The following is a 226165-nucleotide window of genomic DNA, read 5'->3' on the forward strand; positions in this document are numbered from 1 at the left end:
GGGGAAATAAGCGGCTGAGCCATGGGTACACTTTTCAGGTTGCCAGTCTCCCGACTAGAAGGCGCGACTCGCCGCCACAAGCGGATCAGGCCCGCTTTTCCACACTGGACATCAAGGTTTCGCGCATTGCATTGCCCGCAGGGCACAATATGCTGCAAATATGAGCGCAATCCGGAAAGCCAGTGGCGAATTTATCGAAACCGACGTCGATGATGAAACGATCATCGTTTCACTGGCAAGCGGCGAGCTTTTCTCGGTCAAGGAAACCGGCCTGGCAATCTGGAAATTGATCGACGGATCGCGTGATCGGGGGCAACTGATCACCGCTCTGTCTGCGGCGTACAGCGTGGATGAGACGGAAATTGCATACGATATCGATGCATTTCTGACCGATGCCGCCCGCGCCGGATTACTTGCCTGAACCGTATCCGGATTTCCTGCATCGTTGCGAAAAGTTCGAAGAACAACTAGTTCAGTAATGTCGCAGAAAAAGACGGAAGTGAAACATGACCGCCAGTAATTTAAAGAAGGCCGGAGCCACCAATTGGGTCAAGCCTGTGCTCGAACGAATTGGCACCATTTCCGATGTCGCCGGGCGTCCGGTGCCTGTCAACCAAGACTCGGGTAACCGGAAATCCTGATCCCGCTTGGTCAGGCGGGGGGATGATCGCGGCCTGGCATTCCTGGGAGGGACATCGCCCGCCCTCGGATAAACCCATCAGGCACGCGTTGACCGCCTATCGCGGATCGTGCCGCCAGTTCATTTCAGGCGAAACCCGTCTTTTCACCGTTCGCCAAACTGAAAACCTGGCGCCAGATTGCCGCACCGTAATAATCGGCTGGATCGACAATTCCCGGGAAGTTGCAGCGACCCTTGGAATCCAAAGCTGCGACCCGGCCGTGATTTATCAAGCCGCCGTTGCAAGATGGGGCGAGACCGCAGATTGCAGGCTGGTGGGCAATTACGCCGCGATTTCCGCGATGCCCGACGGGTCGCTGCGCTTGGCCCGCTCCCCTTGGAACGCGCCGCCACTCTATTATGCAAATAACTGCGAGAGAGCGGTAGCCTCGCCGCTGCTGCGGGCGCTGTTCGCCGCCGGCGTTCCGCGCGATCTCGACTATGACTACGTGATCGATCAGCTGGCTTACGACTTTCGCGATGGCGACGATGCCTGCTGGTATCGCGGCGTCAGCAAGGTGCCCCAAGGCAGCGTCACCATCCTGAAGCGCGGCAGCACGCAGACCGATTGCTGGTATCGCGTAGACGACATTTGCCGCAGCGATCCGCGCGGCGCTGCGGAACGGGCGCTGGAATTGGTGCGGGATGCCTCGGAGCACGCGCTGAACATCGCAGACAGTCCGGCATTGGCGCTATCGGGCGGCCTCGATTCGTCAATCACAGCGAGCTGCCTGATAGAAGCCTTGCCAGCTTCGCAGCAGCTAAAGACCATCTCCTTCGGCCAAGATTCCGAATGGCCTGGCGCTTCTTCACCCGATACGATGGGTGATGAAATCCCGCTGGTCCGCGAATTCGCCAAGATGCATCCGCGCATCTCCATGCATGTCGCAGACCGGGCAATCGGCGATTTCGATCACCGCACACGCGAGATGGCAGCAGCGATGCAGATCTTCGCCCCGGGGCTTGCCAATGTCGGCAAATTCCACGGGATTTACGCAAAGGCATCGCAGCTCGGCTGCGACACGTTGTTTTCGGCTGAACTGGCCAATCAGAGTTTCAGCGCCGATGGACGGTGGGCCTATGCCGAATATGCACGGGCGGGGAAATGGGGCGAGTTGCTGAGGTTGCTCGCAAACCGCCCCGGCGATGATCGCCCGATCCTGCGCAAGATTGCGGCGCTGTCGATCCTGCCGCACCTGCCTGCTGCGGCGCGGCGCGGCCTGCGCGCGCTGGTCCACCCGCAGCGGCGCGACATGGTGCGGCTGCTGACCCCGTTAAGTGTTGAGGCACTTGGAAACCAGAGAAGTCGCGCCACTCTGCGCGCTTCGCAGTCCGATTGGGAGGACCTGACGTTCCCCCTCAATCGGCAACAGGCCGCAAGGCATGATTATCTCGCTGCCGACAGCGTCGGTGAAGACGTCAATCTGGCATTCGAACAGCTTTACGGAGTACGGCGCAGAGACGTGACAGCTTACCGCCCGCTGATCGAATTCTGCATCGGATTGCCGACGGAAAGCTTCGCCTGTGACGGCGCCGAACGCAAGCTGGCCAAACAGATGGCAAAGGGGCGAATGCCGGAAGAGCAGCGCCTGAACCCTCGTTATGGCCAGCATAATGCCGACTGGCACACGCGCATTGGCCGCCGCCGGGGCACTTTGCTGACAGGGATCGCTGCGATGCGGGACCATGAGTTCCTGTCCCGCACGCTTGATCTCGACCGGATCGAGACACTGCTGCGCGATTGGCCGGAACAGCCATCGCTCGATATCGATGCCGATTGGCCGAGAATGCTGGCGATCCCGCGTGCAGTACTGGCGGCCCAGTTCATCGGCCTGATCGAAGGGCGGAATGATCTGTGATTGCCCGTCCCGCCAGAACGGTAAATCCGGTTACAAGCTTTCATTACGGGCAGGCTTCAGTTCAGCCGCAATTCAGGGCTGCGGACGTAAAACCCGGTTTAAATCAGGCGTTCCGGGCATGATCCGGGGCCACAACAGAATCGAAGCGCGCTGTGCCGCGCAGAATCGGAAACTCTTTACGATGACGCTCAAGAACACTTTCAGGACCGGTGCGATGGCGCTGGCAATCGGCGGGCTTGCCGTGACAGCGCCCGCGATGGGCCAGTACCGCCAGAAGATCGGCAATGATTTGTCGAAATGCTCCGCCAATTCCAGATCGGCGGTCAAGGTGACGGTGCAAGGTATCGAATCCTCATCAGGCAAGATGCGCGTTCAGAGTTATAAGGGCATCTCCTCCGACTGGCTGGAGAAAGGCAAATGGCTGAACCGCATCGAGGCCCAGGCCAGCGCAGGAACCATGGTGTTCTGCGTGCCTATGCCCGGACCGGGCACTTACGGTATCGCCGTGCGGCACGACAAGAACGGCAATGGCAGCACCGACATAACCAAGGATGGCGGCGGAATGTCGAACAATCCCAGCATCAATATCTTCAACCTGGGCAAGCCGAGTTACAAGAAAACGCGCTTCACCGTGGGTGACGGCGTGACGTCGATCACCATCAACATGAAGTATATGTGATCTGCGGCGGGGCCCTCAGCCCTTTCGCCGTGCGCGCCACACCCTGAACAAGACGCCCGGTGCCGCCAGGATCGGATGTTTCTCGCGCCACGGCGTCAACTTTACCGGCACGCCGGTGTGCCGTTCCACCTTCCACGCCGCATAACGGCCCGCACCCTCGAACGTTGTGCTCGCCTTCAGCAGGCGCACGATATTCAGCGGCTTGCCCCAGCGCCGCTGGCGCCGCCATTTCCGCTGCACCGCTGCCTTCCAGTCCGCCCCTTCCTCGATCCGTATCGACCCGTCGGCGGCGGCCTGATGCCTGATCCCCGATGCCTGCAGCGCAGCCACGAAAAGTCCGCTGAAATGCGCACGGTTCAACGCGAGAATGGAATCCTCGCGCCCTGCCTTCTCGACGCGGAATTCAGCCTTGTAAGTCTCCCGGAACAGAGCACGCCAGAAATCATCCTCAACCCCCAGTTCGGGGCCTAGCGCGGCGGCGAAACGGCTTGCCGTGACAGCTGCGGCGCGCAGTGCCTGTACCACTTGCGAGCGCGCTTGATCATCCCTGTGCCAGACAAGCGAGCATGGCTGGACAAACCGCGCCCAGATCGTCGTATCGCGCGTTTCGCCGGCCGCAGCCTTGGTGAACACATCCAGCTGCATCGCCGCGACCTTGGCCCGCAGCGGCACACCGTCATATTCCCATTCGTGATAGCTCACCCGCGGCCAGATCCGGTCATCGGGTCCGGCCCGTTTCAGCAAGTAGAAATCGAGCACTCCGTCAAGCTCACCCGTCCGTCTGTTGGAGCCATAGAACAGCGCCGCGTCCGCCCCCGCTTCGGCTGCCAGCTTTTCTGCGAATGCGGCGACCGCAGGGTGCGGCTGAACGTCGATGCCGTGATTGATCCGCGTTTCCAGCGCATCCATTACGGCACCACGAAGTTCAATTCCGGGCCGGACGCCACGACATATGTGCCCGGCGGATAGGCTTCCCCGTCGAGGATATACTGGTCCCCGATCTGCAATTCGAATTCGTCGGCGGCCACTTGGTGGAAGCCGCCTTTGCCGGACGGCGAACCGAGGATCCCCGAGAAATACAAAGGCAGTTTTGCCAGAGTGCGGCGGCGCGGCTTGTCGAGCACCGCCAGCCGCAGCCCGGAATGTTCAGTGCTGAAGAGCTTTATTCCCGCAGGAAATTTCTCAAGCGTGGAAGCAAGGAAGATGCTGCGGGTTGCAGGATCACCGTGGCCGCTATGCGGCATCGGCGCGCGTTCGCTGCCCAGATGGATCTGCATTGGTGTGCCCCGGCGCCAGATATTGGAATCGCTGCCGAACAGGCCCTGCAACACCCCCCATACCGAGGTCACCCCGACAGCCAGACTGTTGAACGCGCCCATCCGGTGTGCGTCCTGGCCCGCCCTGATGCCGGTGGTGAAAGCGCCGCCGCCCATGATGAAGCCGAGCATCGAAGGGCCGCAGCCAGAAATCGTTTCGCTGCCCCCGTTTTTGGGCGTGATCGAGATCGGGCGGCGCCTGATCCTGCGTCCGCCGGGATAGGCCGCAATCGCTTCGGCCAGTGTCCACCCGGCAGGTGCGCCCAGATCGACGTTCAGCGCATTTGTCTTGCCCTTGGGCAACACCGCCAGATCGGGCCAGCTGTCTCCGAACACGACCTGTCCGCAGCTCAGCACGTCGCGAACGGTGCCGTCGCCGCCATTGATGATCAGGAAATCAATATCGAAAGCCGCAAGCTCGGCCAGCGCCTTGGGTATGTCCGTTCGCTGTGCGGGCTGCCGCACATGCACATTGGGCAGGCTTGCCACATCAAGGTCTTGCCCCTGATTGCGGTGGCTGCGCGGGTTGTAGATAATACCGACAACCGGATCGGCATGCCTTACGGGCGAGGCTGAGTTCGATTGGTCGGTTGTGCCGGTCATTGCTCGCTCGCCTTAAACCCTGCGAGGTCGGTTCGGCCAGACCATGAGGGATGATTTCACCGCCCTTGAATGGGGCGGCCACGGCTTACATGCAAGGGCGGTCTAAAATATGCGAGACGCAGCCCCGGCATTGCTTTAATCCGGCGCAATGCAGACTGCCGAACTTTTCGACGCCGCCCGCGGGCTGTCAGACCGCATTGTGGCCCTGCGCCGCGCCATCCATGCAGAGCCCGAGCTGGGCCTTCAGACGCCCATGACCAGTGCCAAGGTTCGGCAAGCGTTGGCGGGCCTGCCGCTGGAATGGCGCGAGGGCGGCGCCACCACCGGCATGGTCGCCACGCTGAAAGGCACAGCCCCGGCGAGCGGCCAGACGCGCCGCGTATTGCTGCGCGGCGACATGGATGCGCTGCCGATGCCCGAGCAAACGGGGCTTGAATTTGCCTCCACGATCGAGGGGCGCATGCACGCCTGCGGCCATGACACGCACACGGCGATGCTGGCCGGTGCGGCGGAGCTGCTGGCTGCGCGGCGCAGCGAATTTTCCGGCGAGATACAATTCATGTTCCAGCCGGGGGAGGAGGGGCACCACGGCGCGCGCTTCATGCTGGAGGACGGGCTGATCGACCCGCTACCCGATGCGGCATTTGCACTGCACATCATGCCCAATGCCCCGTTCGGGGTGGTTGCCGGCAAGCCCGGCCCGCTGATGGCCGCCGCCGATCAGTTCGATATCCGGATCACCGGCAAAGGCGGCCACGCGTCCATGCCGCATGATACACACGACCCCGTGCCGGCAGCGGCGGCGCTGGTGACAGCGCTTCAGACCATGGTGACGCGCCGGTTCAACGCAGCGGATGCTGTGATCGTCACCGTTACCCAGTTGATCGCAGGCACCACCCACAATGTGATACCCGACACCGCGGAACTGAGAGGCACGATGCGCTCGCTCTCACCCAGACACAGGAAACAATTGCACACCCTGATCCGCGAAACCGCACAGGGGATCGCCCAAGCAAACAGTGTCGAGGCGGAAGTAAAGATAACACCCGGCTTTCCCGTCACCATCTGCGATCCGCGCGCGGTCGACCTTGGCCGGCAGGCGGTGCACGATACTCTAGGTCAGCATTCATGGAGCGACCTGCCCGCCCCGATCATGGGGGCGGAAGATTTCGCCTATCTGCTGGAGAAGGTTCCCGGGGCGATGTTCTTCCTTGGGGTCGCGCCCGAGGGGGATGACTGGCATTCATGCTGCGGCATCCATTCCTCGCGTATGCATGTCGATGAAGCGGCGCTGCCGCATGGCACCGCAGTGCTATCCGCGTGCGCGCTGCGCTTTCTGGATCAGGGCTTCGGCGGGGCCGCGAACTGATCGGCCATTTACGCCGCGCAACATTCGCTACATGGTTACCAGCATACGAGCCGAATGATTCGGCCAGAGGATGCTGGAGAGACCGATAATGTCCGAGGACAACCCCTATTACCCAACCTATGGTGCTGCGCTGACCGATTGGGCGGCCAAGACGCCGGATCAGGTGGCCCTGCGGTATGGCGAACGGACTACCGATTACAAAACCTATGACCGGCACGCGACGCAGATCGCCAACGGTCTTGCCGCGATGGGCCTCAAGAAAGGCGACCGGGTGGCATATTTCGGAAAGAACAGCGACCGATCGGTGGAGCTGGCCATGGGCGCGGCCCGCGCCGGGATGGTCTTCATCCCGATCATCTGGCGGCTTGCCCCCAAGGAAGTGGAATTCATCCTGCAGGATTCGGGCGCGGGTGTGCTGTTTGTAGAGCCGGAATTTGCCGATCAGCTGCCTTTCGATGGCAACACAATCCTGACCGATGACAGTTTCGACGAGTGGCGCGATGCGCAGTCGGACGCGGCCGTCACCACCGCAGTCGATGCGCATGACGGCCTGCTCCAGCTGTACACCTCGGGCACCACCGGCCTGCCCAAGGGCGTGGTACTGAGCCATCACAACGGCACCCATTTCCGTCCGTTGATGAAACAGCACAACATCTATTGGTATTGCGCCGATGCGGGCGACACGATGATCTTTGCGATGCCTTACGGGCATATCGCCGGTGTCGGGACAGCATTGGGCGCGGTGCTCGGCGGGCAGGAATTGATCATCCACCGCGAATTCGACCCCGCACAGCTGATCGCAGATGTCGAGAAATACCGGGTGAAATGGCTGTTTCTGGTCCCGGCAGCGCTCGGGATCATGCTGGCCCATCCCGATGCGGAGAACGCCGACTTCTCCTCTGTCAAAGGGCTTACCTACGGTGCCAGCCCGATCCCTCTCGACATGCTGAAAGAAGGGGTGGAACGGCTCAAATGCGATTTCGCCCAGCTATACGGCCTGACCGAAACGTTCGGCACGGTGATCAGCCTGTCGCCTGACGATCACAAGCCGGAGAATATCCAGGGCCGCGAACACGTGATGAAATCTGCCGGCAAACCGATGCCGGGTGTCGAAGTCCGGATCATGGATGAGGACCTCAACGCGCTGCCCGCGGGCCAGACCGGCGAAGTGGCAATCCGCAGCGATGCGGTGATGCTCGGTTACTGGAACCGACCGGAAGAAAACGACAAGGCGATGATCGGCGATGGCTGGTTTCGCACCGGCGACGCCGGCATGCTGGATGAAGAGGGCTATCTCTACATCCAGGACCGGATCAAGGACATGATCATCACCGGCGGCGAAAACGTTTACCCCGCGCAGGTCGAAAGCGCCGTTTACGGCCACCCCGACATTGCCGACATCGCGGTAATCGGCGTCCCCGACGACAAGTGGGGCGAAGCGGTGAAGGCCGTGGTTGTCGCCAAACCGGGCAGCAATCTGACAGAGGAGGACGTGATCGCCTATGCCAAGGGTCAGATCGCCGGCTTCAAATGCCCCAAGACAGTGGACTTCATCGACGCCCTGCCGCGCAACCCCTCAGGCAAGATCCTCCGCCGCGAACTGCGCGCACCCTACTGGGAAGGCAAAGAGAGGGCGGTAAACTAGGAAAAACTGGCGCACCCGAGAGGATTCGAACCTGTGGCCTCTGCCATCGCCGTGACCAAGGCTAATTTGGCACCTGACTTAATCGCCGAGCCACAGCTCGTGGCTGTCGATACGTAGCTTGGTGATGGCGCGCATGGCTTCGGCTCGGGCTTCGGCTTCGATACGAAAGGCATCGTGGACCATGCGCTCGCCCAGCAGCAGGTCGGCCAGGTCGATCTCGCCGAGTTGGTGCCCGCGGCGCAGCTTGGCCAAAGCTGTCATCTGGGCCTCCACCGTCTCGGACGATCGCTCCCAAGCAGCAAGGCGATAACGCGCCTCGGCCACATCAGCTCTGGCAGTTTCCTGAACGTTGTACCGGGCGAGCTGCTCCTCGGCGCGCGCCGCTGACGCGCTTGCCCCAGCCTCGCTGGCCAGAGCTTTGCGATGGCCGCCGCCCAGCGGCACAGAAACCACCACGCCGGCTCCGCGCTCAAGGCCGCCAAATTCGGAAAAAACCCTGAGGCCGATAGTCGGATCAGCCATTCGGTCAGCCGCTGCCCGGTCTGCTGCGGCTGCCTTGCGCGCGCTTTGCGCTTCAGCAGCGGTGATCAGATGGCTGTTGACCACGACAAGGTCGCCAAGCTGAGACAGACGCGCATCTGCGATCTCCGGCACCGGAACTTCAGGCACTTCGGTTGGAAGCAGGAGCCCGGCAAACTGCACTTCGAGGCGTGAGCGAGCCAGCGAAGCCAGACCTCTCGATTGTTCGAGCATACGCCGTGCTTCGGAAAGTGCGGCCTGTGCCTGATCGACTTCCAGCTGTGCAGCATCACGCAGGTCGCGCCGGCGCTCGACAGCGGCAAGTGCTCTTTCGTAATTCCTGACCGCCAAGCGATCGACCCGCTCCTGCGCCCCGGCGGACAGCCAATCAAACCAATGCGAGGCGAGCAAAAGCGCCGCTTCGTGACGGGCATCTTCGGCAAGGTTTTCCGCAACGTCGAAGCCGTGCCTGCCGATCTCCCGGTCGAGCCGAGCCTTGCCCGGCAAACGAAACGCACGGCTCAATTGCGCATCGTACTCATCAAATTGCCCGCCGCCATTGACGCTGCGGCGCTGGTACGTGCCTTGAACGCTGAATTCGTAGGGGCCCTTTTTCAGCCCCTCCGCCCGCGCGCGCGCCGCTTCGAGCCGCGCACGCGCAGCTGCGACGCTGGGGTGGTCGTCAAGCGCCTTCAACACCAATGTCTCTTCAGGCAGGCCCTGTTCGGCGGCGAGCGGGCTTGCAAGACCAAGCAGGGGCAGCAGGATTGTCAGAAACCGCATATCAGTCCTCCACCGGATGCAGCATATCGCCGGCCTCGCGCTCGGCAGCACTCTCGCCAAAACGTTCGTAAAGAATCGGCAGAAGGACCAGCGTGAGCAGCGTTGCGGAGACAAGTCCGCCGATGACAACGATGGCGAGCGGCTTCTGAATTTCTGAACCCGGGCCCGTCGCAAACAACAAAGGAACAAGGCCAAAGGCTGCAATGCTAGCGGTCATCAAAACAGGACGCAGCCTTCGTTCGGCTCCTCGTCTGACTGCTTCGGGCAGCGGCATGCCCTCTTCCCGCAGCTGGCGAAAATAGGTCACCATGACGAGCCCGTTCAGAACCGCGATGCCGAGCAAGGCAATGAAGCCGACAGAGGCAGGAACCGAGAGGTATTCGCCCGAGACAGCCAGCGCGATCATCCCGCCAACCACCGCGAAGGGGATATTGGTAAGGATCAACAACGAGGCCCGCACCGAACCGAGGGTGAAATACAGGATGGCGAAGATCAGCAGGATCGAAACCGGCAGGACGACCATCAGCCTTGCCGATGCACGCTGCTGATTTTCGAACTGCCCGCCCCATTCGAGCCGATACCCTTGCGGCAAAGTGACATTGGCAGCGATGTCAGCCTTTGCATCATCGACATAGCCGACCAGATCACGGCCCGAGACGAAAGCCTGCACCATGGCATAGCGCGAGCCATTTTCGTGTTCGAGCTTGACCGGCCCTTCGACCTGGCTGACCTGCGCGACGTCGCTTGCGCGCACAAGTTGCCCCGAAGGTGCGCGATAGGCCAGATCGGCAAAGCTCTGCGCCGTTAGCTTTCCCGATCCTTCGCCCCGCATCATGATCGGCACCCGGCGCACACCATCTGCGACGATACCGGCGTTTACGCCTTCGACCTGGGCGCGCATCATATCCTGCAGGTCAGCAACCGGCATTCCAACGCGTCCCGCCGCAACACGGTCTATATCGACCAGCAGATAATCAACCTGGTCATTGGCCACCGTCGCGGCCTCGCTGGTGCCTTCAATGGTTTCCAACCGGGTTTGGATTTCCCCGGCCAGCCGCGACAATGCATCGAGATCGGGACCGAACAGCTTGATCGCCAGATCACCGCGCGCGCCGGTAAGCATTTCGGAGGTGCGCATGTCGATCGGCTGGGTGAAAGTCGGCTCGATACCGGGGAACTGCTCCAGTACCTTGCGCAGTTCGCCCAGCAGCCAGTCCTTGTCCTGCACCCGCCAATCTTCGCGCGGTTTGAGCTGAAGGAAGCTGTCGGTTTCATTGGGGCTCATTGGATCAAGGCCCAGCTCGTCCGAGCCGACGCGGGCGATTACGGCTTCGACCTCGGGCACTTGCTCAAGGATCGCGCGCTGCACCTTCAAATCCCCTTCGACGCTGTGTTCGATGGAGATAGAGGGCAGCTTGGTCAGCTGAACGATGATCGAGCCTTCATCCATCACCGGAAGGAAGGTTTTGCCTGTGACGCTGTAAGCGCCAACGGTTAGAGCGAGACCGATACCCGCTATGGAAAACACGCGCCTTTTGTGGGCGAAGGACCCGGCCAGCAGTGATGAATAACGCGGCGAGATCTTGCGCATGAGCCATGGTTCGTGATGGCTTTCATCTTGCGGGGGCTTCACTTTGAGCAGGTAGAAAGCCAGCACCGGGACCAGCGTCAGCGACAACACCAGCGCCGAGGCGAGCGCGAGAACGATGGTCAGCGCCACGGGACTGAACAGTTTGCCTTCCAGCCCTTCGAGCGTGAGCAACGGCAGGAACACCAGCGCGATAATTGCCAGGCCCGAGGCAACTGGCTTCGCGACCTCTGCCGAGGCGATAAAGACATTGTGCAACTTGCTGCTCTTGGCGTGTTGGGGATCGGAGAGCCGCTCGACCACATTCTCGACCACAACAACCGCGCCATCGACCAGAATGCCGACCGCGATGGCAAGCCCGCCAAGACTCATGAGATTGGCGCTGAGCCCGATTGACCGCATGAAGATGAACGTCAGCAGCGCTGCCATTGGCAGGGCCAGCGCGACGATCACAGAGGCCCGGATATCGCCAAGAAACAAGAGCAGCAGGATCACGACCAGCACGGTCGCTTCGAGCAGCGCGGATTCAACCGTTCCAACGGCGCGCGTAATAAGGTCCGAACGGTCATAGAAAACATTGATGCTCATGCCTTCGGGAAGGCTGGGCTGTATCTCTTCCAGCCGTTCCTTCACCCCTTCGACAACTTGGGAGGCATCGGCCCCGCGCAGAGCAATAACGAGCCCCTGCACCGCTTCACCCTCGCCATTTTTGGTTACCGCGCCATAGCGGGTGAGGCTGCCGGTGCGTACACTGGCGACGTCGCCGACGCGCACTACAGCGCCATTGCCGGATTTGACGACCACAGCGGCGAGGTCTTCCAGTGTGCGGATTGCTCCGGTGGAGCGGACGATGAGGGATTCCTCACCGCTAGTCAGACGGCCTGCGCCATCGTTGCGGTTGCTCATCTCGATGGCTTCAGCAAGATCTGCGGTAGAGAGGCCCGCGGCAGCAAGAGACGCAGCCCGTGGCGCAACTTCGAAAGTCTCGACATAGCCGCCCAGCGCGTTGACATCCGCAACCCCGGGCACCGTGCGCAGAGCAGGGCGCACGGTCCAATCCAGCACCGTGCGCTTTTCGGAAAGCGATTGCGGGCCTTCGAGCGTGAACATGAACATTTCGGACAGCGGGGTGGAGATCGGAGCCAGCCCGCCCTCAACCGTCGCCGGCAAATCCCCCATCACCGCAGCAAGCCGTTCGGCAACCTGCTGGCGCGCCCAATAGATGTCAGTGCTGTCCTGGAAATCGATGGTGATGTCAGCAATCGCATATTTCGCAACCGAGCGAAGCGTCGTCTGCTCGGGAATGCCGAGCATTTCCATTTCAATCGGGGTGACAACCCGGCTTTCGACCTCTTCCGGCGTCATCCCCGGCGCTTTGAGAATGATCTTTACCTGTGTGGTGCTAATATCGGGGAAGGCATCAATGGGAAGCTTGGCAAAAGACCACGCACCGATGCCTGCCAGCACCAGCGCCAGGCCAATCACCGCAAGACGCAGGTTGAGCGCCCTCTCGACTAGGTTGCGCAGCATGCCGCCCTACTCCGCGCTCATGGCCTTGAGCTCGGCAATGCTGCTCGCGGCGACGACCTCGCCCGCCTTCAACCCCTCGGAAATCACGGCCTGATCAGAAGTGGTTGCAACCACCGTGACCCTGCGCGGTTTGTATGCCTTGCCATCGCGCACGAAAACGTGATCGTCTCCGCCGATCCTCGTCACGGCATTGGCGGGAACAGCCATGCCCTTTGTCCCTGCGCTGCCCTTGATCGTCACGCTGACATTGCGTCCGGCAACAATGCCAGGTGCAGCGCCGATACTGGCGCGCGCAAGCACGGCACGGGTGGCCGGATCAATCGATGGCGACACAGCAAGGATCTGACCACCGACAGTGATCCGCTCATCGCCTTCATTAGACAACATGATCTCTACCGGCATGCCGGGTCTGACGGCTTTGGCCAGCCGTTCAGGCAGCTGCAGCTCGACCTGATAGGCGCCCTCGGCCTCTATCACGAAGGGGGCCTCCATCCCGTCTACTGGCCCGCCCGTTTCCGGGCCGACATGCGCAACCCGGCCTGAGATCGGCGCGGTCAGGGTCATCATGCCGTCGGGGCCAACGCCGCCAAGTGATGCAAGCCGTTGCTGTTCGGCGACGGTGGCGCGGGCTTGCGCCAATGCGGCTCTGGCTTCGTCGGCGCGCGCTTGAGCGATGACACCCTCTTCGGCAAGCTGGGTGAGCCGGTTGGCACGCGCTTCTGCCAAGCCGACTTCAGACCGGGCACGCGACAGGTCGCCACGAATCTGCACAGGCTCCGCAGAACGAACCAAGGCCAGCGGCTGGCCGCGGCGAACCGCTTGCCCTTCGATGACATAGACCCTCACTGCGGCACCGGGGAAAGGGGTGGTAACTGCGACCCGCGCCTCTGGCGGCAATGTCACCATTCCAAGCACCGTGCCGAGCGGGAGATCGCCAACTTCGCTTACTTTGACTGCATCTATGGCCAGGCCTGCCAGCGGATCGGCGGCAGCATCGGGAGCGGTTTCGGTCTCGACGGTGTCAGAACAGGCCGGAAGCGCCGCGAGAGCGGCAAGCAGGGCGATTGAGGCGAACAGACGGGGCTTCATGCCGCCCCTTTTGCTTTATGAAGCTGACAACAACTTGTCAGTTTGGCAGGATATTGTCAGTTTTACGTACCATAGTGCCGCCAATTGTTGAGGAAGGCTCCGGCTATGCGCCTGCTGGTGGTAGAAGACGATCCCGAACTTGGCCGGCGGCTGAGCGATCGCCTGCGCGCGGCAGATTTCGCCGTGGAACTGGCAACCTGCCGCAACGAAGCGGAAGATTGGCCCGATGTCGGGGCAATGGCAGCGGTCATCCTCGATCTCGGCCTGCCTGATGGCGACGGGATCGATCTCTTGCGACATTGGCGCAATGCCAGGGTCGAAACCCCGATCCTGATTTTGACCGCACGCGGCAGCTGGCAGGACAAGGTCGAAGGGCTCAACGCCGGAGCAGACGATTTTGTGGTCAAACCGGTGCGGTTCGAAGAATTACAGGCGCGGCTCAATGCGCTGTTCCGGCGTCAGCAAGGGACACGCAACAATTTGCTCGAAATTGGCGACCTGTCGCTTGATCCAATTGCCCGAACGGTCGAACACGCTGGCGTCCCGCTGGCGCTTAGCAAACAGGAATTTCGCTTGCTTCACCTGTTTATGCGCCGTGCCGGACAGGTCATGTCGCAGGCCGATATCCTCGATGACCTGTATGAGCTGGATGCCGATCGCGAGCTCAACACGGTTGAAGTGCTGGTCGGCCGCTTACGCCGCAAGATTGGGCGCGAGCATATCGTCACCCAGCGCGGCATGGGCTATCGTTTCGAGAAATGAGCAGCCGTCCCGTACCCGGCAGCCTGCGGCTGCGATTCCTCCTGGCGATCACGCTGTGGGTCGTGTTGGGTATCGGTGCTATCTGGTTTTCGGCTGTGGGCATCTTCAGCAAGCATGTCGAGGAATCCTATCACGAGGAACTGGAGGTCCATGTCCGCGAGTTGGGGCGGCTGGCCGAGGTTGGGCCGGATGGACAATTGCGACTGACACGGCCCCTGTCCGACCCGCGCTACGAGGAGCCATTGTCTGGCTTCTACTGGCAGATCACTGCTCGGAACCGGCAGGCCTTGCGATCGGAATCCATGACCCGCGGGACGCTGGACGAACATATCGCACATTCGCCCGAGATCCTGCACACGCTAGAGAATGGCCCTTCTGGGCCCGCCATAACCTATGGCTTCACCCGCAAGGGGCCGTCGGACGAGGATATCCACTTCGTCATCGCCACCGATCAGAGCGAACTCGACAGGTTGATCGGCAGTTTCACCCGGGACCTCTCGCTGTGGCTTGTCGGTCTTGGCGTATTTTTGCTGGCAACCGGGATGGCGATCATCAGCTTCGGTCTGCATCCGCTGGACCGGCTGTCGGTTGCGATTGGTCGATTGCGGCGAGGCGAAGCGCAGGATCTCGAAGGCCGGTATCCAGCGGAAATCGCGCCGCTTGTCGCAGACCTGAACGCTTACCTGCACCAGAATGCCGACATGATTGCCAAGAGCCGGGTGCAGGCAGCCAACCTGGCTCATTCACTGCGCACCCCGCTCGCTGTAATCACCGACGAGGCGGAACGACTGGGCGAGACAGCCGGGGGGCGCGAACCGTCGAAAGTGTTGCTCGACCAGGCACGCGCGATGGAGCAGCAGATCGATTTCCAACTCGCCCGCGCGCGTTCTTCGACCGGGCAACCGTATAGCGCGCGTTGGGTGCGCCTGCCGGAAGTAGCAGAGCCGATACTGCGAGCCATGAAAAGGCTGCATCCGGACAAGCACTTTGTTCTGGAGACTAACAATTGCGACGGCGTGCAACTGCCGCTGGATGAAGTCGATTATTCCGAATTGCTCTCGATCCTGCTCGACAATGCAGGGAAGTGGGCGACGCGCGAGGTCAAGCTGCAATTCGTTTGCGAGCCGAACCAGTCATTCACCGCGCGTGTGATCGACGACGGTTCCGGAATGACCGAGAAAGAACTCTCACATGCTTTCGAGATCGGCTCGCGGTTCGACCGCCAGAAAAGCGGTTCAGGCCTCGGCCTGGCAATTGCCCGGGATCTCGCGGATGCGCTGGGACTGACACTCGATCTCAGCAATACACCTTCTGGCCTCGCGGCGACCGTTTGCTTTCACCCAGCTTCAATCGAACGCTGAACGATGAAGATAGGGCGCAATGCTGCACAGCTGCGCTCAATCGCCGCGTGGCCCTTGGCGTCTGATGTTTTCCGGAATGGCTGGACCAATGGTTCTGCACCTGATGCGCAAACCGCGCATAAATAGAAATATGGCGCACCCGAGAGGATTCGAACCTCTGGCCTCTGCCTTCGGAGGGCAGCGCTCTATCCAGCTGAGCTACGGGTGCCGATCAGTCAGGGGAGCGCGCTTAGCAAAGCGGGTTGCGGCTTGCCAGCGTTATTCGTGCAGCTTGCTGCAAACGGCACCGCTGCATAAGGAAGGGCATGTCTGCCGGCGTTCCATCCAGTCGATTGCTCGGCTCTTCTATAGTCGTCACGGGTACGCACTATTCGATGACGACGTTGGCAGGGCGGTTGCTTGCTGCAGCAGATGAATTTCACCTTCTGCACGAACCGACCAACCCGCAGCCGACGCTCAGTTACGATTCGATCCAGCCGCAGCGGTGGTATGAATATTACGATGCCGCCCGTTACAGTGAGCTGCGCCGGTTTCTCGAGCAAGCGCTGGCTGCCGGCGATCTGACTGAGCAGATCGCAACAAGAGCCTCAGGCGCACGATCACCGCGTGATGCGATGCGAGTGTTGCGGTACGCACAGCGTAAACTTCCGATGCGACTTGCCCCCAGGCCGGCCATCCTCAAGGACCCGTTCATGGCGTTTTCCGCGCGGACTTTGCAGGCAGAGGATGGTCTGAAAGTCGTGCTGACGGTCAGGCATCCTTGCGCTTTCGCGGAAAGCTTTGTCAGGGCAGGACGCGCTTTCGACTTCAACAATCTGATGCAGCCAGCCTTGCTTGAGGCCTTGCCAGGAGAAGCCGGTACGATAAGCGAGTTGGCGAATGCCCCTCCGCCGCTCACCGAACAGGCAGCGCATCTGTGGCGAATCGTCTATGGTTTCGCGGCACAGTTCCTCCTGCCTGATCCTCACACATTCCTCCTGTCGCAAGATCGGTTGGTGAGCCAAACGCGGGATACGGTCGATGCCCTGTTTGCATTTGCCGGCGCGAGGCAGAGTGCATCGGTGAAGACCTTCCTTGCCAAAAACCTGCAATCAGCAGGCACCGATTTCTCCGGTTCTGCATCTTATATCCGGCGCGACAGCGAGGCGGTTCTGGACAAATGGCGCATGCGATTGAGCGCGGCTGACCGCGATCTGGTTCGCGAACTGACCGGAGGAATCACGGCGCAACTCGGTTATCGTGAAGCGAGCTGGCATATCGCCGGGGAGCCGCGTTAGCGATTTGGCAAGCGATCGGGCGTAAAAGGCGAATCCTATGGACGCCTCTCCAACCAAATTCCTCACGCCCGACCGGGCCGACCACAAGGTCGCCGCGGGTAATAATTTGAGCCGCCAATGGGCTGCGGTGCAGGATGCCGCAGCAGCGGTGGCGATGCTGGCGGGAATGCCTGCTGAAAAACCTTCGCAGAAAATGCGCAATTTTCCCGCGCTGATCAGGGATGTCGATGGCTGGCAGCTGGATCTGGCGCGGAATCAGGTTTCGGACATGGCCGCGATGATGCAGCCGGGCCTCGCCGCCCTGCTTGCGACCAAGGCACGCGGACAAAACGGCACGTCCGCCGCACTGACTCTGTGGCATGAATATGTCGCGGCGCGCGATGCCTTGCTTGCACTGCTACCGGAAAGCGGCGCGATGGGGCCGCGCCGGTCCGCATGAATTTTTTGGGCCAGTTTGCCTGCACCATCTTGATCAAGTTCTTGCTATGTTCCAACAAGAGGCATGGCTCAGACACCAGTGATTCACCCGAACCAGACCAACACCGCCGCGAATGCCGCGGCCAGCGCGCGGCGTGGTTCTGAAGTCGCTGCGCCGCTAGATGCCAAGGCCCTCTCGCGCGGTATCCTGCGCTTGTTCGGCCGTAACGATATCTGGTGCCTGCCCGAAATGCCCTTGCGCAACGGGCGCCGGGCGGACCTGATGGGCATGGACCCCAAAGGCCGGATCGTGATCGTTGAAATAAAGGTTAGCCGGGCAGACCTGCTGGGCGACAACAAGTGGCCCGATTATCTCGATTTCTGCGACCGTTTTTACTGGGGCGTTCCGCCCGGTCTCGACCGCTCCGCCCTGGAAACAGAGGCATACCAGCCGGATTGCTGTGGGATCATCGTTGCCGATTCCTACGATGCGGAAATCATCAGACCTGCCCCTTCGCACCCGCTGGCTGCCGCGCGCCGTAAAGTCGAAATAGAACGATTGGCGCGGGCTTCGTTGAGGCGGCAGGTAACTGCGAGTGACCCTGAATGCTCAGCTTGGGCCCGCACACAGGGCTGAAGCGGCCTGGCTGTTTCAGCAATTAGGGCCTGTCGCATCGGCCCCGCCTGCGGCATACAGCAATGATGATGACCGCGATCCTCCTGTCTGCAATTGCCATGACGGCGATTGTCGCGGTGCGTTATCTTTTGACCAGCGGAATGTTTGCCTGGGCAACCAAGCGCGTTAGGCCAGGCCTGTATGGCAAGCTGTCGCGGCAGATCCGGTCGGAAATCGGCTGGTCGCTGCTCTCAGCCGCTATTTATGGTATCCCTGCCGGCGTGGTTGCGTGGGGCTGGCAAAACCTGGGCTGGACCCGGATTTACACTGACCTGTCCGAGTTTCCGCTATGGTATCTGCCGGTATCGCTGTTCGCATATCTGTTCCTGCACGATACGTGGTTTTACTGGACGCATCGCTGGATGCATCAGCCCCGCCTGTTCAAGATCGCCCATGCCGTACATCACGCCAGCCGCCCGCCAACCGCTTGGGCAGCGATGAGCTTCCATCCGGTCGAGGCCATCAGTGGGGCATTTGTCATCCCGGCGCTGGTATTTCTGATCCCGGTCCATATCGGCATTCTGGGACTGGTATTGGCAATCATGACAATCATGGGAGTCACCAATCACATGGGGTGGGAAATGTTCCCCCGCGCACTTATTCATTCAAGGTTGGGGAACTGGCTGATAACCGCCAGCCACCACCAGCGTCATCACGAGGCATACACATGCAATTTCGGCCTATACTTCCGGTTCTGGGACAGGGTCTGCGGGACAGATCGCGGCATTTCGGACGCTTTTGCAAAATAGCGATGTTCGTGCCGGCGGCAGCCCTGCTGGCCGGCAATTCCCCGGTTCGGCCTGAACCGGTCGGCGCCTCCATCAAAGTGACGGCCACGGAACTCCGTTCAGCCAAGGGCGTGGTCCGCGCCTGTATGACGACCAACGCAGACCGGTTTCCCAAATGCCGGGGCGACGCAAACGCCTACAGCGTGGTCGTTCCTGCGGCGGAAACGGTGTCTTTCACCTTCCGCAACGTGAAGCCCGGACGATACGCAATCGCTCTGCTGCATGACGAGAATGACAACGGAAAGGCTGATCGCGCACTGATGATGATGCCTACCGAAGGCTTCGGCTTCTCCCGCGATGCAAAGGTCAGGATGGGTCCGCCAAAATTCCGCGATGCTGCGTTTGACGTCACAGCAGCAGATCAATCGCAGCCGATCCGCATGCGTTACATGCTGTAACACAAGGGTTTTCATGACCCTTCCAGACGCCATTGCATCGCGGGCGCAAAGAAACGCACTTAACAGTATATTTACTACACGCCGCCAAAAGGTCCCTTGAACTTTTACCAAGGGGGCTTTTCGGGCCATGGACACGTTTCGCGGAAATTTCAGCTCGGCTGATTACGATGCCGACGATCGCGACTTCGACGATGGTGAAGACGAAACCGGACGCGAATTGCCGCCTGCGGCAATCGGTACGGACGAGCGCCGTATGCAAGTGCGTGCCTACAACCACTGGGCCAGCCTGCTGGAAGACCGCAGCTTCCCATCAATCGAAGACCTTGAGCCTGAAACTATCAACGATTTTGGGCCTTTCAGCGTGCTGCTCGATTTCACCTCGGGCATTGAAGATCCGGCAATCCAGTACCTTGGCAACGAACTTGCGGGCGAGTGTGGTACGCATGACGAAATCGAGCGCCTATCGGACGTGCCGAGCCGGTCGCTGCTTAGCCGAATTACCGATCACTACATGCAGATTCTCGCGAATCAGGCGCCGATCGGGTTCGAAGCCGAATTCGTAAACCAGCGCGGCGTGACGATCCTGTACCGCGGCATCCTGCTGCCTTACTCAAGTGACGGCGACACGATCGATTTCATTTACGGAGTGATCAACTGGAAGGAAATGGCCGACCAGATCACAACCGATGAACTGCTGCTGGAAATTGACCAGGCGCTGGATAGCGGTGAGCTGGAAGCCGAGGGATCGGGTGCAGACGCCGATGGCATCGCCGATCCGATCGACGCACCGCTAGACCTCGAAAACGAGATTGGAACCATCGATGCGAGCGGTATGCTCGACCTCGGCGAGTTCGAAGACAGCGAGACCGAAGGGGAAGAGGAAGAGGGCTTCCCTGCCCCGGCATTCGGCGCGGACAACGCAGACTATTCGGCAGAAATCACTGCAAACGATGATTTGGAAGACGCAGATGAAGCGGCTGTCCAACGCCTTTCATCCCTGATCCAGCCGCGCGAGCGCAAGCAGAACCCGCTAGCGGGAAGCTTCGACGAGGACGATTGGGAAGACGCCGACGACGGCGAACAATTCCACGATCCCCTGGCCGCCATGCGCGCAGAAGATCAAATATCCGGCGGCGCGGAATATGGCGGCGAAGACAGCAGCGAAGACGGCGTAGCTCCGCTCGGCGCGTCACCTTTGCTCAAGAAAAAGACCAAGACGCTTGGCCACGGCCTCGGTTCGATGTTCGAAACCTCGGAAAACAACTTCGACGATGATCTCGATGAAGAAGACATCGAAGAGCTGGAAGATTTCGACACAACTGATGATCTCCGCATCAGCGGCGTCCCGGACACAGGCCTCGCTGATGCTCCCGCAGGGTTTGACGAGCAGGAAGAGCCTGCTGCCCCCGCAACAGAGATCGAGGAAGAGGTTCCGGCTGCGGAAACCGTACTGCTTGGCGCTTCTGACGCTGCGGAAGGCGATCTGTATGATTGCCTGGCCGAAGCGCGCGAACTGGCGCAGATCGCCAACACGTCAGAAGACCGCACCCGCACCGCACTGTATAACGCAGTTGGCCGCGCATATGATGTGAGCCTGGCTGCGCAGGAATCGCCCGAAGACTTCGAAGAACTGATCGAGGAAAACGGCCTTACGGTGCAGGAACGTGCGCCAATGACGCCAGTGGTCAAGCTGGTTTTCGGTGCCGATTACGACAAGACACGCCTAACCGAATATGCTGCCGTTCTGCAGCATGCGCAGCGCCTCGAGATCGAGCGCGGGGGACTGTCACGCTTCCTGTCCGAAGCGGAAGGCGGGCTCAAGGCCGTGGTTCAGGCCGAACGCCGCATCCGCAAGGAAGAAAGCGGAAAGACAGTCGATCCGGTTGATGAAATTCGTCCGGCTCTGGCAGAAAAGCTGCGCGAATTGGAACACCGCCCGCTGAGCGAAATTTCGGCAGATGGCGCGGAATTCGGTGCAGTATTGATACGCCGGCTGGACAGCGGCGAAATCGTGTTCGTTGCCGAAGTTTCCGACGATATTCCGCTGCTTGAGAAAGTTGCCCGCAAGGTCGCCGGATAAATCACCGGAACTGCTATTGAATTGCACCGCAAGATGTCTAGCGTCGCGCGGTGCCATTCTTCACCAATGCTCCGCCCCGGGTTCAGCCCTTCTTCGGTTACCGAAGCAGCGAAATCCTGTCCATTTCCGCACGCGCTCTGCGAGGGAATGTCGCCGATTTCAATGCAGAGGGAATGCTGCGTTCCGTCCGCACGATGCTGTCGCAATTCATCTCGCATGAGGTCGCCGGGCTTCAGGTTTCGCTGACCATCACGCGCGAGGATGGCTCTGAATTAACCCGCACGCAGGAAACAGATGAGGAAGGCTTCGTCCATTTCGAGATAGAAGTGGATGACTGGCCGCTGCCGCCGACCGCGCTGTGGCACGTCGGCAAGCTGGAATGGACAGGCGGCGCAGGAGAGGCCGAATGTCATATCCTTGCCCCAGGTGCCGATACCGATCTGGCGGTCATATCCGACATCGACGATACAATCATTGAAACCGGCATCACCGGCAGCCTTAAGGCGGTGCGCCGGAACTGGAAGCGGGTGCTGGCGCAAATGCCGCATCAGCGCGAGCATGTGCCCGGGGTGGACGGATTTTACCAAGCGCTCGGCGGAGGTGCAGGGCAGGCTTCGGAAACTCGCCTGTCGGCAACCCGCCGGCCGTTCTTCTATGTCTCCTCCAGCCCTTGGAACCTGTTCAGCTATCTTGTCGCATTCAAGAAGTCGCGCGGGCTGCCGCTCGGCCCCGTGATGCTGCGCGACTGGAGCCTGAGCCGCGAGACGCTCGGTTCCGGCGGGCACGGCGAACACAAGCGGGCCTCGATCGAAACCATCCTTGGTGCCTTTCCAGACATGCGCTTCGCCCTGATTGGCGACGACACGCAGGGCGACCTGACCGCCTACGCATCAATCGCGGCGGATTTCCCCAACCGTATTGCCGCGATATTCATCCGGTCCGCAGGCGAAACCTTGTCGGGCGAAGAAGTCGAGGCCAAACAAGCCATTGCAGAGGCAGGGGTTCCGCTCTGGCTCGGCAGCGATTATCAGACCGGAGAAGCATTTCTGCGCGAAGCGGGGCTATCGGCCGACCGCGATGCTGCGGGAATTGTCGAGACGGTGGAACAGGTAGCAGAGGCCGCAGGCTAAATGACAACCAAGGGAAAACGGCGCATGATCTGGATTGCAGCGATCATCGTTGTGCTGCTGCTCGCAGCGGCAGCCGCGCTACAATTCGCGATTGGCCGCAACGGTCCCGCGGTGCTCGACACTGTAGACCGGATCACGGCCGGCGACCGGGGCGTGGAACTGGCCGAGAAAGTTGTCCTGGGCAGTGATCCGGCACAGAAAGTCGCCGTCTATCGCGATTTCAGCCAAGTTGCTGGCGAAAAACCGGTGCTGATTTTCGTGCATGGCGGCAGCTGGCGCAGCGGCAATCCTGACGATTACGGGTTCTTTGCGCGCGGTCTTGCGCCTGAAGGTTTCGTTGTCGTGCTGGCCGGATACAGGTTGGGCGACGCCGGTGTATTTCCCGGGATGGTGGAAGACACGGCGCGAGCGGTTGCATGGACGAAGGCGAACATTTCCCGCCATGGCGGCGACCCTGATGCGATATTCATCGCCGGACATTCTGCGGGCGCATACAACGTGGCGATGGTCGGACTCGACCGGCAGTGGCTGGGCCGCGAAGGGTTGGAGCCGGGCACCATCAAAGGCGTGATCGGCCTTGCTGGTCCGTATGATTTTTATCCTTTCGACAGCGATTCCACGCGCGCAGCCTTCGGGGGAACCAGCGATCCGGAAGCCACCCAGCCGATCAATTTCGTTCGCGGTGATGCACCGCCCATGCTGCTGCTGACAGGCCAGGACGATACCGTGGTGAAGCCGCGCAACACGGTGGCCCTGACTGAGGCCTTGAAAGGGCTGAACGGCCAGGTCGAGACGCACTTCATTGATGAAATGGACCACAATCTGATTATCATGGCCACCGCCAGCCCGTGGCGCGGAAGCCATTCCATTATCGAGCGGATGACCGGCTTCATGAACCGTATCACTGCCGCTGAGGCCGCTGAAATGCAGGCAAAGGGCAGCACTTCAGTTCCCGTTCAGGCCGGAGCGCCTTAAAATCCGGGCGATGCGCATCTTGTCCCGCCTGCTGGCCGCTCTTGCGGCGCTGACCATGGCTGCGCAGCCTGTTGCAGCCCAGTCGATCCTGCGCGACGCAGAGACTGAGGCGCTGCTGCAGGATATGGCCGATCCCCTGATCGAGGCTGCCGGGCTGGAGCCGGGCAATGTCGAAGTGGTGCTGATCAATGACGGATCGATCAACGCTTTCGTAGCTGGCGGGCAGACGGTCTACATTCACAGCGGGCTGATCAACGCCGCGGACACGGCAAATGAGGTTCAGGGCGTAATCGCGCATGAGCTTGGTCATATTACTGGCGGGCACGTCAATCGCATCAGCGAGGGCATGAGCTCTGCCTCTAATATCTCGATCCTGTCACTGCTAATCGCCGCCGCAGCAATTGCTGCGGGGGCAGGCGAGGCCGGAATGGGCATCATGGCCGCTGGACAGCAGGCCGCGATGGGCAAATTCCTGGCGTTTTCGCGGGTTCAGGAATCGTCCGCCGATGCTGCCGGGGCAGAGTATCTGTCCAAGGCCGGAATTTCCGGGCGCGGCTCGCTGGAATTCTTCAAGAAGCTGCAGAACCTGGAATTTCGATACGGCATCAAGCAGAATGACGACGCGACATTCTCGCGCACGCATCCGCTTTCAGGTGACCGTATTTCCACCCTGCGCGAAACCTATGTCATCGATCCGGCATGGGATGCTCCAGACGACACGGACATTCAGCGCCGTTTCGAACGGGTAAAAGCCAAGCTTTACGGATTTCAGGCCGAACCCAAGAAGACGCTGCAATATTATCCGGAAACACGGCAGGATATTCCCGCCCGCTATGCGCGCGCCTATGCCTATCACAAGAGCGCGCTGGTCGATAAAGCTCTCTCCGAAACGGAAGGCTTGCTCCAGCTCGATCCGCAAGATCCGTATTTTCTCGAACTGAAGGGCCAGGTCCTGCTAGAATCGGGCCGGCCGGTGGAGGCGCTGGAACCGCTGCGCAAGGCGACGGTGCTGACCCGCAGCGAACCGCTGATCGCATCCATGTTCGGCCATGCATTGATCGCAACCGAAGACAAAACCCATTTCGAGGAAGCGGAGCAGGTGCTGCGCGCAGCGGTGGGGCGCGACCGGTTGAACCCGTTTGCCTGGTACCAGCTGGGCGTGGTCTATGCCGCACGCGGCGACATGCCCCGGGCACGGCTCGCTAGCGCGGAACAGCAAGTGATGAGCCGCCAGTATGCCCTCGCCATCCGCAGCGCACAGTTCGCGGAAGCTGGCCTGCCCACTGGCTCGCCCGACTGGATCAGGGCGCAGGATATCGCCTTGCAAGCCCGCGCCGAGCTTGAACGCGAGCAAGAGCGCCGCTAGCCATCTAAAGATGCAGAACCTGTCCACCCGTAGCATTGCGCTCGTCGCCCTCGTGTCGCTGATTTTCGGCTTTGGAGGGGCGGCCTTGTGGTCGATTTCCGGCCTGGGTCACAGCCAGACGCGGGACTACCTGCTCGAAAACCCGAAAATCCTGCCTGAATTGGTGGCAAACTGGGAAAAACAGCAAGCGAACGAGCGACTGGCCAACGTCGCCGGTGAAGTCACAAAGCCGTTTCCGGGCGCGATCCTTGGCAATCCCAACGGCACGGTCACGCTGGTTGAATTCACCGACTATGGATGCACGTTCTGCCGGATGAGCCGCGAGAACGTGGAGGCACTGACCGCCGCCAATCCTGATCTAAAAGTCGTCATTCGCGAATGGCCCATTTTTCAGGGCAGCGATGCTGCGGCCAAGATGGCGCTGGCCGCCGCCAAACAGGGCAAGTTCCGCGAATTTCACGAAGCGATGTTCGACAACGGCCCGCCCAATGAAGATAATATCATGAGCGCGGCAGCAATCGCCGGTATCGATCTGGCGCTGGCGCAGCAATTCGTAACCTCTCAGGAAGCGGATTTCGAACTGGCGCAAAACATGACCATGGCGCGCAATCTCGGTTTCACCGGGACGCCTAGCTGGATCGTTGGCAGCGAAGTCATCGAAGGCGCGGTGGGCGAAGAACGGCTGCAGGAAGCAATCGACGCCGCCCGGGATTCCTGATCATGCGCGGGCGGGCGGCAATATTATTCATTGCGGCCGCATGTTTTTCAGCCCCCCTTACAGCGCAGGATAATTTCTCCAAGGATTTCAGCCGCCTGCAGCAGCAAGACAGTTATCTGCAATCGATTGGCTGGAAGCTGGTAACCGGCAATGCCGCATTTTGTGACCAGACAAAGCCCGCCACAGGGCTGCTGATCCAGGATGCGGCCGGTTATGGCGATCCGGCAAGAGTGCGCGCCGAAACCGGTATTGGCGGCGATATTTTCATCCATGCGGTTGTTCCGCGCAGCCCGGCAGCGCTTGCCGGTATCGATGCGCCTGAAGAATTGACCGCAATCGATGGCATGGAATTGGCGGCGCTTCCTCTTGACGAAGACCGCTTGTGGCAACGCCAACTCGATATAATGGCGATGATCGCCGCTTCGCTGGCTGAGGATGGCACGGTTGAATTATCGATCGCGGGCAGACCCGGTCCGGCGGCAATCACCGGCAAACGCGCATGCGCTTCGCGGTTTGAACTGATTTCGGGCCGGTCCAGTGTCAGCACCAATGGCACGCGGATCGCAGTGGGGCGCGACTTCGCCGGCCTCGGCTATGCAGAAGACGAATTCGCCGCCGCGCTGGCCCATGAACTGGCGCATAATCTGCTCGGCCATGCTGGCTGGCTGGATACCAACGGGCGCGGCAGACGCAACGTGCGCAAAACGGAGGACGAGGCCGACCGGCTGATGCCTTGGCTACTCGCCAATGCAGGATACGACCCTGCAGCAGCAGTGCGCTTTCTCGAACGCTGGGGGCCGAAAAACGGCGGCGGCCTGTTCCGCAAACGCACCCATTCAGGATGGGACGAACGGGCAGAAGCAGTCGCGGCAGAAATCCCCCGCGTACTGGCGTCGCAAAGCCGCCGCGGTGCAGCTGACTGGAAAGCGGATTTCGCGCGGATTATCGCCCTGGATTAGTCGTCCGAGACGTACATCGACGACAGCGGGCGGGCAAAAACGCGCTTCACCATCGGTTCGAAAAATTCCAGCGGCTCGCTGTCGTAATCCGGGTCGAATGCAGCCTGGTCGTATTTCTCGCAGAATTCCGCGCACGCATCGAAGTACGGGCTGTCACGAAACTGGTCGCGTGTATTCTGATCCATGCCCAGGAAGTGGAAGAAGTAATATCCCTGGAACGCGCCGTGGTGCTGGCAGATCCAGTGCTCTTCCTCGGTCACGAACGGCTTGATGATGGCAGCGGCCACATCGGGGTGGTTGTAGGAACCGAGTGTGTCGCCGATATCGTGCAGCAGCGCCATGACCACGTAACGTTCGCCGCGCCCATCGCGGTGCGCGCGGGTCGCGGTTTGCAGCGAATGCTGGAGCCGGCACACGGGGAACCCGCCAAAATCGCCTTCGAGCAGCTTGAGGTGGGTCAGAACCCGGTCAGGCAGGTCGGCAGCAAATTCGAGGTAGTGCTTCTGGATGATTTTCCAGTCAGCCTCTGTCCCCTCTTTCATCTCACGAAATTTGGCGTGTTCCGCCACTGCGTGCATCTGGCCCGTCTTGATATCCATTGGTGAGTCCTCTCCTTGGCGCTCAGTAATACCTCATGCCGATCCAAGTGTAAAACCTTCCCAGTCAGCGCGGGTGCGCAGCGCCGATACAAAACCGCAGATGCAAAACTGGTGTGACCTTTTCTGTCTTTTTCGGCTAAGGAGGGGGAATGGCTGTCTTGCCCTTTCAACCCACACCGTTTTTCAAGAACAAGAACCGCGCGTTCTGGAACCTGCAATTCGCGGGCTGGGGCGGCGCATTCCTGTTGCGTGCGATCACCGGCTTGGTCGGCGGACAGGATGCAAGCTTCCTCGTCATTGTCGCGATCGAGGCGATTACAGGCTTTTCCATCAGCCTGGTCCTGTCGGTAATCTACCAGCGTCTGATGACGCAGAAACCGCTCGTCACATGGGCCAGCACCGCAGTCGTGCTGACTTTTGCCGTATGGCTGTTCACCTTCATCATCGCATGGGTAATCAGCCTGACGCGGGCCAGTTTCGACGGCAATTTCGTTTCGCTGTTCATCGGGTTCCTGATCTGGCCACTGACCCTGCTTGGCGGGTGGTCGGCGCTCTATTACGCGATCAATTTCTTCCTTCAGGTGGAAGAACAGGCCGACCGGCTGGAACGGCTGGAAGCGCAGGCGACCAGTGCCCAGCTGGCCATGCTGCGATATCAGCTGAACCCGCATTTCCTGTTCAACACGCTCAATTCGATCAGCACGCTGGTGCTGCTGAAACAGACTGCGCCAGCCAACGCCATGCTGACCCGGCTGTCATCGTTTCTGCGCCACACGCTGATGATCGAGGCCAGCGGAACGGTGACGCTGGAACAGGAAATCGAGACGCTTAAACTCTATCTCGGCATTGAAAGAATGCGGTTTGAGGAAAGGCTGCGCACCGAATTCAACATCGAGCCGGATGCGGCCCTTGCCTGCCTGCCGGCTATGCTGCTGCAGCCGCTTGTCGAAAATGCCATCAAATACGCTGTCTCGCCGCAGGAAGAAGGGGCGAAGATCAGCCTTGAGGCGCAACTCGTCGGACAAAGGCTGCGCGTCACCGTTTCGGACACCGGCCCGGGCTTGCCCAGCGACGGCGGCCACCACATTCTCCCTGATGCTTTGACAGGAGAGGGTCGTGCGGTTTCAACGGGCGTCGGATTGGCAAATATTCGCGACCGTTTGGCACAGGCTTACGGCGATGATCACCTGTTCGAGATTCGTACGCCGCCGACAGGTGGCTTCATCGTGATAATCGAATTGCCCTTTACGAAAGCAGAAGATGACGCCGAGCAGGCCGCCCCCCGGGCTGTGTCCGGCACCAACCCCCAGGTCGCACCCCCCAAGTCCGCAATGCCCGCACCGGCGCTGACTTCGCGACAGATCGGAACCCAAACATGACTATCCGCGCGATAATCGTCGATGACGAAAAACTGGCCATTCAGGGCCTCCAGCTGCGCCTCGATGCGTTTGAAGATGTCGAGGTGATCGACACCTGCGCCAATGGCCGCGAAGCCATCCGCAAGATCAAGACCCAGAAACCCGACGTCGTCTTTCTCGACATCCAGATGCCGGGATTTGACGGCTTCAGCGTGGTCAAGGGCGTGATGGAAATCGAACCGCCACTGATCGTGTTCGTCACCGCTTTCCAGGAACATGCAATCCGCGCGTTCGAGGCCAATGCCGTCAATTACCTGATGAAACCGGTCGACGAGGACAAGCTGGCCGACACCATCGAACGCATCCGCGTGCGCCTGGCGGAGAAAAAATCTTCCGAAGAGGCGGAAAAGCTGATGAACGTGCTGGCGGAAGTGGCACCTGACGCAGCCGAGGAATTCACCGAAGGTGACGGCGAAAGCAGCGAACGGTTCGAAAAACTGATCAATGTGAAAGACCGCGGGCAAATCTTCCGCGTCGAAGTCGAATCGATCGAACATATCGAGGCAGCGGGTGACTATATGTGCATCTACACCGGCGACAATTCGCTGATCCTGCGCGAGACGATGAAGGATCTGGAGCGGCGCCTTGATCCGCGCAAGTTCCAGCGCGTGCACCGCTCGACCATCGTCAATCTCGACCAGGTCCGGCAGGTGAAACCGCACACGAACGGCGAATGCTTCCTCGTGCTCGATTCCGGGGCGGAAGTTAAGGTTTCGCGCAGCTACCGCGATGTCGTCGCGCGTTTCGTACATTAAGGAGACAGGGATTTGACGCAGTGGTCGCTGGAGGGGTTCGACCTCGACGCATTTGTGCGCGAAACGCTCGCGGAAGATCTGGGCAATGGCCTGCCGGGCGGCGGGCATGACGTAACTTCGGAAAGCGTCATTCCAGCCGATGCCCGCTTTTCCGGCGTGATGGACAGCCGCGATCCGATCAGCGTTGCAGGGTTGCCGATTGCGGAGGCGTTCTTTCGCGCGCTCGATCCTGACATGGAGATCGAAATTCTGGTCGCAGAAGGCCAGTCGGTACCCGCCGGTTCGGACCTGATGCGCCTGTCGGGAAATGCCCGCGCCATGCTGACCGCGGAACGCAGCGCGCTCAACACCGTGCAGCATCTGTCCGGCATCGCGACCATGGTGCGCGAATATGTCGACACGATGGACAATCCGGATTGCACCCTGCTGGATACGCGCAAGACCATTCCCGGCCTGCGGCATCTGGAAAAATACGCCGTGCGCATGGGCGGCGGAAATAATCACCGCATGGGATTGTGGGATGCGGCGATGATCAAGGACAACCACGTGCTAGTCGCCGGTAATGTGGCAGAGGCCGTGCGCCGCGCCCGCGAGGCAGGCACCGAGACCATCATTTGCGAGGTCGACCGGCTGGACCAGATCGAACCCGCGCTTGAGGCGGGTGCAACCCGTCTGCTGCTCGACAATATGGAGCCGGACACGCTGCGCGAAGCGGTGGCGATGGTGGCCGGACGCGTACCGACAGAAGCGAGCGGCGGGATCAATCTGCAAACGATCAAAGCCAAGGCGGCGACCGGTGTAGATTACGTGTCAGTCGGCCGCCTGACGCAAAGTGCGCCCGCAGCCGATATCGGGCTGGATTTCACGCCGCTGTGAGGGCCGCTGGCCCGAGGCCAATTGCCATTCGCCTGTTCGCGGGCGCGTTTTTTACAGCCGCAGTGATTTCGTTCGGGTATTCGATGGCCAATATTTCCGGCCATCAGGCGCTTCTGACGCGGACCATCCCGGAAATCGTCTGGTCACGGGATCTTACAATTGTCGTGGTGTCTGCGCGGCTGTCGGTTGCGCTCATCCCGATTGCATTAGTATGGTTTTTCGCCGCAAGGTTCGCCCGGTGGATGATCGCGCTGCTCGCATTCGGCAGGCTCATCAATCTTCCTGGATTGTTTGCGATGTTGGGATATTCCAGCAGCATGTTCGCACTCCAGTCCACATCGATGGCCCTTGCCTTCATTGCGGCAGCTCTGCTGTTTACGCCAAAGGCGAATGACTGGTTCAGCAATAAGGGACGCACGAATGCTGCGATATTTGAGTAACCCGCTCGCGCTCCTCGCCATCTTGCTTTCAATCCCCAGTGCCGCCAGCGCGCAGGCCTATCAATGCCGCATCCCCGGATCGGTCAGCGTGCCCGAAATTGCGCCTGCGGGCAGGCCGCGGCCATTGCCCGTCACCGGATATACCCTTGCCGTCAGCTGGTCGCCCGAATTCTGCAAGGGACGTGAGATGCAATCACGCCACCGCACGCAATGTTCGGGGCGCAACGGCCGCTTCGGCTTTGTCGCGCATGGCCTGTGGCCCGACGGGCGCGGCACATGGCCGCAATATTGCTCCACACAGCGCAAGGTTTCCCCGGTCGAGGCGCGCCGAAACATGTGCATGATGCCCTCTACCGCGCTGATTGCCAGCCAATGGACCAAGCACGGCAGCTGCATGACGCGGCGGCCCGAAACCTATTTCAAGGTCACCCGCATTTTATGGAACAGTATCAAATGGCCGGACGCCGACCGGCTATCCCGCAACGATGAGCTGACAGCCGGGATGCTGCGCGATGCCTTTGTCAGGATCAATCCCGACTGGCCGCATGAAGCGGTGGGGGTCAGCGCCAATACGCGCGGCTGGCTTCGCGAATTACGGCTTTGTTACGGAAAGGATTTCATGCCCCGGCGCTGCAATGCCCGCCAATACGGGCCGAACGACCGGGCAAAGCTGAAAATCTGGCGCGGGCTTTAGCGCCGGTCTCTGAAAAAGCTGCGCAGCAGCTCTGCCGCCTCCGCCTCTCCCATTCCCGAATAAATTTCAGGCTTGTGGAGGCATTGTTCGTGTTCGAACACCTTCGCCCCGTGCTCCACCGCTCCGCCTTTCGGATCGGGGGCAGCATAATAAAGCCTGGCGATCCGGGCATGGGCAATCGCGCCGGCGCACATCGCGCACGGTTCCAGCGTGACCCACAGCTCGCACCCTTCCAGCCGCTCGCCGCCCAATTTTCGCGCAGCTTCGCGAATCGCGGCAATTTCTGCGTGGGCGGTGGGATCATGGTCCTCGCGGGGGCTGTTATGGCCGCCGGCAATGACCTCGCCATCCTTCACGATCACCGCGCCGATCGGCACTTCGCCCGAAGCGGCGGCGCTTCTAGCCAGGTCCAGAGCGTGTCGCATCGGTTCGGGGAGCGGCCAACGGGTCATGCCCGCCGCGCTAGCCGGGGCCGAGGCGGGCTGCAATACAGGCCGTGAAATGCTTGACGATTCGGCTAGGGGCAGTTAAGCGCGCGCCTTTCCGGGATATTCCCACAGATTTAACTGGCCTTCGGCATTCGCTGGCGGCCCCAAATTCGAACGAGAGACATCATGTCGCGCATTTGCGAACTGACCGGCAAGGGCCGCCTGACCGGCAACAACGTTAGCCACGCCAACAACAAGACCAAGCGTGTCTTCCTGCCCAACCTGCAGAACGTAACGCTGCTGAGCGAAAAGCTTGATCGTGGTTTCAAGTTCCGCGTATCGACCCACGGCCTGCGCTCTGTCGAGCACAATGGCGGTCTCGACAACTGGCTGCTCAAAACCAAGGACGAAAAGCTTTCGAAGAACGCGCAGAAGGTAAAGCGCGAACTGAAGAAAGCCGTCAAGGAAGCAGAAGCTGCCTGATTGCTGACACCTTCCGCAAGGGGGGGTGTTCGGTTTGACGATTTAGAAGGGCGCGCGGGATTCTCGCGCGCCTTTTCTGTTGTCCGCGGCGCAGGCAGGCTCGTTACGCCAGATCCCAGTTAAGTTTGAGCAGAAGCGTGCGCTGAAACCCGCTGCGGTTGTCATCCGAAATCAGCCACAGGGTCACGCCCTTATCATGGCGCTGGCCATCAGCGCGGGGGACGATTGCCAGACCTTCGTAATTGTCCTGAACATCAGAGCCCGAGATCGTGCCCAGAACCTCTCCGCTCCACGGTTTTCTTTGCGCAATCGCGTCTCGGATTTCCGCCGGATCAGCCAGCATCACGCTGACATCGAAGCTGGGCGGCAAGCCGATATTCAACTTGCGAACCAGCACCAGCACGCGGCCATCGGGTAGCTGGGCCATATCGACCGGCCGGAAACCCTCAGGCGCGGCGAATGCGAATTTCTCCGGCACAGCCCCTTCGACAGGGTCGGAACCATAGAGCAATGCGGGGAAATCGCCGCTCCACCAGGCAGCCATGCCCTCTGACAAGACGATGAATGAGCCGCCGCGCAGCCGCACCATCGCCTCTGGTCCGGAATTGGACGGCCAGCGCCGCATCTCTGCGGGCCGTATCAGCTTCGAGCCGGTCAGGTCGGCGTCCAGCCGTTCCAGCGAATTGATCCCTTCATACCCCACCCAGATACGTCCGGTGGTAGAATCGCGGGTGAGAGATTCGATGTCGACCAGCTTCTTTTTGGAAGCGGTCTTGCCCGCGAAATTCTCGATCCGCACGGTGCCAGGTTCACTATCGTGCCTCGCAGCGGATTGGCCAGGCGCAGGCATTATGAGCAATTTGCCGGTATCGCTTCCAGCCATCAGCCGCCCATCATCCAGCGCCAAAAGCGCGGAATAGCTGCCGAAATTGCTGTTCGGGCTGGTCAGTTCCCACGCCCCGGCAAGCTGCAATTGCCCGAATCGCCGTGCGCCGAGTTCGAGCGGGTTGGCCGTAACGACTTGCGAACGCGTGTCTGTGCGCGGAGGGGACCGGACCCATGTGCCGGGTGCCAATGCCAGCACAACGCAAGCAATCAGGAACCAGCGACGCATGGGTTCAGCTGCCAATCTGGATCAGCGCATCGGCCCGGTAAACAGCAGCGGGTCGAGCCTCGCATCGCGCCACTTCAATCCCCAGTGCAGATGCGGCCCGGTGGCGCGTCCGCTGGACCCGATATTGCCGATATACTGGCCCTGTTTCACTACATCGCCTTCGGACACGGCAATCTTCGAACTGTGCAGGAATGCGCTGTTCAAACCCTGCCCGTGATCGATGATCAGCAGATATCCCTCCAGCGAGAAAGGCTGCTGCGTCGCCAGAGTCACCACGCCGTCCGCAGGAGCCACAAAGGGTGTCCCGCTCTGGCCAGTCGTGATGTCGATGCCCGAATGATAGCTGCCCGGTTCGCCGCGATAGATCCGCTGGGATCCGAAGCGTCCTGAAATGCGTCCTGTGACTGGCCAGATGAAATCCTGGCTCCATCCGGGAGTATCCGCGCCGACTTTGCGCGCGGCATTGATCTGCGCAAGTTCGGGCCTGCGGCGTGCCATGAACGATTCGCTGGCACCGCCAGCACGGCGGGCAACATTGACGCGTTCGATATTCCAGCTGCGGGGTGAGACCGCGAAGGGGCTTTCGATCATGCGGCCATTTGCCAGCTTCGCCACCAGAGTTGCGGTGGGGCCTGCATCGCGGTCGAATGCGGCAAAGAAGCGACCTTCATTATCCAGTGTCAGCGGCTGACTGCCCAGAGTGGCGGTCACGGTTCCGCCCGGTGCCTGTCCGCGGATCCAGCCGCCCTGCGTCAGTTCGCCATCATACAGGAAAGTCGACGGGCCAACTGGCTCCGGTTCGGGCATTGGGGCCGGTGAAGGTGCCGCCGAAGGGCGGGCAGCCTCGCTCGCAATAGGTTGGATTATTTCCGCCTGCCCCGCATCCGCTGCGCCCGCATCGACAGTGGCGCCGTTACATCCGGCCAAAAGCAAAACACCCGTCAGACTGGCCAGACGCTGGCCGGGTCGCATGCTCATGCCGTTTCGGTCAGGCGTTTGGTGGCGATTTCAGCGCTGGCGTATGCTTCCTGCAAATCCACGCTCCAGTAACGCAGTTCATCGAGCGAGATCGCCTCGCCCGTGACTGCGCACAGCACATGATTGCCCGGCGATTTCACGCGGAAACCATTGGGTCCGAATGCCAGCTTGGCTGGCTCAGTGTCTGAATCCATCAACATGATCGCGCCTTATCAATTACCGTCTAACCGAACAAATCATCTTGCCGGTTTTTTGTTTCATCGCCCGCTGTCTTACGCTTGCGCGGTTTTACAGAAGCTGAAGACGCGGCAGCCGGAACGGCATCCAGCACACCATCGACGAATTCGATGCCGAAACCCGGCAGGTCTTCAGCACCCTTGCGCGTTCGGACCAGATTGCCATCTACATCCTTAACCAGCACGAATCCGCGTTGAAGCGGTGCCTTGGGATCGAGCGATTGGTAGAGCCGTTCAAGCGCGGCGAACCGTTCCGCATCGCGTGCGGCGCGCTGCCCGATAACCGCCGGTGTCAGACGGCTGGCCGCGAGCTTGCTTTCCGCTTCCCGAAGCCCGCGCTGCAGAACAGACACTGGCATACGCAGCGCACCGAGCCGTTCGCGGCCTTTCGCTGCGTGATCCTTCAGGCCACGGCGAAGGCGATCGGTCAGATCATCAAGCTTCTGCACCTGGGGCTGCAGCAATGCTTCCGGTTTCGGCAGCCGCTGCAACCGCGCATCCAGCCGTTCCCGGCCCAGCGTCACCGGGCGCCCAATCGCGCGCTTTTTGCGGTAGGCGAGATCTTCAATCGTGGCAGAAAGCTCCGCCCGGACCGGAACCGCCATTTCCGCCGCCGCAGTCGGGGTTGGTGCACGCCGGTCTGCGGCAAAATCGGCCAGTGTCGTGTCGGTTTCGTGCCCCACCGCCGAGATTACCGGTATCGGGCAATCGGCAATCGCGCGGACCACGACTTCCTCGTTGAAGCCCCACAGATCCTCTATCGAACCGCCTCCGCGCGCGACGATCAGGACATCGGGCCTCGGCATATGCTGCGGAAGGTCGGAGAAACCGCGGATCGCAGCGGCGACCTGATCAGCCGATCCCTGGCCCTGTACCAATACTGGCCACACCAGGACATGACTTGGAAACCGGTCTGCCAGACGGTGCAGGATATCACGGATCACCGCTCCGGTCGGCGATGTGACAACTGCGATCGTGCGCGGCAGAAACGGCAGGGCGCGTTTCCGTTCACCCGCGAACAGGCCTTCCTTTTCCAGTCTGAGGCGCGTTTTCTCCAGCAGCGCCAGCAGAGCGCCCTCGCCCGCAATTTCCATGCTGTCGATGACGATCTGGTATTTCGAACGTCCGGCATATGTGGTCAGCTTGCCCGTCGCGACGACTTCGATGCCGTCCTCGGGCAGAAATCCCAGACGTCCGGCATTGCCGCGCCACATCACCCCGTCGATGACCGCTTTTTCATCCTTGAGCGCGCAGTAAAGATGGCCTGACGCAGCGCGTTTAACCCCTGAAAGCTCGCCGCGCAGGCGAACGAAACCGAAACGATCTTCGACAACCCGCTTGAGCATGGTCGAAATCTCGGTGATCGATAGAGGCGCAGCGTTGTCGCCTTCCGCACTCCGCGCTACCAAACCGCCAGATGCATCATTGTCGAAGGAAGAAGCGGGCATGAATATCCTGTTGCTGGGGTCGGGCGGGCGCGAACATGCGCTGGCATGGAAGCTGGCGCAATCCAGCCTGTTACAGCGGGACGACGATACATTCTACGCCGCACCGGGCAACCCGGGAATCGCCGATCATGCGATGTGTATCGACCTTGATGCCGGCAATCATGCCTCGGTTCTGGAATTCTGCGGGGAAAAACAGATCGGACTGGTCGTGATCGGACCGGAAGCACCGCTGGTCGACGGCCTTGGCGACAGCTTGCGAGCGGTCGGCATTTCGGTATTCGGGCCGAGCAAGGCTGCCGCCCAGCTGGAAGGGAGCAAGGGCTTTACCAAGGATCTGTGCGAACGGGCCGGAATCCCAACCGCCGGCTATATCCGCACAATGTCGCTTGCCGAAGCGACCGCCGCGCTGGACAAGTTCGATGCGCCCTATGTGCTCAAGGCCGATGGCCTTGCCGCAGGCAAGGGCGTGGTCATTGCAGAGACGCGGGCCGAGGCGACAGAGGCGCTGACCGACATGTTCAGCGGCCGGTTCGGCGAAGCAGGCGCGGAAGTGGTGATCGAAGAATTCATGCGCGGCGAGGAAGCCAGCTTCTTTGCCCTGACCGATGGCGCGACCATTCTGTCGTTTGGCTGCGCGCAAGACCATAAACGGGTTGGCGAAGGCGACACCGGCCCCAATACTGGCGGCATGGGCGCATACAGCCCGGCCCCGGTCCTGACCCCGATGCTGCGCGGCGAGGTTCTGGAAAAAATTATCGCCCCCACGGTCAAAAAGCTGGCCGATGAAGGCATGGCCTATTCAGGTGTCCTGTTCGCAGGGCTGATGCTGACCGATCAAGGGCCGAAGCTGATCGAATATAATTGCCGGTTCGGCGACCCCGAATGCCAGGTGCTGATGACACGGCTGCAAAGCGACCTTGGCGAATTGATGCTCGCCTGCGCCGACAGCAAGCTTGCCGCATGCGACCCGGTTAAGATGAGCGACGATGTGGCCCTGACCGTAGTGATGGCGGCCAAGGGTTATCCGGATACGCCCGAGAAGGGCGGCACCATCGATCTTGATGGCGCGGAAGAAGGTGGGGCCAAGGTATTTCATGCCGGAACCAGGCGGTTGGAAGATGGCACGATTGTCGCCAGCGGCGGCCGGGTGCTGAACGTCACAGCCACCGGCAAGAACGTCACAGAGGCTCAGGCAGCGGCCTATAAAGCGGTCTATGCGATCGACTTCCCGTCCGGCTTCTGCCGCCGTGATATCGGCTGGAGAGAAGTCGAGCGCGAACGGTAACAAGCCGCAAGCAGCAATATATTACCAAATTAACGATGACTATTTAGCATTTGTGCAATCGCCGTGATGTATCGGGCCTGCATGCAAGATCGCTCATCCAACAGACACGACGTGACCATCCTCGGGCACTACCGCGCAGGAAGCGGCCTGAAGCGCGAGGTCACGATGCTCGACCTGTCGGAAAGCGGGTGCCGCTTCCACGACCGCCGCACTGTGCTGCGGATGAATGCTGCGCTGACCATCAGGATCGGCGCGCTTGGGCCCTTCGATGCGACCGTCCGCTGGATAGAGCGCGATACCGTCGGGGTGCAGTTCGCGCGGCCAATTTATGGCCCCGTTTTCGAACATATCCGGACCCAGCTGGACAATTCCAACTGGCGCCCGCCAGCCTGATTATCCCAGCCGCTTTGCAACCAGTTCCTTCGTATCAACGATAGGACGCGGTCCGTAGTGCGAGATTACCTCTGCTGCGCACACTGCTCCGCGCAGAAGACAATCGGCCAGCGAAGCGCCTTTTACATGGCCTGACAGGAAACCGGCTGCGAACTGATCGCCGGCACCGGTCGTATCTACGACCTTATTGATCGGCTCAGCAGCGACTTCCGCACGTTCGCCATTGGCGATTGCCACGGCACCTTTTTCACTGCGTGTCGCGACCAGCACCGGAACCTTTGGGGCAACCATTGCCAGCCCTGCTTCGAAGTCGTCTTCGCCGGTCAGAGTGGCAAGTTCTGCCTCGTTGACGAACAGGATGTCGATCACGCCACCCTCAATCATATCGCGAAAATCGTCGCCGTGGCGATCAATCACGAAGCTTTCCGATGCAGTGAAGGCAATCTTGCGGCCAGCGTCGCGGGCAACCTGAATCGCGCGGCGCATGGCCCGGCGCGGCTCTTCCGGATCCCACAGATACCCTTCCAGATACAGCACTGCCGCATCGGCGATCAGTTCTTCGTCGAGCGCCGCTGCCGGCAGATACTGCCCAGCGCCAAGAAATGTGTTCATCGTCCGCTCGCCATCAGGCGTGACGAAAATCAACACCCTTCCGGTCGATGGTTCGCCGGTGCGTACCGGTGTATCGAAATCGATCCCGGTTGCGCGGATGTCATGTTTGAAAACGTCGCCCAGCTGGTCGTCTGCAACCTGGCCGATAAAGGCGCACTGGAGCCCCAGCGTGGCCAGCCCGGCCAGCGTGTTGGCAGCCGAACCGCCCGATGTTTCCGTTGCTGGCCCCATCGCGTCGTAAAGTTCGCTCGAACGCTGTTCATCCACCAGCGTCATTCCGCCGCGGTTCATGGACAGCTCCTCAATCAGCTCTTCCTGGCACGGTGAAATCACGTCGACCACAGCGTTGCCGATTGCGATCACGTCATAGCGGGGCGAATTGTCGATATTGGGCATGATTTTCCTGAGTCAGAACAGAGTTTGGTTGGTTGCTGGCGCGCCTAGCCGCTCACACAGGGCGCGCCAAGGCCTTCCGGTGATTTGTGCGATTGACGAGCGCACATCCATGCGGGCAAGTGCGCGGTGATGACCAGTGTGCCAAGCGCCATTTCAAAAGCCATTTCACAATTGGGCGATCCGAAGATTCTTCGGGTCTTGCTCAAGACCGTGCTGCTGACCCTGGCCGTGTTCATGCTGGCCGGTGCGGGTTTGTGGTATGCGATCGCGCAATCTCTTGCTGCTGCAAAGATCAGCTTCGGCCCGGAACTGGGTGCGCTGCTGGCGGTGGTCCTGACCGCGGTCGGCGGCTGGATCCTTTTCCGCATCGTGGCACTCGCAATTCTCCAGTTTTTCGCCGACGAGATCGTGCTGGCGGTGGAGCAAAAGCATTTCCCGGAGCACGTGGGCCGCGCAAGGACCCTTGCGTGGAGCGAGGAGCTGCGCAACAGCCTCCGGTCTATCGGCCGTGCCATTGCAGTCAATTTGGCGGCTTTGGTGGTGGCGATTCCGCTGTTCTTCACCGCTATCGGGCCTGCGATCGTGTTCTGGGCCGCGAATGGCTGGCTGCTGGGCCGCGAATTGCAGGATATGGTGTGGCTGCGTCACCGCCATGCGCCATCTGACAAACCGCCGCTCGGCAAAATGGAAAGATTTGCGCTTGGAGGGATCGTAACCGCAATCCTGGCCATACCCTTTGTCAATTTTCTCGGGCCAGTGATCGGCGCTGCAAGTGCAGCCCACCTAGTTCACAGCCGCCTCGCATCCCTGCCCCCAGGAGCCAACAATGCCGCGTAGTTTCCGTGCCTGCCTCACTATCGCCCTCATCCCGCTGCTGGGGGCGTGCGCCGCGACCGCGATTCCGCCCGCAACCTCGGGCTCCAGCAATTCAGCCAATCGGCCAGGTGTGCGCAGTGCGCCGCCGCCGCAGGTTGCACCGGCCCCATCAACCGGCAGCTTCCGCGCACCCCGCGTCATGAATAACCGGGGTTTGGAAAGCGTGATCGGTGCAAACTCTGCGGGGTTGGAGCGGCAGTTCGGACCAGCGCGCCTAAACGTCATAGAAGGCGACGTGCGCAAGCTGCAATTCGGCGGCGAGGCTTGCGTGCTCGACGTCTATCTCTATCCGCTCAGCCCCGGTGCAGAGCCGACCGCGACCTATGTCGATGCAAGGCGCGCAAGCGATGGGCTGGATGTAGACAGGTCAGCCTGCGCCGCCGCCCTCAAGCGCTGAGACTGGCTCGCTAACGCGAATTTAAGGGTATTCTGGCAGGCAATTCGGAACCGAAAACAGAGGTTTCGAAAACAATGAGTGTCCAATTCGCCGATCTGGCCAAAAATGTATCCGCCGATGGTCATGTGTCACCGGAAGAACTGCTCGCGCTGCGCCGGCTCGGCTGGGGCGACGGGAAGATTCACCGCGGCGAAGCAGAAGCAATTTTCGCGATCAATCAGGTCATGGAAAATCCGAACACGGAATGGACCGACTTTTTCGTCGAAGCGCTGGCCGAATTCGTCCTCAATGGCACCGAGCCGCGCGGCTATGTCGATGAAGCCGAAGCCGAATGGCTGATCGGCGCGCTGGATCAGGACGGGCGGCTGGAATCCATGGCGGAACTGGAATTGCTGGTTCACGTGATGGAGCGTGCCGGAAATGTACCCGACAGGCTCAAGCATTATGCGCTGGCTCAGGTCGAGAAAGCTGTCCTGACCGGTACCGGGCCAACTCGCTGCGGTGGCGAATTGTCGGATACGCACATTTCGGCGGCCGAATGCAGTATCATTCGCCGGATCGTTTTCGCCAGCGGCGGGCACGGGCCAGCGGCGGTCAGCCGCCATGATGCAGAAATGCTGTTCCGCCTCAAAGACGAGACGTTGGCCGAAGCGAACGATCCGGCTTGGGATGCGCTGTTTATCGACAGCGTCGCAAATTACCTCAAGGGGTTCCACCTATCAAACGCCCAGCTTGACCATGCGCGGATGAAGGAACTTGAAGCGTTCGTCGCAGACAACAGGGCAAGCGTAGGCCGCTTCATGGGCGCCATGGCACGTGAACTCCCGCAGGTACGAAACCATTTCGGGAAGGTGTTCGGCAAGAATGCTGCGGGAACCCGTTATGCCGAAGCGCAAGCTGCCGGCAATCTGGTTACCGACAACGAGAATTCATGGCTTGAAAAAATGATCGATGCCGACGGCGAAGTTGACGATCTCGAAAGAGCGCTTCTGGCACGGATCACTGCCGAGGCCTGATCCCGCCTGAGGGGCCTTTTCGGCCGATCAGACCATAAAGCTTTCGCCGCAGCCGCAGGCACCCTTGGCATTCGGGTTTTCGAACGTGAATCCAGCAGTGAAGTCGTCTTCCACCCAGTCCATCACGGACCCGACCAGATATAACACACTGGCCCCATCAATGTAGAATGTGCCGCCAGGGGTTTCGATCTTCTCATCGAATTTCGCCTCCTCGGTCACGTAGTCGACAGAATAGGCAAGTCCCGAACAGCCGCGCCGCGGGGTTGAAAGCTTGACGCCGATAGCATCAGCGGGCGCTTTGGACATCAGGTCGGCGATCCGTGCCTCTGCCCCTTCGGTCAGGGTCACAGCTGCCGGAATTTGGCGAGTTTTCGTATCGGCCATCATAGCATCCCCAGTTCGAGCCGCGCCTCGTCACTCATTTTCTGCGGGTCCCAAGGCGGATCCCACACGAGATTGACCTCTGCATCGCGCACGCCGGGCACCGATGCTGCGCGCAATTCCACTTCGCCCGGCATGGATTCGGCAACCGGACAATTCGGGGTGGTCAGCGTCATGTTGACGACCACGTCGCATTCATCATCCACTTCCACGCCGTAAATCAGGCCGAGATCGTAAATGTTCACCGGAATTTCCGGGTCGTAGATTTCTTTCAGCGCCGCGATCACCGCATCGTGCAGTTCTCCGCCCGGTTCGCCCGCAGCAACCGTCTCCGGCTTTTTCTGCAGGAAGCCTTCAAGATAGTCACGCTTGCGTTCCAGCTTTTCGCCCATGCTTTCATCGGCGACATCGGCGGAGGGCACCGCATCTTCCACCCGCGCACGGCGCGGAGCCGAAACGGCTTCGACTTCTTCGACTTCTATCTTGCGCTCTTCGTTCATTATCCGAAGATCCTCTTGGTTCTCTCGATACCACGCAGCAATGCGTCGATATCGCTTTCGTCACTATACAATCCGAAACTCGCCCGCGCTGTGGCCGGAACGCCCAGATGGTCCATCAGCGGCTGCGCGCAGTGATGGCCGGCGCGGATCGCGACATTCTCTTCATCCAATATGGTGCCGAGATCGTGCGGGTGAACCCCCTCCATCTCGAACGAGACGATACCGGCGGTCTTTTCAGGACCGAACAGGCGGATTGAATTGATTGATCGCAGTTCCGCCTGCAGCTTCGCCGCCAGCGCGCTTTCATGCGCGAACAGGTCTTCCATGCCCAGTGCATCGACGTAATCGATCGCTGCATGCAAGGCGACCGCCTCGGTGATCATCGGCGTCCCTGCCTCGAACCGCTGCGGCGGCGGGGCATAGGTTGTTTTTTCGAAAGTCACGCGGTCGATCATCGCGCCGCCGCCTTGCCACGGGGGCATCGCGTCGAGGATTTCCTCGCGCGCCCACAGCACGCCGATACCCGTGGGTCCGTAAAGCTTATGCGCCGACAGGACGTAGAAATCGCAGCCCAGTTCCTGCATATTCAGCCGCATCCGGGGCGCTGCCTGGCAGCCATCCAGCAGCAGCTTTGCACCAACCGCATGGGCCAGGCTAGCAGCGCGCTTCGCGGCCAGAATCGAACCCAGCACGTTCGAGACATGGGCGAGGGCCACGATCTTGTGCTGCGGTGTAAGCATCTGCTCCATCGCATCCAGATCGATCAGACCATCCTCGGTCAGCGGGCAAACATCGATTTCAGCGCCGGTGCGCTGCGCGACCATCTGCCACGGCACGATGTTGGAATGATGTTCCAGCTGGCTGAGCATGATGCGGTCGCCGGCTGAAAGATTTTGCCCGCCCCAGCTTTGCGCGACCAGATTGATGCCTTCGGTTGCGCCGCGAACGAACACGATTTCGTTTTCGCTTCTCGCACCGATGAAACCTGCTGTGCGGCGGCGGGCTGCTTCGTAAGCCAGCGTCATTTCGGCAGAGCGCGAGTACACGCCGCGGTGCACCGTCGCATAATCGCGGCCCAGCGCATTGCTCATCGCGTCGATCACCGCCTGCGGTTTCTGCGCGGTGGCCGCTGTATCCAGATAATGCCAAGGCTTCCCGTTCGCGGTCATCATGCCGGGAAAATCAGCTTTGCGGGTCAGTGTTTGCGCGTCGCTCACACTGCATCTCCATCCAGTTCTGCAAGCGTATCGTCGAGCATTTTCTGGCGAATATCGTCATCGGCGATATTCTCGAATGCATCGCCGATAAAGGCCTGGATCAGCAGCTTGCGGGCAATTTGCGGCGGGATGCCCCGGGCCGCCATGTAATAGCTGGCCTGTTCATCGAGCTGGCCGATGGCTGCACCGTGTGCGCACAGAACATCGTCCGCAAAAATTTCGAGTTCGGGCTTGGTGTTGGCCGAGGCCCCTTTTTCGAGCAGGATCGCACGGAAATTCTGCGCCGCATCGGTTTTCTGCGCATCACGTGCAACCTCGATCCGGCCCAGAAAATTACCCGTTGCCCGGCCCCACTGCACCGCACGCACCACCTGATTGGACGTGGCGTTGGGGTGTGCGTGGATTGTCCGGGTGACGAATTCCTGCACTTTGTCGCCGCCGCCTATGGTTACGCCGCCGAATTCAAAATGCGCGCCTTCGCCGAGCGTCACTTCCACTTCGACGCGCTGGAATTTCCCGCCCGCGATCATGTGGAACGCCTCGAAGCGTCCGCCTTCACCAACGTGCACCCGCAAACGGTCGACCATTCCTGGCGCGGCATCGCCGGAATTGTGGATCTGGTATTCGCTACGTGTTTCGCCAGCAGGCACGTCGATCGTGCGCCAGTGATTGATCGCTGCCGCATCCGCATGGCGGAGATACTCGCCATCCGAATAACGCCAATCCTCGTCGCGCGTCGTGGGGAGAGTTGCTGCTTCCGCCATCAGGCCGCCACCGCTTCGTAACCTTCGTTTTCAAGCTGCAGCGCCAGTTCCGGGCCGCCAGTTTTAACGATGCGGCCATTGGCAAGAACGTGCACCTTGTCCGGTTTCACATAGTCGAGCAGGCGCTGGTAATGCGTGATCAAGAGAACGGCTTTGTCGGGCGCACGCATGATGGCATTGATCCCGTCGCCAACCGTGCGCAGCGCATCGATATCGAGACCGCTATCGGTTTCGTCGAGGACCGCGAATTTCGGGTCGAGAATGCCCATCTGGACCATCTCGGCGCGCTTCTTCTCTCCGCCGGAAAAGCCGACATTCACCTGCCGCTTGAGCATTTCCATATCAAGCTTGAGCAGCGCGGCTTTTTCTTTTGCCAGCTTCAGGAACTCACCACCCGACAAGGGCTCTTCACCGCGCGCGGCGCGCTGCGCGTTGAGCGCCTCGCGCAGGAACTGAACATTGGAAACGCCGGGGATTTCGACCGGATACTGGAAACCCAGAAACAGGCCCGCCGCCGCGCGTTCGTGTGGTTCCAAGTCCAGCAGATCGACACCGTTGAAGCTGACCGAACCTGCGGTCACTTCATACCCGGGACGGCCGCCCAGGATATACGACAGCGTCGATTTACCGGCGCCGTTGGGCCCCATGATCGCGTGCACTTCACCCGCGCCGACTTCTAGCGTCAGGCCCTTGAGGATTTCGGTATCGCCGACATTGGCGTGGAGGTTTTCAATTTTCAGCATCAGTTTTTTCTCGTAAATTCTTGGTGTTCGCCGCGCTCAGTACCGGCTGCGGTGGTGTAGGCCGTCGTCGCGGCGTTTGGGTGCGCGCCCCGGCTTCTCGAAGGGCTGGTTCAACTCTTCCAGGATCGCTTCCTTGATCGGTTCGAGATCGCCCATCACCTCTTCCGCTGTGAAGCGCATGATGCGCACGCCGACTTCTTTCAGTTTGCGGTCGGACAGTTCCTCGATGGTTTTCTCCGCCTCCGTCTCGCCAGAGATTTCGACCACCAGCCAGCGGGTCTTGCAGGCAAAATCGACCACGGACGAGCCCATCACCACTTCGCGCTGGAAGCTGAAATTGCCAACGCCCTTTTTGTCCAGCAGGCTCCACATGCGCTTGTGCGCCTCGCTCGGGTGCCGTTTGTTGAAACGCGCACGGTCATGCAATTTGTCCTTGCGCGCTTCAGATACATTCCAGCTGGCGGTCTTGTCGGACTTGGCTGCATCGGACGTGCCGAGGGAGAGTTTCTTACGTTCGGTCATTTCTTCTCAACCTGAAAGGCGCCCTCTGAGATCGTCTCTTTGGATCCGTTAAAACAATAGGCGTACCAGACAATATCTTCGCTTGTTGATGTGTCGGAAACCCCTGCGAGTTCAACTCCGTCGCACGAAGGGCGATCCGCAATCAGAGCCAACGCAGAGTCGGCTTTTGTATTTGCCCTGCCGAATGCAATTGGCCCTATCCGTTGGTACATTTCAGGAAAACCTTGTTGCTCAATCGGCAAGAATGCGTCTGAGGCGTTCTCCTTCTTTGCGTCTGGTGCGTCCATGCAGGCTTGCAAACCGAACATCGAGAATGTCAAAGCCGCTAAGTTCAAAGCTCTGGTCACCCGACGCTCCCTTCGAGCGAGATTGCCAGAAGCTTCTGCGCTTCGACCGCAAACTCCATTGGCAGTTCCTTGAGCACTTCCTTGGCAAAGCCGTTGACGATCAGCGCCACGGCTTCTTCTTCGCCCAGTCCGCGCTGCATGGCGTAGAACAGCTGATCATCGCTGATCTTGCTGGTGGTGGCTTCGTGTTCGATCTGCGCGGTCGGGTTCTTGACCTCGATATAGGGGACCGTGTGCGCGCCGCATTTGTCACCCAGCAGCAAACTGTCGCACTGGGTGAAATTGCGGACATTGTCTGCATTGGCGCCCACGCGGACGAGCCCGCGATAGGTGTTGTCCGATTTGCCCGCAGAGATGCCTTTGGAAATGATCGTGCTGCGGCTGCCCTTGCCGTTATGGATCATCTTGGTGCCGGTATCGGCCTGCTGGTAATTGTTGGTCACCGCGACCGAGTAGAACTCGCCCACGCTGTCTTCGCCGTTGAGCACACAGGAGGGGTATTTCCACGTCACCGCGCTGCCGGTTTCCACCTGGGTCCAGCTGACCTTGCTGCGGGCACCCTGACACAGAGCGCGCTTGGTCACGAAGTTGTAGATCCCGCCCTTGCCCTCCGCATCGCCGGGATACCAGTTCTGGACGGTCGAATATTTGATTTCGGCATCGTCCATCGCAACCAGTTCGACCACGGCGGCGTGAAGCTGGTTTTCATCGCGCATTGGCGCGGTGCAGCCTTCAAGGTAAGATACGTAACTGCCTTTTTCGGCGACGATCAGCGTACGTTCGAACTGTCCGGTATTCTCCGCGTTGATGCGGAAATAGGTGGAAAGCTCCATCGGGCAGCGCACCCCCTCGGGGATGTAAACAAAGGTACCATCCGAAAAGACTGCGCAATTGAGAGTGGCGAAGTAATTGTCGCGCTGCGGCACGACCTTGCCGAGCCATTTCCTCACCAGATCGGGATATTCGCGAATTGCCTCTGAAATACTGCGGAAAATGACCCCGGCAGCTTCCAGCTCCTTGCGGAATGTGGTTGCGACGCTGACGCTGTCGAACACTGCGTCGACCGCGACCTTGCGCGCGCCTTCGACCCCGGCGAGCACTTCCTGCTCTGCCAGCGGAATGCCCAGCTTGTCGTAAACGCGCTTGATCTCCGGATCGAGCTCGTCGAGCGATTCCAGCTTCGGCTTCAGCTTCGGCTCGGCGTAGTAATACGCATCCTGGTAGTCGATCTTGGGATAGCCGAGCTTTGCCCAGTCCGGTTCTTCCATGTCCTGCCACAGGCGGAACGCCTTCAGCCGCCAGTCGAGCATCCACTCGGGCTCTTCCTTCTTGGCGCTGATGAACCGGACGGTGTCTTCATTCAGTCCCTTGGGGGCGAAATCCTGTTCGATGTCGCTAGACCAGCCGTGTTCGTAATCGGCCGCTTTCGCAGCCGCATCGCGCGCGGCCTTATCCTGAATTTCCGCGTCCTGAATGTCAGCCGTGTCGATGCGTCCATCTTTTTGCTGATCGCCGGTAAGTGTCGATTGCTCGTTCATGCGAGTTCCCGCTGGTTGTCTGTTTGTGCAAGCTGCGTCAGGCGGATATCCGCCAGCGCGCCGCGCAAAGCCTGGTTCACGATCGGCCAATGTGGCCGCACCGCGCAGTTTTGTTCCAATCCGCAATCATGCGCCCCGCTGTCGACGCATGCGGTCAGAGCGATGGGGCCTTCGATTGCCTCCACGATATCGGCGAGCGTGATGGCCGCCGCGGGCCGGGCAAGTTGCAGCCCGCCCTTTGCACCCCGAACCGAGCGCAGCAGTCCTGCTGCGGTAAGCTTGCTGACCACTTTCTGCACTGTTGGGGCCGGCAGCTGGATTTCTTGCGCCAGTTCGGCCGCCGACACGCGCCCGCCGCCGCAATGGCGTGCGGCTGCCGTCATCGTGACGACGGCGTAATCTGCAAGATTCGATAGGCGCATTTGCTCAAAAACTCTAATTCGGACTGATTCGTTCCGATTTGCAGCTAGGGGCGCAAAAGCGGTTCTTCAAGAGCAAAGCCCTTGTTGCGAGTCGTTAGCAATCGAGGGCTATTTTACAGCGTCGAACAGGTTGAGCCGGTTGAAGTTCTTCATCTGCAACATCGTGTGCAGGATCGGATCAGTCGGACCCCCCAGCCGCGTGGGCGTATGCCCGCAACATCGCCGAATTTCGCGCACCATGTGCGGCTGGTCGAAAAATGCCTCTGCTATAATCGCTTCGGCATGGCCGCTGAGATCCGGCTGTGCAAGCAGCGCCGACGCCCGGATAGCGCGGTATTTCCGGGCCAGTGCAGCAGGCGGCAGGCCGAAATACCGTTCCACCAGCCGTTCGGTCTGGCGGCGCGAATAGGAAATGCTGCCAAAGAGCAGGTCGACATCGGGATTGAGAGAATTGCCCAGCCATCCAAGCGTTTTCTCGATCAGCTCTTCATGCCGCGGGGGCACCGGCTTGAGCCGCGGGGTCATCCAGTTGAGCAGTCTGTCGCAGCCCTCCCGCCCATCGATATCTCCGGCTCTGTAAGCGGCGTTGGTTTGCTCCGCGAAATCTGACCATTCCGGCCCAAGTATTTCTTGCGGAGGAAAGAAGCGGTCGATGTACTCGTTCGCGGGCTTGCCCGTCAGTGACGCCCAGCCCAGCGGGGACAGGGAGGCACCAATCGCGTGCCACGGGCCATTGACGGTATACGGAGCCGCCACGGAAAATCCGCTGAGCATGTGCGAACCGCCAGTTACTGGGTGTTCTACACCGTCAAATTCGATGGCCCCCTCGCCCCGTGCAAACAAGGCCAATTGCCCCAATGCGCCAGGTTGTTTGTCAACGATGACCGGTTCGTCACAGGCGAAATGGAACAGTGCCAGCACATGGCGCTGCAATTCCTTGGGCGGATCAACATATTCGAGAGAAAAACGGAGCGGCATGTCTAGATGATTGCGACCCATCCAGTGTCATGCCGCCCCGAACATGGCGCAGCGAACACCCGAAGGTTTTCTCGCGCATGTCTGTTGGGAATATGCGTAGACACCTTTGCCCCATCTCCATTGTACCAGAGCGACATCGATAGCCCTTATCCCGCACTATGGCGGCGCACAAGCAGTACGAGCAGTCTATTCTTGAGAACAACCTCAACCGATATGAAAGGGCCTCAATTTATTCGGCCGAGATCTCATTTGACCGGGCGACTTCATCGAATAGCGGCGCTTTGTTGTATCCCTCCGGCCCAAGTGTCTTCGCACTGACTGTGCCTTCGGCATCGCTGAGCAAACGCGGCGTTTTGCCTGTGAAGTGACGGATTTCCCTGATCAGATGCGCCTGATCATAGAAACCTTCCATTACCTCCGCTTCAATTTCAGGAGACAGTGACGGTAGAGTCATCAACGTGGCTGACCGTATCGCCCGGTACCGCCTGATGAGGCGCGACAGAGGGCGGCCGAAGAACTGCTTGGTAAGCCGCTGGACCTGGCGCTGCGACAGCGAAGTATGCACCATGAAATCTGCAGGCTGAGGATTAAAGTTCTCCGTCAGCCAGGCCTGCATCACATCAATGAATTCGGCGTGGGCAGCGGGCAGCGGCCGCAGCGCCGATACCAATACCTCGCCCAATTTTGCGCAAGCGGCCGCCGGGTCCATCATGCCGTCGGAAAGCCCGGAAGAAATCGCGTCGAGCCGGGCCACCACATCCGGCGGCAGAGCATCCTTTGCGGGGACCACCCGGTTGCCCCACTCGTCCATCGGCAAACCGGTCAGCGCGGCCCAACCGTGGATTTTGAGTGACGCGCCGACCAATTCCATCGGGCCATCAATGCGAAAGGGGGCTGCCTGATCAAGCTGGGTAACAAAAAACGCCGGCGATGACTGCGCTACGCGGCCATCGGCGAATCGCAATTGCCCGCTGCCTTTCGTCACCAGCATCAATTGGGGCGAATAGGCAGGCATGATATCTTCGATCACGCTCTCATCGCTGGCGAACGAGTAGAGCGTGTTCAAATAGCCTGCCAGACATTCGGGCCCCGCCAAGAACGAGAAATCGAAGCTGGATTTTTCCGGTTTGCGAGCCGTCCCTCGCTCAGCATCCCGGTTCACTGCTGTGCAGCTATCCAGCTCTCGACATTCTCTTCCATGATGGAGAGAGGCACAGGGCCGCTCTTCAGGATCGTATCGTGGAAGCCGCGAATATCGAATTTCTCGCCCAGCTCGGTCCGCGCCCGTTGGCGCAGTTCCATGATTTTCAGCTTGCCGATCATGTATGCCGTCGCCTGACCGGGATAGACCACGTAACGCTCGATCGCCTTACGGATGTCACCATCAGGATTGGGGGTGTTCTCGGTCAGATAGGCAATCGCTTCTTCGCGGCTCCAGCGTTTGTGATGGATGCCGGTATCCACAACCAGTCGACAGGCTCTCCACAGTTCCATCCCCAGGCGGCCGAAATCGGAATAGGGATCGGTATAGAAGCCCATGTCCTTGCCCAGCTCTTCCGAATAGAGTCCCCACCCTTCGGAATAGGCGGTTACCCCACCGAACCGCCGGAACGGAGGCACATCGCCGAGCTGGGTCTGAATCGACAATTGCAGGTGATGCCCTGGCAAACCTTCGTGATAGGCCAGCGCTTCAAGCTCGTTTTTCGACATGTCGCGCAGGTTGTAGAGGTTCACATAATAGGTGCCCGGGCGCGATCCATCGGGTGCGGGGCGTTGGTAAAACGCCTTGCCCGCGCTCTTTTCACGAAATGCCTCGACCGGTTTGATCACCAGCGGATCGGTGGGGAGCACGCCGAACCATTGCGGCAGAGCTTTCTCCATTTTTGCGATCGCGGCCTGCGCGTCCGCCAGATATTCTTCGCGCGTTTCGTAGAAGAACTGGTCGCCATTGCGGGTGTATTCGAAAAATTCCTGCAACGTTCCTTCGAAACCGACCTGCTTCATGATCCCCCGCATTTCGCCATGGATCCGGTCCACTTCGCGCAGTCCGATGTCATGGATTTCGTCGGCTGTGAGATCGGTGGTCGTGTAATTCGCGAGCAGTGCCTTGTAGTAGTCGGCACCGTCGGCAAACCTCCAGATACCGTCATCTGTCGGGGCGATGGCCTGCTGACGCTTCATTTCAGCCAGAAGCCGCTCGTACGCAGGCTGCGCCGAACCAGACCATGCCGCCTGTGCCTGCGCTTCGAAATCGCCTGCGTCGGCAGCGGTCAGTTCAATTGCCGATACTTTCTTGGAGAAGTCTTCCAGGATTGGATTGGCGTCGCCCGAATTGAGCAGGTTCTCGATGTCTGAAATCACGTAGGGATAGACCCAATCAGGCGGCATCACGCCCGCATCGGCGCGTTCACGAGATTCTGCTGTCAGCTGGTCCAGTGCCGGGCCAAGCTTCTCGATGCGCGACACATATGCGGCTGCATCGCCAGCATCGGTGACCCTGTGGATGTTGATCAGAAAGGCCGGCAGCTGGCTTTGCGCGCCATTCATCTGGTCAAAGACGTAGCCGTTCTTGCGATATTCGAACCGGTCCGCGCTGCGCTGGGCCATCGCATCGAACAGGCGGTAAGAAAGTGCATCCTGCGCATCGAGCGCGGAAAGGTCGTATTCGGCGCGCATGGCCGCAGCGGTCGATTGCAGCAATTCCTGATCAGCGACCGACGAGGCATCGCTGAAATCACCCCAATCGTCATAATCCTCATCACGTATCCCGCGATAGGCTTTCGACAAGGGCGACAGCGCCAATTGCTGCGCATCATAGTTTTCGAACAGCGTCCCGAGATCCTGGACTTCGGCAGCCGCGGCAGCTCCCATCGGTGCCGCCTGCGCCGAAACCGGTTCCTGATAGGCCGCCGAACAGCCAGCCAGCGCGAACGCTGGCAGGATACCGAATGCGATGATTGATTTGCGCGACATGATGTTCTCCTCAAAGCTTTTGACGCACTCCTAGGGGCCAAAAGGCGGGTTTGGCCAGAGGGTTCGTTGACATTGCAGACGCGCTGAAAGGACGAACGAAAAAAAAGGGACGGCCCCGTTTCCGGAAACCGTCCCTAAAGTCGAGGAACTCAAATGCATTACTGCCAGAGCCCTTCGGGTCGCAGGAGTGGTAATACGCATGGCTGCATGATTCGCATTGTATGGAAGCGACAGAATCGACCCCCAAGCGAAAAAACTAGCGAATTCAACGGTAATACAACTGCAACATTTGACAGAATTCGTGCGGCATCGACATGGGAACGCTCTCTTGCCATAGCGACTCGCAATGCTGTTTCACCTGCTCAAGCCCGCCATATTCACCCTCGATCCGGAAAAGGCTCACCGCCTGACGGTTGCCGGACTGCGCGCCATGCCTGCCGGGCCAAAGCCTGTGCCAGGCCGGCTGTCGGTCAATGTTGCCGGGATCGAATTCCCCAACCCTGTCGGAATGGCCGCCGGTTTTGACAAGGATGCGGAGGTTCCAGATGCGCTGCTGGGTCTCGGATTCGGATTTACCGAAGTTGGCTCAATCACGCCGCGCCCGCAGGAAGGAAACCCGAAGCCGCGGCTTTTCCGGCTGGTGGAAGACCGCGCGGTCATCAATCGCATGGGATTCAACAATGGCGGGGCCCAAAGCGCGGCCGAACGGCTGAAAAGCCGCCGGACGAAAGGCGGCATCGTCGGCATCAATATCGGTGCGAACAAGGATTCTTCCGACCGGATTGCCGATTACGCGCACATGACGCGGATCATGGCTCCTCTGGCGAGCTATCTGGCGGTGAACATTTCCAGCCCCAATACGCCGGGACTGCGCGCCTTGCAGGATGAAGGGGCGCTGATCGAATTGCTGGATTCGGTAATCGAGGCGCGCGCAGGCGTCTGCCCTGAGAACGCCCCGCCAATCTTCCTGAAAGTTGCACCCGATCTCACACCCACCGATGTCGATGCAATCACCCGGATCGCACTCGACAAGAACCTTGGTGCGCTGATCGTTTCCAACACCACGATTTCGCGCCCGTCTTCGCTCCGATCACATCAGTCTGCGGAAACAGGCGGACTTTCGGGTGCGCCGCTTCGCGCCTTGGCGCTCCAGCGTGTGCGCGATTTCCGGACCGCGACCGGCGGTGCAGTTCCGCTTGTCGGGGTCGGCGGCATAGGCAGCGCCGACGATGCGTGGGAACGTATCCGGGCCGGGGCCAGTCTGGTGCAGTTCTACAGCGCAATGGTCTATCAAGGCCCGGGCCTCGCCAGGAAGATCACCCGCGGGCTGGAGCGTTTGATGAAACGCGATGGCTTCTCGGCCATTGCCGAGGCTGTCGGAACAGAATAGCGCTGCTGGAATGAAAACGTTGAAGAACGCATCGCGGATGGCGGCCCTGTTCCTGACCGGTACGCTGCTGAGCGCCTGTACCGCTGTACAAACCGGCCAGACCGCAGTTGAAAGTGCTGCCCCAGCTGCCCCTCAAATTCTAGCCCAGGGCGCCGTGAGCGCAGCCGATCCGCGCGCGCAGGCCGCTGGTGAAGCTATGCTGGCACAGGGCGGAACGGCGACCGATGCCGCGATTGCCACTATGCTGGCGCTCAGCGTGGTCGAACCGCAAAGTTCCGGCATTGGCGGTGGCGGTTTCATGATCCGCGGTACCAGCGATGGCGAGGTCATGAGTTTCGACGGCCGCGAAACCGCCCCGGCGGGCGCAGTGCCGGAATGGTTCATGGACGAGAACGGTGAACTGCTGAGTTACCGCGAGTCTGTGCTTAGCGGGCTGAGCATCGGCGTGCCGGGCAATATTGCCATGGCTGCAAAGGCGCATGGCCAGCACGGAAAGCTGGCATGGTCCGCGCTGTTCGAACCGGCGATCAAACTGGCCGGTGAAGGTTTCGTCATGAACCGCCGGCTCAACGCCTCGCTCGACGGTTCGCTGGAACGCGCCGGCCGCTCGCCGGAAGCTCGCGCGCTGTTTTTCGATGCGCAGGGCAATCCGAAGCCGGTCGGAACGCTGATCAGAAACCCCGAAATGGCAAAGACCCTTCGGGCCATCGCGGCTGAAGGACCGGAGGCGTTCTATGGTGCAGACGCAGCAGAGAAGCTCGCACAGACGGTGAAGGTAGACACACCGCGCTCCGGCGCGATGACCCGCGACGACGTCATGGGTTATGAAAGCAAGGCGCGCACCGCAGTCTGCGGAATGTACCGTGAATACCGGATCTGCGGAATGGGCCCGCCATCATCGGGCGGCGTTGCCGTGCTGCAGATCCTCGGCCAGCTGGAGCGCTTCGACCTTTCTGCGCTCGGCCCGGACAGTGCAGTGACATGGCACCTGTTTCTCGAATCCCAGCGCCTCGCCTATGCTGACCGCGAATTGTACCTCGCCGATAGCGATTTCGTCAGTGTCCCCGTGAACGGGCTGCTGGATGCGGACTATATTGCCGGGCGCAGCGCGCTGATCTCTGCCGATAAGGCGATGGACAGCGCCGCGCCGGGAACTCCGCCAGGCTTCACAGCTGCCCGCGCCGATGGGGATGAACCAACCGAAAACGGCACCTCGCATCTGGCCGCGATCGACAGCGCCGGCACCATGGTCAGCTATACCTCCACGGTAGAGGGGCCATTTGGTTCGGGCCTGTTCCACGGCGGTTTCTATCTCAACAACGAATTGACCGATTTCAGCCGCTCGCCAATGGTGGACGGCAAGCCGGTGGCCAACCGCGTCGAAGGTGGCAAGCGTCCGCGCAGTTCAATGGCGCCAAGTGTGATTTACGACCCGCAGGGTAGGCCAATGGCCGCAATCGGTGCCGCCGGCGGATCGACCATTCCAGTGCAAACCGCGCGCGCCATCATCGGCATAATTGACTTCGGGCTGGAGCTGGAGGATGCACTCGGGCTGCCGCTGCTGATGGCTTACGGCGACAATGTTCTGATCGAGGAAGGCACCTGGTTTGAAACCCGCGTGGACGAATTCAAGGCGCTGGGGCACGCCAAGATCGGCGCGCGCAAGCCGCCGCTTAAGGCTGGCGGGATTCTTTGGAACGATGGGAACTGGGTTTCGGCCCGCGACCCGCGTTTGAACGGGATGCTGGAAACCACGCCTTGAATGCGGCGCGGGTTGCCGCGATGCGATTGGCAGCCTAAATCGAAAAAACCGGTTTCAACGCACAAGAATGCGGAAACTTTATTGGGTGAGGAGCGCATTTTGCAGCTAGCCGACGTGGATACGGCCAATAGTCTGGTCGAACTTTTCTTCAGCCGCGCAGACGAGAAAGGCGAGCTGCCTTTCCTCGGCGCGAAGCGTGACGGGGAATGGCGAACGATAAGCTGGCGCGAAGCCGCTGAACGGGTCAGCCTGCTGGCCGAAAGCCTCCGCCGGATCGGTATGAAGGACGGCGACCGGGTCATGCTGGTGTCAGAGAACCGCCCCGAATGGTGCATCGCTGATCTGGCGATCATGGCCGCGGGATGCATCACCGTGCCTGCCTACACCACCAATACCGAACGCGACCATGTTCATATCCTCGACAATTCGGGCGCACGGGCAGTGTTCGTTTCGACGGAAAAACTGCTTAAGCCGCTGCACCCTGCACTGCTTGCGTCGGGCGTCGCCGAACACGTTATCGGGATTGAGGACCTGCACCGCCACCAGTCGGGCAGCTTCGATTATCACGACTGGGATGCAATGCTGCAAGGCGACCCCGCCGAAGCGCGCGCCGCAGTCGAGAAACGATTGGAAGGCATCAGGCGAGATACGACCGCCTGCATCATTTATACCAGCGGCACCGGCGGCGCACCGCGCGGCGTGTTGCAGCACCACGGTGCGATTTTGTGCAATGCAGCGGGCGCGGCGGATATCCTCGCAACCGATTTCGGCCTGGACGAGGAAGAACGCTTCCTCAGCTTCCTGCCCCTCAGCCATGCCTATGAGCACACCGGCGGGCAGTATTTGCCGATCGCTGTCGGCGCGCAGATTTATTATTCCGAAGGGCTGGAGAAACTCGCCAGCAATATTGAGGAAACCCGGCCGACAATCATGGTCGTGGTCCCGCGCCTGTTCGAAGTGCTGCGCACGCGGATCATGAAGCAGATCGAAAAGCAGGGCAAAGCCGCCAATTTCATGATGGACCGCGCCCTTTCCATTGGCGAACACAAGGCCAGCGGGAAAATGCGCCTGCGCGACAGGCCGATGAATTTCGTCCTCGAGAAAGCACTACGCCCCAAGATCCGCCAGAAATTCGGCGGCAGGGTAAAAGCGATGGTATCGGGCGGCGCGCCGCTGAACCCCGATGTCGGGATTTTTTTCGAAGCGATGGGGCTGACCATGCTGCAGGGCTACGGCCAGACAGAGGCTGGCCCGGTTATCAGCTGCAACCGTCCCGCCGCCGGGATCGCGATGGACACCGTCGGCCCGCCGATGAAGGGCGTGGAAGTCAAGATTGCCGATGACGGCGAGATTCTGGTTCGCGGCGAACTGGTGATGCACGGTTATTGGCAGAACGACGGCGAAACCGCGCGCGCAATCCAGAATGGCTGGCTGCACACGGGCGATATCGGCCATCTGGATGACAAGGGCCGGATCAAGATTACCGACCGCAAGAAAGACATGATTGTCAACGACAAGGGCGACAATGTCGCGCCGCAAAAGATCGAAGGAATGCTGACACTGCAGCCCGAGATTGCGCAGGCGATGGTGAGCGGTGACAAGCGGCCCTATATCGTCGGGCTGATCGTGCCGGATGCAGAATGGGCGCTGGAATGGGCGCGGGCAAATGACGAAAAGTTCGATCTGGTGCAGTTGCAGCAGCTTCCGGCATTCCGCAGCGCCGTTAGCGACGCGATTGCACGGGTGAACAAGGATTTGTCCGTGGTGGAGAAAGTGCGCCAGTTCACCTTTGCCGACGAAGCGTTCTCGATCGAGAACGAAGAAATGACCCCAAGCATGAAAATCCGCCGCCACAAGATCCGCGAACGGTACCAGGAACAGCTGAACGGGCTGTATCGGGGCTAAGCTACCGCCTTCTTCAACAGCTCCAGCTCCTCGATTAAAGGCGTCCGTTCAGCGCGGAGAGTTTGGAGGAATGCCTCAGTCTGAGCCTTGCTATAAAGCCTGGAATCCTGAACCCGGACACCTTTCTTTATTTGAACAACTTCATTGATCAGCACCCATTCGCCCTCCGGGACCGCGCGAATTGTAAAACATCCGTGCACGAACTCATTACGTTCTCGTTCTCGCAGAGACCAACGATCCAGGCGCGCTGCCAGCTTTTTGCAATTTGGATCGTTGGATTTGCGCAACCAATCTCTGAGGTGTCGTGTTCGGCTCCCGGCTGTATCTGTAAGCTTTATTTGATCGGCACCCTTGATTGAGGAGAAGTGCTCGATCGCTGAAATAACGGCCCGCTCGACCCGTGCAAAATTGTCGAGGCATTGTCCTCGCCAATGGTTCACCTCTGCAATGTTTTTCTGGTTGTCAGTAGTCATGACAACTCAATCAAGCCGCTTCTTTCTCGATAAACTCCGGATAGAAGCTCGGGCGTGCATCGCTCCAACCGGGCGCGGTCGCGGCGGCTTCGCTCAGGGATTGGAGCAACATCTTGCGGCGTTCGGGCCGGATTTGCGGCAGGGCAGCGGCGGCGCAGAACGCTGACGGCAGCCAAGGGCGCGACTCTGCACCCAGCAGGCGTTCGTAGAGAAAGCGGAAGGCGGAAAAGCACCCCAGCCGTTCCTGCGCCAGATCGAATGCGGCAACGCGGGTCAACTTGCCGATGAACCCTTCGATGCTTTCAAAACCGGTTTCGCAAGGGACAGTGTCGCGCAAAATCTTGAGTTCCTGATATGCGACATACTGGCTGCGGATGGCCGCATTTTCCACCGCATCGCGCGCCCACAGCTTGAACGCATCCTGCCGGCCCAGCCCGATATCTAGGCTGCGCCGTATATAGCGCTGCTCTGCCGCGTCGAAGCCCGCAAATTCGCGCATTTCTGCGATGGTGAGCGATGCAGTAGTGGTGGTTGCCATGATCGTGCCCCTCTGTGTTCGAGGATCACAATCACCCAGTATGGTTAATTAATGGTTAGGCCTGAATTGCGGTCACATCCGCAGCGGACAATCGGGTCAGATCAGACCTGCGAGCGGAGAGCTGGGATCGGCATATTTGCGGGTTCCCATGCGGCCGGAAAGGTAGGCGTGACGCCCAGCTTCCACCGCCAGCTTCATCGCGTGCGCCATCCGGATCGGATCCTTCGCCTCTGCAATCGCGGTATTCATGAGCACGCCGTCGCAGCCCAGTTCCATCGCAACCGCTGCGTCGGATGCCGTACCAACCCCGGCGTCGACCAGCACCGGCACGCTTGCGCCTTCCACGATCAGGCGGATCGTGACGCGGTTCTGGATGCCGAGGCCGGAACCGATGGGTGCGCCCAGCGGCATGACCGCAACCGCGCCGGCTTCTTCCAGCTGCTTCGCCGCGATCGGATCGTCGACGCAGTAAACCATCGGCTTGAAACCTTCATTGGCCAGCACTTCGGTGGCTTTGAGCGTTTCACGCATATCGGGGTAGAGAGTGCGCGCCTCGCCGAGCACTTCCAGCTTCACAAGGTCCCAGCCGCCGGCCTCGCGCGCCAACCGCAAGGTGCGGATCGCGTCTTCGGCGGTGAAGCACCCAGCGGTGTTGGGCAGGTAAACGGTTTCCTTCGGGTCGATGTAATCGGTCAGCATTGGAGCCTTGGGGTCCGAAACATTCACCCGGCGCACGGCCACGGTCACGATCTCTGCGCCCGACGCCTTGAGCGCGGCAGCGTTCTGTTCGAAATCCTTGTATTTGCCGGTGCCAACGATCAGCCGCGATTTGAACGTATGGCCAGCGACTTCCCACGTATCATCGCCATCATCCAGGTGATCGCCGCCGCCCACGAAATGGACGATTTCCAGTTGATCGCCATCAGCCAGTGCAACATCGGCGAGAGTGGAACGGGGCGCTATGTCGCCGTTGCGCTCCACCGCGACCTTTGCCGGGTCAAGGTTCAGTTCGCGAACGAGATCGGCGATTGTCGATGCGGTGGTCTGCCGGCTTTCGCCGTTTACGGTCAGGGATTTTGTCTGGCTCATGTTGGCCAGATAGCGTTCAATGCGCAGCGCGCAAGTTGAGTATGTGGCCAATCGACACCAGCGTGACGCCGATAATCGTCAACACCACTTCATGCACGCCGTGCGGTACGGCCAATGCGCCGCCCATGAATGTCAGCCCCATCATCGCGATGACAAAGGGCGCTGCACGGCGATGCTGCAAAGCGCCCCAGCCGATCGCAACCGCCGCGATGATCAGCGCAATGGCCAGTCCGATCCGGTGAATAACCGGCGCGAGCAAGAATTCACCGCCGATGCCAAGGGCGGAAACGATCAGGATGCTGAGCAGACAATGCGCCGCGCACAGTCCCGAAAGGACCACACCGGCGCGATCAAGTCGCGCGCGAATCGATGAAAGTGCGCGTGTCATGTGCAGCCTACTTATGTAACGATGTATCATTCTGCAAGTGGGCATTGCTGCGAATCGCAAGATTGATTGCATGAAATCGACTTGCGAAACCGGCGGTGCGACAGCATTGGGGCAGCATGGAACGAGAAATCGACACGCAAACCTCACCGGAAACGGCCGGGCCTGCACACGGAAATCCGGCGGCGCTGGCGCGGTGGCTGCTGGCGGTTGCAGCAGTGATCGTCGTGATGGTGATCGTAGGGGGCATCACCCGGCTGACCGAATCCGGTCTTTCGATTACCGAATGGAAGCCTGTGACCGGTGCGATCCCGCCTTTGAACGAGGCCCAGTGGCAGGCCGAATTCGACGCATACAAGCAGATCGGTGAATACCAGCAGGTCAGCGGCCCGGCGGGCATGACGCTAGCCGATTACAAGTTCATCTATTTCTGGGAATGGTTCCACCGTTTGCTGGGGCGCTTCATTGGGCTGATCTACGCCCTGCCGCTTGCCTGGTACTGGGTCCGCGGCGCAATTCCCGCTGGTTACAAGCCGCGATTGCTGGCGCTGCTGGCGCTGGGCGCGCTTCAGGGCACATTCGGATGGTACATGGTGCGTTCCGGCCTGTCGGCGGAGATGACCGATGTGAGCCATTTCTGGCTTTCGATTCACCTATTGACTGCCTTGTTTACTTTGGCCGGGCTGATCTGGACCGCGCTTGACCTGCGCAGGCTGGCACAGATACCCGGTGCACGGCCGGCTCGGTTTACCGGGCTAGCACTGATTGTCAGCTTGATCCTGTTTATCCAGCTGCTGCTGGGCGCATGGGTCGCTGGTCTGAATGCAGGGCTGGCATCGGATAGCTGGCCGCTGATGCAAGGCCGGATCATCCCGGAATTCGACCAGAGCAAAGGGCTGTTCTGGGCGGCGACGCACGATCCCTATTTGCTGCATTTCCTGCATCGCTGGTGGGCTTGGATCGCGGTCGCGGCGCTGATCGTGCTGGCCCGCAGGGTTCGCGCGTTCGACCGGCGCGCATCGATCGCAATCCATTCTGCGTTTGGCACGCAGATTATCCTCGGCATCGCAACGGTATGGACCGGGGTTGCCCTGTGGGTGGCGGTTGCCCATCAGGGCGTCGGCGCCTTGCTGGTGGCGGCAACAGCCTGGGGCGCGCATCTGATCGGGCGCAAGGCGTAGGGCCGGACCATGACCGCGCTGATCTGGTCTCCCTTCGCCAACAAGGAACAGGCCGGAGATGCGGCCACCACCTTGCTGCGGGAAAATCTGATCGGCTGCGCGAACATGATGCCCATCGATTCCGTGTTCCAGTGGCAAGGTGAAATCGAACAAGGGCAGGAATGCGGGGCGCTGTTCAAGACCAGCGCCGATCTGCTGGATCAGGCGGTTTGCCGACTGGAAGAAATCCACCCTTATGAAACGCCCGCCATCGCCGGCTGGAAATGCGACAGCGCAGCAGCTGCGACAGCTGCATGGCTCGGGTCCATCGGCCAGCCAGGCGAATAGTGTGCGATCTTTGCGGCAATCTGGCCCTGTGATAACCCGGCTCAAAAGTATGGCGGTATTATTTTACCTCCGCTGTGAGGCGCGGATTTGCTTGACTTCTAGCACGTAAACGAACAAATCGCGCGTTCTTCGCGACCTCCCGCATGTGGATTCGCGGGCAGGCGCTGCGAATTGCAGCTCACAGATTTAGGAACGGAAAAGCCCATGAAGGCTCTCAGCAAAGTCACCCGGTCGGTAAAACCGGCCGAGGTAGAAAAGAAATGGCACATCATCGACGCCGACGGCCTGGTCGTTGGCCGTCTTGCTGCCATCGTCGCCAACCTCCTGCGCGGCAAGCACAAGCCCATCTACACACCCCACGTCGATTGCGGTGACCACGTCATCATCATCAACGCTGGCAAGGTGAAGTTCACCGGCAACAAGATGACCGGCAAGATCTATTACAAGCACACCGGCCACCCCGGCGGCATCAAGGAAACGACCCCGGCCAAGGTGCTGGAAGGCCGCTTCCCTGAGCGCGTGCTTGAGAAGGCAATTCAGCGCATGATCCCGCGCGGCCCGCTTGGCCGTGACCAGATGCGTGCCCTGCACCTCTATGCCGGCACCGAGCACCCGCATGACGGCCAGAAGCCTGAAGTGCTCGACGTTGCCTCGATGAACCGCAAGAACAAGGCTTCCGCATAATGGCTGACGAAAAGAACACCGTCTCCGATCTCGCCGATCTGAAAGACATCGCTGCTGACGCACCTGCTGCGGACGCTTCCACCGCTGAAAACGTGGTTGTCGAAACCATGCCGCTTCGCGAGCAGGAAATCGACGATCAGGGCCGCGCCTATGCAACCGGCCGCCGTAAAGACGCGACCGCTCGTGTCTGGCTGAAGCCCGGCACCGGCAAGATCACCGTCAACGGCAAGGACCAGGAAGTGTATTTCGCACGTCCGACCCTGCGCCTGGTGATCAACCAGCCTTTCACCATCACCGAGCGTGAAGGCCAGTACGACATCATCGCAACCGTTCGCGGCGGCGGGCTTTCGGGCCAGGCCGGTGCGGTTAAGCACGGTATCAGCCAGGCGCTGACCCGTTACGAGCCGGCACTGCGCAGCACGGTCAAGGCCGCTGGCTTCCTGACCCGCGACAGCCGTGTCGTCGAACGTAAGAAATACGGTAAGGCCAAGGCCCGTCGTAGCTTCCAGTTCTCGAAGCGCTAAAACTTACGCACTTCGCCGAACTATTACGGCACCAAATCACAAGAGGCGGCCTGGAAACGGGCCGCCTTTTTTGTGCGCCGCGCCCTTGGTCCACGCCCGCCTTGGCGTGCGACCAAGCATTCAATCGTTTCAATCGGCTGAGTAGACCCGCTGCTCTATTGCCAGACCTGTGTCAGGGGCAAAACTGATGACATTATAGCCCGGCTCTGCGCCTCGCAGGCGGGTCGACAATGTACCGGCACCGATCATACGCACCGGATGATTTCCAGAAGCACGCTCCATATCGAATGGCACGTGCACGTGACCGGTAAGGATCGCATTCACACCTGCCTGCGAAAGCGCGGCAAAGGCATCGTCGCCGCCGATAGTCGGATTTTTGCGCTCGTCAGGTCCTGGCAGCAGCGGATGATGCGCTGTCAAGATTTTGAACCGCGGATCGCCGCGCAGTCTTTCAAGCTCCGCCAGGGTGGCTGCCAAAGCATCCTTGGTCACGAAGCCGTCGGACCACGGCCATCGCGGCTGCGCGCGTACGGTGGTCTTCAGCGAAACCAGAACCAGATGCTCCAGCTCCAGCACGCCGCCAATCGCGTCGCGCAAGGCGCCGTATCGTTTGTAGGGCTGCGTGAAACGCTCCCACAGGTTGAAATACGGCATGTCGTGGTTGCCGGGTTCGATGACGACCGGCGTGCCTAGCGAACGGAAGAAATTGCGAACTTCTGCAAACTGGCGGTGAGTGGCGCGCTGCGTCAAATCGCCTGTGCAGATCACCGCATCGGGCTTTTCTTCAGCCACCGCACCGGAGAACCACTGGATTGCGGCTTTGTGCTCAACACCGAAATGGAGATCGCTGACGTGAAATAATCGGTGCGGCTTAATCATGGGGTGTCGCAAACAGTGTTTTGAAGCTGGTGCAAGCGATATTTGATCGCCGCCTAGACCCGCCCGCTCAGGATAAGCCAGGCAGAGACACCGTTCAGCCCGGAATACAGGAAATAGGCCCAAGCAATATTGCCCCAGCCATTGCCGGCCAGCAGCATGGCCGCAAGCAGGACCATGAACTCAATCGCTAGCGAAACCTGCCGTCCGCGCCTTGAACGCAGCCAGGGAACCTCGCGGACCAGCGAATTGCGACTCTCGATCGTCGCCTTGTGAAGTGCGAAATTCCCGATGCCGAGAACGAAGATGACGAAAACGGCCATATTGCAATTGTGCGAAATCATTCGTCGGCGCGCAAGAGTTGTTCGTCAGCCACTTCGCGCGATCGGTCCGGACGGCGATACCTCCGTCGAAGTTTCGGCTGCCATTATCGACCCTTTGCTGAACCGGGCGAAAGTCTGGCCTATTCCAACAATTGCGAAGTGCCTTTCACCCCCCTTTTTCGGAAGGCCCGCAACGGAGGAAATATTATGAAACGCCCCCTTATTGCCCTTGCCGCAATCACCACCATGGCCGCAGCCGCCCCTGCGTTTGCAGAAGAAATCCAGGTCAACCACCATGATCTCAACCTGACGACAATCGAAGGCCAGCAGACCCTCGACCGCCGTGTCGACCGCGCTGCCAAACGCGTCTGCGGCTATAACGAACTTCGCTCCGGCAGCCGGTTCGTAACGCCGTCCATGCGCAGCTGCCTCGCCAAGGCGAAGGCCGGCGCCAACAGTCAGGTCGCCGCAATCGTCGATGACAAGCGGCTCGGCGGCTGAACTATCCCATCAGCTGAGCCAGCCCCGCACACCCCTGATACGGTGCGGGGCTCGGGCCCGGGCCGGTCCAGTCCCCCGGCTCGGGCCTTCTTTTATGCGAGGGATTAGCCAAGTTCTGGCGCATCGCTGCGGACACGGATCTTGGGAAATCTGTTACTCTGAAAGCGTTGGTTTGAAACCGGACAGCTGTTCTTCGGTGAGGGCGATCAGCGGCCAGCCATCGCCTTGACCTTGGGCAGGTACGTTCTTCCGATACGCAGCGCCTCCCCATCTTCAAGCTCTACCGACCACACGCCCAGCCCGTCATGGCGCAGCCCTCGAATGGCATCCTTGCGCAGGATCGTGGAACGGTGAATCCGGATGAATTCTGCCGGATCCAACCTTTTCTCCAGGCCGGCAATGGTCTGCAGTAACAGGTAGGTGCGATCACCCACATGCAGCCGGACATAGTCCCGCTCTGCATCGATCTGGCTGACCTGGGACACCTCGATACGCAGCAATTCGCTGCGATGCGGAACCCACAACTCCTCCAGCCACTCGCTGCCTTTCGCGTCGCTTTCGCCGCGGCGTGTCATCGCGCGGTCGATAGCCCGTTCGAGACGATCGGTCGCAACGGGCTTGAGAACGTAATCGACTGCATCAAGATCAAACGCCTCGACTGCAAAATGATCATGTGCGGTCACAAAAATTACCGCTGGCCGCGCGTCCTGCTCAGCCAGTTTCCGGGCAACCGACAGCCCGTCTATCTCCGGCATCGTCATGTCGAGGAGCACCAGATCGGGCTTCAGCGCTTCGATCAGGCGAAGCGCAGCCGATCCGTCATTTGCGGTGCCGACCACCGACAGATCCTTCAGCTTCGCGCAAATCACCTGCATCCGTTCGACCGCCAGCGGTTCGTCATCAACGATCAGTGTGCGTAATGCGGTGTCGGTCTGCTTGTCGGTCATGCGCTCAGCCTCAAGGGGACGCGGATTTCAGTACAATAGCCATCTTCGGTCGGCCCGGCGGTTATGGTCGCTTCTTTGCCGAACCGCGCCTTCAGACGGTCGCGAACATTGGCGAGGCCGATGCCAAAGCCCTGTTCCGCAATGTCATTCGCGCCGGGACCATCATCGCTGACAGTGATCGCCAACCGGCCAAAATCTTCGCGCGCAGCGACGCGAATGGTCACCGGCCGGGTTAGCGGAGCGACAGCATATTTGACCGAGTTTTCGATCAGCGGCTGCAGGATCATGCCTGGAACGCGCGCCTTGGTAAGTTCATCGGGCAAGTCGATTTGCGTGATCAGGCGATCGGGGAAGCGAATCGCCTCGATCTCCAGGTAATGCTGCTGCAAGGCGAACTCGTCAGCCAGATCGACATCCGATGTGGTCTCGTCAGCCAGGCTGTGGCGATAGAAATTCGACAGGGTCTGGATCATTTCCTCTGCCCGGTCAGCCTTGCCGGTCATAACCAGCGCGCTGAGCGAATTAAGCGCGTTGAACAGGAAATGCGGGTTCACCTGGTAGCGCAGCGAACGCAGCTCTGCTTCTTTCGCCTGCCGTCTGAAGTCCGCCTCGCGCCGCTCGGCAACTTTCGTCTGGGCTACGGCAAGCATCGCAAAATAGATCGACGACCATGCCAGCAGCAGGAAATACCGCCCGATGGCGATGTCGACGATCATCCGCCAGCGCTCCCATCCAACCGGCGCTTTGGCTATCAGCACCTCCTGCGCGGGCAAATTTTCTTCTATGGAATCGGCTGCATCGCGGTCCTGAGGGACTTCGATGAAGATATTGCCGGCCTCGTCACGGCGTATCCCGACCCCGCGTTCCTCGGCCATTTTCTTGGCCATCTGTTCCTGCAGCGGGGCGAAGGCGGACTGGTTCACCTGCGCGATAAGGATCGAGGCGGGGAGCGACAGGATCAGCGCCGCAGTGATCTTCATCCACAGTGCGCGCGCGTCGAACAATCGCAGGAACAGCCACAGCACAAATGTGATGCCCAGCCCCGCGATCGTCACAATCCCCCGGCGGCCCAGCGTTTCATACTGGAAGTCTATCCCGACGATTGTGCCGCGCAGCGTCGTGAGCAGGAAATAGGCTGCCCAAAGGACCACCATCGAAATCAGGACGGTCTTGAACGGGACGCGCGCTGGCGTCTTGGAGGTTGAATACGTGGCCATGACTATGACTGTGCTTTAGCGCGCCGCAGGCAAAAGGGGCCAGCGCCGTCGTCGAGAAAGGGGCGCCTTTCGTCGAGGATCATTGCAGTTCGGCGCGTGCGTATCCACTCAAGTCAGGTCAGCAGCCCTTCCTTGGCGATCTTCTCTTTCCAGCGTGCCGGCGCAAGCGTGTGCACATTGTTGCCCTGACTATCGACAGCGACCGTGACCGGCATGTTCTCGACTGTGAACTCGTAGATGGCTTCCATGCCAAGGTCTTCGAAGCCGACGACCTTGGCTTCCTTGATTGCGCGGCTAACCAGATAAGCAGCGCCGCCTGTCGCCATCAGGTAGGCAACCTTGAACCGGCTGATCACGTCCACGGCATCCGCGCCGCGTTCAGCCTTGCCAATCATGGCGAGCAGACCCTGATCCAGCATCATCTCGGTAAACTTGTCCATCCGCGTCGCGGTGGTTGGGCCAGCAGGCCCCACAGCTTCGCCCATCACCGGATCTACCGGGCCAACATAATAAATGGCGCGGCCGCGGAAATCGACCGGCAGTTCCTCGCCCTTGGCCAGCATGTCCTGAATCCGTTTGTGCGCGGCATCGCGGCCGGTCAGCATCTTGCCCGACAGCAGCAACCGGTCGCCATGTTCCCAACCGGCAACTTCCTGCGCTGTCAGCGTGTCCAGATTCACGCGCTTTGCCTCTGAATCCGGCTGCCAGTTCACGTCCGGCCATTCATCCAGCTTCGGCTGTTCGAGGTAGGTCGGACCCGATCCGTCCAGCGTGAAATGTGCATGGCGCGTGGCTGCGCAATTGGGGATCATGGCTACCGGCTTGCCTGCGGCATGGCAGGGCGCGTCGTATATCTTCACATCGAGCACGGTCGACAGGCCGCCAAGGCCCTGCGCGCCCACACCTTGGGCGTTGACTGCATCGTATATGTCGATGCGCAGCTGTTCGATATCGGTCTTGGCACCGCGCTGTTTCAGCTGGGCCATGTCGATCGGGTCCATCAGGCTTTGTTTGGCGAGCTTCATGCAGTGTTCGGCGGTGCCGCCGATGCCGATGCCCAGCATGCCCGGCGGGCACCACCCTGCCCCCATGCTGGGTATCTGTTCGATGACCCAGTCGACGATGTTGTCCGACGGGTTCATCATCTTGAACTTGGACTTGTTTTCGCTGCCGCCGCCCTTGGCCGCGACGTCGATTTCCACCGTGTTGCCGGGGACCATCTCCACCGACAGGACGCATGGCGTGTTGTCGCGCGTGTTGCGCCGGGTGAAGGCAGGATCGGCAAGGATCGAGGCGCGCAGCTTGTTTTCCGGATGGGTATACGCCTTGCGCACCCCGTCATCGACCACGTCTTGCAGGCTGCGGGTCGAATCGAGTCGGCATTCCTGGCCCCATTTGACGAACACGTTGACGATGCCGGTGTCCTGGCAGATCGGCCTGTGCCCTTCTGCACACATTCGGCTGTTGGTGAGGATCTGGGCAATCGCGTCTTTCGCGGCCGGTCCCTGTTCCGCTTTATAGGCATCCCCCAGCGCCCGGATGTAGTCCATCGGGTGGTAATAGGAAATGTACTGAAGGGCGTCGGCGACGCTTTCAATCAGGTCTTCTTCGCGGATTGTCACCATGTCACTCATCGATTCGATACTCCTGCCGGTCGATTGCGGCTCCCATAGGCCCGCGCACCATCTAGCGTCAAAGCAGTTAGCCAATAAGGACTTGGTCGGGGGCAGCGATACGCCTAAAGCTTGAATTGACCAGCTGTGTTATTAGTGCAATACAGCTATCGAGATCCCCGCAAGGTTCAAAGTAAAGACGACGATATGACACTGACCAAGACACGCAGCGACAGCATGGACTTCACTGCAGCCCGCCGGGCCATGATCGACAGCCAGCTGCGCACCAGCGGCGTGAATGATCCGTTCGTGCTGGAACGCATGAATTCGGTTGCGCGCGAACAATTTGTTCCGGCATCCGCTCGCGGTACCGCCTATATTGATCGGGCGATCACGCTCGAAAACGGCCGCAAGATTGCTGCCCCGCTGTTCTACGGAATGGTCCTGGCCGAAGCGCAGCCGAAAATCACGGACACCGTTCTGGTGGTCGACAGCGGCAGCGGTTATCTGCCCGAATTGATCCGCCCGCTCGTCGCTTCGACCGAAGTGATCACGCCGGAAGATGCAGCGGGCAAGACCGGTTCGCGCAAGACATATTCGCTGGTTCTGGTCGATGGCGCGATCGAGCATGTTCCCGCCGGACTTGCCAAGCGTATCGCGGATGACGGCCGCATCGTCACCGGCCTTGCCAAGGATGGCGTTACGCGGCTTGCAGTCGGCCGCAAGGCCACCAGCGAAGTTGCGCTGTTGCCGCTGATCGAAATCGGCATTCCGCGCCTTTCCGAATTCGACAAGCCGACCAGCTGGAGTTTCTGACAATGCAATCACGGGCGCCGCAAAAACGGATGTTCCGGCTCGCCATGCTTGCCGGGGCTGCTGCAATTGCGTCGCCGGCGCAGGCGGATACCCTGCGCGAAGCGCTGGTCGGTGCCTACCAGACGAATCCTACTCTACAGGCCGCGCGGGCGAACCAGCGCGCCACAGATGAAAACGTGCCGATCCAACGTGCCAGCGGCCTGCCCGGCGTCAGCGCCACAGCCACGCACATCGAATTCCTGAAGCGGTCAGCCAACAGCTTTACCGCACCTGAGAGAAACCTGAGCGTCGGCGTCGATCTGGGAGTTCCGATCTATTCGGGCGGGGCCGTGAAAAACGCGGTCCGCGCTGCGAAACAGCGGGTCACCGCTGGTCAGGCCAATTTGCGCGGCACCGAATCCGCGATTTTCAGCTTTGTGGTTGCCGCGTATATGGACGTGATCCGCAATGAAGCCATCGTCGGGCTGTCGACCAACCAGGTCGAGGTACTCTCAGTCAATTTGCAGGCGACCGAGGACCGTTTCGAAATCGGCGACCTTACGCGCACCGATATCGCCCAGTCACAATCGCGCCTGGCCGTTGCGCAAAGCGATCTACGTTCGGCGCAGGCCAACCTGATACTGGCGCGCGAAAATTACATTCAGCTGGTCGGTGAAGCGCCCGACAATCTCCAGCCCCCGCCGCCCCTCCCCGGCTTGCCCGACAATGTCGCAGCCGCCATCGATATCGCGCTGGAAAACAACCCTGATCTGATCGCAGCGAAGGAACGCGCCGACGCCGCACGTTTCGATGCGAAAGCCGCCGGAGCGAGCCGTATGCCTACCGTTTCGCTGTTCGCGGGCGGTGACTATTCGGATTTTTACGGGACACTTGGCGGCCCCACTTCGGCACAGTTCGCGCAGACTGAAACCACAGCCAATGCCGGTGTGCAGATCAGCATTCCAATATTTCAGGGCGGCCGTCCTGCGGCGCTGAAGCGGCAGGCTCAGGCCCGTTCGACCGCTGCACTGGAACAGGTGATCGAAGCTGAGCGCGATGTTATCGCGCAGGTCCGCGCCTCCTATTCCAGCTGGCAAGCGGCCAATGCGATCATCGAATCATCGCTGTCTGCAGTTTCTGCCGCTGAACTCAGCCTTGAGGGCGTGCGGGCAGAAAACTCGATCGGCAACCGGACGATCCTCGATGTGCTGAATGCCGAACAGGAACTCCTCTCTGCCCGCGTCCAGCTCGTGACTGCACGGCGCAACGCCTATGTTGCAGGGTTCACTCTGCTGGCTGCTATGGGCAAAGCGGAAGCGCGTGACCTGGGCCTTGAGGATGAGGGGCTGCTTTACGACCCAACGCTCAATTACGAGCGGGTGAAAGGCCGTATCTGGGACTGGGACAGCGATCCAGAACCAGTCGCGGTTTCTACAAGAACCGTTGACATTCCAGCGTCCAACGCAGAAATTCAGACCGTTGAATCACAGCCTGGCAACTAAGCTGGGCGAATCGGGGGTCTAGTTCTCATGCGTCAAGAAGGCGAAGCATCGGTCGAGGAAATCCTCGAATCGATCAAAAAAGTCATCGCTCGCGACAATCGCACCAGCGCCGTTGTCGAGCGCCGGAAGCGTGAAACCGCCGGCGTCGCAGAAGAGGCACCGGAACCAGCAGATCGCGAAGAAGCCGACGAAGTGCTCGAGCTTGCGACCGAACACATGGTTGAAACCTTTAGCGCAGCCGATTCGGGCGTCGATGATCTGGATGGAGATGATTCGGAAGACTGCGATTCGGATGAATCGCCCCTGATGACCGATACTGCGCGTGATACCATGCGCGAAAATCTCGCTGCGCTGGCGATGCTGGCAAAGCCCGGTGTCCCTCCGCAAATAGTGCGCACAGGCGAAACTTCGCTTGAAGGCATGGTGCGCGACCTGCTCCGCCCGATGCTCGCCGAATGGCTCGATGCCAACCTGCCGGACATGGTCGAAAAAATGGTCAAAGCCGAGATTTCACGGATTGCCGGCAAGAAGGGCTGATCCCTTCGACGATTGCACTTGCACCGCGCGGACGAGCGTTTACTTCTCGCCCGCATGATTACAAAAACCGGGCGCATCGCTGCTTTCACCGTTTCTCTCGCCGCCATGGTCGCTGCCGCGCCCGCGCTGGCAGACCATCATTCCCAGCCATCCGCCGCTGAGCGGCCGCCCATGTCAGCGCAAGACCTGGTGGTCATGCCGCGGCTTGGCGATCCAATGGTGGCAAACGACGGGCGCACCGCGCTGTATTCGGTCACAGAAACCGATCCTGAAAATTACGAGCGCAGCACGCGGTATTTCCTTCAGGATCTGGCGGCACCGCAAGTCGATCCGGTTGAAATCGATCTGGGCGAAAGCGTGTTCAATCTCCAGTTCGGCAGTGATGGTAACCTGTATTTTCTGTCCGATCGCGCTCTCGCCAGCGGTAGCGAAGAAAACAACGGCGCCGACAAAGCCGAAGCCTATTCGCGGGTCTACCGCTTGCTGGTGACCGCCAGCGGAGAGGTGAGTGCGCCGAGTCTGGTGGCCGATCTGCACAACGGCATAGACGGTTTTCACCTCTCTCCCGATGGCGAAAGGATCGCAGTATGGGCGGAAATCGCGCGTGATTGCGAAGCATTCGGCTGCGCAGGCGATGGCGAGGCACACCTCACCGGTCCGGGCAGCGGGCGGCTTTACGATGCAGAAGACGGTTTCTTCCGTCACTGGGATCAGTGGGAAACGCCAGGTACCCACAGCCGCGTCTTCGTATTCGGATTGGAGAACGGCGAGGCTGTAGGCGACGGTGTCGCTCTGGATGGCGGGGACGATGATGGCGCCCTGACCGGCGATACCCCGACGAAGCCATTCGGCGGCGGTGAAGAAATTGCCTGGGCCGCCGATTCTTCCGGCGTGTGGTTCGTTGCACGGAAAGCGGATGCTGCGGAACCCACCACGACCAATACTGACATCTTCTGGTCCGACCTTACCGGCGCAGCGCCGCAGAACTGGACCGCCAACAACCGTGCGGTGGATACGCTGCCGGTGCCATCGCCCGACGGCAAATGGCTAGCCTACCTCGCCATGGAACGGGTCGACTACGAGGCAGACCGGCTCGTGATCCACCTTCGTGACTTGGAGGGCGGGGACACCCGCGCTCTGACAGAGGGATTTGACCGTTCATTCGGCTCAATCGCCTGGACGCCCGATTCGCGCTGGATTGTCGCCACCGCTCAGGACGTGCTGGATACACCAGCGTTCAAAATCGATCCGCAAACAGGCACCGTGGAGCGACTCGACCTGATGGCCGGAAACGAGGCCCATATTGGCGCGGTTACTCCGCTTAACGGCGATCGCCTGCTTTTCACACGCGATTCCATCGGCGGACCGCGCGAATTGTTTCTGTCAGAAGGCTGGGGCCAAGCACGCCCGCTGACCAAGGTTGGAATGAACATCCTTGGCAACCGCGCGTCGGTTGTCACCACGCGGTTCAACTTCGAAGGCGCGGCCGGCGACACGGTCTGGGGCCAGATTACCAAGCTGGAGGGTCAGCAAGGCCCGATCCCGGCCATTCTGTACGTCCATGGTGGACCGCAAGGATCGTTCAACGATGGCTGGTCCAGCCGGTGGAACCCGCGTGTTCTCGCCAGTCAGGGTTATGCCGTGATCTCGGTCGATTTCCACGGCAGCACCGGATACGGGCAGGAATTCACCGATGCGATCAATCAGGACTGGGGCGGCAAGCCACTGGAAGACCTTCAGAAAGGTCTCGCCGCCGCGCTCCAACTTGATGCCCAGATCGACGGCACGAAAACCTGCGCGATGGGGGCGTCCTATGGCGGGTACATGATGAACTGGATCGCCGGCAAATGGCCCGACCGGTTCGACTGCCTTGTGCAACATGACGGCCTGTTCGACATGCGCAGCTTCTACTATTCGACGGAAGAACTGTGGTTCCCCCGGTGGGATTTCGGCGGCACCTATCAGGAGCAGAAAGAACTCTACGAGAAGTGGAACCCGGTGAACCACGTGGCGAACTGGAAAACACCAATGTTGGTCATCACCGGCGAAAAGGATTTCCGCGTTCCCTATTCCCAGGGTCTGCAATCCTTCACCGCGCTTCAGGAACAGGGCGTTCCGGCGCAGATGCTGGTCTTCCCGGACGAGAACCACTGGGTGCTGAAGCCGAAGAACTCGCTCCAGTGGCACGGCACTGTATTCAGCTGGCTGGACCGGTGGCTAGGCGAAGCCGGTATCGAACCTTCCGGCGAACCGATCGCCGAATAATGAGCCGCAAGTCGGAACTGGAGAAAGCGCAGAAGGCCCTGGCCAAAATCGGCGGCGAATCTGTCGAACGGCAGATTTTCCTCTGTTCGGTTTCGGACAAGCAGAAATGCTGCAATCGCAAGGAAGGAAAGGAGGCGTGGGACTATCTCAAGAAACGCCTCAAGCAACTCGGCCTGGTCGGCCCCAGGCGGAGCGACGGGTCAGGCGGCGTGCAGCGCAGCAAGGCCGATTGCCTTCAAGTGTGCGCTGCCGGGCCGATCGCTGTAATCTGGCCGGAAAATGTCTGGTATCATTCGTGCAACGAGGCTGTGCTGGAGCGGATCATCCAGCAGCACTTGATCGGCGGAGAGGTGGTTGAGGAATTCCGCCTGACAGGTGCATCATCAGACGCGGATTAGGGATCAGTCCCTGTCCCGCTTGTCCTCATCTTCCAGCAGATCGGACACGCTTTCATCATGCCCGGTACCGCTCGACAGGAAAACCAGCCCCATCAGCGCAGATGTAAGCAGCATCATGAATCCGATGCCGAGTGCAGCTGCGATATAGAAATGCACCGATGCCGGGCTTTCCCCGTCATACAGGAGCGCCAGGGCAATACCCACGACACCAAGGGTCACCAGCATCATAAAACGCATCAGGCGGCGAAAACGGGCCCATGCAAAGGCGGCATTTTCAGGGTCGTCGAGAGGTGATTTGGGAATCATGACGCCCTAATGCTCGCCAAAAGCCGGTGTTGCAACCGGTGGCTCGCGGAGCATTTGGCAATCACCCCCGCTTCGTGGCACAATGTGCCTTTCTAGGAGGAGGTGCCCCGATGCAGATTTCACAGCTTATCGCCGACAGAGCTGGTGCGGATATCATCACATGCGATGCAGGAACCCCCGTGAAGGATGTGGTTGCAATGCTGGCGAGCAAGCGGATCGGCGCCCTGCCGGTCATGCAGGGCGGCCAGATCGCAGGGATATTTTCCGAAAGGGACCTGATTTACCGGATGGCGGACGAGGGCTCTGCCTGTCTCGACAAGACGGTGGGAGAGGTGATGACCGCGCCGGCCATTACAGTCGACAAATCGGCCAAGGTGATCGAAGCGCTGGCACTGATGACGCGCCGCCGCATCCGCCATTTACCCGTGGTCGACGGCAACGCCATGTGCGGCTTCATCAGCATCGGCGATCTGGTCAAATCACGCATCGATGAAGTCGAGAACGAGGCAGAGGCGATGCGCAACTATATTCAGACGGTGTGACCGCGCCGCTTGAGGCACTGCCCCGATATACCTACATAGGGTCCATGGCCGATACGCTCAAACTCACGACCTCCGCTGCAAAGCGCGTGGCATGGATCGCCGAAAAGCAGTCCAAACCGGCAATCCTTCGTCTGTCTGTCGAAGGCGGCGGATGTTCCGGCTTCCAGTACAAGTTCGACCTTGCCGAAGCGGCCGAGGGAGAAGATTCGGTGAGCGAGACGGACGGCGTGAAGCTGGTAGTCGACCCGGTCAGCCTCGATCTCGTCAGCGGCAGCGTCGTTGATTTTGTCGAATCGCTGGGCGGTGCGGCATTCCGGGTCGAAAACCCCAACGCGGCTGCCGGGTGCGGCTGTGGTTCCAGTTTCGGCATCTGACGCGGCAGCCATGCGGATCGCCACATACAATATCAACGGGGTGAAGGCACGCCTGCCCCGCCTCTTGGAATGGCTTGACGAAACCCGCCCCAAAGTGGCGTGTTTGCAGGAGATCAAGAGCCAGGATGAAGGCTTCCCGATCGCCGAGTTCGAGAAGATCGGATACCAGGGCATCTGGCACGGCCAGAAAAGCTTCAACGGTGTCGCGATACTCGCTGATGGCACCGCGCCGGTCGAAACACAGCGCGGCCTGCCCGGTGACCCCGAGGATGAGCAATCGCGGTATCTGGAGGCAGAGGTGGACGGTGTCCGTATCGCCTGCATTTATCTGCCCAATGGAAACCCGCTGCCCGGGCCGAAATTCGACTATAAACTGGCGTGGATGGAACGGCTGCGGGCGCGGATGAAGCATCTGTGGGACCTGGAGATACCCTGCGCCGTCGTGGGCGATTACAACGTCATCCCGGAAGACAAGGACGTCTGGTCGCCCAAGGCAATGGCATCGGACGCCCTGATGCAGCCGGAATCGCGCGATGCCTATAATCGGCTTCTCGGTGATGGCTGGACCGATGCAATCGGCACTCGCAACCCGCGCGGCGGGGTGTGGACCTATTGGGATTATCAGGCGGGTGCATGGCAGCGCGATCACGGGTTCCGTATCGACCACCTTTTACTCACCCCGGAGCTGGCTGACCGGCTGACCGCTGTGGGCGTGGACAAGGAATATCGCGGGCGCGAGAAAGCCAGCGACCACACGCCCGTCTGGGTCGAAATCACCGCTGCATAGAACGAAAAAGCCCCCTTTCCCGAAGGAAAGAGGGCTTGATTGCGACCCGGCCAGCCTCACGGCTGCGGGCAGTCTGGCGATATGTTTCGCCTTAACGGTAGAAAATGTGCGTCTTGATGGTAGCGCGTGCCGTTTTCTGGCGGCTCCATTTGGGACGAACATAATTGGCGTGGAAATAGAGCGAATCGCGTGCTTCGCTTTCCCACAAACCTTCATGCGCGATGCGGGCGATTGCCTTCGCACGCTTCCATGCGCCGGATCCTTCGCGAACACGCGGCATGCGACCGTTCTTGACGAAGCTGAACTGCGAACGCTGGTGCACAACACTGCAATAGCTGGAAGGAAAGACGTCGGAATCGGTGCGGTTGATGATAACCTGAGCAACCGCCAACTGGCCTGCGAGCGGCTCTCCGCGCGATTCGAAATAAACCGCACCGGCAAGGCAGTGCATTTCGCGCGACAATTCACCCTGAGTGGCGGTTGCGGCGACGAGTTCTTTGAGTGACGAAGCTGATGGAGCGGCGGCGTCTGCCTGCTCTTCCGTCTCGGTCTCGGCGGGCAGCGGCTGAACCACTTCTTCCGCTACAAACACGGGCACCGTTTCTTCGGTAACCGCGAGAGACTGTGAATTTTCAATCTCGGATTCGATGCCCTGTTGAGCATTCGCGCCGGAGATTTCGGCGCTTGCGAAAGTAACTGTCATGGTTGCAGCAATTGCTGCGACACCGGCAAAATGGGTCTTGCGAGCCATGTTTTCACTACATTGTGCGGTGGACGAGCACTGGCGCAGGCTGGGACCTGAAAGAATTAATCAAAAAAGGGATGGGTCCAGAAAAAGGGCCTGCCGGCCGCCCCCCGTCTGCGTGCTAACCGAATGACCGAATGCCATTCCGCCGCCTGCGCATCGGAAGTTCGATGTGCCAAATAGTTTCAACTGAAATTATGTCAACCTATTTATGTTGCAGTGCGGCAAAACGTTCCGGATGTGCGACATCCAGCTCAACGATCCAGCAATCCGGGTCCTGCTCACCCCTGCGGTGCACATATTCATCGAAAGCATGCGGGTTTTCGAGGTCTTGCTCTCTGGTAAGCTCGAAACTGCGGGTGTCGTCCAGATGCGGCATCCGCTCATAGAGACGCGCCGGACCGCCGCGCTCCAGCGTCACGATCAGGATTGTCCCTGCGTCCCGCTCGCCTTTGGAAAGGACAGTCGCAAAGCCGCCGGCTGCCTGCACTGCACGAATCAACCCAGAAACTTCCAGATGGGCAGGCAGACGAGCATCCATCGTCCGGCTCAATCCGTTCGGTAGCCGGGAAGTCCCGACAGGGAGATGTGCGAACGCATGAAGGTGCCGGTTCCGCGGCCGATTTCGTCGCCTTCTTCATCGATCAGACGCGATTCGGCCACGAATACCCGCCGCTTGCCGCTGACCCAGTGACCTTCGGCAATGACCTTGCCCTCTCGCACAGGCTTGGTGAAATGCAGGTTGAACGATGTCGTAAGGAGAAAACGGTCGGTGACGAGCGTATTTGCCGCATAGAATGCCGCGTCGTCGAGCATCTTGAAATAGATCGTCCCGTGGGCCGCACCAGCGGCGTGATAGGATTGCGGGGTAACATTGAACACCAGCCGCGAACGACCTTCGCCGGTGATTTCCAGTGCCGAATCGAACAGATGGTTTACCGGCGCAGACGCATAGAGCCGTTCCAGTGCGCGGTGGTGCAGCTCCGCGCCTTCGTTCTGCCCGTCAAGCGACATCGCGGTCCGAACTGTTGGTGAGCAAGGCGTAGAGTGCCTCGCTATCCTGCGCCTCGCTCAGGGCCTGGTGCATGTCGTCATCGCGGACCATGCGGGAAATAGCCGCCAGCGCGTGCAAATGACTGACGCCTGCATTGATGGGGGACAGAAGGCCGAACACCAGGTCCACATCCATTCCGTCCGCCGCACCGAAGTCAACCGGAGATTCGAGGCGCAGCAGGACCGCAACCGGACGGTTGATCGTATCGATACGCGCATGCGGGATCGCCACGCCGCGCCCGAACCCGGTGCTTCCCAAAGCTTCTCTTTCCTCAAGCGATTCCAGCACGGTGTCGCGGTCGACCCCGTACACGGCAGCAAAGCGATCAGCTGCAGCGGCGAGAATAGCGTCCTTGGTGCCGGCGCGAATTGCCGCGACGGCTTCGGGCAGAAGTTTGAAATTGGCGTCCATTGGCAAAACTGATTCTGTCTAACACGATCCGAAGGCTGGGTTCATGCGTACTGAGCGGCAATTTACAAGCCGCAAGTTACTGAAAAACCCGGGTAGTCCAGCCTCGACGAAAGACGTCAGGAGGACTTCTTAATGTGGTTCGACCCAACCGATCGACCCGTCACGGCGGCGATAAACCATATTATGCCGCCCGGTTCCAGCATTTTTGAAGAACATCGCGTTGGTATCGCGCAGGTCCAGCATCATGACTGCGTCAGCTACGCTGGCTTCGGGAATGTCTACTTTGGTTTCAGCGATAACCAGCGGCGAATCGCCGCCCGCTTCTTCTTCCTGTTCTTCGGGTTCAGGTGCTGATGCAAAGATAGTGTAGGCGGCTTCTTCTTCCTTCGAAGCGTGCGCAGCCTGTTCGTGGCGATCCTTGATCCGGCGTTTGTAACGGCGCACCTGCTTATCAATCTTCTGTGCAGCCTGATCCAGCGCCTGATGCGCGTCATGCGCCTCCGCATGTCCTTTGACCGTCAGCCCGTGCATCACGTGGGTCACGATGTCGCAGCTAAACGCGCCAGCCGGTGCCTTCCCGAAAGTGACGTGCGAGGATATCGCACTGCCGAAATATTTGTCGACGATCCCGTTAAGTCGGTCCGCAACGTGAGTCTGGAGTGCTGATCCGGTTTCCACCTGATGGCCTGAGACGCGAATATCCATGGTCTTATTCTCCTTATTCACTGGACCCGACGGGAAGAGGGTTCCCGACCTACTTGCCCCAAAGGGGTGACTTAATATTCTCAATAAACGCTAGATGACGCGCCAGTTCTTCAGCCGTCGCGCTATGCGGGCGCGGTTCGCGGCGCGGGCCGGTCGTAATGCTGATACTCGCCGTCTCGGTTGTTTCGACGATGACGGTTTCAGCGGCGAGTTCCAGACCGATCTGCCGGCCGCCCGTCAGTTCAACATAAACCTGGGCGAGCAGCTCCGCATCGAGAAGTGCGCCATGCTTCACCCGGTGGCTCCGGTCGACACCGTAACGCGAACACAGCGCATCAAGGGAATTCTTTGCGCCCGGATGCTTTTTGCGAGCGATGGCCACCGTATCGACCATGCGGTCCATGCTGATCGGTTCACGCTCGATCAGCGAGAGCTCGTTGTTGAGAAAGCCAAAGTCGAACCCGGCATTGTGCGCCACCAGCGGTGAATCCTGCAGAAAGTCGAGAAGATCCTGCGCCACATCACGGAACAGCGGCTTATCGGACAGGAAAGAACTGGAAAGACCGTGAACCGCCTCTGCTGCAGCGGGCATATCGCGTTCCGGATTGTAATAGCAGTGATAGCTGGCCCCGGTTTCAACTCGGTTGACCATCTCGACACAGCCGATTTCAACCATCCGGTCCCCGGTTGAGGGGTCTAGGCCGGTGGTTTCAGTGTCGAAAACGATTTCACGCATTAATTGGAATGTGCGCCTCAACCCCGCATTGCGCAAGGGGTCAGACAGATGATTTTTAGCTGGGCCGGGCGCGAAGCTTCTCGATCAGCTCAAGCACTTGCGCCCGCGTTGCGTCCAGCGTTGAACCGGTGTCGATCACATGATCCGCGCGCTCACGTTTTTCAGCATCGGGCACCTGCAATTGCAGGATATGAGCGAATTTTTCTTCGGTCATACCTGGCCGCCGGAGCACACGTTCGCGCTGCGCTTCTGCCGGGGCAGACACCACTATGATGGTGTCGACTGCCGTATGCCCCCCTTTTTCAAACAACAGCGGGATGTCGAACAGCACCATCGGCGCAGAGGCGTGTTCGATCAGGAATGCCTCGCGCTTTCGCGCAACCGCAGGGTGGACGATGGCCTCCAGCCGGGCGAGCGCATCGGGCTGGGCAAACACGAGCTTGCCAACTGCATCGCGGTCCAGCCCCCGTTCGCCGGTCGTACCGGGAAATTCAGCCTCGATCGCCGGGAGCAGTTCGCCGCCGGGTCCCTGCATCGCTCGCACTTCGGCATCGGCATCGAAAACCGGAACGCCTGCCTCTGCAAACATCGTAGCGACGGTCGATTTGCCCATCCCGATCGAGCCGGTGAGGCCGAGTATCACGGGTTTGCTCATTGCATCAGCCTTTCACGCAATTGTGCATCGTCACCGCGTGGAGGTTTTTTGCCGAAGAACAATTCGAACGCTTCCGCCGCCTGGCCGATCAGCATGGAAAGCCCATCTATGGTTGCCAGACCCTGCGCGCGGGCGTTCTTCAGGAACTCCGTCTCCAGCGGGTCGGTGACTATATCATAACATACGCTGCGGGGCGGAGCATGGCTGAAATCGAAGGGCAGGGGGGGCTGGCCGCGCATTCCCAGCGGCGTGGTGTTGACGATAAGATCGAGGCACCCTTCGCGGTCGTCGAAGGCGAAATCGGTGGGCTCCGCGAAATGCGCGAGCGGCGCGATATGGTGATCGCGAGCCCCGGTAAGTTCCGCGATCAATTCGGCCGCCTTGTCAGTGTTCCTGCCAGCAAGGACCAATACAATGTTATGCCGATCAAGCGCGGTGATGACCGCGCGCGAGGCACCGCCAGTGCCCAAAACGCGCGCCATTCGAAACAAGTGGGTCTGATCGAGCAGACCGGCGAGCGGTTCCAGAAATCCGCCGACGTCGGTGTTGAAACCCCTGAGCGTACCGTCGGGTTGCCGGACCACCGTATTCACCGCGCCGACTTTTTCCGCCAGCGGGTCCATACTATCCAGCAAAGGTATTATCGCCTGTTTATGCGGCATGGTTACGTTGCAACCTGCCCAATTTTCATCCGACCGGGCATTCGCGAGGTAATCCGCGAGCCCCTCGGGCGTGACTTGTGCCGCGCGGTATTCCGCATCGAGGTCAAGCTTCTCGATCCAGAAGCCATGTATCGCGGGCGACTTGGACTGCTTGATCGGGTCGCCGATCACCTCCGCATAGGGGCGCGGGGCGGTCACTTCGGCAACTCGCCCAGATCGCGCAGCGCGCCCAGAACTGGCAGCAGCGGCATGCCCAGCACAGTGAACTGATCGCCCGTGATGCTTTCGAACAACTGCACACCCATCGCTTCGATCCGGAATACACCGACACAGCCAGCGACAGCCGGCCATTCGGCATCGAGATAGGATTCGATAAATTCGGCTGACAATTCGCGCACTTGCAGTGACGCTGTGGCGGCATCTTGCCACAGGATTTCTCCATCGCGGACCAGCGCTGCACCGCTGTGCAATTGCATTTCCTTGCCTGAAAAGAAGCGCAGATGATCGGCGGCTGCATCGCGGTTTGATGGCTTGTCGAAGCGCTGGCCGCCAGCAACGACCAGCGAGTCGCTGCCAAGCACGATGGCGCCCGGATGGGCGGGGCTGACAGCCTCGGCCTTCGCGACCGCAAGACCGGCGGCGATTTCGGCGGGTGATGCACCGGCCATCGATTGTTCTGCGGCTCGCTCGTCTATCGAGGCCGGGACGCTTTCATAGTCAACTCCGGCGGCGTCCAGCATTGCCTTGCGAGAGAAACTTTTCGACGCGAGGACGATCATATCGGCTTGGTCCCGACCCGCGGTGCAATTTCGCGCCGCTCCCTTTCGCCGACAAGGTTGATAACCGCCGCTGCCGTTTCTTCGATCGATCGGCGGGTGACGTCGATCACCGGCCAGCCGTTGTCGGCGAACATGCGGCGGGCGAACTTCACTTCCTCGCGCACGCGTTCGTCATCGATATACGATGTCTCCGCCTGTTCGTTGAGCGAGAGCAGCCGGTTGCGGCGGATCTGCACCAGCCGTTCGGGCGCGGTGGTCAGGCCCACCACAAGGGGTCTCTTCAAGCCATACAGCGCATCGGGCGGCGGGCTTTCGATCACCAGCGGAATATTGGCTGTCTTGTACCCGCGATTGGCGAGATAAATGCTGGTCGGGGTCTTGGACGAGCGCGATACGCCCGCCAGGACAATATCCGCCTCCTCCCAGTTTTCCCACCCGACCCCGTCATCATGCGCAATCGTATAATGGATTGCATCGACCCGTTTGAAATACGCGTCGTCCATCAAGTGCTGCCTGCCGGGCCGTCCATGCGCCTCCTGCCCGAGCTGGTCTTCCAGCGCAGCGGTTACCGCATCTAGCGCCGGGACCGCAGGCAGGCTGAGCTGGCGGCAATGGTCCTCCAGTCTTTGGCGCGTCTCCGGATTGACCAGAGTGAACAGCACCAGGCCGGGATTTGCCGCAAGGTCGGGGACAATCCGGTCGAGATGCTGCTTCGAGCGGACCATCGGCCAGAAATGGCGTATGATGTCAGCATCTTCGAACTGGGCCAGCGCGGCCTTCGCAACCATTTCCAGCGTTTCGCCGGTTGAATCTGACAGGAGGTGGAGATGGAGGCGGCTCATGAGAGAATAATAGGCCCGTTTGGTCTGTGGAGAATGCTGAGCATAAAACACGGGACAAAGCTGACGACAAGTTCGGGCCCGGATTCCATGCCCAGTGCGAGTCCTTACCGAGTCCGTTTATGGACAGGTCCGCTAGCTTGTCGACAGGCTGGGGACAGCGTGGATAAGCTTTGCTTGACCAAGGGAGTCTGCAGATTCGCATCGGCCCAAAGGGTGTTCAAAGCGGGAGAAATCGGGCAGAGAGACGCTATCCCCGATTTCCACAGGGCCAACAGACTCCTTCATCCTCTATATATAAATAATATTATTTAGTTAGGACCCCTCGATGCCTGGTCTTCTCCTCGAAACCCTGCGCGGAAAGCGCGCTGACAAAGTACCCATGTGGCTCATGCGGCAGGCTGGCAGATACTTGCCTGAATATCGCGAACTGCGTGCGGAAAAGGGCGGTTTCCTCGATCTGGTCTATGATGCCGAGGCAGCGACCGAAGTGACTCTGCAACCGATCAAGCGGTTCGGGTTCGACGGTGCGATCCTGTTTTCCGATATTCTGATCATTCCCTATGCCATGGGCCAGAACCTGGAATTTCTTGCCGGCGAAGGACCTCGTCTCTCGCCAAAGCTCGTCGATCATGCGCTCAGCAGCCTTGAAGCTGTGCCACAGCGCCTCGATCCGATTTATGAGACCGTGTCCAGGGTGAAGGCTGGACTCGGCCCTGAAACCACCTTGCTGGGCTTTGCAGGATCTCCGTGGACCGTGGCAACGTACATGGTGGCGGGAGAGGGCAGCCGCGACCAGCATGAAACGCGCGCCATGGCTTACCGCGATCCTGCAGCATTCGGCGCGATTATCGATGCAATCGTCGATCTGACCGTCGAATATCTGTCGGGGCAGGTCGATGCCGGGGCGGAAGCGGTACAGATTTTCGACAGCTGGTCGGGCAGCCTTGCTCCGGCTGAATTCGAGCGCTGGGTCATTGCACCGAACGCCGCAATCGTTTCTGCGATGCATGCGCGCTATCCTGATTTGCCGATCATCGGATTTCCCAAGGGTGCCGGCGAAAAACTGCCCGCCTACATGCGCGAGACGAAAGTTTCCGCAGCCGGTATCGATGAAACCGTCGATCCAGTGTGGGCCGCGCAGAACCTGCCCGAAGGTCTGCCGGTACAGGGCAATCTCGACCCTTTGCTGCTGCTTTCCGGCGGCGAGGCGCTGGATCATGCAGTCCACCGCGTGCTTGAGGCTTTTCGCGATCGGCCGCATGTTTTCAACCTCGGGCACGGCATTGGCCAGCACACGCCAATCGCCCATGTCGAGCAGTTAATTTCGGCTGTCAGAGGCTGGAAGGGGTGACAATCGCGCCCTTCGTCCCCAATTCGCAACCATGCAGGAAACGCTCGCCATGATTTATCTGTGGCTCAAGGCCGGTCATATCATTTTCGTGATCTTCTGGATGGCGGGGCTGTTCATGCTGCCGCGTTATTTCGTTTATCACCAGGAGGCAGACCCCGGCTCGCCCGAGGAAGCGAAGTGGATCGACCGTGAGCAAAAGCTGCTCAAGATTATTCTCTTGCCTTCGATCATCGTGGTCTGGGTTCTTGGCCTGGCGTTGATGAGCACTGTCGGTGCCCACACCCAGGGCTGGTTCCACGCGAAACTGCTGATCGTGCTGCTGCTGTCGGGCTATCACGGCTGGATGTCGGCATATGCGAAGAAGCTCGCCCGCGGAGAACGCCCGCTTCAGGGCAAGGCGCTGCGCCTGATTAACGAAGTGCCCGGTATCGCTGCGGCAATCATCGTGATCCTGGTGGTCGTGAAACCGTTCTGATTTTGCGGTCATCTGCGCCGCGGCACGCTGCAAATCATTTGACGGCGTCCGGCACCGGGCGTAACTGAAAACCCAATTCCGGCTGAGGATCGCTGAACAGCGAACCGGTCTGCTTTCTCCAAGCCCAGATTGACCTGCCGGCCACATTGAAATCGCCCGTTTCCGGGCAATGAAAGTACTACAAATGCATCTCAAAGACTTGAAACTCAAAGCACCGGCCGACCTTGTCAGCATGGCCGAAGAGCTGGGCGTAGAAGGCGCATCGACCATGCGCCGGCAGGACCTGATGTTCTGCATCCTGCGCGAACTGGCTGAAGACGAAGAATACGAAGAAAAGATCATGGGCATCGGCACCATCGAAGTGCTGCAGGATGGCTTCGGCTTCCTCCGCTCGCCCGAGGCCAATTACCTCGCCGGTCCGGACGATATTTACGTATCGCCCAATCAGGTCCGCAAGATGGGCCTGCGCACCGGCGATACGGTAGAAGGTGAAATCCGCGCGCCGAAAGAGGGCGAACGCTATTTCGCGCTGACCAAGCTGACCAGCGTGAACTTCGAAGATCCCGACCAGGTTCGGATGCGGACCAATTTCGACAATCTCACCCCGCTTTATCCGGAAGAGAAGCTGTCGCTCGATACTCTCGACCCAACGGTCAAGGACAAGTCCGCGCGGGTAATCGACATCATCTCGCCGCAGGGCAAGGGCCAGCGCGCCCTGATCGTGGCGCCGCCGCGGACCGGTAAGACCGTTCTGCTGCAAAACATCGCCAAGGCCATCACCGACAATCACCCGGAGGTTTTCCTGCTGGTGCTGCTGGTCGATGAACGCCCGGAAGAAGTTACCGACATGCAGCGCAGCGTGAAGGGCGAGGTTATTTCCTCCACCTTTGACGAACCCGCGACCCGCCATGTTCAAGTGGCTGAAATGGTTATTGAAAAGGCGAAACGCCTGGTCGAACACAAGCGCGATGTTGTGATCCTGCTGGATTCGATCACCCGTCTTGGCCGCGCTTACAACACCGTGGTTCCAAGCTCTGGCAAGGTCTTGACCGGCGGTGTCGATGCCAACGCATTGCAGCGTCCTAAGCGTTTCTTCGGTGCCGCGCGTAACATCGAGGAAGGCGGATCGCTGTCCATCATCGCGACCGCGCTGATCGATACCGGCAGCCGCATGGACGAAGTTATCTTCGAAGAGTTCAAGGGCACCGGCAACAGCGAAATCGTGCTCGACCGCAAGGTTGCGGACAAGCGTATCTTCCCAGCGCTGGATGTCGGCAAATCCGGTACCCGCAAGGAAGAGCTGCTGGTCGAGAAGGACAAGCTTTCGAAGATGTGGGTCCTGCGCCGTATTCTCATGCAGATGGGCACGATCGACGCGATGGAATTCCTGCTCGACAAGATGAAGGATTCCAAGACAAACGAAGACTTCTTCGACACGATGAACCAGTAATCGGGGCGATACACTGCTGCGGCAAGCCACCCAGAAACGCATCGCCGCCGGCGTCAATTGACCCGGCGGTGATTTGCGCAATATAGGGGCACCGGATTGCTGACTGGTGGGTTACACGCAATCTGTTTCGGGTAGGCGATTAGCGAGGGGTCATGCGCCAGTATATCTACATCAGTACCGCACCGGATCTCTCACGGTCTGAAATCGATTTGATCCTGGCATCATGCTCCCGCAACAATGCCGAACGCGGCGTGACCGGAATGCTCCTGTATAATGGGCGCAACTTTCTCCAGCTTCTGGAAGGCGAGCAGGAAGACCTGATGTGGGTCATGCGGCGGATCGCCAGCGACACGCGGCACAGCGGTGTTTCAAAGCTGGAAGACATCTACACCGAAGAACGCGCCTGCCCTGACTGGACAATGCGCCATATCCGTTTGGTCGATGATGTTGACGCGCGCCAAAGCACGTTGGAGGCAGAATTGCCGGATGCTCTTGACCCGCAGCTCAGACGCACGATCCTGAACTTTGCCGCGCTAAACTAGTTTCCCTGCTGCTCGAGCTGGGCGGCCATCATTTCCCAGATCTTGTTCACGGCTTTCAGCGGCCTGACCATCACCTTGAAATCGGTGATCAAGCCTTCGTCGTTGAAGGTAATCATATCGATCCCGTTGAGGTGAATTCCCTCCAGATTGGCAGTGAATTCCAGCACCGCGTGCGGGCCATCGGCTATCTCGCGGACATATTCGAAACCGGTGTTGGCAAAAGTGTGTCCGGCAGCGCTGAGGTATGCGACAACCTTGTCGCGCCCTTCTTGCGGTGTGTGGACGACCGGCGAATGGAACACCGCATCGGGCGCTAGAATGCTGGCGAGCTCCTCTGGCTTGCTGCCGTTTTCGGCAATCTTGTGCCAGCGATCGAGATTTTCTGCAGCGCTCATAATGCTCTCCTGAAGCTGTCTGCCCGCGCCATTTTCCAGTGCGCTGTCAGCAGTGCGTTATCGCTACCGGCGATTAGCTCGCCGGGTTCAACAAAGGTGTAGATGGCATCGATCGCGTTCGACCGCGCGCCGTTGAGCCGTTCGCGCATATCGCGCGGCTGGATTTCCCAAGGCGATTCCAGCCCCATAGCGATCACGATTTCACGCAGTGAATGGAGCGTCTGTTTCTGGAAACGGGCCACCCTTGGCCCCTTGTCTTCAACAATCAGGCCGCTTTGCCGCCATGCTTTCTGGGTTGCGACACCGGTGGGGCAGTTGCCCGTATGACATTCCATCGACTGGACGCAGCCGAGCGAAAACATGAACGGACGTGCGGCGTTGCACCAATCAGCGCCCAGCGCAAATGCCTTTGCCATTTGTGCGCCCGAGTGGATCTTGCCCGACGCGGCAATCTTCACCTTGTCTTTCTGCAAAGTGCCGACCAGCGCATTGCGAACGAAAATAAGTCCTTCACGCAGCGGCATCCCGACTGAATTGGACAGTTCCAGCGGAGCCGCGCCGGTTCCGCCTTCGGCCCCGTCCACGGTGATGAAGTCGGGTGTGATTTCGGTTTCAAGCATCGCCTTGGCAATGGCGAAAACTTCGTGCGGCTGGCCCACGCACAGTTTGATACCCACTGGCAATCCGCCGCTCAGATCGCGCAGTCGGGCAATCCATTCGAGCATCTCGATCGGTGTTTCAAAAGTCGAATGTGCAGCCGGTGACAGGCAGTCTTCACCGACGGGAATGCCTCTGGCCTCAGCGATTTCTTCGGTCACCTTGCGCCCGGGCAAGACGCCGCCATGGCCTGGCTTTGCGCCTTGGCTGAGCTTGATTTCGATCATTTTCACCTGATCGCTTGCGGCGTTTTCTGCGAACAGGGCCGGGTCGAAGCTGCCATCCTTTGCCCGGCATCCGAAATACCCGCTGCCGATTTCCCAGATCAGATCGCCGCCGGGCGCGCGGTGGTACCGGCTGATACTGCCTTCGCCGGTGTTGTGCGCGAAATTGCCCATTTTGGCGCCCAGATTAAGCGCCTCAATTGCCCTTGCGGAAAGCGATCCGAAACTCATCGCGGAAATATTGAGCAGAGAGGAGGAGTAGGGGTTGGCACATTCCGGGCTGCCAACTGTAACGCGCCAGTTTTCCGGCTGGTTTTCGTTGGGTACAACCGAGTGGCTAAGCCATTCATATTCATCGGAATATACGTCGAGTTCGGTCCCCATAGGATGCGAATCAAGGTCGCCCTTGGCGCGCGCATAGACAAGCGCACGTGCCTGATGGCTGAAGGGGCGCCCTTCTAGGTCACTTTCAACCAGATAGGCCTGCGCAAAGGGCCGCAAATCTTCCATGATCCAGCGGATACGGGCGATCAGTGGGTAATTCCGGCGCAGCGAGTGCTTGTTCTGGAAGAAGTCCCACATTGCGATCAGGAGCAGCGGTACGAGCAGCCACAGCAGTATCCTCGCCGGTTGGACGAGCCATGCTGCGGCCGCTAGGGCTGCCAGTATCAGCGGTACGGAATAGCGCGGGGCCAATATTCGCATGATCTGCGCTTATCCCAGGTTCTGTGCGAAAAATTCCCAAGTGCGCCGATCAGCCAGCTGGGCCCCTTCTTCATCGCGCCGCTTGCCGTGTTCGGTTGCAAAACCATGATCAAGCCCAGCGTAATCGTGCAAAGTCACCTTGTCGTGGGCATCCAGCCCGTCATGCATGGCCTTTTGCGCGGCCTTGTCGACAAAGTGATCTTCTGTCGGGATGTGCAGCATCAACGGATTGGCGATTGCCTTGGCTTCGCCGATCATCTGGTCGATCATTACACCGTAATAGCCAACGGATGCGTCCACATCGGTGCGAGTTGCAGTCATATAGGCGAGTTTGCCGCCGAGGCAGTATCCCACGCAGCCAACCTTCTCTACGCCCGCTTCCTTGCGGATCCATTTGATGGTCGCCTCAATGTCGCGGACACCATCCTCTGCGTCGTATTTACCGAACAATTCCAGTGCTTTGTTGAATTCCGGTTCGATATCGGGGTCGAGCTCCAGATTTGGTTCCATGCGGAAAAACAGGTCAGGTGCAACCGCCAGGTAGCCCTCTTCTGCCCATTTGTCGCATTTGCGCCGGATGCCGGCGTTCACACCGAAGATTTCCTGGATCACGAGAATCGCTGCTTTCGGTTTTCCGGCCGGCTTCGCCAAATAGGCCGAAAAGTCGGCGTTGCCCGAAAGGGTGGGAATTGAAACAGTCTCGCTCATGAATGACTCCTTGGAATTTTTCGAAATGGGCTTAACCCTTGCGCGGTGGCTTGCCAAACCCAGATAATAGAGAGCCGCAGTGGAAGCGGCACACATACAACGGAGGAAATGCAATGAAGGTCCAGATCGAAATCGATTGTTCGCCAGAAGAAGCGCGGACCTTCATGGGATTGCCCGACGTGTCGAAGGCAAACGACATTTATGTCGACACCATGTCCAAGGCGATGAAGGGTGTCAGCAACCCCGAACAGCTCCAGCAATTTGCCAAGCAACTCGCGCCGATGGGCCAGATCGGCTTCAAACTGTTCCAGAACTTTGTCGAAGGTGCCAGCGCCGCCAGTGGCGCATCATCCAAGCCGTCAAAGAAAGACTGATCTGACCGGGCGCGGGGCGCAAATGGAGACAATTTACGCCCTTTCCAGTGGCAGTCCGCCTGCTGGTATCGCTGTCATCCGGGTGAGCGGGGCAGGGGCCGGGCAAGCGCTCGTCCAGCTAGCCGGCGCGCTTCCCGATAAAAGACGGGCGAGTTTCCGGACCTTGCGTGACGCCAAGGGTTTGCCGCTGGACGAGGCGCTCGTGCTTTGGCTTCCTGGCCCGCACACCGTTACCGGAGAGGACATTGCAGAGCTGCATCTGCACGGGGGCAGGGCGGTCATTGCCGGAGTGGAGACCGCGCTTTCAGCAATGGACGGGCTGCGCCCTGCACAGCCGGGCGAATTCACGCGGCGCGCTTTTGCGAATGGAAAGATCGATCTGGCAGAGGCAGAAGGGCTTGCCGATCTGCTCGCCGCGGAAACCGAGCTCCAGCGGCGATCGGCAATGGCGATGGTCGGCGGCGCTTTGTCGGGACAGGTGGAGGAATGGCGCGGCACAGTGCTCAAACTGTCGGCGCTGGTTGAGGCCGCACTTGATTTTTCCGACGAAGACGATGTTTCGGAATTGCCCGAGCAATTCGGGGCGCAACTGGGCGGCTTCGTGACAGAACTCTCGGACTGGCTGGAGAGGCCCCGTGCCGAGAAGCTTCGCGAGGGGTTTCGTGTTGTGCTCGCCGGCCCGCCGAATGCCGGAAAATCAACTCTCTTCAACGCGCTGCTTGATGACGATGCAGCGATTATTTCCCCGACAGCAGGGACTACGCGGGATGTGATCGAAAGACCTGTGTCGCTTTCCGGGATACCGTTCCTGTTTGTCGATACCGCCGGACTTCGTCTCAAGAGCGACGATACGATCGAGATGATCGGTATCGAACGTGCCAGGCGCCAGACAGAATTGGCTGATTTGACGCTTTGGCTTGGACCGGAGGGCGAGGGGCCAGACGGCGCATGGGAAATCGACGCGAAAGCAGATATCGACACATCAGTACGCAAAGAGGCACCAAAACTCCGAATTTCTGCCGAAACCGGTGAAGGTATCGCCGATTTACGCCGGAAACTTGTCGAACATGCAAAGATGGCTTTGCCGGCACCGGGTTCGGTTGCGCTCAACCAGCGACAAGCGGATCTGATTGCGGAGGCTCATGACGCGCTCGATGATGCGACACGGTTGAACGACCCTTTGTTAATCGGTGAACAATTGCGGCTCGCACGCCGATCTTTTGACCGCTTGATTGGCCAAACTTCGACGGAAGATATGCTCGACGCGCTATTTGGCCGGTTCTGCATCGGTAAATAGGCATTTCGGGGAACTCACGGTGTTCCACGTGAAACACTCGGGCTAAAAACGCTCGCAACGTTCCACGTGAAACAAACAAGCCTTTGACGATGTGCAGCTGTCAGCCTAATTGGCGAATATGCACAATTTCGACATTCTGGTGATCGGCGGCGGACACGCCGGGGTCGAGGCGGCTGCCGTGGCTGCACGCATGGGTGCGCGCGTTGGGCTGGTCAGTTTCGACTTGGACGCAATTGGTGCGATGAGTTGCAACCCCGCGATTGGCGGCCTCGGCAAGGGTCATCTGGTCCGTGAAGTTGACGCTTTTGACGGGATCATAGGGCGCGCTGCAGACGCGGCGGCCATCCATTACCGGATGCTCAACCGGTCAAAAGGCAGCGCTGTCTGGGGCCCGCGAGTTCAGGCCGATCGGAAGCTGTTCAAGGCATGCGTCCATCGCTTGATCACACACCAGGGCGATCTATCCCTTATAGAAGGCGAGGCCGCAGGGCTTCTGTTTGACGGCGGGCGGGTTTCGGGGCTTGAAATGTCCGATGGAACGAAGCTTCATTCGCAGGCTGTTATCCTTTGTACGGGCACATTCCTTGGCGGAACGTTGTTTCGCGGGGAAGAAAGGCTAACTGGCGGCCGCATCGGGGAGGGTTCTGCACAGCGACTGGCAGAGCAGATGCGCGGTGCGGATCTGCCCATGGCGCGGCTGAAAACCGGTACGCCGCCCCGCCTGGACGGCCGAACGATCGACTGGGCAGGTCTGCCAGAGCAGGCGTCAGATGCCGACCATTGGACGATGTCGCCGCTGACCGGCACGCGGATTAACCCGCAGATATTCTGCGCGATCACTCGCACAAACGAGAAAAGCCACGATATTATTCGCGCAAACCTCGATCGCTCGCCGCTGTTTTCGGGGGCGATTGATGCGCAAGGGCCGCGATACTGCCCGTCGATCGAAGACAAGATTCACCGGTTTGGCGACCGCGATGGCCACCAGATATTTCTGGAGCCGGAAGGTCTCGACACACATCTTGTCTATCCCAACGGGATCAGCACATCGTTGCCCGTCGATGTGCAGCACGACATGCTCAGGGCGATGGACGGACTGTTTCACGTGGAAATGGTGGTCCCCGGTTACGCGGTGGAATATGACCATATCGACCCGCGGGCGCTTAATAGCGGCCTTGAATTGCGCGATATACCGGGGCTGTATTGCGCCGGCCAAATCAATGGCACGACAGGTTATGAGGAAGCAGCGGCACAGGGTTTGGTCGCCGGAATGCACGCAGCGACACACATTCTGGGCCGAGAAGCACCGGCGCTGGACCGCGCGAACTCCTATATAGCCGTGATGGTGGACGATCTGACGCTGCACGGCGTGACAGAGCCATACAGGATGCTGACCTCACGAGCTGAGTACCGCCTGAGATTGAGGGCCAACAACGCAACCACGCGCTTGACCCGGTTGGCGGCAGATGCTGGTTGCGTCGGGCCCGAACGGCTCGATTGGTTCACGAGGCGTGAAGAGCAGCGCGCGGAGTGGACGACGGGCCTAGAGCGTGAGGTTCTGGCCACCGAGCTTCATGATGCTGACCTCCCCGTAAGGAGGGATGGGGGACGTAAACCGCTCACCGAATGGCTTCGGTTCAACGATATCGGCCTTTCGTCGCTGGAGCCTTGGCTGCCTGAAGGGTTTGATCCGGCGAGCGAGCTCGCTGGGGAGCTTGCTGAAGATGCCGCTTATGCCCCGTATCTCGCCCGCCAGGAAGCTGAGCTGCGGGATCTGAGGGCGAGTGATAGAGTCCGCCTTCCGCGTGACTTCCCTTATTCAAGCGTACCCGGCCTATCCAATGAGATGATCGAACGGCTTTCCACGGCGCAGCCTGAGTCTCTCGCCGATGCGGGAAGGGTTCCCGGCATCACCCCGGCAGCGCTTTCTGCATTGCTTGTGCAGGCGCGCCGATTGGAGCAATTGGCGGCATGATCACGTCCGAAACGGAAGCTCGCGAGTTTGTCAGCGATCTGTGCGATGCAGAAGCGATGGAGCGGCTTGATCAGTTCGTGGCTGCACTCAAGCTCGAGAACGAGACCCAGAACCTGGTTGCGAAGCCGACCTTGGAGACCGCGTGGCAGCGGCATATCGCCGACAGCGCTCAATTGCTCAGCCATGTTTCACGTGAAACAGGCGTCTGGCTTGACCTTGGGACCGGAGCGGGGTTGCCCGGCCTGATCATCGCTATCATGCGTCCGAAGAGACCAGTGGTGCTGGTAGAGTCGCGGCGCAAACGGATCGACTGGCTTGAGCGCATGCGGATGGATCTCACGCTTCCCAAATGCACGATTGAGGGCAAAAGGCTGGAGCTTGTCGAAAGCGTCCGAGCATCTGTCATCTCGGCCCGGGCCTTCGCTCCGCTGCCCAAGCTGATCGACTTATCCGCGAGATTCTCCACAGCCGAAACCACATTTGTGTTGCCCAAAGGGCGGTCGGCGGCGCAAGAATTGCAAACACTGCCGAAAAAGGCGCGAAAACTGTTTCACGTGGAACAGTCTTTGACCGACGATGATGCCGGCATTCTTGTTGGCTCACTCGCGAAAGGGATGCGAACCAAGATATGATCACTATCGCCATTGCCAATCAGAAGGGTGGGGTGGGCAAAACCACAACCGCAATCAACATCGCCACAGCAATGGCTGCAACCGGTTGGAAGACGCTGCTGATCGATCTGGACCCGCAGGGTAATGCTTCTACCGGTATGGGCATCGAAAGCGGTGATCGCCCGCGTTCCAGCTACGATCTGCTGGTCGACGAACTACCGCTTGCTGAATGTACAATGCCCAGCAATATCCCAGGGTTGGACGTGGTGCCCGCGACGGTCGACCTCAGCGGTGCCGAGGTTGAACTGGTATCGGTAGAAGACAGGACGGCACGATTGAGCGCAGCGCTTGAGAATCATACCGACCACGACATTTGTTTCATCGATTGCCCGCCTTCGCTGGGTCTTTTGACCCTCAACGCGCTCGGCGCCGCAGACACGTTGATGGTCCCGCTTCAATGCGAATTCTTTGCGCTGGAGGGGCTTAGCCAGCTGCTTTTGACGGTGGAGCGGGTTCAGCAGCGGTTTAATCCCGACTTGGGCATTATCGGCATTGTGCTCACCATGTTCGACCGCCGTAACAAGCTGACCGATCAGGTTGCCGACGATGTTCGCGATTGCTTGGGCGATCTTGTGTTCGAATCGGTAATTCCGCGCAATGTCCGCCTGTCTGAGGCGCCCAGCCACGGTTTGCCTGCGTTGGTCTACGACCATTCCTGCACAGGAAGCCGCGCCTATATTGCGCTGGCGCGAGAACTGATCGGACGTCTGCCGGAGAAGAGGAAAGCTGCATGAGCAAGGAGAACGACCCGATCCGCCTGACAATTCCTCCTCGCAGCGCTCAGGACAAGAAAAAGAAGCTCGGCCGCGGGTTAGGCGCGCTGATGGGTGAAACGCGCCGTGAAGAGCCTCTTGCGCGCAAGGGCGAAACTGAGAGTTCTGATAACGGGCAGGAAGGCGGGACGATGGCAGCTAGCCCTGCTTCCGGTCTCTCTTCAGTCTCTGTTGCGGCAATTGAGCCGCTGCCTGGCCAGCCTCGCACGCGTTTCGATGATAACGCACTTTCGGAACTGGCCGCGTCTATCGCGGTGCGCGGTGTTATTCAGCCGATCATTGTCACTCCGCTAGGAAACGACAAATACCGTCTCGTAGCCGGCGAACGGCGCTGGAGGGCTGCCCAAAAGGCGCAATTGCACGAAATTCCGGCAATTGTCCGCGATCTGGACGAAGCTGACGTTATGGCGATCGCGTTGATCGAAAACCTGCAACGCGAAGATCTCAATCCTGTTGAAGAGGCGCGGGCTTACCAGCGACTGGCCGAACACCAGGACATGACTCAGGCCGAAATCGCCAAGCTGGTCGACAAGTCGCGCAGCCACGTTGCGAACATTCAGCGTTTGCTGGGTTTGCCGGGCGATGTGCTTGATCTGGTGGAGGAAGGCAGCCTCTCAATGGGTCATGCGAGGGCATTGATTGGCCATGAGCACGCGGGCGACCTGGCAAGGCGCGCCGTTTCCAAAAAATTGTCAGTGCGCGAAGTTGAAAAGCTCGCCAAAAATAGCGGCGAGGGTAGTGAAACCGCCCGCAGGCAGGCGCGCCCGTCGCGCGACCCGGCGAAAGATGCCGACATTGCTGCGGTGCAAAGCCATCTTGAGGAATTCCTTGGCCTGTCGGTAAAGATCAAAACCGACACCGATCCGCGTTCTGGAACGGTCACCATCCGCTACAGAACACTGGATCAGCTCGATCTGATATGCCAGCGCCTAACGGGCGGAGATATTTAAGTATCTCAAGCACTTAGCCATTCGGAGGTTCTGGCTTTACCCGTGAATTGAGCATTGCCTGAAAAGTTGCGCCGCGCAATTTCTCAGGGTGGACGTGTAAATCCGCAATAAATTTGATCGGTACAAAAGCAAACGCCGCCAAGCCTGTATGGGCCGGCGGCGTTTTGATTTGATCGAAGCGCTGAGGGGCGGTTACTTGCCCTTCACTGATTTGACGCGCTTTACCGGCGCTTGCTTCACCGGCTTTGGAGCAGGCCGTGCCTTGATATGGCGCTTGGCCGGCACGCGCTCATACGTCGTGACAGGTACGTCGACATATTCCTCTGTCACATACTCGCGAACGACTGCCCGCTGCGGCACAGCCACAGTGTAGGGCACCAGAATGTATTGTTGCTGGTAATAATGCGGGTAATAGCCCTGCGGATAATAACCGCCGAGGTGCCGGTTCAGCCAGTTTTCGCAATATTCGGCCGCATCGCCGCGCTTCCGGTCCTTGCCGGCGGCGCTGATTGCGGATCCGATTGCCAGACCGGCCAGTCCGCCGACCCCGGCACCTATGAGAGTGCCTGCGAGTCGTTCTGAATCGGCGACGCGGTTTCCGATCAGTCCGCCTGCTGCGGCGCCAAGGATACCGCCGATCAACCCGCCGTTGCCATCATCATTTGCATCTGCATAACGTGCTTCGCATTCTTCTAGCCAAGCGGCGTGATCGAATTGGGCGTGCTGTGGGTATGCTCCCGGATGTTGCGGACCAGGGTGCGCGATAGCGCGATGGCCGCCGTGATGCGGGCCTGCATATTGGACCGGATACCCGCCTGGGGCCATGGCAGGCGCGCTGTATTCAACCTCGATATCTTCCACTTCGTAGTCGGCACCGTAATCTGCCTCTGCATAGCCTGTCGGCGCGGCAGGTACGGGGATCGGCTGAACTACGGGTTCCTGACGAAAAACCACCTCAGGCGCCGGGACAGGGGAGGGTGCCGATGCGGCTGCGGGTACCGGCTGGGCATATTCATACCCGCCGCCATAGGTCATGTCCTGCGCCGCCAAAGGTGCGGCTGCGAACAGTGCGCTGGTGGCGGCTCCGAGTGAAACGATGGTACGGGTTGTCATGGCTTTCCCCCTTGGAAAATGTAGCTCGAGAATATGCTGATTCTCGAGAAATTAGGGGAAAATATACCATCGTAAGCCGCCGGAGCCATGGGCCGGCGTGTGCGTGTCCCGTTTCGGGGCGATTAGTCCGTTCTCGAAAGAAAGCTTAGATTGCGCAGGACAGCAGCTTTGCGAGCGCTTCAATTCCCGTTGCATCCTCATCGTCGAAGCGGCCGGTCTCAGGGCTGTCGAGATCGATCACCGCAACCACGGTGCCGTCCTTCAATATCGGCACCACCAGTTCGGACTTGCTGGCTGCGTCGCACGCAATGTGCCCGGGGAATGCATGAACATCTTCCACCAACTGCGTCTCGCCAGTGCTTGCAGCGGTGCCGCAGACCCCTTGGCCAAAGGGTATCCGGATGCAGGCCGGGCGCCCGACAAACGGGCCAAGTACCAACTCGCCGCCAATCACCCGGTAAAATCCCGCCCAGTTGAGCGTAGGGATGAATTCCCACATCAGCGCGGCGACATTGGCCATATTGGCCACGCCATCAGGCTCGCCGCTGGTCAGCGCGTCGGCGGCGCTCGCCAGTTGCCGGTAAAGTTCAGGCTTGCTCAGCGTTTCAGTGCCGGAGCGATCAGGAGTGAAATCGAACATCGCCCCCATCTAGGCCGATGCGCCATTGCCGCAAGGAGGAAGTCGGACTATTCCTCTATCCCATGAGCACAAAGCGCAAAGTCCTGATCTGGATCATCGTCGTATTGGCCGCGATTGCGGCGCTACTTTTCTGGCTGACACGCGGCGACACGGCCGACCTTTCGGTAGAAGATGTCGCCGGGACCGACCCTACCCTTCAGGAGGCTGAGGCTGAGGCCATTCCCACGGTCAACATTGCCAAGCCAGTGGGCTGGAAAGAGGGAGAGACGCCAGCCGCCGCCAGCGGTCTTGAAGTCAAACGCTTTGCCGAAGGTCTGGATCATCCGAGGGTTCTGCACACTCTGCCCAATGGCGATGTGCTGGTCACTTTGACCCGTGCGCCTTCGAACGGCGATGGTGGCGGTATCACAGCGTGGATCGCTGACCTGCTTATGTCACGCGCCGGTGCGACGGGCGAATCGGCCGACGAGCTGGTTCTCTTGCGGGATAACAACGCGGACGGTGTTTCCGATGAACGCATTGTCCTGACTGACGCACTCGAATCCCCTTCGGGCATCGCATGGGCAGAAGACACGCTCTACATCGCCAATCACAATGCGCTGCTCGCATTTCCCTATGCTCTCGGCGATACCGCAGTAACCGGCCAGGCGAAAAAGCTGATGGATCTGCCGCCCGGCGGCGGCCACTGGATGCGCAATATCGAGATGAGCCCCGATGGCAAACGGATTTACGTCGCGGTCGGTTCGGTTTCCAATATCGGCGAGAAAGGCATGGAGGTCGAAGAAGGCCGTGCGGCGATCTGGGAATATGATCTTACCAAGGAACGCGCGCGGATCTTCGGTTCGGGCCTGCGCAATCCCAATGGGCTCGACTGGAACCCGTGGAGCGGAGAGCTGTGGACCACAGTGAACGAGCGCGACATGCTCGGCAGCGACCTCGTCCCGGATTATCTGACTAACGTGCCTGTTGGCGTGCAGTATGGCTGGCCATGGATCTATTACCGCGACAATTTCGACGATCGTGTCGAAGCGCCCATGCCTGCCTACCTGCAGGAATATGCTCGCCGGCCAGTCTATGCGCTTGGCCCGCACGTTGCCGCGCTCGGCATGGTGTTCACCAAGGAAGGGCACCGCATGGGCAGCGATTTCGGGCAGGGTGCATTCATCGCTCGGCACGGATCTTGGAACCGCAAACCTGCATCCGGTTACGACGTTGTCTATGTTGCGTTCGATGCGCGCGGCAATCCCGAAGGCAAGCCGGTTCCGGTGCTGACCAATTTCCTGACAGGCGAAGGCACAACGCGCGGCCGGCCGACCTGGGTCGAATGGGCGCAGGATGGTTCGCTGCTGGTTAGCGACGATACTGCGGGGATCATTTGGCGGGTTGTTGCACCAGGCGCGGAAGCGGGCGCTGCTCCCGAGCGGATCAATTCCGGTTCGCTTCGCCCTCAAAGAGAATTGCGCGGTGATCCCAGCGCGGCCTTCCGGGAAGATTTCGCGCGCGAAGTCCCGATGACCGGTAACTGACCGCAGGCCGGACTAGCGGGTCAGTTGTATGCCCGCCCGTCCGGCGAGTTCGGTGATGAATTGCCAGGCGGTGCGGCCTGACCGGGTGCCGCGGCGTTTCGACCATTCGAGCGCTTCTGCCCGGTCCCATGCCAATCCGAACCGGTCGGCATATCCGCCAACGATGTCGAGATAGACGTCCTGCGTGCAATTATGGAAGCCGAGCGAAAGCCCGAACCGATCGGCAAGCGCCAACGTATCGTCAACGGCATCGCGCGGGTTTAGCGGGTCGTTCTGTTCACTGGAGCTACGCGGCACGATTGCGCGGTGATTGGATGTGACTGCCAGCCGGACATTGTCGGGCCGGGCATCAACGCCGCCTTCCAGCCAGCTGCGTATTTGGCGCGGGCTGGCAGCGTCCCCTTCCGCAAAGCCGAGATCATCGATGAAAAACAGAAAATTGCGCTCAGCGGTGCGCAACTGGCGGAAAAGAGCGGGCAGGTGTTCGACCGCGTCAGGGGAAACCTGAACCAGCGCAATCGAGCCAGGCCGGGCTGCCTGCGCCTCGCGCACTGCGGAGCGGATCAGAGCGGATTTACCCATACCTCTTGCGCCCCACAGCAGCATGTCGTGCGCCGCATGCCCATGCGAGAGCCGTTCGACGTTGCGGGTCACGGATGACTTTTGCTGGTCGATCCCTTTGAGCAGAGCCAGCGTCGGCGCCTCTATCGCGGCCACACCCAGTGCAGCCGCACCGTCCCAGACATAGGCCGGGCTGGCCATCCAGTCCGTTTGGGGGCCAGATGCGGAACCTGCCAGCCGGGCAAGCGCATCGGCAATGCGCCTCAGCTCCTCCGTGGCCCCGTCCAACGCGATTACCCCGCCAGCTGTTCTGCTGTCAGTTCATAGAGCAGCGCAGAACCGGCGGTTGCAGCCGCTTTCAAGCCTGCCGCCTCGGGCACTACATGATCGAGAAAATAGCGGGTCGTAACCGGTTTGACGGCTGCGAGCGCAGCGGCTTCTCCGGCTTCCACAGCGCGTTTCTGCAGCAGCATCTGCCATCCGGCGACTGCGACGGCTGACATTGTGCAAAACGGTACGCTGCCAGCCAGTTTGTCATCCAGCGATGCTTGGTCTCGCATCCAGGTGGCGATCGCTGCGCAATCCCCGGCAAGAGCGAACAGAGCGGGCTCTTCCGCCGCGTCCCGTGCAATGTCGGCCATCAGCGCAGCATATACTTCGCCGTTTTCGAGACCCAGCTTGCGGGTCACCAGATCGGCAGCCTGAATGCCGTTTGTGCCTTCGTAAATCGGCGCAATACGCGCGTCGCGGTAATGCTGGGCGGCGCCGGTTTCTTCGACAAAGCCCATTCCCCCGTGAATCTGGATGCCGATGCTGGTTACGTCGATCCCGGTGTCGGTGCCCCACGCCTTGATCATCGGGACCAGTACATCGCCGCGTGCACCGGCAGCCGTATCGCCCAGTGTGCCGCGATCGACCTGTCCCGTGGTGTAATAGAGCAGCGCCCGCATCGCTTCGGTCAGCGATTTCATTCGCAGCAGCATCCGCCGCACGTCCGGGTGCTCGGAAATGGCAACAGGGGTGCGGTCAGGCGCTCCGGCGCGGGCCGATTGCACCCGGTCGGATGCGTAATACAGCGCTTGCTGCAACGCTCGTTCCGCGATTTGCACGCCTTGGCTGCCGACATTGATGCGGGCGTTGTTCATCATCGTGAACATTGCCGCCAGACCGCGGTTCTCCGCCCCGATCAATTCGCCGATGCATTGGCCATTGTCGCCATAGGACATCACGCAGGTTGGCGACGCGTTGATGCCCAGCTTGTGTTCGATGCTGACACAGCGAACGTCATTGCGCGCGCCAAGCGAGCCGTCTTCGCCCACATGGTATTTCGGGACTAGGAACAGCGAGATTCCCCGGCTCCCCTCGGGCGCGCCCGGCAGGCGGGCCAGCACCAGATGGACGATATTCTTCGACAGGTCGTGTTCGCCCCAGGTGATATAGATCTTCTGGCCCTGGATCAGATATTTCCCGGCGTGTTCGCCATCCTCGATTGGGGTCGCGGTGGCGCGAAGGGCGCCGACATCGCTGCCAGCCTGCGGTTCGGTCAGGTTCATCGTGCCCGACCATTCGCCGCTCACCAGTTTTGGCATGTATTTGGATTTCTGGGCATCGCTGCCGTGATGCTCGATCGCCTCGATTGCGCCGACGGACAACATCGGGAGCAGCGTGAACGCCATGTTCGCCGCGCCGAGATTTTCGATCACGTTGCAGGCGAGGGTGAAAGGCAGCCCCTGACCGCCGAATTCCTCGGGCGAGGCAATCGCATTCCAGCCTTGCTCGACATATTGCTGATAGGCTGCCTCGAACCCATCCGGCAGGCGGACCACGCCGTTTTCCAGTTTTGCGCCTTCAAGGTCACCAATGCGGTTCAACGGCGCGAATTCGCCTGCGGCAAAGGCACCCACGCCTTCGACGATCGCTTCCACCATATCCGGCTCTGCAGCGGCGAAGCGTTCGCTCTGCGACAGCTCGCCGATACCGGCATTGACCTTGATCGCGAGCAGCTGGTCCTGGGTGGGCGGTGTAAAAGGTGTCACTTTTGCGTCCTTCGATCATTGGCGGGGGAGTCGATCCCCTTGGCAAACTGGTGCCCTCACCTATAGCGGCTGGTGATGCGCGACAAGAACGCAACACAATTGATTACCGCTGACGCCGAGGGAATATCTTTGGCGGCTGAAACTCTGCGTGCAGGCGGCTTGGTCGCAGTTCCCACCGAAACGGTTTACGGCCTTGCCGCGCGCGCGGATTCGGCGGAGGCAGTGGAACGCATTTACCGGGCGAAGGGAAGACCCGGTTTCAACCCGCTGATTGTCCATGTGCGGGATGCCGAACAGGCGGCGCGCTATGTCAATTTCTCGGAAGCTGCACACCGCGTGGCCGACAAAGCCTGGCCCGGCCCTTTGACGCTTGTTCTGCCGCTTCGCGAAGATGCCGGCCTTGCGCCTGCGGTTACGGCGGGCTTGCCAACCGCTGCGCTGCGCGCTCCGGCGCACCCGGTTATGCGGCAATTGCTGGATCTGCTCGATTTCCCGCTCGCCGCGCCAAGCGCCAATCGCAGCGGATTTATCAGCCCGACCACCGCGCAGCATGTGCTCGAATCGCTGGATGGTAAGATCGATCTTGTGCTCGACGGCGGCATTCCTTGCGAGAACGGTCTGGAATCGACCATTCTGGCTATCCGGCCCGATGGCAGTTGGGATGAATTGCGCCCCGGGCCGATCGATCTGGCCCAATTGCATGATGATGTGTTTGGCGAAGAAATGCGGCGCGGGACCGGACAGGGGTCGATCGAGGCACCCGGCCAGCTGACCAGTCATTACGCCCCGGGTAAACCTATCAGGCTGAATGTCACGCAGCCGCGGCCTGATGAATTCATGATCGGCCTTGGCGAAATGCCGTGCGATGTGAATTTATCGGCCTCGGGTAATCTGGAGGAGGCGGCAGCAGGGCTTTATGCCGCGCTTCATCTGGCTGCTGCGTCAGCCAAGTCCCACATTGCCTTCGCTCCGATAGCAGAAAAGGGGATCGGCAAAGCCATCAATGACCGGCTGCGCCGCGCTTCGGCCTGACCTGGCCGCGTGATCTCATGTATTAGGTACGGGGATCCGGCTCGGCAGGGATCGTCGGGATTATCGCCTGCATTTCATCATAGGATTCGCGCGCTTTTTCGCACGCATCTTCGTCGCCGCCGCGGCAATCGTCGATCTGGTCTGCATAGCGCCGCTCCAGCTTACCAAGTCGCTCTTCCCGCTTTCGCAACTCGCGCCCGCGCTTCTCGTCGGCCTCAGACTGGCTGGTGGTGGCAAGGTCCACCGCTTTTCCGGCGACCTTGACCGGCGCGGTGACCACATCGAGTGCAGTCTTCGCCACGCATCCGGACAACGCAGTGCCTGCTAGGATCAAAAGAAAAGGGGCCATGCGGCTGGGGATCATAGACATCGAAGGTCCTTTCCCCGGCAGCATAGCCCCGTGATCATGTCCCGTCGATGACGGGTGGCGGCAATATCAGTTTTCGTTTTCCTTGTTCACGGTCTGGCACTTAACCTTGCCCGATCCCATTGAACTGACTGTGCAGGTCGCATTGCCGGTTACGGTTACATCGCCCGATCCGACGATCTTTGCCTCGACATCACCGTCAGATGCGAAGTCTGCATCGCCTGATCCGGCGATCGTTATCTCGGCGCGGCCGGCCTTCAACTCGGACATTGCGGCGCTGCCCGATCCGGCGATTGTGACTTCGAGACGGTCCACCGTACCTGCGGCGGTATAGGTGCCAGAACCGGCCACTGTTACATCCAGTGTGTCGGCTGCGATGCCGGTTGTGCTTGCCTTCCCGCTACCCGCGATTGTCACGCCGGCATCCTTGGCCAAGGCATTGGCTTCGAGAGTGCCCGAACCGGCAAGGACGATTGCCTCGGGGGCTGGCATGGTCACCCGGATGGTCGCGGTTCCGCCATCTTTCCAGCTGTCTTTTTCGCGTGCGATGCCCAGGGTTCCGTCTTCAAGTGAGAAGCGGAGTGCATCAGATGCATCGGCTGCGCCGTCCACCGCGATGTCCAGCGTGTCGCCCTCGCTGATGATAACGGTATCCGGGCCAGCCAGAACGATTTCGGTCGGGGCATCGCCGGACATGTCGAGTTCCGCCAACGGCACGCCGTCGACATCGTTGATCTGAATATTCATGCCATCGCACCCTGCAAGGCCGACCGACATCGCAACTGCCACTGCGGGCACCAGTCGCTTCACCAATTTCTGCAGCATATTCCGCTCCTCTTATCTGTGTTGGTGATATAATACAGCAGAGGGCATGTCGCAAGCCCGGAACGCAAAAGGGCCGCCCTTTCGGACGGCCCTTGTCGATTGCGATTGACCGCTGGTCGATCAGCTTTCGTCGTCGTCGTTATCGTAATATTGCGGCGCATGCTCGCGCAGGACATCGAGAATTTTTTCGAGCGCGGTCGGCTCGTCGGTCTTCTCCATGGCAGCGAGTTCCCGGGCCAGACGGCTCGAGGCTGCTTCGAAAATCTGCCGCTCGGAATAGCTCTGCTCGGGCTGATCTTCCGGACGGAACAGGTCGCGTGTCACTTCGGCGATCGACACGAGGTCGCCCGAATTGATCTTCGCTTCGTATTCCTGTGCACGGCGGCTCCACATGGTGCGCTTGACCTTGGGCTTGCCCTTGAGCGTTTCCATCGCCTCTTTCAGCGTCTTGTCGCTGGACAGTTTGCGCATGCCGATCGCTTCGACCTTGTTGGTCGGAACGCGCAGCGTCATCCGCTCTTTCTCGAAGCGCAGAACATACAGTTCCAGCGCCATGCCGGCGATTTCTTCATTTTGAATTTCAGTAACACGGCCGACACCGTGCTTTGGGTAGACGACATAATCGCCGACATCGAAGGCGAGAGCCTTGGCTGCCATAAAAAGTCCTTTCCTGCGGCCTTCGTAACTTCTGGCAGTCAAAATTCCCTGTAGCCGTATCGCATGATACGGCCCGTGCCGGGCTGCGCTGTCAAAAGTGGTCGAAAGCCTTTCCAGATTCACACCTTCCGCCGGGACCAAACCGGGGTGGTTGCATTATTATATAACACAATCGCAACAAAATTGCGAGTCGGTATTGATTGGCAACGCAAACGGCCCCGACCCGGCTGGGATCGAGGCGCAACTTTGCGGGTTCAGGTGGTCTGTTCTAGTCGCCTTCGCCTGGCTCGGGGGAGAAGAATTTCTCCAGCTTGCCTTCCATGCCCTTGTAGTCGTCGGCGTCGGCCGGCGGTTCTTTCTGGCTGGTGATGTTTGGCCATTCAGCGGAATATTTTGTGTTAAGCTCGAGCGTTTTTTCCAGGCCGTCTTCGGTATCGGGCAAGATCGCTTCGGCCGGGCATTCAGGTTCGCACACACCGCAATCGATGCATTCGCTGGGGTTGATGACCAGCATGTTTTCACCTTCGTAGAAGCAGTCCACCGGACACACTTCGACACAATCGGTGTATTTGCATTTGATGCACGCTTCGGTGACGACATAGGTCATATCTGCGCGGTCCTTCTATCCTGTAACGCTTTGGCCCTGCTATGGCACGCTAGCCGCGTGGGTCAAGCAGGTGATAGCAAGCTTGCGCCTCTGCGGGTGGCCCTCGCCGTGTGGGCAGGCAGGTAATTTCGGCGATCTCGATGCGGTCTCCGATCGGCAAAGTCAGGACATCGCCAACCGAAACAGCATGGCTGGCCCGGGTCACGCGGCGGCTGTTACACCGGATGTGCCCCTGATCGACCAAGGCGTGTGCCTGACTGCGCGTTTTCACGAAACGCAAACAGCAAAGCAGCCGATCGATCCGCATTCGCGCCCGCTACCGAACCAGCTTGGCCAGTTCTGCAAAGGCGTTGCCTTCGCGCGGAGCCTGCGGCTGCTGTCGCTGTTCCTTCTTGCGCGACGGGCGCCATTCCCAGCCATCGGGGCGGGGCGGGCCAAACTGCCCTTCGCCGAGCTGCTTTGCCGGATGGATGCGAAAACCTGCTGCGCCCAGCAGCCGTTTGAAGCTGTCGGCGGTTAGGCCAGTCGAGATTGCGAGCGAGGGATCAATCGCAAATCGTTTCTTGCCGGATTTGGCGCGTACTTCATGCGCGGCCTTGAGAATTTTCTCGGCGACATCGATCCGGACGAATTGTTTGCCCGCCGGGCGGTATCCGGAAGGCAGCTTCCCTTCGCCCGCAATGACGGGAATCATGGCCGGCTGAAGCGGCCTTCGATCAAGCCCGCCCGCCTTGAGCAATTGCCGCGGCGCGGGTTTAAGCAGTGCAGGCGCAAAAATGTCGAGCGCGCCGAACGTGACACCAAGACGGCGCAGGAACGGTCTCATTTCCTTCGGCAAATGTTGAAGCCCGGCTTTTTCACGTGAAACATACCCGTGCCCAGCAATCAGGGTCAGCAACAAAGCGCGGGCCTCGGAACCTGCGCCGGCGTCGCGCGTCGCCTGTTCCATTTTCGCCAGCGGGGCGATTGGCTCAAGCTTCGCCGTCAGCCACCGCTCCAGCGCCTCAATCAGCGCGCCCTTGTCAGGATCGTTCAGGATCGCGAGTTCGCGTGCTGGCGTGAGTACCGGACGTGCGGCACCTCCGCCGAATTCGATCGAGGCGAGGGTCTGGCCCAGCCACCGGATCGCTCCTTTTTCCAGAACGAGTTCGTCCATGGTGCCCGCAGCCAGGGTGCGTGCCCGCTCTCCAAGGATGCGCGGCAAGGCCTTTTCGCCAGCTGCCAACAGCATCTTGCGGTCAGTGTGGTCAGCAGAAGGGTCCACGGTGAAGCGAAAACCGGTGACGGTGCCGATGGATTCGTCCTCCACCAGCAGATTTCCGTCTTCGGCCAGCGTTACCGGCAAGATCGAGGCATCCTGGCCCAGGCTTTTCATCAACAATGCAGTCCTTCTGTTTACAAATCTCTCGGTCAGGCGGCCATGTAGCGCATCGGACAGCTTGGCTTCCACCGCCCGTGCGCGAGCAGCCATTTCATCGCGTGCCAATACCCAATCCGGCCTCTGGCAGATATAGGCCCAGCTTCGGATCGCTGCGATCCTGCCTTGCAGGGTGTGAATGTCGCCCTGCATATTGTCCAGTTCCGCAATCCGCGCGGCTGCGTAATCAGCGCCGAGATATCCGTCACGCAAATCCTGCCACAGGCGCGCCACGAAACGGGAATGCGTCTCCGCACCTTGCTGGCGGAAGTCAGGCAGCGAACAAACTTCCCAAAATCTGCGGATTTGCGCTGGCCCCTTGACGTCCCTGCCGATGGCATCGTCCGCCAGACGCTTCAGAACCGCGAGATCGATGGTTTCCGGCATCGCCCTCAGTTCTGGTTCGTGGGGGTTGCGCTCCAGATCTGCGATCAGCGTTCCCAACGTGTCGAACCGGGGCTGAGAATCGCGCCACAGCAAATGGGTTAACGGAGCAAAGCGGTGCTCCTCGATCGCGTAGATCTCCTCCTCGCTGAACTCTGCCGGTTCGATGCCTTTATCTCGAGTGCCGCCGGTACCCGAAAGCGTGCCAAATGTGCCGTCGCGCTGGTGCCGGCCTGCGCGCCCGGCGATCTGGGCCATTTCAGCGGGGAACAGTCGCCGCTGCCGCACTCCGTCGAATTTGCGCAGCGAAGCGAAAGCAACGTGATTGATGTCGAGGTTAAGGCCCATTCCGATCGCATCGGTGGCGACGATGTAATCGACCTCTCCGGACTGGAACAGTTCGACCTGGCGGTTGCGGGTCTCCGGGCTGAGCGCTCCCATGACGACTGCCGAACCCCCACGAAACCGGCGAAGCATTTCAGCGACGGCGTAAACCTGCTCGGCAGAAAAGGCGACAATGGCGCTTCTGGGGGGCAGGCGGGACAATTTGCGCGGGCCGATATGCGTCAGGGTGGAAAAGCGCGGCCGCTCGACGATTTCCGCACCGGGCAGCAAGGTCCGCACCAGCGGCTCCAGCGTTGCAGCGCCCAGCAGCATGGTTTCCTCGCGACCACGGGTGTGGAGCAAATGGTCGGTAAAGATATGTCCGCGCTCCCGGTTCGCAGCCAATTGCGCCTCGTCCAGCGCGACAAAAGCCAATTCGCCATTGGGCCCGCCCTGTGTCTTGGGCATGGCCTCCGCCGTGCACAGGAAATACCGGGCATTTGGCGGTTCGATCCGCTCCTCTCCGGTGATTAGCGCAACCTGTTTTTCGCCTTTGATGGCGACGACCCGGTCATAAACTTCCCGCGCGAGCAGACGCAGAGGGAAGCCCATAGCGCCGCTTGAGTGCGCGCACATGCGCTCAATCGCCAGATGCGTTTTGCCCGTGTTGGTCGGGCCGAGCACGGCCTTGATATTGGAATGGCGAGGGTTTCGGGAATTCACCGTCCGAATGTGGCACCCAAGCGCCTCTGCGACAACCACCGACCTGCCCGGATCAACAGCCTGCCGCGAAGATACGCCCGATTACCGCATCTTAAATCGGTATTAACTTTAAATTGGCAGGAAAATCGGCAATCAGGCGTGCACGGGTCGGGGTATTCGAATTTTCGTGCGCCCGCAGCAGGAGAGCGCGTTGTTCAATCCGCGCAAAAATGGACAGGCCGATGCGGCCGGCAGCGATGATGCCGCTGCAAGTTTCGACGATGGGCAGTGGCGCACCGTCGCGCTTACCCATGCGCAGATTGTCGATGACGAGCGGCCGCAAATAATCCAGCGTGCGGGTAGCCTTGCGGAACGGTTCGACGAATGGCGTTTCTCCGCTTCGGAAAAGCTCGAAAAACTCGATCTTGCGCCTGACCTTGCGGAATCGATTGGCAGTGGCCGCTGGTTCCGCGGACTTGGGACAATGATCGCCTTGTCTGCAGTGGCTCTGGCGATGTGGCCCGACGTCTCTCCGCTCGAAGCGGCACCGGCAATGGAAATCGATGAGACCGTGCGCGACGAATTCCGCAGCCAGATGATAATGCCCTTGGCGCTTGGCGCGGATTCAGGCCGCCATATGGGTGCGACCCCCGCCGTGGTGGAACTGGCGAGTGCACCCGAACGGCCAAGTCTGGACTTCGTGGCGACGCTGGCGCGGGGCGATAGTTTCGGCCGCATGCTGCAGCGCGCGGGCGTCGGTTCGTCCGATGCGCAGCGCGTCAGCGAATTGATCGCTCGTTCCATCCCGCTCAGTGATATCGAATCCGGCACTCAGGTAGACATAACGTTGGGCCGCAGACCCGCACCGGGCGAGGCGAGGCCGCTTGACGCCATCAATTTCCGCGCGCGTTTCGACCTTGCGCTGCAGATCGACCGGGTGGACGGAAACCTTTCCCTGAAACGCATCCCCATCCAGGTCGACGATACCCCGCTGCGTATTCGCGGCAAAGTGGGTGCCAGCCTGTACCGCTCGGCGCGTGCTGCGGGTGCGCCTGCAAGCGCGGTTCAGCAATATCTTTCCGCACTGGGTGACCAGATCGACCTTGATCGTTCAGTCCGCTCGACCGACACATTCGACATCATCATTGCTCACCGCCGAGCGGCGACTGGCGAACGTCAGGCAGGCAAGCTGCTGTATGCCGGTGTCGACCGCGGGGGTCAGGCCAAGACACAATTGATGCGCTGGGGCGATGACGGACGTTTTTACGAGGCATCGGGCGTTGGCGAGCAGCGCAACGGGCTGATTGCCCCTGTGCCCGGCCCGATCAGTTCGCGTTTCGGCATGCGTCGCCATCCGATCCTTGGTTATCGCCGCATGCATTCCGGACTCGATTTTCGTGCTGGCAGCGGAACCCCGATCGTGGCCGTTACCGATGCCCGCGTTTCCGGCGCAGGCCGGATGGGCGGGTGCGGCAATGCCGTACGTCTCGACCACGGCGGCGGACTGTCGACGCGTTATTGCCATATGAGCCGCGTGGCTGTTCGCGCTGGTCAATCGGTGCGCCGCGGGCAAGTTATCGGGTATGTCGGCTCAACCGGTCTCTCGACTGGTCCGCACCTCCATTACGAAATGTACCGCAATGGCCGCGCAGTGAACCCCGCATCGGTCAAATTCGTGACGCGGGCACAGCTGTCGGGTGCCGATCTGCGCAAGTTCCGCGAAGCGCTGGCTGCGCTCAAGACGGTGGAAGCGGGTGCCGCGCTGACCGATCTGAAGGCAGACACGCCGGTAGAGGAAGAGCCGGTCCGCGAGATCGACAAACTGACGCAGCCGAAGAAAATCAGCTGAAGCCGGAACGCTACCGGCGGCGAGTAATCGGCGACCGAACCCGGCGATGACACCGGAAGATTGAACCGGGCGATTAAATCCGGCACATGGTTTGGCTATGACCGGACTTTACCCTGATACACGCCTGCGCCGCACCCGAGCCTCTGGATGGAGCAGGGCACTGCACCGAGAAATCGTGCTGACGCCAGCAGATTTTATCTGGCCCCTTTTCGTGACCGAGGGTGCCGAGGTCGAAGAGCCGATTACGTCGTTGCCGGGGGTTTCCCGTTGGTCCATCGATGGCATAGCCCAGCGAGCGAAAGAGGCGATTGCGCTGGGCATCCCCTGCATTGCGCTGTTCCCCAATACCCAGGCCGACCGCCGGTCGGACGATGGGACAGAGGCGCTAAACCCCGACAATTTGATGTGCCGCGCGATCCGCGCCATTCGCGACGCTTGCGGCGACGATATCGGCATTCTGACCGACGTCGCGCTCGACCCGTATACGGCGCATGGGCAGGATGGCCTGCTGGATGACCGCGGCTATGTTACGAATGACGCAACTGTGGATGTGCTGGTCGGACAATCGATCAATCAGGCCGCGGCGGGCGCGGACATTATCGCCCCTTCGGACATGATGGACGGGCGCGTGGGGGCAATCCGCGAGGCTCTTGAAAGCGGCGGCCATGTCAATGTTCAGATCATGTCCTATGCAGCCAAATACGCATCGGCATTTTACGGCCCGTTTCGTGACGCCGTGGGGTCCGGCGGATTGCTGAAGGGCGACAAGAAAAGTTACCAGATGGATCCGGCCAACGGGGAAGAGGCGTTGCGCGAGGTTGCGCTGGACCTTTCCGAGGGGGCTGACAGTGTCATGGTCAAGCCGGGTCTGCCGTATCTGGACATTGTGCGCCGAGTGAAAGACCGGTTCGAAGTGCCTGTGTTTGCCTACCAGGTGAGCGGGGAATACGCGATGATCGAGGCCGCCGCCGCCGCCGGCGCTGGCGACCGCAACGCGCTGGTGATGGAGACACTGACCAGTTTCAAGCGGGCCGGTTGTAGCGGCGTGCTCACTTATCATGCGCCTGTCGCTGCGCGGCTTTTAAATGGCTGATTTCCGCCACGAGACGGAGCGGCTGGTCCTGCGCGACTGGCGCGAGGAGGATTGGGAGCCTTTCTGGGAGGCGACCAACACTCAGGCGGTTATGCGCTGGCTCGGCGGCGTATGCGATGCGGAGAAGCGGACAGGGGCGCGGCATAGGCTGGAAAGCTACCGTAAGGAACACGGCCATACGTTCTGGGTGGTGGAGCGCAAATCCGATCGGTCGATCATGGGCTTTTGCGGCCTGAAACGCTGTAACCAGCAAGGCGGGCCCGTCGGGATGATGGAGATCGGCTGGCGCCTGCGCGAAGACGCATGGGGCAAAGGCTATGCCAGAGAGGCCGCACTTGCATCGCTGGACCTTGCGTTCGAGCGTTTCCGCGCCGACGAAGTTATCGCGCTGACTGTTGAAGGTAACGCGCCCAGCTGGGGCCTGATGAAGCGGCTGGGCATGCGCAGGCGTGCCGACCTGGATTTTGCGAATTCAGATTTCGATGCCGAGACAGGAACAATCATCGTTTATTCCATCGACCGCAAGGAATGGAGCGGCGTGCGTGCCTGACATTATCGCGGAAACCGAGCGCTTGATTCTCAGAACGATCGACGAAGGTGATGCAGAAACGCAGGACCGCCTGCTCAACACGCCTACCGTTATGGCGCGGCTCGGCGGGGTCAAGGAATTGCATGAAATCGAGGCCAAGCATGCCAAGAGCATGGCGCTGTATGCGCGCGAGCGATTCAGCTTCCTTTTCATGATCGAGAAGGAGACCGGCGAAATGGTCGGTCATTGCGGGATCAAGCGCGTCGACAACCCGCTGGCAAATAATGTCGGCGACCATGAAATTGGTTGGCTTGTCCGCGAAGATCGCTGGCGGCGCGGCTATGCGGAAGAGGCAATGCGCGCCGTACTGAATTGGGCATTCGGACCTGTAGATGCGCCCTATGTCGTGGCGCTAACCAGCAAACCGAATGTGGGAAGCTGGAAACTGATGGAAAAGCTCGGCATGGTCCGGCGTGAGAATCTCGATTTCGAGGATCCGTCTTATCCGCCCGAAGACCAGTTGGTAATCCAGTATAGTCTGACCAGACAGCAATGGCAGGAATGTAAATTATGAGCACCACCCGCCCCGGCGTGACGATTATTCCCATCCACGGGAAAACCCCGAAGATTCACGACAGCGCGTTCGTTGCGCCTGGCTGTGTCATTGTGGGTGATGTCGAGATCGGTGCTGACAGTTCTGTCTGGTACAATTGCGTGCTGCGCGCCGATGTCAGCCGTATCGTGATTGGCGAAAGGTCGAACATACAGGATGGCAGTGTGGTCCATTGCGATCCGCCGCGCCCCGGCGACCCGGATGGATCCCCGACAGTGATTGGTGACGATGTTCTGGTCGGCCACATGGCCATGGTCCACGGCTGCACGATCGAGGATCGCGGCTTTGTCGGCCTGGGTGCGATTGCCATGAACAAGGCGCGGATCGGCTCCGACGCGATGTTGGCCGCCGGGGCAATGCTGACCGAAGGCAAAGTGATGGAGCCGCGGCAGCTGTGGGCCGGTCGTCCGGCAAAGTTTCTGAAGGAACTGAACGACGCGGCCATTGCTGGGATGCGCATCGGCGTCGCGCATTATGCGCAGAACGCGCGCGATCACAGCTCTGCCATTGGCGCGATGGGGGCCGGCGCGGTCGATGGCCAGGCCTAAGGCCAATTTACCTGACAGCGCCGCAATTAAAGCCCTGGTAGACGCGCAGGGCAGGCTGCCGGTGCGTGTCACGCCCGGCGCCCGGACCGAGCAGATCGAAGTCGGCGAAGGCGTGCTGGCCGTTAAACTGCGGGCCAAACCTCAGGATGGGGCTGCAAACACAGCTCTGATCAGGATCGTCGCCAAAGCGATCGGCTGCGCGCCGTCCGAAGTGGACTTGTTGCGCGGCGCAACTGGCAGAGACAAGCTGCTCCGGATTCCGAACGAGTAAAGCCGGCGATCAGCTGCCGGGCATCTTGGTCGCGTATTTGTACATGTGCGGCAAGAAATCCGCCTTGCCGATATCCAGTCCTTCTGACCGAAGGATCGCGTAGGCCGTGGTCAGGTGGAAATAGAAATTCGGCATCGACCAGTCGCGTACATATTGCTCGGCGGTCATGGTGAACTCCATCCCGTTGGGTAGGTCGATAACCAGGCTCTCCTCCGCCGGGACCAGTTCGCTTTCGTCGATGGAACCAAGGTAGTCCTGCATATTTGCCAACACCGCCTTGGCATCGGCAAACGATGCGTCGTCCTCGTCGCGCGAGGTGAACTTGCGGCCTGTCAGTCTCTCTGCCGCTTCACCGGGCTGGTTGGACAGGAACCTGATCTGCACAGCAAGTGGGTGCATATCATCTGCCAGCTTCGCGCCGAGCAGATCGTTACCCTTCGGATGTGCTTCGGCCTTGGTCAACAGACCGGAAAGCATGGTCAGTCCCTGGCGGTACACTTCGATCGATTGTTGGTAGAGGGTCATCACGAATTCTCCTTTGCCGGAGGAGATATCCAATTAGGTTTCTTATGGCAACTTAATTAGAGATGAGGTTGCGCAACGTTTCGATACGGTCGGCCTCATGCGCGGGTTTGTCCCAGCGGATCCGGTGTATCCGGGGGAACCGCATCGCCAGTCCGGACTTGTGCCGCTTGCTCTGATGGACACTGTCGAAAGCCACTTCCAGAACCATGGCACGTTCAACTTCGCGCACCGGGCCGAACCGGTTGAGTGTGTTTTGCCGCACAAACCGGTCGAGCTTCTTAAGCTCTGCATCGGTGAATCCGGAATAGGCTTTGCCTACTGGCAGGAGGTCTGCCCCTGCGTCGGGGTCACCGTCCCAGCAGCCAAACGTGTAGTCCGAATAGAAGCTCGAACGCTTTCCGCTGCCGCGCTGCGCATACATCATTACGCAGTCCACCAGCAGGGGGTCGCGTTTCCATTTGTACCATAGCCCGGTCTTGCGCCCGGCAATGTACGGGGCATCGCGGCGTTTGAGCATCAAGCCTTCGATCGCATCATCCCGCGCGCTTTCCCGAATCTCTGCCAATTCTTCAAAGCTTTCGGCATGGACAATCTGCGAAATATCAAAATGGCTCTCTGGCAGACGCGGCACGAATTGCTCAAGCCGTGCGCGGCGTTCCTGCCATCCCAGCTCACGCAAATCCTGCCCTTCGATCAGCAGAGAATCGTATAGCCGTACGAATGCCGGCGCCTCTGCCAGCATCTTCTTGCTGACGGTCTTTCGGCCGAGCCGCTGTTGCAGCGCGTTAAAGCTGGCTGCGCCGCCTGCCTCGCCGCCTTGCACGTTGCCGCGAACAAGCAGTTCACCGTCGAGAACGGCGGGTATCTGCAACGCATCAAGCAGTTCGGGGAACGTGGCGGAAATATCATCGCCGGATCGGGAATAGAGACGCGTCTCGCCCGCAACATGCACCAGCTGCACCCGGATGCCGTCCCATTTCCACTCTGCCGCATAGTCCTCCATCGAGACCACTGCTTCTTCCAAGGGATGGGCCAGCATGAAGGGGCGAAACAGCGGGACATTCTCGGTGTCTGGCGGCTCAGCGCCGTCTGCTGCCCAGGCGAAGAGTTCGGAGTATGGCGGCGCTAGTGCGTGCCAATATTCCTCGACATCGTCGACCGACACATCGAACGCCTGTGCAAACGCTGTCTTCCCCAACCGTGCCGAGATGCCAATCCGCATTGCACCTGTGGCAAGCTTCAGCAGGGCATAGCGGCCCGAACTGTCGAGCCGATCGAGCAGCCGGGGCAATTCTGTCGCCACCGATGAACGGGTCATTGTGCCAAGCAAATCGACTGCCTCCGCAACACCGGGTGGCGTTTCGACGTCGCCGATCGGCTCCGGCCACAGGAGGCTAGCGGTTTCCGCAGTATCGCCAACGAAATCGCGGCTGAGGGCCCACAGCACAGGATCAACCCGTTCTTTCATCGCATTGCGTATCGCGGAGGATTTGACCGCCGGAAAATCTAGCCCGTCGGTCAGCGCGGCAAGGGCCCAGCCGCGGTCGGGATCGGCCACGGTGCGCAAAAACTCCGCAATCAGGCGAAGTTTCTCGTTGCGGCTTCGGGTGTAGACCAGCGCGTCGATAAGGGCGGCAAATTCTTCCACCCTATTCGTCTTCTTCTTCGCGTCCGACAAGCGCAAGGGCCCGGGCACGGCGCTGATTCAGCTGGCACCAGCGAAGAAGCGCCTCTTCGCGGCCGTGGGTGATCCAGCTTTCCGAAGGATCAACCTCGCGGATTGTCTGCGTCAATTCATCCCAGTCGGCGTGGTCGGAAATGATCAGGGGCAATTCTACATTGCGCTGCCGCGCCCGCTGCCGAACGCGCATCCAGCCGCTGGCCATCGCGGTTATCGGATCGGGCAGGCGGCGGCTCCACCGGTCATTCAGCGCGGATGGGGGGCAGACCACCACCGAGCCGCGCATTGCGTCTTTGTCGTGATCCGCAACCAGCCTCAGCTCGCCCAAGTCTACACCGTGTTCCTCATAGAGCCGGCACATCTTCTCCATCGCGCCATGCAGATAGATCGGATCGTGATGCCCGGCTGCGCGAAGTTCGGCGATAACCCTTTGCGCCTTGCCCAGCGCATAGGCGCCCACCAGCACACATGCGTCCGGGTAGGCGGCAAGCCGGTCGGTGATCTTCGCAATCTCTTGTCTGATCGGAGGGTGGCTGAACACCGGCAGGCCGAACGTCGCCTCTGTAATCAGGATGTCACAGGGGGTTACTTCGAAGGGCGGGCAGGTTGGATCGGGCCGCCGTTTGTAATCGCCGGTTACTATCACCCGCTCGCCTGCGTGTTCGAGCAAGATTTGCGCGCTTCCCAGCACGTGACCTGCGGGAATGTATGTCGCATCTACCCCGCCCTTCAAACTCAGCGTCTCGCCATATGCAACGGGGGTTGCACCATCAGCAGTTGCGTAGCGCAACTTCATGATTGCCAGCGTTTCCGGAGTGGCGACGGTCTTGCCGTGACCGCCGCGCGCATGATCTGCATGGCCGTGTGTGACCAGCGCATTGTCCACCGCACGAGAAGGGTCGATCCAGCAGTCTGCGGGCGCGACATAGATGCCGTGGGGGTGGGGCTGTATCCAGGAAAAGTCTGCGGCCATGCCTCTGAAACAAGAACGGGGCGCGAACCGTTCCCGATCCGCGCCCCGTTTTCAGTTAAAGCCTGTTTCGGGCCTCAGCCCTGGTCATCGCCGCTGGTGTTGTCACCCGCCTCTGCATCTGGCTTTTTGCTCTCCGGCTTATCCGGAGCAGCCTTCTTCGCGGCCGGTTTCTTCTTTGGCTTGCGCTTCGGTGCTGCCTTGGGCGGGGCAGGTGTCAGTTCGAAGCTGGGCTTGCCATCCTTCACGCTGACATGGACTTCGCCGCCATCGGTAAGTTTGCCGAACAGCAATTCTTCAGCCAGCGGCTGCTTGATCTTGTCCTGGATCAGGCGGCTCATCGGCCGCGCCCCGTAGAGCTTGTCATAACCCTTGTCGGCCAGCCAATCGCGCGCATCGCTGTCGAACTGGATGTGCACGTTCTGGTCTGCAAGCTGCAATTCCAGCTGCAGAATGAACTTGTCGACGACGCGGCTGACGGTTTCCTTCCCGAGATAGGCGAAGGGCACGATCGCATCGAGGCGGTTGCGGAACTCAGGAGTGAACATCTTCTTCACCGCTTCGCTTCCGGCATCAGCCTTCGACACATCGCCAAAGCCGATGCCCTGACGCGCCATGTCGGACGCGCCGGCGTTGGTCGTCATGATCAGCACGACATTGCGGAAATCCACCGTCTTGCCGTGATGGTCGGTCAGCCGGCCATTATCCATCACCTGCAGCAGGATGTTGAACAGGTCTGGATGCGCTTTTTCGATTTCGTCGAGCAGCAAAACACAATGCGGATTCTGGTCGATCGCATCGGTCAGCAGGCCGCCCTGATCATAACCGACATAGCCCGGAGGGGCGCCGATCAGGCGCGATACGCTGTGCCGTTCCATATATTCGGACATATCGAACCGCTTCAGCTCGATGCCCATTATGCTGGCCAGCTGGCGCGCGACTTCGGTCTTGCCGACACCGGTCGGGCCGCTGAACAGGAAGCTGCCGATCGGCTTGTCCGGGTCGCGCAGTCCGGCCCGGCTCAGTTTCATGGCGGTGGACAGACGGTTGATCGCCTCATCCTGGCCAAACACGACATGCTTCAGGTCACGGCTGAGGTTTTCCAGCGCTTTCTTGTCATCCTTGGACACCGATTTCGGGGGGATGCGGGCCATCGTTGCGATGACCTGTTCGATCTCGCGCGCGGTGATTTTCTTTTTACGGCGGCTGGGCGGAACCAGCATCTGCATTGCGCCGACTTCGTCGATCACGTCGATCGCCTTGTCGGGCAATTTGCGGTCGTTGATATAGCGCGCCGACAGTTCCACGGCGGTTTTCAGGGCATCGGGGGTGTATTTCACCTTGTGATGCTCCTCGAACGCGCTGCGCAGCCCTTTCAGAATCTTCACAGTATCGTCGATCGTCGGTTCGTTCACATCGATTTTCTGGAACCGGCGCAGCAGCGCGCGATCCTTTTCGAAGTGGTTGCGGAATTCCTTGTACGTGGTCGAACCCACGCAGCGGATTGATCCGTTGCTGAGCGCGGGCTTCAGGAGGTTGGATGCATCCATCGCTCCGCCACTGGTCGCGCCTGCGCCGATAACGGTGTGGATTTCGTCGATGAACAGCACCGCATTGGGCATCTGCTCCAGCTCGTTCACGACTTGCTTCAGCCGTTCTTCGAAATCACCGCGGTACCGGGTGCCAGCCAGCAATGCGCCCATATCGAGCGAATAGATAACAGCTTCTGCCAGCACTTCAGGCACGTCGCCTTCGACGATCTTGCGCGCAAGGCCCTCTGCAATTGCGGTCTTCCCTACGCCGGGATCACCGACGTAAAGCGGGTTGTTCTTGCTGCGCCGGCACAGGATCTGGATGGTCCGGTCAACTTCTGGCCCGCGGCCGATCAGCGGGTCGATCTTGCCGCTTTCCGCCTTGGCGTTGAGGTTGACCGTAAACTGATCGAGCGCAGTCTCTTTCTTTCCGCCGCCTTCGGCAGATTTTTCTTCTTCCTGCGCATCGTCCGCACCTTGCGGCGGGCCGGCATCAAGCTGTTTTCCGCCTTTGCCGATGCCGTGGCTGATAAAGCTTACCGCATCGAGGCGGCTCATGTCCTGCTGCTGCAGGAAATAGACCGCGTAGCTGTCACGTTCAGAAAACAGCGCGACCAGCACATTCGCGCCGGTGACCGTGTCTTTACCGCTCGACTGGACATGCAGGATTGCACGCTGGATCACGCGTTGGAACCCGGCGGTCGGCTGCGGGTCCGATTCCTCATCGGTCTTTAGCGACTGGTATTCCTGATCGAGATATGTCTTCACCACCTCGGTCAGCTCGGCCAGGTTGACCCCGCACGATGTCATCACCTGTGCGGCATCCTCATCGTCGATCAGCGCGAGAAGCAGATGCTCCAGCGTGGCATATTCGTGCCGCCGGTCTGACGCATGGGCGAGGGCGGAGTGGAGACTTTTCTCGAGGTTTTGGGCAAAACTTGGCATTCAGCTCTCTTTCGAGGGATTTGAGAAACATCCTCTTTCGAGGGAGTATGAGTGTCCCTGGTTAACCGGGGATAAACGGCTTGGGATCGCAGGATTGCTTTCCCGTGGCATCAATTACCTTTTTTCCCGAACAGGGCATCTGCGGCGGCCATATGTGCTGCCGCCTTGTCCCGGTGCGCTTCGACACGGGCGATTTCCGCCTCGAGCAAAGCAATACGTACGGTCAATTCATCTTGCGAATAGGGTGCGAGATCTTCTGCTGAGAGCTTGCTCGCTGCGTCGCCTTTCGGGCGGGGACGATCATCGTCTTCCATCAAATCCCAACTTCGCAAGTGTCGGTGCTTGCTGTCAATAGAAGGTAGGGCTAGTTGCGGTGCAAACAAGGGGCCTGTCGCCGCTCGGCAACAGGAATTCACCCCTGAAAAGGAGCATTGGGGAGTTCCTGAATTGACTAAATTACCGACAAGTATGAAAGCCATGGGCTTTGACGAGCCGGGCGGGCCGGAGGTCTTTCGGCCCGAAACCTTGCCAGTTCCGCAGCCGGGGCCGGGCGAAGTCCTGATCAAGATTGCTTATGCCGGGGTCAATCGTCCCGATGTTATCCAGCGCAAGGGCCATTATCCGCCGCCGCCCGGCGCATCGCCGATACCCGGGCTGGAAATTGCCGGGACGGTGGTCGCTGCTGGCCCGGACCTTTCCGGAGAGCGGATCGGACAGGAAGTCTGCGCCTTGGTGACAGGCGGTGGCTATGCCGAATACTGCGTCGCGAAGATCGATCATTGCCTGACTGTGCCCGAGGGGCTGGACCTGGCGGAGGCCGCTGCCCTACCAGAAACACTGTTCACGGTCTGGCACAATGTGTTCGAACGCGGCTGGGCCCGTGACGGGGAAACCCTGCTTGTTCACGGCGGTACCAGCGGCATCGGCACCATGGCTATCAAGCTGGCCGGATTGTTTGGCCTGACAACGATCGTCACGTGCGGAAGCGATGAAAAATGCGCCGCCGCGCTGCGTATCGGTGCTGATCATGCGATCAATTACAAGACATCCGATTTTGTCGAGGAAGTGAAACGCATTACAGAAGGTAGTGGCTTGGAACTGGTACTCGACATGGTGTCGGGCGACTACGTGCCGCGTAACCTCGCCTGCCTGGCGGAAGATGGCCGCCATGTAACTATCGCGGTGCTCGGCGGCATGACGGCAGAGCTCAACATGGCGCAAATCATGGCCCGCCGCCTGACATTGACCGGTTCGACGCTTCGCGCACGGCCCGATGAGTTCAAGGCACTGCTGTGCGACGAGATCGCCCAGACGGTGTGGCCGGCAGTAGAAGAAGGCAAACTGCGTCCCGAGATGGACCGGGCTTTTCCGCTTGAACAGGCCGGGGATGCACATGCGCATATGGAAGCTGGCGGTCACATCGGGAAAATCGTGCTAAAAGTGGCGCATGACTGATGCACTGATTCTGCATGAAGACCCACGAAGCGGGAATTGCTACAAGATCAAGCTGACTGCGGCTCTGCTCGGCCTGACGCTGGAGATACGGCAATACGATATTCTGAAGGGCGAAACCCGCACTCCGGAATTTACCGCGCACATCAATGCGCATGGCCGTATCCCTGTGTTGCAGGTGGGCGAACGGTTCCTGCCTGAAAGCAACGCCGCGTGCTGGTATCTTGCCGAAGGCTCGCGCCTTGTCCCCGAAGACCGCTTTGCCCGTGCTGAAATGCTGCGCTGGATGTTCTTCGAACAATACAGCCACGAACCGAATATCGCGACACTGCGATTCTGGTTCCAGTATGTCGGCGAGGCCAACCTTACCCAGCAGCAGCGTGGACAGATAACGTTGAAGCGGATTGCCGGGCAGGATGCGCTGCAATTGATGGATGAACACCTCGCATCGCGCCAGTGGATGGCTGGCGGCGCGATCAGCCTCGCGGATATCGTGCTCTATCCTTACACCCATGTTGCCGAAGCTGGCGGCTTCGCACTCGAAGACTTTGGCAATATCTGCGGCTGGATCAAACGGGTCGAGATGACCGCCGGGTTTATTCCGATGGACTGACCGCCCGGCGGCTTCCCCTTCCTTTGCGCCGTCCGCGCGGCAGCGGAGCGCGGCATTCCCGGCGATCGCATGCGCCAACCCTTTCCGCAGCCCATTGCGAACGTCATCGATACATGGTCGCCGCAGACAAACGCATTGGTCCACATATTGACGACGACATGCGAGATTTTGCGCCAGTGGCGCCATGACGTCCGTGTTGTCTCCCTGCGACAGTTCAGTTCCCTATCGTGCCCGACCTTCCGGACAGGCGCCTGGCATTGGCTTTCCCTGACTGTCTCGCCCGGTTCTGCAGCGTAATCATTGTTGGCGAGGATCCGGTGAGGGCGGAGCCGGGAGCGGAATATCCGCACGCACAATTCCTTGATCGTGTGACCGAATTCTTCGCACGAATCCGGCCAATCAGCGGAAGTGCTTGCCCAAAGCGGGGCCATGCACTAAATCACCAGGCAAGCGGCCGCTCCGAAAGGGGCGGCCCTTCTATTTTCAGACGTTTTTCCTGTTGGTATTGATTCAGGAAAATCCAGAGCCCGATTGGGCGGAGAACATCATGGCTGACCAACCAAAACCGCTGATGCCGCATGCGACTGCGACCTGGCTGATCGATAACACTTCGCTTGGTTTTGAGCAGATTGCCGAGTTCTGCGGGCTGCACATTCTTGAAGTGCAGGCAATGGCCGATGACCTTGCGGGTAGCAAGTATACCGGCCGCGACCCGGTGCATTCCGGCGAACTGACGCAGGAAGAAATCGAACGCGGCCAGGCCGATTCGTCCTATAGCCTGGTCATGCAGAAAGCCCCGGTTGAAGTGACCCGGACTAAAGGCCCGCGTTATACGCCGGTGTCGAAGCGTCAGGACAAGCCAGATGGCATCGCCTGGATCCTGCGCAATCACCCCGAAGTTTCGGATGCGCAGATATCCAAACTGATCGGTACGACCCGCAATACAATCGGCGCGATCCGCGAGCGGAGCCACTGGAACATCCAGAACATCCAGCCCAAGGATCCGGTTACGCTGGGCCTGTGTTCGCAGCGCGAACTCGATGCAGTGGTTGCCAAGGCGGCCAAGAACATCAAGCCTGTCGAAGGCGAAGAAGCAGCCGAAGATATCATCTTGGAAAAGGGCCCGAGCGACCGCGAGAAATTGATCGCGGAACTGCGCGCCGAACGTGACGAAGCGCAGAAAGCTGCTTCGGAAGCGGCTCAGGAAGCGGAAGCGGCTGCATGGCTGGAAGCCAAGCGTGCGGAAGAGAATTCCGAAGATGGCGGCGAAACCGGCCAAGGCTGATTGCATGGACCGGCCCATACGGCCGGTCTGCTGATCGGTGCGCGGCTGCTGGCTGACGCACCGCATGTTTGAATAATTTCGACTTGTTGCAGCAGGATAAGGGGATTTCCCCTTGTCCGCTGCCGCTCCATGCGCCATCAAACTTACATGAATGTAAGTAGTGCCCCCAACCCGTTTGCCAGCATCGCCTATCATCACCCATCGGCGTGGGACATGCCGCTAACTCCGATGGCTTTGCCCGATATGTTCGCCGCGAGTACGCAGCGGGCGCCCGATGCTCCACTGGTGCACTTCATGGGGCGCACCTTCTCTTACCGCGAACTCTATGATGAGGCGCAGTGCTTCGCGCAGGCATTGCTGAATAGCGGGATCAAGCAGGGCGACCGCGTCGGTTTGTTTCTGCCCAATGTGCCCATCTACGTTGCCGCCTATTACGGGGCGATGATGGCCGGTGCAGTGGTGGTCAATTTCTCCCCTCTCTATTCGGTTGATGAGCTGGCTGAACAGGTCGCTGATTCCGGCACCCGGATGCTGGTTACGGTCGATGTCCCCGAACTTTATGGCACCGCTGAAAGGGTGCTGCATGGCTCTCGCCTGGAAAAACTGGTTGTCGGGCAACTTTCGTCGATGATTCCGAAGCTGAAGGGGCTGGCCATGCGGCTGGTCGCTCGAAGCAAAATTGCCAAGGTTGCCTATTCGCAAGAGGTCCTGCGCTGGCATGATCTGTGCGGTAGCAGCGGTAGCAGCGGCACCGCAAAATGCGAAGATCTTCCGCAAGCCGACCCGTCCGATCTGGCCTTGCTGCAATATACGGGGGGCACGACTGGGGCACCGAAGGGCGCCATGCTCAGCCACGCCAACCTTTCGATGAACGCGCAGCAGGTTGCGGCTATCAATCCATTTGGCAATGCCCAGAACGAAGTTTTCATGGGCGCGCTGCCGATGTTCCATGTGTTCGCCAACACGGCGTTGCTCAACCATGCCGTGGTGACCGGCGCGTCGATCGCGATGGTGCCGCGGTTTGACTCCGCGCAGGTGCTGGATGTCATCGGCACCTACCGGACAACAGGTTTCCCCGGTGTACCGACGATGTTTCAGGCCTTGCTCGACAGCCCAAAGCTGGCAAGCACCGAAATGTCATCGCTCAAGGTCTGCATCTCGGGCGGGGCACCGCTGCCGGCGCCGGTCCGCGAACGGTTCGAGGCAGAGACCGGAGTTCGGGTAGTCGAAGGTTATGGCCTTACGGAGAGTTCCGGGGTGGTGTCCGTCAACCCATATGACGGGGTCCGCAAACCCGGCACCATCGGCCAGGTCGTCCCCGGTACGCATGTCCGCTTCGTTGACAAGGAAGACGCGGCGAAACCAGCGGCTGATGGTGAGCCGGGCGAACTCGTCATCTACGGGCCACAAGTCATGCAGGGTTACTGGAACCGGCCAGAGGAAGCGGCAACGGCATTTGTCGAGCTGGATGGGGACCGCTGGCTCCGGACCGGTGACATTGCGGTCCAGGATGAGGATGGCTTCATCAAGATTGTCGACCGCAGTAAAGACATGATCGCTGTCGGCGGTTTCAAGGTTTTCCCGAGCCAGGTCGAAAATGTGCTGGTCGCACATCCGGCTGTGAAGGAAACGCTCGTTCTGGGAATGCCCGACGATTATCTTGGCGAGACCCCGCATGCCTTCGTGACCCTCAATGAAGGTCACGAAATTTCGGAAAGCGACCTCTCTGCGTGGCTCAACTCCCGCGTCGGCAAACACGAGCGGGTCACGAAACTGGTATTTCGGGATGAGCTGCCCAAGACCATGATCGGCAAACTCGATCGCAAGGCCTTGCGTGCCGAGATTGCATCAGAGGGCTGAAAGATCAGCCGCAGCCTGCTGTGATTAGTGTCTGACCGGATTTACGTAGCCCGGGCAAAAGGCAGTCGAGCCTGCCGCAGAGCTTAGGTTGCGAGTGTCAGTTTCGGCTCTTCATCGCCGGCAGAGCCTTTGCCGCCGCTCTTGGTTTCCATCGCAGAGATCATTCCGCCGCCCGCTGCATTCTGCGGTGCGAAGCGGCCTTCAACCTGCGCGCCCTGTTCGATCGTCAACGCATTGTAGTGCACATCACCCTTGATCCGCGCGCTTTTCAAGATGACGAGCTCACGCGCTGTGATCGAACCACTGACCGTTCCCGACATGCGTGCACTTTCAGCGGTGATTGCCCCGTCGATGACGCTGTCAGCACCCTGTACGAGGGAGGCACAGGTGATGTCGCCTTCGATGCGCCCGTCGACATGCAGTTCGGTCGATGCGGATACATCACCGGTGATTCTTACGTCGGAACCGATCACTGAAAAGGTGGAGTTGTTGCCAGCCATTGTCTTATCGGTCGCTCTTCTGCTGCGGGGTGCTTCGGGTGCCTGATCGGGCTTCTTTGAGAACATTGGGGGCTTTCTCCAGGAAAGGTCGCGGGTTAACCGCGCGCTCGTTGATGCGCACTTCGAAGTGGAGGTGCGGTCCGGTCGAACGACCGGTGCTGCCGATTGCGCCGATCACATCGCCGGCTTCGACGGTTTGCCCCACCTTGGCAGCGTAGTTCGACATATGGGCATAGCGGGTCATCAGCCCGTTGCCGTGGCTGATTTCTACAGTTTTGCCGTAACCGGATTTGCCGCCGACATAGGTGACACGCCCTTTCGCGGCGGCGTAGATTGGAGCCCCGCGGGGGCCCTTGAAGTCCAGCCCGCTGTGCATCGCGGCGGCGCCGGTGAACGGATCGCGGCGATAGCCATAGCTGGAAGTGACCATTTTAACGTGCGCAGGCGCAACCTGCGGAATGCTGTCGAGGCCGCGCTCAAGTGCGTTCATCCGGGCCAGACTGAGGCCGAGGCGTTCGAAGCGCGGGTCGAGACCGCCGCTCGAACCCGAAGACAGCAATTCCAGCGGACCACCCATTGCCGACGTATCAAGCCGGGCCTGCATGGTCTTGGGATCAAGTCCCAGCTGGCGGATGGCCTGCGCGGCGCGTGCTGCGCGGCGGTCGGCGAATCGGGTCAGCTTTTCCACCAGAGCAAGCTGGCGGGCTTCGATTTTGGCCAGTTCACCGGCTTCCGGGATCAGCGCGCTGACTTTCGATACGGTGTCGTTGGCTTCGCTGGTGGAGTCAGTAACCGTTTCGCCTTCGGACAACTTTACGTCGTTGGGAATGGCGGCAGTGGCTGCTTCGAGAAATTCCTGACGAGCGGCCAGATCGCTGGTCACCTTGGTCAGATCGTCGGCATACTCGGCAACCCGGTCTTCCGCAGTGGCAACCTTCGCTTCGCGTTCAAGCAGAGATACGCGGTCAGCCTCGGCGCGGTATTGAGACCACGCCATGATTGCCATGGAGATGGCCCACACCAGCAAGGCGGACACGGTCGCAGCAGCAGCGATTTTCTGCATGCGCGACGAAATCTTGATGAAGCGGACCTGCCCCTGCGATCGCATGAAAAATTCGCGATCCGGAAACCAGTCAGCCAAACGGGATTTCCATCCGTCGGCAGTAACGTTCTTGTCCAAAGCGACCCCAATACGTGATTTTTTATTGTGCGGCTCGCTAGCATGCGAATCCAAACTGGTCGAATCCGGGTGCCCACCGAAGGGATCAATTGAGCGAGTCCCGCGATGAATTGAATGCGAATTGTGAAATTTTCGACTTCGCGCGGGAACGAATCGATAATTCACGGGTTTGCTGGCGCCTAACATTGTGGTGGCGCAATACCCGAAGAATGCTAATCGACAGTTGATGATTGAAAAACCGGGCAGTCAGGCGCGCTGCGTCATTCGCAGGGCAAGCGTGCGATGAGCAAGGGCCGGAGAATCGGTCTGCTCGGGGGCAGTTTCAATCCAGCCCATGGCGGCCATCGGCGCATTTCCCTGTTTGCCGCAAAGGCACTCGGGCTTGATGAAGTCTGGTGGATGGTATCGCCGGGCAACCCGCTGAAACCGAAGCGCGGGATGGCCCCGCTGACCGCAAGGGTCCGCTCGGCGATGCGGCAGGCCAGGCGCGCCCCGATAAAGGTCACTGCAATCGAACAGCAGCTGGGCACCAGATACACGGCCGACACCCTCGATGCAGTCGTGCGGCGATATTCCAAGAACGAATTCGTATGGCTGATGGGGTCGGACAATCTGGGCCAGTTTCACCGCTGGCGGCAATGGCGAAAAATCGCACGAACAATGCCGATTGCGGTGATTGCCCGCCCGGGCTATGATAGGCAGGCTATCGCGAGCCCCGCGATGGCTTGGCTAGGGAAATATCGTGTTTCCCCGGCGACCTTGTCGAAACGGGGCAGATGGAGCGCACCAGCACTGGTTATATTGCGATTTGATCCCGACCCGCGATCGGCGACGTCAATCCGTCGATCCGACCCGGAATGGTTTTCGCGAATGCCAGATGGACCGCTTCGTGACCAGGTGACCCACCGACCCATTTATCCGACCGAGCCGCAACACGATGCGGGGGCGGCGCAGACAGCATGAAAAGCTGGTCCGCTTGCCTGTCGGAAATTCAAGAATTCAGGAGTATCGCTTACGCCTATGACTCAGGCGCACACACATTTGGCCGAAAATGGCCCATCCGCAAACAATGCCGGAGCTGCAATGACTGAAATCGAAGCTGAACCCGGTTCGGCGCTCGCTGTCGTACTCGAACAACTCGATGACGATCAGGCGCAGGATCTGGTCACTATCCCGCTTGCCGGCAAATCGAGCATCGCCGATCACATGGTTATCGCTTCCGGGCGGTCGACCCGCCAGGTCGCGTCGATGGCGCAAAAGCTGGCCGAACGTATCAAGCGCGAGGGACATGGTCCCGTGCGGCTCGAAGGGCTGCCTGCGGCCGACTGGGTGCTGATCGATGCCGGTGACGTTGTCGTCCATCTGTTCCGTCCGGAAGTGCGCAGCTTCTACAATCTGGAACGTATGTGGGCGTTTGGCGATGCACCGCCGGTTGCCGCCGGTAACGCCTGAGCTAACTTTCTGAGCAGCCAGACCTGACCAGCTGGCTGCAACTGAACTTTCCCCGGAAGGGAGCCAATCGCGATGCAGCTTCATGTCATCGCCCGCGGTAAAATCGGGCGCTCACCCGAGGCGGAACTGGTTTCGCGATACGAAAAACGCATCAACTGGCCAATCAGGCTGACCGAACTGCCTGAAACCGGCGGTAAGGTCGGCGATCCGCAAACTCCGTGCCGCACCGTCTTGCTGGACGAACGCGGGAAGCAGCTTTCGTCTGAAGAATTTGCTGCGCTGCTGGGCAAGTGGCGCGATGAAGGCGTGCGTGAAACGCGGTTTGTTATCGGCGCGGCCGATGGCCATTCTGCAGACGAGAGGCGCGATGCTGATCTGCTGTTCGCTTTCGGCAAGGCAACATGGCCGCATATGATGGCTCGGGCGATGCTGCTGGAACAGCTCTATCGGGCAACCGCGATCCTTGCCGGACACCCGTATCATCGGGCAGGATGACAGGCATGATCCGCAGCCGCATCCCCGTTTTACTGCTGGCCTTGCTGCCGATAGGGGCGGGCATAGCGGCGATTGCTCAGCGAGCCGACATATCAGGCGATTCCGCCGCGACCCGTGCAGCCTTGAACAAGGCGCTGCAGGACGCCCGTGAAGCGGAGGCGCGCGGCAAGAAGCTGGAGGCCGAGGCCGCGCTTGCAACCGAAGCTGCAGAGAAGACCGCCCGCGAGGCGGCTGCCCTTGCTGCCCGCATCCAGCAGGCCGAGGCCGGAATTGCCGCCGCAGAGGCACGGATCGGGCTGATCGATGAACAGCGCCAGCAACTGAACCGGCGGCTGTCTGCCCGCCGGGAGCCACTCGTGCGCCTGACCGGCGCTCTGCAAAAGCTTGCCCGCCGCCCCTTGGCGCTTTCTGCACTCAAACCGGGCAGCGTGCGCGAGACGGTGTATTTGCGCGCCGTGCTTGAGAGTACGATCCCGCAGATCCGGCAGCGGACGGCGGCCCTGCGTGCAGAAATCGATCGCGGTCGCGCCTTGGAAGAAGAAGCGCAGCAGGCCTTGGTCGTTTTGGAGAAAAGCGAATCGGAACTGGCCCAGCGGCGAACCCGGCTGGCTTCGGTCGAGACGCAGCAGCGGCTGGTGTCGCGGCAAACCGGCGGCGAAGCGGACCGTGAGAACGAACGCGCCTTGGCCTTGGCGGAGGAAGCGCGCGATCTTGATGCGCTGGTCGAGCAGCTGGACGAAGCGGGATCGCTGCGCGCAGAGTTGGCGTCGCTATCCGGGCCGATCATGCGGCCTGCGCAGCCCGGTAGTGCGCAGGCGGTCGTCGCTGACCCATCCCCGACGCCAACCGCCAGCAGGCCCAGATCGGGTTTTCAATTGCCGGTAACCGGACGGACCATTGCCGGATTCGGCGAAGCGGGTGAAGGCGGCGTGCGCAATAATGGCATCACCCTTTCTCCCCGCGATGGTGCCCAGATTGTTGCTCCCGCAGAAGGGCGGGTCGCTTTCGCCGGCCCTTACCGCGGGTATGACCGGATCGTGATCCTCGAACATGAAGGCGGATGGACCAGCCTGGTCACAGGTCTCGCCCGGACCGATGTGGCGGTTGGCGATGATCTGGTGGCGGGATCACCTCTGGGCGTGGCAGGAACCGGCTCTCCCGTTGTGACATTGGAGCTTCGCCGCGGCGGTAAGCCGGTGAACCCGTTGGAATATTTGCGCTGACAACATCCCATGATGGGACTGCGGAGAATCCTCATCTGGTGTTCAGGCACCTTGCGCGATAAGTTACGACTGAATCGAAAGGCCAGATTGCATGAAGTTTGCCGCATTAGCTCGTTCCGCCGCTCTGGTGACTGCCGTCGCTCTGATCCCGGCGACTACTGCCGGAATGGCGCAGGTTGATGGCCGCGCCGGGCCCGAGTTCGCCAAACTTTTCGCGACCTATCAGCAAATCAAGGCCAATTACGTCGAGGATGTCGACGACGAAAAGCTGATTCGCGGTGCGATTGACGGAATGCTGGCATCGCTTGATCCGCATTCGGCCTATCTCGACGGGTCTGATCTGGAGCGCCTCACCACCATGATCGACGGCAATTATTCCGGTCTCGGCCTGTCGGTGATCATGGAAGATGGCGCAGTGAAGATCATTTCGCCATTTCGCGGCAGCCCTGCCGAAAAGGCCGGGATCAAGGCTGGCGATTACATCACTCATCTCGATGGCGACCTGATCTATGGCGGCGATCTCGATGAAGCAGTCAGCCGTATGCGCGGGCCAGAGGGGACTTCGATCCGCCTGACTGTGTTCCGCGCAGGACGCGACGAACCATTTGACGTGACCGTGACGCGCGGCGTGATTGAGCTTGAGCCTGTTACGCACAAGCTGGAAAGCGGGAATATCGGCGTGATCACGGTGAACGAATTTTCCCGCGATGTGGGCGCTGACGTGTTCTCCGCCTGGCAAGGTCTGCGTAAGGAGGCGACCGGCCGGATGAACGGCCTAGTGCTTGATTTGCGCTCCAACCCCGGCGGTTCGCTGGACGAAGCCGTGGCGCTTTCAGACCTGTTCCTCGACAAGGGGCGGATTGTCTCGCAGCGCGGCCGCGCCCGCGGTGAGACTTTGCTGTATGATGCGGAAAGCGTGTTCCGCGGCGAGATTGCGCGGGACATCCCGCTGATCGTTCTGATCGACGCCGGATCGGCGTCTGCCTCTGAAATTGTGGCCGGTGCGCTGCAGGATCATCGCCGCGCCGTGATCATGGGAGAGCGTAGCTTCGGCAAGGGCAGTGTGCAAACGCTGCTGCCGTTGACGCGGGATACCGCCCTGAAGCTTACAACGGCGCGCTATTTCACACCTGCGGGCAAATCGGTTCAGGAAGGCGGTATCACGCCAGATATCAAGGTGCCGCAGCTGTCCGATCCCGACCTGGAAAAACGCGCGAAATTCCAGCTGCGCGAATCGGATCTGCGCGGGCATCTGGTCAACGAACTGGAACTCGAGGATGAAGCCCTCGAAACCGACAAGGCGGATGATCCGCGTTTCAAACTGACTGCGGCAGAACTGGAAGCGCAGGGGGTCGAGGATTTTCAGCTGCATTATGCGCTGCAAACGCTTCGCCGTACCTCGCCCAATGCGGTCGCCAGCCGCAAGTAATGCGGGGCGCGAACAAGGCCGACTTATCAAGGACTTCCTGCTGCCATGATTGATACACCTCGCGCCCGTCTGGCCCAGGGATTGGCGCTGGCCATTCCTGCTCTGCTGCTGGGCGGTGCCTATATCTCGCAATATGGCTTTGACCTTTATCCGTGCGAGATGTGCTGGTGGCAGCGCTGGCCGCACTTTGCGGCGCTGGGCCTTGCCCTTTTGTCGACTGTAATTGAACCGCGGAAACTGTGGGTCGCGCTTGCGGCACTGGCGATCATCGCCTCGGGCGCGATCGGCGGATTTCATGCCGGGGTCGAGTACGGCTGGTGGGAAGGCATCACAGGCTGCGCGACAACCGCCGTGGCCGACGGTGCAGACGCTCTCGATGCCATCCTGAACGCACCGATGATCCGCTGCGATACCGCCCCGTGGGACCTTTTCGGCATCAGCTTGGCTGGCTGGAATTTCCTGATTTCGGTTGGCGCGGGACTGACAATTCTGGCATTGTTGATGAAACGGGCCTGATGAAACAGGAAACCAAGCAAGGATCAGTGCGATGAGCGCAGACAGGGCCGGCATTCCGGCCAAGGGACAGGCGAATACGGAACGGATGATCCGCGTCGATCAGGCAGGTGAATTCGGCGCGACCCGTATCTATGCCGGGCAGCTCGCGGTTATGGGCGACCGTCATCCTCTCTCTGCAGAAATAACAGCGATGGCCGCGCAAGAAGACGGCCATCATGAAAAGTTCAACGCACTAATGGCGCGGCGCGGAGTGCGACCGACAATCCTGCACCCGTTCTGGTCCGCCGCCGGTTACGCGCTGGGCGCGGGAACCGCCCTGATCGGGCCTGAAGCTGCAATGGCGTGTACCGCTGCGGTCGAGACCGAGATCGACAAGCATTACTCTGACCAGCTGGACGAGCTGGAGGAGAACAATACCGACCCTGAACTTGCCGCGATGATCGAGGAATTCCGCGAGGATGAACGCGAACATCGTGATGCCGCCTTGGCAGCCGGCGCAGAAAAGGCCCCGGCCTATCCGCTCCTTTCGGGCGCGATTCGCCTTGGATGCCGCGTTGCCATCAAATTGGCTGAGCGGGTCTGAGGCATCGCCGGCTTGCGGGAACGACTTCCCCCGCTGGCACGCTTCATATAGTGTTCACTGCCCGCGGCATTTAATGCTGCGAACGAATTTGCCCAGAACTGGATTATGACGATGAACCGCATTCTTGCCTCCGCCCTTTTCGCCAGTGCTGCTCTTTTTGCAGCCCCCGCTTCCGCGCAGGATGAGGCAGGCGACAAGGTCAACATGGTCGTCGTTTACGGGGATGATGAATGCCCCCCTTCCACTGCGGAGGAAATCACCGTTTGCGCTCGCAAGGCAGAGAGCGAGCGTTTTCGTATTCCTGAAACGCTGCGTGAAAGCGAAAGCGGCGAAAACGTCTCCTGGGCTAGGCGGGTTGAGAAGTTCGAAACCGTTGGCAGCTTCGGCACTTTGTCCTGTTCCCCGGCAGGGGCAGGCGGGATTACCGGCTGCACTCAGAAAATGATCGATGCCGCCTATGGCGAACGCAGTGAAGACGCCGGAATTCGGTTTGGCCAGCTGATCGAAGAAGCCCGCGCTGAACGGCTATCGGAAATTGATGCCGACGCCGCCGCCGAACAGGAGCGGGTCGAGGCGATCGAGCGTGAATATATGGAGCGGCTCGAGCGTGAACGCGCGGCCGAACTGCCTGATGGACAGGAAGAAGCAGAGGCTGAGCCACTGCCCTCTCCGGAATAATTCGGCTCGGAAATTTCCGGCGCATAGGCAGAATTAACCTTCCTGCGTTAAGCCGCGCGGCATGAGCACGCCCATCAAAATCCTCTCCGTCTTCGGCACCCGGCCTGAAGCGATAAAATTCTTTCCGCTGGTTCACGCGTTGAATGCCGATTCGCGGTTCGATTCACGCGTGTGCGTGTCGGGACAACACCGGGGAATGCTCGATCAGGTGCTTCAAATCGCGGGGATCACCCCCGACCACGATCTGGACCTGATGCAGCCTGACCAGACGTTGGATAGCCTGACTGCAAATCTGCTGACCGGCATCGGCCATGTGCTCGATCAGGAAAAACCAGACTGGGTTGTTGTTCAGGGCGATACAGCAACCGCAATGGCGGGCGCGCTGGCGGCGTATTATCGCAAGATCCCCGTCGCCCATGTCGAGGCTGGTTTGCGCAGCGGCAACATCCATCATCCCTGGCCCGAAGAGGTCAATCGCAAGATAGTCGGAAGCTTCGCCGCGCTTCATTTTGCGCCGACCGAAACGGCTGCATCGGCATTGAAGCGTGAGGCTGTCGATCCTGCGGCGATCCATGTGACCGGCAACACGGTTATCGACGCGCTGCACTGGATTACCGGCGAAATCGAACAGAAGCCCGAACTCGCCGCCGGCCTTGCCGATCTGGAGCGGCGTTTCGCAGGGAAGCGGATCATCGGCGTAACCAGCCACCGGCGCGAGAATTTTGGCGGCGGTATGGAAGCGATCGCCGATGCTGTGCGCCGGCTGGCAGAGCGCGGCGACGTCGCGATGATTTTTCCCGTTCACCTCAATCCCAATGTCCGGAAAGTCATGAATGCGCAGCTCGATGGGCTGGACAATGTCGCGCTGATTGAACCGCTGGACTATCCCCATTTTGCCCGGTTGCTGGATATTTGCACTCTGATGCTGACCGACAGCGGCGGTGTTCAGGAGGAGGCTCCCGCGCTTGGCAAACCGGTGCTGGTAATGCGTGAGACTACAGAACGGCCCGAAGGGGTGGAGGCTGGCACGGCGCAGTTGGTCGGGACCGACGCCGATCGCATAGTGGCCGAGGCCAATCGCCTTTTGGACGATCCGGATGCCTATGCGGCGATGTCGCGCGCGCACAACCCGTTTGGCGATGGCCAGGCGGTTGGCCGCATCGTCGAAGCTCTCGCCAAAGGCTAAAACCCGGGCACCTATCGTTACCGGTATGTTTACCCAACTCGCGTAGGGACGCTGCAAATGAAACCAGCAGCGGGATAATCATGCGCGGCGAAGAAAAACCTCAAGTCTGTGTCATCGGTCTAGGATATATCGGTCTGCCGACGGCAGCGATCATAGCGCGGGCGAATTGTCCGGTAACCGGCATCGACGTGTCCGAAAACGTGGTCGAAACGATCAATCGCGGCGAAATCCATATCGAGGAAGTCGATCTGGACGGTCTGGTTCGCGGTGTCGTGCAGCGTGGAATGCTCAAGGCATCGACTGAGATTGCCCCTGCCGATGTATTCGTGATCGCAGTGCCAACCCCGTTCGAGAAGGACGGCAATCACACCCCTGACGTTTCCTATGTCATGTCAGCCGCCACCGAGGTGGCCGGAGTGCTCAAGAAGGGCGACTGTATCATTCTGGAATCGACCTCGCCGGTTGGAACGACAGAGGCGATGCGCGATCTGATTGCCGGGCTGCGTCCCGACTTGAAAATGCCGGGCCTGACGGACGAAATACCCGACATTTCACTCGCCTATTGTCCCGAGCGCGTTCTGCCCGGGAAGATTTTGGAAGAATTGACGCATAACGACCGTTCGATCGGAGGCATCACGCCGCGCTGCGCGCGCAAGGCGCTGGCATTCTACAAACGGTTCGTTCGCGGCACCTGTGTTACCACCGATGCGCGCAGTGCAGAGATGACCAAGCTGGTCGAAAACGCCTATCGCGACGTGAACATCGCCTTTGCCAATGAACTGTCGATGATCTCGGACGAGATGGGCCTCGATGTGTGGGAAGTGATCAAGCTGGCTAACCGCCATCCACGGGTCAATATCCTGCAACCTGGCCCGGGCGTGGGCGGGCACTGCATCGCGGTGGATCCCTATTTCATCATTCACGGCGCGCCGGAACAGTCACCGCTCATCCGCACTGGCCGCGAGGTCAATGACGCCAAGATGCACCACGTTGTCGAGCAGGCGAGCAGGCTGGTGGAAGAGAATCCGGGCGTCCCAGTGGCCTGCCTCGGTCTCGCGTTCAAAGCCAATATCGACGATTTCCGCGAGAGCCCTGCTCGGTTCGTGGCCGCAAATATTGCCCGCCAGTTTGGCGACAGGGTGAAAATCGTGGAGCCCTATGCAGCCGAGCTCCCGCTCGAATTCAGCGGGACCGGGGCAGAACTGGTCGATATCGATTTTGCGCTCGAAAACTGCGGAATTCTGATCGTGCTGGTGGATCATGACATCTTCCGCGTGATCCCGGCTGAGGAACGCTGCAGCGCGCTGGTTTACGACACGCGCGGGATATGGCCCGATGCCTCGATCAAGCCGAGCGGGAAGCCGGGATTGCGTCTTGCCAGCTGAACCGTTTGAGGCAGGGCCGGTTTGGCCCGGCTGTCATACGCCGTAATATTCGCGGTACCAGCTGACGAATTGCCGGATTCCGTCACGGTAATCAGTCTGCGGCTGGTACCCGGTCAGTGATTTCAGCAAATCGGCATTGGCCCAAGTTGCCGGAACATCGCCCTTCTGCATTTCCATGTAGTTTCGCTTCGCCTCGACGCCGCATTGCTTCTCGATTTCGTCGATGAAGTCGGTCAGCTTGACCTTGTCGCTGTTGCCAATGTTGACCACGCGGAACGGTGCAACCGGTGACAGGCTGTCACCCTCGGCAATGTCGTCCTTGCTTTCCGGCCGCTCAGGCACGGCATCGATCAACAGGCGGATACCGCGCACCAGATCGGTGACGAAGGTGAAATCGCGGTACATCTCGCCGTGATTGTAGATATCGATCGGTGTGCCTTCGAGGATACCCTTGGTGAACTTGAACAGCGCCATGTCCGGCCGTCCCCATGGCCCGTAGACGGTAAAGAACCGGAACATGGTGGTCGGCAGGTTCCACAGATGGGCATAGCTGTGCGCCATCGATTCGTTGGCTTTCTTCGTCGCGGCGTAGAACGTCATCGGGGTTTCAACCCGCTCCAGCTCGTCAAACGGCATGTCTTCATTGGCGCCGTAAACGCTGCTGGTGCTGGCCATCAGCAAATGGTCGACACCCAGCTCGCGTGCACATTCCATCACGTTGAAAGTGCCAACGATATTGGCATCGAGATAGGCGCGCGGGTTTTCCAGACTGTAGCGTACGCCCGCCTGCGCAGCGAGATGCACGATCACGTCGGGCTGTTCCGCCAGCATCAATTCGCGCAAGGCATCGAAATCTTCCAGCATCCCGATATGGGCGGAAAAATGCTCGTTCTGGAGCAGCATCTGGTGGCGGCGTTCCTTGATGCGAACGTCGTAATAATCGGTCATTCCGTCGAAACCGACGACCTTGAACCCCTCTTTCAGCAGCAGCTGGGCGAGATGGAAACCGATAAAGCCGGCGGTGCCGGTGATGAAGACCTTGCGCATTGCAGTGATACCCTCTGGATCTTTGTTACTTGGCTCCGAGCCCGCCGAGCACGACGCGGATCGTTTTCAGTGCGATCAGCATATCCAGCCAGTGCGAGATATTTTTCACGTAGTAGAAATCGTAGCGCAGCTTTGCATTCACATCGCCAAGATCGGTTACGTGGCCCTGATTGACCTGTGCCCAGCCAGTCAGGCCTGGCCGAACGATATGGCGATAGGAATAGAACGGGATTTCCTTCTCGTACCACTCGGACAGGCTGATCGCTTCCGGCCTTGGGCCGATCCAGCTCATGTCGCCTTTGAGGATATTCCACGCCTGCGGCAATTCATCCAGGCGTACCTTGCGAAGGAACCGGCCGACCCGGGTAATCCGGTCGTCTTCGTCGCGGGTCATGGAATCCTCGCGCTTCGCCAGCTCGTCTTCTTCGACCTTGCGTTCGCGCATTGTGCGGAACTTCACCATGCGGAACACTTCGCCGCGAAAGCCCATCCGTTCCTGGATGAACAGAACCGAACCCTTTGAATCCAGCCTGATGACTGCGGCGATTGCCAGCATGAGAACCAGCAGCAACGGGCTGAGGACCAGCACCGACACGATATCGACCGCGCGTTTCAGCGCCATGTAGGGCAGGTTTGGGATCAAAGAGCCCAGCGTGTTCTCGCTAAGATGGTCAATCCGCACCTGACCAGTCTCCAGCTCGAGAATTTGGCGGTAATGATAAACCGGGATTCCGCAGAGCGCGGCCTTGGCAAAGAGGCGCTCCCAGTGATCTTCGTGATCGTAATGCAGGTCACCAACCAGCGAACCATGCAGTTCACCCTGTTCGATCATGGCCGTGACTGTTTCAGCGTTGTCTACCAATTGCCGGCCGGGCCGTGGCTTCAGTTCGGACACGCGGCCGCCGGCGACAACATATTGCGGCTTGCTGCCCAGCCGCGTCAAAGCGGTGAGGACATAGCTGGTCACCAGCGTCGCCACGAAACACGAACCGATCAGGGAGATCGTATAGGGTGTCCGGCTGACGAAAATGGCTGCCATGGCAATGGTGAAAGTCAGGAAGTTCACCGGCAACACGTAGGAAAGCCGCCGCGCCTTGGCGTATAGGCGCAGCTTCGCAAGAATGTACCAACTTGCGATACAGGCGATGATGACCGCCGGGACCGAGCTTTGTAAAATTGGCGAGGTCAGGCTTGGCGCGCGCGCGGCAAACCAGATCAGCAGCGGCACGATCACCCCGAACAGAACATAGCAGGCCAGCTGCACGCTCTGGCGGGTAAGCGGATGGCTTTCCCGTACAGCATCCAGTCCTGCATGTTGCATCAACATAGAATGCCCCCCTTCAGGCGAAATCCCTACCTAAACGGCACGGGTGACCCAGACAAGAAAGCCCTGGCGGCGGTTAGCCGTAAGTGGCGAGTTCGTCTTCGAGGAAGGGGCTGCCTTTGACCACCTTGTCGATTTCAACCAGGCTAGTGAGCAGGCGCGAGAGGTAGTCGAGCGGAACTGCGTTCGGGCCATCCGACATTGCATTGGCGGGATCGGGGTGCGTTTCCATAAACAGGCCGGAAATGCCCACAGCGGTCGCTGCACGGGCCAGAACCGGCACGAATTCGCGCTGTCCGCCGGAGCTTTTGCCTTGTCCGCCCGGAAGCTGGACAGAATGTGTTGCATCGAACACCACTGGCCGGCCGGTCTCGCGCATGATGGCAAGGCTGCGCATGTCCGAAACCAGGTTCTGGTATCCGAAGGAAGCGCCGCGTTCGCAAACCATGATGTTGTCCCCGTCATGACCTGCGTCCTTGGACGCGGTGACGGCTTTTTCGACCACATTGACCATGTCGCCGGGCGCCATGAACTGCGCTTTCTTGATGTTGACCGGAATACCGGCGGCAGCGACGGTGGTGATGAAATCGGTCTGCCGGGCAAGGAACGCCGGGGTCTGCATCACGTCGACAACTTGCGATACCGGGGCAACCTGTTCTTTTTCATGCACGTCGGTCAGCACTGGAACGCCGATCTCGCGTTTCACCTTGGCAAGGATTTCCAGCCCTTCATCGAGGCCTGGACCGCGGAAGCTGGTGCCGGAAGTGCGGTTCGCTTTGTCGAACGAGCTCTTGTAGATGAAGTGGATGCCCAGATCGTCGGCAATCTTCTTGATCGCTTCGGATGTGCGCATGGCCATATCTTCGGATTCGATGACGCACGGGCCGGCAATCAGGAAAAATGGCTGATCGAGTCCGATATCTTTGCCGCAGAGTTTCATATTTCAGTGTCCAGTATTGAATGTGTCGGTGTGCGCAGAGCGAAGAGGGGCCGCTAAAGCTCTAAAATGTAAGCCATGTGACTGGCGTCATGTTGGCTTGGCCCTCTAGGCGAAACGCACGAAAAAGAAAATGGTTACCGCTGCTGGGAATTTGCCGAGCTATTCCAGACCCATAATTTCCAGCGATGCCTCGATATGAGGGATGTCGCTGGGATTGTTGAGCTCCCAGATTTCCCATTCGGGCGATTTCACCTCGATCGTGCGGATCGGCACATCCAGATCAAGGAAACGCAGCTGCTCCAGCCCTTCCAGCTGCTCGAGCTGGGATGGCTCGCCAGCGACATATTTGCGCAGCGCCGCCGGGCGATAGGCATACAGCCCGATATGCAGCAGCACCGGCAGATTGTCGTCATCCGCCTTGCTGGCATCGAAATGCGGAATGATCCGTTTGGAGAAATAATGCGCGTTTCCGGCCGATGAAATCGCTCCAAACGTACCGCCCACGATGTTCTTTTTCTCGTCCGCGACCAGCTTGTCATACAGCGCGCGGGTGCAGCGCACGACCGGCGTTGCGACCTCTACCGATGGGTCTGCGCGCATGGCATCGATCAGGCTCTCGACGAAATATTCCGGGATCAGCGGCGCGTCGCCTTGCAAATTGACCACGATCTCCGGTTCTTCGTCCAGCGCGCCAAGCAATGCGGCGCAGCGCTCGGTTCCGTTGCGGCATTCGCTGGAGGTGAAAATTGCCTCGGCACCGAACGCGCGCGCGGCCTCCAGAATTTCATCGCTGTCCGATGCCACCACCACTCGGTCACCCGATGGCACGCGTTTCGCCGCTTCCCAGCTGCGCTCGATCAGCGATTTCGCTTTTCCAGTCGATCCGCGCAATTCGGCAAGCGGTTTGCCCGGATAGCGCTGCGACGCATAGCGGGCGGGAATTACGATCAGGGTGTCGCGGGACATTGCAATGCTTTCGGTGATTTGATGATCCAGCGGCGTCTTTAGGGTCGTCACCCTGCGCCGACAAGTTCGGCCATCGCTGCCTTGTAACGCTCAATCACGATCGACACGTCGTATTCGCGGGCCATTTTTGCCCGGCCCGCATCGCCCATCGCTTGTTTCTGTTCTTGTGGCAGACTTGCAAACGCCGTGCAGGCCCCAGCCAGACTGGCGGCGCTACGCACCTCGCACAGAAGCCCTGACACACCATCGTCGACCACTGCCCGGCAGCCGGGGACATCGGTTGTGATAACAGGGCGGCCCATGGCTGCCGCTTCGATCAGCGAACGCGGCGCTCCTTCGCGGTAGGAAGGCAGGACCACGCAGTGCGCCGCCTCGACATATGGCCGGACGTCATCCGTCGCGCCAAGGTATTCGACCGATCCATCGTCTGTGTAAGGGGTCAGTTCGTCTTGTGAGATTGCCGTGCGGTTTTCCGATCCGAGCGGGCCGAGCAGCTGGAAAATACAATCGGGGTTTTCCTGACGGACACGCCGGGCAGCCTCCAGATATTCGCCCACACCCTTGTCGCGGATCAGCCGCGAAATCATCAGGAACACCGTCTTGCCTTCTGCCGCAGGCAAGGGCGAGGCAGCGAAGCCGTCCAGATCGATACCGGAACCGGGCAGCAGGCGAAGCTGGGCCGGTTTGAGCAGGTTGTTTTGCGTCAGGAAGTCGCGATCATCTTCGTTCTGGACGAACACGGTGGGCAATCGGCCCATTGCATGGCGGTACAGCAGCTTCCCAGCCATGAACATCGGGCGGGAGCCGAGGAAAATCGTACCCAACCCGGTCACGTTCGGAAGGAACGGTATTCCCATGCCGCGTGCTGCCATCGCGCCGAAAATGTTGTTCTTGATCGTATAGCTCAGGACAATATCCGGCTGCAGTGCCTCGAAGTGCCGCCGGAAATGGCCGACCAGACCAAGGTTGTTCAGCACGCCCAAGCCGCGCACATCCATTTCCAGAGGGACGTGTTTCGCACCCAGGCTTTCAAGCCGGGTCACCGTGTCATCGCGCGGGGCCAGGATCGTAACCTCGTGGCCATCTGCAACCAGCGCCTCGACCAGGGGCTTGCGGAAGTTCCAGATGTTCCAGCTGGCGTTGACGGTCAGAACGATATGCATGGCATGCAGCCTGAAATGTCAGGCCGCGCCGGCGCGCAGGCAGTCGTGAATATGGATCAGCCCGACAAAGCTGCCAGCATCATCAAGCACCGGCAGTGCGCTGATGTTGCGGCTGTTCATGATCGCCATGGCTTCGGTCATCAGCATGTCCGGTTCGGCAATTTGCGGGGAGGTGGTGGCAGTCTGGCCCGCATTGCGGTCCATCAAGCCGTCCAGATTGCGGCGCAGGTCACCGTCGGTAATCACGCCGTAAAGCTTTCCCTGACCGTCGACGACGCCTGCAACGCCAAAACCCTTTGCGCTCATTTCGACCAGCACATCGCCCATGGCCAGATCCGCAGCAACCGCAGGCAATTCATCGCCGGTGTGCATCACATCACGGACTCGCACGAACTGAGCGCCCAGTTTTCCGCCGGGATGGAAAACATGAAAGTCTTCCTTGGCGAAACCTTTCATCCGCATCACTGCAACCGCCAGCGCATCGCCCATGGCGAGGGTGCAGGTGGTGGAAGTGGTCGGTGCCATGCCAACGCTGCAAGCCTCAGGCGCGTCGGGCAGCAAAAGTGCCACGGTGCTTTGTCTTGCAAGTGTGCTGTCGGCGTTCTTTGTCATCGCGATGAACGGTATCGCGAAGCGCGTCAGGTAGGCGAGCAATCCGTGCAATTCGGCTGTTTCGCCCGAATTTGAAATCACGATGCACACGTCGTCCTTGGTGATCATTCCCAGATCGCCATGGCTGGCCTCGCTTGGGTGGACGAAGAAAGACGGAGTCCCGGTCGATGCCAGCGTCGCGGCAATCTTGTTTCCGATATGACCGGACTTGCCCATGCCGGAGATGATGACCCGGCCTTGGGTCTCGCACATCAGCCGTGCCGCGTGGGCGAAATCGTCACCAAGGCTGTCTGCCATCTGGGTGAGCGCGTTCACTTCAGTGCGAATGACCTGCGCACCGTGTTCGGCGGCAGCGTTTGAGTTCTGACTCAATTCAGACACGATAATTTCCAATTTGTTCTTTAGTTTGGGCGCCCGGTAGCAGCTTCAGCCGATAAGTGTCAGGCCCATTTTGGCCAACTCTTCATCGCTTTTGCAACTGAACATCCAGTCGCGCCGGAATTTGTCGGCTGTAATGATGTCGCGGCGGGCAAATCCGTCTTCCCGAATATGAAACCATCGATATCCGTGCGACTTGAGCATTTCCATCATTTCCGGGACGCGCTTGGCGCGGCGGAGCACCTCGCAAACCATATCGGGCTTGTATTTCGCGAGGAATTGCTGCGCACCGTCGAACACTTCCATCTCGAAACCTTCGACATCGATTTTCAGCGATACTTCGCCCTCGTGATCCAGATGGAGGTCGTCCAGGCGGCGCATCGGAACCGTCACACCGTGATCGGTGCTCCAGCTGATGTCCACCGAAGATGCCAGCTGCCCGGACGATTGGGCGTAAGGTATCCTGATCTCGCCATTTTCGCCGCCGACAGCAACAAGACGCGGCTCAACCCGTGCGCCCAGATCGTTGTGAAGTACGTTTTCCCACAGAAGAAGGTAGTTTTCACCCACAATTTCATAGGCATAGGCCTGAATTTCCGGATTGGCACGCGCTGCGGCGAGCGCGAACAGGCCTGTGTAAGAACCTATGTCAAGAAAGACAGATGTCTGCCGCGCGAAAGCCAGCGCTGCCTGAAGCGCGAGCCGGTCTTGCCCAGTGTCCAGCTTCCCGCCGCCCCAGTAAACTTCCTGTGCGACATGGCAGCGGTCAGGCCGCGCCAAGACAACTTCGCCGGCGCCGTCCAGATTGAGCTTCGAAAGGGGCTTTGCCACCGGAAGCCGCTTTTTCCAGTCTTCTCCAGGCAACGCCTTGGCAACAGGCAGGGCAAAGGTCCCAACCACAGGGTTGCAAAGGATAGAACGCGCACAAGCCTTCAAAAGCCGCTTTGTCGACATGCGATAGGCTAAACTGAAATCTTGAAGACTGTAAAGCATATTGCGAGCGAGGCGCCTGGCCCACGGCAGCCGTTTAAGCGCGTTGACAGCCTAAGCCAGGCAATTTAGCGGCGGCCATACCTGAGGCTCATATGTGTATTTTCGGAGCTGGTCAGGGAAGAGGGACCTCTCGCATAGATGCAAGCGCCTGCACATCAATCTCACTCGGCCAGCATCGACGGGTTGCGTTCAGTAGCAGTGCTGCCTGTGCTGATCGGTCACGCCTTTCCGAAAATCTTGCCGGGCGGCTTCGTCGGAGTCGACATATTCTTCGTGATATCCGGATTTCTGATCGCCTCGATGATTGCAGACAAATCATTGCGAGACAGTTTCAGCACTACTGATTTTTACAAGCGCAGAATCTTGCGCATAATGCCTGCGCTGGCAATGGTTCTATTCATAACAACCATTTCCGCCTTTATTTTGTTGCCACCATATCAATTGCGCGAATTTGGTCAGGCCCTGTTTGGCTCTTCGATTTTTTCGTCCAACATACTATTCTGGCTGAAGTCGGGATATTTCGACGCTGCCGCCGAAGCCAACCCCTTGGTTCATACGTGGAGCCTGGCGGTGGAAGAACAGTTTTATGTCGTCGCTCCGCTGATGGCCTTTTTGGTCGCAAAGAGTCGCAAGGCGTTTTACGTTGTCCTTGCTTTTGTCGGCTTGGGCTCACTCGCTTTTGCTGAAGCAACCAACAATGTTGTTCCATCAACCTATTTCTTTTTCACTCTGAACCGCATTTTCGAACTTATTGTCGGCTGTCTAGTAGGGTGCGCCTTCCATTCTAGGCAGATGGGTGAACTGACATATCGGGTCGATCGCCTACCAGCCATCGCAAGCAATCTATTGTCGGCTGCAGCCATTGCCGCCTTGTTCTGGTGTTTCTTTACATTCGGTTCCTGGAGCCATCACCCGGGACTGATTACATTGATTCCGGTTTGCGCTACCGGAGTCCTTCTTGCTCTGCATACATCAAATTCAGTCGTTCATAGATTGCTCGCCCTACGGCCATTGGTTTTCGTCGGTCTGATTTCCTACTCGCTCTATTTGGTACATCAGCCATTGCTCGCGCTTGCACGGACTGTCACCTTTGGCGATCCGTCCACTGAATTGCTCTCGGCCTTGCTGATAGTTTCGATCATTTTGGCATACTTGATCTGGCGCTTCGTTGAACAACCATTCCGCAATTATGACCGCTTTAGCTTGAAGCAAACTTTCGCTGGGTGCGCTGCGATCATTGCCATCGGTTCGCTGGCGGGTCTTGCGCTTCATGTTTCCCAAGGTTTGCCGAGCAGATATTCGGAAGAAACCAGGGCACTGGTCAGGCCTGCACCGATTGAGCTGGACCAATTGGATGCGTCCGGACTTCCCCAAGGAAGCCGCCTGGTTCTTTGGGGAGATAGCCACGCAAGAATGCTTTACCCGGCAGCCCAAAAATGGATGAAGCAAACAAAGGGCGAAGTGCGCCTTTTCGACAATGGTGGCTGCCCGCCCATAGTCGGGTTTGACAATGACTGGCGAAACTCAACCGGACCAGTCTGTTCGGAATTCAATCAGGAAGCGTTGAATCGCTTGCTGGAAATGAAACCCGGCCTGCTGGTGGTTCTCGCTTCGCGTTGGCCTAACTATCTTCGTGCGCCTGACGAACTGGACGAATTCGGCCATCCGTGGACATTGGCTAGCCGGAGTATTTTCCCATCTGCGCAGAAAGCATGGCGGGAAGATGCGACCGAGCAGGCAACTGCATCTCTGGGCTCGGTCATCAGCGCCTTGACCCAGGCCGGACATCGGGTGGTTTTGGTGGGGACAGTGCCAAACCAGAAGGTACATGCCGACAATCTTGGTTTTCTTACGAACGGTGAAATTTCAGCCATTTCCGAAATTGCGGTGGCAGAGCGCACGCACAATGCCGCGAGTGCCAAAGCGAATGGTATGCTGACGGACGCGGTCGCTGGTCTGGCCGGCGTAACAGTTATTGATCCTGCCGAACTCTATTGCCGGAATGGCAAGTGTTCATACCTTTACGATGGTAAATTCGCATATGCCGATTCAAACCATCTGAATGAGTGGGGCTCGATTCCTCTCGTTCGCCGGATCCTCGAGCAGTCTGCTCAAAGCAGTGCTTCTGCCCGCTGAGGTGCGGAACCCACTACAATTCAGGAGCGGGTCACTTTGCCGTTATGCGCTATTTGCCTAAGGCTCGGCGAAGTGCACCTTTGATCCTCGCTGCTACTCCGGAAAGCCGACCGTGCATGGTGTCGGTGTCGGAATAATTCACACCCGGAAACCAGCCGGAAATCACTACCAGACGGCGCCAGTGCGGGGTAATTGACCGGGGTGACACGCCGTGCAGCGCGCGGTCATTTGTGAGAAAGAGAATGAGGCGGTTCGGACGGTATTCAATCGTCTTGACCTGTTCTACATCATCTCCGTCGACCGCGACCGGCCAATGGCTCTTTGGCCGCCCGTCTTTCCATTGGAAAATTTCCAGATCCCCACCGGTTGAATCGTCTTCTGGAAGGCGAAAATACAGGAGGCCTACATATGCCTTGCGTACGTGATCGGTATGAGGGCCGCGAACACTGGTGCTTTTCTTAACCGGGGTGTTCACTGCCAAGGTTACGCGCGGTTTAACCTCGTCGAAAGATACAAGCGGGTCAGTGTCTATCTTCTGCGCAAGGCTCGGTCCGTATGGTTCCAGGTTTATCTTGGTCTCGCCATTTTCCTCGCTCGTATATTCTGGAAACAGCGAAAATGCCTGCTCAACAAAGGCCGCGGATTCATTGGCTTCAATGAATTTTCCCCATTCTTCAGACGCCTCTTCGAACGGAAATTCGGTAGCTCCCCAACGGGACAAAAGGTTGTAGCGCTGATTATTCATCGTGCGCCGGTCTTTCGACATCCTGTTAGGATCTGGATAGGACTGCGATAGCCGTTCGAATATATCCTTGGGCAGCACATCATCGATCACGATATGCGGAAACGGTTCGTTCCGAATTTCAGCTTTGTCAGCATTCTGAAGAATATTGTACGACATATTTCCGCTCATTTTGCAGTCAGTCAGCTGCGATTTCGGCCATTTTTAGGCGCTTCCATGCCGCCTTTACGTTTCGAGAACATCTTTGCAAAGCGCAATCGTGTGGTAGCCGTTACGCGATCAAGAAGCGAGATTGGGGGACCTGTACCACGCTTCTCCGGGGCCTTTGCGCTTAAGGATCGATTTCGACCATCGCGCCAAGTCTTTGAGGGAGTCCTTGGCAGGCAAAAATCCGTTCAATGGGGCGTTGGCCTTTTCGTCGAATTCGTCGACGAACCGCTCTGTCCATTCACTTTTTCGAGGGTTTTCCTGAGCTTCGATGGGCGGGGTCGACGGCATCAAGATCGACTGCGGATCCACGCTACAAAACTCTGAAATGCGTAGAACCTGAGCAGTGGGGTCGGCAATAAGATCTTCATGTGCAACCTCCAGAAACGGCGTGCCGGTGGCCGCAAGCGCAAGCGACCATTGCTCATGCTGCCGACTCAACGTCTGCAAATTATCTACGATTTGCTTGAAGTCATAGTGGGGCTCGCCGGATCTTGCTTGGCCAGCAATCCACACGCCGGTCTGCTGCGCGACGGTTCGCGAAATTGCCTGCGCCAACATGTCGCGTCGTACAATCCGGATAAATCGGCAATCCTCATAACGCAGTCGTAAATCGCTTATACTGCCGAAGTTCCGCAGCTGAAAATAGTGCGACTTGATCGCGAAAATTCCGTTCGAGCTGGTTCTGACACGCTCAATATGATCAAGCAGCTCGTTGATGCTCGAAAAGCTGAACCTCTGTCGCCAGTAGTCAAGGTTCTGAACATTGAAATATTCCAACGGAACGCCAAAGCCGCCAGTGTCGCGCAACGTGTGCCCCAACAGGCTGCTTCCTGATCGCTGGGTCGATGCAATGATTACTGCGCGCTTGATGGGAACCGGATTGGCAAGATCGCTCGATGGACTGAATTGTTCGTGGAATGCGCTCATAATGCCTTCGTAAATTAGTTCACAATCGTCGGTCCCCTACTCGGGGAGTGTGCGCCGAGCTAGGCCTGCAACACTGGTGTCCATACCCGTTCTGCTTCGCGCCAAGACCCACAGAAGCATATTCCACCCGATATTCGCTGACAGGTTTGCGATGGCGGCCCCGATAATACCGTATCGCGGGATCAGCAAGATGCACAGCACCACGTTCAGGACCAGCACGGCGAAGGTCGTACGCATGACGAGAAACTCGTTGCCTTGCATGACGAGTAACGTACGCGCCATGCCGATTGCTGCGCTGAATGTGAAACCTGCGGCGATCAGCAGCGCCGGCAGCGCAGCACCTTCGAAAGCTGCGCCGAACAGTAATGCGAATATGTCTTCTCCGGCTATCAGCAGAATGAGTGGCAGCGGAATAGCAGTGAGCAGGGCGAGCCGCGCCAGATGGGTCGCGGTTCTGGAAAGGCTTTCGTGATCGCCGCTTCCGGTGAATTTCGCAAATCGTTGCCCGGCCAGCATGTTTAGGGCGATATAACCGAAACTGGCCAGCATCGCGATCTGTAGTGCTGCCCGGTATAGTCCAACCTCGGCGGGCGCGACATAGCTGCCCAGAATGAGCATATCGACATATCCGTTGAGCTGGACCAGACCCGCGCTACCGGCAAGCGCTGCGGCACTGGCGAACCAGGCTTTGCGCTCGGCTGGATCCGGGCGGCGGGATTCGGCGCGGCCGGTCAGGCGGGTAATGATCAACTGGCCGATGATTGCGGAAACAACCGCAGCAATTGCCAGGGAAGCAAACAGGATCGGCAGGTTGGATGATAGCGTGGAAGAACCAAAAGCCCACCAGCCTATCGCCACGCCCATCAGGAGCAGCGATGGACGGACAAGACTTTCCGGAAGCTGCGCAAGGGCGGGCCGGTCCAACCCCCGCATCGATGCCATTCGCATGGCGGATATTTGATCGCAAAGAAGCGTTAGGAAGAGCAAGCCGATAGCAGTGAATGCCACGGGCTCCAGCGCAGCGGCGATTTCCGAACTGGCAAAATGAACCGCCGCAGTTGCAATTGCAGCGGCCAATGCGGCGAAGCCAATTGCAAGCCGGGCGCCAAGGCGCGCCATGGCACGCGCTTCGCTGCCCAGTTTATGCACCCGCGAGACGGCGCGCAGCAACATGGTCGACCAACCGTTTGAAACCGGAACCGCTGCAATTGCCAACAGGGCGACGCAATAGGCGTAAACTCCCAGGGCATCTGCACCATAGAGCCGCGCTATCGCGACCGACACCAGCACTGACAGTCCCGTTCCGAACACCCGCATGCCTGCGACGGACGCCGCCTGTTTGATCAAGGTGCGCAGCATCAGTCGGGCGCCCGCTCTGTCTGCCGCCTGTGCCACGCCTGAAACATCAGGACGTTCCAGAGCATGGTTTCATGGTCGCGCTTCCCAGTGAGATGTTCTTCCCACCGTTCGCGGATGACTGCGGTGTTCAGCAGGCCGCTATCGCCGAGCGCATCCGACGACAGTTCGCTTTCTGCCCAGTCGCGCAGCCCGGTCCGAAGCCAGCGCCCGACGGGGATCGCAAAGCCTGCTTTGGGCCGATCAACCAATTCGCGCGGCACGTGCCGATAGAGCAGTTCGCGCAAGATGGTCTTACCCTCTCCGTTACCGGCCCGCATCGCGGCCGGAAGGCTCCATGCAAAGCGGAACAGGTCTCGGTCGAGATAAGGTGTGCGCGTTTCGAGAGAAACAGCCATCGCGGCCCGGTCGACTTTCACCAGCACATCGTCCGGCATGTAATTGGCGGTATCGACCAGCATGGCGCGTTCGGCAAATGTCAGCCCTGCGGCGCGCGGATCAAGCCTGTCTGGCAGGCGGGCCATATCCGTTCCGCATGATAAAATGCTTTCCGGGTGGTCGGAAGTCGCTAGCAAGCGATCGTGAAAAGCAGCCTCGTTGGGCATCGACATGACGCGGGCGAGCTTCTGCAATTTTTCAGCCGCACGGCCCGCTGACAGTTCCCTGGGCGCCAATGGGCCAAGCGTGCGAACCACGCCGTTCACCAAGCCACCGGGGATACTGCCGATCGCCGCGCCCACCGCACGGCGGAGCGGAGCGGGCAGGCTGGCGGCTCTATTCCAGACCCGAGGGCCCTGGAAATAGCGGTTATAGCCGCCGAAAATTTCGTCACCGCCATCGCCTGAAAGCGCCACGGTGACATCGCGCCGGGCCATTTGCGAAACGAGGTAGGTAGGCACCTGGCTCGAATCTGCGAACGGTTCGTCATGTACGCCCGAAATGCCGGGTATGGCGTCCTGAACCTGCTCCGGGGTCAGAACCAGCTCGGTATGATCCGTCCCCAGATGCTGGGCCACGGCAGCGGCGGCGGGAGATTCGTCGAACCCGTCTTCTGCCATGCCGATCGAGAAAGTCCGTACCGGCCTGTCCGTACTGGCCTGCATCATTGCGACGGTCAGTGAGCTGTCGATCCCTCCGGACAGAAACGCGCCCAGCGGAACATCGGATACCATCCGCCGCGAAGTGCCTGCGAGCACCAGCCGTTCCGCTTCAATCACCGCCTGATCGAGCGAGCCGCCGAATTGCCGGCCGATTGATTGCAATGCATCGCCGGTCATGTCCCACCATGCTTGCGGCTTGGGCATCTGCTGCGCGGCGATATCCTGCTGGGAAAATGTCACGAGGTGCGCTGGCGGCAGCTTCAGAACGCCCTGCCAGATAGAGGCGGGGCCGGGGATGTAGGAATATTTGAAAAAACTGCCCAGCGCATCGAGGTTCATCGAAGGCCGGAAACCGGGAATAGCCTCGAAACTGTGCAGTTCGGACCCGAACAGCAGCGCGCCTTTCCAGAATCCGTAGTGCATTGGCTTCTCGCCGAATGCATCGCGGATCAGGGTCAGTTCGCGTTTCTGGCGGTCGAACAGCGCGATGGCGAACATCCCGTCGACCTTGTCCAGCGTCGCTTGAATGCCTTCGCGCGCAAAGCATTCGACCAGGATTTCCGTATCGGAATGGCCGCGCCATTCGATCGCGCCGTGGCGCTGCTCCAATTGCTGCCGCAATGCCGGGAAATTGTAGATTTCGCCGTTATAGGCAATCGCGAACCGGCCACCTTGCGATTGCATGGGCTGTGCGCCTGCAGGTGACAGGTCGAGGATCGACAGCCGCCGGTGGCCAAGCCCAATGCCTGCCTCTGGGTCGGTCCACAGGCCATCAGCATCCGGGCCGCGATGGGTGATCGCGCCGGTCATCAGACGCACAAGCGGCTCCATCGCTTGCCCGCCCAACCCGTCTACCGGGCCAAATATTCCTGCCAAACCGCACATGTGCGTCAATTAACTCCAGACGAAATGTTCAACGCAGCCCGCATAGCCGAAAAGGCGGCGCAGGAAAGTGGGCCCTCGTGTCCACAGCGAGTTGAACGGAGCAGTGGAACGGAAAAACTTCACTGGGCGCACTATCTGGCCCAGTCACCTTATGCGACCGATTTCTCCCGCGTCGCAGATTTGAGCAGTGCTTCCCATTGAACGGCAATCCGCTCGATGGAATAATCGGAGACCATCGCTGGGGCGTTTGAGGCTATCTGCGCTCGCGCTTCAGGATCATTTAATATGCGCTCAATGGCCTTTGCAAGCGAAGCCTCGCGATCGTCTCCCGGTGCAACTAACACCCCGTTTTTGCCGCTTTCAATCAGTGCGCTCGGTCCTGCGCAGTCGGAAAATGCGAGAACTGGGCGTCCGCTGGCCATTGCCTCAACGGCAACCATCGAAAGCGATTCATAGTGCGATGGGATTACAACTAGAGCGGCCCTGCTGTATTCAGCAGGTACATTCCGAAGGGCTCCTGGCATTTCGATACGATCAACGAAGTTTGATTTTTCAACCTGTTCTTTGATTGTTGCCCACGTCGGGCCGTCGCCCACAAGACGCAAGCGCCAGTCGGGAAGACGGGCTGCAATCCGTTCAAAAGCTGCTACCAACATGCTCTGGTTTTTTTCGGTACGAAAGCCTCCCACGCACAGGATCACCTTCTCAGGCGCAATGTCTTTTGCTGGCGCATATCTCTCGATGTCGACCGGATTCGGCAAAACGACCAGATTCTTTTGCCCGGACGCATTGTGTTCGTCCCGGACTGCTGTTGATACAACCGTCTTTGCGAAAGATAGCTTTTGGGCGAGCATAGCCAGAATGCTTTCGAGCCGGCGATCTTTGAAGTGAGATGCTGTCGTATGTTCGCTAGAGATCACACTGGTTCGGCTACCAATCAGCGCTAGCGAGAGCGGAACATATGTTGAATGCATAAAGCCCACTGCCACATCGAACTGGCCTGCGATGTGACGTCGAAACGCGCGCAACGTGTATACGAAGTCGTTTGGAGTCATGGCTGTCAGGCTCGCGCTCCTTGAGAGACCGACGCGCAACACTCTGTGATCCAGCTCATAGAAAGTTTCGAAACCGGCACGATCAAATGTAAAAACTGTGACATCATGCCCAAGTTTGGCGAGTGCGGACATGATGGCGGTAAGCACACGTTCCGCTCCGCCACCATTTCCCTCAAGAGATTTAATGCAAAATGCGATTTTCATATGATCGGGACTACTGATTTTTTGGGCACGCGCGCATCACTGTTCAAACGGTGTCACTGTCAAGATAGCTGATGTACCAATCTTCGAGTCTTGCGGAAAAATTCCCGCATTCGGATATGTCGCGCCCTCCGAAAAACAAATCCACGGGTCGCCAGCGATCAGGAAAAAAGCGAAAACCCGAACGCCGAAATACAGAGCGATTGACTGCTTGATCGGTGCACCAAGCCAGCGAAACTTCCGCCCCTCGGTTGCGTGCCAGGCGAAGCTCGTAAGTGAGCAAAGCTTCTAACGCTTTGTTGTCTTCGTTTCGTGCCGCGGCTTCCATGATGTAGCAAACTTTGGTGTCGTGTTTATCAAGCGTGGCTGTAGCAACAAATGCCGCGCAGCGGCCGTTTCTGAATATCCCAACGCAGCGATAATCGTTGAGCGGCGCTTCAAACAATCGCCAAGTAAGCCACGACGCGCTTCGGTCGCGGATAAAATGGCTTTCTTCGCAAAATTCTTCAAATAAATCAGAAACCTGCGAGTTAAGCTCGCTAAGTTCGCGGAAACCTTCGGGCTCTTGGGCTTTGCCGAACGCCAAAGGGAAGTTAATGAACCCGAGCTTTTCACTGATTCTGCGAAAAATTAACGCTGATTTGAGGGGCTTGATCAGAAAAGGTACAGTCCCGAACTTCTTCCAACCTAGTTTTCCGAACCAGCCACCGGCAGCCTTGTCATTTGGAAATCCCCAAACGTAGTCGGCACCATGTTTGTCCGCGTGTGTGTAGATTGCATTGCCCATTCCGGTGAAAAGGCCTCTCCCCCGATAGTCGGGCGAAACGATTGTATCGATGGCGTGGAGACCGACGGTTCGCCCGCGGGGCGCAATGAAAGATGAAGGCACAAGTCCGATCAGGCCAACTATTTCACCTTCATCACGCGCAGTCGCAAAAAAGCCTTTTCCGTGAGGGTTATTGAGGAAACGCCAATCCAAAAGTTCGGAGCTCTTGTCTTCGTCAGGCCCAACAAACAGACGCCCGTAAGCCTTGGAAATTTCTGGGCTATATGCCTCTACGTCATACATTATTGTCACAGGCTTTCGGTCTCCTCGTATGCGCGCGAGCTCGTGTAGCCGATGTGGCGGCGCGATGCCAACAGGCCATTTAATCGCGTTATCGCAATGTTGAATGACAAGTTTTAGCTGAACTGTCAGTGCTTCAAAGCTATGGAAATCGAATGAACGCGAAACACTCCACACTAGCTCCGGATCCAGCAGGCGGATCGCTTGTCATTTCGCTCGACTGCGAAGGTAAGTGGGGACTGGCTGACTGCCTGACTCCGCAAACGAATTCTCTGTTCAGCGACGAAGCGCTTATCGCTGTATATCGCCGTTTATGTAAAATATTTAGCGATTTTGATGCACCTGCTACTTTTGCATTCGTTGCCACTTTTTTGATGACCCCGCACGAAGCGGCGAAGCAGCTCGATAAATTGGGGTATGGGAAAGAACGCGCAGTTTCGATCTGGCTTGCAGCATATTTTGCTCAGAGGCAGCAGGGCGATTTAAACGGGTGGCATCTGCCATGTCTGGCCGACATTGTTTCGGAAAGCGGAGTGCATGAAATAGCCGCGCACGGTTTCTCTCATTTGCCGCTGAACTCCGATGGCGTAAGCCCCCAGATGGCACGCACGGAAATATCAATGTCGAAAAAGGCTTTGGCTCGGCTCGGCCATGAGGCGACTACCTACATCTATGCTAGAAACGAAATCGCGAATGTTCAAGCAGTTGGCGAAAGCGGCTTTCTTGGTTTCAGGAGCGCTCGCCTATCAAGGGGAAGGTTGAGCAATTTTGCGTCTGAATTTAGTTTGATGGATACTGCGGAACCTTTCTCTGGATCCCACGAACGTGAAAGGTTCGGCACGGTCGCAATACCGGCTGGCCGCATTCTGAATTTCCATATCGGCTTGCGGAAACTGGTTCCCAGATTTGTTACGGTGAGGCGCTGGCGCTCGATCTTGGACGACGCGGCCGAGCGGGGCGGCTGTGCACATCTCTGGTTTCATCCACACAATCTTATTTCAGATCCCCAAGCAGAGACGGTCTTGCGCAGTATCCTGAGGCACGCGTCAAACCTTAGAGATTCAGGTAAGTTGAGGATTGAAACCCAAGCGAGTTATGCCAAGGAGCGAGCGTCTCTTTCCTCTGGCAATTCGACGGAGGCGGTGTCAATTGAGCGACTTGCGAATGCCCAGCAGATAACGGTGCGCCCTTAAGTCCTGCGGTGTTGCTTTAGCAAGGGATCAGATTTCATGTGGCCATATCTTCTCGTTGGAGGGCTCTTTGCCCTAGGTGCCGTGTGGCAACCACTGAGGGCTGGCACACAGCCGAAAGAACGATCAGTTTTCCTCTTTTTCATGTTCATCGTTCTGATCGGCTTTATCGGGCTCAGACATAACATCGGGATGGATTGGAACAACTATCTGATCATATTTCACCGAGTGACTGAACAAATTGGTCTGACCGCTCTTCTGGGCCGAACGGAGCCTGGATACGTGCTAATCCTTGAGCTCGGCGCCTTGTCAGGATTAGGAATTTACGGTGCCAATTTGATCACTGCTGGAATAATTGTTTCCGGACTATTCTACTGGGCTCGAAAGTCTGCAGAGCCTTGGCTGGCGCTGGTCAGTGCCTTTCCGATGTTCATCGTAGTTTTTTCAATGAGTGCGAATAGGCAGGCGTTGGCCGCAGCGGCAATAATGGTCGTGATTGGTCTTTGGTATCGACTCTCGCTTGTCGGCCGGATCGCGGCGATATTGGCGTGCGCATCTTTTCATTACAGCGCGCTAATTTTCCTGGTGTTCGTCGCCCTCGACCTGAAAGTGAGATGGGAAATAAGGGCGGTGTTAACAATCGGCTGCCTCGCGCTTATGTTTGGGATACTTCTTCAAACTGGTCAGAGCGAATATTATGTAGACGCATACGGAAATCAGACCAGCGAAGCCTTCCGGTCCGAGGGCGCACTTTATCATTTGGCGCTAAATGCCATACTGGCTTCCTTGTATTTTTTCCTGCCTCGAGCGAGATCCATTCTCTTCCCAAACAGGTTGCTCAGAAATCTGGCGTTTGCATGCCTTCTGACAGTTCCTCTGGCGCTGGCATTCTCGACCTTGGCAAGCCGGATGAATTTTTACTGGTTCCCCATGTCGATGTTTGTTGCAGGTGCGCTGCCCCAAATCGTAGATTTCAAAATGAGGCCGCTACTGCGTATCGGAATTTGCCTCGTTTACGGACTGACGATGATCGTTTGGCTGACATACGCGAATTCAGCGCAAGCCTATATCCCATATAAGAACCTCATCTTCATGGATGCCAGGATGTCAGTTTTGCGCTGATTGAATTTCTCTTCCAATCATTTTTCTGAGTTTGGGCGACTACTTTTCTTAAGCGATTTGCAAATGTCCATGATGGCTTTGAGATCATAGTCGCCACCCGGTTCGATTGCGGCCCAGGCTTCTTTGAACGCAGTGCGGCGTTGTTCAGGGTCTAATACCCGACTGATTGCCATGTGAAGCCCCGCGACATCATCAATTCGCAAGGGATACGTATTGTAGATCAGATCGCGTTGCATTGGCGCCATGCTTGCAACAATAGCAGGTTGACCCATTCGGAGTGCATCAGTGAGCACCGTTGAAGGGGAGGTGACCACGACAGAAAATTCGCAAAGCCGTCCATAGGGCAGTTCACTTGGCCAGCGGGAAAAGCCTGCTCTAGAGACCGCTCGTTCAAGTTTAGCCTTCTCTTGCGATGCCACGACGTCGATTTGCGGGTGAGGGCGCCATATAATCTTGCTGGGATCTTGATCGAAAGCATCGGCCAATTCCCTCACAAGCCTGACGAGAGCAATATCGGCCTCTGCGCCATTCTCTTGATAGGCCAAATTTTGCAGATGCGTATAGGAGGTCAAAAGAGCCCAGTGGCCGTCCCCAGGGCAAACCTCTGGTTGCGACAAGGGCAGTGCTGCAGTCTGTATGTAACCAGGAAGCAATTGCGCAAGGCGCGCATCGGCGCCGCTTGGAAATAGAGCGAGGTCCGAGACTCCAGCAAATGACCAGCCAGTATGACTGCCGTGAACAACATGAGTTGTGTAGGCCCCGCTGGCCTGCATGGCTTTTTCGAGCAGTGAGCTATCAGCTGTACCAGTGTGCCCGAAAAGGGCATGGTCAACAACTTCTCCTGAAGCTGCAGTATGCCACCAGCAAGCATGGACTTCGCCTTGCGCAAACCTGTAGGCGATTGCCACACGGCTCCTGAAATCGATCCGGCCGCTGTAATTTGCTGTCTCCCGGATACCCGCTAGCAAGTTTGCAACTATTGCTGGGAGTGCCTTACAAAAACTGCCGAGGGAAAGTGGGCGAATTGCCGGCCAACCGGCTAGTTCGTTGCTTACGTCAAAACGCCTGAATGCCTCTGCAGTGCTACATGACGGCCGTCCGAGAAGGAGCAAAGGTATAATAGCTTGCGGCTCATCTCGGCGGTGGTTGACGAGCGACCCATGGATGTGACGGGTCCGTGTGCTGACCTCGCCATGCACTGCCGCGACGATCGTGCCACCTGAAAGCTTTGCTGCCGCGGATCCAGATGAGGTGCCGCAGTGTCGCACGATCAACCAACCCAAAGTGGCGATAGCAAATAGCGAAGCCAAAAACTGAGCTGCAAAATTCACCAATGGATTTTTGGGAGAGGGTACCTCCCCGACATTTTGCGCAGCCAATGCGGCCAATTCCAAGCGCCACACTTCATCCGACACGTCCGCAACCATCGAGCTGATCCGTCCAGTCGCGTTCTCAATTGCGTGCATTGGCCGCTCAACTCCTCACAAACTTGCCAAGTCAGCGAACAGGGTTTCCATGGCGGCGCGGCCTTCGCTGCGGAATCTCTCCAGATTGCTGCTCTCGTCACCGTGCCACTGCGATGCCCGTTCGATCAGGCCGGCATCGATGTCGCCTGGCTTCGCCACAACACGCCACGGCTGCAGACCGGCATCGGCCAGCGTCGCCTCGATCTTGTGGGTGTTCGACGAGAGCGCGAGCATCGGAGTGTGCGCCCCGAGGCAAAAGATCATCATGTGGAACCGCCCGGTCACAACCAGCTGTTTCGTGCCGACCTTGCCGGTGGTCACGTCTCGGCTCGGTTCCTGTTCCCGGTAATCCTGCACCGTTCCGCGCAGCGCTTTCAGCGCGTGAGCGGGGTTGAAGATCGCGGCTTTGGTGGGGCCGAAACGAAGCAGCCATCGCAGCACCGTCATGGGCTGCATATCGAGCTGCACCAGTGGCAGGGGCTGCGCGCCGATCGCCCACATTTGTTCATACAGCGCCAATGCTTTCGGACCCTGCACACTGTCGCAGTAACCCACGCCGCTGCGCAGTGCAGATATTTCCGGCTGATGGTAGAGGGCGAGGTCCGGAATGCGCCGCGCATGGTGTCCGTGCACGGCCAGTTCGGCCTCGCTCGCACTTTCACGCACCGTCACGATGTCGAATGCTTCCAGCGCACGCAGCGCGTCTGCGCCGTTGGCCTGCCAGGTCGAATTGATCAGCGCCGCTTTCGTCCCGTGCTCACGCGCGAACCGGCCAACGTCCAGCAGCTTCAGCCCTGCCGGGCGGTCATGATGGACGGTCCCTTCACCGTTCACGATCACCAGGTCGGCCGACTTGATAGCGCCCGCGATTTCCGCGTCGGCGTGCCAGTCGTGATGTGCCGGGCTGCTGGCGATAATTTCGATGCCGTTCCTGGCGCTCAGCGTGCCGATTGTCTCGACCACCGTGGTGCAGCCATGGTGCCTGTCGATCCGGGTATCGTTGAGAAGAACGGCCCTTACCATCGTGGTTCTCGCGACATGACGCCTTAAAGGCGGCCGTCGCTGTCTTCCTTGGGGAACAGACCCTTCGCGTCGAAGAATACCGAGTTTTCCTTGCCGAATGCGCGGATGTCGGCGGCGCCCATATCGGCAAACTGGTGATGGCCCACGGCGAGGATGACCGCGTCATACGCACCTTTGGCCGGTTGCTGCGAAAGCGGGCGGATACCGAATTCTTCCTCGGCTTCGTCCGCATCGATCCACGGATCATATACGTCGACCGAGGTGTTGAAGCTTTGCAGGCGCTGGATGACACCGGCCACTTTCGAGTTCCGAAGATCCGGGCAGTTCTCCTTGAACGTCAGGCCAAGAACAAGAACCTTTGCATCCACCACCGGCACCCGGTTGCCCAGCATCAGGTGGACAACCCGGTCCGCGACATAGGCGCTCATCCCGTCATTCACCCGGCGGCCCGCCAGGATCATTTCCGGATGATAGCCAACCTGTGCCGCGCGGTGGGTCAGGTAATAGGGATCAACGCCGATACAGTGCCCGCCAACCAGGCCCGGTGTGAACGGGAGGAAATTCCACTTGGTGCCGGCCGCCGCCAGCACTTCGCGCGTGTCCAGGCCCAGTTTTTCAAACAGGATCGCCAATTCGTTGATCAGCGCGATGTTCACGTCACGCTGGGTGTTCTCGATAACCTTGGCTGCTTCGGCAACCTCGATCGAAGCCGCCTTGTGCGTACCGGCGGTGATTATTTCCGCGTACAGCGCGTCCACCGCATCGGCGACTTCGGGCGTCGACCCGCTGGTAATCTTGGTGATCAGCGGAAGGCGGCGTTCCTTGTCGCCCGGATTGATCCGTTCAGGACTGTATCCGGTGAAGAAATCGACATTGTGGGTCAGGCCGGAAACACGCTCCAGAACCGGAACGCAGAAATTCTGCGTACAGCCTGGATAGACGGTGGATTCGTACACCACCACGGCGCCTTTCTTCAGCGCCTTGCCCACGGTTTCAGAGGATTTTTCCAGCGGCGTCAGGTCGGGGCGATTGGCCTCGTCAATCGGTGTGGGAACGGTAATGATGAACACGTCGCAATCAGCGAGATCAGCCGGTTCGCAGCTGAATTCAAGGTGCTTTGCTGCGGCAAGCTCGTCGCCGTCGACTTCGAGTGTTTCGTCATGTCCATCCTGCAGTTCGGCAACGCGGCGTGCGCGAATATCGAAACCCAGTACGGGACGGGTCCGGCCAAATTCCACAGCCACGGGAAGGCCGACATAACCGAGCCCGATCACGGCGATTTTCTTGTCCGACAAATTCATCAATTTTCGATCCTGTTCACGGCCCCGGCCCTACTGCTTGCGGCTTCCGGACGCAGCGGAAGGCTGCCTGCCTGTTTCGCGCCGCTGCGTTGCGGAAGCGCCGCCCACAGTCAAGGCCGCAATGGCTTGACAGCGACCTTTTCGGCTTGAAGAGCACCCTGCAATAAGCAACCCAATGTTTGGATGCCAAAAACCGAAATGAAAATGACCCGCGATCAGAACAATTCTATTGCGCCATCCAGCTGGGTTTTGCTGGGATTGTTCGCTGCCTTCGTTGCCCTTTTGGGAGGCAGTTCGCGCCCCGATGCAGCGCAAATTGTCTTGCTGCGCCCGATGGCGGCTCTTTATCTGATCCCGATCTTCATTTTTCTTGGCAGGCAGGATTTGTCCGCAATCCGCGCACCGTTGATGTTCATCGGGGCGCTGGGCCTGTGGATGTTGTTGCAACTGATCCCCCTGCCGGCGGGCCTGTGGCAAGCCTTGCCGGGCCGTGAACCCGTCGCTGAAATAGGCGCGCAGATCGGCCTAGCCGATATCTGGCGGCCAATTTCGCTGGTGCCAACGCGCACGCTGAACGCTTTGGCCAGCCTGATTGTCCCGCTCGCAGCATTGCTGGTCTTGGCAGCAGCAGGTGCCTCTCGCCGCGCCATCCTCATGGTTTTGGCGGCACTCGGCTCGCTCAATGCGCTGCTTGGAATATTGCAGGTGATCGGCGGCAGTTCGCAGGCGCTTTTCTTCTACGAAATCACTAATTTCGGCTCCGCGGTGGGTTTTTTCGCCAATCACAATCACAGCGCAGTGTTTTCGTCGCTGACGCTCGTAATCATCGCGTTTCTTGCCACCCAACCCGAATTCAGGTTCGATCGTGCGTGGCAGAAGACATTGCTCGCCGCGCTGTTCCTGCTGGTCTTGCTGGCAGCGTTGGTGGGTCTTTCCCGCGCCGGACTGCTGACGACGGTCCTCGCCTTGGGAGCCAGTGCATTGCTGTTCCGGATTGGTTGGGCGAAGGGGCATCGCCGCCGCGGGCAGGGCGGTGGGCAACCCTCGATCAAGCCGGTCTGGGCCCTTGCGGTTCTGGCGGCTTCGATTGCCGGCGTGATCGCGATTTTCCTGATGTTCGACCGCATTCCGGCGCTCAACCGGGTTACCGAAAGCGGAACGTTCGATGATCTGCGTTGGAGCCTGCTGCCCATTCTGGGTGAGATGATCGCTGCCTATTGGCTGACAGGTGCCGGTTTCGGGTCGTTTGAGGAGGTTTATCATATTCACGAACCGGCCTCACTGATGCTTCCGTCATACGTCAATCAGGCGCATAATGACTGGGCCCAGCTGCTGATCGAAGGCGGGGTACCGGCATTGGCCATTCTGGCAATCTTCACCGTCTGGGTGGGGCGCGGCATCCTGGCCATGTGGCGGAGGAACAGCAGCCTGGCCCGCCCGGTATTCTGGCTGACCGTTGCAGCGATAATCGTGTTTGCCAGCCTGGCAGATTATCCTCTGCGGACGCCGTTATTCCAGATGGCTGCGATATGGCTGGTCGGGCTGTTTTCCATCGACCGCAGAAATCCCGCTATTTCAGGCTAGTGTATTGCGCCCGCGGCCACGGTTGCGGGCAAAAACCACTTTGCTTATGCTCTGGCCATGGTTAAGGCCTCGGGCTTCGGGATCTGAAGGATGTCATGACAGGAATTTTCAAACCGGCGCTTGCTGTTTTCGCCATGGCCCTAACGCTGGCTGGATGTGCGAAAGACCGCTCCGTAGGGCTCGCCTCGTCGGTCGAGGTTGCCTCACTTGCGGAGCTTCCGGCTCCGTCCAAATCACAGATTTACACCGTTGGTGCTCAGGAACAGCTTGAAATCAACGTCGCCGATGCAGAGCGTCTCAGTGGTACGTACCTGACAGACGCTGAAGGCTACATCGCATTTCCGCTGGTCGGCGACCTGTTCGTGTCCGGCAAGACGCCCAATCAGGTCGCGCGCATGATCGCCGATCGGCTTCGCGGCGAATATATCGTCAACCCGCAGGTCCGCGTTCGCCCGACGAACATGACGGTACCGTCGATTTCAGTTGGCGGCGAAGTCACCCAGCCGGGCACCTATCCGGCTGGCACATCGCGGACGTTGCTGCGCGCGGTGAACAACGCCGGCGGGCTGGACGATTATGCCAAGAAAGACGACGTGCTCGTTATGCGCACAGTTGCCGATCAGAAGTATATCGGCGTCTACAATATCGAAGCGATCCAGCGCGGCAATTATGATGATCCGATGCTTTATCCCGGCGATATCGTCATGGTTGGCGATTCCCCCGGCCGCCGAAATCTGGAAAACATTCTGCAGTTTATTCCGCTGCTGTCGACAAGCGCGATCCTGATTGATCGCACTTTCAACTGATCGCGAGTAAAGATGACCAACACCCCATCAGTCGCGAACGAATACCCCGGCGCCGCAGCTTCCTCTGAAGAGGGCGGCTCCGAGGATTCGTTCCGGATCGACCTTGAACGGTTCTGGATCCAGGCGCTTAATCTCAAATACTGGCTGCTCGGCATCATTGCCCTCGGCCTGCTGGCTGGTTTGGCAATTACTTTGCTGTCGCCGAAGCTCTACCGTGCGACGTCGCGGATCGAGATTTCGATGGTCCAGCAGAACATCACTTCAGCCGAGCCAATCGAAATCCAGAGCCGGTCCGGTGATTTCCAGTATTACACGACGCAGTATGAGCTTCTGGAATCCAAATTCCTCGCCCAGCGCGTGATCGAAGCGGGTAATCTGACGCGCGACGAAGAATTCCTCAATGCGTTCGACCTGCGCGATGCCGGCACTATCTCGGCTAAGCGTCTCGAAAGCATCCTGCGCAACAACGTGACGATTGATCCCGTGCCGACTTCGAGCCTGGTGGACATTCGTTTCTCGAGCCAGAATGCCGACGTGTCGGCGCGGATCGCCAATCTGTGGGCGCAGGAATTCCTGCAAGCCAACTATGAAAAGCGTTTTGGTGCGAACATCGAGGCGCGCGAATTTCTTGAAGACCAGATCGAGGAACTGCGCGAACGGCTCGCTTTGTCCGAACGCGAGCTTATCGATTATGCGAATGCGAATGAAATCATCATTCTGAATTCCGATGCGGCAGGCGAAGGCTCCGATTCCGCAGGCCAGTCTCTGGTCGGGTCGGAACTCGCTGCGCTGAATGCTGCGCTGGCAGAGGCAACCACCCAGCGTATTCAGGCGGAAAGCGCCCTGCGTGCAGGTGCTCGTAACGAAGCTGGCGCGGCTGCCGCAGCCGGGCTTCGCAGCCGACTGGCAGAAGCGCAGGCACAGCTGGCAGATCTGCAATCGCGCTTCGGCCCCGGTTATCCGGAAATCCAGGCGAAGAAGGCAGAGATCGCTTCACTTCGCCAGGCGCTGACCGGTGAAAGCAGCATCGACAACCAGGATTTGCAGGCAGCGTTTCGCAAGGCATCGCTGCAAGAACAGCAGCTGCGGGCGAAGTTCCAGCAGACCAAAAACTCTTTCCTTGGCCAGCAGGGTACCGGCATCCAGTACGGCATCCTGAAACGCGAAGTTGATACCAACCGCCAGCTCTATGATGCGCTTTTGCAGCGTTACAAAGAACTGGAAGCGGCGGGTGCCGGCAAGAACAACATGAACCTGATCGACGCCGCTGCGCCTCCGGGCGCGCCCTACGCGCCGTCGCTGATCCGCAACCTGTTGATCGGCCTGATCGCTGCGCTGCTGGTCGCTGCCGCGCTGGTCTATCTCCGCGAAACCATGGATCAGACGATCCGCGATCCTTCGGATGTCTCACGCAAGCTCGGCCTGTCGCCGCTTGGCCTCATCCCGCGCGTCGAATCCGACGATATCGTGGAAGAGCTGGAGCGGCGGAGTTCGGAAATCAGCGAGGCGTATGCTGCTGCGCGTACCAACATGGCGTTCCTCACGCCGAACGGTGCGCCGCGTGCAATCATGCTCACCTCGACCCGCCCGAACGAAGGCAAGAGTATCTCGTCGGTCGCTCTCGCCCGCAGCTTCGTGCAGCTGGGCAAGAAGGTACTTCTGATCGACGCCGATTTGCGTCACTCCGGTCTGAGCGATTTCATCGGTGTGAATGCGGAAGCCGGAAAAGGGCTCAGCGGTATGCTGGCGGGTAACGGACCACTTGCTGGTGTCGTGTTCCCGGTAGAACCGCACGGCTTCGACCTGCTGCCAACCGGCCACAAGCCGCCCAATCCCGTCGAACTGCTGGCCGGACCTAACCTCAAACACGTCATCGACACAGCGCTGGAAGAATATGACCAGGTGATCGTCGATGGTGCGCCGGTTCTTGGCCTGGCTGACGCTCTGGAAGTTTCCAAGGCGGTTGAAGGCGTGGTCTACGTGGTTGAATCCAACGGCGTGAATGTCCGTGCGATTGAAAATGCTCTCACACGCCTGAAGACCGCCAATGCGCGCATCTTCGGTGCGGTCGTGACCAAGCTGGACCAGCGCAATTCCGCTTATGGTTACGGCTATGGATACGGCTACGGCTATGGCTATGGCGATCGTGACAGCGAATTGGTAGAACGCGGCGCCTGATATGGGCGGGCGTATGCCACGGATACTTGCTGCGAGCGCCGGGGCGGTAGTTCTTGCTGCGCTTCTCGCGGTTCAGGCGGGCAGTAGCGTCCTGACACGGAAACAGCCCGGACTTTCGTCGCGCCTGCTTTCTGTGAACGGCCTCGCGCTGGAACAGCAGGCAACGCGCCAATTCATGTCGGCTGTGAAGGAACGCGATGACCTCGTGCCATCGGCGCAGGCAGCATCCCCTGTGGCCCTGAGCGCCATTGCCCGTGATCCCCTCAGCCCGAAATCCTATGCCGTCCTCGCAGTGGCTGAGCAGAATCCGGAGCGGAAGCGTGCCCTGCTGGATGCAGCCAGCAAGCTCAACCGGCGGGATTTGCTGCTGCAGGGCCTCGTACTGGAAGAAAGCGTTGCGCAGAAAGACTACGCTGCGACGCTTGCCACGCTCGACATGATCCTGAGCGTTCACCCCGAGCAAAAAGCAAACTTCTTCCCAATCCTGCTTCAGGCATTGTCAGAGAAAGACGCGCTGCCGGCGCTGTCGGGCATCCTTGATCAGGAGTCTGAATGGCAGGAAGATTTCTTCAAGTTCGCCGTGCGCAAGCCTGAGGTTTTGACCAACCTCGCCGAATTGCGCTTGCAGCGCGCGTCGGTTTCGCCAGATGTTGACCAGCGCCTGATCTCGGGTCTCGCCAGTGCGGGCCAGCTGGACAAGGCCTACGAAGTGTACCGTGCGGCCAACGAAGAGCCTGCGCCGTCATCTGGCAACCGGATGATCATCGATTGGCGTGCGCGTTTCTCGCCCTTCGACTGGGAACTGGCGGATGAAGCAGGCTTTCGTGCGCAGCCCTCGGCTACCCCGGACCAGCTTGAAGTGTTCGTCCGCGGCGGCAAAGGCGGCCTCCTCGCCAGCCGGAATATCAGGCTGCGGAACGGGCCGATTGCCCTGCGGATCAACCACGACCTCACCCCGCCTGGTCAGGTTGAGGACGTGCGCCTGCAACTGAGCTGTCCGGGGGCGGAGCAGACGTTCTATGATGAGCCGCTCAGGTTTGGGTCGCGCGATTACCGGATTGGCCGAAAACCGGCGGCCTGCGATTTTGTCACCATTGCGATCCGCGCGCGGGCATGGACCGGCAGCAGCGCAATTCGCGGCACCATCAACCGGATCGAGATACTCGGTAACTAGGCCGGGCGTTTGCGGCGGTACCCGCCCTTAAAGACGGGCTGCTGCATCAATCCAGCGCGATATCGGGCGCGTCTTCCTGTTTCATGCCGACAACGTGATAGCCGCCGTCGACATGGTGGGTTTCGCCCGTAACGCCGGACGACAGGTCGGACAGGAAATAGAGCCCCGACCCGCCAACATCGTCTATTGTGATATTCCGGCGCATCGGTGAATTGAGCTCGTTCCATTTGAGGATGTAACGGAAATCGCCGATCCCGCTCGCGGCGAGTGTTTTGACCGGACCTGCCGAAATTGCGTTGACGCGGATGTTCTGCGGACCAAGATCATTGGCAAGATATTTTACGCTGGATTCCAGTGCCGCCTTGGCAACCCCCATCACGTTGTAGTGCGGAATGACTTTCTCCGCCCCGTAATAGGTCAGGGTGATGATCGAACCACCATCGGGCATCATTTCAGAGGCGCGCTTGGCAACCGCGACCAGCGAGTAGGCTGAAATATTCATCGTCATGAGGAAGTTGTCGAGGCTGGTGTCGACATATTTGCCGCGCAGCTCGCTCTTGTCCGAAAAACCAATGGCGTGGACCACGAAATCGATCGTTTCCCAGCGTGATTTGAGCGTTTCAAACGCCCGGTCGAGTGCAGACATTTCGGAAACGTCGCATTCGAAAGTGAAATCGGATCCAAGCTGTTCAGCCAAGGGCTTTACCCGCTTTGCCAGCGCATCGCCCTGATAGGTAAAAGCCAGCTCCGCGCCGTGTTCGCTCAGTTTCTTGGCAATACCCCAAGCGAGCGATTTGTCGTTCGCAAGGCCCATAATCAGCCCGCGCTTACCTGCCATCAATCCGGTCATCAGCTTTATCCTTGCTGCAATTCTTTATCTGCACCCCCGTCTCCGTCCGCGCCGTTCTCTGGATCGTCCAGCGGCGGTTCGGCGAGGGCTGCGTTCAATTCTGCTCCGGCGACCATCCCTAAGCCGACTAGCCAGAAAAAGAAAAGTGCGATCATGATTCCGGCCAGGCTTCCATAGGTGAGATCGTATGAGAAAAACCGTTTGAGGACCGGTGGCAGAGCGATTGTGACCGCCACCCACCAACCGGTGACCAGCAGGGCGCCGGGCCATTTCGGATAGCTTTTGCCGCGGTAGGTTTCCGGGGTCAGCGTCACGAACAGCATGAAGATCGATCCGAACAAGCCCACCGCCGGGACAATGCGCGACAGCGACAATTCCGCCAGCGCATCATTCAGCCATGGCAGGTAAGCGGAAATAACTTCTTGCGCGGCACCGATCAGCACCTGCGCAAACAAGGACAACATTAACAGGATCACCGCGGCGACGATCACGCCAATTGAAAGCAGACGGTACCGCCAGAACGCGAGTGTCGGCGCGGTCCCATAGGCGCGCCGCAATATGTCGCGAATGGTTTCGATCAGGCTGGAAACGGTCCACAGTCCAACCGCCGCACCGACCCACAGCAGCCAGCCCGATCGAGCATCGATGACGTTGCGCGCCACCGGCTCGATTACATTGCCGACCACGGGCGGCAAGGCGTACAGGATGGTGTCGATAGTCGCGGCGCGTTCCGCTTCCTCGCCGATTGCAGAAAAGATTGCCGCGGCAAGGATGAAGAACGGAAACAGCGCCAGCATCGCCATGTAGGCGAGGTTGCCCGCATGGATGAAGCCGTCATTGTATGTGCCCGAGGCAGTGCGTTTGAGCACTTCGAATGCCCGGCTGCCAGGCCCGACATGGTTGCCGAGACCTTCGCGCAGCCGGTCCCGCTTGCGCCGCCGTGCCTCCGGGGAAAGCGATGCAACGGGTCTGTCCTTTGCATGGGGGATTTCGGAAATGTGTCTGCCCCTGTTCAATGCGCCTAAGGGTCAGACCCCCATATCGGCTCGCGGATTGCCATCATCCTGCCAACCGTCGAGCCGCTTGGCCAGTTCCGGCAAATCTTTCGGCAGGATAATCTCGAGCGTCACCAGCTGATCGCCGCGTCCTCCGCTTTTCCTGGAGAAACCCTTGCCTTTGAGGCGCAGCACGGTCCCGCCATTGGTGCCCGGTTTGAGCGTCATCATCACTGGCCCGTCAACCGTTGGGACTTTTACCTTCGCGCCGTTGACCGCTTCGTCCAGCGTAATCGGCAAGTCCATGCGGACCTCGCTTCCGTCACGACGAAAGAAGGGGTGGCTCTGGACCGCGATTGTCACGAGCCCGTCGCCAGGTCCACCCGGCCCCTGTTCGCCTTTGCCCTTGAGGCGCATTTGCGTGCCATCTTCGACCCCGACCGGCAGGCTCAAATCAATGGTTTTGCCGTCAGACAGAGTGATGCGCTGTTTTTTGAGGCTGGCTGCATCGACAAACGGAACCTTCAGCCGATACTGGATATCGGCACCCTTTTGCGGAGGGGGAGGAGGGCGGCGCCCAAAGCCCTGCGGACCGCCGGGTCCGGTCCTCGGGCCGCCTCGTGCGGCTCCGCCAAACAGCCCTTCGAAGATATCGCCGAGATCGACGCCGTCTTGAGAAAATCCCTCGAAATCCTGTGCGCTGAAGCCGCCTTGCGGTCCGCCGCGGCGACCGCCGCCCATACCCGATCCCATTCCGCCGCCGAATCCGGCACCGAAAGGGTGCGTGGGATTGCCGTCAGCGTCGATTTCGCCGCGATCGAACTGGGCGCGTTTGTCCTTGTCGGACAGCAGATCATAGGCCTGCGTCGCTTCGCTGAACCGCTCGGAAGCTTTCGGGTTGTCCTTGTTTCGGTCCGGGTGGAGTTCCTTGGCGAGTTTACGGTACGCGCTCTTGATCTCGCTCTCGGAAGCTCCGCGTGCAACGCCAAGGATGGAATAAGGGTCGGCCATGGCGTGTTAGCTAGGTGCTACAGTCGCTGCTTGCAAGCGGATAGACTTCCCTACCGCTTGCAGCTTGGCTAGGACTGCACCGGCAGGCAGAAAATCGGCTTTGGCTCATGACCAGTGCAGGAGGCAGCAAAGCAGGTTTGAAGCCAGGCCTCGAACGTAGGGCCGATAGGCCGCAAGACAGTGTTCCACCCGTTCCATTCGACAGGAAATTGCCGTGAAAGCTGAACAAAGCGCCATCCCTTCGTCGGACCCTTTCGGACTGTTCGAAGAATGGTTTGCGCAGGCGCGCGAAAGCGAGCCGAACGATCCCAATGCAATGGCTTTGGCGACGGCAACGCCCGGCGGTGCCCCTTCGGTGCGGATGGTCCTGCTCAAGGGCCACGGGGCAGACGGGTATGTGTTCTATACCAATGCACAAAGCCGCAAAGGTCAGGAAATACGCGCCAATATGCAGGCCGCCCTGCTGTTTCACTGGAAAAGCCTGCGCCGGCAAATCCGGATCGAAGGGCCGCTGGAAGAAGTCAGCGCGGCGATGGCCGACGATTATTTCCACTCACGCCCGCATGTCTCGCAAATCGCATCGGCGGCATCCGACCAGTCCCGGCCGCTGGCTGATCGCAGCGAATATTATGACCGCGTCGCCAAGCTGGAAGAAGAGTATCCGGAAGGCAGTAACGTTCCGCGCCCTGCGCACTGGACGGGGTTTCGCCTGCGCCCCCGGGCGATGGAATTCTGGCTCGACAGGCCGGGCCGGATGCATGATCGCCGCCGGTTCGAGCTTGCCGGTGCCGGCGATGCCCTGAGCTGGGAAGACAGGCTGCTCTATCCGTGACCGAACCGTTTGAACACCGCGCCGGTCTGGCCCGAAGCGCAGCGATTGCGTCTATTGCAGTGGCGGTGTTCCTCGTCGTCCTGAAATTCTGGGCCAGCGTCCAGACCAGTTCCACCGCCATGCTGGGCAGTCTGGCCGATAGCGCGCTCGATCTGATTGCCAGCATCGCGACGCTGATCGGTGTGTGGATTGCCGCGCAGCCGGCTGATGACAATCACCGGTTCGGCCACGGCAAGGCCGAATCGCTATCGGCCATGTTCCAGGTGATGCTTATCGCGCTGTCGGCGGCGGGTATCGGCTTTCGCGCTGTCGCCAAGCTGATCGAAGGCGGCCGGACCGAGGCGGCGGTAGAGGGTATCTCGGTATCGGTCATCGCGATCATCGCTACCATCGCACTGCTTGCCTGGCAGCGATATGTGATCCGCCGCACCCGATCGGTCGCGATTTCGGCCGATCACGTCCACTACCAGTCGGATTTGTTGCTCAATGTTGCGGTCATCGCTGCGCTGGTGCTCGATCAATATGCCGGTTTCGCGCAAGCTGACCCGATTTTCGGGCTTGGCATCGCGGCCTGGCTGTTGTGGGGCGCATGGCGCGCCGCGTCAGAGGCGATCGATCACCTGATGGACCGCGAATGGCCCGAGGAGAAGCGTCAACGGTTTGTCGAAATTGCGGCCAAACACCCTGAACTCAGCAACCTCCACGATTTGCGCACGCGCACCAGCGGCACCCACGATTTCGTCCAGTTCCATGTCGATATGCCTGCCGACATGACGGTCGAACAGGCGCATGACATTATCGAGCGGGTCGAGTCCGATCTCTGCAGCCATTTTCCGCATATGGAACTTCTGATCCATATCGATCCGGAGGGGCATGTGGACGAACCAGGCAATCCTCTGGTGGAAGAAAACGAGTTTGAAAAACTGGAGAGAGGAACATGACCAGCACACGCCGCGCCATTCCGTATTGGCATATCGATGCCTTCGCCGACCGGCCCTTTGCCGGGAATCAGGCCGCGGTCATGCCGCTGGACGAATGGCTGCCCGACAATGTGCTGCAGGCAATCGGCGAAGAAAACAATTTCGCCGAAACTGCCTTTGTTGTTCCCGATGAAACCGGCGAAGCGGATTACGAATTGCGCTGGTTCACCCCGACGGACGAGGTCGCAATGTGCGGCCATGCGACGCTTGCCAGCGGCCATGCCCTGCTGGAGCGTGACGGAGGCGAAAGGGTCACTTTCCGCACGCGCAAGGCCGGCATCCTCGAGGTGAAGCGTGCAGGCGGCGGATATGAATTGTCGCTCCCTGTTACATTGGTGGAACCTCGCGAGGATACCGCGCTGCTGGATGCTCTGGGCGCTGAAGGCGAAGTGTTCCATTCGGTTTCCGGCGCCGAAGCGACCGCGATCATTCTGCTAGAGAGCGAGGCGGCACTGCGGTCGCTCGACCCGGATATGCGCAGACTGGGCCAGATCGATCTGATGGCGATCTGCACCGCGCCCGGGAATGGCGCGGGCGAAGGTGCAGGTGCTGGCCCCGATGTTGTCAGCCGGGTGTTCGTGCCGGCATGGGGCGTTGACGAAGACAGCGTGACCGGTTCAGCCCATGCGGCGCTCGCGCCGTTCTGGGCAGATCGGCTGGGAAGACGCGAATTTACCGCGCATCAGGCCTCGGCCCGCGGCGGCGATCTGGTTTGCCGGCTCGAAGGCGGCGGCGAAGCTGCGCGGGCATGGCTTGGCGGCCCCTGTGTAACAGTGGTCGAAGGGACCTTTTACACCGCAGTCTAGTATGCCGCCTCCTGGTATGCCGAAGCCTAGGTTTCGGGATACAGTTCCACGATGTCGAGCAATTGCTGAAGCATTCGGGGGCGCTGCTCACCATCGGAATGGCCCAACCGGACCACGGTGAGGCGCTGGGCGGGGGAAACCAGCACGTATTGCCCCATGTGCCCGATTGCCGCGAACATGGTTTCCGGCCCGCGATCGGCCAGCGTCTCGTCACGGTCTATGCCCGAATCGCGGTTGAGCCAGGTCTGGCCTCCGTAAAAACCGGAGCGCGGGCTGGGTGAGGTCATGAATTCGATCCATTTGCGCGGGATCAGCTGCGAACCGCGATACGAACCCTTGTTGCGCAGAAATTCACCGAACCGGCCCCAGTCGCGCGCGGTTGCGTGCATCAGGCTGCCGCCGATCAGCGTTCCGTTGGCATCGTATTCCGCCACCATCGAATCCATTGCCAGCGGCGCGAACAGCCGGGTCCGCAGGTAATCATCCACTGCCCTGCGCCGGGTGTCGGGGTCCGTGCTGTCGGTCAGCACCCGCGCCGCGATATCCGCCAGGATCACGGTGGTGTTGCTGGAATATTCGAACTTTGCCCCCGGCTCTGCCTCCAACGGCTGGGCGGTGGCGAAATCGGCCATATCGTCGCGCCCGTCCATGAACAGCATCCGGACTTCGGACGAATCGTAGGGCGGGTTGCCGGCCTCCGTATGCCGCAGCCCCGACCGCATCTGCAGCAATTGGCGCAAGGTGATTTCGCCGCGCGGGTCGCCGGGCCTGTTCCAGCGCGGTTCCGGCACGCTTTCATCCAGCCTCAGCCGCCCATCCGAAACCAGCATGCCGATCATTACGGCAGTGACTGTTTTCGCCATCGACCAGCTGACGAAGCGGGTTTCCGCGTCATATCCCTCGGCGTATCTTTCAGCAGCAACCGTGCCGCCATGCATGACCACCAGCGCGCGCGTTTCGCCCAGACCTTCCTGCGTGAAAAGGTCGTCGATCTGGCGGGCAAGCTGGTCACGCGGTGCACCTGCGTCTTCCTCCACTGCATCCAGTGCGGCCTCTGTTAGAGGGGCATCTACAGGAGCAGTGTTTGAACACGCTGCAAGGGCTGGCAGGAGCGCAAGGCTGGCGATAAGGGACAAACGGCGTTCGGTCATGAACGCTTCACTCGCGCACGGGAATTGGCTTGGCAATGGTAAAATCGGCGGCAAACGCATCGACACGAAGCACAGGTGGATCAGGCCCGCAGAAAGCGCGGAAATGGCCATGGGTTCTGTTGTTTGCCCTGCTCGCTGCAGCGGCGGTGCTATGGTTCTATCGGGCTCCGATCACCGGGTATGCCGGTGCCGGAACAGCTTATAGCGCCCGTGTGGCCTGCTCATGCCGCTTCGTTGGCAACCGCGATCTGGAAGATTGCCGGAAAGACAAACTGGCTGGCATGGAATTTGTCACGCTGAAGGAAGACGCCGAGGAAAAAAGCGTGACGGCACGGTTTCCGTTGATCGCGTCCGAAACCGCCATTTACCGCGAAGGTTACGGGTGCGTTTTACGGAAATGGGAAGACTGATGCGGGCGGCGGACCGTCAGGTTTCCGTCGAATCGATCCAGCCCCCGCCGACCACCCGCTCTCCGGCATAGATTACGGCTGCCTGCCCCGGGGCCACGCCAAATTCAGGTTGTTCAAAGCGGATCGTCGTCGTCGCGCCGCCGCCCAGGGGGCCGTCCAGCACGATTGGCACAGGCTTGGAAAGCGATCGCACCTTGGCAGTCAGCGGGCCGTCGGGAAGCGGGCCGATACGATTGGTTTCGATCACCGTCGCGGCGCTCACCGCCAACATCCGTTTTGGGCCGACCAATACCTGAGCTTTCGCGGCGTCGATCCCGACCACATAAAGTGGTTCGGCAAGCCCGCCGATTTCCAGCCCGCGGCGCTGCCCGACAGTGTAATGGATCACGCCCTTGTGTGTGCCCAGTTCTTCGCCGGTTTGCGCATGAACGATTGCGCCGGGCTGGCCGCCTTCCGGCCTGATCGACCGGACGATTTTTGCATAATCGCCATCAGGCACGAAGCAGATATCCTGGCTGTCGGGCTTGGCCGCGTTGCGCAATCCGGCCTGCTCCGCCAGCTCGCGGACCTGCGATTTCGGCAATCCGCCCAAGGGATAGCGCAGGAAATCCAGCTGTTCCTCGGTTGTTGCATACAGGAAATACGACTGGTCCCGGGCCGGATCCAGCGCGCGATGCAATTCCGGCCCGGCTGACCCATTAACCCGGCGGACATAGTGCCCCGTTGCCAGACAGTCGGCGCCAAGCTCCTTTGCCATGCGCAGGAGATCGGTGAATTTCGGCCCCATATTGCAGCGGATGCATGGCACCGGGGTCCGCCCTGAAAGGTAATCGTCGGCGAATTGTTTGACCACTTCTTCGCGGAACGCGCTCTCGTGATCGAACACGTAATGCGCGATGCCGAGCCTGTCGGCCACAGCTCGAGCATCGCTGATGTCGTCACCGGCACAGCATGCACCTTTGCGCCCGGTGGCTGCGCCATAATCATAAAGTTGCAGTGTAATGCCGATCACTTCAGCGCCGGTTGATGCGGCCAGCGCGGCGACGACGGAAGAATCGACCCCGCCCGACATCGCCACGACGATGCGGCTCTCGCTCGCAGGGCGGGCAAGGTCGAACAGGCTGGCGGTATCCAGCGAGGAATCGAACAACGTTTCTGTGGTCATGGGCGCGCACATACACGGGACAGCCGCCTGCTGCCAGTGCCGGGATTTACTCCTCGTTCGGCTTTCCTAACCAGCAGTAAAGCTCGGGTTTACCTGTTCTTGACATGCGGCCCCTATTGGAAGGGTCATGTTTGAAAAAACCATCATTGAAACCGGCTTTGAAAGTGCCCTGGAGACGGACGGATTGCGCCCGCTTTCCTGGGCAGAGCTCTCCGCCCGTTTCGCAGCTGCGCATGATCTGCGGCGGGTTTTTTCGGCGCGCGGCGGCCAGTCCGCCGGCAATTTCGCCAGCTTTCACAGCGATACAGCGGCAGGTCTTAACGAAAACAGGCCGTCTGTTAACCTTGATGCTTTAGGCGAACATAAAGACAATGGGTCCATCATGCCGGACACCGCAAGCGACGTGACAACCGGCGACAGAGAGCTTTGATGATTGAAAACCAGAAAATCCGTCCTGCACAGGTAATCGGCCCGCTCGGCGAGCCATTGTCGCTTGCTGACCTGCCGCCCCCGACGACCAAGCGGTGGGTGGTTCGCCGCAAGGCTGAAGTGGTCGCGGCCGTAAATGGAGGCTTGCTGACCATTGACGAAGTGCTGGAGCGATACAGTCTTACGCTGGAAGAGTTCGCTTCCTGGCAGCGTGCCGTTGATCGTTCGGGCATGCAGGGTCTGCGCGTAACGCGTATCCAGCATTATCGTGACCTTTACGAACGTCAGCTGAAATATTGATCGGCCCCGATCTGACGCGCTCTGCGTCAGCGGATTAGGCATTTCCCGAAAATTTTCGTAATGTTTTTTCGCCACTGCGAATTACCGCAGGGAACCGTTGTTTTAGCCCAGCGTTAAAGGGCCAGAAACTATCGGAAAAACAGGAGGAAATAAAATGGGTTGGATTGCAACAATTATTCTCGGCGGTATCGCTGGCTGGCTTGCAAGCATGGTCATGAACCGTGACGCATCGATGGGCATTTTCTGGAACATCGTCGTCGGCGTAATCGGCGGCCTGATCGGCAGCGCCATTGGCAACGTCACCGGCTTCCTCAGCACCGATGCTGGCTGGATCATGTATCTGATCACCGCAGTGATCGGCGCAGTTGTTCTGCTCGGCATTGTAAATGTCGTTCAGCGCGGCAAGGTTCGGTAATACCTGAACTTCTTTAAAAAGGGCGGCGAGCTTCGGCTTTGCCGCCTTTTTTGTTTGAGCAGCCGGTTTCTGGCGGTTCGTCGGGCAGAAACGTCATCCGTCGAGCGAACGTTTGCTTGCTGTGTGCCGCGAGCCTAAGGCGAGAACAAGTGCAACGACACATATTGCATCTGGTGATGTATGCGTGTAATACACCTGCGCTATCAGACGACCCAATCCGGGTGGGATGGATGATCGGGAACGACAATGAATTACGAAACAACCGTGCGATCGGAGCAGGCTGAATACGTCGGCGATTCAATCGAAACAGCTGGCGAAACGCAGAGCAAGCGCAAGTGGATCATTGCCGGCCTCGTGCTCCTCGGCCTCATTGTTGCGATTGCCGTTGCGTACATGCTGGTTTCCAGCGGTGCTGAAAGCGCCGACGATCGGGAAGAGCAAGCGGCTGCGATCACCGTTATTTCCCCAGGCCAGGCAACGATCGATGGCGAAATTGTCGCCAATGGTACTTTGGCTGCTCGCCGTGAATTGCCTGTTGGCGTTGCTGGTGAGGGCGGCCGTGTGGTTTCCGTGCCGGTTGACGCCGGTGACTGGGTGCGCGCCGGACAGGTGCTCGCCGTGGTCGATCGTTCTGTCCAGAACCAGCAGGTTGCCAGTGCGCAGGCGTCGATCGCCGTGGCGCAGGCGGATGCCAATCTCGCGCAGGCCAATCTCGACCGTGCGCTGCAACTGGTTGAGCGCGGTTTCATCTCCAAGGCAGATGTCGACCGGCTGACTGCGACCCGTGATGCCGCTGCTGCACGGGTCAAGGTGTCGCAGGCTCAGGCGCGCGAACTTAGCGCCCGCAACGCACGCCTCAGCATCGTCGCGCCGGCTTCGGGTCTCGTCCTGGAGCGCAGCGTGGAGCCAGGACAGGTCGTCAGCGCCGGTTCGGGCGCGTTGTTCCGGATTGCCAAGGGCGGCGAAATGGAAATGATGGCCCGCCTCAGCGAAATGGACCTTGCAAAGATTTCGACCGGGGTCAGCGCGACTGTCGTCCCGACGGGATCGGAAAAGAAATTCTCCGGCCAGATCTGGCAGGTTTCGCCCACTATCGATGCTCAGGATCGCCAGGGGACAGCCCGGATTGCGCTGCCCTATGCACCTGAACTGCGTCCTGGCGGCTTTGCTTCCGCGACAATCGCCAGCGGAACCATCGTTGCACCGATGCTCCCTGAATCCGCGATCCTTACCGATGCCCAAGGCAATTACGTGTACATCGTCGACGGCGACAACAAGGTCGTACGCCGCGCAGTCACGACCGGCCTCGTCACGAATGACGGTATCGCGATTATCGATGGCCTCGATGGGGCGGAAAAGGTTGTCCTGCGCGCAGGCGGCTTCCTGACCCCTGGTGAAACCGTCGATCCACGGCCGATCAACGCAAGCGAAGGCTAAGCCTCATGAACTTCCGCAACATATCTGCATGGTCGATCAGAAACCCGGTCATACCGCTGGTCTTTTTCACTGCGATCTTGCTTGCGGGGATGCTCAGCTTCTTCCGAATGGATGTGGTCAACAATCCGGATGTCGAATTTCCTGCGGTTAATGTCAGCATTTCGCAGCCCGGCGCCGCACCGACCGAGATCGAAAACCAGATTACCCAGCGGGTGGAATCCGCCGTCCGGTCAATCAATGGCGTCAGCTCGATTTCGTCATCGGCACGCGAAGGCAGTTCGAACACCACGGTTGAATTTGAAATCGGCACCGACGTGAATGACGCCGTGGCCGAGGTGAAGAACGCAGTCGACACCGTTCGCGGCAGTTTGCCCGACGGCATCCTCGAGCCGCGGATCAACAAAATCGAAATCAGTGGCGGCTTCCTCGGTATCTATGCCGTCGAAGCAGACGACATGACGATCGAGCAGTTGAGCTGGTTCATCGACGATTCGATTGCGAAACGGCTGCTGTCCATCGAAGGCATGGCCGAAGTCGACCGGTTTGGCGGTGTGGACCGCGAGATCGAGGTAACGCTCGACCCGGGGAAGATGCAGGCGCTCGGCGTTACGGCCAGCCAGATCAATCAGGTCCTGAGGTTCGATAATATCGACGCTGCAGGCGGCATGGCGGAAGTTGGCGGTACGCGCCAGTCGGTCCGCGTGCTCGGCAACACTGCAACCGCTTTCGACCTGTCGCAGAAACAGATCCGGCTGGGCAATGGCCGCACCATCAGGTTAAGCGACGTCGCGACTGTTCGCGATGGCTACAGCGAGCGGACCTCGATCAGCAAGGTGCGCGACAAGGAAGTCGTGAACTTCGCGATGAGCCGAGCCAAGGGCGCATCCGACGTAACGGTGTTCGAACTGGCTCAGGAAGAAATCAAGAAAATCGAAGCGGACAATCCCGGGATCCGGTTCATCCAGCTTTCCAACTCGGTCAAATACACGATCAGCCAATACGAAAGCTCGATCTATGCCATGGTCGAGGGCGCCATTCTGGCGGTTGTGGTCGTGTTCTTCTTCCTGCGCGATTGGCGCGCGACGGTCATTTCGGCAATCGCCATCCCGCTATCCGCAATTCCGACATTCTGGTTCATGGACCTGCTCGGGTTCAATCTGAACTTCCTGTCATTGCTCGCGCTGGGACTTGTCGCGGGCGTTCTGGTCGATGATGCGATCGTCGAGATCGAGAATATCGTGCGCCATATGCGCATGGGCAAAACGGCGTATCAGGCGTCGATCGATGCCGCCGATGAAATCGGCCTGGCTGTTGTGGCGACGTCTTTCTGTATCGTCGCGGTGTTCCTGCCGGTCGGCCTGATGCCGGGTATTTCGGGCCAGTTCTTCAAGAACTTCGGTATTACCGTGGTAATTTCGGTTCTGATGAGCCTCGCGGTTGCGCGTATGATCACCCCGATGCTTGCCGCCTACTTCCTGCAGTCGAAAGGCCATGCAGAGCACGGCGAAGGCCCATGGATGGATCGCTATATGCGGATCCTCAACTGGTCGCTCGACCGCTCGAAGATGAAGGCCGCGCGTGAAAACCTTCCAGGTGTGCGCAGCCGGTTCCTCTATGTAACGACAGCTATTGTCTTGCTGCTTGCGCTGATCGCGGTACCCGGTTTCATTGTCTTCACCGTTTACGGTTTGATCGACAGCATCGACGTTCCTGGCACCTTGGCCAGTGCCGCATCGAGCGAGCAGGGCAGCTTCCTGTGGAACCTCGTCGACAAGCCGTTGAAGATAATCCAGCTGATCATCGCAACGATCTTCGGCATCGTGGCGGTGTTCCTGGTGATCAAGCTCTTTGGCGCAATCTCATACCTGTTCGGCAAGCGGATACGCCAATCCTACCTCTGGCTCGAATCGCGCTTTCTCGATCACCGTGTGTGGATGGTCGGGATCGGATATTTCGCATTCCTGCTGACAATCCTGCTGTTCATGAACACGCCGGCTCAGTTCCAGCCGACCATCAACGATGACAACAGCCGCGTGCAGATCGACATGGTCCCGGGCACCACGCTTGAAGGCACCGAACGGGTCGCCGACCGCGTGGCCGAATTGCTTTACGAACAGCCCGAGGTTGAGCGTGCGCTGGAACGTGTGCGTGAAGGCAATGCGACGCTCTATATTTCGCTCAAAGAAGATCGAGAAAAAACGTCGATTGAATTCGAGCGTGATCTCGCGCCGGTGCTGGCCAAGATCCCCGATGCGCGTGTTCGTTTCCAGTCGCAATCGGGCGGGTTCGGTTCCGGCCGCGACATGACGGTAATGCTTGCCGGATCGGATCCCGATCTGCTCGAAGAAACCGCTGCCACTCTGGTCGAACAGATGAAAGGCCTCGACACGCTGGTCGCCCCGCGCGTCAATGCCGACATCAACCGGCCCGAACTGATCATCAAGCCGCGCGCCGACATCGCTTCGGAACTGGGTGTGACCACCGCCGCGCTCAGCCAGACAATCCGTATCGCGACGATGGGCGAGATCGAGCAGAATGCTGCGAAATTCTCCCTGTCAGATCGCCAAATTCCGATCCGGGTGAAATTGCCCAAGGCGTCCCGTCAGGATTTGAGCACGATTGCGAAGCTCCCGGTCCAGACCGGAAGCGGCGGAAGTGTGCCATTGGAGCGGGTTGCGGAAATTTCTTTCGGCTCTGGCCCAACGACAATCCAGCGCTACAACCAGAACCGCCGCGTACTGGTTGGGGCTGATCTCGCGCAGAACATTGTGAAGGGTGAGGCTCAGCAACAGATCGACGCGCTCCCGATCCTCCAGAATCTGCCGCAGGGCGTTATCCGCGATGTTGTGGGCGAAGAAGAATGGCAGCAGGAACTGGCGCAGAACTTCGTGATCGCGGTGTTCGCCGGTGTGCTGCTCGTGTTCGCTGTTCTGGTGCTGCTGTATAAGCGTCTGATGTCGCCGCTGGTGAATATGTGTTCGCTGGCGCTGGCACCTCTCGGCGGTATCTTCCTGGTGTTCCTCGTCGGGCAGCCGGTTTCCATGCCGGTGATGATTGGCGTGCTGATGCTGCTGGGGATCGTGTCGAAAAACTCCATCCTGCTGATCGATTTTGCGATCGAGGAAATGCAGACCGGCACCAACAAGCTGAAGGCAATCGTCGAGGCAGGGCACAAGCGTGCACAGCCAATCGTGATGACGACCGTTGCGATGACCGCGGGCATGGTGCCAACGGCGCTATCGCTATCGGGTGACGGTGCGTGGCGTGCGCCGATGGGCACGGTGGTTATTGGCGGCCTGATCCTGTCGACTGTGCTGACGCTGCTGATTGTTCCGGCGGGCTTCAGCCTTGCAGACGGCCTCGAGAAGCGTATGGGTCCGTGGATGCGGAACAAGTTCCTCACCTACCGTCCTGGCGATGCGGATGAACCGGTCGCTGGCGGCGCTGCCGGCACTGCGCCGGGCGGCTATCCGGCCGAGTGACTGCAGACGTACAGCAAAACAGACTGAGCGTCGGCGCACCGCTGCCGCCTGATACGGCGCGCCGTATGCGCTGGACCGCCACCATAATGCTGGTCATCATGGCCGGTGTGTTTATCGGCACCAAGCAGGTGCTCGATCTGCATCCGGCATGGGGATATGTGCACGCGTTTTCCGAAGCGGCGATGGTCGGCGGGCTGGCAGACTGGTTTGCGGTCACCGCGCTGTTCCGTCATCCGCTTGGCATTCCGATTCCCCACACCGCGATCATTCCTGAAAACAAGGATCGTATCGCCGACACGATGGCGGATTTCCTGCGCACCAATTTCCTGACCCCTGCGGTGGTGGCGCGGCGTATGCAGGCGATGAATATCGCCAAGGCCGCCGGTGAATTCCTGGTCCAGCCGACAAAGGGCAGCCAATCGCGCATCGGTGCCGGCGCATCCGAACTGATTGCGGGCATTCTTGAATCGCTCGACCCTGACCGGCTGGGCGGACAGGTCAAGGCGGGCCTGAAATCGCAGGCGCGCAAGATCGAGATCGCGCCGCTGCTTGGGCAAATGCTGCAGACGGCCATGGCTGACAAGCGGCACCTGCCGCTGATCGATGCACTGGTTCGCTGGTCCGGGCTGACGCTGGAAGATAACGAGGATCTGGTTCGCGACATGATCAGCGAACGGGCCAATGGGATCATCCGCTGGACCGGTCTCGACGGACGCCTGTCCAAATCGGTTCTCGACGGCCTGTACAAGCTGCTTGCCGAGGTTCTGGTCGATCCCGAACATCCGCTGCGTGACAAGATCCAGGAGGGGCTGGAACAGCTCGCCGACGATCTGGTCAACAATCCCGATATGCAGGCCAAGGTCGAGCGGATGAAGAACGAAGTCCTCGAAAACGAGGCCGTGGCCCGTTGGTGGGAAGACGTGTGGGAACGGATGCGTGCGGGTATGATCCGCATGGCCCGCGATCCGGAAACCACGCTAGGCGGCCAGATCGGCGACAGCCTGGCAGAACTTGGCAAGGCACTGCGCGATGATGCCCGCCTGCAGACGCAGGTCAACCGTTTTGCCCGCCGCACGGCAGTGGGCGTGGCGACGCGTTACGGCGATCAGATCGTCCGGCTGGTTTCAGAAACCGTGCGCCGATGGGACGCACGGACGCTGACCGACCGGGTTGAAAACGCCGTCGGCCGCGACCTGCAATTCATTCGTATAAACGGGACGGTGGTCGGCGGCCTGGTTGGGATGACTATCCATTTCGCGGACCAATGGATTTGACAAAGCCCCAGGCTAAGCCGCCGCGACCTGTTACGAACCCGACGTAATGAAAACGACCGATGTGCCCCAGAACGATTTGACGGGGTCCCCCCCTGCGTTGATCGCAGGCTTAAATCTTCCGCGTTTCTTGATCAGGTTGCAGACCGACAGGCGGAAAGCCGGGTCCGAGAAAGCCTGTTGAATGGTGCAATCCGTAACTTCGCCGGCCTCATCGATATCAAGCCGGACACGCACTGAGCCGGACAGGTTTTTCCTTAGAGCTCCGGCGGGGTAGTCCCTCGGTGTGACCCATCGACCAGGTTCGGATTTGGGTTCTGGCGAAGAAATGAGATTTCGCTGAACCTGCGGATCGAACCCCCAGCTCCGCATGAGGTCGTCCATACAAGCGCCCATCGCCTCAAGCGGCTTCAACAGGGAACCTGTCTGCAGCGCGACCGGCTGTGAGACCCCTTTGGATATCTCGAAACTTGTAATGGTTGGGGCCCTGTCACTTTCGCGCAAGATTGCCGCTTTGCGGTCTTCGGGTTTTTCCATTTCCAAGGCCTTGTATTCGGCGTGCGGAACCAGACCCGTGCTGAATTGCCATGTCGTCATGCCTTCGTCGTTCTGGCCATACAGCAGATTCGATGCTTCGCCGGGCTCGTCACCGGGTGCAAAACGGTATTCGAACTGCTTGCCTTGCGGATCCAGCGATTTGCCCGATACGTACATGTCGAAACCAGGTCCCGGAACATAGCGGACGAACTGCGCAGCCACCTGATTTTCGCCTTCGCCGAAGATGCGGACCAGTCGGCATGCTTCCTTGTCATAGCTCAGGTTCCATTTGGAACTGGGTTCAAGCGCAATTGGGGCGGCCTGAAGAGGCGTCGAAACAGCAAGGGCCGATACGGCCAAAACGATGGTACGGCTCATTACGGTGAACTCCACTCAAATCGGTCAAAGGATGCTTCGCGCAAAATAAACAAAAAAAGGCGGCCTGGTCAATCAACCAAGCCGCCGTTTTTTGTTAGAATTTAGGAGCTTACAGCTTTTCGGTCAGCTCCGGCACTGCCTTGAACAGGTCAGCAACCAGGCCGATATCCGCGACCTGGAAGATCGGGGCGTCTTCATCCTTGTTGATCGCGATGATCGTTTTGGAATCCTTCATCCCGGCAAGGTGCTGGATTGCGCCCGAGATGCCGATGGCGATGTAGACTTCCGGTGCCACGATCTTACCGGTCTGGCCGACCTGGTAATCGTTGGGCACATAGCCTGCGTCCACTGCGGCGCGCGATGCGCCGATACCGGCGCCGAGCTTGTCTGCCAGCGGAGTGATGACCTGCTCGAAAGTTTCCGCATCCTTCAGCGCACGGCCGCCGGATACGATGATTTTCGCGCTGGTAAGTTCAGGGCGCTCGCTCTTGGCGATTTCTGCACTGACAAAGCTGGACAGGCCAGCGTCGCCGGGGCCCGAAACAGCTTCCACCGTGCCGCTGCCGCCTTCCGGCGATGCCTTGTCGAAAGCGGTGCCGCGAACGGTGATCACCAGCTTCGGGTCGGATGATTCAACGGTTGCGATGGCGTTGCCGGCATAGATCGGACGGGTGAAGGATTTTTCGCCTTCGACCGAAAGGATGTCCGAAATCTGCATGACATCGAGCAGCGCAGCAACGCGCGGGGCGATGTTCTTGCCAGTGGTGGTGGCAGGCGCGAGCAGCGCGTCGTGGTCTGCCATCAGCGCAGCGACGAGCGGCGCGACGTTTTCAGCCAGCTGATGTTCGTAAGCGGCGTCATCTGCCAGGTGGACCTTGCCGACGCCGTCGATCTTGGCGGCTTCGTCAGCAACTGCGGCACAGCCCGAGCCAGCAACCAGCAGGTGCACTTCGCCCAGCTTCGCGGCAGCGGTGACGACGCTAAGCGTTGCGTCTTTGACTGAGGAGTTGTCGTGTTCGACCAGTACGAGGGTTTTCATCAGGCGACTCCCATTGCTTTGAGCTTGGCGACCAGCGCATCCACGTCTGCGACCTTTTCACCGGCCTGGCGAACCGGAGGCTCGCTGACATTGGTGGTGGTCAGGCGGGGCGCGATATCGACACCCAGATCGGCCGGTGTCTTGGTATCGAGCGGCTTTTTCTTGGCCTTCATGATATTCGGAAGCGAGGCATAGCGCGGCTCGTTCAGACGAAGGTCGGTGGTGACGATGGCCGGAAGCGTCAGCTTCACGGTTTCGAGACCGCCATCGATTTCGCGCTTTACGACAACGCTGTCACCATCGACTTCGACGGTGTTGGCGAAGGTGCCCTGCGGGCGTTCCATAAGTGCGGCGAGCATCTGGCCGGTCTGGTTGCTGTCGTCGGAAATCGACTGTTTGCCGAGCATGATCAGGCCGGGGTTCTCATCAGCGGCAATTGCCTTGAGAATTTTTGCAACGGCAAGCGGCTCAACTTCTTCGTCGGTTTCGACCAGGATCGCGCGGTCTGCGCCCATGGCAAGCGCGGTACGCAGCGTTTCCTGCGCCTTTGCCGGGCCGACCGAAACGGCGACGATTTCTTCAGCCTTGCCTGCTTCTTTCAGGCGGATGGCTTCTTCGACGGCGATTTCATCGAACGGGTTCATGCTCATCTTGACGTTGGCAAGATCGACGCCTGAACCGTCCGCTTTCACGCGGGGTTTCACATTGTAATCGATAACCCGTTTAACGGGTACGAGGATTTTCATAGGATACCTTTCCTCTCAAGAATCTCTGAACGCGGCCTAGCTTGCGTTTACGTAAACGTCAAGTTGAGCCAAGCCTGAAACTGCTCTGTCCAGCTCGTTGGCCCGCGCGCCGCAATGCCAACAGAACGAGCATCACCGCCCTCGCGTTCCGAGGAACTTTGGTCAAGCCTGAACTTTACCTCGGGGCGCGGCGCACTTAGCGTCGAAAGTGGAGGGCTGAACCATGCTACGATCGATACTATTGCTGATGGCTGCGGGGTTTTTGGGCGCATCGGCTCCGCCCGTTCTCAGGAGCACCTCTGCGCCGGAGAGGGAGGCTCCGCCGCCCCCGGCAACCATAGCGCAGATGAACTGGCTGATCGGCACATGGAGCGGCACCGGCATTGGCGACGCGCCTGCCCATGAAAACTGGTTGCGCGGTTCAGATAGCACTCTCGTCGGCACATTTGTGCAGCAGACTGCGGACGGCGACATCGCATTTACCGAGCATATGTACATCACCGAGCAGGACGATAGCCTCGTCCTCAAGCTCAAGCATTTCAACTCCGATTTGACCGGATGGGAAGAGAAGGCTGAAATGCTTACCTTCCCGCTTTCCTGGATCGATCAGTGCGTGGCCAAATTTGGCGGAGTGACCTTCCGCTGTATTGCCATGGACAATCCCAGTCTTGGTCTGATGATAACGGTAAAGATGAAAGAGGGGGATGAACTCGGGTTTCGTTTGCGCCGCACCGATATGGCTGTGGCCGCGCAGTGCGCCGACCCGTGGGACATCTCCGGACAAGAGGCGTGCTATGCCGATGTGCTGAGGCAGGCTGACGCGCAGAAAGCTCGATATTTGGCCGCAGCAATCGAGAATCAAACCTGGGTCGCGAACACGATAGCCGAACGGCGCTATCTCAAAGAACCCGATCCGCTGGATCGGCCTGACCTTTCGGTGGTTGAGGGTATCGCCGCAAGCGAAGCAGCATTCACGGCCTATCGCGACGCAGAATGCGGTGCGGTTTTTGCGAAGGTGAAAGGCGCGGCCACGCCTCTGTCAAAATCACTCACCTGTGCGATCAGGCTGACCGAGGATCGGACCTACATCATCTGGCGCAATTGGCTGGCCGGCACGGAGGTCATTCCGTCAATTTTGCCAGAGCCGCAGCCGGTGCCTTGAACTGAAAAGGCGGGCAAAGCGATTGTCCGCTTTACCCGCCTATCATTTTTCAAGCCCGCATTGGGCCAGCAGTAGGGATTACGCCGCCTGCTTGACCTCGGCCACGATCTTCTTGGCGGCATCGCCGAGATCGTCAGCACTGACGATCGGCAGGCCGGAGTTGTTGAGGATGGCCTTGCCCTCTTCAACATTGGTACCTTCGAGGCGGACGACCAGCGGAACCGACAGGTTCACGTCTTTCGCCGCCTGAACGATACCGTCGGCGATCACGTCGCATTTCATGATCCCGCCGAAGATGTTGACGAGGATGCCTTCGACAGCCGGGTCCTTCAGGATGATCTTGAATGCAGCAGTCACTTTCTCCGTGGTGGCACCGCCGCCCACGTCGAGGAAGTTTGCCGGGAAGGCGCCGTTCAGCTTGATGATGTCCATCGTTGCCATGGCGAGGCCGGCCCCGTTGACCATGCAACCGATATTGCCGTCCAGCTTGATGTAGGCGAGATCGTATTCGCTGGCTTCGACTTCGGCCGGGTCTTCCTCGGTCTCGTCGCGCATCGCTTCCACGTCCTTGTGACGATAGAGCGCATTGCCGTCGAAGCTCATCTTGGTGTCGAGAACCAGCAGCTGCCCGTCCTTGGTTTCAACCAGCGGGTTGATTTCAAGCATTTCGCAATCGAGGTCCATGAAGGCTTCGTAAAGCTTGGCAGCCAGCTTCTGGCACTGCTTGTTAAGATCGCCGCTCAGCTTCAGGGCGAACGCAACCGCGCGGCCATGATGCGGCATGAAGCCCTGCGCCGGATCGATCGTGATCGTGGTGATCAGTTCGGGCGTGTTGTGCGCCACGTCTTCGATGTCCATCCCGCCTTCGGTCGAGGCGACCATTGCGACCTGGCCGCTTGCGCGGTCGACCAACATGGCGAGGTAATATTCGCTTTCGATATCGACGCCGTCGGTCACATACAGGCGGTTCACCTGCTTGCCTTCTTCACCGGTCTGGATTGTGACCAGCGTGTTGCCGAGCATTTCCTTGGCGTCTGCTTCGACATCCTCGATGCTCTTGGCCAGCCGCACGCCGCCCTTCGCATCCGCGCCCAGTTCCTTGAACTTGCCCTTGCCGCGTCCGCCAGCGTGAATCTGCGCTTTTACCACATAGAGCGGTCCGGGCAGTTTCTTGGCGCCTTCAACGGCTTCTTCGACTGTCAGCGCTGCGTGGCCCGCAGGAATGCCGATGCCGTATTTCGCGAGGAGTTCCTTGGCCTGGTATTCGTGAATGTTCATGGAGTGTCCGTCTTTGTGAAATGCGAAAGAATCTGCTGCGCGCCTAAGCATGGATAAGCACGCTTGAAAAGTGCTGCGTGTCCATCCAACAGCGTATGAGTATGATTGATCGTTCCCGCCTTGAAGCCATTGTCGATGAAGCAGGCCGCATTGCGCATGGTTTCTGGCCCGGTGCGGGGCACGCAGTAAACAGCTGGGAGAAAGAGCCCGGAAGCCCGGTTTGCGAAGGTGATATCGAGGTCGACGGCTATCTTCGCCGGCATCTGGGTGAATTGCTGCCATCGGCTGGCTGGCTGTCGGAAGAAACCGCAGACGATCCGCAGCGGCTGGACAAGGGCCTGATTTGGCTGGTTGATCCGATCGACGGGACCCGCGATTTCATCCGCGGAAGGAGCGGTTGGTGCATATCGGTTGCGCTGATCAGCGAGGGCCGCCCGCTTCTGGGCATTCTGGATGCGCCGGCGCGAGGCGAGAAATGGATCGCCGTGGCGGGGCAGGGTGCGTGGCGCAATGGCCAGAGGTTGAAAGCCTCGACCCGGTCGGAATTGCAAGGCGCACGCGTGCCCACCACCTCGCTGGCCAAGGTCGATCAGATTCTTTCGATGGTCGATCAGCCCAATTCGATCGCATTGCGGGTCGCCATGGTCGGCGCCGACGAGGCTGATCTGGTCGCGACGCTGCGGTGGGGATTCGAATGGGATATCGGCGCAGCAACCTTGATCGCGAGGGAGGCCGGCGCGACGGTTACCGATGCTTTCGGGCGCCCGTTTGAATACAATAAACGTGATCCGCGGGCTTTCGGGATGCTGGTGAGCGCGCCGGACATTCACAGCGCTGCGGTGGATCATTTGGCGGAACGGGCCAACCAGTTCCTGATCAAGTGATGCCGCGAAAGTGGCCCGTAAGGTAGAGCCCAACGAAAAAGGGGCAGCCCTGCGGCCGCCCCTTTGTTCATATTGTCGCAGGCTGCCTTAGTAACCTTGCGATTGCTGGGCAGCTTCCACGTCTTCCTGCGTGATCGGAATGATCTTGATTTCGACCCGGCGGTTGAGCGCGCGGCCTTCTTCGGTTGCATTCGTCGCAATCGGAGCAGTCTCGCCGAAACCCTGCGAACGGATACGTGCAGCGCTGACGCCGCGCGATGCCAGGTAGTTTGCAACGGCCTGGGCGCGCTGTTCGGACAGGCGCTGGTTGAACGAATCGGAACCGGTTGAATCGGTGTGACCGTAAACGTCGATCAGGCTGTCTGGATATTGCTGCAGGCTGCCTGCAACCGTGTCCAGCGTGTCACGGAATGCCGGCTTGATGGTGTAGCTGCCAACGTCGAAAGTCACGCCATCCGGCAGGTTCACAAGGATGGCTTCGCCGCCATCGACTTCAGTAACATCGACGCCGGAACCGGCGGTCTGTTCTTTCAGTTCCTTGATCTGCTGGTCCATTTTGTAGCCGACCACGCCGCCAGCAACGCCGCCAACGCCCGCACCGATGATGCGTCCGGTCTTTCCGCCGATTACACCGCCCAGAAGGCCGCCGAGAACCGCACCGCCGACACCGCCGATTGCAGTGCGCGATACTTTCTTCTCACCGGTGTTCGGGTCGGTAACGCAGCCCGAAACTGTAACGAGCGAGAGAGCTGCGAGGCTCGACATGAAAATTCTTGATTTGGCCATGGGGTTTTCCCCTCCTGTAAAAATGTATTCGGCAGTCCTGAGCGGGCCGCACCCACCTGCGCCGCATTACCTAAACTCTGAACAGGGCCGCATGTTCCCGCAGGACGCACGATGCAGCTGCTCGGGCGCTTACCGGCAACATCTGCTAAGGAATGCTGGCACGCGTAGACAATTGTGCTAGCGGAAAAGGGTGACACCTTTTCCATGGCCAGACCTGCTCATCATCGGCACTCTCATTGTGATCAATGGCGTGTTCGCCATGTCCGAGCTCGCCATCGTATCCGCGCGCACGGGCCAGTTGCGCAGCGCTGCGGACAAGGGCAGCCATTCGGCCAATGTTGCCATGAATCTGGCAGCCAATCCGGGTAAATTCCTGTCGACGGTCCAGATCGGCATTACTCTGATAGGGATCATCGCCGGTGCGTATTCAGGCGCCAGCTTGGGCCGCCCGGTCGGTGAACGGCTGGAACTGCTCGGCGTGCCGGGCGAGATGGCTGACGATGCTGGATTTGCGCTGGTCATCGCCCTGACAACGTATTTCAGCCTCGTGGTTGGTGAACTGGTGCCGAAACAGCTGGCCCTGCGCGCAGCAGTTCCGATCTCCCTGGTAATGGCGCGCCCGATGGCAATACTCGCCAGGGTCGCAGCGCCGCTTGTGTGGGTGCTCGATACGTCTTCCGGGCTTTTGATTCGTCTGTTCGGTATTCGCCCGGGCGGGCAATCCTCCGTCACCGCGGAAGAACTGCACATGATTTTCGCCGATGCAACGCGCTCGGGCGTGATCGAAAGCGATCAGCGGCAGATTCTGACCGGTGCTGTACGGCTGGCCGAACGTCCGGTGCGTGAGGTGATGACGCCCAGGACGGAAATCGACTGGATCGACATTTCGGCGGACGAAAAACAGATCCGCAAGGCAATCGACGACAGCCCGCACTCCTTGCTGCCGGTGGCCGATGGCTCACCCGACAAGATACTGGGCGTGATCAAGGTGCGCGAAGTCCTCGCGCTCATGGTGCGGGGCCGGAAAATCAATCTCAAGCGGCTGATGAAAAAAGCTGAAATTGTCCCGGACCAGCTCGATGCGATGGACGCGCTGCGCAGCTTGCAGCAGGCCGAAATCGCGATGGCGATGGTGCATGACGAATACGGCCACCTCGACGGGATCGTGACGCCTGTCGATCTGCTGACCGCGCTGGTGGGCCAATTCGTTAGCGATCAGGATGAAGGCGATACGCCATCCATCGTGGAGCGGACCGACGGTTCGCTGATCGTGTCTGGTAGCCTGTCCGCCGACGATCTGGCTGACCGTCTCGGGCTTGATTACGGCGACGAGCGCGAATTTGCGACCGCCGCAGGGTATGTCCTGTCGATCATCAAGAAGCTCCCGCTGGAAGGCGAGAGTTTCATTGAACAAGGCTGGAAATTCGAGGTCATCGACATGGATGGCCGCAAGATCGACAAGCTGATAATCAGCCGGGCAGATCAGTCCGGCGCAAGCGATACTGCGGAAGCCTGAGTGCCCGCGTCGCTGCGGGCACGAAAGACGCTTAGCCGGGAATGATTGCCTGGCTGTTCTGACCGTCACCTTCGGGTGCAGCGATGATGTCGCGGGTAACGCGGCCCTTCGCGACCGTATTGGTCTGGGGATCACCAACCGATGAGCGGATGCCCGGTGCGGCAACGCCGGCACGGTCGAGCGCGCTGGTTTCAACGCCGCTACGCGGGGCAGGGCCGCCGAACAGAGCCTCGAGAGCTTGCTCGCTCGCAGTGCCTTCCGACGGACGCGGGGCGCCCGGTGCCGGCGGAACCAGATTGAAATCTGGCGGAACGACGAGCGGAGCCTGACGCTGTACGGCAAACTCATCAGGACGCTCACGGCCCAGAATGCCGCCGCTGCTGCCGCATGCGGCAAGAACGGTGCTGGCTGCGCCGAGAAGGATGATGGTGGCTGTCTTACGCATAATTCTTAGCTCTCCACGGCAGGTGCCGTCTCGTTCGTATCTGTTTCGTCCTTATCGCGCACGAAGAAGGATCGGGCAAGGATGATGACCACACCGATGGTGATAGCCGCATCGGCGACGTTAAAAATCAGGAAGGGGCGAAAATCCCCGAAATGGAGATCGGCATAGTCGATGACATAGCCGTATTCGAACCGGTCACGGATATTGCCCAGCGCACCGCCCAGGATCATCGCCAGGCCGATAATGTCGCCAAATGCCTTTTCGCGCATCATCCAGATGGTCACCACCAGCGCGATACCGGCGGTCGCCAGCACCAGGCCCCAGCGCATTTCCGGCGATGTCGCCTCGAACATGCCCAGCGACACGCCGAAATTCTGCGTCCAGCGCAGGTCGAAAAACGGCAACAGGTCGATCACGCCGCCCGGCTGGTTGCGCAGGTCGAGCGGGCCGACCATCAGGTGTTTCACCCACTGGTCGACCGCAAAGATAGCCAGCGCGATGGCGAGGCCGATGGCGCGGGGTTTGGTCAGGAAGCTCATGCCGCTGCATCCATTTCAGTCACGACCTCGTCGCACCGGCTGCACAATGCGCCGTCTTCGGCGACGTCAGGCAGCAGGCGCCAGCAGCGGCCGCATTTGTTATCGGATGTGCGCGTAACTTCCACGGTGCTGCCTTGGCCGCGCACGACTGTCGCGGCGATGAACAGTTCTGCCAGATCAGCATCGCTGAACCCATCGGGTATGGCGGAGGAGGGCACGCTAACGTCCGCCTCCAGACCCGACCGGATGGTTTTCTCGCGGCGCAGCGGCTCGATTGCTTCCATCACGTCTTCGCGCAGTTCGCGCATCGCGTCGAAACGTCCGGCGAGTGCATCGTCGATCCAGTCGGCAGGCAGCGCGTGCAATTCTTCCAGATGGATGCTGGCGCGGTCGGGGAAGCGTGTGCTCCACACTTCCTCGGCGGTATAGACCAGCACCGGCGCGGTGTAGCGGATAAGCGCCTGGAACAGGATGTCGAGCATCGTGCGGTATGCGCGGCGCTCCAGCCCGTCGGGGGCATCGCAATACAGCCGGTCCTTGCGGATATCGAAGAAGAACGCCGACAGGTCTTCATTGGTAAACTCTGCCAGCGCACGGACGTATTCGTTGAAATCGAAATCATCGATTGCGGTGCGCAGATTGGCGTCGAGCTTCGCCAGCCGGTGCAGCATATACCGCTCTAGCTCGGGCATTTGCGCGGTCTCAACACCCTCGCTTTCGTAATCGAAATCGCTGAGCGCGCCGAGCAGATAGCGGAACGTGTTGCGCAGCTTCCGATAGGTGTCGCCGACGCCTTTCAGGATTTCATCGCCAATGCGGTGATCTTCGGTGTAATCGACCGAAAGCGCCCACAGGCGGATGATGTCCGCGCCGTATTGTTCCATCACCTTCAGCGGATCGACCGTGTTGCCCAGGCTCTTGGACATTTTCATGCCCTTGGGGTCCATGGTGAAACCGTGAGTCAGCACAGCCTTGTACGGCGCGCGGCCGCGTGTGCCGCAGCTTTCCAGCAAGGACGACTGGAACCAGCCCCGATGCTGGTCGCTGCCTTCCAGATAGAGATCAGCGGGCGATTGCAGTTCCGGCCATTCGTCCGATTCCAGAACGAAGGCGTGAGTGCTGCCGCTGTCAAACCAGACGTCGAGAATGTCGCCGATCATTTCGTAATCGTCGGGGTTGCGATCAGGGCCGAGATATTCGGCAGCGCGGCTTTCCTCCCATGCGTCGACGGTGTCGTTGGCAATGGCGGTCTGGATGCGGCGGTTGACGTCAGGATCGACCAGCAATTCCCCGCTCTCCCGGTGTACGAAAAGGGCGATAGGCACGCCCCATGCGCGCTGGCGACTGATCAGCCAGTCGGGCCGGCCCTCGACCATGGAGCGCAGGCGGTTGCGGCCCTTTTCAGGCACGAAGCGGGTCGAGGCAATCTCGCCCAGCGCAATTTCTCGCAGCGTGGGGGACCCTGCCGTGACTTCTTCATCGATAGTCGAATCGCCGCCTTCACCTTCCCAACTCTGTTCCGCGGGGGAGATCGCGGGCAAGTGGCCCAGATGCTCGTCGATCGCGATGAACCATTGCGGGGTGCAGCGATACACGACCTTGGCTTTGGAGCGCCAGGAATGCGGGTAGCTGTGCTGGTAGTCGGCGCTGGCGGACAGCAACGCACCCGCTTCGCGCAGATCCGAGCAGATCGGGCCTTCGGGCGCATTGAACGGCTTGTTGATCACGCTGCGGCGGCGTTCCTTGCCCTCTGCATCCAGATCGTTCGCGCCCAGCCACAGCCAGTCGTCGCGGTAACGCCCGTCGCCCATGACAGCGAAGACCGGATCGATGCCGTTCGCCTTGCACAGGTCGAAATCGTCCTCGCCGTGATCGGGCGACATATGGACGATGCCGGTGCCGCTGTCGGTTGTGACGAAATCGCCGGCAAGCATGGGCCGCGGCTTGGCGTAGAACCCGCCGAGATGGTGCATCGGGTGACGGACGATGGTTCCGGCTAGGTCGGAGCCTTTGATCATTTTTACCAGCGAGCCGTCGCCGGACTTCGGGTCAAAGCCCCACCTATTCATTGCTTCCGCTTGTAACCCACCTTCGTTCGCGATGAGAAAGCGCTTACCGTTCCAGTCAATAATATCGTAGTTTATACTCGGCCCATATGCGAGCGCCTGATTGACCGGAATCGTCCAAGGCGTCGTAGTCCAGATCACCGCATATGCGCCGACCAGTTCGGGGATCGCGCTCTCGACAATCTCGAACGCCACATCGATCTGCGGGCTGTCGGTCAGGTCCTGATATTCGACCTCGGCATCGGCCAGTGCGGTTTCCTCAACCGGCGACCACATCACCGGCTTCGCGCCGCGATAGAGCTGGCCGGTCTCGGCGAATTTGTGCAGTTCGGCGACAATCGCGCCTTCCGCTTTTGGGCGCATGGTCAGATAGGGTTTGTCCCACCGGCCATTGATGCCCAGCCGTTTGAGCTGTTCGCGCTGAACATCGACCCATTTCTGAGCGTATTCGCGGCATTCGGCGCGGAATTCCTTGGCGGGGACTTCCTTCTTGTCCAGCTTCTTCTTGCGGTAGAGTTCCTCCACCTTCCATTCGATCGGCAGCCCGTGGCAGTCCCAGCCGGGAACGTAAGGCGCGTCCTTGCCCAGCAGGCTTTGCGTGCGCACCACTGTGTCTTTCAGCACATGGTTGAGCGCGTGGCCGATATGCATATCGCCATTGGCGTAAGGCGGGCCATCATGGAGGATGAACTTCTCGCGGCCGCTGCGCGCCTCGCGCAGTTTTTCATACAGGCCGATTTCTTCCCATTTCGCCTGAATGCCCGGCTCCTTGTGCGGGAGGCCGGCTTTCATGGGGAAGTCGGTCTTCGGCAGGAAGACCGTGGGGCGATAATCGCGCTGCGTAGGTTCGTCAGACATAGGGCAGTGCCGTTAACGGAAACCGCCCCCTAAGGGAACATCTATTGATCGCGGTCAGTCGCGTGCCTGCCGCCGGCGTTCCAGCGCCTGTGCCAGCTGTTCTTCCTCCAGCTCGGTCCGGGTGTTGAAATCGGGGCGCAGCGCGGGGCCGACGGCATACATGTCATCCACCCACAGCCAGCCGTTGAAGGTGCTGGGAACATCGCCCAATTGTTCGGGCAGATCGATCCCGCGCGGCGCGTCGTCTGATCCGACCGGGCCGAGCATGATGATCTCGACCCCGGCATCCTGCATCCGCTGGATCATCCGGTTGGGCCAGCCGGGCATGACCCATTGATAATCGAGCGCGACGAAGATGGTCCCGCTGGCGCGGCAGCTGTCGGGCACGACCCCGAACCAGCCCACGAGCGCGTAATCCTTCGAACACTGTTTCGCGCCCTGCTGGGAAAAGGCCCAGGCATCGGGGTACAGTTCCTTGATCCGGCGGACGGGGGCGTCAGCGCCGTAAAATGCGTCCTTGTTGTAATCGATCCGCCGGCCAGCTTCTTCGAGCTTGGCTGCGAGCAAGTCTGCCTCGGCCGCGTCCTTGCTCTTGAAATTGAAGATGAACCGACCGCGCGGCGCAGCGGCAATCCCTTCGGCCAAGGTGGGGATTGCACCGATATGTTTGCCGCGAAACGGAAATGTCTTTCCGCCATCTGCGGTGTAGCCATGGCCTGCGTCCAGTTGCTTCAGCTCGGCAAGAGTGAAACCGCGCGTATCGCCGCTGGCATTCGTGCGGCAGTCGGCCGTCCAGTCATGGAACAGGACAATTTCGCCGTCGGAAGTCGGGGCAATGTCCACCTCGATCATCACCGCACCGGTGCGGCCCGCCTCGCGGATAGAGGGGACGGTGTTTTCCAAAAATTCATGCACTGGTTGTTCAATGCGCGTGGCGGTGCAATCGTCCCGGCCCAGATCGGACTGGTCATACGCCTGATACACCCCGCGATGCGCGACCAGCTTGACCCCGCCCTGCGGCGCAGCGGCCAGCCAACTGGCATTGTAAACCGTCAGGCCGACAAACATCAGTGCGAGCGCAAAGCCGACGCGCTTCAGCCAGCGTTTCATGCAAGCAGGCTCCGCGCCTTGTCGCAGTCACGCTCCATCTGTTTCATCAAACCGTCCAGCGAATCGAATTTCGCCTCTGGGCGGAGGAAATGATGGAAAGCGACTTCGATTTCCTGACCATAAAGATCGCCGGAGAAATCGAAGAAATAAGGCTCCAGCAATTCTTTCGGCGGTTCGAACTGGGGCCGGATGCCGATATTTGCAGCACCTTTCAGCTCCTCGCCAGTGGCAAGGATCCGGCCGGTCACGGCGTAGATTCCGAATTTGGGGCGCAGGTAGTTTTCGATTGAAAGATTGGCGGTGGGATACCCGATTTCCCGGCCTCTCTTGTCGCCGTGCTCCACGATCCCGCGAATGGCAAATGGCCGGGTCAGCAGCCGTGCGGCTTCCTGCGGATCACCGCGGCGCAGCGAATCGCGAATCCGGCTGGACGAGATGACCTCGTCATTGTCGCCAACCGGCCCGACAGTGCGCGCGCGAATACCATGCGCGGCTCCGACATCGGCCAGCACCTGGACATTGCCGCCGCGCGCCTTGCCGAAGGTGAAGTCTTCGCCCGTAACCACGCCGGCGGCACCCATCCGGTCCGCGAGAATGTCTTCGATGTAATCTTCCGCGCTGGTTCCGGCGAGCTCGGCATCGAAGTGGAATACCAGCATCGCTGTTGCCCCAGCGGCGAGATACAATTCCTGCCGCTGTTCCAGCGTCGTCAGACGAAACGGTTCTACATCGGGCTTGAAGAAGCGGACCGGATGCGGATCGAATGTCGCGACAATTGACGGGCGGCCTTCTTCGCGCGCCCACCGGATTGCTTCGCCGGCAACTGCCTGGTGGCCTTTGTGAAAGCCGTCGAAATTACCCAGTGCAACGATCGCACCGCGCAGCGAATCGGGCACCGGTTCGCGGTGATCGAGCCACCTCATTGCGGGCTGCCCGGTTCCAGCCCTGCGGAAATGACCCGCAGCGCATTGCCGCCCATTACCGCGCGGATCTCGTCTTCGGTGAATCCCGCATCCATCAATGCCTGCGTCACATGCACCAGGCCAGCGGTGTCGAACCGTACGGTCACCGCCCCGTCATAATCGCTGCCCAGCGCGACATGTTCGATGCCGACCAGATCGCGAACATGCTTCATCGCCCGGGCAATCGCCTGCGGTGATGTGTCGCAAACCGCGCCTTCCCAATAACCGATGCCGATGATCCCGCCAGTTGCCGCAACGCCGCGTATTTCATCGTCGGTCAGATTGCGGTTCACCTTGCAAGTTGCCTGCACTCCGCCGTGGCTGGAGACGACCGGGCGCCGCGCGAATTGCAGCAATTCGGCGACTCCGTCATGGCTAAGATGGGCGATGTCGACGATCATGCCGCGCGCCTCCATGCGCCGGATGACATCGCGGCCCATCACGGTCAGCCCGCCCTTTTGTTCGCCATGCATCGATCCGGCGAGGTCGTTGTCGAAGAAATGCGTCAGGCCGGCCATGCGGAATCCGGCGTCGTAAAGCCGGTCGAGATTGCCGGGATCGCCTTCAAGATTGTGTAGCCCCTCGATGCTCAGCATCGCACCGACTGGCCTGGCATCGCCAATGCCGCGGGTCGTCAGCAGATTTTCAAGCTCGGCCGGTGCGGAAATCCTGGTCAGAGCGCCATCCGATTCCGGCACTGCGGCGCCGAGTTTTGCCGCGTGATACAGCGACCGTTCCAGCAGCGATCCCCAAGTGCGAACCGGCTGCAATTGCCCGATCACCAGCGCAGTGATGTTATCGCCGTCAGCGCTGTTTGAATCGTAATTCTGGTCGGTCGGGGTCTTTGTCACGCTGGAGAATATTTGCAGCGCTACATTCCCGTCCTGAAGGCGGGGCAGGTCCATCTGGCCGCGCACGCGGTCAGACAGGACATCGCGCTGCCACATCAGCGTGTCGGAATGCAGGTCGATGATGGTCAGGGTGCCGTGCAGCGCCTGCGCGTCGGCGCGAATTTCCGGCAATGGCTTGCCATCGATCCGGTTCATATCGCGTTCGACATAGCCCGGCACGAAGATGAAAAATGCCGCGGCGCAGATGCCGACGAGCACCAGCAGTCCGATGATGACCTTGCGGATCATGCGCACCGCTCCAGCGTCAGGAATGAATAGGCCGGGCGATCATTCTCGGCCGCATGATCTTCGCGCGCAGTGACTTCCCATGTGGCCCCCAGCGGCGGCATGAATGTGTCGCCGCTGAACTCCGCGTGCAACTGCGTCAGTTCCACGCGGTCGGCACGGGGCAGGAACACGTCGTAGATCGCAGCGCCGCCGATCACCGAAACGGTGCCTTCGCCAGCCATCGAGAGCGCTTCTTCGACAGAGTGGGCGATTTCGGCGCCTTCACTGTCCCACCGCTCGCGGCGCGTCAGCACGATGTGGCGGCGCCCGGGAAGGAGGCCGGGCAGGCTCTCGAATGTCTTGCGGCCCATGATCATCGGCGTGCCCATGGTCAGCGCCTTGAACCTTTTGAGGTCGGCGGGCAGGTGCCAGGGGAGTTGCCCGTCCTTGCCGATCGCGCCATTTTCGGCCCGCGCATAGATCAGCACGACGGTCTGGTCCGGGTTCTCTTTGGCCTGCGCCATCAAGTGCGCTCTATTCGCGTAAGATGGCCCATCTTGCGCCCTTCGCGCGCTTTTGCCTTGCCGTACAGATGCACATGGGTGTCAGCTTCGGACAGCCGGTCAAGCGCGGTCTTCGCATCCTTGCCGATCAGGTTTTCCATAACGACGCCGGGGGCAATCGTTGCGGTTTCGCCCAGCGGAAGGCCGCACACTGCGCGGATATGGTTTTCGAACTGGCTGGTTACTGCGCCTTCGATCGACCAATGGCCCGAATTGTGGACCCGCGGGGCCATTTCGTTGAAAACCGGGCCTGCATTGGTGGCGAAAAATTCGCAGGTCAGGACACCTACATAGCCAAGCGCGCCTGCGATATTGGACGCGAGCGTTCGCGCGCTTTCCACCTGTTCACGAACCCGGGCGCTGGCGGGCAGGGTGGAGGTAGCGAGAATCCCGTCCTTATGGACATTCTCGGCGCTGTCCCAGAACCGGATTTCTCCGTCTTGGCCGCGAACAAGGATGACGGAAAACTCGGCGAAGAATTCCACGAAACCTTCATAGATCGTCGCGGTATCAGGCAGGCGGATACCCTCTGCATCGCGCGCCGAATCGATGCGCCACTGACCTTTCCCGTCATACCCGTCGCGGCGGGTCTTCAGGATGCCGGGTGCGCCGATACGGTCGACGGCGGACATGAGGTCGGCGTGCGAATCGATGACCGAATACGCCGCGGGCTGCCCGCCCAGATCCTGTACGAAGCGTTTTTCGTTGAGCCGGTCCTGCGCTGTTTCAAGAGCCCGCAGGTTCGGGAACAGCTGCCCGTCGATTGCCCTCAGAGGCTCGACCGGGACATTCTCGAATTCCCACGTGATCACGTCGCATTGCTGGGCAAAAGCGGCCAGCGCCGGGCCATCGGCCCATTTGTTGGCAAAATAATCGTTGGAAACCTGACCCGCGACACCGTCCTTTTCCGGAGAGAAGGTGATGCAGCGATAGCCTAGCTGCGCGGCGGACATTGCCATCATGCGGCCAAGCTGGCCGCCGCCCAGGATCCCGATCGTTCCCCCTGCCGGTACCATTATCGGTCCGGCCGATCTGCGACCGCATTGCTGCGCGCATCGCGCCAGGCGATAAGCCGGCTGGTCAGCGCCGGATCGCTGGTGGCGAGTATCGATGCGGCGAGCAGTCCGGCATTGGTCGCGCCCGCTTCGCCAATTGCCAGAGTGCCGGTCGGCACGCCCGCTGGCATCTGCACGATCGACAGCAGGCTATCCATGCCGGACAGCGCTTTCGACTGGACTGGCACGCCCAGCACGGGAAGATGGGTCATCGCCGCGATCATGCCCGGCAAATGCGCCGCACCGCCGGCACCAGCGATAATAACGCGGATCCCTTCGGCCGATGCGCCTTTCGCAAACTCCACCATCCGGTCGGGAGTGCGGTGGGCGGAAACGATACGGACGTCGCTTTCCACCCCCAGTTCGCCCAGAACTTTCGCTGCACATTCCATCGTCGGCCAGTCTGACTGACTGCCCATGACGATAGCAACCTTGGCCGCCCCGTTTGCTGTTTCCCCCGTGCTCATCACATATCCTTCAGATAGCGCCGCTCACCTGGCTTCATGTCGGCGTCGAATTCGTAAATGATCGGCTGCCCGGTGGGGATTTCCAGCCCGGTGATTTCGTCATCGGAAATGTTCGACAGATGCTTGACCAAAGCCCGCAGCGAATTTCCGTGCGCCGAAATGATGACTGTCTCACCGCTGGTCAGCACCGGCAGGATCGCACTTTCCCAATAGGGCAGAACGCGTTCGATCGTTAGTTTCAGGCTTTCGGTGTTGGGAATGTCGATCCCTGCATAGCGCGGGTCCTGCGTCAGATCGTATTCGCTGCCCGGCTCCATCGGCGGGGGCGGCACGTCGAAGCTGCGGCGCCAGATGTGGACCTGTTCATCGCCGTGCTTGTCACGAGTTTCCTGCTTGTTGAGGCCGGTTAGTCCGCCATAGTGCCGTTCGTTCAGGCGCCAGTCCTTGGTGGTGGGGATCCACAGGCGATCTGCCGCCTCCAGCGCCAAGTTCAGCGTCTTGATCGCCCGGGTCTGCACCGATGTGAAGGAAACGGTCGGGAAAACGCCCTTGTCGGCAAGGAGCTTTCCTGCGGCTATCGCCTCTTCCACGCCCTTTTCCGTCAGGTCGACATCCCACCATCCGGTGAAACGGTTCTCGAGGTTCCATTGGCTCTGGCCATGGCGAACTAGGATCAGGGTAGGCAAGGGATGGCGCTCCTAAGCGTTTCGGGAGCAGTTGCGGTTAGCTTTCAGCGTCCGTTTTGGGAAGCATTTCTTGGTCTGATTCGCCCATTTGCCGCGCTTGCGACTTTCTGCGGCGCAAATTTTCGCGCAATTTTGCAGCGAGCCGTTCCTCGCGGGACAGATTCTCGGTCGATTTGGCGGTTTGGTCAGACATTTGGACATCCCTTGCCAATATTGCTGCGGGTGCTCAAGCTTTTCGCTATCAAGCGGGTTGACTTTAGGAGGCTGCGCGACAATAGGGCGCGCCTTGATTGGAGCGCTGCTGTAGCTCAGTGGTAGAGCGCGTCATTGGTAATGACGAGGTCGAGAGTTCAATTCTCTCTAGCAGCACCATCACTTCCGCTTAGTGTTAGAACGGTTTCCTACGGGGAGTGCGTAAAGCTTAGTGCCTGTGTGGGTATCGGGTGGGTGATGCTTGTGACGCAACCAGGTCCTGTCCCTGCGACAATTCCGCATCAGCGCATACTCGGATAGGGGGAACCTCTAACGGGTCTCTAGCAGATTGTCCGCTTTGCTGAGGACGTTTGCGCCAGCCGAATTTCCGCTAACGGCCCGATTGCGGACCTGTGTATCGGACGTCCTCGGCCTTCGCATGACAGCCTGTTGGCTCCCGCATTCCCGCCCGCGACATTTCTGACCAAGACCACAGGCCCACGCTTGCACAAGAGTGGAGTCTATGTTCTCGTCGGATATGATCTTTGAAAAATAGGGGCACTTCATGAGAAATTTCGCAGTGGGTGTGATCGCTCCAGGTCTTATGCTTTTGCCATTGCCTCTCCTTGCCCAAGAGGACGATGGTGTGGGCACGGCGGAAATGGTCATGACGACGACAGCCGAGCCTACTGCCGAAGCTCATTTCCTCGAAGGCCTCGCGCTGCTGCATAATTTTGAATATGCCCGGGCGGCTTCCGCTTTCAAAGCGGCTCAAATGGCCGACCCTCAATTCGTGATGGCCTATTGGGGCGAGGCTATGACGCATAATCATCCGCTGTGGGAACAACAGGATCGTGATGCAGCGCTTGCGGCGTTGTCAAAGTTGGGGTCCACGCCCGAGCAGCGAGCGAAAAGTGCTCGCTCGGCAAAGGAACGACAATGGCTTGCTGCCGTTGAAGCGCTGTATGGAGAAGGATCCAAGCAAGAACGTGACCTCGCCTATCTGGAAAAGATGCGGGACATGTACGCGAACGAAAAGAAAGATATCGATGCGCGGGCGTTTTACGCGTTGGCAATCCTGGGATCATCGCATGGCGGTCGGCAAATACCACTTTACATGAAGGCCGCTGGGATACTGGAGGAAGGGTTCATGACCCATCCGTCTCACCCAGGAATTCTTCACTATCTAATCCATTCCTACGATGACCCGGTGCATGCGCCGCTTGGGGAGCGTGCAGCCGCCCGCTACGCCGCAATCGCACCCGACGCTGGTCATGCACAACACATGGTCAGTCATATCTTTCACGCCTTGGGAAATTGGGAAGCATCCGAGACGGCCAACATCAACGCCGACGCAGTGGTGGATCGACAGCGAATTGCTATGGGCAGGGAGCCAACCGATTGCGGTCATTACAACGAGTGGCTCGCCTATTCTCTTGCGCAGCAAGGCAAGGATGCAAGTCCGATTGTCGAGGGCTGTCGCGCGGAAGCTGTCGCCGAATTTGGCAGGGCAGACGAATTCGGCCGAACTGGAGGATGGAGATCAGCGAGCAGCAGCTACGCTAACATTGCGCTGCATTGGGGCATCGCCAGCGGAGAGTGGCCTACCCCTGTTTCCTGGCCTCACGATAACTTTCTTAAGGCGCAATTCAACATGGCATATGCGGAGTTGCTAAAGTCACGCGGAGATTCCGACGCGGTCGTGGCAGCGCAATCCGAAATGGAAAGGCTATACGCTTCTCTTATGGATGCTCTCCCAAGCGAGATGCCTGATGAGAAAACCCTTCCGGCCTGGGCTGAACGTACCATCGCGCAAGGGCAAGCCATCATGACGCTGGAAGGCGGCGACATCGAACAGGGTCTTGCCCTGCTCAGGGCTGCCGCCGAGGCGGAAGCCGAATTGCCCGTTGTCTTCGGGCCGCCTGCAATCGAGAAGCCAAGTTGGGAATTGCTTGGCGAGGAACTCCTCGCGCTCGGTCGTTACAAAGAGGCTGCCCAGGCATTCGAGGAGGCGCTGGCATTTTCGCCTGGTCGCCTCTTGGCAAGACAAGGTCTGGAAACAGCCCGCAGGGCCGCTGCCCCCGGCTCGTAGGTCCGGATAAATTATCAGGGTCGCATCAAGCAATTCTCGGCTCAGGGGCTGTCATCCGTGAAGCGGCCCAATGGCGGTTGGAAATCGAGCCTGTCAGGACTTCCACTTTCCCCCCTTGATTTGCGGACATGGGCGAACTCTGTTCTAAAGGGCGGGCAGGCGGTCGCATCTCGGCTTGCAAAAGGAGGTTTCCTTGTCGGCACTTGCATTCATCGCCGCGCTTGCGTCTTCGGCTCCGTTCGCGAGCGCCACTCTCCCGCTGCCACCCGAGCTTCGCGAAAGTGCCTCGATCGTCTCGCTCGACAGCGAAGGCAATGTCACCGCTCTGCGAAGCGGAGATGGCAAGATGGTCTGTATCGCTGACCGGCCAGACGACGTAACTTTCGATGTCCGCTGCTACCATCGCGACTTCATCCCCTATTTGTATCGCGTTAGGCGGCTTTCCGCTGAAGGCATTTCCCGGGCAGACATCGACGCACGCATCGAGCAGGAGATGGAAGCGGGCACGTTCCACATGACCATGAGACCGACCGCCGGTTATCGCATGCTAGGCCCAATCACGGCGCTCACGGAGGACGGTACCGCCTGGACCGACGAGATGTGGCGGTGGCAGTCAATACACATCCCCAATGCAACGGCGGAAGATCTAGGATTTGTCACAGAGGAAGATCTGGGGCTTGTCACGGGGGATGAGGCGTTGATGCCATATGTCATGGCGAGCGGCGATCTCTGGTCACATGTGATGATCAATTCGCCTCCCGAATAGTCAACGGTTCAGCGGCTAGGCCTATGTCCGCTCCCACCCTCAGTTCGAGACTAATTTGCCGAGCTCGCGACGCGCCAGGAGCGGACGGGCAGCCAATGACCCGATTACGGACAGTCTATTGCTGGACTGCGTTTGAGAGTAGCGGCCGAGTTGGTGCATGCCATATTCCGGCCAACCATGTATTGAGTGGGTGTGAAACCCAAGATACTCACAACCATACGTGACTACTCGTGGAGTCAGTTCGGGGCCGACACTCTTGCCGGTGTGACCGTTGCGCTCGTCGCACTCCCGCTCAGTATTGCCATCGCAATTGCATCAGGCGCGCCACCTGCTGCCGGCTTGGTAACAGCGATTGTGGCCGGGTTTCTAATTTCGGCTCTTGGCGGCAGCCGGGTGCAGATCGGCGGCCCGACCGGAGCGTTCATCGTGGTGGTCTACGCTATCATCCACGAGCATGGCTTTGACGGCTTGCTGATTGCCTCGGTGATGGCAGGGTTGATCCTTTTGCTGGCGGGCCTCCTGCGTGCCGGGCGCCTTATTCGCCACGTTCCCGAAGCGGTCATCGAAGGATTTACGATTGGCATCGCGGTGGTGATCGCGATCAGCCAGCTCAAGGATCTTGCTGGGATGACCGGCCCCGCATTGCCTGCCGACTTTGTGCCAAAATTTGAAGCCCTCTGGGCGATGCGGCAGTCCATCGATCCTGCAAGCATCGCAATGGGCGTTGGCGCAGTGGCGGCAATCTTGATCCTGCGCCGTCTGGCACCACGAGTACCGTGGCTGGTGCTGGTGGTGGTGCTCGCCAGTGTTGCGACGGCGCTTGGCTTTGCTCCGGTAGAGACGGTGAGCGCGAGATATGGCGCGCTGGCAGATACCTTCCCGATGCCGTCGCTTCCGAAAATCAGTGCTGACCAACTGGTAGCGCTGCTTCCGTCAGCACTCACTATTGCTTTTCTTGCGGGGATAGAATCCCTCCTCTCCGCAATCGTAGCAGACCGGATGATCGGCGGCGCTCACCGTTCGAATGCGGAGCTCATCGCACAAGGGGCCGCCAACATTGCCTCGCCGCTCTTTGGAGGCCTGCCAGCGACCGGCGCGATTGCCCGCACGGCAACCAATGCGAATGCCGGCGGACGCACACCAGTTGCTGGCATGATCCATGCCCTTTTCGTTCTGCTTGTTTTGCTCTTGGCAGCACCAATTGCAGGCGCACTCGCATTACCTGCACTCGCAGCCTTGCTGGTCGTTACTGCCTGGACGATGAGCGAACCGCACCGCTGGCCGGATCGATTGCGGTTGCCCAAGGCTGACCTGGCTTTGCTTCTAGGGACCGCTGCAATGACGGTGCTGGTAGACCTCACCGTCGCCATTGCGGTCGGGACGATGATCGGACTTGCCCTCAGGCTTTCGCGTGGAGAGATAGTGGCACCGCGCTGGCACACCCCGTTCCGTTGGGGCGGAGACAATCGAGAGGACTGACCCGCCAGGGCTTGGACCAGCTGTTGTTCAGTAACATGCGGCCGCTAGCAGATGCTCAGCTTTGCCGGACCTGCATTTGTCTGGAGCGGCGGCGATTTCATTGCGCAGAGAACCATCTGCCCTCAAATATAACGCCGTGTATCTGCACATCGTTCAGCGCTTTTGCGCCGCTCTCAAAAGGGTCGCGGTCCAGCACAACAAAGTCCGCTTTTTTCCCAGAAGCAATACTGCCGACCTGATCATCGAGCCCGATGACCTGCGCCGCCTCGATCGTTATCGCACGAAGCGCCTTCTCCAGGCTAAGCCGCTCCTGAGGAGCCTTCTCATTGCCTTCAAGGGTAATCCGGGTGCTGGCGACCCACGCCAGATAGAGCGGGTCAATCGGGGCCATATTGAAATCGCTGTGAAGACCAAGCGGCACCCCTTTGCGCTCAAGGGAGCCGAGCCGGTTCATCTGGGCCGCACGATCAGGCCCAAGGCCGCTTCGCGCATAGGCATCACCAAGGATGCGGATGTAATTCGGCTGAGCGGACACCATCAATCCCATTTCGCCAATGCGCCGGTTCTGCGCTTCGGTTGAATAGCCCAGATGTTCGAGCACGCGGTCCTGCGCTTCGCGTTCCGGGAGGCGTTCGAGAATGCCAAGCAAGACATCAGCGCCTTTGTCCCCGTTGACATGCGTGTGCAGGCTCCAGCCCGCGTCCCAGAAACGCTTTGCCTGTTCTTCAAGAACGTCCGGTTCGGTAATCCATTTGCCTTCGTGGCCATCGCTGTAGCCGGGCGGGTTCATCTGCATGAACTGGGCAAAGAATGCCCCGTCAGCGAACAGCTTTACGCGGTCCGAGAAGAAGAATTTCTCGCTCCCATATTTACCGCTCGTCCTTGCTAGCCAGTCATTCGGGTCGCCTTCGACCGATGGAGCGACCGGTATCGCGAGGATGCGTGAAGGCGTGTCATCCTGGTCATAAAAGCTCTTGAATAGCGGCGCTTCCGCTTCGATCCCGCCGAAACCGCCAAAAGCAAGATCGGCGCTTGTTGTGACGCCGTTCTCCAGCATCATCTGGCGCATCTCGACCAGGCCCTGCTGCATTTTCTGCGGAGAGAAGAGGTAAGGGCGCAACTTCTCGACACCATTGAACAGGGCGGTTTCATGGATAACGCCGGTCGCAAAGTCGGCATGCGACGGGTCGATGCCGGGGCGATCAAATTCGGCTACGAAAGCCTCCTGCGTCCCGATGTCGAGCAATTCGAGCGCTTTAGTGTTGGCAATGATTTCATGGAAACTGCGCTGCCAGATAACAACCGCACGATCAGGCGCGATTGCATCAAGCTTCTGCCGGGTCATCTCGCCATGAAACAGGCGGTGATGCCCCCAGGTGATGAACAGCTCTTCCTCGCTTTCGGCAAGCGCTTCACGCAGCCGCGCTTCGTATTCCTCCTCGCCTGTGACGCCGGGATAATGACGCCCCGGCAAATCCCACGCCTCCGGACTGATAAATGGAAGCGGCAGCATCATGATCGTCTGCATCGGATGGATATGAGGCTCGACGAAGCCTGGCATGAGGACTTGCGATGCAAATTGGCGGTCGACCGTTACGCGCCGACCATCGGTCCACGGCGCGAGCTCCTCAAGGTTCTGTGCGACCGCGACGACGATGCCATCGGAAACAGCAACATATTTGGCTTGCGGATAACCGGGCTCCATCGTGATGATTTTGGCGGCCTCGTAAACGACGATGTCGTCATAGGTTGAGACGATTGGCTCACTCTTCGCATGAACCGGGCTGACGGCCGCGAGACACGCGACCATTACGACCAAAAACCAATATCTCATGCCCCAAATCCTCTCACGCCTTAGCTAGTCGATCGCGTGCTTCTGGGCAAATATGCGATGATCGCAGGCACCGCGATTGCACCCTATTTGACGGGGCTTGAACGCAGCAGGAACCGGCCTGTTCGCGGACCATCTGGTATGCACCTGTCCGGCTGCGTCACGGAAGTCATCGATTTATTCCATGAAAGCCGCTCGCTACAGCCTGCCGTTTCTGCAGGGATGACGCAGGTCGATTGCTCAAACCTGATGGGCCGAGAGTTCAATTCTCTCTGGCAGCGCCAATCCGTGAAAATCGATGATGCCAAAAGGCGGCGGCGATGTTGATCGCAGCCAATGCGGCAATTGCGGTCCAGAACACCGTGCCCAGCTGCCCGCCGACAAGTCCGACCGGCGAAAACAGCAGGTAGCAAGCGGCCACCGCAGACAGCAGCAGAATTGCGGTCGGCACAGCCCCCGTCCACGGTGTCAGGTCTACCTTTGCCTTTGGCGTCCGATCGTTGGCCGGCGCGCTGCGCGGCCATATCCAGCTGCATACGAACATGATCGCGATCTCTGCCGCGAACAAGACGGCATAGAGATGGATGAAATGCAGTGTGATCACATCATCCAGCGCGAACCGGATCAGCCCGTAAGCAGTCACGTGGAATATGATCACCAGCTTGGCACCGATGGCGGGGACGCGGCGAGTGAACAGCCCGGCCAGCACGATTGCGATGATCGGAATGTTGTAGAACCCGGTAAAGATGCGGATGATCTGCCACAGCCCCTCGGGCGCGAAATACAGCATGGGTGCCGCAGCAAACGAAAACAGCGCGACCGCAACGCTGGCCCATTTGGCAATCGGCACAACTGCCTCTTCCGACAACGCCCTGCCGCCGCGCATGGCCGGAAGGATATCGAGGCAGAACAGGGTGGCGGCGCTGTTCACCAGCGAGTTGAAGGAGGAGAAAACCGCGCCAAGCAGGACCGCCAGAAACAGACCCATCAGCCAGATCGGAAGAAGGTCGCGAACCAGTTGCGGATAGGCGAGGTCGATGGTGGCGAGGCCCGGCCCGTAGAGGTGATAGGCGATGATGCCGGGGATCATCATCAGGAACGGCACGAGCACCTTGAAGAAGCCGGACAGCAGCACGCCTTTCTGCCCTTCGGCCAGCGACCGTGCAGCCAGCGTCCGCTGGATCACATACTGGTTGGTGCACCAGTAGAACAAATTGGCGATAATCATCCCGGTGAAGATCGTGCCGAACGGCGTCGGGTCATCAGCGCCGCCAATGGCATTCAGTTTCTCCGGATGGTCGCTGGCAAGCCGGGTCAGCCCGTCAACAAATGCGCCCCCGCCGATGGCAAAAATGCCCAGCGCCAGCACCAGCGTTCCAACCACGAGCAGGCCGATACCGTTGATCGTGTCCGACACCGCAACGGCCTTCAGCCCGCCAAACACCGCATAGATGGCGCCGGTGATCCCGATCACCAGAACCATGATCACGAGCGCAGGGAATTCGCCGATCCCGAACAATGCCGGCACGTCGAAAATCTTCATCACCGCGAGCGATCCGGAATACAGCACCGAGGGGATGGTCACGAGACCGTAGCCAAGCAGGAACAGCACCGCCGACATCTGCTGGACCTGCGTATCGAAGCGGCTTTTGAGAAATTCGGGCAGGGTCGTAAACGCACCAGCGAGGTATCGGGGCAGAAACACCAGCGCCATGATTATGGTCGAAACGGCGGCCGTTACTTCCCACGCCATCGACGACATATTGTAGCCATAGGCAGACCCGTTGAGGCCGATCAATTGTTCGGCAGACAGGTTGGTCAGCAGCAGCGAACCGGCGATGAAAACTCCGCCAAGGCCCCGCCCGGCGAGGAAATAACCGTCGCTTGATCCGGCGGTGCCGCGTGTCATCCGCCATGATATGAAAGCCACGAGCGCCATAAACGCAAGGCAGCTTGAAAGCGTCAGCATCAGGTCGGTGTTGTTCAGTTGCCCTCTCCCCCGCCGGACCTTGCCAGCTTTGGCCGCACGGGCAATAGCACGGCAAAAGAATTGCCCGACTGGAGAGAATGCCATGGATTTTGCCCTCAGCGACCAGCAACGCGAATTGCAGGAGGCCGCGCGAAAATTCGCCCGGGCAGAACTGCCCGATCTGGCGCGAGAGCTTGAGAAAGAAGACAAACCGGTCCCGCATGACATGCTCCTCCGGTATGGCGAGCTGGGCTTTCTCGGGGTGAACCTGCCTGAGCAATATGGCGGGTTGGGGCTGGGCCATCTCGATGCGCTGCTGGTGCTGGAAGAATTCGCGCAGGTTTCCGTCGCGGTCGCGTTTCCTGTGTTCGAAGCCCTGACAGGCCCGGTCAGGACAATTGAACAATTCGGCTCTGACGCTCTCAAGGCGAAAATCCTGCCCGAGGTTATTCGCGGCGAAAAGATCGTCGCCGTTGCGATGTCCGAACCCGATGCCGGAACCGCGCTGACCGATCTGACCACCACCGCCCGGATCGATGGCGACACGATTGTGCTGAATGGCCGCAAACGCTGGAGCTCGGGCGCCAGCCATTCGGACTATTACATAACGTATTGCCGGTTCGACGGGATCGAGGGCGCCAAGGGCATCGGTGCTGTGCTGTGCCACAAGGACGATGCCGGTGTCAGCTTTGGAAAGCGCGAGGAATTGATGGGTTTTCGCGGGATCCCTTCGGCCGATATTTTCCTCGACGATGTCCGCGTGCCAGCGGGCAATCTGATCATCGGGGCGGGCGGCTTTGGCAAGCTGATGAGTGCATTCGGGCTGGAGAGGTGCGGCAACGCGACCATGGGGCTGGGCGTGGCTGCGGCTTCGCTGGAAGATGCGCTCGCCTATACGCAGGAACGCAAAGCTTTCGGCAAACCGATCGTCGATTTTCAGGCGGTGCAGATGAAGCTCGCTGAAATGGCGATGAAGGTCGATGCCGCGCGCCTGCTGATATGGCGCGCTGCAGCCAATGCGATGAGCGAGGAAAACGGCGGGCTTCCGACCGTGTATGAAAGCAGCCTCGCCAAATGCTTCAGCAACGAAATCGTGCGCGAGGTTACGCAGCTGGGCGTGCAGGTGATGGGCGGATACGGCTATTCCAAGGAGTACCCGATGGAACAGCGTCTGCGTGACGGGTTCGCCTGGGGAATTGCCGGCGGCACCACCGATGTCCAGAAAACCAACATCACGGCGGCCATGATCGGAAGGCGGTTCAACCAGCGTAGCTGATCGCTGCGGCCGCCCGGTATCGTCTCTTGTGTTTGACAGCCGTATTAGCCATGTAATGCACTATGGACGACACCGAAGACACGCTCACCCCGCTGCACCCAAATCATGTAAAACTCATGCGGGTTATCGCGTTGTTGGTCGCGGTACCGTTCGTGATCGCTTCGCTGGTGCTGGAAGTGTCGCGTGTGCTGCCCGTGGGGTTCTTTGTGGTGCCGGTGGTTCTGGTCGCAGCCTTTCTCGTGATCCGGGTGCCGCTGAGGCGTTATCACGCACGCGGGTATGACATGGGGGGGGACCGTCTGCGCGTCGTGCGCGGCATATTGTTTCATTCAGATACCGTGGTCCCGTTCGGGCGGATCCAGCATATCGATGTGGACCAGGGGCCGCTGCAACGGTTTTACGGGCTTGCGACGCTGACCGTTCACACGGCGGGCACGCACAACGCATCGGTCCATCTCCCGGGCCTCGCGAACGAAGACGCTGCTGCGATGCGCGAGACCATCCGGGCCCATATCCGGCGGGAAACGATCTGAGCGTGGATCAGGCCGCATCCATGCAATCCGGCACGCCCCAGCACACCCATGTGCTGGGTTTCGCGGTCAAGGCGGTGCAGGGTATGCAGAACGCTATCGTCCCGATGGCGGCTGCGTATTTCTCCATGAGCGATCAGCCATGGGCCATTTTTGCCGCGCTGGGCATCGGCGCATTGATTGGACTGCTGTCTGCGGGGATGAGCTATCTCGGCTGGCGGCGACTGACCTACACGGTCGGAGCAGAGGATATCCGGGTCGAAAGCGGCATATTGTCACGCGCCGCCCGCTCCGTTCCCTATGAACGGATCCAGGATGTCAGCATTGAGCAAGGTCTGATCCCGCGGATGTTCGGGCTGGTCCAGGTCAAGTTCGAAACCGGGGCAGGCGGCAAGGATGATCTCGCGCTGAGTTTTCTTTCCGAAGGCGAAGGCGAACGGCTGCGCGAAGTCATCAAGGCGCGCAAGGACGATGCCGACGCAGGGGTAATCTCCGCTGGTGCCGGGCAGGACATACAAGACGCGATGGCAGAGCGAGCTGCGCCCGAACCCGCAGAAGTCCTGTTCTCGATGGATGAGAAACGGCTGGTTACATTCGGGCTGTTCGAATTTTCGCTGGCCGTATTCGCGGTGCTGGCCGGCTTGTTCCAATATGCCGAAACCTTCGCCTCGGTTGAATTGTGGGATCCTGAATTCTGGGAATCATGGCTCGCCGGACCGGGAAGTTGGCTGTCGACCCTCGGGCCAGCAGCGCAGATTCTGGGCCTGATAAGCGGACTGGTAACGCTGGCCATCGTCGGCTCTGCCACCGGGCTGGTACGGACAGTTCTAAGGGATTGGGGTTTTGTCCTCGAGCGCACACCCAAGGGCTTCCGCCGCCGCCGGGGGTTGCTGACCAAAACCGATGTCGTCATGCCGGAACGGCGGGTCCAGGCAATTACCATGACCACGGGCTTCATTCGCCGCCGCTTTGGCTGGCACGGCCTGAAATTCGTCAGTCTTGCGCAGGATAGCGGTTCTGCCAGCCACGATGTTGCGCCTTTCGCTAAACCGGTGGAAATCGCGCCGATCGCGCGGGCGGCGGGCTTTGCCATCCACCCGGCAGACGGCACCCACTGGCACAGGGGCAGCAGAAAATTCAGGTTTGACAGTGCGGTGATCGAGTTGCTGTTCCTCTGCCTGATCGCTGCGGTTGTCGCTACAGCGCTTGCGATATCGGGCAAGGGCTCACCCTTCTATGCTCTCATCATCGCTGCATTGGGATTGGTTCTGGCTTCGAGGCAAATGTTCCTGTGGCGTTTCGATTACAACGCGCTCGACCCAAACTTCCTGTTCATCAAGCGCGGTTGGCTTGCGCCAAAGCTGGAGGTTGCATCCAGGGTGAAGCTGCAATCGGTCGAGATTGCCCGGGGACCGATTGCGAAATGGCGCGGTTATGCAACGCTCAGGCTGGGCCTGGCCGGGGGGACGCTGCAACTGGAAGGTCTGCCGATTGATCGCGCGCGAGAACTGCGCACCGCGATCGTCACCAGTATCGGGGCAACCGATTTCTCCGAACTCGGCCGCTAGGCGCGCAAATCCGACCACGCCGGGTTTTCATCGAATTTGCGTGCGACAAAGGAACATTGCGGATCGATCTTGAAGCCATGCTCGCGCGCGTCTGAAACGAGTGCGTCGACCAGTTGCGCGGCCACCCCGCGGCCGCCAATCGGTTTGGGAACCAGCGTGTGTTCCGCCACCCGTGCCTCGCCGCGTTCGATCCACGTCAGCCGCCCGATTTCCTCATGCCCGTCGACATGCGCGTGATACTCGCCCTCGGTTCCTTCATCGTGGCGTGAGATGGTAACCTGCAATTCGGCTGCATTGTTCAAATGATGTCTCCTTCTTGCGCTCAACGCCCGGTTCACTACAGGCGTTCCTGATGACACGCGCAAAGCAATTCCTTTCGGACAATGCCGCCTCGGTTCACCCGCGCTTGTGGGATGCGATGAAGGCCGCAGACGGGCCTGATTCTCCCTATGATGGTGACCGTGTTTCACAGCAGATGGATGAGGCGTTCACCGATCTGTTCGGCCGCGAGTGTACGGCGCTGTGGGTCGCCACCGGCACTGCGGCCAATTGCCTTGCGCTGGCCAGCATGGTCCAGCCGCATGGCGGGGTGGTGTGCCACCGGGAAGCGCATATCGAAATGGACGAAGGGGGCGCGCCGGGCTTTTACCTGCACGGCGCCAAGCTGCTGCTGGCTGAAGGGGAAAGTGCGAAGATCACGCCGGACACGATTACCGACGTTATCGGTCCGATCCGCGATGATGTGCACCAGGTCCAGCCGCATGCGATCTCTATCACGCAGGCGAGCGAATATGGCTGTTCCTATCGCGCAGACGAAATTGCTGCGATCGCGGAATTGGCCAAGAAGCGCGGCCTGGGGCTGCATATGGATGGGGCACGGTTCGGCAATGCTTGCGCATTCCTCGGCGGATCGGCTTCCGATGCAGCGGGCGCGGTCGATGCGCTGAGCTTTGGCTTCGTCAAGAATGGCGGCCTCAGCGCAGAGGCGATTGTATTTTTTGACGCCGGCCTGGCGGATGTCGCCCGCTATCGCCGCAAGCGGGCCGGGCATCTGCAAAGCAAGGGCCGCTATCTTGCAGCGCAGATCCTCGCCATGCTGGAAGGCGATCTTTGGCTCGACAATGCGCGCAGTGCCAACGCCGCGGCGCAGGAAATCGCCAAGGCTGCCGCAGACCGGTTGATACATCCAGTCGAAGCAAACGAGATATTCCTGCGCTGCACCGCCGAAGAACGCGGGGCACTTCGCGCAGAAGGGTTTGAATTCTACGATTGGGGCTCCGATGCCGCGCGGCTGGTGACGGCCTGGAACACCCCGCAGGAAGATGCGCTGGCGCTCGCGCAGTCCATCGCCAGACTATGACCGACGCCAATCCGCACACTCTGCTCAGACCGCAGATCGCGCTTCCGTTTGCGCTTGTCGCGCTGATCTGGGGCAGCACGTGGTATGTCATTACCGGCCAGATCGGCGAAGTGCCGGCCAGCTGGTCGATTGCGTGGCGGTTTGCCCTTGCAACCCCGGCCATGTTTCTGGTTGCGGTTATCATGCGGAAAAGCCTTGCCATCGGCCGCGCGGGACACCTGCTCGCCATGTTCATCGGCCTCACGCAGTTTTGTCTGAATTTCAATTTTGTCTACCGGGCGGAACTGCATCTGACCTCGGGCGTGGTGGCGGTGATGTTCGGCCTGCTGATGGTGCCCAATGCGCTTTTTGGGAGGGCAATTCTGGGGCAGCCGGTGACCTTGCGGTTCCTGCTGGGCAGTCTCGTCGCGATTGCGGGCATATCCATGCTGCTGCTGCATGAAGCGCGTGTTTCCCCGCTTGGCGGCAATGTCGGCATCGGCATCCTGCTGGCCATCGGGGGTATTCTGGCGGCATCCATCGCCAACGTAGTTCAGGCGAATGAAACAGGCCAAAAGCTTTCAATGCCACCCTTGCTCGCATGGTCGATGCTGTACGGCACGGTCATCGACTTCGCGCTGGCATGGATAACCGCCGGGCCGCCGGTTATCCCGATTCGGTGGGAATACTGGGCCGGGGTGGCATGGCTGGGCCTTGCCGGATCGGTTGTTACCTTCCCGCTATATTACACCATCGTCCGCCAGATAGGCGCAGGACGCGCGGCGTATAACAGCATCGCCGTTATCATCGTCGCCATGCTGATCTCGACCTTTGTCGAGGGCTATCAATGGTCATGGCTGTCGGCATCGGGCGGGGTGCTGGCAATCTGCGGGATGGTGCTGGCGCTTAGGGCGCGGCGTGCGCCGCCCCCTCCGCTGGAGCCGATGTCAGAACCCTAGCGGGTCATTCCGCGTCGAAAATTGCGCGCAGCCCCTGACGGTAGGTCGCATGGCGCGGTTTCCAGCCGAGCACCCGCTTGGCCTTGCCATTCGCGACCCGGCGGTTTTCCGCGTAAAATCCGCGCGCCATCTGTGACAGCCCGGCTTCGTCAAGCGTCTGAAGCGGCGGCAGCTGGGCACCGAGCAAGCGGCAAGCCTCCTCTATCACGGCATTCTGTGCGCAGGGCAGGTCGTCAGAAAGATTGTATGCCCCCGCTGGCGCATCAAGCCCTGCGATCACGCCGGAGACGATATCATCGACATGGATGCGGCTGAACACCTGCCCGGGCAGGTCGATGCGGTTTGCCTTACCCTCGCGCACCCTGTCGAATGCGCTTCTGCCGGGACCGTAAATGCCGGGCAGCCTGAATAAGCGTGAGCCCATTTCGAGCCAGCGCTGGTCGCATTCAGCGCGCGCCGCCCGGCGGCCTGTGCCTGTCTGCGCGCTTTCATCGACCCACGCGCCCTGTGCATCGCCGTATACCCCGGTCGAGGAAAGATAGCCGAGCCAGCGCCCATCGACCGCTTTGCCGTAGGCATCGAGAACCGGGTCGCTACCCTCTGATGGCGGAACCGAGGAAAGGACATGCGTCGCGCGGGCAAGACCCACGCGCACCAGGTTTGCATCGGCGAAATCTATATTCCCCGCACTGCCGGTTGCATCGACAGTCCATCCGCGTTGCCGCAACGCGTCGGCAATGCGGGTGGCGGTGTAACCAAGACCGAATATGAACATTTGCGCCATAGCGGCGTTGTAGGGATTGGACCCTCAAAAGAAAGCACCTAGATACCCATATTATGGACATTGTAACCAACCCAGAGATGGCGGATGCCGCCCCGACCCCGCACGAACCGCCGGTAATCAGGCGGGAGGATTACAAACCGTTTCCATGGCTCATTCCGGAAATCGCGCTTGATTTCGATCTGGGGCTTTCGGCGACACGGGTTGTTTCGAAGCTGACGGTTGTCCGCAATGCCCGTGCCGACGCGTCGCCGACAATCCGGCTCAATGGTGACGGACTGCAATTGCAGTCGGTTAAGGTTGACGGGCAGCCGGTAACCGACTGGTCCATGGACGGCGACGATTTGATGCTGCCGCTTTCGGGTGAAGCGCACGAGGTCGAGATCGCGACGGAAATTGATCCGTCGTCCAATTCGCAATTGATGGGGCTTTATGCATCCGGCGGGATGCTGTGCACCCAGTGCGAGGCAGAGGGTTTCCGCCGGATCACTTTCTTCCCTGACCGGCCCGATGTCCTTTCGACCTATACGGTGCGAATGACCGGCTCGAAGGCTGCGTTTCCGGTGCTGCTTTCCAACGGCAACAAGGTCGCAGAGGGCGGCGGTGAAAATGGTACGCACTGGGCCGAATGGCACGATCCATGGCCAAAACCATCTTACCTGTTCGCGCTTGTGGCGGGCGACCTTGTCGCCAATCACGACAGTTTCACCACCATGTCCGGCCGCGACGTCGAATTGGCGATCTATGTCCGCGAAGGCGATCTCGATCGTACCGGTCACGCAATGCGCTCGCTCATCAAATCGATGAGGTGGGACGAGGAGACATTCGGCCGCGAATACGATCTCGACGTGTTCAATATCGTCGCGGTCAGCGACTTCAACATGGGCGCGATGGAAAACAAGGGCTTGAACGTCTTCAACACCAAATACGTTCTGGCCGATCCCGACACCGCAACCGATGCCGATTTCGACGGCGTTGAAGGGGTGATTGCGCACGAATACTTCCACAACTGGTCGGGCAACCGGATCACGTGCCGTGACTGGTTCCAGCTCAGCCTGAAAGAAGGTTTTACCGTGCTGCGCGACCAGCTGTTCAGCCAGGACATGCAGGGCGAAGCGGTGAAGCGGATCGAAGACGTACGGATCTTGCGCAGCGTGCAGTTTCCGGAAGATTCCGGTCCGCTTGCCCATCCGATCCGCCCGGACAGCTTCCGCGAAATTTCTAATTTCTACACCTCGACCATCTATAACAAGGGCGCCGAAGTCATCCGGATGATGCGCACCATGTGCGGCCCCGAGGCATTCCGGAAAGCGACCGATCTGTATTTCGAACGGCATGATGGTGAAGCCGCCACGTGCGAGGATTTCATCACCGCGATGGAGGATGGTGCTGGGCTGGACCTGACCCAGTTCCGGCTGTGGTATTCGCAGGCAGGCACACCGAAAGTCGACGTCGCGCTGTCCCATTCGGGCGACACCGCGACGCTGACATTGAAACAGAATACACCGGCCACCCCGGATCAGCCGGGCAAGAAACCCATGCCGATCCCGCTGAAGATCGCTCTGTTTGATCGCGACAGCGGCACCCATTCGGGCGAGCAGCTGGTGATCTTCAGCCATGCGGAACAAAGTTTCGAGTTCGGCGGGTTCGCTTCCAAGCCGGTTTTGTCGATCAATCGCGGTTTCTCCGCACCGGTCACGATCGAACGCGACATCGAGGGCGGGGAACTGGTGTTTCTTGCAGCCAAGGATGACGATTCCTTCGCCCGTTACGAAGCGATGCAGGATCTGGTCGTACGCCACCTTACCGCAGCATCGGGTGGCGGCCTCGATGATGCAGATCGCGAAAGCGGGCGCGAGGCAATTGCGACAGCGTTTGGCGCCATCTTGCGCGATGAGGCGCTTGACGATTCGATGCGCGGCGAACTGGTGATGCTGCCCAGTCAGACGTATCTGGCGGAGCAGCAGCTTATCGCCGATCCGTCTCGAATCCACGAGGAACGCGAAGGACTGAAGGCGTGGCTGGGCAAGCGTTTCGAAGATGAGCTGGTGCAATTGCATGGCCGCACATCCGCAATCGCCTTCGATCTCGGGCAGGAAGCGCGCGGCGCACGCAAGGTGAAAACGCAGGCGCTGGTCTATCTGGCTGCCGGCAATCCCGAGCTCGCTTCGGAAATGGCTGCAACGCAATATGATGCAGCGGACAACATGACCGACAGGCAGGGCGCGCTGATGGCCCTCACCGGCCTGCGAACGGCTGCTCGAACCGATCGGCTGATCGATTTCCATCGCCGTTATGCGGACAATGAACTGGTGGTCGACAAGTGGTTCGCGCTGCAGGCCTCTTCGCTCCACCCCTCTGCAATTGAACATGTGAAAGCGCTGGCGGATCATCCCGATTTCAATATCCGCAACCCGAACCGGGTGCGTTCGCTTTACATGGCGTTCGCGGGCAATCCGCACGCCTTCCATGTCGAGAGCGGCGAAGGTTACCGGATCATCGCCGACCTGATTCTCAAGCTCGACCCGATCAACCCGCAGACAGCGGCTCGGTTTGTCCCGTCACTGGGTCGCTGGCGCCGGGTTGAACCCGGACGCGCCGCATTGATGCGCGGAGAGCTGGAGCGCATTGCCGAGGCAAAGAGCCTGTCCCGCGATACGTTCGAACAAGTGTCTCGCTCGCTCGGCTGAACCTCATGCCCGACGTCGAAGTCATAAGCGCGAAGTGCCTGAACGGTGTCGCCCACGGTTTTCTCGGCCGCGGCGGGGGCGTATCCGAAGGAACGGCGTCCGGGCTTGATGTCGGCTTCGGTGGTCCGGACGATGGGGAGGCTGCAGCGCGCAATCGTCAGATCGCCATAGATGCGGTTCTGCCGGGCGCTGATCTTGCCATGGTGGAGCAAATTCATTCCGCCAAGGCTGTGATCGTCGATGGCCCGGTTTCTTCTGCGCAGCGCCAGCAGGCGGATGCGCTGGTCACAGACCGGGCCGGGCTGCTGCTCGGCATCGTCACTGCAGACTGCGCGCCGGTCCTCTTTGCCGATACCGAGGCCGGCGTTATTGGTGCTGCTCACGCCGGTTGGCGCGGCGCGCATGGCGGCGTGGTAGAGGCGGCGGTAGAGGCGATGGAGCGCATTGGCGGGGACAGAAAGCGCATCCGTGCGGCAATTGGCCCCTGCATCGTTCAACCCAGCTACGAAGTGGACGGCGATTTCCGCACGCAATTCGAACCCGGCGATTCGCAATTCTTCGCCGCAGGCAGGGCGGGGCGCTGGCAGTTCGATCTTTCAGGCTACGTCCACGGCAGGCTTCAGTCGGCCGGCATCGGTGAAATCGAAGCAGTTGGCCTCGACACATATGCCGAACCAGACCGGTTTTTCTCCTTTCGCAGGGCGACACATCGTGGGGAGGCGAATTACGGCAGGCAGTTCAGCCTGATCGGAATGCCATCCACGGGTTGACCCCGGATACCGGCTCGCACGGACCCAGCTTGCCCGGTTCGCACCGCATGCATGTGTGCAAACCTTGCAACAAACCGAACCGATAGTGCCAAAAAGGCGGTTGGCAGCGCGGGCAATCGCGTCTATCAGCGCGCCCAAACCGGCATTGGCGGGATGCGTGCGCGCACCTTCCATTGAACCGAGACGCGGGGCTCTTCAAATGGATTGTCCAGTGGACCGGAAAGGTTGATTGGTATTGTTAAGCCTCGCGATTGTTGCGGGGCAGTTGCAGGGCAAGGCAGGCTAATGGCTGATACGACTGGCACCGCGACACCCGAAGCGGCCGTAGAGCACGGCGAAGACGGGGTTCGTCGGCGCGACTTCATCAACATCGCGGCAATTGGCGCTGCTGGCGTCGGCGGGGCAAGTGTCTTGCTGCCGCTCATCAGCCAGATGGCGCCTTCGGAAGATGTTCTCGCAGAGAGCAGCACCGAAGTTGACATTAGCGCGATCGAGCCTGGACAGGCGATCAAGGCGATTTTCCGCAAGCAGCCGCTGTTCGTGCGCCGCCTAACGGAAAAGGAAATTGCCGAAGCGGGTGCAGTTAATGCAGGTTCGCTTCGTGATCCGCAGACCCTGGAAGAGCGGACCAAGGAAGGTCACCGCGATATCCTCGTCACCATGGGTGTTTGCACCCACCTCGGCTGCGTGCCGCTGGGTGCTGCCGAAGGTGAAGTTAAGGGTGAGTTCGGCGGTTACTTCTGCCCGTGCCACGGTTCGCATTACGACACCGCTGGCCGCATCCGCAAAGGTCCTGCACCGACCAATCTTGAAGTGCCGGAATATGTATTCACCTCCGACACCGTCATTCAGGCCGGGTAAGAGAGAAGAGAAGCGTTATGAGTTACCCTTGGGCACGTGAATATGAGCCGAAGACCGGTCTGACGAAGTTTCTCGATGAGAAACTGCCTCTTCCGCGTCTCGTCTACAACGCGGTCGGTGCCGGATACCCGGTCCCGCGCAACCTCAGCTATATGTGGAATTTCGGCGTTCTCGCCGGGTTCTTCCTGGTCGTGCAGATTGTCACCGGCATCGTGCTGGCAATGCATTACGCCGCAAACGCCGAAGTCGCGTTCGCGACGACCGAGCACATCATGCGCGACGTAAACTGGGGCTGGCTGATGCGTTATGCGCACGCCAACGGCGCCAGCTTCTTCTTCATTGTCGTCTACATCCACATCTTCCGCGGGCTGTTCTACAGTTCCTACAAGGCACCGCGCGAAATGATCTGGCTTCTGGGCGTTGTCATCTTCCTGTTGATGATGGCCACCGCTTTCATGGGTTACGTTCTGCCATGGGGCCAGATGAGCTTCTGGGGCGCGAAGGTTATTACCGGCCTGTTCGGGGCAATCCCGCTGGTGGGTGAACCGCTCCAGGTATGGCTGCTTGGCGGATTTGCGCCGGATAACGCCGCGCTGAACCGTTTCTTCAGCCTGCACTTCCTGCTGCCATTCGTGATTGCCGGCGTTGTTATCCTGCACATCTGGGCGCTGCACATCCCCGGTTCTTCCAACCCGACCGGTGTCGAAGTGAAAAGCGAGAGCGATACGCTCCCGTTCCACCCTTACTACACCGCGAAAGACGGTTTCGGACTGGGCGTCGTGCTGCTGTTCTTCATGGCGATGGTGTTCTTCCTTCCGAACGCTTTGGGCCACCCGGACAACTACATCGAAGCCAACCCGCTGGCCACGCCTGCGCACATCGTGCCCGAATGGTACTTCTGGCCGTTCTACGCGATCCTGCGTGCGTTCACTGCCGACTTCATTCTGTCGGCAAAGCTGTGGGGCGTTATCGCGATGTTTGCATCGATCCTGGTATGGTTCTTCCTGCCATGGCTCGACAAGTCGCCGGTTCGTTCGGGTCATTACCGCCCGATGTTCCGCAAGTTCTTCTGGTTCGGCCTGATCCCCGCAATGATCGTTCTGTTCATCTGCGGCGGTGCACCGGCTGAAGAGCCATACGTGATGGCCAGCCAGATCGCGACTGCGTACTACTTCCTGCACTTCCTGGTGATCCTGCCGCTCATCTCCTCGCTAGAGAAGCCAGAGCCGCTGCCCTATTCGATTACCGAAGCTGTGCTGGGTTCCGACAAGAAAGCCGTTCTCGGCGAAAACACGACGCCAGCTGTCTGAGCACGAGAGAAAGATAAGATCATGATCCGTATTCTTGGTGCCCTTATCGGTCTTGGATTTACCGTCGTAGTCCTGTGGGCCTTCGGTAACGGCGCATACAGCGCCATGACCGAGGATGTTGCCGCAACCGCCGAGCACGAATTCTACCTTTCGCCGAAAGACGTGGATTTCCAGCATGAAGGCGCCTTCGGCACCTGGGATCTCGCGCAGGTTCAGCGCGGCTATCAGGTGTACAAGGAAGTTTGCGCTGTCTGTCACTCGATGAAGTTTGTCGCTTTCCGTGACTTTGCGGAAATCGATTACACGGAAGAAGAGGTCAAAGCTCTCGCAGCCGAGGTTCAGGTTCCGGGCATCGATCCGAACACTGGTGAAGCCACGATGCGCGCCGGCGTCCCGACCGACTACTTCCCGTCGCCATACCCTAACAAGGTTGCTGCCGCTGCGGCTAACAACAATGCGATCCCGCCAGATCTTTCGCTGATGACGAAGGCTCGCGGCCACGGCACCGAGTATGTCTACTCGCTGCTGACCGGCTATGGCCCGATCCCGGAAGAACTGTCGGAAGAATTCCCTGAATTCACCACCCCGACCGGGCTGTATTTCAACCAGTACTTCCCGAACCTCAACCTCGCGATGGCACCGCCACTGACAAGCGCAGGGCAGGTGACCTATGCCGACGGGACCGAGGCGACTGTCGACCAGATGGCAAAGGACGTTTCTGCGTTCCTGACCTGGACCGCGGAACCGACCCTGGTGAAGCGCAAGCAGACCGGCTGGCCGGTTCTCGGCTTCCTTCTGTTCGCGACTATTCTGGCGTTCATGTCCAAGAAGTACGTCTGGTCGTCGGTGAAGCCAAAAACAGAAGACTGATCGACCAGCGATTAGCTTTCTTGCCCAATTCAAGCGCCCCTCCATCCCTGTGATGCGAGGGGCGCTTTCGTTTCTGACTGGCGAATTCTCTCGCCAGCCAGGCCGACTCCGCTATCCAGATACTGCCGACAGGGAGATCCACCGATGACGCCAGACGAAATCAAGCAACTGATCCGAACCGTGCCTGATTTTCCCAAGCCGGGGATCCAGTTCCGCGATATCACGACCCTGATCGGCCACGGGCCCGGGCTCGCCGCGACTGTCGAGCATCTTTCGCAACGGGCCGCTGACACCGGGGCGGAGGCGGTTGCCGGTATGGAAGCGCGCGGCTTTATTTTTGGCGCTGCTGTATCAGTGCGTCTCGGGCTGCCGTTCATTCCGGTCCGCAAGCCAGGCAAGCTGCCGATTGAAACGATCGGTGTCGATTACGCGTTGGAATACGGAACCGACCGGCTGGAAATGGACCCTGCGGCCGTCAGCGACGGCCAACGCGTGGTAGTCGTCGATGATCTGATCGCGACCGGCGGCACGGCCGAAGCGGCGGTCAAGCTGATACGCAGTGCGGGTGCCTTGGTGGAGGATGCGCTGTTCGTGATCGATCTGCCCGACCTTGGCGGATCAGAGCTTTTGCGCGGGTCCAAGGTAAACGTATCATCGCTGCTGGAGTTCGCAGGCGACTAGCCCTATTCTGATTTCGATCAAATCTGAACTCAAGGAAGTTTGATTTCAGGGAAAGAATTGGAACTTCGGGCATTGTATGTCCGACAGGGAGCTCACGTAGAACATACGACATGGAAGAACAGGCACTCGTAATAGCGCTCGTGGGCGTGCTCGGTATCGGCGCCCAATGGGTTGCCTGGCGGACCGGTTGGCCGGCCATCGTGTTGATGCTGGCGGCAGGCTTCCTTGCCGGTCCGATCCTCGGCGTCTTCAACCCCGAACACGCCTTTGGTGAACTGTTGGAGCCGATGGTCGCCATCGGCGTGGCCATTATCCTGTTCGAAGGCGGGCTCAGTCTCGACTTCCGCGAACTGCGACACTCAGGTTCTGCGGTCCTGCGGCTGGCGACGATAGGCGTGGCCGTGGGCTGGGCGCTGGGCGCACTTGCCGCTCACGAGATCGCCAACCTGGCGTGGCCGGTTGCGGTATTGTTTGGCGGTATTCTGGTGGTGACGGGCCCTACCGTCGTTATCCCGCTACTGCGCCAAAGCTCTGTGCAAACACGCCCCGCATCAATCCTGAAATGGGAAGCCATCGTCAACGATCCGACGGGCGCACTTTGCGCCGTGATCGCCTACGAATATTTCCGCATTTCGAGCGAGTCCCCGGACGCAACCGTCTGGCAGGTCGTGCCGCCAATGGTCATCGCAGCACTCGTGGCCGGTCTGATCGGCTATGCAGCGGCGAAAGCGATCGCCTGGGCATTTCCGCGCGGCGCAATTCCTGAATACCTCAAGGTGCCGGTATTGCTGACCACAGTCATTGCTGTGTTCGTATTGTCCAACCAGATTGAACACGAGGCCGGTCTTGTCGCGGTTACGGTGATGGGCGTGGCGCTGGCGAACATGCACGTGTCCAGCTTGCGCAGCATCCATCCCTTCAAGCAGAATATCGCCGTCCTGCTCGTGTCGGGGATATTCATCCTTTTGTCTGCCTCGCTCAGTGTGGACGACATGCGCTATCTCAACCCGCAGACGGATACCGGATTCGCCTTTGTGTTGTTCTTGCTTGCGCTCTTGTTCGTGGTTCGCCCGGCGACCATTCTCATCAGCCTTGCGTTCAGCAGCGTGCCTTGGAACGAACGCCTGTTCCTCGCCTGGATTGCACCGCGCGGTATTGTTCTGGTTGCGATCTCGGGCCTGTTTGCGCTGCGGCTCAATGAACTTGGTTATGCCGATGGCAACCTGCTCATCGGGCTGAGTTTCGCAGTGGTCGTGGCAACTATTGTTGCGCATGGTTTCACCGTCAACACGGTGGCCAAATGGCTCAAGGTGAAGGGCGATACCCGTCCAGGCCTGCTGGTAGTAGGCAGTACACCGTGGACCATTTCGCTTGCCGAACAGATGAAGCAGCTCGGCACTCCGGTGATGGTCGTCGATTCCAGCTGGCAGGCACTCGGTGCGGCGCGGAAAAGCGGACTTCCATTCTATCACGGCGAAATCCTCAACGAAGCGACCGAGCATAATCTCGACCTTGCTCCGTTTCAGGTGCTGGTGGCCGCGACCGGCAACGAAGCGTACAACGCACTGGTGTGCAATGAATTCGCCCACGAAATCGGCCGGGACTCGGTCTATCAGCTGGGCGAGTCCACCAGCGAAGATGATCGTCACGCTTTGCCGCCCTCCATCAGGGGGCGCGCGCTATTCGAAAGCGGTTTCGGCGTGACCGACGTCAATGAGCGGCAAAAGCAGGGGTGGGTCTTCCGCAAGACCACCCTGTCTGAAGAATTCGACTTCGATGACGCTCAGGAAAAACTACCCGAATCCGCGCATCTCCTGCTGATCCTCCGGAAAAGCGGCACGATGCGTTTCTTCACCCATGTCGTCAGGCCGGAACCCAGACCCGGCGATACGGTGATTTCCTATTCACCGCCGCGCGCGAAAACCCCCGAAGAGGTCGCGGCAAAGAAGGCTGGCCGCGAAGGCCCCAAGGCACAACCGACATGATCAAGAGGATTACGATGAATCTGCGTCTGAGCGCCGCCGCCGCGGCTGCACTGACACTGGCGGCTTGCAACAATTCGCCAACCGATGACACCCCGGCGCCCGAGCCGGAGGAGAGCGGGAAACAGGTGTTGGGAGAAGGCACCTCAATCATCCGCGCTGACGTTGAGATGGAACGCGAGATCATGCCCCTCGAACCATTGGAATCGCGCATTTCGTTTGATGAGGGCGGTTATTCGCTGAGCGAAACCGCGATTGCGGAGCTTAAGGCGGTCCTCGAATCGCGCCAATACACTGAAGGCGGTGACATTGTCCTGCGCGGCCATACAGACGCGGGCGGTAACGATAATGCCAATCTGCGCGCGTCAGAACGCCGTGCGGAAGCCGTGAAAGACTGGTTTGTCGAAAATGGAACGGCGGAAGACCGCATCACCGTTGTCGGGCTGGGAGAACAAAATCCTGCGCGTCCGAACGCCAATCCGGACGGTACTCCGAACGACGAAAATCGGGCCTATAACCGCCGTGTCATGGTGCATATCGCCGTGCCGGAAGAATTGGTGGTGGAAGAAACCCCCGATACACCGACGCTGGTCGAGAAAGTCACGGCAGACTAATTCTCGGCAGACGTGTCCGGCCCAAGCTCGCGCACGAGGCGCAAGATTTCGTCGGCAAATTCCGGCTTGCAGATCAGCAGGTCCGGCAGCCAGGTGTCTTCTTGATTGTAGACAAGCGGTGAACCATCGATCCGCGAACAATGAAGCCCGTGCGCCAATGCGACGGCCACCGGGGCGCAGCTGTCCCATTCGTACTGTCCGCCAGAGTGGAGATAGATTTCCGCATCTCCGCGCACGACGGCCATTGCCTTGGCGCCGGCTGATCCCATTTCGACAAGCTCGCCTCCGATGGCCTTGGCGACAGCGAGTGCTTCCCTTGCCGGGCGGGTGCGGCTGACCACCAGCCGCGGCGCACCGTTATATTCCGAAGTGATTGCGGGCCGGTCGGTGCGCAGCACGGCACCGTCTCCGAGACCCGGCAGGGCGACCGCGCCCACACTGGCCCGGCCGTCGATCGCCAGCCCGACATGGACGGCCCAATCCGATCGTTCTTCTCCGTATTCGCGTGTTCCATCGACCGGATCGACGATCCACACCCGCGATTTGCCGAGCCGTTCCTTGGTGTCCTTGCTTTCTTCGGAAAGAAGGCCGTCTTCCGGCCTTTGGGCACGAAGTGCGTGAACGAGAAACTGGTTGGCTGTCTCGTCCCCTGCCTTGCCCAGCGCCTTGCCCGTGAACATCGCACTATCCCGGACCTGCAGCAGGATTTGCCCTGCAGTTTCCGCCAGATGGGCCGCAAGCTGGGCGTCGGTCATATCGGCAATCTCGCTCATTTCAGCGGCATGATCTGGCTGACGATGTGGTCGGCAGCCTCATCCACAGTCATCTCGACCGTGTTGACCCTGATTTCCGGTTCTGCAGGCGCTTCATAGGGGCTGTCGATACCCGTGAAGTTCTTCAGTTCACCGCTGCGCGCCTTTTTATAGAGGCCTTTCACATCGCGTTCCTCGGCCACCTCGAGCGGGGTGTCGACGAAGATTTCGATGAACTCGCATTCGTCCATCATCGACCTGACCATGTCGCGCTCTGCACGGAACGGGCTGATAAATGCCGTCAGCACAATCAGCCCCGCATCCGTCATCAGTTTGGCTACTTCGCCCACGCGGCGGATATTCTCGATCCGGTCGGCTTCGGTAAAGCCCAGATCCTTGTTGAGGCCGTGCCGCACATTGTCGCCGTCCAGCAGGAACGTGTGCCGGTTCATCAGGTTCAGCCGCTGTTCGACCGCGTTGGCAATAGTCGACTTGCCGGAACCGGACAGGCCGGTGAACCACAGCACGCGCGGTTTCTGGTTCTTCATCCCGGCATGATCATCGCGGGTGATGGTCGTCGCCTGCCAGTGGACGTTCTGCGCGCGCCGCAGGCTGAAGTGCAGCATCCCTGCGCCCACGGTGGCATTGGTGATCTTGTCGACCAGAATGAATCCCCCGAGCGAGCGGCTATCGCTATAAGGTTCGAAAGTGATCGGCCGTTCGGTGTGAACTTCGGCAACGCCGATGGAATTGAGCTGCAACGTCTTCGCAGCGAGATGATCCATCGTGTTTACGTTGATTTCGTATTTCGGCTCCGCGATCGTCGCGGTGACCATCTGGCTGGCGAGTTTCAGCCAATAACCGCGCCCGGGCTTCAGCGCCTCTTCGTCCATCCACACGATGGTCGCTTCGAACTGGTCGCTGGCTTCTGGCGGGTTATCAGCGGTGCTGATCACGTCGCCGCGGCTGCAATCGACTTCGTCTTCGAGCGTCAGCGTTACAGACTGGCCTGCGACCGCTTCTTTCAACTCACCATCATAGGTGACGATGGATTTGACTGTGCTGGTCTTGCCCGATGGGACAATCCGCACCGCATCACCCGGCGCGACAGTGCCGCTGCCGATCAGGCCGGAAAATCCGCGGAAGTCCAGATTGGGGCGATTGACCCATTGAACCGGCATACGGAAGGCGCGTTCCTGTGCCGCGATATTGGCAATCTCGACGCTTTCAAGATGGTCAATCAGCGCAGGCCCATCGTACCATTCGGTCTGCGGGGATGGGGCATCGGTAATGTTGTCGCCCTTGAAACCCGAGATCGGGATCGCGGTGAACGCTTCAATGCCAATCTCTTCGGCGAAGGCGGAATATTCTGCCACGATGTCGTCGAAGGTCTGCTGATCATAACCGACCAGATCCATCTTGTTCACCGCCAGAACCAGATGTTTGATCCCCAGAAGATGCGCGAGATAGGAATGCCGCCGGGTCTGAACCAGTACGCCCTTGCGCGCATCGACCAGGATCACTGCCAGATCAGCAGTAGAAGCGCCGGTGACCATGTTGCGGGTGTATTGTTCATGGCCGGGCGTGTCTGCGACAATGAATTTGCGTTTTTCGGTCGCGAAGAAGCGGTATGCAACGTCAATCGTGATTCCCTGTTCGCGCTCTGCGGCCAGCCCGTCCACCAGCAGGGCGAAATCGATTTCCTGCCCCTGCGTGCCGACTTTCTTGCTGTCAGCTTCCAGCGCGGCCAGCTGGTCCTCGAAGATCATCTTGGAATCGTAGAGCAAGCGCCCGATCAGCGTGCTTTTGCCGTCATCCACGCTGCCACAGGTAATGAACCGCAGCAGCGACTTGTTCTGATGTTGATCGAGGTACGCACCGATATCCTCGGCGATCAGCGCGTCGGTTTCGTAGGCGGAATTGTTGTCTGCGGAATGGGTCATCAGAAGTAGCCCTCCTGCTTCTTCTTCTCCATTCCAGCACCGCCTTCATCCTGGTCGATGACCCGGCCCTGGCGCTCGCTTGTGGTGGTGAGGAGCATTTCCTGGACCACGTCCGCCAAGGTGGCAGCTTCGCTTTCAACCGCGCCTGTCAGCGGGAAACAGCCCAGCGTCCGGAACCGGACTGATCGCTCGGTAATTTCAGGGCGCTTGCCCATCACCTGTTCGAGCCGGTCGATGTCGTCCGCCATGAACAGCCCGCCTTCATATTCGAAGGTCGGGCGTTTGGCGGCGAAATAGAGCGGCACGATCTCGATGTTTTCCGCCATGATATACTGCCAGATATCCAGCTCGGTCCAATTGCTCAGCGGGAATACGCGGATGCTTTCACCCTTCGCCTTGCGGGCGTTGTAGAGGTTCCACAATTCCGGTCGCTGCTTCTTCGGGTCCCATCCGTGGTTGGCGCTGCGGAAGCTGAAAATGCGTTCTTTTGCGCGGCTCTTTTCCTCATCACGCCGCGCCCCGCCGAATGCGGCGTCGAACCCGTAGTGATCAAGCGCCTGTTTCAGACCCTGCGTCTTCCACATGTCGGTATGCAGCGCACCGTGATCGAACGGATTGATACCGCGCTCTTCCGCTTCGGGATTTTGCCAGACCAGCAATTCCATCCCTGCATCCTGCGCCGATTTTTCGCGCAGCTTGTACATGTCCTGGAATTTCCAGGTCGTATCGACATGCATCAGCGGGAATGGCGGCGGCGATGGATAAAACGCCTTCTTCGCCAGATGCAGCATGACGGCGCTGTCCTTGCCGATGGAATACAGCATTACCGGCTTCACCGCCTCGGCGGCGACTTCGCGCATTATGTGGATGCTTTCGGCTTCGAGCCGTTCGAGATGGGTAAGGCGGCGCATAGTTCTTTCGATACTGGGTCAGAGCGATATCGCCGCTCGCTACCCCATACAGCCCTCATGGCAAGGCCAGATTTGCTTCTAGCAGGTAAGGCGATGCTGAGGCGGGCGGCAGGAGCGGCCTTTTTGCGCGGCGATTGAAACTGCTGGTTGACGAATCCCCGGCTTTGGTGGCAAGCGCGCTTCTCTCGGAAGCGGGCGGGTATAGCATAGTGGTAATGCTCTAGCCTTCCAAGCTAGCTAGAGGGGTTCGATTCCCCTTACCCGCTCCAGAGATCCTCCTAATTTTTCCGCTCTTTTTGTGTTGTCGCGGAACTGTGCCGTGCGCCGGACCGTTGCGTTGTCATATCCCGAACAAACGCAAAGAGGCCCCATGCCCGACACACTGACCACCATTAACCCCGCCACAAATGAAGAACTCGAAACCTATTCGCTCATGAGCGAAGGGGATGCGAAATCCGTTGTCGAGGCTTGCCACGAGGCATTTCTCGACTGGCGGTTTCGGCCCGTTGAAGAGCGCGCCGAAATCATCCGCGCCATCGGCAAGGAACTGCGCGCCTCGAAAGAAGAATTCGCCCAGTTGATGACCGATGAAGTCGGGAAACTGATTGGCCATAGCCGCGACGAAATCGAGTTGTGCGCAGCAATCTGCGATTACACGGCCGATAACGGTGCCGCCGAACTCGCCGACGAAGAGCGCGAGATTCAGGGCGGCAAGGGTGTCATCGCCTATTCGCCCATCGGCGTGATCTACGGCATTCAACCGTGGAATTTCCCCTGTTATCAGGCGGTCCGTTATTCAATCGTCAATCTGATGGCGGGCAACGGTGTGCTGCTGAAACACGCGGAAAATTGCACCGGCAGCGGACTGATGCTGCGCGATGTGATGGAACGCGCCGGGCTGCCCAAGAACCTGTTTTCCGTTCTGCTGATCAGTCATGATGTTTCCGACGAGATCATTGCACACAAACTTGTTCGCGGCGTCACCATGACCGGCAGCGACGGTGCGGGGCGCAAGATCGGCGCGAAAGCAGCGGAAAACCTGAAGAAAACCGTGCTCGAGCTGGGCTCGAATGACGCGTATATGGTGCTGGACGATGCCGATCTCGAAACTGCGGTGCAGTGCAGCGTCGCCGGGCGGCTCTATAACAACGGCCAGACATGCGTCGCCGCCAAGCGTTTCGTTGTGACGGAAAAACACTACGATGCCTTCCTCGAACGTTTCGTCGAAGCGATGAGCGCGGTTGAGCTGGGCGATCCCAACGAAAGTTCGACCGGACTTGGCCCGATGGCGCGCAATGATTTGCGCGACAAACTGGCAAAGCAGGTCGAGGAAAGCGTCGAAAAAGGCGCGAAGATTGCGTGCGGCGGATCCGTGCCCGATCGCACTGGTGCCTATTATCCCGCGACAGTGCTGGTAGATGTTGCCCCGGGCCAGCCAGCCTATGACGATGAACTGTTCGGCCCTGCCGCATCGGTGATAAGGGCCAAGGATGACGAAGACGCCATGCGCATCGCCAATGACAGCCGATACGGCCTGGGCGGCGGTATCTTTTGCAAGGATGAAAAGCGCGCCCGCGAGCTGGCGACCAAGTATTTCGACACCGGCATGATTTCGATCAACGGATACAAGATTGCGCAACCCAACATGCCCTTCGGCGGGGTGAAAGATTCGGGATATGGCCGCGAACATGGCGGTTTTGGGATCAAGGAATTCGTGAACGTGAAATCGATCTATCTGGTCGACTGACACGCAGCAGGCCGGGGCGTGGTTGGACGCTCCGGCCTGTTTACTTTTTTGCAATCTAGCACAGCGATATTCGCATTTGACCACGCAGCATTGCGGGTCCAGTTTGATCTCAGGCATCGGGGAGTCCGTTGCCGCTAACATCAATCGAGGGAGTCTCGATCATGGCAAACAAAGCCTCTTTTGGCGTCTTTATCGGACGCTTTCAGCCGCTGCATATCGGCCACGAATATGTAATCCGCAAATCACTGGAACAGGTCGACCGGCTGATCGTGCTGGTCGGTTCGGCGAATGTCGCCCGCGATCCGCGCAACCCGTTCACTTACGAGGAACGCGAGCACATGATCCGTTCCGCCTTCGCCTATGAAATGGCTCAGGGGCAAGTGGTAGTGGAACCGCTGGACGACCATCTTTATTCGGACAATGCCTGGACTGCCGAGGTTCAGCGCAGAGTGCATGAGATCGTTCTGGCAGAGGGCAATAGCGGCTTTCAGGCGAACGGGTTGGACGATTTTTCCATTTCGCTCAGCGGGTTCGGCAAGGACCAGTCGAGCTATTATCTGAAGATGTTCCCGGCATGGGGAAACATCCAGATCGACAGCCAGTATGGCACCTTCAGTTCAGCCGACATTCGCGAACGGTTCTTCGCCCGCATTCCGGAAGTGCCGGATTCCATCCTGTCCAAAGGCGTTGCCGAGCAATTGCACGACTTCAAGATGAGCGATGCGTTCAAGGCGCTGCTGGCGGAACGCGAATACCTCGACGCGTATCCCGCCGAATGGGGGGAAGGCCCGTTCGTCACTGCCGATGCAGTCGTGATTCAGTCCGGCCATATCCTGCTGGTCGAACGCGGCAGATTGCCGGGCAAGGGATTGCTCGCGCTGCCGGGCGGGTTCGTAAACCGCGATGAACGTGTCCGCGACGCGGCAATCCGCGAGTTGCGCGAGGAAACCGAGATCGGCGACAGCAAGGGGCAGATACCGCCCGCGATGCTCGCCAGTTTTATCGAAGATAGCAGAAGCCGCATTTTCGATGCGCCCGGCCGTTCGCTGCGCGGGCGGATCATCACTCACGCCTTCCTTTTCCGGCTGCCCGAACGGCGCAAGCTGTTCAAGGTGAAGGGCGGGGACGATGCGGCACACGCCCGCTGGTACCGGCTCGGCGAACTGAAACCGGAAATGCTTTTTGAAGATCACTGGTCGATCATCGAACAGATGGCCGATCT

General features: G+C 59.6%; 224 protein-coding genes and 3 tRNA genes (2 of these 227 only partly in view). 117 read left to right on the forward strand and 110 right to left on the reverse strand.

The window, feature by feature from the left end; translation table 11 throughout:
* Positions 1–23 carry the 5' portion of a ribulose-phosphate 3-epimerase gene (gene rpe, locus GRI43_RS10385; RefSeq protein ID WP_160731047.1) on the reverse strand. The gene continues 640 nt to the left of window position 1, outside the view, so the window shows 23 of its 663 coding nt (coding positions 1–23); it begins with the start codon at positions 21–23; the stop codon falls past the left edge of the window.
* A gap of 137 nt (positions 24–160) precedes the next feature.
* Here rpe and GRI43_RS10390 point away from each other — a divergent pair, with 137 nt between their 5' ends.
* From GRI43_RS10390 to GRI43_RS10400, 3 genes are all read left to right on the forward strand, one after another.
* Positions 161–421 carry a PqqD family protein gene (locus tag GRI43_RS10390; protein ID WP_160731048.1) on the forward strand — a complete coding sequence of 87 codons (261 nt, stop codon included), beginning with the start codon at positions 161–163 and terminating at the stop codon, positions 419–421.
* Between the two features lie 479 nt (positions 422–900).
* Complete coding sequence (locus GRI43_RS10395) at positions 901–2538, forward strand: asparagine synthase-related protein (RefSeq protein ID WP_160731049.1); 1638 nt, start codon at positions 901–903, stop codon at positions 2536–2538.
* Positions 2539–2719: 181 nt separating this feature from the next.
* Positions 2720–3217, forward strand: coding sequence for a DUF2141 domain-containing protein (locus tag GRI43_RS10400; RefSeq protein ID WP_160731050.1), 498 nt, complete (start codon positions 2720–2722; stop codon positions 3215–3217).
* A 15-nt stretch (positions 3218–3232) separates the two neighbouring features.
* Here the strand turns inward: GRI43_RS10400 and GRI43_RS10405 are convergent, their stop codons facing one another.
* Positions 3233–4126: a hypothetical protein gene (locus GRI43_RS10405; RefSeq protein WP_160731051.1), complete on the reverse strand. Its 894-nt coding sequence runs from the start codon at positions 4124–4126 to the stop codon at positions 3233–3235.
* A complete protein-coding gene (locus GRI43_RS10410) occupies positions 4126–5136 on the reverse strand; it encodes a diacylglycerol kinase family protein (RefSeq protein ID WP_160731052.1) in 1011 nt (336 codons plus the stop codon). Before GRI43_RS10410 ends, GRI43_RS10405 begins: the two co-directional genes overlap by 1 nt.
* A gap of 148 nt (positions 5137–5284) precedes the next feature.
* Here GRI43_RS10410 and GRI43_RS10415 point away from each other — a divergent pair, with 148 nt between their 5' ends.
* Both GRI43_RS10415 and GRI43_RS10420 read left to right on the forward strand, forming a co-directional pair.
* Positions 5285–6505, forward strand: coding sequence for a M20 metallopeptidase family protein (locus tag GRI43_RS10415; protein ID WP_160731053.1), 1221 nt, complete (start codon positions 5285–5287; stop codon positions 6503–6505).
* Between the two features lie 88 nt (positions 6506–6593).
* Positions 6594–8150 carry a long-chain-fatty-acid--CoA ligase gene (locus tag GRI43_RS10420; RefSeq protein WP_160731054.1) on the forward strand — a complete coding sequence of 519 codons (1557 nt, stop codon included), beginning with the start codon at positions 6594–6596 and terminating at the stop codon, positions 8148–8150.
* A gap of 78 nt (positions 8151–8228) precedes the next feature.
* Here GRI43_RS10420 and GRI43_RS10425 read toward each other — a convergent pair whose 3' ends face one another.
* The 3 genes from GRI43_RS10425 to GRI43_RS10435 are packed head-to-tail and all read right to left on the reverse strand — an operon-like array spanning position 8229 to position 13659.
* The gene (locus GRI43_RS10425) at positions 8229–9452 is read right to left on the reverse strand and encodes a TolC family protein (protein ID WP_160731055.1); all 1224 of its coding nucleotides are present in this window, start codon (positions 9450–9452) and stop codon (positions 8229–8231) included.
* 1 nt (position 9453) lies between these two features.
* Positions 9454–12570, reverse strand: coding sequence for an efflux RND transporter permease subunit (locus GRI43_RS10430; RefSeq protein WP_160731056.1), 3117 nt, complete (start codon positions 12568–12570; stop codon positions 9454–9456).
* 6 nt (positions 12571–12576) lie between these two features.
* Positions 12577–13659 carry an efflux RND transporter periplasmic adaptor subunit gene (locus GRI43_RS10435; RefSeq protein ID WP_160731057.1) on the reverse strand — a complete coding sequence of 361 codons (1083 nt, stop codon included), beginning with the start codon at positions 13657–13659 and terminating at the stop codon, positions 12577–12579.
* A gap of 105 nt (positions 13660–13764) precedes the next feature.
* Here GRI43_RS10435 and GRI43_RS10440 point away from each other — a divergent pair, with 105 nt between their 5' ends.
* Positions 13765–14421, forward strand: coding sequence for a response regulator (locus GRI43_RS10440; protein ID WP_160731058.1), 657 nt, complete (start codon positions 13765–13767; stop codon positions 14419–14421).
* Positions 14418–15782: a sensor histidine kinase gene (locus tag GRI43_RS10445; RefSeq protein WP_160731059.1), complete on the forward strand. Its 1365-nt coding sequence runs from the start codon at positions 14418–14420 to the stop codon at positions 15780–15782. Before GRI43_RS10440 ends, GRI43_RS10445 begins: the two co-directional genes overlap by 4 nt.
* Before the next feature lie 131 nt (positions 15783–15913).
* Here the strand turns inward: GRI43_RS10445 and GRI43_RS10450 are convergent.
* Positions 15914–15990 (reverse strand) — tRNA-Arg (locus tag GRI43_RS10450).
* Between the two features lie 166 nt (positions 15991–16156).
* Between GRI43_RS10450 and GRI43_RS10455 the strand changes: the two genes are divergently transcribed.
* From GRI43_RS10455 to GRI43_RS10505, 11 genes are all read left to right on the forward strand, one after another.
* The gene (locus GRI43_RS10455; protein WP_160731060.1) at positions 16157–17059 is read left to right on the forward strand and encodes a hypothetical protein; all 903 of its coding nucleotides are present in this window, start codon (positions 16157–16159) and stop codon (positions 17057–17059) included.
* Positions 17060–17096: 37 nt separating this feature from the next.
* Positions 17097–17498: a hypothetical protein gene (locus GRI43_RS10460; RefSeq protein ID WP_160731061.1), complete on the forward strand. Its 402-nt coding sequence runs from the start codon at positions 17097–17099 to the stop codon at positions 17496–17498.
* A 63-nt stretch (positions 17499–17561) separates the two neighbouring features.
* The gene (locus GRI43_RS10465) at positions 17562–18113 is read left to right on the forward strand and encodes an MmcB family DNA repair protein (protein WP_160731062.1); all 552 of its coding nucleotides are present in this window, start codon (positions 17562–17564) and stop codon (positions 18111–18113) included.
* A 65-nt stretch (positions 18114–18178) separates the two neighbouring features.
* The gene (locus GRI43_RS10470) at positions 18179–18901 is read left to right on the forward strand and encodes a sterol desaturase family protein (protein ID WP_160731690.1); all 723 of its coding nucleotides are present in this window, start codon (positions 18179–18181) and stop codon (positions 18899–18901) included.
* A gap of 2 nt (positions 18902–18903) precedes the next feature.
* Positions 18904–19338: a DUF2141 domain-containing protein gene (locus tag GRI43_RS10475; protein WP_160731063.1), complete on the forward strand. Its 435-nt coding sequence runs from the start codon at positions 18904–18906 to the stop codon at positions 19336–19338.
* Positions 19339–19465: 127 nt separating this feature from the next.
* A complete protein-coding gene (locus GRI43_RS14095; protein ID WP_160731064.1) occupies positions 19466–21418 on the forward strand; it encodes a PAS domain-containing protein in 1953 nt (650 codons plus the stop codon).
* A 50-nt stretch (positions 21419–21468) separates the two neighbouring features.
* Positions 21469–22548 (forward strand): phosphatase domain-containing protein, encoded by a 1080-nt coding sequence (locus tag GRI43_RS10485; protein WP_160731065.1) that lies wholly within the window; start codon positions 21469–21471, stop codon positions 22546–22548.
* Positions 22549–23523, forward strand: coding sequence for an alpha/beta hydrolase (locus GRI43_RS10490; RefSeq protein ID WP_160731066.1), 975 nt, complete (start codon positions 22549–22551; stop codon positions 23521–23523).
* 10 nt (positions 23524–23533) lie between these two features.
* Positions 23534–24889: a M48 family metalloprotease gene (locus tag GRI43_RS10495; RefSeq protein WP_202391696.1), complete on the forward strand. Its 1356-nt coding sequence runs from the start codon at positions 23534–23536 to the stop codon at positions 24887–24889.
* A 10-nt stretch (positions 24890–24899) separates the two neighbouring features.
* Positions 24900–25607 (forward strand): DsbA family protein, encoded by a 708-nt coding sequence (locus GRI43_RS10500; protein ID WP_160731067.1) that lies wholly within the window; start codon positions 24900–24902, stop codon positions 25605–25607.
* Positions 25608–25609: 2 nt separating this feature from the next.
* Positions 25610–26566: a hypothetical protein gene (locus GRI43_RS10505; RefSeq protein ID WP_160731068.1), complete on the forward strand. Its 957-nt coding sequence runs from the start codon at positions 25610–25612 to the stop codon at positions 26564–26566.
* Here the strand turns inward: GRI43_RS10505 and GRI43_RS10510 are convergent.
* Positions 26563–27165 (reverse strand): HD domain-containing protein, encoded by a 603-nt coding sequence (locus tag GRI43_RS10510; RefSeq protein ID WP_235903727.1) that lies wholly within the window; start codon positions 27163–27165, stop codon positions 26563–26565. The two genes, GRI43_RS10505 and GRI43_RS10510, sit on opposite strands and share 4 nt — an antisense overlap.
* Before the next feature lie 149 nt (positions 27166–27314).
* Here GRI43_RS10510 and GRI43_RS10515 point away from each other — a divergent pair, with 149 nt between their 5' ends.
* The 5 genes from GRI43_RS10515 to GRI43_RS10535 all read left to right on the forward strand — a co-directional run bounded on the left by GRI43_RS10515 (position 27315) and on the right by GRI43_RS10535 (position 31348).
* Positions 27315–28544, forward strand: a complete 1230-nt coding sequence (locus tag GRI43_RS10515; RefSeq protein ID WP_160731069.1) for a sensor histidine kinase — start codon at positions 27315–27317, stop codon at positions 28542–28544.
* Entirely contained in the window at positions 28541–29338 is a 798-nt protein-coding gene (locus GRI43_RS10520; protein WP_160731070.1) for a LytR/AlgR family response regulator transcription factor, read from the forward strand. The genes GRI43_RS10515 and GRI43_RS10520 overlap by 4 nt, the downstream gene beginning before the upstream one ends.
* A gap of 12 nt (positions 29339–29350) precedes the next feature.
* A complete protein-coding gene (gene nadC / locus GRI43_RS10525; protein ID WP_160731071.1) occupies positions 29351–30214 on the forward strand; it encodes a carboxylating nicotinate-nucleotide diphosphorylase in 864 nt (287 codons plus the stop codon).
* A gap of 83 nt (positions 30215–30297) precedes the next feature.
* Positions 30298–30654, forward strand: coding sequence for a hypothetical protein (locus GRI43_RS10530; protein WP_160731072.1), 357 nt, complete (start codon positions 30298–30300; stop codon positions 30652–30654).
* The gene (locus GRI43_RS10535) at positions 30635–31348 is read left to right on the forward strand and encodes a ribonuclease T2 family protein (RefSeq protein WP_160731073.1); all 714 of its coding nucleotides are present in this window, start codon (positions 30635–30637) and stop codon (positions 31346–31348) included. Before GRI43_RS10530 ends, GRI43_RS10535 begins: the two co-directional genes overlap by 20 nt.
* On the opposite strand, the gene GRI43_RS10540 is transcribed toward GRI43_RS10535, so the two are convergent.
* Positions 31345–31800, reverse strand: coding sequence for a nucleoside deaminase (locus GRI43_RS10540; protein ID WP_160731074.1), 456 nt, complete (start codon positions 31798–31800; stop codon positions 31345–31347). The genes GRI43_RS10535 and GRI43_RS10540 overlap by 4 nt on opposite strands.
* Before the next feature lie 162 nt (positions 31801–31962).
* Here GRI43_RS10540 and rpmB point away from each other — a divergent pair, with 162 nt between their 5' ends.
* A complete protein-coding gene (gene rpmB, locus GRI43_RS10545; RefSeq protein WP_160731075.1) occupies positions 31963–32259 on the forward strand; it encodes a 50S ribosomal protein L28 in 297 nt (98 codons plus the stop codon).
* 103 nt (positions 32260–32362) lie between these two features.
* Here rpmB and GRI43_RS10550 read toward each other — a convergent pair whose 3' ends face one another.
* Genes GRI43_RS10550 through xseA form a run of 4 tightly spaced genes read right to left on the reverse strand, consistent with a single transcriptional unit; the run spans position 32363 to position 36035 of the window.
* Positions 32363–33373 carry an esterase-like activity of phytase family protein gene (locus tag GRI43_RS10550; protein WP_160731076.1) on the reverse strand — a complete coding sequence of 337 codons (1011 nt, stop codon included), beginning with the start codon at positions 33371–33373 and terminating at the stop codon, positions 32363–32365.
* A 21-nt stretch (positions 33374–33394) separates the two neighbouring features.
* Entirely contained in the window at positions 33395–34351 is a 957-nt protein-coding gene (locus tag GRI43_RS10555) for a M23 family metallopeptidase (RefSeq protein ID WP_420850000.1), read from the reverse strand.
* Complete coding sequence (locus tag GRI43_RS10560) at positions 34348–34551, reverse strand: DUF2093 domain-containing protein (protein ID WP_160731077.1); 204 nt, start codon at positions 34549–34551, stop codon at positions 34348–34350. The genes GRI43_RS10555 and GRI43_RS10560 overlap by 4 nt, the downstream gene beginning before the upstream one ends.
* Before the next feature lie 23 nt (positions 34552–34574).
* On the reverse strand, positions 34575–36035 hold the full coding sequence (gene xseA / locus GRI43_RS10565) for an exodeoxyribonuclease VII large subunit (protein WP_160731078.1): 1461 nt from the start codon (positions 36033–36035) through the stop codon (positions 34575–34577).
* Between xseA and purD the strand changes: the two genes are divergently transcribed.
* Together purD and GRI43_RS10575 are read left to right on the forward strand one after the other, a co-directional pair.
* The gene (gene purD, locus GRI43_RS10570; RefSeq protein WP_160731079.1) at positions 36034–37320 is read left to right on the forward strand and encodes a phosphoribosylamine--glycine ligase; all 1287 of its coding nucleotides are present in this window, start codon (positions 36034–36036) and stop codon (positions 37318–37320) included. The two genes, xseA and purD, sit on opposite strands and share 2 nt — an antisense overlap.
* Positions 37321–37401: 81 nt before the next feature.
* Positions 37402–37713 carry a PilZ domain-containing protein gene (locus tag GRI43_RS10575; protein ID WP_160731080.1) on the forward strand — a complete coding sequence of 104 codons (312 nt, stop codon included), beginning with the start codon at positions 37402–37404 and terminating at the stop codon, positions 37711–37713.
* Here GRI43_RS10575 and GRI43_RS10580 read toward each other — a convergent pair whose 3' ends face one another.
* Positions 37714–38721, reverse strand: a complete 1008-nt coding sequence (locus tag GRI43_RS10580; protein WP_160731081.1) for an adenosine kinase — start codon at positions 38719–38721, stop codon at positions 37714–37716. It abuts the gene before it with no gap.
* Positions 38722–38850: 129 nt separating this feature from the next.
* Here GRI43_RS10580 and GRI43_RS10585 point away from each other — a divergent pair, with 129 nt between their 5' ends.
* From GRI43_RS10585 to GRI43_RS10595, 3 genes are all read left to right on the forward strand, one after another.
* Positions 38851–39558 (forward strand): EI24 domain-containing protein, encoded by a 708-nt coding sequence (locus GRI43_RS10585; protein ID WP_160731082.1) that lies wholly within the window; start codon positions 38851–38853, stop codon positions 39556–39558.
* Positions 39548–39994, forward strand: a complete 447-nt coding sequence (locus tag GRI43_RS10590; RefSeq protein WP_160731083.1) for a hypothetical protein — start codon at positions 39548–39550, stop codon at positions 39992–39994. Before GRI43_RS10585 ends, GRI43_RS10590 begins: the two co-directional genes overlap by 11 nt.
* Before the next feature lie 74 nt (positions 39995–40068).
* On the forward strand, positions 40069–41010 hold the full coding sequence (locus GRI43_RS10595) for a hypothetical protein (RefSeq protein ID WP_160731084.1): 942 nt from the start codon (positions 40069–40071) through the stop codon (positions 41008–41010).
* Positions 41011–41037: 27 nt separating this feature from the next.
* Here GRI43_RS10595 and GRI43_RS10600 read toward each other — a convergent pair whose 3' ends face one another.
* From GRI43_RS10600 to GRI43_RS10655, 12 genes are all read right to left on the reverse strand, one after another.
* Positions 41038–41397: a HesB/IscA family protein gene (locus tag GRI43_RS10600; RefSeq protein WP_160731085.1), complete on the reverse strand. Its 360-nt coding sequence runs from the start codon at positions 41395–41397 to the stop codon at positions 41038–41040.
* Positions 41394–41891, reverse strand: a complete 498-nt coding sequence (locus tag GRI43_RS10605) for an SUF system Fe-S cluster assembly protein (protein WP_160731086.1) — start codon at positions 41889–41891, stop codon at positions 41394–41396. The genes GRI43_RS10600 and GRI43_RS10605 overlap by 4 nt, the downstream gene beginning before the upstream one ends.
* A complete protein-coding gene (locus GRI43_RS10610) occupies positions 41891–43063 on the reverse strand; it encodes a cysteine desulfurase (protein ID WP_235903788.1) in 1173 nt (390 codons plus the stop codon). Before GRI43_RS10610 ends, GRI43_RS10605 begins: the two co-directional genes overlap by 1 nt.
* Positions 43064–43104: 41 nt before the next feature.
* Positions 43105–43872, reverse strand: coding sequence for a SufD family Fe-S cluster assembly protein (locus tag GRI43_RS10615; protein ID WP_160731088.1), 768 nt, complete (start codon positions 43870–43872; stop codon positions 43105–43107).
* A complete protein-coding gene (gene sufC / locus GRI43_RS10620; protein ID WP_160731089.1) occupies positions 43872–44615 on the reverse strand; it encodes a Fe-S cluster assembly ATPase SufC in 744 nt (247 codons plus the stop codon). Before sufC ends, GRI43_RS10615 begins: the two co-directional genes overlap by 1 nt.
* 36 nt (positions 44616–44651) lie before the next feature.
* The gene (locus GRI43_RS10625) at positions 44652–45137 is read right to left on the reverse strand and encodes a DUF559 domain-containing protein (protein ID WP_160731090.1); all 486 of its coding nucleotides are present in this window, start codon (positions 45135–45137) and stop codon (positions 44652–44654) included.
* Entirely contained in the window at positions 45134–45484 is a 351-nt protein-coding gene (locus tag GRI43_RS10630) for a hypothetical protein (protein ID WP_160731091.1), read from the reverse strand. Before GRI43_RS10630 ends, GRI43_RS10625 begins: the two co-directional genes overlap by 4 nt.
* Positions 45481–47022, reverse strand: a complete 1542-nt coding sequence (sufB, locus tag GRI43_RS10635) for a Fe-S cluster assembly protein SufB (RefSeq protein ID WP_160731092.1) — start codon at positions 47020–47022, stop codon at positions 45481–45483. Before sufB ends, GRI43_RS10630 begins: the two co-directional genes overlap by 4 nt.
* Positions 47019–47444: an SUF system Fe-S cluster assembly regulator gene (locus GRI43_RS10640; RefSeq protein ID WP_160731093.1), complete on the reverse strand. Its 426-nt coding sequence runs from the start codon at positions 47442–47444 to the stop codon at positions 47019–47021. The genes sufB and GRI43_RS10640 overlap by 4 nt, the downstream gene beginning before the upstream one ends.
* Positions 47445–47552: 108 nt before the next feature.
* Positions 47553–48422 carry a helix-turn-helix domain-containing protein gene (locus GRI43_RS10645; protein ID WP_160731094.1) on the reverse strand — a complete coding sequence of 290 codons (870 nt, stop codon included), beginning with the start codon at positions 48420–48422 and terminating at the stop codon, positions 47553–47555.
* A 229-nt stretch (positions 48423–48651) separates the two neighbouring features.
* A complete protein-coding gene (locus GRI43_RS10650; protein ID WP_160731095.1) occupies positions 48652–49584 on the reverse strand; it encodes a helix-turn-helix domain-containing protein in 933 nt (310 codons plus the stop codon).
* Complete coding sequence (locus GRI43_RS10655) at positions 49581–51395, reverse strand: DUF885 domain-containing protein (protein ID WP_160731096.1); 1815 nt, start codon at positions 51393–51395, stop codon at positions 49581–49583. Before GRI43_RS10655 ends, GRI43_RS10650 begins: the two co-directional genes overlap by 4 nt.
* A gap of 346 nt (positions 51396–51741) precedes the next feature.
* Between GRI43_RS10655 and GRI43_RS10660 the strand changes: the two genes are divergently transcribed.
* The 3 genes from GRI43_RS10660 (at position 51742) to GRI43_RS10670 (ending at position 56452) form a co-directional block, all read left to right on the forward strand.
* Positions 51742–52785, forward strand: coding sequence for a quinone-dependent dihydroorotate dehydrogenase (locus tag GRI43_RS10660; protein ID WP_160731097.1), 1044 nt, complete (start codon positions 51742–51744; stop codon positions 52783–52785).
* Positions 52786–52795: 10 nt separating this feature from the next.
* Positions 52796–54547 (forward strand): gamma-glutamyltransferase, encoded by a 1752-nt coding sequence (gene ggt / locus GRI43_RS10665; RefSeq protein ID WP_235903728.1) that lies wholly within the window; start codon positions 52796–52798, stop codon positions 54545–54547.
* A gap of 99 nt (positions 54548–54646) precedes the next feature.
* Positions 54647–56452 (forward strand): AMP-dependent synthetase/ligase, encoded by a 1806-nt coding sequence (locus tag GRI43_RS10670; protein ID WP_160731098.1) that lies wholly within the window; start codon positions 54647–54649, stop codon positions 56450–56452.
* Here GRI43_RS10670 and GRI43_RS10675 read toward each other — a convergent pair.
* The 4 genes from GRI43_RS10675 to GRI43_RS10690 all read right to left on the reverse strand — a co-directional run bounded on the left by GRI43_RS10675 (position 56449) and on the right by GRI43_RS10690 (position 58940).
* Positions 56449–56925: a hypothetical protein gene (locus GRI43_RS10675; protein ID WP_160731099.1), complete on the reverse strand. Its 477-nt coding sequence runs from the start codon at positions 56923–56925 to the stop codon at positions 56449–56451. The genes GRI43_RS10670 and GRI43_RS10675 overlap by 4 nt on opposite strands.
* A gap of 10 nt (positions 56926–56935) precedes the next feature.
* Positions 56936–57463: a hypothetical protein gene (locus GRI43_RS10680; protein ID WP_160731100.1), complete on the reverse strand. Its 528-nt coding sequence runs from the start codon at positions 57461–57463 to the stop codon at positions 56936–56938.
* Between the two features lie 96 nt (positions 57464–57559).
* Positions 57560–58552, reverse strand: a complete 993-nt coding sequence (gene thiS / locus GRI43_RS10685; protein WP_160731101.1) for a sulfur carrier protein ThiS — start codon at positions 58550–58552, stop codon at positions 57560–57562.
* A 16-nt stretch (positions 58553–58568) separates the two neighbouring features.
* Positions 58569–58940: a MerC domain-containing protein gene (locus GRI43_RS10690; RefSeq protein ID WP_160731102.1), complete on the reverse strand. Its 372-nt coding sequence runs from the start codon at positions 58938–58940 to the stop codon at positions 58569–58571.
* A 116-nt stretch (positions 58941–59056) separates the two neighbouring features.
* On the opposite strand from GRI43_RS10690, the gene GRI43_RS10695 reads away from it, so the two are divergent.
* The 4 genes from GRI43_RS10695 (at position 59057) to rpsI (ending at position 61653) form a co-directional block, all read left to right on the forward strand.
* On the forward strand, positions 59057–60118 hold the full coding sequence (locus GRI43_RS10695) for a COX15/CtaA family protein (RefSeq protein WP_160731103.1): 1062 nt from the start codon (positions 59057–59059) through the stop codon (positions 60116–60118).
* Between the two features lie 9 nt (positions 60119–60127).
* Complete coding sequence (cutA, locus tag GRI43_RS10700) at positions 60128–60445, forward strand: divalent cation tolerance protein CutA (protein ID WP_160731104.1); 318 nt, start codon at positions 60128–60130, stop codon at positions 60443–60445.
* Between the two features lie 204 nt (positions 60446–60649).
* Positions 60650–61129, forward strand: coding sequence for a 50S ribosomal protein L13 (gene rplM / locus GRI43_RS10705; protein WP_160731105.1), 480 nt, complete (start codon positions 60650–60652; stop codon positions 61127–61129).
* Entirely contained in the window at positions 61129–61653 is a 525-nt protein-coding gene (gene rpsI / locus GRI43_RS10710; protein WP_160731106.1) for a 30S ribosomal protein S9, read from the forward strand. The genes rplM and rpsI overlap by 1 nt, the downstream gene beginning before the upstream one ends.
* A gap of 129 nt (positions 61654–61782) precedes the next feature.
* Here rpsI and GRI43_RS10715 read toward each other — a convergent pair whose 3' ends face one another.
* Positions 61783–62532 (reverse strand): metallophosphoesterase family protein, encoded by a 750-nt coding sequence (locus tag GRI43_RS10715; protein WP_160731107.1) that lies wholly within the window; start codon positions 62530–62532, stop codon positions 61783–61785.
* Between the two features lie 53 nt (positions 62533–62585).
* The gene (locus tag GRI43_RS10720; RefSeq protein WP_160731108.1) at positions 62586–62852 is read right to left on the reverse strand and encodes a hypothetical protein; all 267 of its coding nucleotides are present in this window, start codon (positions 62850–62852) and stop codon (positions 62586–62588) included.
* A gap of 207 nt (positions 62853–63059) precedes the next feature.
* Between GRI43_RS10720 and GRI43_RS10725 the strand changes: the two genes are divergently transcribed.
* Entirely contained in the window at positions 63060–63353 is a 294-nt protein-coding gene (locus GRI43_RS10725) for a UrcA family protein (RefSeq protein ID WP_160731109.1), read from the forward strand.
* Between the two features lie 206 nt (positions 63354–63559).
* Here the strand turns inward: GRI43_RS10725 and GRI43_RS10730 are convergent, their stop codons facing one another.
* The 3 genes from GRI43_RS10730 to GRI43_RS10740 form a co-directional block, all read right to left on the reverse strand.
* Positions 63560–64300, reverse strand: a complete 741-nt coding sequence (locus GRI43_RS10730) for a LytR/AlgR family response regulator transcription factor (RefSeq protein WP_160731110.1) — start codon at positions 64298–64300, stop codon at positions 63560–63562.
* Complete coding sequence (locus tag GRI43_RS10735; RefSeq protein WP_160731111.1) at positions 64297–65517, reverse strand: sensor histidine kinase; 1221 nt, start codon at positions 65515–65517, stop codon at positions 64297–64299. Before GRI43_RS10735 ends, GRI43_RS10730 begins: the two co-directional genes overlap by 4 nt.
* 113 nt (positions 65518–65630) lie before the next feature.
* Positions 65631–67151: a fumarate hydratase gene (locus tag GRI43_RS10740; RefSeq protein WP_160731112.1), complete on the reverse strand. Its 1521-nt coding sequence runs from the start codon at positions 67149–67151 to the stop codon at positions 65631–65633.
* 186 nt (positions 67152–67337) lie between these two features.
* Here GRI43_RS10740 and GRI43_RS10745 point away from each other — a divergent pair, with 186 nt between their 5' ends.
* Genes GRI43_RS10745 through GRI43_RS10765 form a run of 5 tightly spaced genes read left to right on the forward strand, consistent with a single transcriptional unit; the run spans position 67338 to position 72627 of the window.
* The gene (locus tag GRI43_RS10745) at positions 67338–67946 is read left to right on the forward strand and encodes a protein-L-isoaspartate O-methyltransferase family protein (RefSeq protein ID WP_160731113.1); all 609 of its coding nucleotides are present in this window, start codon (positions 67338–67340) and stop codon (positions 67944–67946) included.
* Positions 67947–67948: 2 nt separating this feature from the next.
* Positions 67949–69427, forward strand: a complete 1479-nt coding sequence (locus GRI43_RS10750; protein WP_235903729.1) for a TolC family outer membrane protein — start codon at positions 67949–67951, stop codon at positions 69425–69427.
* A gap of 27 nt (positions 69428–69454) precedes the next feature.
* Entirely contained in the window at positions 69455–69964 is a 510-nt protein-coding gene (locus tag GRI43_RS10755) for a DUF2497 domain-containing protein (RefSeq protein ID WP_160731114.1), read from the forward strand.
* Between the two features lie 54 nt (positions 69965–70018).
* Positions 70019–72229, forward strand: coding sequence for a dipeptidyl-peptidase 5 (locus tag GRI43_RS10760; RefSeq protein WP_235903730.1), 2211 nt, complete (start codon positions 70019–70021; stop codon positions 72227–72229).
* Entirely contained in the window at positions 72229–72627 is a 399-nt protein-coding gene (locus tag GRI43_RS10765) for a (2Fe-2S) ferredoxin domain-containing protein (RefSeq protein ID WP_202391698.1), read from the forward strand. The genes GRI43_RS10760 and GRI43_RS10765 overlap by 1 nt, the downstream gene beginning before the upstream one ends.
* A gap of 3 nt (positions 72628–72630) precedes the next feature.
* Here GRI43_RS10765 and GRI43_RS10770 read toward each other — a convergent pair whose 3' ends face one another.
* On the reverse strand, positions 72631–72933 hold the full coding sequence (locus GRI43_RS10770; protein WP_160731115.1) for a hypothetical protein: 303 nt from the start codon (positions 72931–72933) through the stop codon (positions 72631–72633).
* A 110-nt stretch (positions 72934–73043) separates the two neighbouring features.
* On the opposite strand from GRI43_RS10770, the gene GRI43_RS10775 reads away from it, so the two are divergent.
* Genes GRI43_RS10775 through xth form a run of 3 tightly spaced genes read left to right on the forward strand, consistent with a single transcriptional unit; the run spans position 73044 to position 74636 of the window.
* On the forward strand, positions 73044–73475 hold the full coding sequence (locus GRI43_RS10775; protein WP_160731116.1) for a CBS domain-containing protein: 432 nt from the start codon (positions 73044–73046) through the stop codon (positions 73473–73475).
* A 44-nt stretch (positions 73476–73519) separates the two neighbouring features.
* Positions 73520–73849, forward strand: a complete 330-nt coding sequence (gene erpA / locus GRI43_RS10780; protein ID WP_160731117.1) for an iron-sulfur cluster insertion protein ErpA — start codon at positions 73520–73522, stop codon at positions 73847–73849.
* A 10-nt stretch (positions 73850–73859) separates the two neighbouring features.
* The gene (gene xth, locus GRI43_RS10785; RefSeq protein ID WP_160731118.1) at positions 73860–74636 is read left to right on the forward strand and encodes an exodeoxyribonuclease III; all 777 of its coding nucleotides are present in this window, start codon (positions 73860–73862) and stop codon (positions 74634–74636) included.
* A 91-nt stretch (positions 74637–74727) separates the two neighbouring features.
* Here the strand turns inward: xth and GRI43_RS10790 are convergent, their stop codons facing one another.
* From GRI43_RS10790 to GRI43_RS10835, 10 genes are all read right to left on the reverse strand, one after another.
* Positions 74728–75387: a cell wall hydrolase gene (locus tag GRI43_RS10790; RefSeq protein ID WP_160731119.1), complete on the reverse strand. Its 660-nt coding sequence runs from the start codon at positions 75385–75387 to the stop codon at positions 74728–74730.
* A 199-nt stretch (positions 75388–75586) separates the two neighbouring features.
* Complete coding sequence (locus GRI43_RS10795; protein ID WP_160731120.1) at positions 75587–75922, reverse strand: DUF1491 family protein; 336 nt, start codon at positions 75920–75922, stop codon at positions 75587–75589.
* An 8-nt stretch (positions 75923–75930) separates the two neighbouring features.
* Complete coding sequence (locus tag GRI43_RS10800; RefSeq protein WP_160731121.1) at positions 75931–76395, reverse strand: PaaI family thioesterase; 465 nt, start codon at positions 76393–76395, stop codon at positions 75931–75933.
* Positions 76385–76846, reverse strand: coding sequence for a PTS sugar transporter subunit IIA (locus tag GRI43_RS10805; protein WP_160731122.1), 462 nt, complete (start codon positions 76844–76846; stop codon positions 76385–76387). The genes GRI43_RS10800 and GRI43_RS10805 overlap by 11 nt, the downstream gene beginning before the upstream one ends.
* A gap of 129 nt (positions 76847–76975) precedes the next feature.
* Positions 76976–77551 carry a ribosome hibernation-promoting factor, HPF/YfiA family gene (hpf, locus tag GRI43_RS10810; RefSeq protein WP_160731123.1) on the reverse strand — a complete coding sequence of 192 codons (576 nt, stop codon included), beginning with the start codon at positions 77549–77551 and terminating at the stop codon, positions 76976–76978.
* 49 nt (positions 77552–77600) lie between these two features.
* The gene (gene dnaQ / locus GRI43_RS10815) at positions 77601–78287 is read right to left on the reverse strand and encodes a DNA polymerase III subunit epsilon (RefSeq protein ID WP_160731124.1); all 687 of its coding nucleotides are present in this window, start codon (positions 78285–78287) and stop codon (positions 77601–77603) included.
* Between the two features lie 55 nt (positions 78288–78342).
* Entirely contained in the window at positions 78343–78942 is a 600-nt protein-coding gene (gene coaE / locus GRI43_RS10820; RefSeq protein WP_160731125.1) for a dephospho-CoA kinase, read from the reverse strand.
* Complete coding sequence (locus GRI43_RS10825; RefSeq protein ID WP_160731126.1) at positions 78939–79802, reverse strand: shikimate dehydrogenase; 864 nt, start codon at positions 79800–79802, stop codon at positions 78939–78941. The genes coaE and GRI43_RS10825 overlap by 4 nt, the downstream gene beginning before the upstream one ends.
* Positions 79799–80383, reverse strand: coding sequence for a Maf family protein (locus GRI43_RS13975; protein ID WP_160731127.1), 585 nt, complete (start codon positions 80381–80383; stop codon positions 79799–79801). Before GRI43_RS13975 ends, GRI43_RS10825 begins: the two co-directional genes overlap by 4 nt.
* Positions 80380–81225, reverse strand: a complete 846-nt coding sequence (locus GRI43_RS10835; RefSeq protein WP_160731128.1) for a pyruvate, water dikinase regulatory protein — start codon at positions 81223–81225, stop codon at positions 80380–80382. Before GRI43_RS10835 ends, GRI43_RS13975 begins: the two co-directional genes overlap by 4 nt.
* A 325-nt stretch (positions 81226–81550) precedes the next feature.
* Here GRI43_RS10835 and hemE point away from each other — a divergent pair, with 325 nt between their 5' ends.
* The 4 genes from hemE (at position 81551) to GRI43_RS10855 (ending at position 85043) form a co-directional block, all read left to right on the forward strand.
* On the forward strand, positions 81551–82576 hold the full coding sequence (gene hemE, locus GRI43_RS10840; protein WP_160731129.1) for a uroporphyrinogen decarboxylase: 1026 nt from the start codon (positions 81551–81553) through the stop codon (positions 82574–82576).
* Positions 82577–82625: 49 nt separating this feature from the next.
* Positions 82626–83051: a CopD family protein gene (locus GRI43_RS10845; RefSeq protein WP_420850001.1), complete on the forward strand. Its 426-nt coding sequence runs from the start codon at positions 82626–82628 to the stop codon at positions 83049–83051.
* A gap of 184 nt (positions 83052–83235) precedes the next feature.
* Positions 83236–84501 carry a transcription termination factor Rho gene (gene rho / locus GRI43_RS10850; protein ID WP_160731698.1) on the forward strand — a complete coding sequence of 422 codons (1266 nt, stop codon included), beginning with the start codon at positions 83236–83238 and terminating at the stop codon, positions 84499–84501.
* A 152-nt stretch (positions 84502–84653) separates the two neighbouring features.
* The gene (locus GRI43_RS10855) at positions 84654–85043 is read left to right on the forward strand and encodes a BLUF domain-containing protein (RefSeq protein ID WP_160731131.1); all 390 of its coding nucleotides are present in this window, start codon (positions 84654–84656) and stop codon (positions 85041–85043) included.
* On the opposite strand, the gene GRI43_RS10860 is transcribed toward GRI43_RS10855, so the two are convergent.
* Genes GRI43_RS10860 through GRI43_RS10870 form a run of 3 tightly spaced genes read right to left on the reverse strand, consistent with a single transcriptional unit; the run spans position 85040 to position 87732 of the window.
* The gene (locus GRI43_RS10860) at positions 85040–85438 is read right to left on the reverse strand and encodes a nuclear transport factor 2 family protein (RefSeq protein ID WP_160731132.1); all 399 of its coding nucleotides are present in this window, start codon (positions 85436–85438) and stop codon (positions 85040–85042) included. The genes GRI43_RS10855 and GRI43_RS10860 overlap by 4 nt on opposite strands.
* On the reverse strand, positions 85435–87024 hold the full coding sequence (locus tag GRI43_RS10865; protein WP_160731133.1) for an FMN-binding glutamate synthase family protein: 1590 nt from the start codon (positions 87022–87024) through the stop codon (positions 85435–85437). The genes GRI43_RS10860 and GRI43_RS10865 overlap by 4 nt, the downstream gene beginning before the upstream one ends.
* 9 nt (positions 87025–87033) lie before the next feature.
* Positions 87034–87732: a dienelactone hydrolase family protein gene (locus tag GRI43_RS10870; RefSeq protein ID WP_160731134.1), complete on the reverse strand. Its 699-nt coding sequence runs from the start codon at positions 87730–87732 to the stop codon at positions 87034–87036.
* Positions 87733–87845: 113 nt separating this feature from the next.
* Between GRI43_RS10870 and GRI43_RS10875 the strand changes: the two genes are divergently transcribed.
* The 6 genes from GRI43_RS10875 to GRI43_RS10900 all read left to right on the forward strand — a co-directional run bounded on the left by GRI43_RS10875 (position 87846) and on the right by GRI43_RS10900 (position 93772).
* Entirely contained in the window at positions 87846–88106 is a 261-nt protein-coding gene (locus GRI43_RS10875; protein WP_160731135.1) for a DUF6489 family protein, read from the forward strand.
* A 22-nt stretch (positions 88107–88128) separates the two neighbouring features.
* Positions 88129–89403: a tRNA uridine-5-carboxymethylaminomethyl(34) synthesis GTPase MnmE gene (gene mnmE / locus GRI43_RS10880; protein ID WP_160731136.1), complete on the forward strand. Its 1275-nt coding sequence runs from the start codon at positions 88129–88131 to the stop codon at positions 89401–89403.
* 118 nt (positions 89404–89521) lie between these two features.
* Positions 89522–91378 carry a tRNA uridine-5-carboxymethylaminomethyl(34) synthesis enzyme MnmG gene (mnmG, locus tag GRI43_RS10885; protein WP_160731137.1) on the forward strand — a complete coding sequence of 619 codons (1857 nt, stop codon included), beginning with the start codon at positions 89522–89524 and terminating at the stop codon, positions 91376–91378.
* Positions 91375–92010, forward strand: coding sequence for a 16S rRNA (guanine(527)-N(7))-methyltransferase RsmG (rsmG, locus tag GRI43_RS10890; RefSeq protein WP_160731138.1), 636 nt, complete (start codon positions 91375–91377; stop codon positions 92008–92010). The genes mnmG and rsmG overlap by 4 nt, the downstream gene beginning before the upstream one ends.
* Positions 92007–92783 (forward strand): ParA family protein, encoded by a 777-nt coding sequence (locus GRI43_RS10895; RefSeq protein WP_160731139.1) that lies wholly within the window; start codon positions 92007–92009, stop codon positions 92781–92783. Before rsmG ends, GRI43_RS10895 begins: the two co-directional genes overlap by 4 nt.
* Positions 92780–93772, forward strand: a complete 993-nt coding sequence (locus GRI43_RS10900; RefSeq protein WP_160731140.1) for a ParB/RepB/Spo0J family partition protein — start codon at positions 92780–92782, stop codon at positions 93770–93772. The genes GRI43_RS10895 and GRI43_RS10900 overlap by 4 nt, the downstream gene beginning before the upstream one ends.
* A 192-nt stretch (positions 93773–93964) precedes the next feature.
* Here GRI43_RS10900 and GRI43_RS10905 read toward each other — a convergent pair whose 3' ends face one another.
* Together GRI43_RS10905 and GRI43_RS10910 are read right to left on the reverse strand one after the other, a co-directional pair.
* Entirely contained in the window at positions 93965–94885 is a 921-nt protein-coding gene (locus GRI43_RS10905; protein WP_202391700.1) for a glycine zipper 2TM domain-containing protein, read from the reverse strand.
* 145 nt (positions 94886–95030) lie between these two features.
* Positions 95031–95525 (reverse strand): GAF domain-containing protein, encoded by a 495-nt coding sequence (locus tag GRI43_RS10910; protein WP_160731141.1) that lies wholly within the window; start codon positions 95523–95525, stop codon positions 95031–95033.
* A 62-nt stretch (positions 95526–95587) separates the two neighbouring features.
* Between GRI43_RS10910 and GRI43_RS10915 the strand changes: the two genes are divergently transcribed.
* Positions 95588–97051 carry a PQQ-dependent sugar dehydrogenase gene (locus GRI43_RS10915; protein ID WP_160731142.1) on the forward strand — a complete coding sequence of 488 codons (1464 nt, stop codon included), beginning with the start codon at positions 95588–95590 and terminating at the stop codon, positions 97049–97051.
* Positions 97052–97063: 12 nt separating this feature from the next.
* Here GRI43_RS10915 and GRI43_RS10920 read toward each other — a convergent pair whose 3' ends face one another.
* On the reverse strand, positions 97064–97900 hold the full coding sequence (locus tag GRI43_RS10920) for an ATP-binding protein (protein WP_235903731.1): 837 nt from the start codon (positions 97898–97900) through the stop codon (positions 97064–97066).
* A gap of 5 nt (positions 97901–97905) precedes the next feature.
* On the reverse strand, positions 97906–99648 hold the full coding sequence (locus GRI43_RS10925; protein WP_160731143.1) for an acyl-CoA dehydrogenase family protein: 1743 nt from the start codon (positions 99646–99648) through the stop codon (positions 97906–97908).
* Positions 99649–99723: 75 nt separating this feature from the next.
* On the opposite strand from GRI43_RS10925, the gene GRI43_RS10930 reads away from it, so the two are divergent.
* A complete protein-coding gene (locus GRI43_RS10930; protein ID WP_160731144.1) occupies positions 99724–100680 on the forward strand; it encodes an L-threonylcarbamoyladenylate synthase in 957 nt (318 codons plus the stop codon).
* Between the two features lie 22 nt (positions 100681–100702).
* Here GRI43_RS10930 and GRI43_RS10935 read toward each other — a convergent pair whose 3' ends face one another.
* From GRI43_RS10935 to GRI43_RS10960, 6 genes are all read right to left on the reverse strand, one after another.
* Positions 100703–101029, reverse strand: coding sequence for a hypothetical protein (locus GRI43_RS10935; RefSeq protein ID WP_160731701.1), 327 nt, complete (start codon positions 101027–101029; stop codon positions 100703–100705).
* 87 nt (positions 101030–101116) lie between these two features.
* Complete coding sequence (locus GRI43_RS10940) at positions 101117–101872, reverse strand: head GIN domain-containing protein (RefSeq protein ID WP_235903732.1); 756 nt, start codon at positions 101870–101872, stop codon at positions 101117–101119.
* A gap of 120 nt (positions 101873–101992) precedes the next feature.
* Entirely contained in the window at positions 101993–102529 is a 537-nt protein-coding gene (locus GRI43_RS10945) for a CarD family transcriptional regulator (RefSeq protein WP_160731145.1), read from the reverse strand.
* A 268-nt stretch (positions 102530–102797) separates the two neighbouring features.
* Positions 102798–103136, reverse strand: coding sequence for a ferredoxin FdxA (gene fdxA, locus GRI43_RS10950; protein WP_160731146.1), 339 nt, complete (start codon positions 103134–103136; stop codon positions 102798–102800).
* A 49-nt stretch (positions 103137–103185) separates the two neighbouring features.
* Positions 103186–103407: a S4 domain-containing protein gene (locus tag GRI43_RS10955; protein WP_420850002.1), complete on the reverse strand. Its 222-nt coding sequence runs from the start codon at positions 103405–103407 to the stop codon at positions 103186–103188.
* A gap of 45 nt (positions 103408–103452) precedes the next feature.
* On the reverse strand, positions 103453–105984 hold the full coding sequence (locus GRI43_RS10960) for a helicase-related protein (RefSeq protein ID WP_476742320.1): 2532 nt from the start codon (positions 105982–105984) through the stop codon (positions 103453–103455).
* Between the two features lie 190 nt (positions 105985–106174).
* On the opposite strand from GRI43_RS10960, the gene GRI43_RS10965 reads away from it, so the two are divergent.
* The 6 genes from GRI43_RS10965 to GRI43_RS10990 all read left to right on the forward strand — a co-directional run bounded on the left by GRI43_RS10965 (position 106175) and on the right by GRI43_RS10990 (position 110866).
* A complete protein-coding gene (locus GRI43_RS10965) occupies positions 106175–107812 on the forward strand; it encodes a M23 family metallopeptidase (RefSeq protein WP_235903733.1) in 1638 nt (545 codons plus the stop codon).
* A 97-nt stretch (positions 107813–107909) separates the two neighbouring features.
* Positions 107910–108905, forward strand: coding sequence for a porphobilinogen synthase (gene hemB, locus GRI43_RS10970; RefSeq protein WP_160731148.1), 996 nt, complete (start codon positions 107910–107912; stop codon positions 108903–108905).
* A complete protein-coding gene (locus tag GRI43_RS10975) occupies positions 108898–109455 on the forward strand; it encodes a GNAT family N-acetyltransferase (RefSeq protein WP_160731149.1) in 558 nt (185 codons plus the stop codon). Before hemB ends, GRI43_RS10975 begins: the two co-directional genes overlap by 8 nt.
* Positions 109448–110008, forward strand: a complete 561-nt coding sequence (locus GRI43_RS10980; RefSeq protein ID WP_160731150.1) for a GNAT family N-acetyltransferase — start codon at positions 109448–109450, stop codon at positions 110006–110008. The genes GRI43_RS10975 and GRI43_RS10980 overlap by 8 nt, the downstream gene beginning before the upstream one ends.
* Positions 110005–110595 carry a gamma carbonic anhydrase family protein gene (locus tag GRI43_RS10985; protein WP_160731151.1) on the forward strand — a complete coding sequence of 197 codons (591 nt, stop codon included), beginning with the start codon at positions 110005–110007 and terminating at the stop codon, positions 110593–110595. Before GRI43_RS10980 ends, GRI43_RS10985 begins: the two co-directional genes overlap by 4 nt.
* Positions 110582–110866, forward strand: a complete 285-nt coding sequence (locus tag GRI43_RS10990) for a DUF167 domain-containing protein (RefSeq protein WP_160731152.1) — start codon at positions 110582–110584, stop codon at positions 110864–110866. Before GRI43_RS10985 ends, GRI43_RS10990 begins: the two co-directional genes overlap by 14 nt.
* A 9-nt stretch (positions 110867–110875) precedes the next feature.
* Here the strand turns inward: GRI43_RS10990 and GRI43_RS10995 are convergent, their stop codons facing one another.
* The 5 genes from GRI43_RS10995 to GRI43_RS11015 all read right to left on the reverse strand — a co-directional run bounded on the left by GRI43_RS10995 (position 110876) and on the right by GRI43_RS11015 (position 116833).
* A complete protein-coding gene (locus tag GRI43_RS10995) occupies positions 110876–111391 on the reverse strand; it encodes a DUF1993 domain-containing protein (protein WP_160731153.1) in 516 nt (171 codons plus the stop codon).
* A gap of 52 nt (positions 111392–111443) precedes the next feature.
* The gene (locus GRI43_RS11000) at positions 111444–113039 is read right to left on the reverse strand and encodes a cisplatin damage response ATP-dependent DNA ligase (RefSeq protein ID WP_160731154.1); all 1596 of its coding nucleotides are present in this window, start codon (positions 113037–113039) and stop codon (positions 111444–111446) included.
* Between the two features lies 1 nt (position 113040).
* Positions 113041–114045, reverse strand: coding sequence for a ligase-associated DNA damage response exonuclease (locus GRI43_RS11005; RefSeq protein WP_160731155.1), 1005 nt, complete (start codon positions 114043–114045; stop codon positions 113041–113043).
* Between the two features lie 74 nt (positions 114046–114119).
* Positions 114120–116519, reverse strand: coding sequence for an ATP-dependent Clp protease ATP-binding subunit ClpA (gene clpA / locus GRI43_RS11010; protein ID WP_160731156.1), 2400 nt, complete (start codon positions 116517–116519; stop codon positions 114120–114122).
* Between the two features lie 110 nt (positions 116520–116629).
* The gene (locus tag GRI43_RS11015) at positions 116630–116833 is read right to left on the reverse strand and encodes a DUF1192 domain-containing protein (protein ID WP_160731157.1); all 204 of its coding nucleotides are present in this window, start codon (positions 116831–116833) and stop codon (positions 116630–116632) included.
* Between the two features lie 163 nt (positions 116834–116996).
* On the opposite strand from GRI43_RS11015, the gene GRI43_RS11020 reads away from it, so the two are divergent.
* The 4 genes from GRI43_RS11020 (at position 116997) to GRI43_RS11035 (ending at position 121729) form a co-directional block, all read left to right on the forward strand.
* The gene (locus GRI43_RS11020; RefSeq protein WP_420850010.1) at positions 116997–117974 is read left to right on the forward strand and encodes an NAD(P)H-quinone oxidoreductase; all 978 of its coding nucleotides are present in this window, start codon (positions 116997–116999) and stop codon (positions 117972–117974) included.
* On the forward strand, positions 117967–118584 hold the full coding sequence (locus GRI43_RS11025) for a glutathione S-transferase family protein (RefSeq protein WP_160731159.1): 618 nt from the start codon (positions 117967–117969) through the stop codon (positions 118582–118584). Before GRI43_RS11020 ends, GRI43_RS11025 begins: the two co-directional genes overlap by 8 nt.
* A gap of 547 nt (positions 118585–119131) precedes the next feature.
* Positions 119132–119869 (forward strand): DUF1013 domain-containing protein, encoded by a 738-nt coding sequence (locus tag GRI43_RS11030; RefSeq protein ID WP_160731160.1) that lies wholly within the window; start codon positions 119132–119134, stop codon positions 119867–119869.
* 147 nt (positions 119870–120016) lie between these two features.
* Positions 120017–121729 (forward strand): long-chain-fatty-acid--CoA ligase, encoded by a 1713-nt coding sequence (locus GRI43_RS11035; protein ID WP_160731161.1) that lies wholly within the window; start codon positions 120017–120019, stop codon positions 121727–121729.
* An 83-nt stretch (positions 121730–121812) separates the two neighbouring features.
* On the opposite strand, the gene GRI43_RS11040 is transcribed toward GRI43_RS11035, so the two are convergent.
* Together GRI43_RS11040 and GRI43_RS11045 are read right to left on the reverse strand one after the other, a co-directional pair.
* A complete protein-coding gene (locus GRI43_RS11040) occupies positions 121813–122229 on the reverse strand; it encodes a bactofilin family protein (RefSeq protein WP_202391703.1) in 417 nt (138 codons plus the stop codon).
* Positions 122230–122233: 4 nt separating this feature from the next.
* A complete protein-coding gene (locus tag GRI43_RS11045; protein ID WP_235903734.1) occupies positions 122234–123370 on the reverse strand; it encodes a M23 family metallopeptidase in 1137 nt (378 codons plus the stop codon).
* Positions 123371–123691: 321 nt separating this feature from the next.
* On the opposite strand from GRI43_RS11045, the gene GRI43_RS11050 reads away from it, so the two are divergent.
* From GRI43_RS11050 to wecC, 10 genes are all read left to right on the forward strand, one after another.
* On the forward strand, positions 123692–124372 hold the full coding sequence (locus GRI43_RS11050) for a nicotinate-nucleotide adenylyltransferase (RefSeq protein WP_160731163.1): 681 nt from the start codon (positions 123692–123694) through the stop codon (positions 124370–124372).
* Positions 124373–124492: 120 nt separating this feature from the next.
* Positions 124493–124861 (forward strand): ribosome silencing factor, encoded by a 369-nt coding sequence (gene rsfS / locus GRI43_RS11055; protein WP_235903735.1) that lies wholly within the window; start codon positions 124493–124495, stop codon positions 124859–124861.
* Positions 124862–124933: 72 nt separating this feature from the next.
* A complete protein-coding gene (locus tag GRI43_RS11060) occupies positions 124934–125356 on the forward strand; it encodes a 23S rRNA (pseudouridine(1915)-N(3))-methyltransferase RlmH (protein ID WP_160731165.1) in 423 nt (140 codons plus the stop codon).
* A gap of 5 nt (positions 125357–125361) precedes the next feature.
* Positions 125362–126579: a murein hydrolase activator EnvC family protein gene (locus GRI43_RS11065; RefSeq protein ID WP_235903736.1), complete on the forward strand. Its 1218-nt coding sequence runs from the start codon at positions 125362–125364 to the stop codon at positions 126577–126579.
* A 91-nt stretch (positions 126580–126670) separates the two neighbouring features.
* Entirely contained in the window at positions 126671–128008 is a 1338-nt protein-coding gene (locus GRI43_RS11070) for a S41 family peptidase (protein WP_160731167.1), read from the forward strand.
* A 45-nt stretch (positions 128009–128053) separates the two neighbouring features.
* Positions 128054–128524, forward strand: a complete 471-nt coding sequence (locus GRI43_RS11075) for a disulfide bond formation protein B (RefSeq protein WP_160731168.1) — start codon at positions 128054–128056, stop codon at positions 128522–128524.
* Positions 128525–128555: 31 nt separating this feature from the next.
* Positions 128556–129107, forward strand: a complete 552-nt coding sequence (locus tag GRI43_RS11080; protein ID WP_160731169.1) for a demethoxyubiquinone hydroxylase family protein — start codon at positions 128556–128558, stop codon at positions 129105–129107.
* Positions 129108–129218: 111 nt separating this feature from the next.
* Entirely contained in the window at positions 129219–129785 is a 567-nt protein-coding gene (locus tag GRI43_RS11085) for a hypothetical protein (RefSeq protein ID WP_160731170.1), read from the forward strand.
* Positions 129786–129846: 61 nt separating this feature from the next.
* Positions 129847–130971, forward strand: coding sequence for a non-hydrolyzing UDP-N-acetylglucosamine 2-epimerase (gene wecB / locus GRI43_RS11090; RefSeq protein WP_160731171.1), 1125 nt, complete (start codon positions 129847–129849; stop codon positions 130969–130971).
* Positions 130972–131051: 80 nt separating this feature from the next.
* Positions 131052–132356: a UDP-N-acetyl-D-mannosamine dehydrogenase gene (gene wecC, locus GRI43_RS11095; protein WP_160731172.1), complete on the forward strand. Its 1305-nt coding sequence runs from the start codon at positions 131052–131054 to the stop codon at positions 132354–132356.
* Positions 132357–132389: 33 nt separating this feature from the next.
* Here wecC and GRI43_RS11100 read toward each other — a convergent pair whose 3' ends face one another.
* The 7 genes from GRI43_RS11100 to GRI43_RS11130 all read right to left on the reverse strand — a co-directional run bounded on the left by GRI43_RS11100 (position 132390) and on the right by GRI43_RS11130 (position 139617).
* Positions 132390–133403 (reverse strand): GDP-mannose 4,6-dehydratase, encoded by a 1014-nt coding sequence (locus tag GRI43_RS11100; RefSeq protein ID WP_160731173.1) that lies wholly within the window; start codon positions 133401–133403, stop codon positions 132390–132392.
* A 25-nt stretch (positions 133404–133428) separates the two neighbouring features.
* Positions 133429–134730 carry a sugar transferase gene (locus GRI43_RS11105; RefSeq protein WP_235903737.1) on the reverse strand — a complete coding sequence of 434 codons (1302 nt, stop codon included), beginning with the start codon at positions 134728–134730 and terminating at the stop codon, positions 133429–133431.
* 73 nt (positions 134731–134803) lie between these two features.
* Positions 134804–135667, reverse strand: a complete 864-nt coding sequence (gene kdsA, locus GRI43_RS11110; RefSeq protein WP_160731174.1) for a 3-deoxy-8-phosphooctulonate synthase — start codon at positions 135665–135667, stop codon at positions 134804–134806.
* Positions 135668–135826: 159 nt separating this feature from the next.
* On the reverse strand, positions 135827–136633 hold the full coding sequence (locus GRI43_RS11115; protein ID WP_160731175.1) for a 3-deoxy-manno-octulosonate cytidylyltransferase: 807 nt from the start codon (positions 136631–136633) through the stop codon (positions 135827–135829).
* Between the two features lie 47 nt (positions 136634–136680).
* Positions 136681–137796 (reverse strand): glycosyltransferase family 4 protein, encoded by a 1116-nt coding sequence (locus tag GRI43_RS11120; protein WP_160731176.1) that lies wholly within the window; start codon positions 137794–137796, stop codon positions 136681–136683.
* A gap of 18 nt (positions 137797–137814) precedes the next feature.
* Positions 137815–138789 (reverse strand): KpsF/GutQ family sugar-phosphate isomerase, encoded by a 975-nt coding sequence (locus tag GRI43_RS11125; RefSeq protein WP_202391704.1) that lies wholly within the window; start codon positions 138787–138789, stop codon positions 137815–137817.
* 45 nt (positions 138790–138834) lie between these two features.
* On the reverse strand, positions 138835–139617 hold the full coding sequence (locus GRI43_RS11130; RefSeq protein WP_160731177.1) for an FkbM family methyltransferase: 783 nt from the start codon (positions 139615–139617) through the stop codon (positions 138835–138837).
* A 300-nt stretch (positions 139618–139917) separates the two neighbouring features.
* Between GRI43_RS11130 and GRI43_RS11135 the strand changes: the two genes are divergently transcribed.
* Positions 139918–141915, forward strand: a complete 1998-nt coding sequence (locus GRI43_RS11135) for an acyltransferase family protein (protein ID WP_160731178.1) — start codon at positions 139918–139920, stop codon at positions 141913–141915.
* Between the two features lie 49 nt (positions 141916–141964).
* Here the strand turns inward: GRI43_RS11135 and GRI43_RS11140 are convergent, their stop codons facing one another.
* The 6 genes from GRI43_RS11140 to GRI43_RS11165 form a co-directional block, all read right to left on the reverse strand.
* The gene (locus tag GRI43_RS11140; protein WP_160731179.1) at positions 141965–142828 is read right to left on the reverse strand and encodes a 2OG-Fe(II) oxygenase; all 864 of its coding nucleotides are present in this window, start codon (positions 142826–142828) and stop codon (positions 141965–141967) included.
* Positions 142829–142936: 108 nt separating this feature from the next.
* A complete protein-coding gene (locus GRI43_RS11145; protein ID WP_160731180.1) occupies positions 142937–143794 on the reverse strand; it encodes a Stf0 family sulfotransferase in 858 nt (285 codons plus the stop codon).
* A 36-nt stretch (positions 143795–143830) separates the two neighbouring features.
* A complete protein-coding gene (locus GRI43_RS11150; protein ID WP_160731181.1) occupies positions 143831–145153 on the reverse strand; it encodes an oligosaccharide flippase family protein in 1323 nt (440 codons plus the stop codon).
* Entirely contained in the window at positions 145153–147135 is a 1983-nt protein-coding gene (gene asnB, locus GRI43_RS11155; RefSeq protein ID WP_160731182.1) for an asparagine synthase (glutamine-hydrolyzing), read from the reverse strand. Before asnB ends, GRI43_RS11150 begins: the two co-directional genes overlap by 1 nt.
* 149 nt (positions 147136–147284) lie before the next feature.
* Entirely contained in the window at positions 147285–148394 is a 1110-nt protein-coding gene (locus tag GRI43_RS11160) for a glycosyltransferase family 4 protein (protein WP_160731183.1), read from the reverse strand.
* A gap of 43 nt (positions 148395–148437) precedes the next feature.
* Positions 148438–149460, reverse strand: coding sequence for a GNAT family N-acetyltransferase (locus GRI43_RS11165; protein ID WP_160731184.1), 1023 nt, complete (start codon positions 149458–149460; stop codon positions 148438–148440).
* 152 nt (positions 149461–149612) lie between these two features.
* On the opposite strand from GRI43_RS11165, the gene GRI43_RS11170 reads away from it, so the two are divergent.
* Positions 149613–150650, forward strand: coding sequence for a polysaccharide deacetylase family protein (locus GRI43_RS11170; RefSeq protein WP_160731185.1), 1038 nt, complete (start codon positions 149613–149615; stop codon positions 150648–150650).
* Positions 150651–150686: 36 nt separating this feature from the next.
* A complete protein-coding gene (locus tag GRI43_RS11175) occupies positions 150687–151769 on the forward strand; it encodes an EpsG family protein (RefSeq protein ID WP_160731186.1) in 1083 nt (360 codons plus the stop codon).
* A 17-nt stretch (positions 151770–151786) separates the two neighbouring features.
* On the opposite strand, the gene GRI43_RS11180 is transcribed toward GRI43_RS11175, so the two are convergent.
* Genes GRI43_RS11180 through GRI43_RS11190 form a run of 3 tightly spaced genes read right to left on the reverse strand, consistent with a single transcriptional unit; the run spans position 151787 to position 155559 of the window.
* Positions 151787–153235: a hypothetical protein gene (locus GRI43_RS11180; RefSeq protein WP_160731187.1), complete on the reverse strand. Its 1449-nt coding sequence runs from the start codon at positions 153233–153235 to the stop codon at positions 151787–151789.
* Between the two features lie 15 nt (positions 153236–153250).
* Entirely contained in the window at positions 153251–154258 is a 1008-nt protein-coding gene (locus tag GRI43_RS11185) for a glycosyltransferase family protein (RefSeq protein ID WP_160731188.1), read from the reverse strand.
* Between the two features lie 23 nt (positions 154259–154281).
* Entirely contained in the window at positions 154282–155559 is a 1278-nt protein-coding gene (locus GRI43_RS11190) for a nucleotide sugar dehydrogenase (RefSeq protein WP_271439655.1), read from the reverse strand.
* A 183-nt stretch (positions 155560–155742) separates the two neighbouring features.
* On the opposite strand from GRI43_RS11190, the gene GRI43_RS11195 reads away from it, so the two are divergent.
* The 4 genes from GRI43_RS11195 (at position 155743) to GRI43_RS11210 (ending at position 161301) form a co-directional block, all read left to right on the forward strand.
* Positions 155743–157143: an O-antigen ligase family protein gene (locus tag GRI43_RS11195; RefSeq protein ID WP_160731190.1), complete on the forward strand. Its 1401-nt coding sequence runs from the start codon at positions 155743–155745 to the stop codon at positions 157141–157143.
* A 95-nt stretch (positions 157144–157238) separates the two neighbouring features.
* A complete protein-coding gene (locus GRI43_RS11200; protein WP_160731191.1) occupies positions 157239–157949 on the forward strand; it encodes a polysaccharide biosynthesis/export family protein in 711 nt (236 codons plus the stop codon).
* Positions 157950–157961: 12 nt separating this feature from the next.
* On the forward strand, positions 157962–160127 hold the full coding sequence (locus GRI43_RS11205) for a GumC family protein (RefSeq protein WP_160731192.1): 2166 nt from the start codon (positions 157962–157964) through the stop codon (positions 160125–160127).
* A gap of 13 nt (positions 160128–160140) precedes the next feature.
* The gene (locus GRI43_RS11210; RefSeq protein WP_160731193.1) at positions 160141–161301 is read left to right on the forward strand and encodes a hypothetical protein; all 1161 of its coding nucleotides are present in this window, start codon (positions 160141–160143) and stop codon (positions 161299–161301) included.
* A 46-nt stretch (positions 161302–161347) separates the two neighbouring features.
* Here GRI43_RS11210 and fabI read toward each other — a convergent pair whose 3' ends face one another.
* The 3 genes from fabI to GRI43_RS11225 are packed head-to-tail and all read right to left on the reverse strand — an operon-like array spanning position 161348 to position 164157.
* Entirely contained in the window at positions 161348–162151 is an 804-nt protein-coding gene (gene fabI, locus GRI43_RS11215) for an enoyl-ACP reductase FabI (protein ID WP_160731194.1), read from the reverse strand.
* Positions 162152–162156: 5 nt separating this feature from the next.
* Entirely contained in the window at positions 162157–163167 is a 1011-nt protein-coding gene (locus tag GRI43_RS11220; RefSeq protein WP_202391705.1) for a YihY/virulence factor BrkB family protein, read from the reverse strand.
* 12 nt (positions 163168–163179) lie between these two features.
* Positions 163180–164157: a DnaJ C-terminal domain-containing protein gene (locus tag GRI43_RS11225; protein WP_160731195.1), complete on the reverse strand. Its 978-nt coding sequence runs from the start codon at positions 164155–164157 to the stop codon at positions 163180–163182.
* 214 nt (positions 164158–164371) lie between these two features.
* Between GRI43_RS11225 and pdxH the strand changes: the two genes are divergently transcribed.
* From pdxH to GRI43_RS11240, 3 genes are read left to right on the forward strand one after another with little or no spacing between them, the layout of a single operon-like run.
* Positions 164372–164989 carry a pyridoxamine 5'-phosphate oxidase gene (pdxH, locus tag GRI43_RS11230; protein ID WP_338090038.1) on the forward strand — a complete coding sequence of 206 codons (618 nt, stop codon included), beginning with the start codon at positions 164372–164374 and terminating at the stop codon, positions 164987–164989.
* Positions 164986–165930: a cation diffusion facilitator family transporter gene (locus GRI43_RS11235; protein ID WP_160731196.1), complete on the forward strand. Its 945-nt coding sequence runs from the start codon at positions 164986–164988 to the stop codon at positions 165928–165930. The genes pdxH and GRI43_RS11235 overlap by 4 nt, the downstream gene beginning before the upstream one ends.
* Positions 165927–166775: a PhzF family phenazine biosynthesis protein gene (locus GRI43_RS11240; RefSeq protein ID WP_160731197.1), complete on the forward strand. Its 849-nt coding sequence runs from the start codon at positions 165927–165929 to the stop codon at positions 166773–166775. Before GRI43_RS11235 ends, GRI43_RS11240 begins: the two co-directional genes overlap by 4 nt.
* A gap of 26 nt (positions 166776–166801) precedes the next feature.
* On the opposite strand, the gene GRI43_RS11245 is transcribed toward GRI43_RS11240, so the two are convergent.
* Positions 166802–167926, reverse strand: a complete 1125-nt coding sequence (locus tag GRI43_RS11245) for a serine hydrolase domain-containing protein (RefSeq protein ID WP_160731198.1) — start codon at positions 167924–167926, stop codon at positions 166802–166804.
* A 35-nt stretch (positions 167927–167961) separates the two neighbouring features.
* Here GRI43_RS11245 and GRI43_RS11250 point away from each other — a divergent pair, with 35 nt between their 5' ends.
* Positions 167962–168336 (forward strand): hypothetical protein, encoded by a 375-nt coding sequence (locus GRI43_RS11250; RefSeq protein ID WP_160731710.1) that lies wholly within the window; start codon positions 167962–167964, stop codon positions 168334–168336.
* Between the two features lie 16 nt (positions 168337–168352).
* Here the strand turns inward: GRI43_RS11250 and mnmA are convergent, their stop codons facing one another.
* Positions 168353–169501, reverse strand: a complete 1149-nt coding sequence (gene mnmA / locus GRI43_RS11255; RefSeq protein ID WP_160731199.1) for a tRNA 2-thiouridine(34) synthase MnmA — start codon at positions 169499–169501, stop codon at positions 168353–168355.
* A 127-nt stretch (positions 169502–169628) separates the two neighbouring features.
* On the opposite strand from mnmA, the gene GRI43_RS11260 reads away from it, so the two are divergent.
* The 6 genes from GRI43_RS11260 (at position 169629) to GRI43_RS11285 (ending at position 176838) form a co-directional block, all read left to right on the forward strand.
* Entirely contained in the window at positions 169629–169931 is a 303-nt protein-coding gene (locus GRI43_RS11260) for a hypothetical protein (RefSeq protein WP_160731200.1), read from the forward strand.
* Positions 169931–170230, forward strand: a complete 300-nt coding sequence (sciP, locus tag GRI43_RS11265) for a CtrA inhibitor SciP (protein ID WP_160731201.1) — start codon at positions 169931–169933, stop codon at positions 170228–170230. Before GRI43_RS11260 ends, sciP begins: the two co-directional genes overlap by 1 nt.
* 154 nt (positions 170231–170384) lie before the next feature.
* On the forward strand, positions 170385–170645 hold the full coding sequence (locus GRI43_RS11270; protein WP_160731202.1) for a GlsB/YeaQ/YmgE family stress response membrane protein: 261 nt from the start codon (positions 170385–170387) through the stop codon (positions 170643–170645).
* A gap of 246 nt (positions 170646–170891) precedes the next feature.
* Positions 170892–172082 (forward strand): efflux RND transporter periplasmic adaptor subunit, encoded by a 1191-nt coding sequence (locus GRI43_RS11275; protein ID WP_160731203.1) that lies wholly within the window; start codon positions 170892–170894, stop codon positions 172080–172082.
* Positions 172083–172087: 5 nt separating this feature from the next.
* A complete protein-coding gene (locus tag GRI43_RS11280) occupies positions 172088–175564 on the forward strand; it encodes an efflux RND transporter permease subunit (protein WP_160731204.1) in 3477 nt (1158 codons plus the stop codon).
* 65 nt (positions 175565–175629) lie between these two features.
* Positions 175630–176838 carry a DUF445 domain-containing protein gene (locus GRI43_RS11285; RefSeq protein WP_160731711.1) on the forward strand — a complete coding sequence of 403 codons (1209 nt, stop codon included), beginning with the start codon at positions 175630–175632 and terminating at the stop codon, positions 176836–176838.
* 30 nt (positions 176839–176868) lie between these two features.
* Here the strand turns inward: GRI43_RS11285 and GRI43_RS11290 are convergent, their stop codons facing one another.
* From GRI43_RS11290 to GRI43_RS11300, 3 genes are all read right to left on the reverse strand, one after another.
* A complete protein-coding gene (locus tag GRI43_RS11290) occupies positions 176869–177750 on the reverse strand; it encodes an energy transducer TonB (RefSeq protein WP_160731205.1) in 882 nt (293 codons plus the stop codon).
* A 109-nt stretch (positions 177751–177859) separates the two neighbouring features.
* Positions 177860–178789 (reverse strand): electron transfer flavoprotein subunit alpha/FixB family protein, encoded by a 930-nt coding sequence (locus GRI43_RS11295; protein WP_160731206.1) that lies wholly within the window; start codon positions 178787–178789, stop codon positions 177860–177862.
* Positions 178789–179535 carry an electron transfer flavoprotein subunit beta/FixA family protein gene (locus GRI43_RS11300; RefSeq protein WP_160731207.1) on the reverse strand — a complete coding sequence of 249 codons (747 nt, stop codon included), beginning with the start codon at positions 179533–179535 and terminating at the stop codon, positions 178789–178791. Before GRI43_RS11300 ends, GRI43_RS11295 begins: the two co-directional genes overlap by 1 nt.
* 247 nt (positions 179536–179782) lie before the next feature.
* Between GRI43_RS11300 and GRI43_RS11305 the strand changes: the two genes are divergently transcribed.
* Positions 179783–180697, forward strand: coding sequence for a DUF6265 family protein (locus GRI43_RS11305; RefSeq protein WP_160731208.1), 915 nt, complete (start codon positions 179783–179785; stop codon positions 180695–180697).
* Positions 180698–180775: 78 nt separating this feature from the next.
* Here the strand turns inward: GRI43_RS11305 and sucC are convergent, their stop codons facing one another.
* A complete protein-coding gene (sucC, locus tag GRI43_RS11310; protein ID WP_160731209.1) occupies positions 180776–181975 on the reverse strand; it encodes an ADP-forming succinate--CoA ligase subunit beta in 1200 nt (399 codons plus the stop codon).
* Between the two features lie 101 nt (positions 181976–182076).
* Here sucC and GRI43_RS11315 point away from each other — a divergent pair, with 101 nt between their 5' ends.
* On the forward strand, positions 182077–182859 hold the full coding sequence (locus tag GRI43_RS11315) for a 3'(2'),5'-bisphosphate nucleotidase CysQ (protein WP_160731210.1): 783 nt from the start codon (positions 182077–182079) through the stop codon (positions 182857–182859).
* Positions 182860–182946: 87 nt separating this feature from the next.
* Here GRI43_RS11315 and GRI43_RS11320 read toward each other — a convergent pair whose 3' ends face one another.
* Positions 182947–183645, reverse strand: a complete 699-nt coding sequence (locus GRI43_RS11320; RefSeq protein ID WP_160731211.1) for a YiaD family glycine zipper/OmpA-like lipoprotein — start codon at positions 183643–183645, stop codon at positions 182947–182949.
* 190 nt (positions 183646–183835) lie between these two features.
* Here GRI43_RS11320 and GRI43_RS11325 point away from each other — a divergent pair, with 190 nt between their 5' ends.
* Entirely contained in the window at positions 183836–185161 is a 1326-nt protein-coding gene (locus GRI43_RS11325; RefSeq protein ID WP_160731212.1) for a hemolysin family protein, read from the forward strand.
* Positions 185162–185192: 31 nt separating this feature from the next.
* Here GRI43_RS11325 and GRI43_RS11330 read toward each other — a convergent pair whose 3' ends face one another.
* The 11 genes from GRI43_RS11330 to GRI43_RS13895 are packed head-to-tail and all read right to left on the reverse strand — an operon-like array spanning position 185193 to position 195223.
* A complete protein-coding gene (locus tag GRI43_RS11330; RefSeq protein ID WP_160731213.1) occupies positions 185193–185606 on the reverse strand; it encodes a DUF3035 domain-containing protein in 414 nt (137 codons plus the stop codon).
* Between the two features lie 5 nt (positions 185607–185611).
* Positions 185612–186145 (reverse strand): signal peptidase II, encoded by a 534-nt coding sequence (gene lspA, locus GRI43_RS11335; RefSeq protein ID WP_160731214.1) that lies wholly within the window; start codon positions 186143–186145, stop codon positions 185612–185614.
* Complete coding sequence (ileS, locus tag GRI43_RS11340; protein WP_160731215.1) at positions 186142–189069, reverse strand: isoleucine--tRNA ligase; 2928 nt, start codon at positions 189067–189069, stop codon at positions 186142–186144. The genes lspA and ileS overlap by 4 nt, the downstream gene beginning before the upstream one ends.
* A 54-nt stretch (positions 189070–189123) precedes the next feature.
* Positions 189124–190179, reverse strand: coding sequence for a glycerophosphodiester phosphodiesterase family protein (locus GRI43_RS11345; protein ID WP_160731216.1), 1056 nt, complete (start codon positions 190177–190179; stop codon positions 189124–189126).
* A complete protein-coding gene (locus GRI43_RS11350; protein WP_160731217.1) occupies positions 190176–191102 on the reverse strand; it encodes a bifunctional riboflavin kinase/FAD synthetase in 927 nt (308 codons plus the stop codon). The genes GRI43_RS11345 and GRI43_RS11350 overlap by 4 nt, the downstream gene beginning before the upstream one ends.
* Positions 191099–192280, reverse strand: coding sequence for a dipeptidase (locus tag GRI43_RS11355; RefSeq protein ID WP_202391706.1), 1182 nt, complete (start codon positions 192278–192280; stop codon positions 191099–191101). Before GRI43_RS11355 ends, GRI43_RS11350 begins: the two co-directional genes overlap by 4 nt.
* The gene (locus tag GRI43_RS11360) at positions 192277–192783 is read right to left on the reverse strand and encodes a dihydrofolate reductase (protein ID WP_160731218.1); all 507 of its coding nucleotides are present in this window, start codon (positions 192781–192783) and stop codon (positions 192277–192279) included. Before GRI43_RS11360 ends, GRI43_RS11355 begins: the two co-directional genes overlap by 4 nt.
* A complete protein-coding gene (locus tag GRI43_RS11365) occupies positions 192783–193838 on the reverse strand; it encodes a 5-(carboxyamino)imidazole ribonucleotide synthase (RefSeq protein WP_160731219.1) in 1056 nt (351 codons plus the stop codon). Before GRI43_RS11365 ends, GRI43_RS11360 begins: the two co-directional genes overlap by 1 nt.
* Positions 193838–194344 (reverse strand): 5-(carboxyamino)imidazole ribonucleotide mutase, encoded by a 507-nt coding sequence (purE, locus tag GRI43_RS11370; RefSeq protein WP_160731220.1) that lies wholly within the window; start codon positions 194342–194344, stop codon positions 193838–193840. The genes GRI43_RS11365 and purE overlap by 1 nt, the downstream gene beginning before the upstream one ends.
* Complete coding sequence (gene gpmA / locus GRI43_RS11375) at positions 194344–195030, reverse strand: 2,3-diphosphoglycerate-dependent phosphoglycerate mutase (RefSeq protein WP_160731221.1); 687 nt, start codon at positions 195028–195030, stop codon at positions 194344–194346. The genes purE and gpmA overlap by 1 nt, the downstream gene beginning before the upstream one ends.
* 37 nt (positions 195031–195067) lie before the next feature.
* Positions 195068–195223: a hypothetical protein gene (locus GRI43_RS13895; protein WP_202391707.1), complete on the reverse strand. Its 156-nt coding sequence runs from the start codon at positions 195221–195223 to the stop codon at positions 195068–195070.
* A gap of 104 nt (positions 195224–195327) precedes the next feature.
* Here GRI43_RS13895 and GRI43_RS11380 point away from each other — a divergent pair.
* From GRI43_RS11380 to GRI43_RS11395, 4 genes are all read left to right on the forward strand, one after another.
* A tRNA-Thr gene (locus tag GRI43_RS11380) sits at positions 195328–195402 on the forward strand.
* A 385-nt stretch (positions 195403–195787) separates the two neighbouring features.
* Complete coding sequence (locus tag GRI43_RS11385) at positions 195788–197314, forward strand: tetratricopeptide repeat protein (RefSeq protein ID WP_160731222.1); 1527 nt, start codon at positions 195788–195790, stop codon at positions 197312–197314.
* A 193-nt stretch (positions 197315–197507) separates the two neighbouring features.
* Positions 197508–198080 carry a hypothetical protein gene (locus GRI43_RS11390; protein WP_160731223.1) on the forward strand — a complete coding sequence of 191 codons (573 nt, stop codon included), beginning with the start codon at positions 197508–197510 and terminating at the stop codon, positions 198078–198080.
* Between the two features lie 192 nt (positions 198081–198272).
* A complete protein-coding gene (locus GRI43_RS11395; protein WP_160731224.1) occupies positions 198273–199559 on the forward strand; it encodes a SulP family inorganic anion transporter in 1287 nt (428 codons plus the stop codon).
* Between the two features lie 97 nt (positions 199560–199656).
* On the opposite strand, the gene GRI43_RS11400 is transcribed toward GRI43_RS11395, so the two are convergent.
* Together GRI43_RS11400 and GRI43_RS11405 are read right to left on the reverse strand one after the other, a co-directional pair.
* Positions 199657–201393: an amidohydrolase gene (locus tag GRI43_RS11400; RefSeq protein WP_160731225.1), complete on the reverse strand. Its 1737-nt coding sequence runs from the start codon at positions 201391–201393 to the stop codon at positions 199657–199659.
* Positions 201394–201652: 259 nt separating this feature from the next.
* The gene (locus tag GRI43_RS11405) at positions 201653–203464 is read right to left on the reverse strand and encodes a solute:sodium symporter family transporter (RefSeq protein WP_160731226.1); all 1812 of its coding nucleotides are present in this window, start codon (positions 203462–203464) and stop codon (positions 201653–201655) included.
* Here GRI43_RS11405 and GRI43_RS11410 point away from each other — a divergent pair.
* The 3 genes from GRI43_RS11410 to GRI43_RS11420 all read left to right on the forward strand — a co-directional run bounded on the left by GRI43_RS11410 (position 203463) and on the right by GRI43_RS11420 (position 206733).
* Positions 203463–204635, forward strand: a complete 1173-nt coding sequence (locus GRI43_RS11410; RefSeq protein ID WP_160731227.1) for an acyl-CoA dehydrogenase family protein — start codon at positions 203463–203465, stop codon at positions 204633–204635. The two genes, GRI43_RS11405 and GRI43_RS11410, sit on opposite strands and share 2 nt — an antisense overlap.
* Positions 204636–204697: 62 nt before the next feature.
* Positions 204698–205168: a PH domain-containing protein gene (locus GRI43_RS11415; RefSeq protein WP_160731228.1), complete on the forward strand. Its 471-nt coding sequence runs from the start codon at positions 204698–204700 to the stop codon at positions 205166–205168.
* Positions 205169–205170: 2 nt separating this feature from the next.
* Positions 205171–206733, forward strand: a complete 1563-nt coding sequence (locus tag GRI43_RS11420; protein WP_338090040.1) for a PH domain-containing protein — start codon at positions 205171–205173, stop codon at positions 206731–206733.
* On the opposite strand, the gene GRI43_RS11425 is transcribed toward GRI43_RS11420, so the two are convergent.
* Positions 206730–207035, reverse strand: coding sequence for a GNAT family N-acetyltransferase (locus tag GRI43_RS11425; protein WP_160731229.1), 306 nt, complete (start codon positions 207033–207035; stop codon positions 206730–206732). The two genes, GRI43_RS11420 and GRI43_RS11425, sit on opposite strands and share 4 nt — an antisense overlap.
* Before the next feature lie 50 nt (positions 207036–207085).
* On the opposite strand from GRI43_RS11425, the gene GRI43_RS11430 reads away from it, so the two are divergent.
* Positions 207086–208093: a threonine aldolase family protein gene (locus GRI43_RS11430; protein ID WP_160731230.1), complete on the forward strand. Its 1008-nt coding sequence runs from the start codon at positions 207086–207088 to the stop codon at positions 208091–208093.
* Positions 208090–209031: a DMT family transporter gene (locus GRI43_RS11435; RefSeq protein WP_160731231.1), complete on the forward strand. Its 942-nt coding sequence runs from the start codon at positions 208090–208092 to the stop codon at positions 209029–209031. The genes GRI43_RS11430 and GRI43_RS11435 overlap by 4 nt, the downstream gene beginning before the upstream one ends.
* Positions 209032–209035: 4 nt before the next feature.
* On the opposite strand, the gene GRI43_RS11440 is transcribed toward GRI43_RS11435, so the two are convergent.
* Positions 209036–209815 carry a Rossmann-fold NAD(P)-binding domain-containing protein gene (locus GRI43_RS11440; RefSeq protein ID WP_160731232.1) on the reverse strand — a complete coding sequence of 260 codons (780 nt, stop codon included), beginning with the start codon at positions 209813–209815 and terminating at the stop codon, positions 209036–209038.
* A gap of 53 nt (positions 209816–209868) precedes the next feature.
* Here GRI43_RS11440 and pepN point away from each other — a divergent pair, with 53 nt between their 5' ends.
* The 8 genes from pepN (at position 209869) to GRI43_RS11480 (ending at position 219590) form a co-directional block, all read left to right on the forward strand.
* The gene (pepN, locus tag GRI43_RS11445; RefSeq protein WP_160731233.1) at positions 209869–212502 is read left to right on the forward strand and encodes an aminopeptidase N; all 2634 of its coding nucleotides are present in this window, start codon (positions 209869–209871) and stop codon (positions 212500–212502) included.
* A 5-nt stretch (positions 212503–212507) separates the two neighbouring features.
* Positions 212508–213272 carry a peptidoglycan editing factor PgeF gene (gene pgeF / locus GRI43_RS11450; protein WP_160731234.1) on the forward strand — a complete coding sequence of 255 codons (765 nt, stop codon included), beginning with the start codon at positions 212508–212510 and terminating at the stop codon, positions 213270–213272.
* 285 nt (positions 213273–213557) lie between these two features.
* Positions 213558–214133 (forward strand): ubiquinol-cytochrome c reductase iron-sulfur subunit, encoded by a 576-nt coding sequence (gene petA / locus GRI43_RS11455; protein ID WP_160731235.1) that lies wholly within the window; start codon positions 213558–213560, stop codon positions 214131–214133.
* 17 nt (positions 214134–214150) lie between these two features.
* Positions 214151–215443, forward strand: coding sequence for a cytochrome b (locus GRI43_RS11460; RefSeq protein ID WP_160731236.1), 1293 nt, complete (start codon positions 214151–214153; stop codon positions 215441–215443).
* Between the two features lie 21 nt (positions 215444–215464).
* On the forward strand, positions 215465–216313 hold the full coding sequence (locus GRI43_RS11465; protein WP_160731237.1) for a cytochrome c1: 849 nt from the start codon (positions 215465–215467) through the stop codon (positions 216311–216313).
* A gap of 144 nt (positions 216314–216457) precedes the next feature.
* Positions 216458–216994: an adenine phosphoribosyltransferase gene (locus GRI43_RS11470; protein ID WP_160731238.1), complete on the forward strand. Its 537-nt coding sequence runs from the start codon at positions 216458–216460 to the stop codon at positions 216992–216994.
* A gap of 110 nt (positions 216995–217104) precedes the next feature.
* A complete protein-coding gene (locus GRI43_RS11475) occupies positions 217105–218979 on the forward strand; it encodes a cation:proton antiporter (RefSeq protein ID WP_160731239.1) in 1875 nt (624 codons plus the stop codon).
* Positions 218976–219590 (forward strand): OmpA family protein, encoded by a 615-nt coding sequence (locus tag GRI43_RS11480; protein ID WP_160731240.1) that lies wholly within the window; start codon positions 218976–218978, stop codon positions 219588–219590. Before GRI43_RS11475 ends, GRI43_RS11480 begins: the two co-directional genes overlap by 4 nt.
* On the opposite strand, the gene GRI43_RS11485 is transcribed toward GRI43_RS11480, so the two are convergent.
* From GRI43_RS11485 to cysD, 3 genes are read right to left on the reverse strand one after another with little or no spacing between them, the layout of a single operon-like run.
* Positions 219587–220345, reverse strand: coding sequence for a 3'(2'),5'-bisphosphate nucleotidase CysQ (locus GRI43_RS11485; RefSeq protein WP_160731714.1), 759 nt, complete (start codon positions 220343–220345; stop codon positions 219587–219589). The genes GRI43_RS11480 and GRI43_RS11485 overlap by 4 nt on opposite strands.
* A gap of 14 nt (positions 220346–220359) precedes the next feature.
* Positions 220360–222285 carry a sulfate adenylyltransferase subunit CysN gene (gene cysN, locus GRI43_RS11490; RefSeq protein WP_160731241.1) on the reverse strand — a complete coding sequence of 642 codons (1926 nt, stop codon included), beginning with the start codon at positions 222283–222285 and terminating at the stop codon, positions 220360–220362.
* On the reverse strand, positions 222285–223196 hold the full coding sequence (cysD, locus tag GRI43_RS11495) for a sulfate adenylyltransferase subunit CysD (protein WP_160731242.1): 912 nt from the start codon (positions 223194–223196) through the stop codon (positions 222285–222287). The genes cysN and cysD overlap by 1 nt, the downstream gene beginning before the upstream one ends.
* 195 nt (positions 223197–223391) lie before the next feature.
* Here cysD and GRI43_RS11500 point away from each other — a divergent pair.
* The 3 genes from GRI43_RS11500 to GRI43_RS11510 all read left to right on the forward strand — a co-directional run.
* A tRNA-Gly gene (locus GRI43_RS11500) sits at positions 223392–223465 on the forward strand.
* A 101-nt stretch (positions 223466–223566) separates the two neighbouring features.
* Positions 223567–224943, forward strand: coding sequence for an NAD-dependent succinate-semialdehyde dehydrogenase (locus tag GRI43_RS11505; protein WP_160731243.1), 1377 nt, complete (start codon positions 223567–223569; stop codon positions 224941–224943).
* A gap of 161 nt (positions 224944–225104) precedes the next feature.
* Positions 225105–226165, forward strand: partial view of a bifunctional nicotinamide-nucleotide adenylyltransferase/Nudix hydroxylase gene (locus GRI43_RS11510; protein WP_160731244.1) — the 5' portion only. The gene runs 4 nt beyond the window's last position; only the first 1061 of its 1065 coding nucleotides appear in the window; it begins with the start codon at positions 225105–225107; its stop codon lies off the right edge, out of view.

The organism is Pontixanthobacter luteolus, assembly GCF_009828095.1.
GTDB classification, from domain to species: Bacteria; Pseudomonadota; Alphaproteobacteria; order Sphingomonadales; family Sphingomonadaceae; genus Pontixanthobacter; species Pontixanthobacter luteolus.

What these genes read in the sequence shown, in the direction of transcription:
- GRI43_RS10610 (WP_235903788.1), bottom strand. Translation starts at nt 43,063, where the DNA reads ATGATGACCGCGAACGGGAAGCCTTGGCATTATCTGGATACAGCGGCC.
- GRI43_RS11105 (WP_235903737.1), bottom strand. Translation starts at nt 134,730, where the DNA reads ATGTTGATGCAACATGCAGGACTGGATGCTGTACGGGAAAGCCATCCG.
- kdsA (WP_160731174.1), bottom strand. Translation starts at nt 135,667, where the DNA reads ATGAAACTCTGCGGCAAAGATATCGGACTCGATCAGCCATTTTTCCTG.
- GRI43_RS10895 (WP_160731139.1), top strand. Translation starts at nt 92,007, where the DNA reads ATGATCACTATCGCCATTGCCAATCAGAAGGGTGGGGTGGGCAAAACC.
- GRI43_RS11170 (WP_160731185.1), top strand. Translation starts at nt 149,613, where the DNA reads ATGAACGCGAAACACTCCACACTAGCTCCGGATCCAGCAGGCGGATCG.
- GRI43_RS10515 (WP_160731069.1), top strand. Translation starts at nt 27,315, where the DNA reads ATGGCTGTCTTGCCCTTTCAACCCACACCGTTTTTCAAGAACAAGAAC.
- GRI43_RS10490 (WP_160731066.1), top strand. Translation starts at nt 22,549, where the DNA reads ATGACAACCAAGGGAAAACGGCGCATGATCTGGATTGCAGCGATCATC.
- rsfS (WP_235903735.1), top strand. Translation starts at nt 124,493, where the DNA reads ATGACTGAAATCGAAGCTGAACCCGGTTCGGCGCTCGCTGTCGTACTC.
- GRI43_RS11470 (WP_160731238.1), top strand. Translation starts at nt 216,458, where the DNA reads ATGACGCCAGACGAAATCAAGCAACTGATCCGAACCGTGCCTGATTTT.
- GRI43_RS10990 (WP_160731152.1), top strand. Translation starts at nt 110,582, where the DNA reads ATGGCCAGGCCTAAGGCCAATTTACCTGACAGCGCCGCAATTAAAGCC.
- GRI43_RS13975 (WP_160731127.1), bottom strand. Translation starts at nt 80,383, where the DNA reads ATGATCGTCCTCGCGTCGAAAAGTTTCTCTCGCAAGGCAATGCTGGAC.
- rho (WP_160731698.1), top strand. Translation starts at nt 83,236, where the DNA reads ATGCATCTCAAAGACTTGAAACTCAAAGCACCGGCCGACCTTGTCAGC.
- GRI43_RS11015 (WP_160731157.1), bottom strand. Translation starts at nt 116,833, where the DNA reads ATGGAAGACGATGATCGTCCCCGCCCGAAAGGCGACGCAGCGAGCAAG.
- petA (WP_160731235.1), top strand. Translation starts at nt 213,558, where the DNA reads ATGGCTGATACGACTGGCACCGCGACACCCGAAGCGGCCGTAGAGCAC.
- GRI43_RS11180 (WP_160731187.1), bottom strand. Translation starts at nt 153,235, where the DNA reads ATGCACGCAATTGAGAACGCGACTGGACGGATCAGCTCGATGGTTGCG.
- GRI43_RS11365 (WP_160731219.1), bottom strand. Translation starts at nt 193,838, where the DNA reads ATGGTACCGGCAGGGGGAACGATCGGGATCCTGGGCGGCGGCCAGCTT.
- GRI43_RS10675 (WP_160731099.1), bottom strand. Translation starts at nt 56,925, where the DNA reads ATGACTACTGACAACCAGAAAAACATTGCAGAGGTGAACCATTGGCGA.
- GRI43_RS10590 (WP_160731083.1), top strand. Translation starts at nt 39,548, where the DNA reads ATGCCGCGTAGTTTCCGTGCCTGCCTCACTATCGCCCTCATCCCGCTG.
- cysD (WP_160731242.1), bottom strand. Translation starts at nt 223,196, where the DNA reads ATGCGCCGCCTTACCCATCTCGAACGGCTCGAAGCCGAAAGCATCCAC.
- GRI43_RS10435 (WP_160731057.1), bottom strand. Translation starts at nt 13,659, where the DNA reads ATGAAGCCCCGTCTGTTCGCCTCAATCGCCCTGCTTGCCGCTCTCGCG.
- GRI43_RS11065 (WP_235903736.1), top strand. Translation starts at nt 125,362, where the DNA reads ATGATCCGCAGCCGCATCCCCGTTTTACTGCTGGCCTTGCTGCCGATA.
- GRI43_RS10855 (WP_160731131.1), top strand. Translation starts at nt 84,654, where the DNA reads ATGCGCCAGTATATCTACATCAGTACCGCACCGGATCTCTCACGGTCT.
- GRI43_RS10615 (WP_160731088.1), bottom strand. Translation starts at nt 43,872, where the DNA reads ATGGCGGAAGCAGCAACTCTCCCCACGACGCGCGACGAGGATTGGCGT.
- GRI43_RS10875 (WP_160731135.1), top strand. Translation starts at nt 87,846, where the DNA reads ATGAAGGTCCAGATCGAAATCGATTGTTCGCCAGAAGAAGCGCGGACC.
- GRI43_RS11465 (WP_160731237.1), top strand. Translation starts at nt 215,465, where the DNA reads ATGATCCGTATTCTTGGTGCCCTTATCGGTCTTGGATTTACCGTCGTA.
- rpmB (WP_160731075.1), top strand. Translation starts at nt 31,963, where the DNA reads ATGTCGCGCATTTGCGAACTGACCGGCAAGGGCCGCCTGACCGGCAAC.
- erpA (WP_160731117.1), top strand. Translation starts at nt 73,520, where the DNA reads ATGGCCGATACGCTCAAACTCACGACCTCCGCTGCAAAGCGCGTGGCA.
- purE (WP_160731220.1), bottom strand. Translation starts at nt 194,344, where the DNA reads ATGAGCACGGGGGAAACAGCAAACGGGGCGGCCAAGGTTGCTATCGTC.
- GRI43_RS11295 (WP_160731206.1), bottom strand. Translation starts at nt 178,789, where the DNA reads ATGAAAACCCTCGTACTGGTCGAACACGACAACTCCTCAGTCAAAGAC.
- GRI43_RS11135 (WP_160731178.1), top strand. Translation starts at nt 139,918, where the DNA reads ATGCAAGCGCCTGCACATCAATCTCACTCGGCCAGCATCGACGGGTTG.
- GRI43_RS10445 (WP_160731059.1), top strand. Translation starts at nt 14,418, where the DNA reads ATGAGCAGCCGTCCCGTACCCGGCAGCCTGCGGCTGCGATTCCTCCTG.
- GRI43_RS11285 (WP_160731711.1), top strand. Translation starts at nt 175,630, where the DNA reads ATGCGCTGGACCGCCACCATAATGCTGGTCATCATGGCCGGTGTGTTT.
- GRI43_RS11475 (WP_160731239.1), top strand. Translation starts at nt 217,105, where the DNA reads ATGGAAGAACAGGCACTCGTAATAGCGCTCGTGGGCGTGCTCGGTATC.
- GRI43_RS11350 (WP_160731217.1), bottom strand. Translation starts at nt 191,102, where the DNA reads ATGAGGTGGCTCGATCACCGCGAACCGGTGCCCGATTCGCTGCGCGGT.
- clpA (WP_160731156.1), bottom strand. Translation starts at nt 116,519, where the DNA reads ATGCCAAGTTTTGCCCAAAACCTCGAGAAAAGTCTCCACTCCGCCCTC.
- GRI43_RS10655 (WP_160731096.1), bottom strand. Translation starts at nt 51,395, where the DNA reads ATGTCGCGCAAATCAATCATCGCATTCGGTATCCTGCCAGCGTTCGCG.
- GRI43_RS11080 (WP_160731169.1), top strand. Translation starts at nt 128,556, where the DNA reads ATGAGCGCAGACAGGGCCGGCATTCCGGCCAAGGGACAGGCGAATACG.
- GRI43_RS10420 (WP_160731054.1), top strand. Translation starts at nt 6,594, where the DNA reads ATGTCCGAGGACAACCCCTATTACCCAACCTATGGTGCTGCGCTGACC.
- GRI43_RS10595 (WP_160731084.1), top strand. Translation starts at nt 40,069, where the DNA reads ATGAGTGTCCAATTCGCCGATCTGGCCAAAAATGTATCCGCCGATGGT.
- GRI43_RS10870 (WP_160731134.1), bottom strand. Translation starts at nt 87,732, where the DNA reads ATGAGCGAGACTGTTTCAATTCCCACCCTTTCGGGCAACGCCGACTTT.
- GRI43_RS11140 (WP_160731179.1), bottom strand. Translation starts at nt 142,828, where the DNA reads ATGAGCGGAAATATGTCGTACAATATTCTTCAGAATGCTGACAAAGCT.
- GRI43_RS10535 (WP_160731073.1), top strand. Translation starts at nt 30,635, where the DNA reads ATGCTGCGATATTTGAGTAACCCGCTCGCGCTCCTCGCCATCTTGCTT.
- GRI43_RS11270 (WP_160731202.1), top strand. Translation starts at nt 170,385, where the DNA reads ATGGGTTGGATTGCAACAATTATTCTCGGCGGTATCGCTGGCTGGCTT.
- GRI43_RS10430 (WP_160731056.1), bottom strand. Translation starts at nt 12,570, where the DNA reads ATGCTGCGCAACCTAGTCGAGAGGGCGCTCAACCTGCGTCTTGCGGTG.
- hemE (WP_160731129.1), top strand. Translation starts at nt 81,551, where the DNA reads ATGCCTGGTCTTCTCCTCGAAACCCTGCGCGGAAAGCGCGCTGACAAA.
- sciP (WP_160731201.1), top strand. Translation starts at nt 169,931, where the DNA reads ATGATTGAAAACCAGAAAATCCGTCCTGCACAGGTAATCGGCCCGCTC.
- GRI43_RS11025 (WP_160731159.1), top strand. Translation starts at nt 117,967, where the DNA reads ATGACTGATGCACTGATTCTGCATGAAGACCCACGAAGCGGGAATTGC.
- xth (WP_160731118.1), top strand. Translation starts at nt 73,860, where the DNA reads ATGCGGATCGCCACATACAATATCAACGGGGTGAAGGCACGCCTGCCC.
- GRI43_RS10550 (WP_160731076.1), bottom strand. Translation starts at nt 33,373, where the DNA reads ATGCGTCGCTGGTTCCTGATTGCTTGCGTTGTGCTGGCATTGGCACCC.
- GRI43_RS10845 (WP_420850001.1), top strand. Translation starts at nt 82,626, where the DNA reads ATGATTTATCTGTGGCTCAAGGCCGGTCATATCATTTTCGTGATCTTC.
- sufB (WP_160731092.1), bottom strand. Translation starts at nt 47,022, where the DNA reads ATGAACGAGCAATCGACACTTACCGGCGATCAGCAAAAAGATGGACGC.
- GRI43_RS10690 (WP_160731102.1), bottom strand. Translation starts at nt 58,940, where the DNA reads ATGACACGCGCACTTTCATCGATTCGCGCGCGACTTGATCGCGCCGGT.
- GRI43_RS11100 (WP_160731173.1), bottom strand. Translation starts at nt 133,403, where the DNA reads ATGCGCAAGGTCTTCATCACCGGCACCGCCGGCTTTATCGGTTTCCAT.
- GRI43_RS11415 (WP_160731228.1), top strand. Translation starts at nt 204,698, where the DNA reads ATGGACGACACCGAAGACACGCTCACCCCGCTGCACCCAAATCATGTA.
- GRI43_RS11120 (WP_160731176.1), bottom strand. Translation starts at nt 137,796, where the DNA reads ATGCATATCGTTCTGACCGTCAACGCCAGCTGGAACATCTGGAACTTC.
- ileS (WP_160731215.1), bottom strand. Translation starts at nt 189,069, where the DNA reads ATGTCTGACGAACCTACGCAGCGCGATTATCGCCCCACGGTCTTCCTG.
- GRI43_RS10500 (WP_160731067.1), top strand. Translation starts at nt 24,900, where the DNA reads ATGCAGAACCTGTCCACCCGTAGCATTGCGCTCGTCGCCCTCGTGTCG.
- mnmE (WP_160731136.1), top strand. Translation starts at nt 88,129, where the DNA reads ATGGAGACAATTTACGCCCTTTCCAGTGGCAGTCCGCCTGCTGGTATC.
- GRI43_RS11050 (WP_160731163.1), top strand. Translation starts at nt 123,692, where the DNA reads ATGAGCAAGGGCCGGAGAATCGGTCTGCTCGGGGGCAGTTTCAATCCA.
- GRI43_RS10470 (WP_160731690.1), top strand. Translation starts at nt 18,179, where the DNA reads ATGATGACCGCGATCCTCCTGTCTGCAATTGCCATGACGGCGATTGTC.
- GRI43_RS10985 (WP_160731151.1), top strand. Translation starts at nt 110,005, where the DNA reads ATGAGCACCACCCGCCCCGGCGTGACGATTATTCCCATCCACGGGAAA.
- GRI43_RS11320 (WP_160731211.1), bottom strand. Translation starts at nt 183,645, where the DNA reads ATGGCCAAATCAAGAATTTTCATGTCGAGCCTCGCAGCTCTCTCGCTC.
- GRI43_RS10715 (WP_160731107.1), bottom strand. Translation starts at nt 62,532, where the DNA reads ATGATTAAGCCGCACCGATTATTTCACGTCAGCGATCTCCATTTCGGT.
- GRI43_RS11040 (WP_202391703.1), bottom strand. Translation starts at nt 122,229, where the DNA reads ATGGCTGGCAACAACTCCACCTTTTCAGTGATCGGTTCCGACGTAAGA.
- GRI43_RS11150 (WP_160731181.1), bottom strand. Translation starts at nt 145,153, where the DNA reads ATGCTGCGCACCTTGATCAAACAGGCGGCGTCCGTCGCAGGCATGCGG.
- dnaQ (WP_160731124.1), bottom strand. Translation starts at nt 78,287, where the DNA reads ATGCGTGAAATCGTTTTCGACACTGAAACCACCGGCCTAGACCCCTCA.
- GRI43_RS10540 (WP_160731074.1), bottom strand. Translation starts at nt 31,800, where the DNA reads ATGACCCGTTGGCCGCTCCCCGAACCGATGCGACACGCTCTGGACCTG.
- GRI43_RS10775 (WP_160731116.1), top strand. Translation starts at nt 73,044, where the DNA reads ATGCAGATTTCACAGCTTATCGCCGACAGAGCTGGTGCGGATATCATC.
- GRI43_RS10745 (WP_160731113.1), top strand. Translation starts at nt 67,338, where the DNA reads ATGACACTGACCAAGACACGCAGCGACAGCATGGACTTCACTGCAGCC.
- GRI43_RS11070 (WP_160731167.1), top strand. Translation starts at nt 126,671, where the DNA reads ATGAAGTTTGCCGCATTAGCTCGTTCCGCCGCTCTGGTGACTGCCGTC.
- GRI43_RS10940 (WP_235903732.1), bottom strand. Translation starts at nt 101,872, where the DNA reads ATGCTGCAGAAATTGGTGAAGCGACTGGTGCCCGCAGTGGCAGTTGCG.
- coaE (WP_160731125.1), bottom strand. Translation starts at nt 78,942, where the DNA reads ATGAGCAAACCCGTGATACTCGGCCTCACCGGCTCGATCGGGATGGGC.
- GRI43_RS10905 (WP_202391700.1), bottom strand. Translation starts at nt 94,885, where the DNA reads ATGACAACCCGTACCATCGTTTCACTCGGAGCCGCCACCAGCGCACTG.
- GRI43_RS10400 (WP_160731050.1), top strand. Translation starts at nt 2,720, where the DNA reads ATGACGCTCAAGAACACTTTCAGGACCGGTGCGATGGCGCTGGCAATC.
- GRI43_RS10740 (WP_160731112.1), bottom strand. Translation starts at nt 67,151, where the DNA reads ATGAGTGACATGGTGACAATCCGCGAAGAAGACCTGATTGAAAGCGTC.
- sufC (WP_160731089.1), bottom strand. Translation starts at nt 44,615, where the DNA reads ATGCTGAAAATTGAAAACCTCCACGCCAATGTCGGCGATACCGAAATC.
- GRI43_RS10625 (WP_160731090.1), bottom strand. Translation starts at nt 45,137, where the DNA reads ATGACCGAACGTAAGAAACTCTCCCTCGGCACGTCCGATGCAGCCAAG.
- pgeF (WP_160731234.1), top strand. Translation starts at nt 212,508, where the DNA reads ATGCCCGACGTCGAAGTCATAAGCGCGAAGTGCCTGAACGGTGTCGCC.
- GRI43_RS11345 (WP_160731216.1), bottom strand. Translation starts at nt 190,179, where the DNA reads ATGAAACGCTGGCTGAAGCGCGTCGGCTTTGCGCTCGCACTGATGTTT.
- rplM (WP_160731105.1), top strand. Translation starts at nt 60,650, where the DNA reads ATGAAGGCTCTCAGCAAAGTCACCCGGTCGGTAAAACCGGCCGAGGTA.
- GRI43_RS10935 (WP_160731701.1), bottom strand. Translation starts at nt 101,029, where the DNA reads ATGGCCCCTTTTCTTTTGATCCTAGCAGGCACTGCGTTGTCCGGATGC.
- GRI43_RS11485 (WP_160731714.1), bottom strand. Translation starts at nt 220,345, where the DNA reads ATGACCGACGCCCAGCTTGCGGCCCATCTGGCGGAAACTGCAGGGCAA.
- mnmA (WP_160731199.1), bottom strand. Translation starts at nt 169,501, where the DNA reads ATGACCACAGAAACGTTGTTCGATTCCTCGCTGGATACCGCCAGCCTG.
- GRI43_RS10640 (WP_160731093.1), bottom strand. Translation starts at nt 47,444, where the DNA reads ATGCGCCTATCGAATCTTGCAGATTACGCCGTCGTCACGATGACGGCA.
- GRI43_RS11085 (WP_160731170.1), top strand. Translation starts at nt 129,219, where the DNA reads ATGAACCGCATTCTTGCCTCCGCCCTTTTCGCCAGTGCTGCTCTTTTT.
- GRI43_RS10900 (WP_160731140.1), top strand. Translation starts at nt 92,780, where the DNA reads ATGAGCAAGGAGAACGACCCGATCCGCCTGACAATTCCTCCTCGCAGC.
- GRI43_RS11480 (WP_160731240.1), top strand. Translation starts at nt 218,976, where the DNA reads ATGATCAAGAGGATTACGATGAATCTGCGTCTGAGCGCCGCCGCCGCG.
- GRI43_RS11035 (WP_160731161.1), top strand. Translation starts at nt 120,017, where the DNA reads ATGAATGTAAGTAGTGCCCCCAACCCGTTTGCCAGCATCGCCTATCAT.
- pepN (WP_160731233.1), top strand. Translation starts at nt 209,869, where the DNA reads ATGGACATTGTAACCAACCCAGAGATGGCGGATGCCGCCCCGACCCCG.
- GRI43_RS11190 (WP_271439655.1), bottom strand. Translation starts at nt 155,559, where the DNA reads ATGAATTTGTCGGACAAGAAAATCGCCGTGATCGGGCTCGGTTATGTC.
- fabI (WP_160731194.1), bottom strand. Translation starts at nt 162,151, where the DNA reads ATGACCGGATTGATGGCAGGTAAGCGCGGGCTGATTATGGGCCTTGCG.
- thiS (WP_160731101.1), bottom strand. Translation starts at nt 58,552, where the DNA reads ATGAGCCAGACAAAATCCCTGACCGTAAACGGCGAAAGCCGGCAGACC.
- GRI43_RS10605 (WP_160731086.1), bottom strand. Translation starts at nt 41,891, where the DNA reads ATGAACGAAGAGCGCAAGATAGAAGTCGAAGAAGTCGAAGCCGTTTCG.
- GRI43_RS10390 (WP_160731048.1), top strand. Translation starts at nt 161, where the DNA reads ATGAGCGCAATCCGGAAAGCCAGTGGCGAATTTATCGAAACCGACGTC.
- GRI43_RS10495 (WP_202391696.1), top strand. Translation starts at nt 23,534, where the DNA reads ATGCGCATCTTGTCCCGCCTGCTGGCCGCTCTTGCGGCGCTGACCATG.
- ggt (WP_235903728.1), top strand. Translation starts at nt 52,796, where the DNA reads ATGAAAACGTTGAAGAACGCATCGCGGATGGCGGCCCTGTTCCTGACC.
- GRI43_RS10510 (WP_235903727.1), bottom strand. Translation starts at nt 27,165, where the DNA reads ATGGATATCAAGACGGGCCAGATGCACGCAGTGGCGGAACACGCCAAA.
- GRI43_RS10995 (WP_160731153.1), bottom strand. Translation starts at nt 111,391, where the DNA reads ATGACCCTCTACCAACAATCGATCGAAGTGTACCGCCAGGGACTGACC.
- GRI43_RS11315 (WP_160731210.1), top strand. Translation starts at nt 182,077, where the DNA reads ATGATTGATCGTTCCCGCCTTGAAGCCATTGTCGATGAAGCAGGCCGC.
- GRI43_RS10695 (WP_160731103.1), top strand. Translation starts at nt 59,057, where the DNA reads ATGGAACGAGAAATCGACACGCAAACCTCACCGGAAACGGCCGGGCCT.
- GRI43_RS11405 (WP_160731226.1), bottom strand. Translation starts at nt 203,464, where the DNA reads ATGGCATTCTCTCCAGTCGGGCAATTCTTTTGCCGTGCTATTGCCCGT.
- GRI43_RS11160 (WP_160731183.1), bottom strand. Translation starts at nt 148,394, where the DNA reads ATGAAAATCGCATTTTGCATTAAATCTCTTGAGGGAAATGGTGGCGGA.
- GRI43_RS11275 (WP_160731203.1), top strand. Translation starts at nt 170,892, where the DNA reads ATGAATTACGAAACAACCGTGCGATCGGAGCAGGCTGAATACGTCGGC.
- GRI43_RS10575 (WP_160731080.1), top strand. Translation starts at nt 37,402, where the DNA reads ATGCAAGATCGCTCATCCAACAGACACGACGTGACCATCCTCGGGCAC.
- GRI43_RS11145 (WP_160731180.1), bottom strand. Translation starts at nt 143,794, where the DNA reads ATGAGCGCATTCCACGAACAATTCAGTCCATCGAGCGATCTTGCCAAT.
- GRI43_RS11030 (WP_160731160.1), top strand. Translation starts at nt 119,132, where the DNA reads ATGGCTGACCAACCAAAACCGCTGATGCCGCATGCGACTGCGACCTGG.
- lspA (WP_160731214.1), bottom strand. Translation starts at nt 186,145, where the DNA reads ATGAGCTTCCTGACCAAACCCCGCGCCATCGGCCTCGCCATCGCGCTG.
- GRI43_RS11245 (WP_160731198.1), bottom strand. Translation starts at nt 167,926, where the DNA reads ATGACCGAACGCCGTTTGTCCCTTATCGCCAGCCTTGCGCTCCTGCCA.
- sucC (WP_160731209.1), bottom strand. Translation starts at nt 181,975, where the DNA reads ATGAACATTCACGAATACCAGGCCAAGGAACTCCTCGCGAAATACGGC.
- GRI43_RS11505 (WP_160731243.1), top strand. Translation starts at nt 223,567, where the DNA reads ATGCCCGACACACTGACCACCATTAACCCCGCCACAAATGAAGAACTC.
- GRI43_RS10660 (WP_160731097.1), top strand. Translation starts at nt 51,742, where the DNA reads ATGCTGTTTCACCTGCTCAAGCCCGCCATATTCACCCTCGATCCGGAA.
- GRI43_RS11165 (WP_160731184.1), bottom strand. Translation starts at nt 149,460, where the DNA reads ATGTATGACGTAGAGGCATATAGCCCAGAAATTTCCAAGGCTTACGGG.
- GRI43_RS10735 (WP_160731111.1), bottom strand. Translation starts at nt 65,517, where the DNA reads ATGGCCACGTATTCAACCTCCAAGACGCCAGCGCGCGTCCCGTTCAAG.
- asnB (WP_160731182.1), bottom strand. Translation starts at nt 147,135, where the DNA reads ATGTGCGGTTTGGCAGGAATATTTGGCCCGGTAGACGGGTTGGGCGGG.
- GRI43_RS10530 (WP_160731072.1), top strand. Translation starts at nt 30,298, where the DNA reads ATGGCCAATATTTCCGGCCATCAGGCGCTTCTGACGCGGACCATCCCG.
- GRI43_RS11205 (WP_160731192.1), top strand. Translation starts at nt 157,962, where the DNA reads ATGACCAACACCCCATCAGTCGCGAACGAATACCCCGGCGCCGCAGCT.
- GRI43_RS11435 (WP_160731231.1), top strand. Translation starts at nt 208,090, where the DNA reads ATGACCGACGCCAATCCGCACACTCTGCTCAGACCGCAGATCGCGCTT.
- GRI43_RS10790 (WP_160731119.1), bottom strand. Translation starts at nt 75,387, where the DNA reads ATGGCTCGCAAGACCCATTTTGCCGGTGTCGCAGCAATTGCTGCAACC.
- GRI43_RS10805 (WP_160731122.1), bottom strand. Translation starts at nt 76,846, where the DNA reads ATGGACGCCAATTTCAAACTTCTGCCCGAAGCCGTCGCGGCAATTCGC.
- GRI43_RS14095 (WP_160731064.1), top strand. Translation starts at nt 19,466, where the DNA reads ATGGACACGTTTCGCGGAAATTTCAGCTCGGCTGATTACGATGCCGAC.
- purD (WP_160731079.1), top strand. Translation starts at nt 36,034, where the DNA reads ATGAATATCCTGTTGCTGGGGTCGGGCGGGCGCGAACATGCGCTGGCA.
- GRI43_RS10750 (WP_235903729.1), top strand. Translation starts at nt 67,949, where the DNA reads ATGCAATCACGGGCGCCGCAAAAACGGATGTTCCGGCTCGCCATGCTT.
- GRI43_RS10465 (WP_160731062.1), top strand. Translation starts at nt 17,562, where the DNA reads ATGGCTCAGACACCAGTGATTCACCCGAACCAGACCAACACCGCCGCG.
- GRI43_RS11200 (WP_160731191.1), top strand. Translation starts at nt 157,239, where the DNA reads ATGACAGGAATTTTCAAACCGGCGCTTGCTGTTTTCGCCATGGCCCTA.
- GRI43_RS11385 (WP_160731222.1), top strand. Translation starts at nt 195,788, where the DNA reads ATGAGAAATTTCGCAGTGGGTGTGATCGCTCCAGGTCTTATGCTTTTG.
- GRI43_RS11115 (WP_160731175.1), bottom strand. Translation starts at nt 136,633, where the DNA reads ATGTCCCGCGACACCCTGATCGTAATTCCCGCCCGCTATGCGTCGCAG.
- GRI43_RS11175 (WP_160731186.1), top strand. Translation starts at nt 150,687, where the DNA reads ATGTGGCCATATCTTCTCGTTGGAGGGCTCTTTGCCCTAGGTGCCGTG.
- GRI43_RS10680 (WP_160731100.1), bottom strand. Translation starts at nt 57,463, where the DNA reads ATGGCAACCACCACTACTGCATCGCTCACCATCGCAGAAATGCGCGAA.
- GRI43_RS10865 (WP_160731133.1), bottom strand. Translation starts at nt 87,024, where the DNA reads ATGCGAATATTGGCCCCGCGCTATTCCGTACCGCTGATACTGGCAGCC.
- GRI43_RS11225 (WP_160731195.1), bottom strand. Translation starts at nt 164,157, where the DNA reads ATGGCCGACCCTTATTCCATCCTTGGCGTTGCACGCGGAGCTTCCGAG.
- GRI43_RS11210 (WP_160731193.1), top strand. Translation starts at nt 160,141, where the DNA reads ATGCCACGGATACTTGCTGCGAGCGCCGGGGCGGTAGTTCTTGCTGCG.
- rpsI (WP_160731106.1), top strand. Translation starts at nt 61,129, where the DNA reads ATGGCTGACGAAAAGAACACCGTCTCCGATCTCGCCGATCTGAAAGAC.
- GRI43_RS10760 (WP_235903730.1), top strand. Translation starts at nt 70,019, where the DNA reads ATGATTACAAAAACCGGGCGCATCGCTGCTTTCACCGTTTCTCTCGCC.
- GRI43_RS11430 (WP_160731230.1), top strand. Translation starts at nt 207,086, where the DNA reads ATGACACGCGCAAAGCAATTCCTTTCGGACAATGCCGCCTCGGTTCAC.
- GRI43_RS10440 (WP_160731058.1), top strand. Translation starts at nt 13,765, where the DNA reads ATGCGCCTGCTGGTGGTAGAAGACGATCCCGAACTTGGCCGGCGGCTG.
- GRI43_RS11075 (WP_160731168.1), top strand. Translation starts at nt 128,054, where the DNA reads ATGATTGATACACCTCGCGCCCGTCTGGCCCAGGGATTGGCGCTGGCC.
- GRI43_RS10415 (WP_160731053.1), top strand. Translation starts at nt 5,285, where the DNA reads ATGCAGACTGCCGAACTTTTCGACGCCGCCCGCGGGCTGTCAGACCGC.
- GRI43_RS11060 (WP_160731165.1), top strand. Translation starts at nt 124,934, where the DNA reads ATGCAGCTTCATGTCATCGCCCGCGGTAAAATCGGGCGCTCACCCGAG.
- hemB (WP_160731148.1), top strand. Translation starts at nt 107,910, where the DNA reads ATGACCGGACTTTACCCTGATACACGCCTGCGCCGCACCCGAGCCTCT.
- GRI43_RS11355 (WP_202391706.1), bottom strand. Translation starts at nt 192,280, where the DNA reads ATGATCCGCAAGGTCATCATCGGACTGCTGGTGCTCGTCGGCATCTGC.
- GRI43_RS10460 (WP_160731061.1), top strand. Translation starts at nt 17,097, where the DNA reads ATGGACGCCTCTCCAACCAAATTCCTCACGCCCGACCGGGCCGACCAC.
- GRI43_RS10945 (WP_160731145.1), bottom strand. Translation starts at nt 102,529, where the DNA reads ATGGCAGCCAAGGCTCTCGCCTTCGATGTCGGCGATTATGTCGTCTAC.
- GRI43_RS11300 (WP_160731207.1), bottom strand. Translation starts at nt 179,535, where the DNA reads ATGAAAATCCTCGTACCCGTTAAACGGGTTATCGATTACAATGTGAAA.
- GRI43_RS10975 (WP_160731149.1), top strand. Translation starts at nt 108,898, where the DNA reads ATGGCTGATTTCCGCCACGAGACGGAGCGGCTGGTCCTGCGCGACTGG.
- GRI43_RS10795 (WP_160731120.1), bottom strand. Translation starts at nt 75,922, where the DNA reads ATGGATGCTCGTCTGCCTGCCCATCTGGAAGTTTCTGGGTTGATTCGT.
- GRI43_RS10580 (WP_160731081.1), bottom strand. Translation starts at nt 38,721, where the DNA reads ATGCCCAATATCGACAATTCGCCCCGCTATGACGTGATCGCAATCGGC.
- GRI43_RS10475 (WP_160731063.1), top strand. Translation starts at nt 18,904, where the DNA reads ATGTTCGTGCCGGCGGCAGCCCTGCTGGCCGGCAATTCCCCGGTTCGG.
- GRI43_RS10930 (WP_160731144.1), top strand. Translation starts at nt 99,724, where the DNA reads ATGCGCGACAAGAACGCAACACAATTGATTACCGCTGACGCCGAGGGA.
- GRI43_RS10600 (WP_160731085.1), bottom strand. Translation starts at nt 41,397, where the DNA reads ATGATGGCCGATACGAAAACTCGCCAAATTCCGGCAGCTGTGACCCTG.
- mnmG (WP_160731137.1), top strand. Translation starts at nt 89,522, where the DNA reads ATGCACAATTTCGACATTCTGGTGATCGGCGGCGGACACGCCGGGGTC.
- wecC (WP_160731172.1), top strand. Translation starts at nt 131,052, where the DNA reads ATGCGCGGCGAAGAAAAACCTCAAGTCTGTGTCATCGGTCTAGGATAT.
- GRI43_RS10835 (WP_160731128.1), bottom strand. Translation starts at nt 81,225, where the DNA reads ATGAGCCGCCTCCATCTCCACCTCCTGTCAGATTCAACCGGCGAAACG.
- GRI43_RS10730 (WP_160731110.1), bottom strand. Translation starts at nt 64,300, where the DNA reads ATGACCGACAAGCAGACCGACACCGCATTACGCACACTGATCGTTGAT.
- GRI43_RS11290 (WP_160731205.1), bottom strand. Translation starts at nt 177,750, where the DNA reads ATGAGCCGTACCATCGTTTTGGCCGTATCGGCCCTTGCTGTTTCGACG.
- GRI43_RS10800 (WP_160731121.1), bottom strand. Translation starts at nt 76,395, where the DNA reads ATGTCGCTTGACGGGCAGAACGAAGGCGCGGAGCTGCACCACCGCGCA.
- GRI43_RS10915 (WP_160731142.1), top strand. Translation starts at nt 95,588, where the DNA reads ATGAGCACAAAGCGCAAAGTCCTGATCTGGATCATCGTCGTATTGGCC.
- GRI43_RS11410 (WP_160731227.1), top strand. Translation starts at nt 203,463, where the DNA reads ATGGATTTTGCCCTCAGCGACCAGCAACGCGAATTGCAGGAGGCCGCG.
- GRI43_RS10645 (WP_160731094.1), bottom strand. Translation starts at nt 48,422, where the DNA reads ATGCCGCTCCGTTTTTCTCTCGAATATGTTGATCCGCCCAAGGAATTG.
- GRI43_RS10585 (WP_160731082.1), top strand. Translation starts at nt 38,851, where the DNA reads ATGACCAGTGTGCCAAGCGCCATTTCAAAAGCCATTTCACAATTGGGC.
- GRI43_RS13895 (WP_202391707.1), bottom strand. Translation starts at nt 195,223, where the DNA reads ATGTCTGACCAAACCGCCAAATCGACCGAGAATCTGTCCCGCGAGGAA.
- GRI43_RS11185 (WP_160731188.1), bottom strand. Translation starts at nt 154,258, where the DNA reads ATGGTAAGGGCCGTTCTTCTCAACGATACCCGGATCGACAGGCACCAT.
- wecB (WP_160731171.1), top strand. Translation starts at nt 129,847, where the DNA reads ATGAGCACGCCCATCAAAATCCTCTCCGTCTTCGGCACCCGGCCTGAA.
- GRI43_RS11020 (WP_420850010.1), top strand. Translation starts at nt 116,997, where the DNA reads ATGGGCTTTGACGAGCCGGGCGGGCCGGAGGTCTTTCGGCCCGAAACC.
- cutA (WP_160731104.1), top strand. Translation starts at nt 60,128, where the DNA reads ATGACCGCGCTGATCTGGTCTCCCTTCGCCAACAAGGAACAGGCCGGA.
- GRI43_RS10505 (WP_160731068.1), top strand. Translation starts at nt 25,610, where the DNA reads ATGCGCGGGCGGGCGGCAATATTATTCATTGCGGCCGCATGTTTTTCA.
- rsmG (WP_160731138.1), top strand. Translation starts at nt 91,375, where the DNA reads ATGATCACGTCCGAAACGGAAGCTCGCGAGTTTGTCAGCGATCTGTGC.
- GRI43_RS11280 (WP_160731204.1), top strand. Translation starts at nt 172,088, where the DNA reads ATGAACTTCCGCAACATATCTGCATGGTCGATCAGAAACCCGGTCATA.
- GRI43_RS10560 (WP_160731077.1), bottom strand. Translation starts at nt 34,551, where the DNA reads ATGTTGATGGATTCAGACACTGAGCCAGCCAAGCTGGCATTCGGACCC.
- hpf (WP_160731123.1), bottom strand. Translation starts at nt 77,551, where the DNA reads ATGGATATTCGCGTCTCAGGCCATCAGGTGGAAACCGGATCAGCACTC.
- fdxA (WP_160731146.1), bottom strand. Translation starts at nt 103,136, where the DNA reads ATGACCTATGTCGTCACCGAAGCGTGCATCAAATGCAAATACACCGAT.
- GRI43_RS11250 (WP_160731710.1), top strand. Translation starts at nt 167,962, where the DNA reads ATGGTAAAATCGGCGGCAAACGCATCGACACGAAGCACAGGTGGATCA.
- GRI43_RS10520 (WP_160731070.1), top strand. Translation starts at nt 28,541, where the DNA reads ATGACTATCCGCGCGATAATCGTCGATGACGAAAAACTGGCCATTCAG.
- GRI43_RS11005 (WP_160731155.1), bottom strand. Translation starts at nt 114,045, where the DNA reads ATGGCCGCAGACTTTTCCTGGATACAGCCCCACCCCCACGGCATCTAT.
- GRI43_RS10860 (WP_160731132.1), bottom strand. Translation starts at nt 85,438, where the DNA reads ATGAGCGCTGCAGAAAATCTCGATCGCTGGCACAAGATTGCCGAAAAC.
- GRI43_RS10720 (WP_160731108.1), bottom strand. Translation starts at nt 62,852, where the DNA reads ATGGCCGTTTTCGTCATCTTCGTTCTCGGCATCGGGAATTTCGCACTT.
- GRI43_RS10910 (WP_160731141.1), bottom strand. Translation starts at nt 95,525, where the DNA reads ATGTTCGATTTCACTCCTGATCGCTCCGGCACTGAAACGCTGAGCAAG.
- GRI43_RS10425 (WP_160731055.1), bottom strand. Translation starts at nt 9,452, where the DNA reads ATGCGGTTTCTGACAATCCTGCTGCCCCTGCTTGGTCTTGCAAGCCCG.
- GRI43_RS11360 (WP_160731218.1), bottom strand. Translation starts at nt 192,783, where the DNA reads ATGGCGCAGGCCAAAGAGAACCCGGACCAGACCGTCGTGCTGATCTAT.
- GRI43_RS10410 (WP_160731052.1), bottom strand. Translation starts at nt 5,136, where the DNA reads ATGACCGGCACAACCGACCAATCGAACTCAGCCTCGCCCGTAAGGCAT.
- GRI43_RS11240 (WP_160731197.1), top strand. Translation starts at nt 165,927, where the DNA reads ATGACCAGCACACGCCGCGCCATTCCGTATTGGCATATCGATGCCTTC.
- GRI43_RS10455 (WP_160731060.1), top strand. Translation starts at nt 16,157, where the DNA reads ATGACGACGTTGGCAGGGCGGTTGCTTGCTGCAGCAGATGAATTTCAC.
- GRI43_RS11400 (WP_160731225.1), bottom strand. Translation starts at nt 201,393, where the DNA reads ATGAGATATTGGTTTTTGGTCGTAATGGTCGCGTGTCTCGCGGCCGTC.
- GRI43_RS10725 (WP_160731109.1), top strand. Translation starts at nt 63,060, where the DNA reads ATGAAACGCCCCCTTATTGCCCTTGCCGCAATCACCACCATGGCCGCA.
- GRI43_RS11195 (WP_160731190.1), top strand. Translation starts at nt 155,743, where the DNA reads ATGCCAAAAACCGAAATGAAAATGACCCGCGATCAGAACAATTCTATT.
- GRI43_RS10765 (WP_202391698.1), top strand. Translation starts at nt 72,229, where the DNA reads ATGAGCCGCAAGTCGGAACTGGAGAAAGCGCAGAAGGCCCTGGCCAAA.
- GRI43_RS10405 (WP_160731051.1), bottom strand. Translation starts at nt 4,126, where the DNA reads ATGGATGCGCTGGAAACGCGGATCAATCACGGCATCGACGTTCAGCCG.
- GRI43_RS11460 (WP_160731236.1), top strand. Translation starts at nt 214,151, where the DNA reads ATGAGTTACCCTTGGGCACGTGAATATGAGCCGAAGACCGGTCTGACG.
- GRI43_RS10555 (WP_420850000.1), bottom strand. Translation starts at nt 34,351, where the DNA reads ATGAGCATGCGACCCGGCCAGCGTCTGGCCAGTCTGACGGGTGTTTTG.
- GRI43_RS11305 (WP_160731208.1), top strand. Translation starts at nt 179,783, where the DNA reads ATGGCTGCGGGGTTTTTGGGCGCATCGGCTCCGCCCGTTCTCAGGAGC.
- GRI43_RS10770 (WP_160731115.1), bottom strand. Translation starts at nt 72,933, where the DNA reads ATGATTCCCAAATCACCTCTCGACGACCCTGAAAATGCCGCCTTTGCA.
- xseA (WP_160731078.1), bottom strand. Translation starts at nt 36,035, where the DNA reads ATGCCCGCTTCTTCCTTCGACAATGATGCATCTGGCGGTTTGGTAGCG.
- GRI43_RS11260 (WP_160731200.1), top strand. Translation starts at nt 169,629, where the DNA reads ATGTTTGAAAAAACCATCATTGAAACCGGCTTTGAAAGTGCCCTGGAG.
- GRI43_RS11440 (WP_160731232.1), bottom strand. Translation starts at nt 209,815, where the DNA reads ATGGCGCAAATGTTCATATTCGGTCTTGGTTACACCGCCACCCGCATT.
- GRI43_RS11330 (WP_160731213.1), bottom strand. Translation starts at nt 185,606, where the DNA reads ATGCGTAAGACAGCCACCATCATCCTTCTCGGCGCAGCCAGCACCGTT.
- cysN (WP_160731241.1), bottom strand. Translation starts at nt 222,285, where the DNA reads ATGACCCATTCCGCAGACAACAATTCCGCCTACGAAACCGACGCGCTG.
- GRI43_RS10755 (WP_160731114.1), top strand. Translation starts at nt 69,455, where the DNA reads ATGCGTCAAGAAGGCGAAGCATCGGTCGAGGAAATCCTCGAATCGATC.